Here is a 219,436-nt window from a genome sequence, read left to right on the forward strand (position 1 = left end):
GTGGGGATGCCGAGGTCGCCGATGCAGGCAAGCGATTGGCTGGAGAACGCCTCGTTCAGCTCCACGATGTCGATATCGTCCATGGTGAGGCCGGCCCGCTTAAGCGCTTTCTTGGTCGCTTCGACCGGGCCGATGCCCATGATCTCGGGCGCGCAGCCGGAGATCGCCATGCTTTTGATCTTGGCCAGCACCGGCAGCCCGTTGGCCTTGGCGTAGTCTTCCGAGCACACCAGCAGCGCCGCCGCGCCATCGGTCAGCGGCGACGAGGTGCCCGCGGTGACACTGCCGTTCTCGTCAAAGGCGAGCTTCAGCCCGGCGAGGTCTTCCGCCGTGGTGCCGGGGCGCGGCGTGCCATCGACTTCTACCAGCCCGTCGGCGGTCTGGATCGGCACGATCTCGTCCTTGAACTTGCCCGCTTCGACCGCGGCCCCCGCCTTCTTCTGGCTGGCGACGGCGAACTCTTCCTGCGCCGCGCGCGAAAGGTTGTACTTCTTGGCCACGTTCTCGGCGGTGTCGCCCATGCCGAGATAGGCGGCGCTGCGCTTGGCCAGCTCAGGATTGGGCATGGGGTTGAACCCGGTCATCGGCACCCGGCTCATCGATTCGACGCCTGCGCAGACGAACACCTCGCCCGCGCCGAGCGCGATCTGGCCCGCTGCGTAGTGCACCGCGCTCATCGACGAGCCGCAGAAGCGGTTCATCGTGATCCCGCCAATCGATTGCGGCAGATCGGCCAGCAGCACCACGAGGCGCGCAAGGTTGAAGCCCTGTTCGCCCTCGGGGAAGGCACAGCCGAGCACCAGATCCTCGATATCCTCGGCCTTCACCCCGGTGCGCTCGATCAGGCCCTTGATGGTGTTGGCAGCCAGATCGTCGGGGCGTACCTTGGCGAGCGCACCGCGATATGCGGGATGGAAGGGCGAACGGACATATCCGGCGATAACAGCCTGACTCATGGGGAAGGTGCCTTTCTCTCTTCTCTCCAGCGCGATTGACCTTTTGCGCCGTTTTGTTACGATAAAGTTCAGAGGTTGACGTATACGTCAAGCATAACAAAATCAAGATGCGGTTTCGGCAGTCTAACGCATCATAACGGGAAAGGGTGCCTGATGAACCAGGCTGAATCGGAAATCCTGCCGCTCGATACGAGCCGCATTCTCGACGCTTCCGGTGCTTTGCGCAAACGGGTTTTGACCGAGGCGCTCGACCATTCGGTGACCACCTACCCTGACCGCGTCGCGGTGGATTTCCTTGGCCGTGAATGGACTTATGCCGAGCTGAGCGAAGCGGTCGACCGGCTGGCCGGCGGGCTGGCCGATGTGGGGCTGGGGAAGGGCGACCGTCTTGGCCTGTGTCTGCCCAACACGCCCTATTCGGTGATCGTCTATTTCGCGGTGCTGCGGCTGGGCGCAATCGTGGTGAACCTCAATCCGCTATATTCCGAGCATGAACTGGAATTCCTGATCGCCGATTCGGGCGCGAAAATCATTGCCGTGCCCGATCTCGAAGCCTTGCACGGCAAGGTCGCTGCGGCACACGGCAAGAGCGCGCTTGAACGTATTCTGCTGTGCCCGATGGCCGATGTGCTGCCATTCTGGCAAAGTCTCGGCCTGCGCACGCTGAAGCGTGGTGACCTTGCAAAAAAGCGCGCCGGTGTGGACTACCTCGACTATCGCCGCCTCGCCGCCCATGCGCCGCTCGCGCAGAGGGCGGAGATCACGCCCGACGACGTGGCCGTCCTTCAATATACCGGCGGCACCACCGGCAGGCCCAAGGGTGCGATGCTTACCCATGCCAGCCTTGCGGCGAACTCTGCACAGATGATGCTGCACGTAGGCAACGAGCGCGCTGTGCAGGAGCGTACGCTTGGCGTGTTGCCGCTGTTTCACGTTTTTGGGCTCACCTGCGTGCTCAATTACGGGATCGACACCGCCAGTGAACTGGTGCTCCTCCCGCGCTTCGTGATGGACGAGGTGCTGGCGACGGTGAAGCGTAAGCCGCCCACGCAGATTTTCGCCGTACCCACGATTTACAACGCCATTGGCTCGCTACCCGAAGACAAGGTGCCCGACCTCTCGATGGTCCGCACATCGATCTCGGGCGGCGCGCCGCTGCCGCTCGAAGTGCGCACCCAGTATGAGCGGCGCACTGGGTCGCCAATCTCGGAAGGCTATGGGCTGACCGAGGCCTCTCCGATCATCACCTGCAACCCGCTGCTTGGGAGAACGCCTGTGAAGGAAAACTCGGCTGGCCCGGCATTTCCGCACACGATCATCGAAATCCGCGATCCCGAAACGGGCGAATGTTGCAAGGCTCCGGGCGAGCGCGGGGAGGTCTGCGCGCGGGGAATGCAGCTTATGAAAGGCTACTGGAACCGCCCCGACGCCACCGACACCGCCTTTATCGATGGCGCGCTGCGCACAGGCGATATCGGCTATCTCGACGAGGACGGCTATCTGTTCCTGGTCGACCGCATCAAGGACATCATCCTGTGTTCGGGCTACAACGTCTATCCGCGCATTATCGAGGACGCGGCCTACGAACATCCGGCGGTGAAGGAAGCCGTTGCGATTGGCATCCCCGACGACTACCGGGGTGAAGCCCCGAAGCTGTTCATCGCCCTGCACGATGGCATGGATCTTTCCGAGTCCGAGCTTCACGCCTTCCTCAAGGAGCGGCTCAGCCCCATTGAAATGCCCGACGCTTACGAATTCCGCCCTGAACTGCCCAAGACGCTGGTCGGCAAGCTGGAGAAGAAGGAGCTGGTAGCCGAAGAGCGCGCCAAGGCCGCCGCGCGCAAAGCGGGGGGATCGACGTGACCGACACGGCGCAATCGGACGCGCCCGCGAACGGCGAGGGTCTGAAGTCCATCGCCGAGGCTTCGGAGGAGCTGGGCGTGACCCAACGCACCTTGCGCTTCTACGAAGACAAAGGCCTGATCCAGCCGCGCCGGGTGGGCGCAATGCGGGTCTACTCGCGACGCGAGATGGGCCGGATGCAGCTGATCCTGCGCGGCAAGCGGCTTGGTTTCTCCATTCGCGAAATCGGGGAATTCCTGTCTCTCTACGATGCCGACCGCGGCAAGGAGAGCCAGATGCGCCACCTGTTGCAACAGGTGGAGGATCGCATCGAGGAACTGCGTCACCAGCGCGACGCAATCGACAAGACGATTTCCGAGCTCGAAGTGATCGAGCAGCAGGCGCGCGATCAGCTACCGCGCTAGGAATGTCCGAGCCTCTGTCGTTATTCTGAAGGCGCTGCGCCCTTGATCAGTTCAATGGCATCCGCTGTACTATCCGCCCGAACGAACCCGGCCTGATCCGTCCAGGCGTCAGCAAAGTTCCCGATTTTCCTGTAGCTGTTGTCGAGGACGACATGGGGCTTTCCCAGGAGTATCGAGAGGATGTGGGCGTGGAGCCGGTCGGTCAGTACCATTTCCCCCCGCGATAGAATGGCAAACCCCGTTTCCAGCCTTTTTCGCGCGAGGAACTCGTAAGCGGTGGGCGTTTCCGGCTTGCGATCCTGCAGCCGGGGCGGGAGCATCGCGCGAATGCTTCGCGGCAGCCGCTCGATCAGCGACGGGTAGTTTTGTTCCGCAGGCCAATCGACAATCTCAAACGGCTTCGGCAGTCCCTCGAGGTCATCGACACCGGACAGGACGGACTCTTTATCGCGACGAATCAGGCCGAGGATCGCCAGTGGCGGCTCTGCTGTCGGGGCGACTGCGCCAATCATGAAAGCCATGTCCGGAACGAGCAGCGTTTCACAGGAGAAGTGCTCGCGCGCAAAATCACGGCTGGCATGATCTCTCACCATAAGGGTAAAACCGGCGTGAGCGTTGATTACGGCGGCCGAGGACTGGATATTTGCCGCGTTCTCATAGTGAATGGACTGGGGGAGTTGAACGATTTTCCGATCTGGAAACCGGCTCAACACTGCTTCGCGAAATTGCTGATGACGCGGATAGAGGTCGCCGAAGTTTCCGCCGCCGCTAAGCAAAAGCGGTAGCGACGGATCGAGCTTGGCGATCCGATCAAGCTGGCGCAGATCAGCCTCGCAGACGAACTCAGGCCCGCGACCGAAGTGGTTCCGGCACAGGATAGCTGCGCCGACAAAGATCGCACTGTCGCCGATATTTGAATAGTTTGGGAAGTCGAGGATCGCGTATCCGCCTTCATCGGGCAGTGTCTGATGAAATGAGCTGGCAAGAGTATCCTGCAAATCTTTGATAACAGGATCATTCTTTAGCCGGGTCTCGGCTTGCGATGAGCCGAGGTTCCAGTTTGATCCACTCACGCGTTCGATCCTTCTTTCTGGTATTTCTGGAGGCGGAACGCGAGCGATCACCCTGGATATCGATCCGACTTTGGACTTGCGATGCTGTCCCATGACGTCTTGGATTTGGCAAGTGGCCGCTCGGCGAGCGAAGGCATGCAAATCCATCTGTCAGCGCATCGCAATGCAGCCTTTGCTTGACGCGCTCATTCCCCTACCGATCCTTGTAGTCAGGGGGCGGCTCAGCGCGCGGTTGCACCAGTCCGAATGGAAAGGCGAAGTACTGCGACGAACCGGAGAAGTCCGACTTGCTAGGGAGCCTTCGCAATCTTACCGCAAAATGTGAATGAAGGGGGACAACGAGTGCCTCAAGCGCCTCTCGCATCCGTTGTAATATGCACCCGCAACCGATCGGCATCGTTGCGCCGCACCTTGGTATCGATCTGCGAGGCGGCCAGGCGGGCATCCGACGATTGGGAAATCGTGATCGTCGACAATGGCAGCACCGACGATACGAAACAGGTAGTGTCAGAGTTCGCGGAGAGGTTGCCCGTTCGCCATGTATTCGAACCAAACGCCGGACTGTCAAATGCGCGGAATGCTGGCGTACGTGCAAGCCAAGGGGACTTCATCGTCTGGACCGATGACGATGTCCTCGTGGATGAGAATTGGCTAAACGCCTACTTTCAATCGTTTAAAGCTCACCCGGGGCGGGCCATCTTCGGAGGCAAGGCGACTCCCCTATATGAGGAACCTGCCAAGGAATGGTTCGTGGAGGCCGAACCCGAACTTTGCTCTCTCCTCGCAATTCGCAATGCGCCGAGTTGGAAGGAAATCACCAGGGATCGGGTCCCCTATGGCTTGAACTATGCCATTCGAGGCACTGAACAGCGGAGCCACCTTTATGATCCAAACCTCGGCGTTGCCCCTGGGCGACGTAGAGGTGGAGAAGAAGTCGCTGTAATCCGAGAAATTTTGGCTGCAGGCCATAGTGGGGTGTGGGTATGGGAGGCTGCGGTGCTTCATCGTATTTCCCCGGAAAGACAAAGCGAAGCGTACATTCGGCAATTCTATTCTTCACACGGATACGATTATCCCATCGCGGGGCATCGGGTTGGCAAGTTGCATAGTCTCAAGGGTATCGCCATCGCACTGGCGGCCTGGGGGAAGTCTTCCATAAAGTATCGGCTCATGCGTCGGTCCAAACCGGTCCAAAGCGTGCCTCATCTCGTCGCTGCGTCCATAGCGGGAGCAAGCCTGAGGAGATATCTTGGCCTACAACTCAACTGAGAGGCCGTGACGGGACGCGCTACCTTTCTCTCAGCCGTCGGCGCCCCGATCCCTTCGCGCTCTGATGAGCTGCCACTCGGCTAACGTTATGCGAATCGGGAGCGACCGGGCGGTCCTCCAGCCTGGCATTGAAGCTCTCGACGAACCTGTTCTGACAGGGCTTGCCCGGCGCGAGATTGTGCCACGCGACATTGCGCTCCTTGCTCCGGCGCAGGATCGCCATGCTGGCCAGTTCCCTGATACGCCAGCGCGCCCTTGCCTCGTCGGGCCGACGACTGCCGTCTGGCACCGGGCGCCAGAAATTTTTTTGCGCTGATCTCCTTGAGCATGGCGTTGTCTCCTCGCTGAACCTGCTCCGTTTCATCCGTCGGTCTCCTTGTCAGGGCCGGGCCCTACCTATCGCTGGAGGAAATCTTCGGGCTCAGATCAGGTTGGTGAGACCATCCGGCCCAAGCGGAGGACGGATTGCTTCGATTGCTATGCATTCACCCTTGCAGAAGAATGTATCACGCTACATAATGTCAGAGGCTCTGGCCGCCCGGTCGGATGCTTCGAGAACATGGCCCCCCTTGCGGGAGAGGCTGGATAGGGAGAGAGATATGAAAAACGCGCGTCTTGCGCGACGGGTTGGTTTTGCCTGCTCGTCTGCGATGCTGATTTGCCTTAGCGCGAATGTCCACGCCCAGGATAGTGTTGGAACCACCGCCAGCGCGTCTTCCGATGAGATCGTCGTTACCGGTTCGCGCATTGCCCGCCGCGATTACGATTCAGAAAGTCCGATCGTCACCGTCGGCTCTGACCTCCTCGAAAACACCTCGTCTGTTTCGCTCGACCAGAGCCTTAACAAGTTGCCCCAGTTCTCGGGCGGTGCGAACCAGATAACGAGCGCCGACGATGGCCAGACCACGCCGACCAGCAGCCCCGGTATCGCCACGGTCAACCTGCGGGGCCTGGGTTCGAACCGTACGCTGGTGCTGCTGAATGGCCGGCGTACGCAGCCCGCCAATGCCAGTCTCGTCGTTGACCTCAACACGATCCCGACCGCCGCGTTGCAGGGGGTCGAGATCATCTCCGGCGGTGCGGCGTCGACCTACGGTGCCGATGCGGTGGCAGGCGTGGTAAACTTCCAGCTCAAGCGCAATTTCAGCGGGGTGGAGATCGACACCCAGTATGGCCAGTCGTTCCGCAGTGATGGCGAGCAATACAAGGTTTCGGCGCTGATCGGGTCGGACTTTGCCGATTCGCGCGGCAACGCCATGATCGGCCTGACCTATCAGAAGCGCGAGGGCGTCTACCTGCGCGACCGGCCCTTCTTCGAGGCAGCATTCACCGATCCGAACACGCCGGGACGCAACGTCTGGCCGAATTTCGGCGGGTTCAACGGAACCTCCACTCAGGCGGCCTACGATTCGGTGTTCGTGCCCAAGGGTTATCTGCCAGGAGACGTTCCGTCTGGCACGCAGCTCTTCTTCAACACCGCGCCGACGGTCGATGGCGCGACACTGTTTGCAGTCGCTCCCGGCGCCGTTTCGGGTGACGCAGCACCCGGTTTTGACGGTCCGCTCTATCCCGATAACAAGCTGCTGGCCGACGGCACACTGTCCCCCAATTCGTTCGCCGGCTTGCTCAGCAGCCCGATGGAACGCTATTCGCTGTTCGCGACGGCCTATTACGAGGTCAGCCCCGCGCTGGAATTTTATGTGCAGGGCAATTTCGACCAGAACGAGGTGATGACCGAGTTCATCGGTTATACCCCGGCGTTCAACCAGTGGTCGGTGAACATTCCGCGTGATGGCGCCCATGCGATCCCCGACGAATTGGCGACGATTCTCGATGCGCGCACCAACTCGAGCGCGCCATGGACGCTCTACAAACAGCTCGACTATGCCGGCCCGCGTCAGGTGACGACGAACACCTACACTTACGAAGTGCTGTTGGGCGCACGCGGCGATCTGCCGATCAAGGATTGGACGTATGATGTGTTCGCCTCCCACGGGCGCACCAGTTCCGACGTCGACTATGCAGGTTTCGTCGATCTCGTCCGCTATCAGGATCTGATCGCGCGCCCGAATTACGGCGCAGGGGCCGAGTTCAACAATGGCCGCACCGGTTTGCTCGCCACCTGCACCAGTGGGCTCAACCCCTTCCTCAACACCCCGGTCTCGCAAGACTGTCTCGACATCATCGCGCCGCAGTACAATTCGGAAACCGAGCTGACCCAGGATCAGATCGAGCTGAATATCCAGGGTGCGCTGTTCGAACTTCCGGCGGGTGACCTTCGCTTCGCCGTTGGTGGCACCTATCGCGAAAACGACTTCAGCTACGATCCCGACCCGAATTTCTCGACCTCGAACACCACGTCTCTGACGATTGGCCTGTTCGACGTGTCGCCGACTTCCGGATCGACCAACGTGAAGGAGATCTATGGCGAGGTGCTGATCCCGATCCTGACGGACAAGCCGTTCTTCGAGGATCTGAGCCTGAATGCGGGCATTCGCTATTCGGATTACAACACGTCGGGCGGGGTCACGACCTGGAAACTGACCGGTGACTGGCGGGTCACCCCCTGGCTGCAACTGCGCGGTGGCTATCAGCGGGCCAACCGCGCACCGAACGTGGCCGAGCTGTTCCAGCCCGCCGTGTTCCAGACCGTTGCCTGGCCGGATCACGATCCGTGCTCGCAGTTCACCCGCGCCGATTATGGCAACGTGCCCGGCAATCCGAACCGGCAACAGGTGCTCGATCTGTGCTCGGCGCTGGCAGGAGGGTTCCCCTTTACCGAGACCTATGTCGGCAACGTGCCGACCTATTTCCCCCTCGGGCGCGACCTGCAGCGCGGGAACACCAATCTGACTTCGGAGAAGGCATCGACCTGGACCATCGGGGGCGTAATTTCGTCACCTAGTTCGAGCCAGCTGTTGCGTGACCTAAGCCTGTCGGTTGACTACTACAACATCACCATCGACGGTGCGATTGCACCTGCCTCGACGCAAGTGGTCTACCAAGAGTGCTTCAACGCGCTCGGCAATAACCCGAACTACGACCCGGCCAACGAGTTTTGTCAACGGATCAACCGTTCGAGCATAGACGGGCGCTGGATCTCGACCGTGGCATCGTTCGAGAACCTCGGCATGCTGGCCACGTCGGGCTTCGACGTTCAGCTCGACTGGGCGCTCGATGCGCCGGGACTGGGTGGAGACAGCGGTTCGGTCTTTGCCAATGTGCTGTTCAATTACCTGAGCGAATACCTGGTACAGAACAATCCCGGCGGCCCAGTGTTCGACTATTCGGATACGGTCGGTGCGGAGATCGGTATTCCGCCCTATGGGCCGCAGTTCAGGTGGAAGCTCAATACCACGGTCGGATACGATTTCGGTCCGGGTATGATCAGCCTCAACTGGCGCCACTTGCCCTCGGCACGCCATGTCGTGAAGGCGACATCGCCCAATGCCCAGCAGGATGATATGCGGGCCTACAACATCTTCGACCTTGCCGCGCGCTATCAGGTCAACGAACTGTTGCAGTTGCGTGGTGGCGTGGAGAACCTGTTTGACCGTGATCCCAACATCTACGGGCGCATTCCCGGCGTAACCGATGCCGTGGGTGAGCCCGAACCGGGCGGGGCCTACGACGTCCTCGGTCGCCGGTTCTATATCGGCGCTAAGGTCTCGTTCTGATGTCGGCGGGAGGGGGCAGGGCGCTGTCCTTGCTCCCTCCCGTGCAAACCTGAGGGGAATGTGATGACAAGAATTGGCAGTCTTCGCGCAATGGCGGTTGCGGCCAGCTTGTTTGCCGCGTCCGCAGCAGTCGCGCAGGCCGAACGCGACTGGAGCGGGATCGAAGGCTGCGCGGTTATTGACGACTCTGCTGCGCGCCACGCCTGCCTCGACCGTGAGCTGGCTGCGCTCGGTTTGCTTGACCGGGCAACCGTTGCGTCTGCCCCGCCAGCCCCGGTGGCGCCGCCGGTAACCGCGCAGACAGAACTGCGGACCGCAGAAACGCGAGAGAAGATGGTCTATGAAGAAACCGCACCGCGCGAACCGGTCATCTCCGAGATGGCCAGCACCGTGGCCGCGGCGTCGCTTGACCGCAGGCAGGGGCTTGAAGTCGAAGCCGCCAACGGAACGCGCTGGCGTTCCACCTCATCGGTGTCCTTGCGACGCGCGCCGCGTGCGGGCGTGCCGTTCGCAGTCGAGCAAGGCGCGCTCGGCAGCTACAACTGCCGGATCGAAAGCAGCACCTATTTCAAATGTGAGCCCCTGTCGTGAGCTGGGGAACGCAGAAAGGATAACCAGCTATGATTGAGGCAAAACCCCTTTCGCCGCGCTTCGGGGCCGAGATCACGGGCGTCGATATCAGCAAGCCGCTGGATCCCGAGGCGATCCAGCAGATCATCGCGATGCAGGACAAGTGGGGCGTCACCGTCTATCGCGATACCGGGCTCGACGACGAGGGCCAGGTTCGGTTCGCGGGCTATTTCGGCTATCTCGAAAGCTTGCTCCCGCGCGATGGCCGCCCGCGCCAGTTCCTGTTCAACGCGGGCAACCTCGACAAGGACGGCGAGATCAACCGCGCCCCCAGCGCCCTGACCTATCGCAAGGGCGACATGATCTTCCACACCGACAGCTCGTTCATGGACCTGCGCACCAGCTATTCGATGCTGCGCGCGGTGGAAGTGCCGCCGAGCGGTGGGCCGACCTGCTTCGTCGACGCGCGCACCGCCTCTGTCGCTTTCTGATAGCCGATCGGCGCAGCTGGATGTCGGCTCTTGGTGGGGACCTGCCATTCGACACATTACCTCGGAACATCAGGAAAGTCCCAAACCCCGCCGCCCCACCTGATCCGGAGCGATGTCCGCTTTCAGGAAGTCGGGAGAGAAACATGTATGGCCGAGATTAGGGCGCTTAGCTGCCTCTGCCAGCGCGAGCGGCATCTTGCGTGCAGGCACAACCTAAACCGGTTCCGGCCTGTTCAGGCCGTGGAATTCGGAAATGTCGGCCATTCGCACCATTCTTGGCCGAGCACCTGATGCGCGGTTTCTTCGGTTCCGCGTGCCTGGCGCCTCGGTCACCGTGCGCACATCTGAAGGCTTGATCGCCGAAAGTGGGAGCGAGCCCAGGCGAGGATAGACATCGACCTCGAGGCTGCGGGCAACCTTCTTGGCGTGATTGGGACGCCAGCGCCCTTCCTGCCGTGCCAGCCATCGTCTGGCCGCTGCGCGAACTGTGGTCTCTTCCGGCATCGGCGCTGAGCGTCGCCCGCGGATTGCCTTGGCCTTGCTGCCGGGATCGATACCGTCGCGAAGCATGCGCAGGGCATCCTCGCGCTTCAGCCGCGCCTCCGTCGGTCGGATAGGGGGCAAGCGTGAGTTGCTTCTTTTTGCCCCCGAATCGATAATTGAGGCGCCAGCTCTTGCAGCCGGTTGGAGTGACGTACAGGTGCAGCCCATGACCGTCGAACAGCTTTACCGGGCGAGGGCCCGGCGAGGCGTTGCGACAACCTCGATCGGTCAAACTCCGATGTCCCCGGCAGCTTGGGCGTGTGCCCCCGGAATACCCCCCAGATGCCCCGCGCTTCCCTGCGAACGGGTGGGAACTGGCGCTAAGCCAAATGCACAGAAAACCGTGCATTTGCAACGGTTGTAGAAGCTTCCGGCAATGTCGGGGAAGGGCGAATGGTGGGCGTAGCAAGGATTGAACTTGCGACCCCTACGATGTCAACATAGTGCTCTACCACTGAGCTATACGCCCACACCATTCGGGTTTGCCGCTTAAGGCAGGCGCGCCCTCTAGCGTCAGCCGAGGGCGCTGGCAAGACCTCAGTTTAGCGCCAGCGCCTGATCTTCAAACATCCGCTCTACTTCAAGCACCAGATCGCGCAGGTGGAACGGCTTCGAGAGCATCTTGGCATTCGAAGCCTCACGGCTGACGCGCAGGGCGACGGCGGCAAAGCCGGTGATGAACATGACCTTCGTGCCAGGGCTGATCTGGTTGCAGCGTTGGGCCAGTTCGATCCCGTCCAGCTCCGGCATGACGATGTCCGACAGCAACAGGTCGAAAACTTCTGTTTCAAGAAGGGGAATGGCGTCCATGCCGTTGCTCACCGCCTGAACCGAATATCCGGCCTGTTCCAGCGCCCGCGTCAGGTAGGTGCGCATTGCGTCGTCGTCTTCCGCCAGCAGGATCCGGATCATGGTTTCATCCCTGTTCATGAGTGAGCCAGAGCCCTAGCCCGGAGCGGTTACAAATTCCTCCATCGAATCCGGCCTGACCGAGTTTGATACAGCCTCGATAAATGAAGCTAACGTGGCGCCCTTGCGGGTCACGATTTTGACAAGCCGGGCAATTCCCGCCAGCAATGAGCGATGACGCTCCCGCCGCCCCGAAAGAGCGATTCGCAGGCCTCCTGCGCCCGGTCGACAGTATCGCAAGTGTCTGGTGGCGGCTCGCTTCCGGGGATGCGCGGGCAGCCCGCATTCGTGCTTCACCGCCGCAATCCGACGCCGGTCCCGGTGCTGATCGCCGTGCCGCATGCAGGGCGCATCTATCCTTCGGACCTGCTGGCCCGGATGCGCAATCCGGCGCTCTCTTCGGTGCGGCTGGAAGACCGGCTGATTGACCTGGTCGCCGAACAGGTCGCGCTGGAGACGGGAGCCGATCTGCTGGTCGCCCGCGCGCCCCGCGCGATGATCGACCTCAACCGCGCCACTGAAGATATCGACTGGGATATGGTGACAGGCGGCTCGCCAAGTGGAGAGCGCGCCATGCTGCCGCGCTTTGCGGCCGGACGCAGGTCACGCAGCGGGCTGGGGCTGGTGCCACGACGCCTGCCGGGCACGGGCGAATTGTGGCGTCAGCGGCTGAGCCCGGCGGACCTAGCGGCGCGTATCGATCAGGTGCACCAGCCCTACCACCGCGAGCTGGAAGCTAGCATGGCGCGTCTGCGCGACCGCTGGGGCTCGGCACTGCTGATCGATCTGCATTCGATGCCGCCGCTGGGCCCGAAAGTGGGCGCGGGAAGGGCGGTGGACTTCGTTATCGGCGACCGCTTCGGCGCATCGTGCGACGGTACGCTGGTGCAGAGCGCGCTGGCGTATCTTTCAGCGAGTCGCTGGCTGGCCAGCCACAACCGGCCCTATGCTGGCGGCTATGTGCTCGATCGGCATGGCGCTCCGGCGCGTGGGCTGCACGCGATGCAGGTGGAGGTCTGCCGGCAGGTCTATCTCGAGGAAACCATGCACGAGCCCGGAGAGGGGCTTGCCGATGTCGTCACCGCGCTTGTCGGCCTTGTCCGGTTGCTGGCGGACGAGGTCAGCCTGCGGAGCGGCGGCGGGCGCGCGCTGGCAGCCGAATAGGCAAGAAAAAACCACCTCGTGCACGAAGCACGAGGTGGCCAAGGTTCAGGGAGGAGGTGTGCCTGAGCACACCATCCGGCCTAGCCATGAGGGGAGCTGAGCCGGACGCTTCCAGTATAAGAAGGGCCCGCACCTTTTCAAGCGCGGGCCCCGGATGAATTTGTCGCAAACTGCATCAATCGTGGCGGTCCTGAAGTGCGGCTAGCGTACTTCAGAGCGAGCCGATGCGATCAGTTGACCGAAGCGGCCTCGACCGGCTTCGGACCCTTGCCCTGCTGCGCCTGCTTGCCGAACACGACGCGCATCAGGTCGAGCGAGAACAAGTGGGCGTGGATCAGCGGCAGCATGCCGTTTTCGTTCCACTTGCGCAGTTGATCGCCGCGCAGCTCGCGCAGCTTCTCCTGGTTGATCATCTTGAAACCGCGATAGACGAACGGCTGGTCGGGGTTGTCGTTGCGCTGGATCGAAACTTCGCCGTCCATCAGCAGGTCGGCCTTCACCAGTTCATCGACGAAGCTCTGCGTCTTCATCCCGGCTTCCTCGAACTTCTCGCAGAACTGGAGCAGGTTCTGGGTATGCTCGGTCGGCTTGTTCTCGGCGTCGAACAGCGGCTGGCCTTCCTCGAATTCGCCGATCAGCGAGCTGGTCGGATCGAAGCACAGCGACAGGTTTTCCGACGAGGGATCGATCTTGGCGAGCAGGAACGGATAGCGGCGCACATAGGCGGGCACATAGGGCGTGCCGATCGGCGCGCCTTCGTCGTCGAAGAACACGTTCACGCCTTCGTTGAGGCCCATCAGCGCCAGCGGAACCGGCTTATCGCCCGAAGAGAACACGATCGGATAGTCGCGCTGCGCGGCGGGGAATTCCTCGGCGGTCAGCGGGATCGCGTGCTGGTTGACGACCCAATCGGCCCGGTCGACCGAGCGGGCATTCCAGCTGCCGTGCTGGTTGCTGTTTAGCGGAATAAGATCCTTGTAGAGGATCGGCAGGCTGGCTTTCGGCTCAGAGGCCATATGGTCTTCTCCAAAACAATCGGGCTGAGTTCTTAACGGGTTGTGCGGACGGGCTTCCCACGCCGCGCTCGCCCCGTGGCAAATGGTATGCAGGGCGCGTGCTTTAGGATTTTCGCGGCGGCTGCGCAAGCAAGGGAACCAGCTTACCGGGATTGAGCAATCCGGCCGGGTCGAGCGCCTGCTTGACCTGCTGCAACAGCGCCACGTGAACAGGGTCGCCCATGCGACCGAAGGTCTCGCGCTTCAACTGTCCGATCCCGTGTTCTGCGCTGATCGAGCCGCCCCATTCGGTCACGAGGGCATAGACCTGCTCGCTGATCGCCTTGGCATCGCCTTCGTACCACTTTGCCGCATCGACGCCCTCTGGTGCGATCACGTGGAAGTGCACATTGCCATCGCCAAGATGACCGAAGGCAACCGCCTCGGTGCCCGGCCAGTCGCGTTCGAGCATCGGCACTGCCATGTCGACGAAATCGGGCATCCGCTCCACCGCGACCGAGATATCGTGCTGCACCGCCGGGCCTTTGTCGCGCTCGGCAGCGGCGATGGAATCGCGCAGCAGCCAGAACTGTTCGGCTTGCGTCTCGTTGGTCGCAATCACCGCGTCGTCGACCAGGCCGGCCTCGAAGGCGCTGGCGAGCATGTTTTCGGCTGTCTCGCCCAGCCGGTCACGCGTGTCAGCGTCTGCCACCAGTTCGATCAGCGTGTGCCAGCCATGTGGCTCGCCCAGTGGCGCGCGCGCGCCGGGCAGGTGATGAAGCACGTCTTCGAGCGTCTGTTGCGCCAACACTTCGAAGCCTTCGAGCGCCTCGCCCGCTTGCTTCTGGCAATGGAGCAGAAGCTGCCGCGCGGCGGGAAGGGTGGGGACACCGGCCCAGAGCACCCGGCGCTCGGCAATCGCGGGTTCGAGCTTCAGCGTCGCCGCCGTGACGATCCCCAGCGTGCCTTCCGAACCGATCAGCATCTGCTTGAGGTCGAACCCGCGGTTATCCTTCATCAGCGGGGTGAGCGCGGAGAAAATGCTGCCGTCGGCCAGCACTGCCTCCAGCCCCAGAACCTGCGCGCGCATCATACCGTGGCGCAGCACCTGCGTGCCCCCGGCGTTGGTAGAGATCAGCCCGCCGACGGTGGCCGATCCCTTGCCGCCCAGCGTGAGCGGAAAGCGCAGGCCCTCTGCCTCGACCGTCTCGTGCAGCGTCTGCAGCACCAGTCCGGCTTCGCAGGTGATTTGCATGGTGGCCGGATCGAACGCGCGCACCGCACTCATCCGCCGCAGCGACAGCACCAGCGCCTGCCCGCTTTCGTCGGGCGTGGCACCGCCGCACATGCCCGAGTTGCCGCCCTGCGGCACGATCGGCACGCCGAACTCCCCGCACAGCTTGACCAGATCGGCCACCTCGTCGGTCGATCCGGGGGAGGCGAGACCCACGGCCCGCCCTGTGAAGCGGCCACGCCAGTCGGTCAGCCACGGCTCGACCAGTTCCGGGTCTTGCGTGAACCCGCGCGGGCCGAGCAGGTCGGCAGCGCGGGAGGCGAAGGTGTCTATGTCGCTCATGAGCGCGCTGATGCCAGCGCCCGGCACACTTTGCAAAGGCTTGAGTCAGAGGTTAAGCCACTATTCAAGCGGGCGGTCTAGAAGGGAAACCCGTCATGCCGATTGCTTGCTGATGGTTGTCGAGTTCCTTTGCCACGAATGAAACCTGCTGTTCCTCTCCTTGCCGGTCTCGCGCTGCTCTCCGCCTTGGTGGTGGCAGAGCGTGCAGCCCATGCCGAAGAGCAGCGCGAGGTGTCTTTGCCCGATCGCTTCGAGAACACGGTCGACGAGCGTTTGCGTGTGCTCGAACGCGCGGCTGAGCCTGAAAAGGCGCAGCAAGTGCGAATCGAACGGCGGGTGGTGATCCGCATTTCCCCCAGCCGCGCCACCAGCGCCCGGCTGATGGCCGAACTGCCGCGTCGCACCATGAGGACGCGTTTTCAGGAGGCCGACCATGCCGACTGTCTGCCGCTTGACCAGTTGATGAGCGTTCAGCCAATGGGCGATGACCGGCTGCTGCTGATTACGCAGGACCGTCGCCTGCTATCCGCCGGGCTTGACCGTTCGTGCAGCGCCCAGGCCTTTTACGCGGGCTTCTATGTTGAGCGGAGCGAGGACGGACGGCTGTGCGTGAACCGTGACGAGCTACAGTCACGCGCTGGCGATACCTGCCGCATCTCCAGCCTCAGCCGTCTGGTCGCCGTTCGCGACTAGCTGCGGCTTCGGGCGAAGGATCAGCAAAACCTTGACTTTTGCGCTCGCGCAGGCAAAGGGCGCGCTGGCGTTCGTGGCAGGGCGGTTTCCCGTGCCACGATAGCCTTTTCGGCACCGCGCAGTGCCTCAATCTCGATCCGGACAGATATACAGCCTATGAAATTTGCCGATCTCGGCTTGTCAGACGAATTGCTCAAGGCCGTCAGCGATGCGGGCTACGAGGAGCCGACCGCCATTCAGGCCGAGGCGATCCCGACCGTGCTGATGATGCGCGATCTGATCGGCATAGCCCAGACCGGCACCGGCAAGACGGCCAGCTTCGTCCTGCCGATGATCGATGTGCTCGCGAACGGTCGCCGCCGGGCGCTGATGCCACGCTCGCTGATCCTGGAACCGACTCGCGAACTGGCCGCTCAGGTGGCGGAAAACTTCGAGAAGTACGGCGCAAACCACGATCTGAAGATGGCGTTGCTTATCGGCGGCGTGCAGATGGGCGATCAGATCAAGGCGCTGAACGACGGTGTCGACGTGCTGATCGCGACGCCGGGCCGCCTGATGGACCTTTTCGAACGCGGCAAGATCCTCCTTAACGGTTGCGATCTTCTGGTGATCGATGAGGCGGACCGGATGCTTGACATGGGGTTCATCCCCGACATCGAGTTCATCTGCGAGAAGCTGCCCACGCCGCGCCAGACGCTGCTGTTCTCGGCCACCATGCCGGGGCCGATCGCCAATCTGGCGAAGAAGTTCCTCTCCAACCCCAAGCGGATCGAGGTGAGCCGCGCAGCCTCGACGAACCAGAACATCACCGCCTTCAAGATCCCGGTGAAGACCCGCGAAAAGCGTGAGACGCTGCGCTGGCTGCTGCGCAACGATCTGGTGGAAACCGCGATCATCTTCGCCAACCGCAAGACCACCGTGCGCGAGGTCAACAAGAGCCTGCAGAGCCACGGCTTTGCCAGCGGCGAGATCCATGGCGACATGGACCAGTCGAGCCGCATTGCCGAGCTGAACCGCTTCAAGTCGGGTGAGATCAATATCCTCGTAGCTTCCGATGTCGCTGCGCGCGGGCTCGACGTGAAGGGCGTGAGCCACGTGTTCAACTTCGACACGCCTTGGCACCCCGACGACTATGTTCACCGCATCGGCCGCACGGGCCGTGCGGGCAACAAGGGCCGTGCCTTCACCTTCGTCTCCGACGAGGACGCTGAAGCCATGGCCAATGTTGAGAAGCTGACCGGCAGCGCCGTTCCGGTGTTTGGCAAGAAGGACGTGCGCGTCGATCTGCCCAAGGCCAAGTCGAAGGCGGAGCCAGAGCCAGAGCCAGAGCCAGAGCAGCACGAGGACGACAGCGTCGAGGAAGAAGCTCCGCGCAAGGCGCGTCGTGAGCGACCCGAGCGCAAGCCGAGCGAAGAACGCAAACCGCGGGAAGCGCGTGGCGGCAAGCGCTATGACCGGCAGGATGACGAGCCGGTGCCCGCTGGTGAGTGGAACGGCCCGCAGCCCAGCTTCCTGGGGGTCAGCGCCCTTTAAGGCGATGAACTTGCAGTGTTGTCGATAAACTTAGTTTGTCGACGCTGCGCAATTTGTGATACATAAGCGGCCCAACGTGCGGGGAACGCGGGCGAGTGGACGGTCTTGCTCGACATCCGGCGCGCGGGGATAGGCAGCCCGCGAACACCTGCCAAAGCGAGGCACCCATGGGCGAAGTCCTCACTTACAAAGTCAATGGCACCGACCGCGAAAGCGGACAGGCCAGTTCTCTTGAGTTCGATGGTAGCGATCCAGCAGGTGCGATCGGTGCTGCCATTCGCTCTTTTGGCCCCGGCGAATTCCTGTTGTCAGCCGACAATGGCCGGAACTGGCGCGTTCACGTCGCGGCTGACCATTCGTGGTGGCTCGAACCGTTCAGTCATCTCTGACCTACCGGAAGATAGCGATCAGCCCTCGCGTCCGGACAGGTAAAGGTAGGCCGGATCGAATTCGGCCAATTGCCGCAGGCCTTCCCAGTCGAGAATGTCCACCACCTGACCTGTGCCGGCGATAAGCCCGCACTGGCGCAGCTTCTTGAGCATCCGGTTAACGTGCATTTGGGTGTAGCCGAGGCATTCACCAATCTGCGTCTGGCTTAGCGGGAAGCGGAATTTTCCACCGTCGGTCAGGCCCACCAATTGCGAGCGACTGTAAATCTCGCACATCAGGTGCGCGATCCGGGCCATGCCGTTGCGCGTGCCGATGTTGAGCAGCCACTCGCGATGCATCGAGGCATCGACCATGGTGGCAAACCACAGGATTCGGGCAAAGCGTGGATGGTCCTCAATCAACCGGGTCAGCGCCCGGTGTGGCAGGCGGGCGACCTTGCACGGCGTGAGCGCGGCAATCGAATGATCGAGCACTTCGAGCGGATAGCTGTGCAGATCGACGAAATCGCCAGGTATCTGAACTTCCATGATCTGGCGCTCGCCCGTGGCCGTTTCCTTGAAGCGGGCGGCGAATCCTTCGAGAATCAGCGAGGAGAAGCCAATCTTCTGGCCCTCGCGCGCGAGATAGTCGCCCGCCTTCAGTTCGATCACTTCCTGTAAGTGGGATGCGATCAGATCGCCTTCGTGCTCGCTCAAGGAGAAGCGCTGGCGGATCGTAGCCAGAAACTTGCTAATGTCCGGCGCTGCGCTGCCAGCGGGCGCAGGAACCTGCGTGTCGAGAAGATTCCTCATTGTCCGTACCCCAACGGCTTCTTGTTGCATGGCCGTTTGTACGGCTCGAGCAACATAACCGACTATGCGCTATTTTGTGCCCGGAGAAAAGGTGCGGCTTCAGTCCGTCGCAGTGACAAAGCTGTCGATCACTTTCTTTGTTCCGCTTTTTTCGAAAGCGATTTCAAGCTTGTTGCCTTCCTGCGCGATCACTTCGCCATAGCCGAACTTTTCGTGAAATACGCGCGCGCCGATGGCGATGTCGCTGCGAGGCTTGGCGGCAAAGCTGGCGGCGGAGCGGGTGCTTTCCTTTACGCGCGCGGGCTTTGTCTCATAGCCGGTGGCAAGTGCGCGCTGCCAGCCGGGGCCGCGCGAACCGCTGCGCTCGGGCCGGTCGCGCGCGACATGGGCGAAAGGGTCTTCCTGCTCGCTCCAGTTGGCCTGCCACAGGCTTTTGCCGCCGCTCAGCGTGGTTTCGGCCTCGACATGATCCTCGGGCAGTTCCTCGATAAAGCGGCTGGGGATCGAGCTGGTCCACTGGCCATAAATGCGGCGGTTCGCGGCGTGGAGGATCGTGCAGCGCCGCCTCGCGCGGGTGATCGCCACATAGGCGAGGCGGCGCTCCTCCTCGAGACTGGCGAGGCCGCCCTCGTCAAGCGAGCGCTGCGAGGGGAATACGCCTTCCTCCCAGCCGGGCAGGAACACGTTATCGAATTCCAGCCCCTTGGCCGCGTGCATGGTCATGATCGTGACCTTTTCCTCGTCGGACGCAGCATCGTTGTCCATCACGAGGCTGACGTGTTCGAGGAAGTCGCCGAGCGTCTCGTAGTCCTCCATCGCGCGCGCGAGTTCGACCAAGTTGTCGGCGCGGCCCGCGCTTTCGGCGGAACGGTCCGCCTTGAGCATCGCGTCATAGCCCGATTCCTCAAGCACGAGGCGCATCAGTTCGGCGGGGCTGAGGCTGTCGCTCGCCTCGCGCCAGCGCAGGAAATCGCTCATCAGCGCGGCGATGGTGTTGCGGGCGCGGGCGGGCAGCTCGTCGCTGTCGGCCAGCTCCAGCGCGGCAGCGGCCAGCGGCAGGCCTTGTGCCCGCGCATGGCGGTACATGTTTTCGAGCGCCTTCACCCCGAGCCCGCGCTTGGGCTGGTTGTAGATGCGCTCGAACGCAAGGTCGTCGGCCGGCTGGGCAATCACGCGCAGGTAAGCCAAGGCATCGCGGATTTCGGCGCGTTCGTAAAAACGGAAGCCGCCGATGATGCGGTAATTGAGGCCGATCTGGATAAAGCGGTCTTCGAACTCACGGGTCTGGTATTGCGCGCGCACGAGGATCGCGACCTGTTCGAGCGGCGCGCCTTCGCGCTCCAATCGTTCGATCTCCTCGCCAACGCGGCGCGCTTCTTCGGGCGCATCCCACACGCCGACCACGCGCAGCTTCTGCCCGGCGGGAAGCTCGGTCCACAAGGTTTTGCCGAGCCGCTGCGAATTGCCCTCGATCAGCCCCGAGGCGGCGGCGAGAATTTGCGGGGTCGAGCGATAGTTCTGCTCCAGCCGCACCACCTTGGCGCCGGGAAAATCCTTCTCGAAGCGCAGGATATTGGCCACCTCCGCGCCGCGCCAGGAGTAGATCGACTGGTCGTCGTCGCCCACCACGCAGATGTTCTTGCGCTCTTGCGCCAGCAGCCGCAGCCACAGGTACTGCACCGCGTTGGTGTCCTGATACTCGTCCACCATCACATATTTGAAGCGGCGCTGGTATTGCTGGAGCACCTCGCGGTCGGTCTTGAGGATCGTCAACATGTGCAGCAGCAGGTCGCCGAAATCGCAGGCGTTCAGCGCCTTAAGCCGCTCCTGATAGGCGGCATACATCTGCTGGCCCTTGCCATTGGCATAGGCTTCGTTGTCGACCGCGGTGAGATCGCCCGGCAGCAGGCCGCGGTTCTTCCAGCTGTCGATCAGGCCCGCCAGCTGGCGTGGCGGCCAGCGCTTCTCGTCGAGATTGGCCTCGCGGATCATCGTCTTCAAAAGGCGCAGCTGATCGTCGGTGTCGATGATCGTATAGTTGCTTTGCAGCCCCACCAGTTCGGCATGGCGGCGCAGCATCTTGGCGCAGATCGAATGGAAGGTGCCGAGCCACGGCATCCCTTCGACCGCATCGCCGATCAGATCGCCCACACGGTGGCGCATCTCACGCGCGGCCTTGTTGGTGAAGGTAACGCAGAGGATTTCGCTCGGCCAGGCAAGCCGCTCACGGATCAGGTGGGCGAGCCGGTGGGTGAGCGCGGCGGTCTTGCCGGTGCCCGCGCCCGCGAGCATCAGCACCGGCCCCTCGGTGGTGAGCACGGCCTCGCGCTGCGGTTCGTTGAGGCGGGCGAGCCATGCGGGCGTTTCGGTGGGGGCGGGCAAGGTCATGGTCGGACGAACGTTTAGGGAACATCGCCCTCTTGTGCAACCGGCTGGCGCACCAGGACCAGCCGCGCCGCACCCACCTTGCGTTCGCTTTCCACTTCGAGCGACTTGAGCTTGACCTCTTCCTTGGCCGCCACTTCGAGCGCGACCCATGTGGCTGGACCAATCCAGCCGAGCCGCCGCAGCCGGTCAAGCGCCACCGCGCCGGCACCGCTGTGATAGGGCGGATCGAGCAGGATCAGGTCAAGCGGCTCCTTAACCGCGCCGAGCGAGAACACGCTGGCCGCGCGCACGTCGCATTGCGACGCGGCGCGCAAATTGGTGATGTTCTGGCGCAAGGCTCGGATCGCCTGCGCGTCTTCCTCGACGAACAGGCAATGGGCCGCGCCCCGGCTGAGCGCCTCCAGCCCGAGCGCGCCCGATCCTGCGAACAGGTCGGCCACGCGCAGGCCCTCGAAGGTGCCCAGACGGCTGGCGAGCATCGCAAACAGCGTTTCGCGGGTGCGGTCGGAGGTCGGCCTTGTGGCCTCACCTTTGGGCGCGACCAGCGGGCGGCGGCGCCATTCTCCGGCGATAATCCTCATGCGCGGCCCTGCTGCTTGAGCGACGAGCGGAAGCGTTCGACATGTTCGCGCGGCACTTCCTGCGCTGCGCCACGTGGCAGGTCGGCGATGTGGAACGGGCCATAGGCGGTGCGGATCAGACGGCTCACTTCCAGCCCCAGATATTCGAGCACCCGGCGCACTTCGCGGTTCTTGCCCTCGGTGAGCGTGAGGATGATCCACTGATTGCGCCCCGTGCGCCGCTCAAGATCGGCCTCGATCGATCCGAACCGCATCCCGTCGATCTCGACGCCTTCGCTGAGCGCTTCGAGCTGCTCCTGCGACACCTCGCCAAAGGCACGCGCGCGATAGGTGCGCGGCACGCCGGTGGCGGGCAGTTCGAGCTGGCGCTTGAACTCACCGTCGTTGGTGAGCAGCAGCAGGCCTTCGGTGTTGAAGTCGAGCCGGCCCACCGGCATCAGCCGCGGCGCGCCCTTGGGCAGGGCATTGCGCAGGGCGTTGTAGATCGTGGGCCTGCCGGCGGGGTCACGCTCGGCGGTGATCAGGCCTTGGGGCTTGTGGAACGCGAACAGCCGCGTGCGCTCGGGCTTGGCGACGGGTTGGTCGTCCACGGTCACCCCGCGCAGGTTCTCGATGATGGTGGCGGGCGTGGTGACAAGGTCGCCATTGCGCTTGACGCGGCCTGCCTCGATCATCCGCTCGGCCTCGCGCCGGCTGGCGACGCCCGCGCGCGCGAGAAGCTTGGCTATTCTTTCGCCAGAGGGGCGTTCGCCTGCGGGGCGGTCGCCCGATTTTTCGTTGTCGCTCATCGTGCGCGCCTTAGCCGCGTGCGGGCAACAGGGGAAGGGCAGGCGGCGCAATCCCCATCCCACGCGCATTCGCCAATTGCCGAGTGCGCCTGAACCGTGCGATCAGGCGCCGTACATGGTGCGCTGCCCTAAGGTGCAGCACGAAGGAGACGCGAGACGATGGAACCGGACACAGCCGCAGCGAGCGAGCGCAGCCTGTTGGGATCGCTGCGCCCCTATCTGGAAAAGGAATCGCTGGCGGCCTTCTTCCTCGGCGTGTCCTCAGGCTTCCCCTATGCGATGATCGCCGCCACGCTAACCACCCGCCTCGCGCAGGACGGCATTGAAAAGAGCACAATTACAGCCTTTTCGCTCGCGTTCCTGGTCTACAACTTCAAGTGGCTGTGGGCCTGGGTTGTCGACGCGGTGAAACTGCCGCTGATCGGCAGGCTGGGCCACCGCGTTTCGTGGATGCTGGTAACTGGCGTGCTGGTGATCGCTGCCGTCATAAACCTCGCCTTGGCCGATCCGGCGCAGGACATCGTCTGGATGGCGACCAGCGCCGTGCTGGTGGGCGCAGCGGGCGCGACCTTCGACATCGTGATCGACGCTTACCGGATCGAGACATTGAAGCCCTATCAGCTCGGCGTCGGTTCGGGCATGAGCCAGTACGGCTGGCGCATCGGTGCAGGGCTGGCGGCGGCGGTGGCGCTGGTGGTGGCCGCGCGCTCTGGGTGGCAGATCGCCTATATGGCCTGCGCGCTGTTCGCCTTTCCCGCGATGCTGACTGCGCTGATTCTCGGCGAACCGGCGCGGCACAAGGTCGAGATCGTGCGCACCGGGATTGCCGAGAAGTGGAAGAGCATCGTCGGCCCCTTCACCGAGTTCTTCCGGCGCAGCGGGGCTTTCGTGGTGCTGCTGTTCATCCTCGTCCACAAGATCGGCGACACGCTGGCGAACCTCACGCTGCGCCTGCTGTTCGACGACCTCGGCTACACCAACGACGAGATCGCGATCTACGACGTGGGTGTTGGCTTCTGGGCACTGATCATCGGCGTGTTTGTGGGCGGAGTGATCTATGCCCGGCTCGGCCTCAAGAAGTCGGTGCTGATCTCGCTTATATTGATGGCCATCTCCAACCTCAGCTTTGCCGGGCTGGCGGCGGCGGGGCATTCGAACATCGGCATGGCGGCAGCGATCGGGTTCGAGAACTTCGCTAGCGGCTATGGCGGTGTTGTGGTGGTGGCCTACTTCTCGGCGCTGTGTGACTTGAGGTTCACCGCCTCGCAATATGCGCTGATCTCGGCGGCGGCGAGCATCGTTGGCCGGTTCCTCACCGGCACAACGGCGGGCGCGCTGATTGAGGGCGTGGGATATGTGAACTTCTATATTCTCACGACCATTGCCGCCTTGCCCGGGATCGTGCTGTTCTGGTGGATGATGCGCACCGGGCTGGTGGATGCCGCCATGGGCACGGCGGGGACGGAGCGGGCACCGGAGGACTGAGGGCCACTGGCCCTTCGAGGCGCCTTCAGCTTGCAGCATCAGGCTCCTCAGGATGAACGGAACTTGCTAAAAACCTCCGTTCGTCCTGAGGAGCGCGAAGACGAAGTCAGAGCGCGTCTCGAAGGTCTCGAAGGACCGGAAGGGCAGCAATCTCAGTCCGGCAGGTCGCCGTTCTCGGCCAGCACCTTGCCCGCGAGATAGAGCGAGCCGAAGATCAGCACCGTGCCTTCCTTCGTGGCAGGCAGGTATTCCAGCGCCTTCATGAAGTGCTCGGCGGTCGACACCTTCGGCACGCCTGCTTCGCGCGCCAGCTCTGCCAGCGTGTCGAGCGGAGCATGGTCGCTGCCGGGGATCGGCACGGCGGTGAGGCTCGCAAGGTGCGGGGCGATGATGCTGATGAAGCGCCGCGCGTCTTTTACCGCCATCATCGCCACCACGGCATCGACCGGCTGTTCGACCTTCTGCGAGAGGAACGTGGACAGCGCCTCGGCTGCATCGGGATTGTGGCCGCCGTCTAGCAGGAACAGCCGTTCGGGGTGCGCGGCAGTGACCGGCCCCGCGCCCAGCTTCTGCAACCGGGCGGGCCAATCGGCGCTGCGGATCCCCTCGGCCAAGGCCTCTTCGCTCACCGTGACCGGGCTCTGGTGCCGAATCATCGCCACGGCGAGCGCGGCATTATCGGCCTGATGCGCGCCGGGCATGGTGGGCAGGGGCAGGGTGAGTTCGCCCAGATAGTCGCGATAGGCGATGCCCGTATCGGAAATGTCGGCGAACCAGTCGCGACCGCGCATGGCGTGGGGAGCGCCTGCATCTTCGGCACTGCGGCTCACCTGCGCGGCGACATCGGGGGCATAGCCCTGCGTCACCAGCGGCACGCCCTCGCGCGCGATGCCTGCCTTCTCAAAGGCGATCCGTACCATCGGGTTGGCCTTCGGATCGGGCGCACCGGGTTCGTCATTCAGCAGGAAGGCCTCGTGATCGACGCCCAGCGTGTTCACCGCGCAGACGGCAGGCTTGTCCATCACATTGGTCGCATCGAGCCTGCCGCCAAGGCCGACCTCGATTACGCAGGCATCGGCCGGAATGCGGTGGAAGGCGAGGAAGGTAGCGACCGTCGTTACCTCGAAGAAGCTCGGGCCGAGGTCTTCGGAAATGTCGAGCACTTCGGCCAGCAGTTCGCCCAGCAGCCGGTCCTCGATCAGCTTGCCGGCGATGCGAATACGCTCGTTGTAGCGCACGAGGTGCGGCTTGGTGGCGGTGTGAACCACTAGCCCCTGAGCTTCGAGAATCGCGCGCAGATAGGCGCAGGTCGAGCCCTTGCCATTGGTGCCAGCGACGTGGAACACCGGCGGCAGATCGAGCTGCGGATTGCCCAGCCGTGCCAGCAGCTCCTTGACCACGTCGAGACCGATGCGGCCCTGCGGCAGGCTGAGCGCGGCAAGCCGGTCAAGCTGCGCCTGGACGAAGGCGTCCGAACTGGCGGCGAAATCTTTCACAAATTTTCTCCCTCACCTTCAGGGGAGGGATCGCAAGACTAGGCACCGCGCAGCGGAGCCTAGTCGCAGCAGGGAGGGGCTTACGGCCCCTGCGATCCGCTTCGCGGCTCGCCCCCACCCCTTGATCCCCTCCCCGGCGGGGAGGGGAGAAATGCGCATCACGCCGCTTTCCTCGGCGCGAGATAGTCGAGCAGCGTGGCCAGCGTCTTTTTCAGATCGGGCCGCCTCACCACCATATCGACCATGCCGTGCTTGTGCAGATACTCGGCACGCTGAAAGCCGTCGGGCAGCTGCTCGCGAATCGTTTCCTGTATCACCCGCTGCCCGGCAAAGCCGATGAGGGCATCAGGTTCGGCAATGTGCACGTCGCCCAGCATCGCATAGCTGGCGGTGACGCCGCCGGTGGTCGGATCGGTCAGCACCACGATGTAGGGCAGGCCCGCCTCTTTCAGGCGGCGCGTCATCACCGTGGCGCGCGGCATCTGCATCAGGCTGAGAATGCCCTCCTGCATGCGCGCACCGCCGGCCGCGGTGACGGCGATATAGGCGCACTTCGCCTTGAGCGCGGCCTCGGCGGCGTTGCAGAAGGCATCGCCCACCGCCATGCCCATCGAGCCGCCCATGAACGAGAAATCCTGCACGCCGACCACGGCCTTACGCCCGTCAATCGTGCCCTTGGCGGCGGTGAAGGCATCGGGGTGCGGACTTTTCGCGCGCGCCTGCTTGATGCGGTCGGTATATTTCTTGGTGTCGCGGAACTTGAGCGGATCTTCCGCCACCACCGGATCGGCGAGCAGTGTAAAGCCGGGATCAAACAATTGCGCCAGACGCGTATCGGCCCCGATGCGGCCGTGATAATCGCACTTCGGGCAGACTGAGAGGTTGGCCTCGTAGTCCTTGGTGAACAGCATGTCCTGACAACGCGGACACTTGATCCACAGGTTGTCGGGCGTGTCGCGCTTGCTCACGAAGGGAAGGCGATTGCGAACTCGGGTTAGCCAGCTCATGGTTCAGGCCTTTCGCGCGGAATGGACGGCTTTGGCAAGCCCTTCCACCAGCGCCTTGAGGTGCTGGGGGGCTTCAGGCCCGTGCTTTTCCACCAGATCGATGAAGGCCGAGCCGACCACCACGCCATCGGCGACCTTGGCGATTTCGGCAGCCTGCTCGGGCGTGCGCACGCCGAACCCGACCGCGACGGGCAGGTCGGTGTGCGTCTTGATGCGCTGCACGTTCTCCTCGATCGAGGCCATGGCGGCCTGTTGCTTGCCGGTGATCCCGGCGACCGAAACATAGTAGAGGAACCCGGAGGAGCCTTCGAGCACGGCGGGAATGCGCTTGTCGTCGGTGGTGGGCGTGGCGAGGCGGATCAGGCTGATGCCCTTTTCGCGCAGGGCGGGGCCGAGGTCCTGATCCTCTTCGGGGGCAAGGTCCACGCTGATGACGCCATCGACACCGGCCTTGGCTGTCTCGTCTGCGAACCATTCCGGTCCGCGGCGGATCATCGGGTTGGCATAGCCCATCAGCACCAGCGGGACCTCGGGGTGACGGGCGCGAAACTCGGTGGCGAGCCTGAGCACGTCGGCGGTCTTGGTGCCCTTGTTCAGCGCACGGATGTTCGCGGCCTGAATGGCGGGGCCGTCGGCCATCGGGTCGGTAAAGGGCATGCCCAGCTCGATCACGTCAGCGCCGCCCTCGACCAGCGCATCGAGATTTCCGGCGGTGTCGCCGTCGCCCGCCGTGATGAAGCAGACGAGCGCGGGGCCCTTGGCGAAGGTGGTTTGAAAGCGAGTGCTCACATCTCCACTCCCAGCGCTTCGGCAACGGTGAAGATGTCCTTGTCACCTCGCCCGCACAGGTTGGCGCAGATGATCGCGTCCTTGGGCATGGTCGGCGCGACCTTCACGATGGCGGCGATGGCATGGCTGGGTTCCAGCGCGGGGATGATGCCCTCGGTGCGGCAGAGCAGCTGGAAAGCATCCAGCGCCTCGGTATCGGTCGCGTGGGTATAGTCTACGCGGCCCGATTCCTTGAGCCAGGCGTGCTCCGGCCCGATGCCCGGATAGTCGAGACCTGCCGAAATCGAGTGGCCCTCGGTGATCTGGCCGTCCTCGTCCTGCAGCAGGTAGGTCTTGTTGCCATGAAGCACGCCGGGGAAGCCGCCCGCGAGCGAGGCCGCATGTTCGTCACCATCGAGCCCGTGGCCCGCCGCTTCCACGCCGAGCATTTTTACATCGGGATCGTCAAGGAACGGATGGAACAGCCCGATCGCGTTCGAGCCGCCGCCGATCGCTGCCACCAACAGGTCGGGCAGGCGCCCGGTGCGATCCAGCATCTGCTGACGCGCCTCGCGGCCGATAACGCTCTGGAAGTCGCGCACCAGCTCGGGATAGGGGTGCGGGCCAGCGGCTGTGCCGATGATGTAGAAGGTGTCATGCACATTCGCGACCCAGTCGCGCAGCGCTTCGTTCATCGCGTCCTTCAAGGTCGCGCGGCCCGAAGTCACCGGGACGACCTTGGCGCCCAGCAGCTTCATGCGGAACACGTTGGGCTGCTGCCGCTTAACGTCGGTCGCGCCCATGAAGATCGTGCAGGGCAGGCCGAACCGCGCGCAGACCGTGGCTGTGGCCACACCATGCTGGCCCGCCCCGGTTTCCGCGATGATGCGCGTCTTACCCATGCGCATGGCGAGCAGGATTTGCCCGATGCAATTGTTGATCTTGTGCGCGCCCGTGTGGTTCAGCTCGTCGCGCTTGAACCAGACCTGCGCGCCGCCGAGTTCCTCGGTGAGACGCGGCGCGAAGTAGAGCGGGCTGGGCCGACCGACATAGTGCTCCAGCAGGTCGTCGAACTCGGCCTTGAATTCGGGATCGGCCTTGGCCTTGCGATACTCGCGCTCGAGGTCGAGAATCAGCGGCATCAGCGTTTCGGCCACGTAGCGTCCGCCGAACTGGCCGAAGTGCCCGCGCTCGTCGGGCTGGTTCATATAGCTGTTAGGGGTATGTTCGCTCATGCCAGCGCGTTGGCAGAGCCTCCGCCCCTTGGCAAGATGCCGCTCGGCGTGAGTGTCAGCCGGGAAGCGCCGTCATGGCCGCGCGCGCGGCCTCGCAGAAGGCGGCGATCTTGTCCGGGTCCTTCACGCCGCGCTCGCTTTCCACACCCGAGGAGGCGTCGACCAGCGGCGCATGGGTCTGGCGGATCGCCTCGGCAACATTGCCCGCATCGAGCCCGCCCGCGAGACCCCATTCGGCCTCGTGGCGGAAGTTCCCCAACAGCCCCCAATCAAGCGCCAGCCCGTTGCCGCCGGGCAGCGCGCCAGCGGGCGCATCGTAAAGCAGGCGGTGGGCAAAGGGCTTGTAGCGCTGCGCCTGTTCGAGGCTTGCCTGATCCTTCACGCCGATGGCTTTCCAGATTTCGAGGTCGGAGTGCTCCTTGAGCACCTGCAGCCACTCGGGGGCTTCCTGTCCGTGCAATTGCAGAACGTCGGGCCGGATCGTCTGAATGATGTCGGAGGTTTGCGCCGGTTCCATGTTGACGGTCAGCAACACGGTTTTGACATGTGCTGGTACGCGATCGCGCAGATCGGCGGCGCGGGCGATGGAGAGATGGCGCGGGCTCGGCTTGAAATGCACGAAGCCGACGTGAGTCGCGCCCGCAGCGACGGCGGCGTCGATGGTCGCGGGCGTGGAGAGGCCACAAATTTTGATCAGAGGAGCTGCCATGGCCGGGCCTCTCTAGGCGCGCTAGAGCGTCGCTTCAATCTCGCGTGCGGCGGCAAGCGGGTCGGCGGCCTTGGAGATCGGGCGTCCGATTACCAGCACGCTCGCGCCATCGTCGCGTGCCTTGCGCGGAGTGACGGTGCGCTTCTGGTCGCCGCCAGCGCTGCCCGCCGGGCGCAGGCCCGGGACCACGAAGAAGCCGTGCTTCCACTGCTTGTGGACCGCGCCGACTTCCTGACCCGAGCAGACAATCCCATCTAGCCCGGCCGATTCGGCCAGCTCGGCCAAGCGCATCACATGATCGTGCGGGGTGCCCGCAACGCCGGTACGGGCGAGGTCGTTCTCGTCGAGGCTGGTGAGCATCGTCACCGCCACGACCTTGCAGTTCTCGCCCGCCGCTGCCTTTGCATCCTCCATCATCGCCCGCCCGCCCGAAGCGTGGACGGTGACGATCGCCGGTTCGAGCACATGGATCGACTGCATTGCCCCGGCGACGGTATTGGGAATGTCGTGCAGCTTGAGGTCGAGGAAGATCGGCAGCCCGCTGGCGTGCGCCACTTCCATCACCCCGTGGTGGCCGTGGGCATAGAAGAACTCCATCCCCAGCTTTACGCCGCCGATGTGGCTGCGGACCTTGCTGAGGAGGTCTTTCGCCGCGTCGAGCTGCGGCATGTCGAGTGCGAGGTAAACGGGGTTGCTCACGGCTATTCCGGCTTCGTGGAAGGAGGAGTGGGAATGGGCGACATCGGGTCGGCCCCAATAGGCGGTGTCGCCGGGATGTCGGCTTCTTCCGGGCTGACCGGCGTTGCGTCAACCGCGCTCGCAGCGGCAGGCTCGGCCTGAACGGGGGTGGTCTGCGCCACCCGCGCCGCGTTTTCGAGGCTCTGGATGCGGCGGCGCGCCTGCCACTTCGATGCGCGCAAGTAGAGCCACATCGGCACGAAGCCGATCAGGAACGAGATGATGACGATAGCCGGCACCTTGGTGTCGACCAGGATGCCCGGCCAGATGCGAACGGTCACATCGGTCCAGTTGGCGACCGAGAAGGCCACGAGGCCCGCGAGCAGCAAGGCCCAGGCGATTGTGCGCAAAATCTGCATCATACCTCCTCAATCCGCCCGCAAGGCTAGCCAATGCGCCGCCCCTTGGGAAGAGCGCCGATCAGCCGCCGAATACGCGATCGAAAATCGTGTCGACATGCTTGAAGTGATAGGCAAGGTCGAACTTCTCCTCGAGCTGTTCCTCGGTCAGCGCCGCGCTCACCTCGGGATCGGCCTTCAGCAGGTCGAGCAGCGAGAGCTGGCCATCCGATTCCCACACCTTCATCGCGTTGCGCTGCACGAGGCGATAGCTCTCGTCGCGGCTGAGGCCAGCCTGCGTCAGCGCCAGAAGCACACGCTGGGAGTGGACGAGGCCGCCCATCCGGTCGAGGTTCTTCTGCATCCGTTCGGGATAGACCAGCAGCTTGTCGATCACCCCGGTGAGGCGCGCGAGCGCGAAGTCCAGCGTGATGGTGGCGTCGGGGCCGATGAAGCGCTCGACCGACGAGTGCGAGATATCGCGCTCGTGCCACAGGGCGACGTTCTCCATGGCGGGCAGGGCATAAGAGCGGATCATGCGCGCCTGCCCGGTGAGGTTCTCGGTCAGCACCGGGTTGCGCTTGTGCGGCATGGCCGAGGAGCCCTTCTGGCCGGGCGAGAAATATTCCTCCGCTTCGAGCACTTCGGTGCGTTGCAGGTGGCGCACCTCCACCGCGATGCGCTCGATCGAGCTGGCGATCACGGCCAGCGTGGAGAAGTACATCGCATGGCGGTCGCGCGGGATCACCTGGGTCGAGACCGGCTCGATCTCCAGCCCCATCTGCTCGGCGACATAGACTTCGACGCTCGGATCGACATTGGCAAAGGTGCCGACCGCGCCCGAAATGGCGCAGGTGGCGATTTCCGTGCGGGCCGCGATCAGGCGGGCCTTGGCGCGGGAGAACTCGGCATAGGCTTCGGCAAGCTTGAGGCCGAAGGTCACCGGCTCAGCATGAATGCCGTGGCTGCGGCCGATGGTGGGGGTGTACTTGTGCTCCTGCGCGCGGCGCTTGATGGCGGCGAGCAGCTCGTCGAGGTCGGCCAGCAGGAGATCGCTGGCACGGGCGAGCTGCACATTGAGCGTGGAGTCGAGCACGTCGGAGCTTGTCATGCCCTGATGCATGAAGCGCGCCTCGGGGCCGACTTGCTCTGCCACCCAGTCGAGGAAGGCGATCACGTCGTGCTTGAGCACGGCTTCCTTGGCGTCGATGGCGGCAACGTCGATCTTCGGGTTCGTTGCCCACCAGTCCCATAGCGCCTTGCCGGCGCTTTCCGGCACCACGCCCAGCTCGCCCATCTTGACCGCGGCGTGGGCCTCGATCTCGAACCAGATGCGATAGCGCATCTCGGGCTCCCAGATCGCGGTCATGGCGGGGCGGGCGTAGCGGGGGACCATTGGTGTGCTCCAGTATGGCGGGAAATTCTGTCGGCGCGGCTAGGGCGTGGGGCGCACAATGACAAGAGGCGAGCGCGCCTGATTGTCTATAGCAACCCCTTCGCACGCAGCGAAACATAGCCCTCGCGGCCCACGATCACATGGTCGTGGACCGTGATGTTCACCAGCCGTCCAGCTTCGGCAATGCGGCGGGTGATGTCGATATCGGCCTTGCTCGGCTCGGGATTGCCCGAGGGGTGGTTGTGGACGAGAATCACCGCCGCCGCCCCGCGCGTGATCGCGGTGCCGACCACCTCGCGCGGGTGAAGGCTGGCCTCGTTGATGGTGCCATCATGCACATGCTGGTCGAGGATCAGCCGGTTACGGGTGTCGAGATAGAGCGCCCGCACACGCTCCACATTGAGGTGCGCCATATCGATGGCAAGATAGTCGATCAGCGCCTGCCAGCTTCCGAGCACCGGCTTTTGCGATACCTCAGAGCGCGCCATCCGCCGTGCCGCCACGCTGGCGATGCGGATCATCGCGGCGCTGGCCTCGCTCACCCCTTTGACTTCGCACAGCGCCGCCGGCTCGGCATTCATCACGCCTGCGAGCGAGCCGAACTTGGCAAGCAAGGCCTTGGCCTGCGGCTTGGTGTCACCGCGCGCGAGCGCGCCAAACAGCAGATATTCGAGCACCTCGTAGTCGGCCAGAGCCTCCGGCCCGCCATGGAGCAGGCGCGCGCGTAGCCTTGCGCGGTGGCCCGATCCGGCATGGGCGACGGGCTGGCTCTCGGTGTCGGGCCGGTCGGGCAAAGGCTTCCCCCTGATTTGCCTGAGCCTTCCCATTGCCTTTGCGCGCATCCTCGCGCAAGTGTGCGCGCGATGGCGCAGGATGCGGATATCTCAGATGCTCCGGCGCGACCGGCCCGCAAGGGGCTTACCTTCGGCAATGTGATCCGCGCGGTCGTGCTGCTGGGAGTGGGCGGCGCGGTCTGGGCATGGGCCACGCGCGAGGAAATCGCTTACGACATCATTGCGGACGAGCTGAACAGTCGCGGGATCGAGGCCGAATACAAGGTCGAGCAAATCTCCGCCTACCGGCAGGTGTTGACCGATATCGTGATCGGTGATCCCGACCGGCCCGACGTGACGATCGAGCGGGTGGAAATCATTATCCAGCCAAGGCTCGGCCTTCCGGGATTGCAGGAAGTTCGGCTCCTGCGCCCGCGCGTGTTCGGCCGAATCGCCGATGGGCGACTCAGCCTTGGAGCGCTGGATGAGCTGCTTTACACCGGTGGCGACGAGCCCTTCGCACTGCCCGACCTGGCGCTGAGCATCGACGATGGCCGCGCGCTGATCGAGAGTGACTATGGCCGAATCGGGGCAAAGATGCGCGGGGCGGGCAATCTGTCCGATGGGTTCACTGGCGAACTGGCCGTTGTCGCACCGACTCTCACCATGGCCGATTGTTCTGCCCAAGGGGCGAGCCTGTTCGGCGCGGTGAGCGTCGATGGCGGCAAGCCGCATTTCGCCGGACCGTTGCGATTCGACACGCTGGCTTGCGGCGAAACTCTATCTCTGGCCGAAGGCGGGGTGGAACTCGACGTGCTTGCAGCCAGCGACCTCGCTGTCGTCTCGGGCCGCGCAAGTGTCGCCGTAGGGGCCGGGCAGGCACCGGGCGCCAGGACTGCCGCGATAAAGGGTAACAGTTCGTTTTCGTGGCGCGAGGGACTGCTCACTGCGGACTATCGCCTCGAAGCGCGCGACCTTGTCACCAGCGAGGGGCGCTTCGCCAGGTTCGAAGCCGATGGCCTTGTCCGCGCCCGCGAGAACTTTGCGCGGCTTGAGGGCGAGGGCACGATTGAGGGCTCAGGCCTGCAACCCGGCGCGCGGACGGGCATGCTGCTTGCCGAGGCGGAGCGCAGCGTGGAGGGCACACTGCTCGCCCCGCTGATTGAGCGGGCCAACGGCGCGCTTTCGTCCGAACTGCGCGGGGCGCGCCTGTTGGCCGACTTCTCCTTCCGCCAGAATGCCGAGCGGCTGTCGCTGGTCGTGCCGCAGGCCGAGCTGCGCGGTCGGTCGGGCGATATCGTGCTCGGCCTGTCGCGCGCGCAGTTTGCAATGGAGGGCGAGGGGCTGCCGCGCTTTGACGGCAATTTCCTCACCGGCGGCGCGGGTCTGCCACGCATCAGCGGACGGATGGAGCAGGCACCGGGCGAGCCCCTGTCTCTGCGGCTTTCGATGGCGGACTATGCGGCGGGCGATGCGCGCCTCGCAATCCCGGCGCTGCGGATGACGCAGGCGCGCAATGGCACGATCAGCTTTGCGGGGCGCGCCTTTTCCTCGGGCGCAGTGCCCGGCGGTTCGGTGCGCGGGGCCGAGGTGCCGATCGAGGGAACCTACAGCTCGAGCGGAAATCTTGCCTTATGGCGTGGTTGCCAGACCTTCAGGGTGGAGGGACTGATACTCGGAGATATCGCCTTCGGGCGCGAACAGGTCGAGCTGTGCCCGCAAGGGCAGCAACCGCTGCTGCGGTATGGAGCGCAGGGATTGCGCTTTGCCGCGCGCACCGCGCCGCTCGACTACAGGGCGCGCATGGGTGGTGCGCCGCTGCACCTTGCCACCGGGGCGCTGGAGGTAAGCTGGCCGGGCACGCTCAGCACCGATGCCGCGCTGCTCGAACTGGGCGAAGGCGAAGACGTGGTTCGGCTGGCCTTGGGCAAGCTCGATGCGCGGCTGCAGCAGGACGACATCGGTGGAACCTTCGCCGAGGCCGCACCCTATCTGCCCGCCGTTCCGCTCGATATTGCGCAAGGGGCGGGTACCTGGCGCTACGCCGATGGCGTGCTGGCGCTTTCCGACATCGCACTCCGGCTGGAAGACCGTGCCGCGCCCGACCGGTTCGAACCGCTGGAGGCGCAATCGGCCGAGCTCTCGCTCGAAGGCGGCGTGATTCGCGCCCGTGCGCTCTTGCGTGAACCCGATAGCAAGGTGGCGGTGACGCGCGTTACGCTCGCGCACGATCTGTCGACCGGGGCCGGTCATGCCGATCTGGCAATCGACGGCATAACCTTTGACAGCAAGTTCCAGCCGCAGGATCTTTCACTGCTTGCGCTTGGTGTGGTCGCCAATGTCGAGGGCACAGTCACAGGCACCGGGCGCGTCGATTGGGATGCCGATGGCGTCACCAGCTCAGGCCGATTCTCTTCGGACAGCCTCGACCTTGCCGCCGCCTTCGGACCGGTCAAATATGCGCGCGGTGAGATCGTCTTCACCGACCTGCTCGGGCTTACCACGGCCCCCAATCAGAAAGTCAAAGTCGGCACGATCAACCCTGGCATCGAGATCTACGACGGCGAGCTGACCTATCAGCTCGTGAACGGCGAGCGGCTCGATATCGGAGGCGGAGAGTGGCCGCTGCTTGGGGGAACGCTCACGCTGCGCCCGCTGACGATGAACATCGGACAGAGCGAGAGCCGAACTTACACTGTTGTTATTGAGGGACTTGAGGCCAACCGTTTCATCGAGCGCATGGAGCTGAACAATCTTGCTGCCACGGGCACGTTCGACGGGGTGATCCCGATCGTGTTCGATGAAGACGGTAACGGCTTTCTCGAAGGCGGCGAGCTGACCTCGCGCCCGCCGGGCGGCAATCTCGCCTATGTCGGGCAGCTTACCTACGAAGATCTTTCTTTCGTCGGTAACCTCGCATTCCAGACCCTGCGCGACCTCAAGTTCGATGAGGCCGAAATTCTGCTCGACGGGCCGCTGGCGGGCGAGCTGGTCACGCGCGTCAGGTTCGAGGGCATTGGGCAGGGCGAAGCGGCGCAGAAAAACATCATCTCGCGCACCCTCGCCCGTCTGCCGCTTGAGCTGCGGCTCAATATCCGCGCGCCGTTCTACCAGCTCATTTCCAGCACCCGCTCGCTTTACGACCCGTCGTCGCTGCGCGATCCGCGCGGGCTCGGACTGATCGGCGAGAGAGGCGAGGTGCTGCGCGAGCAGATCGACCAGGATGCCGTCGATGAACGCGATGCCGAGGCCGAACGCGCAGCCGAGGAAGAACGCAACCGCCAGCGTGGCGATGAACCCACCATTCAGCCATCCGAAAGCGAGGATGCCCTATGACAAATGTCAAATTGACCACGCCCGCGCTTCGCGCCCATAAGCTGCCCGAAACGGGGAGAGATATGGGAACGAAAGCGGGCCGGGCGATAATGATGGGGGTAACATTGCTTGGTCCTGCCTTGTTGGCAGGCTGCATCAAGCTTGAAGCCCCGTCCGAGCCGATCGTGATCGAGCTCAACATCAATATCACCCAGGAAGTGATTTACCGGCTGGCGGAAGACGCTGGCAACACGCTGGATGAGAATGCCGATATTTTCTGATGGCATGATTTTCTGAGGCGGATGCGAGGGAGCGAACGATGATTAAGAGCGCAAAGAACCGGATTTGGCTTGCCAGTGGCGTTGCCGCCCTGATCGGCCTCGGCCTGGTGACGGCTCCGGCGCTCGCCCAGCGCGACCCGGCCTATGCCGCGGCGCGCGCCGCCGGGCAGGTGGGCGAGAAGATGGATGGTTACCTTGGCGTGGTCGGCTCGGGCAATGCCCAGCTGCGCGCCATGGTGGACGACATCAACATCCGTCGCCGTGCCGTCTATGCCGAGCAGGCCCAGGCAAAGGGCGCGACGCTGGAGGAATATGCCTTCACCGCCGGCTGCCTTGCCATCGCGCGGACCGAGCCGGGCGAAATGTATGTCGCCTATTCGACCGGCGAGTGGACCGAACGCACGGCCTCTTCGCCCGATCGCGATCCGCGCTGTCCGTGATGGGCGCGGCGGCTGCGGACATCCATGCTGCACTGCTGCACCTGCGGTTGACTCGCCAGTGACCCCCGCCTAAGGGGCACACGCCTTTGGCGGGCAGTATTGCAAGCAAGTGCCTATCCCATGTAGGGAAATGGCATGAGCGACAAGAAATCCGCCCGGGAATCAATCGGTGAAGATGCGCGGATCGACGCGCTCGAGAAGCGGCTTGCAGCCGCGCGCGAGCGGGAAGATCAGCGCAACAAGCCGGTCGTGCAAGGAGCAGGCGATGGCGAGAATCTCGGCAATCGCGTGCTTTCCTATTTGCTCGGGGGGATTCTCGGTGGTGCGCTGGTGGGCTGGACGATTGACCAGTTGGCCGGAACTGCACCATGGGGCCTGTTGGTGATGCTATTCCTTGGAATAGTCGTCGGCTTCAGAAGCATTATCCGGATAACCAGCAAGCGCCCCTGAAGCTTTCGTATTTGGGGCGTTTGTTGCACTAGTTAGAGGCGAGAAGAGAGACGTGGCCGCAGACACCGCCAAAGTCGATCCGATGCACCAGTTCGCTATCGAGCCGCTGTTTGGCTCCGACTGGACTATTGCAGGACACAATATCGCCTTCACCAATTCCGCCTTGTGGATGTTGATTGCGGGCATTTGCCTGTGGATCTTCATGATCGGCGGCATGAAGCGCGCAGTGGTGCCCGGTCGCTGGCAGATGGCGGTCGAGACGATGACCGGCTTCATCGACGACCTGCTCGAGGCGAACATGGGCAAGGAAGGGCGCAAATATGTGCCTTATGTCTTCACGCTGTTCATGTTTATCCTGTTTGCGAACCTGCTGGGCCTGATCCCGCTCCCGCTCGCGATGGCAGGCGTCCACGCCTTCACCTTCACCAGCCACTTCACCGTTACCGGCGTGCTCGCGATCATGACCTTCGCGATCGTGCTGACGGTCGGCTTCTGGAAGCACGGACTGCACTTCTTCAGCCTGTTTGTTCCGCATGGCACGCCCACGCTGATGATTCCGCTGATCTTCGTGATCGAGCTGATCAGCTTCCTGTTCCGCCCCTTCAGCCTCGGCCTGCGTCTGTTCGTGGCCATGATGAGCGGGCACGTGCTGCTCGAAGTGCTCTCCAGCTTCGTGATCGACGCCGCCAACGCCGGCCCCGGCTACGGCGTGCTGATCGGCGGCCCCAGCTTCATCCTGATGATTGCCATCTGCGCGCTCGAACTGCTCGTCGCCGGCATCCAGGCTTATGTTTTCGCACTGCTCACGTCGCTTTACATCAACGACGCCGAGCACCTGCACTAACTCCGCAAGTTACCTGTTTATCAAGTTCTAAAGGAAGGGTTTTATCATGGATGCAGAAGCTGCAAAGCTGTTGGGTGCCGGTCTCGCGGCGATTGGTGCCGGTATGGCTGCACTGGGCGTGGGCAACGTCTTCGCCTCGTTCCTCGAAAGCGCGCTGCGCAACCCCGGCGCGGCTGACGGCCAGCAGGGTCGCCTGTTCATCGGCTTCGCGGCCGCAGAGCTTCTCGGCCTGCTGTCGTTCGTCGTCGCGATGATCCTGATCTTCGTCGCCTGATTTTGGCTGGGCCGGGCGCGCCGCTGGCGCCTCCGGCCTGACCGATCAAGCGTAGCTCACCAGACCATAGCCGGAATCCGTCCATGCCTCAGATAGCCCAGATGTCCGAGACCTTCGCCAGCCAGTTGTTCTGGCTGTTGCTGGTGTTCGGCATCCTGTTCTTCGTGATCGGCAAGGGCATGGTGCCCAAGGTGATGGATACGGTGGGCCTGCGCGACAAGCAGATCGCCGACGACCTCGGTGCGGCTCAGGCTGCGCGTGATGCCGCCGACGCCGAGGAAGAGGCCTGGCGTGCCCGCGAGAATGCCAACCGCGCTTCGGCGCAGGCGCTTGTGGGTGAGGCCAAGGCCAAGGCTCAGGCCACCACCGAAGCGCGATTGGCCGAGGTGCAGGCCGGGATCGACGCCCGCCTGGCAGAGGCCGAAGCCCGCATTGCCGCCTCGCGCGATGCGGCGGCCGGTGAAATCGAAGCCGTGGCTGCTGATGCGGCCAAGGATATCGTTTCGCGCTTTGCAGGCGTGAACGTGGATCAGACTGCCGCCCTTGGTGCGGTGAAGAAGGCAATGGCCCATGGCTAATCCCGAAGCTCCTCAGGTCTTCGAGACCGAAAGCCCAGAAGTGTTCGAGGCCGAGGCCCACGGCGAGCATGTCGAGCATGTCGAACCGATGGCGCTCGGGTTGACGCCAGGCGGCTGGGTTGGCCTGGCGATGTTGGTGTTCCTGCTCGTGCTCGTCTGGAAGGGCGTGCACAAGGTGATCGGCGGCGGGCTCGATGCCAAGATTGCCGCGATCAAGGCGAACCTCGACGAGGCCAAGCAACTGCGGGCCGAGGCCGAGGCACTGCGGGCCGAATATTCGGCCAAGATAGCAGGGGCTGAAAAGGACGCCGAGGCAATGCTCGAAGGCGCGCGGCAGGAAGCCGAAGCGATTGTCGCCAAGGCCGAGGCCGACACGGCGGCGACCATGGCCCGTCGCGAACAGATGGCGACCGACAAGATCGCCGCCGCCGAGCGTCAGGCCATCGAAGAGCTGAAGGCGCGCGCCGCCGATGCTTCGACCAAGGCTGCCGCGAGCCTCATCGCCGAGGGCCATGATGCGGAGGCGGACAAGGCGCTGGCCGACAAGGCGATTGCCGCGATCTGACCTGCATCAGCTTTGCCTTACACAAGAAGACCCTCGCTTCGGCGGGGGTTTTTCTTTTGCGCTTTGCCTTGCCGCGTCCCGGTGGCTAGCCCATCTCGTCATCTTCACAACCGGGAGAGAACGAGATGAAGATTGCGGTACTGGGAGCAAGCGGCAAGGGCGGCTCGGAGATTGCCAAGGAAGCGGCCTCGCGCGGGCACGAAGTGCTCGGCCTGTCACGCCACCCCGAGAACATTCCGGCGGCTGACGGTATCACTGCCAAGGAATGCGACGCCGAGAACGCAGAGGCGCTGGCCGAAGCGATCAGGGGCGTCGATGCGGTGATCAGCGCGCTTCACTTCAACGTTACCGCCGAGCATCTGCTGGGCGCGGTCAAGGCCGCGGGCGTTCCGCGCCTGCTGGTTATGGGCGGCGCGGCCAGTCTCAAGAACGCCGACGGTGTGCGGCTCTACGATTCGCCCGAGTTCCCCGAGAACATCAAGCCGTTCGTGATCGGAGGCATTCACTTCCTCGATAGTCTGCGGGAGGAGCAGGAGGTTGACTGGACCTTCTTCTCGCCCGCCATGCTGATCTTCGTTGGCGAGCGTCAGGGCCCCGGTAGCTTCCGCCTCGGCACCGACCAGCTCGTGGTCGATGACAACGGAGAGAGCAAGATCAGCTATGCCGACTATGCCATCGCCATGATCGACGAGCTGGAAGCGCATAATCATAGCCGATCGCGCTTCACCGTAGGCTATTGAGTCCGACATGCGCGGGTGATGAAGGCTGACTTGGCTTGCTGGTAATCCTCTCGCCGCTCGACCCCACCGGCGAGGATTGCCAGCTTGAGCGCGGCATAGTCTGCGCTCAGCGTCGGATCGGCGCGCAAGCGGTCGCGAAAGGCGAGGTGCTTGGCAATCTCGGTCGCGCCCAAGGCGAAGACGTGCAGATGATGCGACCTATTGCCCGCCGCGTCGCGCTTTTCGAAGAAGCGGCGTCCGGGAATGCCATTTTCCCCGCGCGCGAGGTAGCCGAGGTCAGCCAGTGCCGGAGCGCAGGCATCGATAGCGGCGAGATCCTGGGCCTCACCAAGCATGTCGATCACCGGCTTGGCTACCAGGCCCGGCACTGAAGTGCTGCCGATGTGATGCAGGGCGCAGAGAGCATCGGCCAAGGCCTCCGATAGGCGTTTGGCCTCAGCCGTATAGGCGGAGGGCCAATGCGGATCGTAAGGCGCGAGTTCGACGGCCTCGCTCAGAACGAGTCCTTCGCTGCCCTGATCGCGGCGAAGGTCTCGTCTGGTCTCTCACCACCCCAGCGGGCCTGCATGTCGGGATCGTCGGCGCGCAGGAAGGGGTTCGTTTCCAGTTCGCGTGCCAGCGGGAAGGGCACCGTCGGCTTGCCCGCCGCGCGCTTGGCCTCGATTTCGCGAGCGTAGTCCATCAGCGCATCGTTGCCGGGGTCGGCGTGGAGCGCGAAGGCCGCATTGGCCTTGGTGTACTCGTGCGCGCAGCAGATGGTGGTGTCGGCGGGCAGGGCGCGCAGCCGTTCAAGGCTGGCCCAGAACTGTTCGGGCGTTCCCTCGAACATCCGCCCGCAGCCCAGCGCGAACAGCGAATCGCCGACGAAGGCGAGCCCCGCCTCGGGCAGGTGGTAGGCGATATGGCCCTTGGTATGGCCACCCACGTCGATGACCTGCGCTGTGTTGTCGCCCAGCGTCTCGCTGTCTCCGCCCGCAAGCACCACATCGAGCGGGAACTTGGCCGCCACCTCCTGTGGGCCGTAGATCGTACACCCGGTTGCGGCCTTGATCGCTTCGTTGCCGCCCGCGTGGTCGGCATGCCAGTGGGTGTTCCAGATCTGGGTGATGCGCCAGCCCTTCGCCTCGGCCTCGCGCAGGTAGGTGTCGGCATCGGGAGTGTCGATGCAGGTCGTCTCGCCGCTGGCGCTGTCGTGCAGCAGATATCCGTAGTTGTCGGATAGGCAGGGGAACTGGTGGAGTTCGAGTGTCATTTGCCGTCGGATCCTCTTGCGAAGGTGGGGGTGCCGTCTGGTAAACTGACCCATGAGTGGCGATGCTGTTCCCACACCGCGCGCACCGGGGCGGGGAAGCTGGGCTCGGCAAAAGCGCCTACAGGCACCCCGATCAGCGCTGGGGCCTTTTCGAGCAGGACATAGACGGTGCTGCCGCAGTGCGGGCAGAAGCCGTTGGTAAGCGCCGTCCCGCTGTAGGAGCCGCGCCGGTATTCGCGCGCCTCGGCTGATACGGTGACAGCCTCCTTGGCGAAGTAGGCGATGACGCCGAAGGGCGAGCCGCTGCGCCTCTGGCAGTCGTCGCAATGGCACAGCACCGGTGTGGGCTGCGCATCGTCGGAAACCGAGGCCTGAAGAGCGCCGCATTGGCAGTGGGCTAGCATGGCCCCAGTCTAGGCCGGTCGCCCGATGTAGGAAAGGCCCGCCTGCCATGGGGCAAGCGGGCCTTCCTGAAGGTCAAAGGACGCCCGACCGGATGGCCGGGTGCACCCCTAATTAGTCGTTCTTCTTCAGCGCGGCGCCGAGGATGTCGCCCAGCGAGGCGCCCGAATCGGCCGAACCGAACTGTGCCACAGCTTCCTTCTCTTCGGCGATCTGCAGCGCCTTGATCGAGAAGTTGGGCTTCTTCGAACGGTCGAAACCGGTGACCATGGCGTCGACCTTCTGGCCGGCCTGGAAACGGTCGGGACGCTGCTCGTCGCGGTCGCGGCCGAGGTCCGAGCGCTTGATGAAGCCGGTCGCACCGTCTTCGCCAACCTGCACTTCGAGGCCGCCATCGCGGACTTCCAGCACGGTCACGGTCACGGTCTCGCCGCGACGCAGGCTCGAGCTGTCGCCCACGCCTTCAGCCGAAGGTGCGCCCTTCTCGAGCTGCTTCATGCCGAGGCTGATGCGCTCCTTGTCGACGTCGACGTCGAGCACCACGGCCTGGACCTCTTCGCCCTTGCGGTGCAGCGCCAGCGCGTCTTCGCCCGAGATGCCCCAGGCGATGTCCGACATGTGGACCATGCCGTCCACGTCGCCGGGCAGGCCGATGAACAGGCCGAACTCGGTGGCGTTCTTGACTTCGCCGGTAACGGTCGAGCCGACCGGGTGAGCCTCGGCGAACTCTTCCCAAGGGTTGCGTTGGGCCTGCTTGAGGCCGAGCGAGATGCGACGCTTCTCGCTGTCGACTTCGAGCACCATGACGTCGACTTCCTGCGAGGTCGAGACGATCTTGCCGGGGTGGACGTTCTTCTTGGTCCAGCTCATTTCCGAAACGTGGACCAGGCCTTCGATGCCCGGCTCCAGCTCCACGAAGGCACCGTATTCGGTGATGTTGGTGACCTGGCCGGTGATCTTGGCACCGATCGGGTACTTGGCGCCAACGCCTTCCCACGGATCGCTCTCAAGCTGCTTCATGCCGAGGCTGATGCGCTGGGTGTCGGCGTTGATGCGGATGATCTGGACGGTCACGGTCTGGCCGATCTCGATCACCTCGCTCGGGTGGTTGACGCGCTTGTAGCTCATGTCGGTGACGTGGAGCAGGCCGTCGATGCCGCCCAGATCCACGAAGGCGCCATAATCGGTGATGTTCTTGACCACACCGTCGACGACCTGGCCCTCGGCCAGCTTGTCGATCAGTTCGCTGCGCTGTTCGGCGCGGGTCTCTTCCAGGACGGCGCGACGCGACACGACGATGTTGCCGCGGCGGCGGTCCATCTTGAGGATCTGGAACGGCTGCTGCATGTCCATCAGCGGGGTGACGTCGCGCACGGGGCGGATGTCGACCTGCGAGCCGGGCAGGAAGGCCACGGCGCCGTCTAGATCGACGGTGAAGCCGCCCTTCACGCGGCCGAAGATGCGGCCATCGACGCGCTTGCCTTCGCCGAACTCGCTTTCCAGCTTGTCCCAAGCGGCTTCGCGGCGGGCGCGGTCGCGCGACAGCATGGCTTCGCCGTCAGCGTTCTCGACACGGTCAACGAAGACTTCGACTTCCGAGCCGACGCTCAGGCCGTGGTCGTCTTCGCCACGTTCGAATTCCTTGAGGGCGACGCGGCCTTCGCTCTTGAGGCCGACATCGATGAGGGCCATGCCGTTTTCGATGTTGGTGACGGTGCCCTTGACGACGCGGCCTTCGAAGCCGCCCTCGGCGCCGCCGAGCTGTTCGTCGAGCATTGCCGCGAAATCGTCGCGGGTGGGGTTGGCGCTGGATGCCATAGTGGAGTCTATCCTGTTCACATTTGCTACCGGCCACCGGTTTTACCGGGGTCTTTACCCGTCTCCCGCACCATTGCGGGGCAAACGGGGCAAGAGGGCCGTTTCCGCACAGGGCCGGATGCCTTGCGCGGGTCCTTCGAAGCGAAAGCCTTTCGGAACGAGCGCGCGCCTAGGCGAAACGGGCGCAAAAGGCAAGTGAATTGGGTGGGCGGTGGTTAAGGTGTTACAGGTGTGACAGGGTCCTGAGCGGAAAAACCTTGGTCCATTCGCGCCACGGTTTCAGGCGGTGTCGGGAAGGTGAAGCGGTGTTCGTTCATGACGGGCGCTTCCTGCCAGCCACCTGGCCTTGTAGGAAAGCTTCATGACAAGCCATGCCCCCCTGGTAGAAGCTCTCTCACGCTATCGGCAATACCATCGCGACCGGCGCAATGTCGCGACCCATGCGCTGGGCATCCCGCTGATCGTGCTGGCGGTGGAGATACTGCTGTCGCGCCCGGTCTGGGAGCTGCCCGGCTTCACGCTGACCCCGGCGGTGATCGCCACTGCGGCGGCAGCGCTGTACTATCTCAAGCTCGACAGGCTGCTCGGTGGGGCGCTGGCGCTGGTGCTTGTGGGTATGGCACGGCTGGGGCTGGAGATCGCGCAGATGGAGACTGCCTTGTGGCTCGGCAGCGGGATCACCCTGTTCGTGGTGGGCTGGGCGTTGCAGTTCCTCGGCCACCATTTCGAGGGTCGCAAACCGGCCTTCGTCGACGACCTGCGATCGCTATTGGCGGGGCCGCTGTTCGTGACTGCCGAGGCGGCGTTTGCGCTGGGCCTGTGCGGGGAACTTAAGGCTGAGATTGAGCGGAAAGGATAAGAGTTGCGAGCAGGTGCCTGTCTGTAGGCGTGTCTGAATCCGAGAATTCAGGTTGGGGCGCTTGTATGGCAGGGATTAGGGTGGAAAGCTGCCGTTAGCTATCCAGCTTTCCAACGATAGATCAGATAGCCGTTCAACATCCCGATAGCACCAGCGAATGCGAGAGAAGCAATGACTAGAGAGCCCTTTTTCTTTCGCTGAGCGTTCTTTGCCGATCGGAAATCAATAGCTGCAAAAAGCAGCGAAACGAAGAAAATCAGGCCGCCAACCGCCATGTGCCACCTAGCGACCAAAACGACCAGCGCGTCGGGCCAGAGCTGAAAAATCCAATCGTAGACTGCGGTCATGGGAGCCTTATGGTTGAGAGGCAAGCAGGCACAAGATCAAAAACGACCAAAGTCCGTAACCGGGTCGTTTCCTGCCAGACTGCTATTGGATAGCTAGATGCTTAAGCAGACACACCGCTTGAGAAGCGGTTGGATGGCTGCAATCATGGCCGTTAGAGCGCGTTGAAACGTAATATGGGCGTGCAGGCCGATAACAGCCCGTCTTATTCCCGAAGCCAGTCGGCCATAAGCTCGCCCCTATGCCCCTCGGGTGCCAGCGCGGCGCGCAGGGCCTTCAGCATCGGCGGCAGCGCCTGTGTGAAGGCATAGGGCGGGTTGACTATGAACAGGCCCGCGCCGTTGTAAATGCCGGGCTGTTCTTCGTCGTACAGCCAATGCTCGACCGACAGGAATTTCGGGATGCCGAGCTTGCCGAGCTGCTCCTTCCATCGCGCGTGCGTGGCGCGCTCTTTGAGCGGATACCAGATCACCGTCACGCCGTGCGCCCACTTGCGATGAGCCGCTGCGAGGGTGGTGGTGATCCGGGCGCGCTCGTCGGTCTGCTCATACGGCGGGTCGACCACCACCACGCCGCGCGGCGTTCGGGTCGGCAGCAGCGCCAGCCATAACTCGTAGGCGTCGCGCTGATGCACGGCGGCGGGCGTGCCGCGCATTGCGTCGCGCAGGGCATGGGCATCCTCGGGGTGTTTTTCGTTGAGGATCAGGAAATCCTGCGTGCGCAGGAGCTGCACCATAACCTGCGGCGAACCGGGGTAAAGGCGCGGTTCGTCCCCGTGGCCCGACTCCTCATTCACCGCCTTAACGGCGGCGCGATAGTCGTCGAGCAAGGGATCGGTGTCGGCAAAGGCCCGCAGCACGCCCTGCGCCGCTTCGCCGGTGCGTTGGGCCTGATCGCCGAGAAGGTCGTAAAGCCCGCATCCGGCGTGGGTGTCGATCAGGGTCAGCGCGCTTTGCTTGAGCTGCAGGGCCCGGATGAGCGCGATCAGCAAGCTGTGCTTGACGACATCGGCGCTGTTGCCGGCATGGAAAGAGTGGCGATAATTCATGGCGCTTCACTATCTTGTTGGTCTGCGCTTGCACCGGCACCATGCCCTCGTGGCTCAAGCGCAGGGCGTCTGCCCGGTGGCCTCGTTGACGGCGGCGATGGCGGCGGCAATCGAGGCCTCCTTGTCGAGCGTGCTAGTGTCGATCACCACGGCTCCTTCCGCCGCGCGCAAGGGCGCATCCTCGCGTTGCCGATCGCGCATGTCGCGCCGGGCGATCTGGGCCTCGATTTCGTCGAGCGAGATTTCGATCTCGCGGCCCGTCATTTCCAGCCAGCGGCGTTTGGCCCGCGCAGTCACGCTGGCGGTGATGAACAGCTTTACCTCGGCCTCGGGTGCGATCACCGTGCCGATGTCGCGCCCGTCGAGCACCGCTCCGCCCGGTTGCGTGGCAAAGGCGCGCTGGCGCTCGAACAGCGCCGCGCGCACCGCTGGATGCACCGAGACGCGGCTCGCCAGCCCTCCGACCTCCTCGCTGCGCAGCTCGGGTTCGTCGAGCAGTTCGTCAGCGAAGCCGGTGGCGGCGAGCGCGTCCTCGGGGTTCTCGGCATCGCCGCCGTTCCGCGACACCTGATAGCCGACCGCGCGATAGAGCAGGCCGGTGTCGAGATGCGGCAGGCCGAAGTGCGCGGCCAGCGCTTTGGACACGGTGCCCTTGCCCGAAGCGGTCGGGCCGTCGACGGCGATGATCATGCGCCTCTCTCCTTGCGAACGGCCTTGGTGAGGCCCCTGATGGCGATGGCGGCCCAGAAGCCTTCGAGCACGAGGCTGGGCCAGTTGGTGTGCCTGACCAGCGACACCGTCAGCAGCGCCGCCCCGGCCAGGTTGGTGCCGTGGACCACAAACGGGTTGGGCGCATTGCTGGCAGTCAAATAGAAATAGGCGGCGATGATGCAGGCGGTGCCGACAAAGCCAACATAGGCATAGGCGTCGAGCGCGTTCACGCCGCAGCCTCTTCCAGCAGCGCCATGAAGGTCGGGAAGCTGGTGGCGATTGGTGAGGTGTCGTCAAGCATCACGCCATTGCGCGAGGCGAGGCCTGCCACGGCCATGCTCATCGCGATGCGGTGGTCGAGATGCGTGGTTACCTGTGCGCCTTCTTCTGTTCCGGGGAGCGGATCGCCGCCAGTGCCGTGGATGGTGAGGCCGTCCTCCGCCTCCTCCACCTGCGCGCCTGCCAGCGTCAGCGCCGTGGCCATGGTCGAGAGGCGGTCGCTTTCCTTCACGCGCAGTTCGTCGAGGCCGCTGGTGCGGGTGGTGCCCTTGGCCAGCGCGGCGGCGACGAACAGCACGGGGAACTCGTCGATCATGCTTGGGGCGACCGCCGGGTCGACTTTGATCCCGGTGAGCGCGGAGTGACGCACACGCAGGTCCGCCACCGGCTCGCCGCCGACATCGCGCCGGTTCAGTTCTTCGACGGAGCCGCCCATCTCCCGCAGCACGCCGAGCAGCGCCGCGCGGGTGGGGTTAAGGCCGACATTCTCGATAATCAGGTCGCTGCCCTCGGTCAGCAGTGCGGCGACCACGAAGAAGGCGGCGGACGAGGGATCGCCTGGCACCTCGATGGTCTGCGGCTTAAGCGTCGCCTCGCCGTGAATTTCGATCACGCGCTCTCCGTCCACTTCCTCGACGCTGAGTTCGGCGCCGAAGCCACGCAGCATGCGCTCGGAGTGGTCGCGCGTCATCACCGGCTCGATCACGCGGGTGATCCCGGCGGTGTTGAGCCCGGCCAGCAGCACCGCGCTCTTCACCTGCGCGCTGGCGACGGGCAGGCGGTATTCGATCGGCACGGCAGGGCAGGCGCCTTGAAGCCGCAAGGGCAGGGTGCCGCCGGGCGAGGCCTCGAACTGCGCGCCCATCTGCGAGAGCGGCTCGATCACGCGGCCCATCGGGCGCTTCGACAGGCTGGCATCGCCCGTGAACACGGCGGAAATGGCGTGGCTGGCGACCACGCCCATCAGCAGCCGGGTGGAGGTGCCCGAATTGCCCATTTCCAGTGCCGCCTCGGGTTGCAGCAGCGAGCCGACGCCGACACCGTGAATGCTCCACGTGCCGCTATCCTCGCGCACGATGTTGGCGCCCATCGCGCGCATGGCGGCGGCGGTGGCGAGCACGTCCTCGCCTTCGAGCAGGCCAGTGACGCGGGTTTCGCCCACAGCGAGCGCGCCGAGCATCAGCGAGCGGTGGCTGATCGACTTGTCGCCGGGAACGCGGATCGCGCCGGTAAGCGGGCCGGACATGGTGAAACGGTGCGGGTTCGGAGTGGTAGAGCTTGAAATGGTGGTGATCCTGCACAAATGACGGCGAATTGCGCGCCGCTTTGACAGTGGCATGGGCCTATGGCAAGGCGCTGCGCCAATGATTCCCGAGCTGGTATTGCCAGCCAGGAACATGTCACCTGATTACCCCGACCCGGCTTCTCTTTTGTCCGGGCGAGACTAAGGACACTTTGATGGTCAAGCCAGAATGGGGCTCCAAGCGCACCTGCCCCAAGTGCGGTGAACGCTTCTACGATCTGGGCAAGGAAGACCCGGTAACCTGCATCGAATGCGGCAACGAATGGACGCCTGAGCCGGTGCTCAAGTCCAAGCAGCCGATTCCGTTCGAGGAAGAGAAGAAGGTCGAGGGCAAGGAAGCCGATTCGGATCTCAGCGGTGACGATGACGATCTCGAAGATATCGACGAGGACGACGATTCGCCCGACAACGACGTCGACCTCGGCGGCGATGACGATCTCGGCGTTGCCACTGCCGACGACGAGAAGGAAGAGGATACGTAAGTTTTTCGCTCACGCATCCGTGTGAGCATCCTCGCTGCTGTTCCCGAGCCCCCGTCAAGTCCGGGGTGCGGGGCAGCTGCGGGCGGGCGTCGCCCTTGCGAAGCCACATGGCTTCATAGTAAAAGCACGATGTGAAATTCATGCTTGCGCAATCGGCAGTACCCTACTAGAGGGCTGCCTCCCGGACGCGGAAAGCGGCCGGAAAATGAATGGAACGGGGCCTTAGCTCAGCTGGGAGAGCGCAACACTGGCAGTGTTGAGGTCAGCGGTTCGATCCCGCTAGGCTCCACCATTCCCGGATATGTCGATATCCGGCCATTATCGGGCTGCAAACGGCAGCTTTCTGCGCTTCCGGCGCTCACGGGCAGAAGCCCGCTCCGCTCCGGTTCTCGAAAGCCACCATTTTCGCCTCGATCCTGACCGGATCTCAACATACCCGATTGCATTGGGTTCATAGGGGTTCGCCCCACGCTGGCCGACGAGGTTTCGTCCGCCGGCGTTTTTCGCGTTTGGCCCCAGTCGTCTGATTTGGGGTCAGGCGCACAGTTGGAGTTGTGACGCGCATGTTCGATACGCTGTCCGATCGGTTGAACGGTGTCTTTGACCGCCTGCGCGGGCGCGGGGCGCTGTCCGAACAGGACGTGCGCGATGCCATGCGCGAGGTTCGCGTGGCCCTGCTTGAGGCCGACGTGGCGCTCCCCGTCGCACGCGATTTCATCGACAAGGTCACGCAGCGCGCGGTTGGCCAGGAAGTTCTGAAGTCGGTCACGCCCGGCCAGCAGGTCATCAAGATCGTCAATGACGAGCTGGTGGCGATGCTCGGCGGCGGCGACACAGAGCGCGGCGAGGCCGTTCCGCTTAACCTCGATGTCCGCCCGCCCGCCGTCGTCATGATGGTCGGTCTGCAGGGTTCGGGTAAGACCACCAGTACGGCCAAGATCGCTCGCCTGATCAAGGCCAAGATGGGCAAGAAGGCCCTGATGGCTTCGCTCGACGTCAACCGTCCGGCAGCGCAGGAGCAGCTGAAGGTGCTCGGCGAGCAGGTCGAAGTGGCGACACTGCCGATCATCGCGGGCCAGCAGCCGGTCGACATCGCCCGCCGTGCGCTCGAATCGGCCAAGTTGCAGAACGTCGACGTGCTGCTGCTCGATACTGCGGGCCGCCTGCATGTCGACGAAGCGCTGATGGCCGAAATGAAGGCTGTCGCTTCGGTGGCAACGCCTGCCGAAGTGCTGCTGGTAGTCGATTCGCTCACGGGTCAGGACGCGGTGAACGTCGCGCAGTCGTTCTCGAACGAAGTGCCGCTTACCGGCGTCGTGCTCACCCGTATGGATGGCGACGCTCGCGGTGGCGCGGCGCTGTCGATGCGCGCTGTCACTGGCAAGCCGATCAAGTTCGCGGGCACCGGCGAGAAGCTCGACCAGATCGAGCTGTTCCACCCCTCGCGTATGGCCGACCGTATCCTCGGCATGGGCGACGTGGTCAGCCTGGTCGAAAAGGCAGCCGAGAACATCAAGGCCGAAGAGGCCGAGGAACTCGCCAACCGCATGATGAAGGGCAAGTTCGACCTGAACGACCTTCGCATGCAGCTCAAGCAGATGCAGAACATGGGCGGCCTCGGCATGCTCGCGGGCATGATGCCGGGCATGAAGAAGGCCAAGGCGGCGATGCAGTCCTCGGGCGTCGACGACAAGGTGCTCGTCCACATGGATGCGATCATCGGCTCGATGACGCCGAAGGAGCGTTCGCGCCCCGAACTGCTGAATGCCAAGCGCAAGAAGCGCGTGGCGGCGGGCTCGGGAACCTCGGTGCAGGAGGTCAACAAGATCCTCAAGATGCACCAGGAAATGGGCCGCGCGATGAAGCAGATCAAGAAAATGGGCGGGCTGAAAGGCTTGGCCGCCATGTTCGGCGCCGGTGGCGGTGGAGCAGGCGGCGGCGGGCTGGGCGGATTGCTCGGCGGCGGTGGTGCCGGAGGCCTTCCCGGCGGCGGTGCTGGTGGCCTTCCACCCGACATAGCGAATTTGATGAACAAGAAGTAATTTCAGAGATTTAATTCAGAAAGGTTATCTACAATGGCAATTGCAATCCGGCTCGCTCGTGGTGGCGCCAAGAAGCGTCCGTACTACCGCATCGTGGTGGCCGACAGCCGCCGTGCCCGTGACGGCAAGTTCCTCGAGCAGGTCGGCACCTACAACCCGCTGCTCGCCAAGGACGACGAAGGCCGCGTGAAGCTGATCGAGGATCGCATCCGCTACTGGCTCGGCGTTGGCGCCCAGCCGACCGACCGCGTGCACCGCTTCCTCGACAAGGCTGGCATCCTCGAGCGCGAAGCCAAAAACAACCCGAAGAAGGGCGAGCCGGGCGATAACGCCAAGGAACGCGCTGAAGAGAAGGCCGCCAAGATCGCTGCCGCTGAGGAAGCTGCCAAGGCTGCCGAGGAAGAGGCCAAGGCCGCTGCTGCCGCTCCGGCTGAAGAGGCTCCCGCCGAGGAAGCTCCGGCTGAAGAAGCTCCCGCCGAGGAAGCTCCGGCTGCTGAAGAGGCTGCTGCCGAAGAAAAGTCGGAAGGCTGATTTCTTCCACCCGCTCATCCTGAGCTTGTCGAAGGATCGCCTTTTCCTTTGGCAGCGCATTACGCAAGTAAGTGCAGCCCTTCGACAGGCTCAGGGCAAGCGGAGCGATTTTTTTATCCATGGGCAACGCACAGACCATCACCCTTGCCGCCATTGCCGGCGCGCATGGCGTAACGGGCGAGGTCCGCCTGAAGCTGTTCGGCGAGGGACTGCCCTCGCTGAAACAGCACAAGGTGTTTAACGGCGGCGCGCTCACGCTCACCAAGCTGCGCGACGATGGCAAGGGCGGGGCGATAGCCCGCTTTGCCGAAGTGAGCAGCCGCACCGATGCGGAGAAACTGCGCGGCACCGTGCTCGAAGTGGCGCGCGATGCCCTCCCGCCGCTGGCCGAGGGCGAATACTATCACGCCGACCTGATCGGCCTGCCCGCCGTCTCCGACACGGGTGAGGCGCTGGGTCGCGTGGTCGCGGTCGAGAACTTTGGCGCCAGCGACATTATCGAGATCGAGCGCCCCGCCGAAGAGGGCAAGAAGCCGCTGCGCTTCATGGTGCCCATGCGGCCCGAGGCTGTGCCCGCGTGGAACAGCGAACGGCTCGTGATCAGCGCCGAGTTCGCCGATATCTGATTAAGGGCCGCCAGCCCGCTACCCCGCGCAATTCGGAAACATGCCCGCGGTCTCGCGTTGGAGGGGCATGAAGAGCATTCTACCAGCCACCGCCGTGCTTGCGCTTGCCGCCTGTTCCTCTGGTGATCGTGCCAGCGGCCCATCGCCAGACGATGACGTAACCTTGCCAACCGCTCCCGCAGCAGCCGATCCGGCCGGAACCCGTCCCTCGGGCACCCCCAGCCTTGTCACTGTCGAAGGGCGGCTTGATCGCGGGACCGAATGCGCAGTGATCACCACGCCCGATGGTGAAAAATGGTCGGTCAACCTGGGCGAGGCGGATTTCGGGACTGGCGACTACGTCGAGATCACGGGCGAAATCGCCGATGCCAGTTTCTGCATGGAAGGGCAGGGAACCTTGCTGCCAAGCCGTATCGAAGCCAAGGATCCGCCAGCGCGCGGCCGCGACCCGGCGCGTGCCGGTGGGACGGCGCTCACCGAAGAATACCTGGTCGGCTCTTGGGTGGCGAAAGGGCTGCGCGCCGATTGCAATAGGCCCGACTTCACCATCAGCCGCAGCCCCGGCGCGCTGGTCATCGAAGGCGAGATAGAGGGTCACGACAACGACGCTGCAATCGTATTGGGAAATTACCAGCGGATTGATCTCGATGAGCCCATGCCCGATCTGCCGATCGAGAGCCGCGGCCCCGACGGGCTCGCAATACTGAGACCTGCCACTGACGCCGCATATGATCCGGTCAGCATCGGCAGCGCGACAATCACTGGCGACGGAGTTGTGTTCGTTAAATGCGGCTGACCGGTGGGCCTCGCGCAGGGGCGCTGCCGTTCACCTTGCGCGGCTATGCCGCCGGGGCTAGCGCAGGGCCATGCTTGTTGAACTTTCTGTCTTCGTCGCCACCCTCACGGTTCCTGCCGCCATCGGATTTGGTCTGGGCACCATGCGGCCCGGCAACAAGCGCGTGACCAACGGCCTGATCGCCGCCGCACCGGTCGCGGTGGCTTTCTTCGCCTTCGCGGGGTGGATCGCGCTGACGCAGGATATGAGCTGCGAGGTCGAGCCCTGCCAGAACATGGCGCCCTTGTGGGCGATCGTGATGTTCGTGCTCGGGGTGGTGACCTTCATCACCGGGCTTGGCGTGGGCATGATTGCCGATGCCTTCGCGCGCAACCGGGCTGAAAAGATTGCCGAATGACCTTCGCCGCAACCGTCCTTACGCTGTACCCTGACATGTTTCCCGGCCCGCTCGGCCTTTCCTTGGCGGGGCGCGCGCTGGAGCGGGGAGACTGGAGCTGTCGGACGGTGCAGATCCGCGATTTTGCTGAGGACAAGCACCGCACTGTCGATGATACGCCCGCAGGCGGCGGTGCGGGCATGGTGCTGAAGGCTGACGTGCTGGCGCGGGCGTTGGATTCAATTCACCCACCCACCTCCGCTCATGCTGAGCCTGTCGGACTCGAAGAGGGCGCGACGCGCCAACCATCGTCTTTACTTTCTGGCACGGCGGCGGAAGAAGAAGACAGTCCTTCGACAAGCTCAGGGCGAGCGGGGTTGAGTGATACTTCCGTCCCCATTCTCGCCATGACCCCGCGTGGGAAACCGATCACGCAGGAGCGCATCCGCGCCATCGCGAAGGGTCCCGGTGTCACCATCATCTGCGGCCGGTTCGAGGGCTTCGACGAGCGTCTGTTCGAAGCACGGCCCGATATCGAGGAGGTGAGCCTCGCTGACATCGTGCTATCGGGCGGAGAAACTGCCGCGATTGCCATACTCGATGCTTGCATTCGCCTGCTTCCCGGCGTAATGGGCGCGCCTTCTAGCGGGGATGACGAGAGCTTCGAAAGCGGCCTTCTCGAATACCCGCAATATACCCGACCTTATGAATGGGAAGGGCGCACGATCCCTGAAGTGCTGCGATCGGGGGATCATGCGAGGATCGAGGCATGGCGAAAGCACATGGCCGAAGAGACCACACGGCTACGCAGGCCGGACCTTTGGGAACGCCATGGTGGCGATCCGGGTCTGTCTGCCTCTGGTGCGCGGCGTGAACATAAGGATTGAGACCATGGGTCTTATTCAGGAACTGGAAGCGGAAAACATTGCCGCTCTCACCGAGGGGAAAGAAATCCCCGCATTCCGCGCTGGTGACACCGTGCGTGTCGGCGTGAAGGTTATCGAAGGTACGCGCAGCCGCGTGCAGAACTTCGAGGGCGTCGTGATCGCCCGTTCGAACCGTTCGATCAACTCCAATTTCACCGTCCGCAAGCTCAGCTTCGGCGAAGGCGTGGAGCGTGTGTTCCCGCTCTACAGCCCCAACATCGATTCGATTACCGTGGTCCGTCGCGGTATCGTGCGGCGGGCCAAACTCTACTACCTGCGCGGCCGTACCGGCAAGCGCGCCCGCATCGCCGAGCGTCGGGAGAATGTCGGCCAGTAAGGGCCGTCCTTTCGAAATCCACCCAAGTTCGACGAAGGGGCGCCCTGGCAGGATCGGTCAGGGCGCCCCTTTTCGTTTTGCGTCTCCAAGGTTTTTGATGTCGTCGAAGTCTTCACCGTCTGCGGGCTCCGCTGCGCCCGCCCAGCGTCGCGCTCTGGGCGTGGGCGGGGCATGGGCGATGGCGGTCGGCGGCATGATCGGCGGCGGGATCTTTTCCACCCTCGGGGTCGTGATCTCGGTCGCGGGGCAGTGGGCCTGGGTCAGTTTCCTGCTTGGCGGGATCGTGGCACTGGCTTCGGGCCATTCCTACTCAGCGCTGACCCGCCAGATCGGCGAGCCCGGCGGCTCCTATGCCTATCTGCGGGCACTGGGATGGGATCGGTCGGCGACGGCGGTCGCCTGGGTGTTGGTGGCGGGCTACACGCTTACAGTGGCGGTCTATGCGGTCACCTTCGGCTCCTATGCCGCCAATGCCTTTGGTGCGCCGCACTGGGTGGCGCTGGCAGCTGCGCTGGCCGCGATTGCGGCATTGGCCGGGATCAACTTGTGGGGCGCGAGCGAATCGACGGTGTTCGAGCTGATCGCGGTGACCGGCAAGCTGATCATCCTGCTCGGGCTGGCGCTGCTTGGCCTGTGGCACTGGGCGCCCGAAAAGCTGATGCTGGAGACGAGCCAGCCGGTGGGGCTGGGTCATGCGCTGGTGGGCATGGGCGTGGTGTTCATGGCCTACGAGGGCTTCCAGCTGTTGAGCTACGATTACGACGAGATGCGCAACCCAGCGCGCACGATCCGCATTGCCATGCCGCTCGCTATCGCGATGACCACCATGACCTATATCGTGGTGGCAGTGGGGGCAGGGATGCTCGCCGGGGCGGACCAGATCGTCGAGCACGAGGAGGTGGCGCTGGCCATTGCCGGGCGCGAGGCGCTGGGGCTGGCGGGCTTTATCGCGGTGTCGGTCGCGGCGACCTTTTCGGCTGGCTCGGCAATTAACGCTACGGTCTTCGCCACAGCGCGGCTGGCCGATCAGGTGGCGCAGGATGGTGAAATGCCAGCGCTGTTCGCCAAGCGTGACCGGCACAACGTTCCCTGGGCGGGTACGGTGCTGATTTCGGCGGTGGCGGGCGTCTTCGTGCTGCTTGGCGGGATCGAGCAACTGGTCGAAGGGGCGAGCTTCGTTTTCCTGTTGATCTTTGCGCTGGTCAACTGGATCGCGATCCACCTGCGTGCCGGTAACCGCGCGATTTCGATAGTGGGGCTGACCGGTGCGCTGTCAGGCGCGGTGATGCTGGTGGGTTATCTCACGGGGCTGGTCTAGCTCCGACAAACGAAATTTGGGGCCGGATCCGGCGTGGATCGGCCGTCATGAAAGGGAATGGTAAAATGGGTTATCGTGTGGTTGTGGTCGGGGCGACGGGCAATGTCGGGCGCGAGATGCTCGCCATTCTCGCCGAGCGTGAGTTTCCGATGGACGAGGTGGCTGCGGTCGCCTCTTCGCGCAGCGTCGGATCGGAGATCGAGCTGGGCGACACCGGCAAGATGCTCAAGTGCAAGAACCTCGAACACTTCGACTTCACCGGCTGGGACATTGCCCTGTTCGCGGCGGGCTCCGGCCCGACCAAGGAATATGCCCCCAAGGCGGCCGCAGCAGGCTGCGTGGTGATCGACAACTCGTCGCTGTTCCGCATGGACCCCGACGTGCCGCTGATCGTGCCCGAGGTGAACCCCGAGGCGATCGAGGGCTACAAGAAGAAGAACATCATCGCCAATCCCAACTGCTCGACCGCGCAGCTGGTCGTGGCGCTCAAGCCGCTGCACGATGCCGCCAAGATCAAGCGGGTCGTGGTAAGCACATACCAGTCGGTGTCGGGCGCGGGCAAGGAAGGCATGGACGAGCTGTTCGAACAGAGCCGTGCGATCTTCGTCAACGATCCGATCGAGCCGCGCAAGTTCACCAAGCAGATCGCCTTTAATGTCATCCCGCACATCGACGTGTTCATGGATGACGGCTCGACCAAGGAAGAGTGGAAGATGGTGGTCGAGACCAAGAAGATCCTTGATCCCAAGGTCAAGATGGCGGCCACCTGCGTGCGCGTACCGGTGTTCGTCGGCCACTCGGAATCGATCAACATCGAGTTCGAGAACGAGATCAGCGCGAAGCAAGCGCAGAACATCCTGCGCGAGGCGCCGGGCGTGATGCTCGTCGACAAGCGCGAGGACGGCGGATACGTCACCCCGATCGAATGCGCGGGCGACTATGCCACCTTCGTCAGCCGCGTGCGCGAAGACCCGACCGTCGATAACGGCCTGCAGATCTGGTGCGTGTCCGACAACCTGCGCAAGGGCGCGGCGCTCAACGCGGTGCAGATCGCCGAGCTGCTCGGTCGCACGCAGCTCAAGAAGGGCTGATAAGGCCTATAACCTGCCGCGCCGCTGGCTTTCCAGCATCGGCGCGGCGGGTGATTTGGTCTGGCAATCCTTCTGTGCAACGGGCACCGGCATAACGTGTCGCGAAGGAGAACCGGATGAGCACCGACCACAAGGGCGCCTATGTCGAATATGCGCCGCTCAACGAACCGAAGCCGTTTGGCGAGAACGTGTGGATCGTCGACGGGCCGGAAATCCGCATGGATCTCGGGCCGTTCAAGGTGCCCTTTCCCACCCGCATGACCGTGGTCCGGCTCGCTGATGGCGGGCTGTGGTTGCACTCTCCCATCGCGCCCGACGAGGGCCTGTTTGCCGCTCTCGATCAACTGGGCGAGGTGCGCTGGCTGGTCGCGCCCAATTCGATCCACTACTGGTTCATGGCCGACTGGATCGAACGTTACCCTGAGGCGCAGACTCTTGCCGTCCCCGATCTCGACGTGAAGGCCAAGCGCCCGTTCCGCATCGACGCCAAGCTCGAGGACGGCACGCGCTTCCCATGGTCGGGCGAGATCGACTGGCTGCTCGTCCCCGGCACCAGCTTCAGCGAGGCGGTGTTCTTCGTGAAGGCGTCGCAGGTGCTGGTGCTGGTCGACCTGATCGAGAATTTCGAACCGAAGCGTGTGAAAAACCCGCTGCAACGCTGGGCGATCCAGCTGTTCCGCGCCAACGGCAGCCTGCCTTACGATGCCCGCCTGACCTTCCGGCCGAAAATCCGTGAGGTGCGCCAGCAGGTGGCCAGGATGCTGGCCTGGCCGATCGAGCGCGTGACCATGACCCATGGCAAGCCGATCACCGAGGATGTGCCCGCTACGCTCAAGCGCGCCTTCCGCTGGGTGCTCTAGGTGCCGTAGCGCCGCGACTTGCGCATCAGCAGCACCAGCGGCACGGCGGCGAGGCACAGCCAGCTCATCAGGCGGAAGTCGTTGAGGTAGGCGATCATCATCGCCTGCCGCGTCACCTCGGCATCGGCCACCGCCAGTGCTGTCTGGCCATATTGCTGGTATCTATCGAGGCTGGAGATATCGAGCGCCGATGTCACTTCGCCCGTCACGTGGGCGGCGAGTTCAGCGTGGTTGCGCTGCGTTTCGTTCGCCGCCAGCGTCATCACCACCGAAATGCCCACCGACGAGCCGACCGAACGCGACAGGTTGAGCAGGCTGGAGCCATCGGTGCGCAGTTCGGGGGGCAGGGTGGCAAAGGCGGTGGTGTTCAGCGGAATGAACACGAAGCCGATTCCGAGCCCTTGCAGGAAGCCGGTGGACATGAATTCCGCGCGCGCAATGTCGAGCGTCCACTCGCCCATCAGGTGCAGCGACCAGAAGGTGATGAGGAAGCCGAATGCCACCTGCCAGCGCGCGTCGACGCCCTTCTTCAGCAGCAGGCCCGATAGCTGCATCGTGATCAGCACGCCCACGCCGCGCGGCATCAGCACCAGCCCGGTGTCGATCACGTCATAGCCGAACAGGCCCTGCAGCATCGGCGGCAGGATCGCGATGGTGGCGAACATGGCCACACCGACGATGAACAGGAAAATGCCCGCGATCACGAAGTTTGCGTTGGCGAACAGGCGCCGGTCGAACAGCGGATGGCGCGCGGTGGACAGGTGGATCACTCCGATCCATGCACCGGTCAGCATCAGGCCGATGTAGATAAAGGTCTCGGCCGAGGAGAACCAGTCCACCGTATTGCCGCGGTCAAGCAGGAGCTGGAGCGAGGCCAGCGCCAGCGCCACCATGGCAAAGCCGAACAGGTCGAACCGGCGGTGGCGGATGGCGCGGCTCGGCAGCTCGGCCAGCAGGATCACGATGCAGATGATGCCGAACGGCACATTGACGAAGAACACCCAGCGCCAGTTGGCGATCTCGGTCAGCCACCCGCCCAGCACCGGGCCGATGATCGGCCCCACGATCACGCCCATGCCCCACAGCGCGATGATCTGCGGTTGCTTGCTGGGGCGCGTGGTGTCGAGCAGCGCGCTTTGGCTAAGCGGCGCGATAAAGGCGCCGCCGCAGCCCTGGATGGCGCGGAACAGCACCATCTGTTCGAGGTTCTGCGCAATGCCGCAGAGCATCGAGGCGACCACGAAGATCACCACCGACATCAGGAACAGCCGCCGCGAGCCGATCCGGTCGGCCAGCCATCCGGTGATCGGCAGGGCCACGGCGCTGGCGATGATATAGCTGGTCAGCACCCAGCTGATGGTGTCGGGCGTGGCGCTTAGCGAGGCGCGCATGTGCGGGATTGCCACATTGGCGATGGTCACGTCGAGCACCTGCAACAACGAGGCGATCATAACCCCGACGATGAGCAGCAGGTGGTTGCGTACGGGCAGCTGGGCGACGTCGGATGACGCGGAGGCGGGCGGGGGAGCCGCCGCCAGATCCTTGCCACCGCCGCGCCAGGCGACGCTTGCCATTATTCAGCCTCTCGGGCCGGGCCCTTGTCGGTGAAGACAGTGACTTCGGTCGAGAGCCCCGCGATCAGCGGGCGCGGGCTCGTGTCGTCGACTGCGATCCGCACCGGCACGCGCTGCGTCACCTTGACCCAGTTGCCGCTGGCGTTCTGCGCCGGCAGGACCGAAAACTCGCTCCCCGTGCCCGCGCCGATTGAGGCGACGTGGCCTTTCAGCACGACCCCGGGAAAGGCATCGAAGCGCAGTTCGGCGCGCTGGCCCACGGCCATGTCGTCAAGGTCAGTCTCCTTGAAGTTGGCCTCGACGTAGGTCGTTTGTTCCTCGACCAGCGTGAGCACCGGCAGGTTGGGCAGCACTTGCTGGCCGACCTGGAGCCGGTCCGCCTCGGCCACGCGGCCCGCAGCCGGAGCGCGTACCTCGGTGCGGCGCAGGTTGAGCTGCGCACTGGCGCGCTGGGCTTCCCCGGCGGCGATCTGCGGGTTTACACCCGGCACTGCCCTGCCGGTCGAGAGTCGCGCGCGGGCCTCGCGCTGACGCGCCTCCGCCTGCCGTAGCGATTCGCGTGCCTGCGTGACCGCATGCTGCGCGGCGTCATAGTCGGCTTTGGTGGTGAAGCCGCGCTCCCATAGCTGGCGCTGACGCTCGAACCGGCTTTCGGCAAAGGCGATGTCCTCGCGCGCGGCGGCAATATCGACGCCGGTAAGGTCGGTGTCGTTTTCCAGCGTCGTAAGGTTCGCCTGAGCCCCGGCGATGGCGGCATTGGCCTGCTGGATTTGCAGTTCGTAGGGTTCGGGGTCGATGCGGAACAGCAGCTGGCCCGCTTCGACGGTGTCGCCTTCCTTGGTCAGGACCTCGACAATGCGCCCGCCGACCTCGGCGCTGACCGCGACCATGTCCTGCTTCACATAGGCGTTGTCGGTGCTGATCTTGCCCTGCAGGCTCTGCCAGTAGATGACACCAGCCACGATCAGGGCAATCGGCAGCGAGACCATCAGGGCAAGGCGGCCAAGCCGGCGCTTGGGCTTGAGCTGATCTGGCGACGCTGCATCTTCCGCGGTGCTGTCTGCGCCGGGCGCAGCTGCGGGCGGCGGTTCAGGAAAATCGGACATTACGGCAACACATCCTGCACTGGCTGGCTCCCTCTAGGTCGGTACGTTGCACTTAGCAACCTGCGCCAGCGCGGCCTTGCGCAATCGCAAACAGCCTGTCACCGCTGCCAATATGAGTGACCATCAGACCGAAACGATTACCAGCTTCGACGGCACCCCGCTCGCCGTTCATCGGCTGGGCGAGGGCAGGCCGGTGCTGCTGCTGCACGGGTTGTTTTCCTCGGCGCAGATGAACTGGCTCCGCTTCGGCCATGCCGCACTGCTGGCCGAGGCAGGCTTTGAATGCCTGATGCCCGACCTGCGCGCCCACGGCGAGAGCGCAGCACCGCATGATCCCGCATCCTATCCGCAAGGCGTGCTGACGCAGGATCTGGCGGCAGTGGTGGCTGGGCTCGAGCTTGGCGACTACGATCTCGTCGGCTTTTCGCTCGGCGCGCGCACGGTGGCGAGCGGGGTCATCGCCGGACTCAGCCCGCGTCGGCTTGCGCTGTGCGGCATGGGGTTGGAGGGGCTCTCCGGCTGGGAGCGACGCAGCGCCTTCTTTATCGACGCAATCGACCGGTTCGACGAAGTGGAGCGCGAGGATGCGGCCTTCATGGCGGTCGCGTTCATGAAGCAGATGAAGGTCGACCGGGTGGCGGCGCGGCTGCTGTTGCAGGCGGTGGACGATATTGCGCTTGCCGATCTTGCGCAGATCACCATGCCCACCGCCGTCATCTGTGGCGACAAGGATGGCGACAACGGATCGAGCGAGAAGCTGGCAGAGGCGCTGCCCGATGCGCGCCACGTGACCATTCCGGGCACCCATATGAGCAGCGTGACCGAAGCTGAGCTGGGTATCGCGATCAGGAACTTTCTGAACGAAAATTAAGGGCTTGGTGCCTGTGGCGCGAATTTTGCCCGGTTCGTCGCCAAGGCCGGAACCCGCTTGCGCAGACCATCGTTTTTTTCCCGATAGAACAAGCAGGAGAGATGCGATGGAATACGAGTTGATCGATCGTCCTCAACGAGAGCCCGCCAAACGCACCGAAGAGCGCCAGCGCGGTATCTTCATCCCCGATGAGGACCGCGAAGCCAACAGGCAGGAGCCTGCTTCGGACCAGATGGAAGGATAGCAACCGCTCAGCTCTATGAGCGCAAAAAAAAGGGGCGTTGCCGGTGATGGCAACGCCCCTTTTTTTGTCCGCTAGAGGAGCGCTCAGCCTTCGGCTTCGCTCTCTTCGGTAGCTTCTTCTTCACCGGCTTCGGCGCTCGGCAGTTCGCCGAGTTCGCGATCGGGATCGAGTGCTTCGGTGAAGCCCTCGCTCTCGCCACGCTCGTCTTCGTTCATCTGCGCGATGACATCGACGCCCTGGCTCTGCAGCTCGGCTTCGTCTTCCGAACGGGCGACGTTCGCCTTCACGATGACCGAAACCTCGGGGTGCAGCGTGATGGTCACGTCGAACATGCCGATGGTCTTGATGGGCGCGCCCATGATGACCTGACGCTTGTCGATCGCGTGGCCCTTGTCGGACAGCGCGGCAGCAACGTCGCGAACGTTGACCGAACCATAAAGCTGGCCCGAGTTCGAGGCCGAGCGGATCAGGACGATCTCTTCGCCGTTAACCTTTTCGCCCTGCTTTTCGGCATCGGTGCGCTTCTCGGCGTTTTCGGCTTCGAGACGCTCGCGGTTGGCTTCGAACACCTTCTTGTTCGCTTCGTTGGCGCGCAGCGCCTTCTTCTGCGGCAACAGGAAGTTGCGGGCATAGCCGTCACGCACGGAGACGATGTCGCCGATCTGACCGAGCTTTTCGACGCGTTCGAGGAGAATGATATCCATGATCTTTTCTCCCTTACTTCACGATGTAGGGCAGCAGGCCCAGGTGGCGGGCGCGCTTGATCGCCTTGGCCAGCTCACGCTGCTTCTTGGCGGAAACGGCGGTGATGCGCGAAGGCACGATCTTGCCACGCTCGGACATGAAGCCCTGCAGCAGGCGCACGTCCTTGTAGTCGATCTGCGGAGCGTCCTTGGCCGCGAACGGGCAGGACTTGCGGCGGCGGTAAAACGGGCGTGCCATCAGTCACGATCCTCCCGGCTTTCGCGGCGCTTACGCTCGCGATCGTTCTTGCGCATCATGGCCGAAGGGCCGTCCTCGTGGTTCTCAACCGAAATGGTGAGCCAGCGAATGACGTCTTCGTTGATGTTGTTCTGGCGCTCCAGCTCAGCCACGAGGTCACCCGGACCATCGATGTTGAGCATGACGAAGTGCGCCTTGCGGTTGCGGTCGATCTTGTAGGCGAGGCTCTTGAGGCCCCAGGTCTCGGTCTTCACGACCTTGCCGCCCATCTTCTCCACGGTTTCCGTGGCGCTGGCAGCAAGCGCATCGACCTGAGCCTGGCTCAAATCCTGACGCGCAAGAAACACGTGCTCGTAAAGAGCCATGCTTGCTTCCTTTCATGTTTCCGCCGATCGCTGGCATCCCGCGCGGATCGCGGGGGCCCCTCCGGCTTTCTTCAAATCCCACCCGCGCAGGAGTGGTTTCCACGGGGTCCGTCGACCCCGCGGAAGCGGCGCTCATAGCGGAAGCGGTAATGAATGCAAGCATTGCATATCGGCCCGGATGAGGCATGGCTAGGCCATACCGGAAGAGGTCAGAGCAAGAGAGGGGCAAACAATGAAAGTAAGGACATTCGGCGTCGCAGCCGCAGCAGGCATTTCACTGGCGCTGGGATCGGCCGCGCAGGGGCAACAAGCGCCGTCGCTGGAGCATGTGTTCACCATCACCGCCGAGCTGGGCGAAACGCTCGAGCTAGGCCCCACCGGGCGCGGAAATCGGCGGATCATTCCCATTACCGGCGGAACGGTGGAGGGCGAGGGCATTTCGGGCACAGTGCGGCCCGGCGCCTGGGACTGGCAGCTTGACCGGCCCGATGGCTGCACCGATCTCATCGCCGACTACTTCCTCGAAACCGACGATGGCGGTGTGATCAATGTCCGCAACACGGCGACTGTTTGCAGGGCGGGCGAAGGCGAGCCACCCATTTCGATCTTCACGCGCCCGCAATTCGAGCCGCAGCTTGGCAAATATGAATGGCTCGGCCGCGGAGTCTTTGTCGGCCATCTGGAACCGGTGCACGATGGCGACGTTTCGGCGGTAAGAATTGCCATATACCAGGTGAACTGAGCCAAGTCTCGATCCCTTCCTCTCGGAGAACCCTATGCCCGGTGGCCTAGTCGCCCTGCTTGACGACGTTTCGATCATCGCCCGCACGGCTTCTGCCAGCGTCGATGATATCGCCGCCGCCGCCGGTCGCGCCGGATCGAAGACGGCGGGGGTGGTCATTGACGACGCGGCGGTGACGCCGAGCTATGTCACCGGCCTTTCGCCCGCGCGTGAGCTGCCGATCATCTGGAAGATCACCAAGGGCAGCCTGATCAACAAGCTGGCGATCATCCTTCCCGGCGCGCTGCTACTGAGCGAGTTCCTGCCGCAGGCGATCGTCTTCATCCTGATGATGGGCGGGGCATACCTCTCCTATGAGGGGGCCGAGAAGGTGCTCGAATATCTCGGCGGCGAGAAGCACGGCAAGACCCTCGACGACGAGATCGACGATCCGGTCGCCTTCGAGAAGCAACGCGTTGCAGGTGCGATCCGTACCGACCTGATCCTTTCCGCCGAGATCATGGCGATCACCCTCAACGAGGTGGCGGCAGAGGACCTCATCACCCGCGCTGGTGTGCTAGCGCTGGTGGGCATTGCGGTGACGCTTGGCGTCTATGGCGTGGTGGCGCTGATCGTGAAGATGGACGATGTCGGGCTTCACCTCGCGAAAGAGGCGGCGAGCTCTGTCGGGCGCAAGTTCGGCTGTTTCCTGCTGCGCGCGATGCCCCATCTGCTCGTTGCGCTGTCGGCTATTGGTACGGTAGCTATGCTGTGGGTTGGCGGCGGCATCATCCTGCACGGTCTGGCCGACATCGGCATCTCCGGGCCGGAGCACTGGATCGAGGGCATAGAGCATGGCGTTTCGGCCATCGCCGGAGGCGCACTAGGCTGGCTGAGCTTTGCGGGCCTGTCAGCACTGCTCGGGCTGGTGCTCGGCGCGGTGCTCGTGTTTGTGCTGCACAAGGTGTTCCGGCTGGGGCACTGAGCCGTGACTACCTAAAGCGGCGCAATCCGGCGGTATTTGAAGGTCGGGTAAGGCTGACCAGTTTTGCGTTGGTCAACTGCCACTGGCAAGGTCCGCTGCCATCGGAAGTACGAAATCTCGGGTGAGCGGGGCAAGCACCATCGAGGCTGCGTCACTATGCGTGACCCACACCGCTTCTGCGATCTCAGCGGCCACAATCGGGGTATGGTTAGTCCGAACATGAAAAAGGCTCGCCTCCACCAGGCGACCTAACTCATTGGCTGCGGATGCGAAAAAACAACCGAGATAGCTTCGCTCGTCATCGGCAAGGTCGAGCCCGATCTCTTCACGTAGCTCTCGCCGCAGCGCAGACCAAGGATCTTCATCGGCTTCAATCTTTCCGCCTGCCTGCATGAAGCTGTTCGTCCCCGCCTTGCGGACAAGCAGCAACCGACCTTCGGCATCATCAATTATTGCGGCAGCAATCCGAATGGGGGGAAGGACGGCGGGAATGGACATAGCCTTAGACTGCCAAGCTGACGGCGTGTCCGCAATGGTTGCAAGCGGACGGGAGCACTTTTGTCAGCCTGCGGTTGACGTCGCAATCCGCGCCAGCAGGTCGCGCGCAAACAGCGTGAGTGTATCGTCGCGCGCGCCCATGATCACGATCCGGTCACCGGAGCGTGACAGGTCGGATAGCCTTGTCGCGCAGTCTTCGCGGGCGGAGATATATTCGGCGCTGGCCCCGGCATCCCGCATCAGCGCGACAATCCGTTCGCTACCTTGCGAGCGGTCGACCGTGCCGCCGAAGTAGACCGGGTCGCACAGGATTGTGTGGTCCTCGGGGCCAAGTTCTTCGGCGAAGGTCTGCGCGAGTTCTGCGCCCATCTGGCGCAAGGGGCCGTAGCCATGCGGCTGGAAGAACGCGAGCACGCGGCCCGGCTGGCTCTTCAGCGTTTTCAGCGTCGCGCGGCACTTTTCCGGGTTGTGGCCGAAGTCGTCGATCACGGTGATATCGTTCGCCGTGGTGCCGACAATGTCGAACCGGCGGGCAAGCCCGGCAAAGTCGGCCAGCGCGGTGACAGCTTCGACAACAGGAATGCCCGCGGCATTGGCGGCGGCAATCGCGGCGAGCGCGTTCGACAGGTTGTGCTTGCCCGGCATGGCGACGGTGAGGGCGTGTTCGCTGCCGTCTCGACGGTCGATCACCGTAGCGCTTTGGCCCGTCGCGCTTTCGGAAATGGAACCCTCGGCGATGCCAAGCGCGGCGCAGCTATTGTCGATGCCGAAGGTGATCGGATCGTTGCCGTGCGCGACCAGCCGGAAGGCCTCGCCATCGTCGGCATTGACCACCGCACGGTTCGCCACCGCCAGAAAATCGCCAAACAATGCACGCAGTTCGTCCATGCTCTTGTGATCGAGACTTACGTTGAGCAGCACCGCGACGCTCGGGCGATAGAGCGCGATCGAGCCGTCGCTTTCGTCGACTTCCGAGACGAACACCTTGCCGTCGCCGACCACGGCACTGGCGAAGGGCTCCGCTTCGCTGACAAAGTTCTTCATCACCGCGCCGTTCATGATCGTGGGCGCGCGGCCGGTGGCGTGGAGAATCCAGCCGAGCATCGCGGTGGTAGTCGACTTGCCCGAGGTGCCACCCACTGCCAGCGAGCATTCGGCCTCGTTGAAAAGTGAGGAGAGCAGCTCCGCGCGCGTCATCCGTGTCGCGCCCACCGCCTTGGCGCGGGCGGCGTCGGGCACCGTGTCCTCCACCGCCGCCGAGGCGACGAACACCTGCTCGGCAGAGGTCAGCCCGGTGCCGTCCTGCGGGAACAGGGCAAACCCGCGACTCTCCAGCCAGGCGAACTTCTCGGGCGTGCGACCCTGTTCGCGGCTGCGGTCCGACCCTGCGACCTGCGCTCCGAGCCCCTTCACGATGGCCGCCAAAGGCAACATGCCGGAGCCGCCGATGCCGCAGAAGAAGAATGGGCGGGAGAGAAGCGATTGGGTCATGGCGGCCAGCGGTATGCGCGAATGGTCCCCATTTCAATTGCTGCCTTGGGGGTGACGGCCATGGCCTGCCGTATTACCAAGCGGGCATGACGCGCATCGCTCTGGTTTGCCCCGGCAAGCCCATCCAATCCGACCGTGCGGCAGCGGTTGTGGCCCTGGCCGAGGACGAGTTTCCCGCCCTTTCGCTGCGCTTTCATCCGCAGTGCTTTGCCGAGCACGGCCACTTCGCGGGCGATGATGCGCAACGGCTGGCGGCCTTCCTTGACGTGGCAAACGATCCAGACGTCGATGCCGTGTGGTTTGCTATGGGCGGCTATGGCTCGAACCGCATCACACCCGAGGCGCTGGCGGGGTTGGGGGAGGCCTCGCGGGACAAGACCTACCTCGGCTATTCGGACTGCGGCACGCTGATGGGCGGGCTTTACCGCAACGGGATCGGGCATCAGGTCCACGGACCGCTGGCGGGCGACATCCGCCGCGAGGGCGGGGCCGAGGCGGTGCGCCGGGTGCTGCGCTATTTCTCCGGTAGTAACGAGGGGTTCGAAGGCGGGCTCGACGAACGGCCTGCGGTGGCCTTCAACCTGATGACGCTGGCCATGCTGGTGGGCACCGAGTTCATGCCCGACCTTTCCGGCCATGTGGTGCTGGTCGAGGAAGTGGCCGAGCATCTCTATGCGGTCGACCGGCTGTTCTTCCATGTGACGCAGCACCTCAAGGGCGTTGCCGGGATCAGGCTCGGGCGCGTGTCCGCCGTGCCCGAGAACGACCGTCCGTTCGGCTACGACGAGGAACAGATCGCTCGCTACTGGTGCCAAAAGAGCGGCATCGCCTACCTCGGCCGCGCCGATATCGGGCACGATGCCGCCAACAAGCTGGTTCCCTTCGGACTTGCCGCGCGTGCCCGCCGCGCATAAGCGCGCACCCCACCAAAGGAGCTATCCCATGATCGCATTCGTATTTCCGGGGCAGGGCAGCCAGAAGATCGGCATGGGCGCTGATCTTGCCGCTGCCAGTTCCGTCGCCCGCGAGACCTTCGAGGAGGTCGACGAGGCGCTGTCGCAAAAACTGTCGGCGCTGATGGCCGAAGGGCCTGAGGACGAGCTGACCATGACCGCCAACGCACAGCCCGCGATCATGGCCAATGCGCTGGCCGTGGCGCGCGTGCTCGAGGCGGGCGGGGTGAGCCTGTCGGCCAAGGGCGAGGCCGTCGCGGGGCACTCGCTGGGCGAATATTCGGCGCTGGCTGCGGTCGGCGCGTTCAGCTTGGCCGATACGGCCCGGCTGCTGCGCATTCGCGGCGATGCGATGCAGGCTGCGGTGCCGGTCGGCGTGGGCGGGATGTGTGCGCTGCTCGGCGCAGACATCGAGAAGGCGACCGCGCTCACCGAAGCCGCCGCGCAGGGTGAGGTGTGCGAGGTCGCGAACGACAACGATCCAACGCAGGTCGTGCTCTCGGGCCACCTTTCCGCGATTGATCGCGCGGTTGAGCTGGCGAAGGAATACGGCTGCAAGCGCGCGATCAAGCTGCCGGTGTCGGCGCCATTCCACTGCTCGCTGATGGGGCCGGCGGCGGAGAAAATGGCCGAGGCGCTGGCGGCGACTCCGCCGCAGGCGTTTCGTTTGCCGCTTTATTCCAATGTGACCGCTGCTCCCGTGACCGATGCGGGTGAGGAGCTGGATCTGCTGGTGCAACAGATTACCGGCCGCGTGCGCTGGCGTGAGAGCGTCGGGGCGATGGCCGATACGGGGGTTGACCGTTTCGTTGAGCTGGGCGGAAAGGTGCTGGGACCGATGATCAAGAAGATCGCTCCGGATGCGCGCGTCACCAGCGTGGTGGGGATGGACGATATCGAGGCTCTGGCTAAGGAGATTTAGGGTTCACGCGGAGACGCGGAGACGCGGAGGGACTAGATGGAGATTGATGCGCTCAGTGCAGAAGTTGTCGATGCCTGCATCGCCATCCATCGCGAACTTGGTCCGGGTTTGCTCGAATCGGTTTATGAACTTGTGCTCGCAGGCGAACTGAAGGTGCGTGGATTGAAGGTCGACCGACAAGTGCCGGTCGACATAGAGTTTAGAGGACAGCGTCATCTGGCAGCCTTTCGCATCGATCTGTTGATTGACGATCGTCTCGTTCTGGAGATCAAGTCGGTGGAACAGCTGTCTCGTGCGCACGGCAAGCAACTGCTCACGTACCTGCGCCTCACGGGTCAGCCCGTAGGGCTGCTTCTCAATTTCTCGGGTGCCACGATGAAGGAAGGTATCCGCAGGGTAGTCAACGAATACCGGCAGCCGCAAGAGTCCTCCGCGTCTCCGCGTCTCCGCGTGAATCAAACAATAGGAGACTGATGATGTTCTCACTTGAAGGAAAAACCGCCCTCATCACTGGCGCGAGTGGCGGGATCGGCTCGGCCATCGCCCGCGCGCTCGCAAGGCAAGGTGCCCGCCTCGCGCTCTCGGGCTCGAACCCCGACAAGCTGCGCGCCTTCCGCGAGGAATTGAATGACGACTTCGGCCACGACCACGTCGAGATCACCTGCAACCTGTCGGACACCACACAGGTCGAGGAACTGGTCCCCGCCGCGATCGACACGCTCGGGAAGCTCGACATCCTCGTCAACAACGCCGGGATCACCCGTGACAACCTCGCCATGCGGATGAAGGACGAGGAGTGGGACGACGTGATCGCGGTCAACCTCAGCTCCACCTTCCGCCTGATGCGCGCCGCTACAAGGCCGATGATGAAGGCCCGCCACGGCCGCATCATCAATATCACCAGTGTGGTGGGGGCCACCGGCAATCCGGGCCAGATGAACTACTGCGCCTCGAAGGCGGGCGTTGCCGGGATGAGCCGCAGCCTCGCCGCCGAACTTGCCAGCCGGAACATAACCGTCAACTGCGTCGCGCCGGGCTTCATCCGCTCGGCCATGACCGATGCGCTCGACGACAAGCAGAAAGATGCGATCAATGGTCGCATCCCGATGGCGCGGATGGGCGAGGGCGGCGATATCGGCGGCGCGGTGGCCTATCTCGCCAGCGACGAGGCGGGCTATGTCACCGGCCAGGTGCTGCACGTGAACGGCGGAATGGCCATGCTGGGATGAGGGGCCGGGGTGATTTCCCGCAGTTTTCCCCAAGGAATCGCCCCGGATAGGGCGATTCCAGCAGGGAATCCTTGCCGCACAAGCGCCCCTTGCTAAGGATAGGCCTGTGAAATTGCCCGTGGGACGGGCTGCTTGAACGCAGAGGTTTGAAACGCGATGAAAGCCAAGATCGAACGGGCGACCCTGCTGCGCTGCCTGTCGCACGTGCAATCGGTGGTGGAACGGCGCAACACGATCCCGATCCTCTCCAACGTGCTTATCGAGGCCGACGCAGGCGGAATGGTCAAGGTCATGGCGACCGACCTCGATCTGCAGGTGGTCGAATCGATGCGCGCCAATGCGGTGGAAACGCCCGGCGCGATCACCGTTTCGGCGCACCTCCTGTTCGACATCGCCCGCAAGCTGCCCGACGGCAGCGAGGTCAGCCTCGAAACGGCCGACAACCGCATGGTGGTGAAGGCCGGGCGCAGCCGCTTCCAGCTGCCGACCCTGCCGCGCGATGATTTCCCGGTGATCGTCGAGGGCGACCTGCCGACCAGCTTCAAGCTGCCCGCCAAGCTGCTGGCCGAAGTGATCGACCGCACCCGCTTCGCGATCAGCACCGAGGAAACGCGCTACTACCTCAACGGCATCTTTCTGCACGTCTCGGATGAAGACGGCGGCGTGCTGAAGGCCGCGGCGACCGACGGCCACCGTCTCGCCCGCTTCACGATGGAGCGTCCCGACGGGGCCGAGGGCATGCCCGACGTGATCGTGCCGCGCAAAGCCGTGGCTGAGCTGCGCAAGCTGCTCGAAGAAGCGATGGAAGGCGCGGTCGAGATCGACCTGTCGCCGAGCAAGATCCGCTTCACACTCGGCGGCGAGGGCGGCGTGGTGCTGACCTCGAAGCTGATCGACGGCACCTTCCCCGATTACAACCGCGTGATCCCGACCGGCAATGACAAGCTGCTGAAGGTCGATCCCAAGGTGTTCTTCGCCGGTGTCGACCGCGTGGCGACCATCGCCACCGAGAAGACCCGCGCAGTGAAGATGGGTCTGGAACCTGACAAGGTCACGCTCACCGTGACCAGCCCCGACAACGGCAACGCGGCCGAAGAGGTCAGCGCGGAATACAGCTCCGACCCGCTCGAGATCGGCTTCAACGCTGCCTACTTGAAAGACGTGCTGGGGCAGATCGACAGCGACATGGTGGAGCTGCACTTCGCCGATGCGGGCGCCCCCACGCTGATCCGCAAGGACGAGAACAGCCCCGCGCTTTACGTGCTGATGCCGATGCGGGTCTGATCGGCAAGGCCTGCATCGTGCGCTAGCCAACGGCTGAGCGCGGCGCGGGCAGGTCGGTCGATAAAGCGGTCAAGCGCCAGCGCGAGAAGCGGCAGCGTGATGAGCATGAGCACGGCGCTCGCCATGTCGTTGGCGATCGTGGCGAGCAACGGTACGTGCACGCAATAGAGCGGGTAGGATAGCGCCCCAAGCCGCCGCGCCGCACTCGCTTGCGGCACTTCCCAGATTACTGCCAACCAGGTCAGCGCGGGCAGGACGAGGGCGATGGCGGCCAGTCCGCTCCAGCTTGCGTCCTTTTCCACGACAGCCATAAGTAACAGCAGTGCCGCCGGGAGGAGCCAGGCAAGCCAGGTCTGCCGCCGCCGTGGCGCTTGCCACTGCCAAGCCCGGTACAGCAGCATTCCAACCGCAAAGCCGAAGCCAATTCTGGCAGCACCCCCGGCTGTCGTGTGCCAGTGGGCACCGAAGTCGAACAGTGGCCCTTGCCTCAACTCCAGCCCTGTCAGCGCGGCGAGGCTGGTGGCCGCGATTGCGCCCAGCATGCGCGGGCTAAGCCGCCAACCGCCAAAGGCAAAGGCAAGGTAGGCCAGCACTTCGAACAACAAGCTCCACAGTGGCGGGTTGGCCGGAAACAGGTTTGCGGGCGAGCGCCAGTTGGGCACGAGGAGCAGGCTCCCCGCATGTCCGCCATGCAGCACGATGCCAAGCGTAGCGCCCAGCGTCAGCATCGGCCAAAGCCGAATCCCACGGGCAAAGAGGAACCGGCGCGGGCCGAGCCCGTCTGCCATCCGCGCGCCATAGGCATGGGCGATTACGAAGCCTGAGATCAGGAAAAACAGGTCCACCGCAAGATAGCCACCGGGAAAAAACCTCTGTCCGATCCAAGTCTCGTGAAACGCCAAGACGCCAAGCGCCGCAAAGCATCGAGGCTATCGAATTTCGCGGAGGCGGCGGTCATTGCGGTGAATTTAGCCGTGCAGAGTTAACAAGGCACCTATGGCTCCCGGTCGTCGCCCAGCGCCTTCATCATCGCCGCCAGATCGACGAATTTTTCGCGCGGTGCGCCTTCGCGGGCGGCCTGTTCCTCGGCCTGCTCGATTTTCTTCCAGTCGCGGAAGGTGACGAGGTCTAGGCCCTTGCTCTTGGCCAGCGCGTCGAACCCGGCGCGGCCCTGCTTGTGGCCTGCGCCGAGCGTGCCGCTAGCCAGATCTTCGGCGATCTTCTCGACAATCCCATAGCCATCGGGCCGGTTGGTGCCGATGGTGCCCGTGGGGCCGCGGCGCGCCCATCCGACGCAATAGATGCCGGTTAGGATTCGCCCTTCGTCATTGGCGAAGCGTCCGGCCCGCTCGTCGAAGGGCAGGCCAGGGATTGGACTGGAGCGATAGCCGATGCAACTCACCACCAGATCGGCCGGCAGACGCTCGAACTCCCCCGTGCCGACCGCGCGCCCACGCTCGATCACGGTGCGCTCGATCTCGATTGCTTCGACCTTGTCGGCACCATGCAGAGCGTGCGGTTGGGCGAAAAAGGCGAACTCGATACTGATGGGTTTGCCCTCTCGCGCCGCAGCGTCGGTTGCGGCAAACTGGCGCAGGATCGCGACAGATTTCCTCAGCCCCGGTTCGAGTATGGCATCTTCGTCTGCCGGGGGCAGGTCTGCGGGACCGATCACCGGCACCGCGCGGCTCAGCTCGCCCAGTTCCCCCAGCTCCTTGGGGGTCATCATGATCTGGTGCGGCCCGCGTCTGCCCAGCAGGACGATCCGCTCGATTCCGGAGCTTGTGAGCTGGTCGAGCGCATGGCTGACGATATCGCTGTCGGCGAACTCGGCGCGCGTTTTCGAAAGGATGCGCGCCACGTCGAGCGCGACATTGCCCATGCCGATCACCACCGCAGTGGAGCCGGAGAGGTCGGGTGCCAGCTTCGAGAATTCGGGATGGCCGTTGTACCAGCCGACGAACCTGGCGCTGCCGATCACGTTGACGAGGTCCGCACCGGGGATGTCCAGCTCGCGGTCGTGCGGCGCTCCGGTGGCGAAGACCAGCGCATCGTAAAGCCCGGCTAGCTCGGCGACGTCGATATCGCTGCCGATGGCGACATTGCCCACGAAGCGGACATTCTCGCTCAGAGCGACCTTCTCGTAGCGCCGGGAGACGCCCTTGATCGACTGGTGATCGGGGGCCACGCCGCTGCGGATAAGGCCGTAGGGAACCGGCAGTCGGTCGAACACGTCGACCCTGATATCGTCCCCGAACGCTTTCTGTGCGGCCTCCGCCGTGTAGTAACCGGACGGGCCCGAGCCGATGATTGCCAGATGTCGCATGCGCTTCGCCTTCTCCCGGCCAATTGTCGACGAACATTAGCCGAATTGCCAATCGCGGCCAATCCGGCCACGCCTATGCTTGCGACAGCCGACCGGAAACCTAGCTAGTTGCCCGTATATAGCGAAGAATTAACGGTTTCTCAAAGACCGTCAGGTGAAAGCAGGCGTCATGACCCCTGCGCGCACGAAGGCTGTCTCCGAGGCTGAGTCGTCCCGGAACGATTCCGGTGCCAGCGGGGCTGTGCCCGAGGTGGTGAGGCCGGCTGCCTTCGCTTTGGCCAGACAAGCCGATAGGGGCGACGCGGTCGAAACAGCGCGGGCCGAACCCTTGCCCACTCCTGCGCCTTCAACACCGAAGGCCGAACGCCGAGTGGACAATCGCCGTAAGCCCCGCAAGTTGCGAGCTTTCACTCCGCAATTAACACAGCACCGGCTCCACGGATGGCTGCCGCGCCGATGGAAGATGCTGGCAGCGGCCATGCTTGTCGCCGCCTGCGGTGGTCTGATGCTGTCGTCCACGATTCCTGACTGGTATACGTTCTTGTTGCTTGGCTCAGCCATGCTCGGCGTGTTGCCGCGACAGGCCGCGCAGGAGCTTGCCAGTCGCAGGCACGGCTACGCCAAGCTCGCCGTTTGTATCGTGTTCGTCGCCCTGCCGCCGTTCCTGTTTGCGCTCGGCATGGCGCACTGGGCCATTGACGGAGGCCTGCCAACGGATGCGATGGCGGCGGCGGTGGCCGGGACCAGCATTGTTGCCGGCGCTTACCTTCGCCGTCGGCCCGCGTTGATGTTTGCGGTGCATATGGCGTGCGGGTTGGCGATGACGATCAGCTTCAGCAGTGTTGCCGGATGGGGAACGCTGGCGCTGGCGTTGTTGGTTTCCACCCTGATCAGCAAGGAACAGTGGGACGAACAGCTGCGCGACCAGCAGGAACTGGAAGCCAACGAGCGCGCCCAAACCCGCGCCCGTGATATTCTGGCAGACTATGAAGAGACCGGCCAGGGCTGGTTCTGGGAAATCGACCGGCGCGCGCAGCTGACCTATGTTTCGCCTCCCGTGGCGGAGATTCTCGGTCTCGATGTCGGAGCCTTGATCGGCCAGCCGCTGACCCGCTTGTTTGATATGGACCAGTCGGGTGACGAGAGCGAACGCAGCCTGCAATTCCATTTGTCGGCGCGTTCGGCTTTCAGCGAACTCGACATGCGTGCCGCTACCGGCGACGAAGTGCGCTGGTGGTCGGTGTCGGGACGGCCGATATACGATCAGTTCAACAACTATGTCGGGTTCCGTGGGTCGGGGACTGATCTTACCGAGCGTCGCCGCAGCCAGGAGCATGCCAGCCGCCTGGCGCACTACGATTCGCTCACCGGGCTCGCCAATCGCTTCCAGATGTCGCAAAGCCTTGAGAAAATTCTGAGCTCGCCGCAGCTTCATCATCGCGATTGCGCGGTCATGCTGCTCGATCTTGACCGTTTCAAGCACGTAAACGACACGATGGGGCATCCGGCGGGCGATGCTCTCCTGATGCAGGTCGCGCAAAGGCTTGAACGCGCGGTGGGCACCCAGGGGCAGGTCGGCCGTCTTGGCGGCGACGAGTTCAAAGTCATCATCCCGCACTCCATGGCCCGCGATCACCTGGGCACGCTGGCGCAGGAGATCATCTCTTCGCTGTCGCAGCCTTATTCGATTGATGGTCAGCGGGTGGTGATCGGCGCGTCGGTCGGTGTTGCCGTCTCTCCCGCCGACGGCACCACGAGTGAGGCGCTGATCCGCAATGCCGATCTGGCGCTCTATGCCGCCAAGGACGGAGGGCGCGGGCGCTATCACTTCTACGCCGACGACCTTCACGCCGAGGCCGAGGAGCGTTCGCAGCTGGAAGAAGATCTGCGCGATGCCATTGCCCAAGGCGCGCTCGAACTCTACTACCAGCCTGTGGTCAGTCTGGCCTCCGAGACCATCACCGGGTTCGAGGCACTGCTTCGCTGGAACCACAAGACCAAGGGCTGGATCAGCCCGAGCAAGTTTGTCCCCATCGCTGAGGATACCGGACTGATCGCCCAGGTCGGGGAATGGGCTTTGCGTCAGGCATGCGAGGATGTGGCAAACTGGCCTGAGGACGTGCGCGTGGCTGTCAACGTCTCTCCGCTTCAGTTCTCCAACCCCCAGCTTCCGGCCATGGTGATGAATGCCATCGCCTCGGCCGGAATCAGTCCGGAGCGGCTGGAGCTGGAGATTACGGAAAGCGTGTTCCTGTCCGACGATGAGGGCACAGACGCCATGTTCTGCGCTCTCAAGCAGATCGGTGTCCGTCTTGCGCTGGACGATTTCGGCACCGGCTATTCGTCGCTCGGCTACCTGAAGAAGGCGCCGTTCGACAAGATCAAGATCGACCAAAGCTTCGTGCGCGGCGCGACCGAGCAGGGCAGCCGCAACGGCGCTATCATTGCCTCGATCACAAGCCTTGCCCATGCCCTAAGCATGGACACCACCGCCGAGGGCGTGGAAACGATGGACGAGCTGGACGTGGTGCGCCTGCAAGGGTGCAGCCATGTCCAGGGCTACATCTATGCCAAGCCGCTGAGCGCACAGGAGGCGACCGAACGGCTCGAAAGCGGGCTGCAGGCAATCGCTCGCGGTCCCCGTTCGGCGCGGGCCTCGCGCCAGAAGATGCTGCGCAAGGTCGTGCTCGATCACGAAGGACAGGTCTACAACGGCACAGTACGCAACATTTCCTCTACCGGGGCGATGATCGAGGGTCTGTGGAACGTGCCCGTCGGTACGGTCTTCGCCCTGCGCCTGTCGCGCGATCACAGGATCCGATGCACCGCGCGCTGGTGCGAAGAGGATCGCATGGGGGTCCAGTTCGAACGTCCGTTGACGCGTGACAGCGCGGGCCGCCTCCTTGCGACGCAGGGCGCGCCGGCCGTGCCCGCCGACGCCAAGGATGATCGCAAGGCCAGTTGACCGACAACGCCCCGGGCAAGATAGTCTGCTGACAGTCTCGCGCGGCGCGGCTAAGGGCGGGCGATGACCGAATTATCGAAGATCCGCAACTTCAGCATTATCGCCCATATCGACCACGGCAAAAGCACGCTGGCCGACCGGCTGATCCAGCATTGCGGCGGCCTGACCGAGCGCGAAATGTCCGAGCAGGTGCTCGACAACATGGACATCGAGCGTGAGCGCGGCATCACGATCAAGGCCCAGACCGTCCGCCTCAACTACACCGCCAGGGACGGCGAGACCTATGAGCTGAACCTCATGGACACCCCCGGCCACGTCGACTTCGCCTATGAGGTCAGCCGCAGCCTCGCCGCCTGCGAGGGCGCGCTGCTGGTGGTCGACGCAGCGCAAGGCGTCGAAGCGCAGACGCTCGCCAACGTCTATCAATCCATCGAGCACGACCACGAGATCGTGCCCGTCATCAACAAGATCGACCTGCCCGCCGCCGAGCCGGAAAAGGTGCGCACCGAGATCGAGGATATCATCGGCATCGATGCGAGCGAGGCGGTGCTGGCCAGCGCCAAGTCGGGCATCGGCATCGAGGACATTCTCGAACAGATCGTCGCCAAAATTCCCGCCCCAACGGGCGACCGCGACGCGCCATTGAAGGCGATGCTGGTCGATTCCTGGTACGACCCCTACCTCGGCGTGGTCATTCTGGTGCGCGTGATGGACGGGGTCCTGAAGAAGGGGCTGCAGGTCAAGTTCATGCAGGGCGGGACCGAGCATCTGGTCGACCGCGTCGGCTGCTTCACCCCCAAGCGCACCGACCTGCCCGAAATCGGGCCGGGCGAGATCGGCTTCATCACCGCGCAGATCAAGGAAGTCGAACAGGCCCGCGTCGGTGACACGATCACCACGGTGAAGGGCGGGGCGAGCGCGCCGCTCAAGGGCTACAAGGAAGTGCAGCCGGTGGTGTTCTGCGGGCTGTTCCCGGTCGACGCCGCCGACTTCGAGAAGCTGCGCGAATCGATCGGCAAGCTGCGCCTCAACGACGCCAGCTTCTCCTACGAGATGGAAAGCTCGGCCGCGCTGGGCTTCGGCTTCCGCGCGGGCTTCCTTGGCCTGCTGCACCTCGAGATCATTCAGGAGCGCCTGAGCCGCGAATACGACCTCGACCTGATCACCACCGCGCCCAGCGTGGTCTACCGCGTCCACCTCGCGCACACGAAGAACGAGGACGCGGCGATTGTCGACATCCACAACCCCGCCGACTGGCCCGACGTGAACCGGATCGAGGTGGTGGAAGAACCGTGGATCAAGGCGGTGATCTACGCCCCCGACGAATACCTCGGCGCGATCCTGAAGCTGTGCCAGGACCGGCGCGGCATCCAGACCGAACTCACCTATGTCGGCGGCCGCGCGCAGGTGACCTACGAGCTGCCGCTGAACGAGGTGGTGTTCGATTTCTACGACCGCCTGAAGTCGATCAGCCGCGGCTATGCCAGCTTCGACTACGAGCAGATCGGCCTGCGCGAGGGCGATCTGGTGAAGATGAACATCATGGTCAACGCCGAGCCGGTCGACGCGCTATCGCTGATCGTGCACCGCACGGTGGCCGAAGAGCGCGGCCGCGGCATGTGCGAACGGCTGAAAGACTTGATCCCGCGCCACCTGTTCAAGATTCCGATTCAGGCGGCGATTGGCGGAAAGATCATCGCCCGCGAGACGATTGCCGCGCTGCGCAAGGACGTGACCGCCAAGTGCTATGGCGGCGATATTTCGCGCAAGAAGAAGCTGCTGGAGAAGCAGAAGAAGGGCAAGGCGCGGATGCGCGAGTATGGGAATGTGAGCATTCCGCAGGAGGCGTTTATTGCCGCGCTGCGGATGGGGGAGGAGTAACCCTGCCGCTCACCCTGAGCCTGTCGAAGGGTCTGAGGATGCGGGAGCGCCCGACGGGCGGCCTGCTCCGGCGATGGCCGGGGGGAATGTGAGCATTCCGCAAGAGATGTATATTCCAGCGCTGCGGATGGGTGGAGTATCGTCACGCGTCCACCTTCGCGTAAGTGCAATCTACAAAATGCCCGCGCTATTGCGGGCTCTGAATGAGGCAGAATGCGTGAATTTGCGCTCCACCGCACTCAGTTGGCGGCTTGCCCGATTTTCTTCGGTGCGGACTTCGTTGGCCTATTACAATTTGCTATCATCCAAAAAACGGGATCATAAAGTAGAGCGATAACGGACCCGAGGACGTTCGCATGCATGGCCTTGCATAAAGTGGCAAGGGCCGCCGCAAAGTTGGCTTCAATGCCTTTACCGTGCTTCCTAACCATAAATGCAGGTTCTCAAGCTTCATATTCAGAAAACTAGCGTCGGGAATATCGATATGTGGAAGTACGCGACTAAAGTTGGACCTATTTTTACAGGCTGCTCTGTGTGCGCCGTCGTGATGGTCGCGGGATTGGGCGCAGAACTGCCAGCTGCGGTTGAGTCGATCTGTATTGGTGAGGACATCACGACGACTAGCCTCGATTGTAACACAGGGGATGCGGTAAGCCCGCGTTTCAAAGGGTTGGGCAACGGTGTTTACTATTCGGAGTCGGGCGCCAAGGGCCGCAGCAGCGCGGATCCGGACACGGCAAGTTCGGGTTCCGACCAGACTCTGGGGACGGGCGATCTTCCGTCGATCGACATCTCAACCATGATGCTATTTGACTATTCGCAGCGTTGGCATGCATCGAACTGGGACCATGGGTTTAGCGATATTCCTTGGAAGTTCGACCATGTCACCGCAAACGGCAGCGACATCGTTCTGAGGCTAGATGACACCGGAGCACCGGAACTCAAGGGCGTTGGCCAGGAGGGGCATTACCGAGGCGTTTGGGAAGCCGATGTCACTTTGCCGGACATGCGCGAAGGGTTCGTGGCAGCGCCACTCTGGCTTTATACCAAATACAATGACGGCATGGCGGGGGAGATCGACTTTGAATTCACGCGTCTTGGCTTGCAGTTGACGCTCCATTCGGAACACACTGGTGCGCACAAGCAGCACGGCGTGACAGTGATGGCAGGGCAAGACTGGTCGGGGCAGCGATACAAACTTGGCATCCGCGCTGATATCCGAGCAGGCTATATCGAGATGTATGTTAACGGCGAAAAGGTACACACATTCCGTCGTTCCGACAGCCCCGACGCCTTTCCGACCGAGCCGATGATCCCCCTCATGTCAATGTGGACTGCCAAGTCAGGTTTGGGATGGGCTGAAGGCTGGCTCGGCAAATGGGATGGAGGAACCCAGACCATGACAGTACACGGTTATGCCTATTCACCGTTCTGACCAGATCAGGGTAAGTGTCCATCAGGCGGGAGGCGTTGATGCGCTTATCTGCGATCGATGGATAATTGTCCTCTTGAGGTAGCGAACGACGGGCAGTTCGATCAGCAGGTGGACGGCAACTCCCGTCGCTAACGCCACGGCAAATCCGGTCACTACGAGCGCGATTGTGGCGCTGATCGACGTGAGCGGTGGAACTAGTTTGCTGATTCCTTGAAGGACGAACGGGTGAGACAAGTAAATCGCATAACTCGACGCCCCCAGAAGTTGCACCTTGCTATTAGTGACGACGATCCCGGATCTCTCTAGCGACAGGGCACTAACGAGAATTATGACGCTGGGCACGCCAGCAAGGATCCACCGTGGCCCCGATGGCCAAGCGAACATGTACGCAACCAGCCATACAATCGCGGCAAGTAGTATCCATTGCGCCCATTTTATCGTTGCGCTTGGTTGGCGGTTTGCCAAGTAACCGATCCACATTCCAAATACGAACTCGAGAATGATCGATTGCCCTAGGAAGGCAACTGGAACGGGCGCGGGATTGGTAAGGGAAACGACGACGACTAGAGCCACGATGAACGTCGAGGCAGCGATGACGCTTCGTCTTATTCCGCCGAACAAAGCAAGAAAAACGGAGAATATTGTATAAAAGAACATTTCATAATTTAATGACCATCCGACAAAAAGTATCGGAAATACTGAACCATCTTGTCGCTCGTAAGGTATAAATAAAATAGACTTGAATAAATAAGAGAAATTTGCCTGTGTTGATCCCAGTAGATTGGGAAAGAAGATTGCAATGCTGAAAACGCCAAGCGTAAGAATCCAGTAAATTGGTGCAATTCGGACTAGTCTGCTCTTAAAAAATTCGGTCGCGCTCGGATTGGTCTTGATCGTACTATGAACGATCACGAAGCCGCTTAGCACGAAAAAGAGATCTACACCTACGTTGCCGAATGCCAGCATACTCTGCGAGATGCCTACGGAAGCGACGAGGTCCTCTACATGAACAAATAGGACGAGGAACACGGCGAATGCTCGCAATGCCTGAAAGTTATAGATCATTCAATTTGCTCTCAAACATTTGGGAGCGTCTAAACCAAATTTCTGATCGGCAGGCAACAGCATGACCAAAAAGCCCGATTGCTTGAGACAAGGTGTTCCAGTTTGGTGCAATTCAGCCTAGACTAATTAAACGGATACTATAATATTAATTTCAATAGAGAATCTATATCAATGGCCCGATCGGTAGTTCATTTGTGATCTCCCGGTCAGCCCAAGAATTGGGGCACGCTTGTTGTAGGCTTCACGGGGGAAGGTTATTCTAGATGTCAATACCGATTGTTCAAAGTGTACGGTTAAAGATAGGCCAATGACCGACGCTTCGCGCCTCACCACCCATCATCCTTCAGCCGCCGCACTCGCGGCCCATCGTCCTTCTCAACCTTCCGTGCTTTCCCCTCACCCGCGCGTTTCCGCCTGCGCGCGGATATCGGCCAGCTTCGCCTCGAACTCGGCCTCGTCGCGCGCTTCCTCCTCCGGCGTCAGGCGGGGCCCACGTTCCGCTTCGAGCGCGTTGAGGCCCCGCGCCCGGCCCTCGGCAAAGCGTTCGGGCGCGCGGTTGCGCAGCATGAACATCAAAAGCCGGTCGTTATAGACCCGCCGCGTGCCGACCAGCTTGCCATAGGAATAGACCGGTACCTCGATGCCGTTCAGCGCGCGGTCCATGGCGGCGTCCTCGATCCGCTCGATCCCGAGGTCGAGCGCGGCGGCCCACGCCTTGCGGAACTGCTCGGCGCCCGGCTGTCGGCGCAGGTAGTAGGCGCTTTCGGGCGTCATCCCCGCCGCATTTGCCGCCGCGCGCACCGAGCCGTAGTCGGCAAGGCGCTCGATAAAGGTGCGCTGGCGTTCGGGTGTCCACCCGTCATGCCGCTGGCACTTGCGCGGCACGGGGGTGAAGGTGGGCAGCTTGGTGGCGGGCTTGCGGGTGGTCATGCGAAGGGGCTCCGGTCGGCAAGGGGCGGGCTGCATGGACGCTTCATGCGCGTGTAGGAAAGGTGTTTGTGGCTTGCGCCGGGGCAGGGGCGGCAATAGGGGGCGGCCTTTGGCGTACCGGGTGGTCGAACGAGGTTTGCAGCAGTGACAGCAGCACAACAGGCGAATGCGCATGAGCGGCTTGGCCGTCCGGTCCTGTCGGTCATTTCGCCGAGCTACAACGAGCGCGACAACATGCGCGCCTTCACCGATGGGCTGGCAAGCGCGCTCAAGGGCATCGAGTGGGAGCTGATCGTTGTCGACGACGACAGCCCCGACGGCACCTATGAGGAGGTGCTGACAATCGGAGCGGTCAATCCGCGCGTGCGCTGTATCCGGCGCGTCGGGAGGAAAGGGCTGTCGTCGGCGGTGGTGGAGGGCATTCTGGCCAGCTCCGCGCCGGTGGTGGCAGTGATCGACGCCGACATGCAGCACGACGAGACGGTGCTCCCGCAGATGCTGGCGAAGATCGACGACGGGGCCGATCTGGTGGTCGGCACGCGCTATGCGGGCGGCGGCTCGACCGGCACCTGGGGCGAGGGCAGGGTGCGGATGAGCGAGCTGGCCACGAAGATGAGCCAGCTGCTGATCGGCAATGCCACCTCGGACCCGATGAGCGGTTTTTTCATGGCGCGGCGCGATTTGGTGAACAATCACGTCTACGACCTGTCGCAGCAGGGGTATAAAATCCTGCTCGACCTGATCGCCTCGGCGCCGCCCGCCACCCGGATCGAGGAGGTGCCCTATACCTTCCGCGAACGCACCGAGGGCGAAAGCAAGCTCACTCTCATGGTGCTGGCCGAGTTCCTGTTCCTGCTGATCGAGAAGCTGACCGGAGGCCTGATCCCGCCACGCTTCGTGCTGTTTGCGATTGTCGGTGTACTGGGACTGGCGGTGCACTTGTCGGTGCTCAACCTGATGGGAACCTTGCAGCCGAACTTCATGGTGGCGCAGACGGCGGCGACTTTCGTGGCCATGGTGTTCAACTTCATCTTGAACAACCAGTTCACCTTTCGCGACAAAAGGCTGACCGGCGTGCGGATGATCGTGGGGCTGGTGGTGTTTATCCTGGTCTGCTCGGTCGGCGCGATTGCGAACCTTTCGGTGGCAAACTTTGCACAGCAGGAGTTCGGCAACTGGAACGTGGCGGGCGTGCTCGGCGCGCTGATGGGATCGGTGTTCAACTTCGGCGTTTCGTCCACGCTGGTGTGGAACCGGCGTAAGAAGAAGCGGCGCGTCTCGGCCTGATCGGATTAGTCGATCCGGTCGAACGGCACTTCCGCGCCGTTCTGATAGAGCGTCAGACCGGTGATTCTGTCGCCATCGCCGGCAAATACAAGCCGCGCGTTGACGACCTTTAGGAAGAATTCGCGCGGCCCCTCGGCAAAGATCGGGAAGGCCGGTTGCGAGGTCAGCTGCGCGAATAGCTGGCTGCCCTCCCGGGTGATCGCGAGCCGGGCATTGTTTGCCATGCGATAGGTGCCGACGAGCGGAGCGAGCGCTTCAGGCGGCAGCGTGATTTCCTGACGGTCCGGCACAGGTTGGGGCGCGGGCGGGACGTTTGCTTCGGCTGCGCGCGGTGTGCCGAGCAGCGCGTGGAACGCGAGGTCGGCAGCAGAGGGCTCGGCGGCGGAATTGGTGAGGCCCACCACCGCGCGCGCCGTTTCCGGCTGCACGGCGAGATGGCTGCGGAAGCCCCCGGTGCCGCCGCTGTGGTTGAGCACTTCGCCACCCGGTGCGGGCAGGATCATCCAGCCGAGCGCGGTTTGGTTGTCCGTGCCCGCTTGATCGGTCCGCTCCGACAGCGTCAGCGCCATGGCCTCGGCGATGGGAGAGGCTGGGTCCATCGCCGCTTCGGCAAAGGTCAACAGGTCGTCGGCGGTCGAGCGCAGCCCTCCGGCACCTACCAGCACCGACATGTTCCAAGGCTTGGCAACGCGCAAATATTCGTCATGCGGTTCGGCGAAGCGCCCCTGCATGTCGGGCCTCAGCACAATGGCCGTATCCTCCATGCCGAGCGGATCTAGAATGCGCTCTGTAACGAGGCTCGCGTAGTCTGTCCCTGCCGCGCGCGCGAGCACGTAGCCGAGCAGGCCCACCCCGAGGTTCGAATACTCGTAGCGCGCACCCACCTCGCGCGGCAGCGAGTAGCCGGCAAGGAAGTCGAGCAGCATCGCTTCGGTATAGTCGGCATAGGGATCGGCTGGATCGCCGAAAGGCATGTTGTCGGGCAGGCGCGGCAGGCCCGAGGTCTGTAGCGAAAGGTGGCGCAGCGTGATCTCGCTGCCGCTGGCCCCGCGCGGCATCCGCACACCTGCGGGGAGGTACGTCTCCACCGGATCGTCGAGCGACACCTCGCCTTTCAGCGCCATGTCGGCGAGCAGCAGCGCGGTGAACACCTTGGTGATCGAGCCGATCTCGAACACGGTATTGCCATCGAATATGGGGCCACCCTGCGGCTGGGCCGTGACGATCCGGCGCGCTCCGTTCTCGCTGATGCCAAGCACGAACCCGGCTCCGGGGCGCTCGGCAACGCGCTGCGCCAGCAGCGGGGCCAGCGCATCGCTGGCCGGCACTTGCCAGTTGGCGGGCAAGGCACTGCGCCGCGGCCGCTGCGAAGCGTCGAGCCGCTGCAGGGTCAGCGGCCAGCTTTGCCCGGCCTGTGTGAAAGTGCCCTGCCAGGCTTCCGCTTCGGGCACCCATGTCGCGGCATAGCTGGCCTCGGCCGCCGGAAGCGCGAAGGCCAGAGCGGTGTCGCTGGCCTCGATTGCTGTTAGCGGGATGCCGAAGCTGTTCTGGTCGGGGCTGTCGAGCGTTCCGGTCAGCGTGCCATTGGCGTCGCGAGCGATCTCGACCACGATCTGCAGTGTCTGGCTGGGGGTAATGGCCATAGAGCCAGTCCACAGACCCTCGGTGCGGCCGGGCTCCTGCGCCGGGGCTACGGCTGCCACGGAGAGGAGGGCGAGAGCGCAAAGTGTGGCGATCCAGCGGATTGCGGGCATGGTCATGGCAATCGGTTTCCTATGGCGTTCTTGCTGGCATAGCACTCGGCTTGCGCCGCGTCAGCGCTGCATGGCATGGTCTGTTGCAAACGAGACGATCACCCGGGAGGCAGGCTATGGCAAGTGTGGCACAAGCGGATATCGAAAGCGGCGCGCGCGCAGTGCAGGCGCGGATGCGGTATGTCGATCCGGGTGACTTCGTGACCCGGCGCTATGTCAGTCAGGGAGTGGAGCTGAACACGGGCACCTATTCCGATCATGACGTGATCGTGCGCGACGCCATGCCGATCCGTGACCATTTCACGCTCGACACCCACGGCTTCATGCTCGCCGATGCGCCGACACAGGTGGCCGATCTTCACGACAAGGCGAGCGTGGAGGTGATCTACGAGCGCGAGGTGGAAGCGCACGTGAAGGCGCTGACCGGGGCAAATAAGGTGGTGGCACGCGGCTGGATGCTGCGCACAAGCGCCGACCTGTCCGAGCGCGCCGCGCAAAAGGTCGAGGGCTACCAGCACTCGGGTGGCATTCAGCCGACGGCGGGCGAGGCCCATGTCGATATCAACACCCACACCGCGCAGATGATGGCACGCAACACCTATGCGCAGCACTTCCCCGATGGGCCGGGCTACAAGCGCTTCCTCATCACCAGCTTCTGGCGCACCTTTTCCCCGCCGCCGCAGGACGTGCCGCTGGCGCTGTGCGACGGTCGCACCAGCTTCGGCGGCGAGGAGAAGTCGAACACGCTGTTCATCGTCGACGAGTTTCCCACCGGCGACGCCCTTACAAGGCCGGTCGAGGGTGAGGAGAACATGCTGGCGGCGACGATCTTCTCGCACGATCCTGCCCACCGCTGGTGGTATTTCCCGAACATGACGCGCGATCAGGCCCTGTTGTTCAAGTTCCACGATTCGGATCATTCGCGCACCTGGCGGTGCCCGCATTCGGCCTTCGTCGATCCTTCTGCGCAGGATGCAAATATTCGCGAAAGCATCGAATGCCGCAGCGTGGCCTTCTTCGAATAGGGGGCAACTTGCTGATTGCTTGCGTACTTCACTTGGCGTTCAGCGGCGCGCTGGCTATAGGCGCTGCATGATTATGGCATCCTTCTCGCGCAAGGCCCTGCTGGCCGCCCTGCTTTCCTCGGCCACGCTGCTGTCTGCCTGTGCCTCCACCGGCGGCGCCGAGGGCGACACCGCCTATGTCGCGCGCGATGTCGAATCGCTTTATCGCGCGGCGAAAGATCGGCTCGACCGGGGCGACCTCAAGCTCGCCGCCGGGCTGTTCGACGAGGTGGAGCGCCAGCATCCTTATTCGCCCTGGGCCCGCCGCGCCCAGCTCATGAGCGCCTTTGCCTATTATGCCGACCGCGACTACACCAAGGCCATCGCCTCGGCGCAGCGGTTCCTGTCCATCCATCCCGGCAACCGCGATGCGCCCTATGCCTATTATCTGATGGGCATGAGCTATTACGAGCAGATCAGCGATGTCGAACGCGATCAGGCCATCACCCGCCAGGCGCTTGCCGCGCTGACCGAGGTGACGCGCCGCTATCCGCGCAGCGAATATGCCGCTGACGCGCGCCTCAAGATCGACCTTGTCAACGATCATCTCGCGGGCAAGGAAATGGAGATTGGCCGGTTCTACGAGCGTTCGGGCCAGTGGCTCGCGGCGCAATTGCGCTTCCGCAACGTGACCGAGAAATACCAGACCACCAGCCACACGCCCGAGGCGCTGTACCGCCTCGCGGAAACCGCGCTGGCGCTGGGCATTCCCGAAGAGGCGCAGCGCTATGCCGCCGTGCTCGGTGCGAACTATCCCGGCAACGAGTGGTATGAGCGCGCCTATCGCCTGATGCAGGAGCACGAACCTGCGCGACTCAGCGGCGGCTAGGATTGCGGCGGGCCACGCGCCCCGATAAGGCTGAGCGCTTATGCTGACCTCGCTCGCCATCCGCAATATTGTCCTGATCGAGGCGCTCGACCTGTCGTTCGGCGCCGGGCTTGGCGTGCTCACCGGCGAGACCGGCGCGGGCAAGTCGATCCTGCTCGATGCGCTCGGCTTGATCCTCGGCAACCGCGCCGAAACCGCGCTGGTGCGTGCGGGCGAGAGTGAGGCGAGCGTGACGGCTAGCTTCGAATTTGCCACATTGCCCGAAGCCATCGCTGAGGCGCTGGCCGATGCCGAGATCGAGGTCGAACCGGGCGAACCGCTGATGATCCGCCGCAAGGTGCGCGCCGATGGCGGCTCGAAGGCTTTCGTGAACGACCAGCCCGCCTCGGTGGCGCTGCTGCGGTCTCTGGCCCCGGCCTTGGTCGAGCTGCACGGCCAGCATGACGATCGCGGCCTGGTGAACCCGCGCGGCCACCGGATGCTGCTTGATCGCTATGCGGGCAGTGACAGCGCGGGTGTGGCCGAGGCGTGGAATAGCTGGCGCGCGGCGGAAGATGCTTTGGCTCAGGCGCGCGAGGCTCATGCCGCACTGGTTGCCGAGCAGGATCTGCTGCTCGCGCACCTTGCCGAACTCACCGAAATTGCGCCCGAGGGCGACGAGGAGGCCGAGCTCGCCGGTGCCCGCGCCGACATGCAGAAGGGCGAGAAGCTGGCGGGCGATCTCGAAACGCTGCGACTATTGTGGGACGGCTCCGATTCGGCGCTCGCCCAGATGCGCAGCGCGGCGCGCCGGCTCGACCGGATCGCCGAAGAACATCCGCTACTGGCCGAGGCGCTGGCTGCGCTGGATCGCGCGGTGATCGAGGCGGGCGAGGCGGAGGAGAAGATGCAGGGTGCCGCCGATGCGCTCGCCTTCGATCCTGCCGAACTGGACCGGATCGAGCGCCGCCTGTTCGAACTGCGGGCGCTTGCCCGCAAGCACGATTGCCAGGTCGACGATCTGCCCGCGAAAATGCAGGAACTGCGCGCGCAACTTGACGGCATCGAACTGGCGGGTAGCCGCGAGGCCGAGCTGGTAAGGGCCGCCGAACAGGCAGGCGAGGTCTATCGCGCCCGCGCCGAGGCTTTGCATGCCACCCGCGTTGCTGCGGCCATGCGTCTGGACGAGGCGGTGGCGGGCGAACTGGCGCCGCTCAAGCTCGATGCCGCGCGCTTCCGCACTGCAGTCACCGAGCTGGAAGAGGAGCGCTGGGGCCCGCACGGGCTCGACAGCGTCGAATTCCTGATCGCCACCAACCCCGGTGCTGACTTCGCGCCGCTCGCCAAGATTGCGAGTGGCGGCGAGCTGTCGCGCTTTATCCTCGCGCTTAAGGTGGCTTTGGCCGAGCAGGGCGGGGCGGCAACGGTGATCTTCGACGAGATCGACCGCGGCGTGGGCGGGGCGGTCGCCTCGGCCATTGGCGAGCGTCTGTCGCGGTTGGCGGGGGCGGACGGGCAATTGCTCGCGGTCACCCACTCGCCGCAGGTGGCCGCGCGCGGGCGCACGCATTACATGATTGCCAAGTCGAGCGAAGGCACGGTCACGCGCACCTCGGTCGTGCTGCTTGACCCGGAGGGGCGGCAGGAAGAGATTGCACGGATGCTGTCGGGCGCGGAAATCACCGCCGAGGCGCGCGCCCAGGCAGACCGGTTGCTGGAGGGAGTATGATGATGCGCGGACTTTTGAAGATGGCAGGCCTTGTGGCCGTGTCCGGCTGCGCCGCGGTTCCTGGCGGGGACGAAGCGATGCCCGCTCCGCTGCCGAAGCTCTCGCAGCAGCAGGACACGCCGCAACTGGCGCTGCTCGACTACGCGCTGATCGATCACTTCGCGACGCTGCCCAAGCCGACGACTTGTGTTGCCGCAAACGACGGGCGCACCCCTGAGGCGCTCGACACCGAGGGCGAGACCGCGCTGATGGAACGCCACCCGCGCCTCGCTCCGTTTACGCGCTGCGTGCTGAGCGACGGCAACTGGATCGACGCCGAAGTCGAAGAGGATGCTCTGAACGAGGCCATGGTGGTGGAACTCGCGAACTTCACCTGCGCCGATGAGTTTTCCTGCACCGGCTGGGTCCGCAAGGTGCGCGGGATCGATGGCATGACCACCAGCCGCTTTGGGATGGAGTGGGGTGCCAACGGCTGGGTTATCGCTCCAGCGCCGGTGCGGATTGCTGAATGAGCGAAGGAGGCGCTAGGGCCCCCTCCTCTTCAGAGGAGGGGGTTGGGGGCGGTGGAGCAACGCGCGAAATCTTGCTCAAGCGCGCCGTAGAAATGCGTCGCAATCCCAGTGAGCCAGAACGCCGCCTGTGGATGCAGCTGCGCCAGCGTCGCTTTGCGGACTTCAAGTTTCGCCGTCAGGCTGTGCTGGGTGCGCGGATTGTCGATTTTTTCTGTCCTTCCAAAGGACTGGCCATCGAGATCGACGGGGACACGCACGATCCTGAGCAGGACCAGCGCCGCGACAGAGCGCTCGAACAGGGGACCGGGTTCCGCGTCGTTCGGTTCACCAATGAAGAGGTAATGCGAAATATGGAAGGCGTGATGATGAGGCTGGCAGAGGAACTGGCGTTGCGCGCTGATCGCTGGCCGGGCGCTCACCACCCCCCGGCCCCCTCCTCTCAAGAGGAGGGGGAGTCGTGACCATCTCCGAAGCCGACGCCGCCAACGAGCTGATGCGGCTCGCAAAGCAGATCGCGCGGCATAACCGCCTCTATCACGCGGAGGACGCGCCCGAGATTTCGGACGCCGAATACGATGCGCTGGTGCGCCGCAATGTCGAGCTGGAGGAGGCTTTCCCGCACCTGATCCGGCCGGACAGCCCTTCGCAGGTCGTGGGGCACGAGGTCGCTTCCTCGCCGCTAAGCAAGGTCACGCACGAAGTGCGGATGATGAGCCTCGACAACGCCTTCTCCGACGAGGAGGTGGCGGATTTCGTCGCCCGCGTGCGCCGGTTCCTGTCGCTGGCCGAGGATGAGCCGGTCGCCTTCACTTCGGAGGACAAGATCGACGGGCTTTCATGCTCGCTGCGCTATGAAGAGGGCAAGCTGGTTATGGCCGCCACGCGCGGCGACGGGCAGGTCGGCGAGAACGTCACCGCCAACGTTGCCTATATCGCCGACATTCCGCAGCAATTGCCCGAAGGCGTGCCCGAGCTGTTCGAGGTTCGCGGCGAAGTCTATATGGAAAAACAGGCATTTGCTGCGCTTAACGTGGTTCAGGAAGAGGCTGGCGGAAAACTCTTCGCCAACCCCCGCAATGCTGCGGCAGGATCGCTTCGGCAGAAGGAAGCGAGCGTCACCAAGGCACGGCCCTTGCGGTTCTGGGCGCACGGCTGGGGCGCGGCGAGTGACGTGCCCGGCGACACGCAAAGCGAGGTCGTGGCAAAGCTGAAGGAGTGGGGTTTCCCCGTCTCGCCCGATTTCCGTCGCTGCGCCGATGTGGGCGAAATGCTGCAGGCCTACCGCAGCATTGGCGAGGGGCGGGCGGGGCTGCCTTACGAAATCGACGGCGTCGTCTACAAGGTCGACCGGCTCGACTGGCAGAAGCGGCTCGGCTTTGTCGCCAAGGCGCCGCGCTGGGCGCTGGCGCACAAGTTCCCCGCCGAGCGCGCCGAAACGACCGTGCAGAGCATCGACATTCAGGTCGGTCGCACCGGCAAGCTGACCCCGGTCGGCAGGCTAGCCCCGGTGCTGGTGGGCGGGGTCACCGTCACCAACGTGACGCTCCACAACCGCGACGAGATCGCCCGCCTCGGCCTGCGCGTGGGCGACCGGGTGGTGATCCAGCGCGCGGGCGATGTGATCCCGCAGGTGGTCGACAACCTCACCCGCGACGAAGACCGCCCGGCCTACACCTTCCCCGACCATTGCCCCGAATGCGGCAGCGAAGCGGTCGCCGAGGAGGGCGAGGTTGACGTCCGCTGCACCGGCGGGCTGATCTGCCCCGCACAGCGCACCGAGCGGCTGAAGCACTTCGTCAGCCGAGGTGCGCTCGATATCGAGGGGCTGGGCGAGAAGACCATCGATCAGTTCTTCGCGCTCGGCTGGCTGGAGAGCCCGGCGGATATCTTCCGGCTGCGCAAGCGCCGCGAGCAGATTCTCGCGCTTGAAGGCTGGCAGGAGAAGTCGGTCGACAACCTTCTCTCGAGTATCGAGGCCAAGCGCGAACCCGATGCAGCGCGGCTGCTGTTCGGGCTGGGTATCCGCCACGTTGGCGCGGTGACGGCGCGCGATCTGATGAAGGGGCTGGGCGACATTCATCGTCTGCCCGAAAAGGCGCTGGAGATTCACACCTACCGGCAGGAGCACCCTCGCGGCGAGGACGAGAGCGAGGGCAAGTTCACCGCGCGCATGGTCGAGCAGATCAAGGCGATCCTCGAAGTGCGTACCGACGGCATCGGCATCGCGGTCGGCTTCGCGCTGGCCGACTTCTTCCACGAGGAGCACAATCGCACAGTGTGGGACGACCTGCTGAGCGAGGTCAGCCCGCCGCTCTACGAAGTGGCGACGATCGACAGCGAAGTGGCGGGCAAGACGGTGGTGTTCACCGGAAAGCTCGAAACGATGAGCCGCGATGAAGCCAAGGCGCAGGCCGAGCGGCTCGGGGCCAAAGCGGCAGGCACAGTCTCCGCCAAGACCGACCTTGTCGTGGCCGGCCCCGGTGCGGGCTCCAAGCTCAAGAAGGCGGCCGACCTCGGCATTGAGGTTATCGACGAGGCGGGCTGGGCGGAAATCGTGGCGGCGGCGGGCTAAGCGCGCGGGAACAGCACCAGGGCCAATGCGCTATAGAATCATGGCCGATGCAAAAACTGCGCAGCTCTATCGCATGGTGATGGAGAAACACGTCTGCCCCTATGGCGTGAAGTCCAAGTGGCTGCTCGAGCGCAAGGGTTACAAGGTCGAGGACCACTGGCTCACCACGCGCGAGCAGACCGACGCCTTCAAGGCCGAGCATGATGTGAAGACCACTCCGCAAACCTTCATCGATGGGAAGCGGATCGGCGGCTATGACGCGCTGCGCGTCCACTTCGGCGATTGGAAACCCGAAAGCGAGCGTGCCGAGACTTCCTACCGGCCGGTTCTTGCGGTGTTCGCAGTGGCGCTGGCGCTGGCTGTGTCGCTCGGCCTGTGGGCTTTCGGCACGGTGCTTACGCCGCGTGTGGCGGAGTGGTTCATCGCCTTCTCGATGGCGATGCTGGCCATGCTCAAGCTGCAGGATGTCGAGCAGTTCTCGACCATGTTTATAGGCTACGATCTGCTTGGGCGGCGCTTCGTGCCCTATTCCTATGCCTATCCGTGGTTGGAGGCGCTGGCGGCGGTTCTGATGGCGGGGCACTGGCTGCCCTGGCTGTCGATCCCGGTCGCGCTGTTCATCGGCGGAGTGGGCGCAGCAAGCGTGTTCTACGCGGTCTATGTGCAGAAGCGCGAGATCAAGTGCGCCTGCGTGGGCGGCGGATCGAACGTGCCGCTCGGCTTCGTATCGCTCAGCGAAAACCTTGCGATGATCGCCATGGCGCTGTGGATGCTCCTCGCCGCTGCCACATGATGTCCGCGCAGGGGGGCTCTCAGATCGCCACGTCGGCGCTGGCACCGGGGACGGGAATCCACTTGGTGACACCACCCGCAAAGGGCGTCCACAGACCCATCGCGATCCCGCCTGCGGCCAGCGTATCGCCCACCCAGCTATTGCAGGTGTGGATCAGGGTATAGGTGCCGAGCGCCGGATAGTAGGCATCGTTGGTATAACTCGCGCGCAGTTCCTGCCGCTGTTCGCCCGCAGCGAGCGGCGGCAAGCTCGCCTCGATCCGCTCGACCAACCTGCGATAGTTGGCGGCGCTGATCGTCACCGGGCGATAGCTCGCGCTCGGCCTCGGGCGAACATAGGGGCTCACCCGCATGAGTGGCTCCCCGCCGTCTAGAGCGATCCGCGCGGCGGTCGCCAGCTTGAGATCGCTCCACTCGGCGACTGTCAGGAAGACCTCGCGTTCTCCCCAGCCGATTCCGAGGTGCGTTGGCAGCTGTCCGTCCTTGGGCCGGGGCCGGACGGCGCTGGGGAAGGTTTCGCGCCAGTCCTTCACCGCATTGGCCACCGGCACCACCACGCCCGTATGCGTGCCGTTGGTCTCGACCAGAATCGTTACCTCTTGCCGCTGGTCATCCTCGCCCGAACCGCGCGGGATCGTGCTGCCGAGCCAGCCCGCCACCGGGTAGGCCGCCAGCAGCATCATGATAACAGCAAGAGCGCGCCCGATAGCGCGCCCTAGCCGACGTAACGCGCCCTGAGCCACAGAATGCTCCAGTCACCACGCTGAATACGCTTGTGCAGTCGCAGCCCGTGGCGACGATAGGCGCGGCGCACCGTGCTTTCCTGCGTCGCCAGCAACCCTGCCAGCAGCACCGAGCCGCGAGGCGCCAGCGCGGCGGCAAAGTCGGGCGCCAGTTCGATCAGCGGGGCGGCGAGGATATTGGCGATCAGCAGATCGTAAGGAGCGCGCGCGTGCAGCAGCTTGTGGTCCATGCCCTCGGCGGTCATGGCGGCGACCTTGCCCGGCTCAGTCCCGAGCGGAATGCGGTTGCGCAGTGCGTTGTCTATCACCGCCTCGGTGCAGAGCGGGTCGATGTCGCTGACGGTGTAGCGCGCCCTCGGCCACAGGTCGCGGGCGGCAAAGGCGAGCAGGCCGGTGCCGGTGCCGATATCGGCCACCGTGTGCGGCATGATGCCATCGCCGCGCATTGTGTCGAGCATTTCCAGGCATCCCGCCGTGGTCGCATGCTGGCCGGTGCCGAAAGCCTGCGCCGCCGGGATGCAGAAGCTGGTCACGCCCGCTTCTTCGCTCGCGGGATGCTCTGGCGTGTGGACATAGAACCGCCCGGCGCGAATCGGCTGCGCGCCCTTCTGGCTCTCGCTGACCCAGTCGGCATCGGGCAGCTCTTCGGCGACGATCTCGGGCGCATCGCTCTCGAACAGTGCTGCCACTGCCGCGCGTTCTGTGTCGCCGGGCTTGTCCTCGCAATAGGCGTCGAGTTGCCAAACGTCGGGCTTGTCCGGATCGACTTCGAAGGCAGCGAGGACAAGCGTCTCGTCCCAGCCTTCGGCGCGGTCCAGCGCTTGTTCGACAGCTTCGCGCGAGGTGATAGCAGACAGTTTCCAGCTCATGATTGAGGGCGGTGTTCCTCTGCGAGGCGCGCGTCAAGCCGCGCGGTGATGCTGGCTGTATATTGTGCGCAATTCATGCCCGAGGCGATGTCGCCCGCCGGCAGTTTTTCACGCATTTGGCTGGCCGAGGGGTGGGGGTGACGAGCACGTCGCAAGCGAGCGGCGCCGCCCGCGCGATGGCCTTCCGCAAGTCCGCGACATAGTCGGGGTGATCGGAGAAGCCATAGCTGTCACTGCTGACCGGCGACAGGCTGTCGGCATAGACGAAGCTGCGGCACTGGCCTTCGGCGTCGCAGCCCTCCCAGTTCCAGCTCAGTGCGCCGTGGGTGTGGCCGGGCGTGGCGATGGCGACGAGGCGTTTATCGCCCAGTTCGACCACGTCGCCATCGCCCACGATCCGGCCCACCTTTGCAGGCATTACTCCGTCGATGGTGCCGAACTGCGGATCCTCGGGCGAGACTTCGCCCGTGTTCAGCACCTCCGCTGCCGCTTGCGAGGTCACCAGCTTCGCACCAGTCGCCTGCTGGATCTTTGCCATCCCGCCGATGTGGTCGAAATGCTCATGGCTGGTGAGGACCAGTTTTACCTCAGCCGTATCGAAGCCGAGCGCAGCAATGTTGGCGAGGACCATATCAGCGCCTTCGTTGGTGCCGCTATCGATCAGGATCAGGCCGTCGCCGCTGTCGATCAGGATCAGGCCGTCGCCGCTGTCGATCAGGATGGCCGCGATGCCGCAGGTGCCGACGTAGTAGCTGTCGGTGCCCGCCAGCGCGAAGGGCGGGCCGGGCTTGTCCCACTCGTCCCAGTCCTCGCAAGCCTGCGGCCATGCCGAGGGCGCGTCGGCGCGGCTAGTCTGCGTGGGATCGGCTCCAGCGGCACAGGCCGAAAGCGACAAAGTTGACACTATGCCGACAAGTCTTCCTGAGAAAACCTCAACAATTGCATTGCCTTGCGCCTTGTCGCCGAAGTTGAAACCCAAGCGGAACAAAGTTGGATTGCCCGCCCGCTATGATCTGCCGACGCATAGCCCGACGCCCGCCCTGTAGGACAGCGGCAAAGGTGCGGGCCTCGCTAGAGCGGGATGACATTACATTGTCCCGCAAAGCCCTTCCCCTGTGGGGAAGGGGTGGGTCAGGGTAATGTCATCAGATTCTAGCGGACGTAACTCGCGCCATTGGCGTCGATCACCGCGCCGGTCATGCTGGCGGGGGCGTCGAGCGCGCAGAACACGGCGATCGCCGCGATCTCCTCCGGTTCGGCCACGCGGCCCAGCGGAATGTCGGTGAGCAGGGCAGGTCCGCCCCGGCTTTCGAGATAGTCGCCTGCCATGCTGGTGTCGGTGAAGCCGGGCGCAATGGCAAAGCTCAGGATCCCCTCGCCGGCATAGGCGCGGGCGATGGTCTTGTGCATGGCGAGCATCCCGCCTTTGGCGGCGGCATAGTGCCAGTGCGCAGGCGAATCGCCCCGATGTCCGGCGCGGCTGGCGACATGGACGATCCGGCCTTTGCGGCCTGTCTCCTGCCAATGGCGCACCGCGAACCGACTCAATTGTGCGGCGGCGGTGAGATTGATGCGCAGGGTATCCTCCCAGGCATCCATCCATTCGATGTCGCTGCCGTCGATGGGGTTGGGCGAGAACAGCCCCGCATTGTTCACCAGCACGTCGATCTCGCCTCCGTGCGCGGCCAGCGCCTCCTGCCACAACATCGGCGGCGCGAGCGGATCGCGAAAGTCGGCGGCGATGGTGTTCGAATTGGTGCTTTTCGTGGCTTGGCCTGCCACCCGAGCCCCGCGCTCTGCCAGTGCCTCAACGGTCGCGCGGCCTATGCCACGGCTGCTTCCGGTAACGAGAATATTGGTCATTGGCCCAGCCTATACCGGCCAGGACCGGCACGATAGCCTTACACTTGTTGGCGAGCGCGCTTGTGTCCTCGGCGTGAGACGCTAGATGGGGGGCATCGCAACGCACCATACGGGACAGATCATGGCCAACCGCCCGCTCTCGCCGCACCTGCAAATCTGGAAATGGGGCCCGCATATGCTGGTCTCGATCCTTCACCGCGTCTCCGGCGACGGCATGGCCATTGTTGGCCTTGGCGTGCTGCTGTGGTGGCTCGGCGCGCTCGCCAGCGGGCCGGAAGCTTATGAGACCTTCCATTCGGTGATGACCACGCCAATCGGCTATCTGGTGCTGATCGGGCTGACCTGGGCCTTCTTCACGCACCTGTGCTCTGGCCTGCGACACTTCGTGCTCGACACCGGCGCGGGTTACGAGCTGGACGCGAACAAGATGTGGTCGATCGTCTCGGTGACGGCTGGCGTGGTGCTGACTGTGGCCTTCTGGGCCGCGATCTTCCTGCTTTGAGGGGCATTCTCAATGGGTAACGGAACTTCCATCGGCCGCGTGCGGGGCCTCGGCTCTGCCCACACCGGCGCGCACCACTGGCTGCTTCAGCGGTTTACGGCGGTCGGCAACCTGATCACGCTGATTTTCCTCGGCGTCTCGCTGCTGACCCTGCCGAACATGAGCTATGCTACCGTGTCGGGCTGGATCGGCCAGCCGATCCCGGCGGTGATGATGGCGCTGCTGGTGTTCACCACCTTCTGGCATGCCCGCATCGGCCTGCAGGTCCTGATCGAGGACTATGTCCAAGACAGCGGCAGCCGCTTCGGCGTCATGCTCGCGCTGAACCTCGCCTGGATTGGCGGCACGGTGTTCGGCCTGTTCTGTATCGCGCGTCTCGCGCTTGTTCCCGTTGCCACTGGAGGAGCCGCGTAATGGCCCGCAGCGAAACTTTTGAAATCGGCGGCAAGGCCTATCCGATAATCGACCATCAGTATGACGTCGTGGTTGTCGGCGCGGGCGGCTCTGGTCTGCGCGCCACGATGGGCGCCGCCGAGGCGGGCCTGAAGACCGCGAACATCTCCAAGGTGTTCCCCACCCGCTCGCACACGGTGGCGGCGCAGGGCGGGATCGCCGCTTCGCTCGGCAACAACACGCCCGACCACTGGCAGTGGCACATGTACGATACCGTCAAGGGATCGGACTGGCTGGGCGATCAGGACGCTATCGAATATCTCGCGCGCGAAGCTCCGCAGGCGGTTTATGAGCTGGAGCACGCCGGTGTGCCCTTCAGCCGCAACGAGGACGGCACGATCTATCAGCGCCCGTTCGGCGGCCACATGCAGAACATGGGCGATGGCCCGCCGGTGCAGCGCACCTGCGCCGCGGCGGACCGCACCGGCCACGCGATGCTGCACGCGCTCTATCAGCAGAGCCTGAAGTACGCGGCCGACTTCTTCATCGAATACTTCGCAATCGACCTCATCATGAAGGACGGCGCCTGCGTCGGCGTAATTGCGATGTGTCTGGACGACGGTTCGATCCACCGCTTCCGCGCCCACGGCGTGGTGCTGGCGACCGGCGGCTATGGCCGCTGCTACTTCACCGCAACTAGCGCCCACACCTGCACCGGCGACGGCGGCGGCATGGTGCTGCGCGCCGGCCTGCCCTTGCAGGACATGGAATTCGTGCAGTTCCACCCGACCGGCATCTACGGCGCGGGCGTGCTCATCACCGAGGGCGCACGCGGCGAGGGCGGCTACCTCACCAACTCCGAGGGTGAGCGTTTCATGGAGCGCTATGCTCCCTCGGCGAAGGATCTGGCCAGCCGCGACGTGGTTAGCCGCTCGATGGCGCTGGAAATGCGCGAAGGCCGCGGTGTCGGCCCCGATGGCGACCACATCTATCTCCACCTCGACCATATCCCGGCCGAAACGCTGGCTCAGCGCCTGCCCGGCATCACCGAGAGCGGAAAGATCTTTGCAGGTGTCGACCTGACCCGCCAGCCGCTGCCGGTGACGCCCACCGTGCATTACAACATGGGCGGCATTCCCTGTAACTACCACGGCGAAGTCGTGACCATCGGCGCTGACGGCAACCCCGATCAGATCGTGCCGGGCCTGTTCGCGGTGGGCGAGGCGGCCTGTGTGTCGGTCCACGGCGCGAACCGCTTGGGCTCGAACTCGCTGATCGACCTCGTGGTGTTCGGCCGCGCGACCGGTTTCCGCCTCAAGGAAACGATCAAGCCCGGCACCCCGCACGAGGAAATCTCGGGCGAGGGCACCGAATTCGCGCTGACCCGCCTCGATCACTTCCGCAACGCCAATGGCGGTTCCTCGACCGCCGAGGTGCGCAAGGACATGCAGCAGACGATGCAGAAGCACGCTGCCGTGTTCCGCGATAGTGCGCTGATGGCCGAGGGCGTGAAGAACCTGGCCGAGACCAACAAGCGCATGCAGGACATCAAGGTGTCCGACCGCTCGCTGATCTGGAACTCGGACCTGATCGAAACGCTCGAACTCGACAACCTGATGGCGCAGGCCGTGGTGACGATGAACTCGGCGGAAAACCGCAAGGAAAGCCGCGGCGCCCACGCGCACGAGGACTTCCCCAACCGTGACGACGGCAACTGGATGAAGCACACCGCCGCCTGGTTTGAAGGCTGGGGCGGCAGTGGCGGCCAGGTGCGGATCGACTATCGCCCGGTGCACGAATATACGCTCACCGACGATATCGAGTACATCAAGCCGAAGGCGCGCGTGTATTGATCTGGTGAGGGCCTCGGCTGTGCTGAAGGTTCTCATCATTGGCGGTTATGGCAATTTTGGCGGCTATGTCGCGCGCAAGCTGGCCTTGCGCGCGGACATTGCGCTGGTCTTGGCCGGGCGCGATCATGCGAAAGCGCAGGAGGCTGCGGCTGCCCTGAATGCGGTCTATCCGGCGCAAGGGGCACGGGTCGATCTGGCAGACCCAGCGGCAGCTATTGCGGCCATTGCCCCTGATCTCGTCATCAACATGGTAGGGCCCTACCACACGCAGGCCTATCAGGTGGCGCAAGCCGCCATCGCCTGCGGGGCGCATTATTGCGACATTGCTGACGCACGCGACTTCGTCTGCGGGATCGGCGCACTCGATGCGGCAGCGAAAAAAGCGGGTGTTGCCATTATAGCCGGGGCCAGTTCGGTGCCGTGCCTCACTGCTGCCTATCTCGATGAAGCGGAACAAGCGATGGCCGAGGTGCGCTCTGCCTATTGCGGCATCAGCGGCGCGGAGCAGGCCAATCGCGGGGCAGGCACCGTGGCAGCGGTGCTGAGCTATGTCGGGCAGCGCTTCGACCGGCTGGCGAACGGGCAGATGCGGCCTGTCACTGGTTGGGCGGGCTTGCACAGCGTGCGTTATCCCGAATTGGGCCGACGCTGGTTCGGGCATGGCAATATCCCGGATCTCGGCCTGTTTCCTGCCCGCTATCCCACTCTGCGCGACTATGCCTTTTATGCCGGACACGAAATCGCCGTGCTGCATTTTGGCACCTGGATGATGGGCAAGCTCGTCAGCCTGGGCGTGCTGCCCCGGCTAGACCGATTTGCGCCGCTGCTGCTGAAGGTCTCAAAGCTGTTCAACTGGCTGGGGAATGGCCGGAGCGGGTTTCACATGGTGATTGAGGGCATCGGTTACGACGGCACACCGATGGTGCGGCGCCACTGGATAATCGCGCGGTCAGGGGATGGCCCGAATATCCCTTGTGTGCCGGTGATCCTGATCGCGCAGATGCTGGCGGCAGGGCGGACTATTGCGCCGGGGGCAAGACCATGCCTTGGCCTATTCACCCGTGCCGAGTTCATGGCGGGCATGGCTGGGCTCGATTATACGGCGATTGACGAATGACCACGAGGCGCCACGGACGAATCATGGTCTGGCATGACGGCGCCTGTCCGCTGTGCCAGCGCGAGATCGCCCTGATGCGTCGTCTTGATAAGAACGGCGCCATTACCTTCATCGACGCCTCTGCGCCCGATGCCCCGCAGACCTGTCCGCTCGATCCGGCGCAGATGCTTGAGCGGTTCCACGCCGAGGTCGATGGCGAAATGCTGACCGGCGCGGCGGCCTTTGCCGCGATGTGGCGCGTTCTGCCCCTGCTGCGCCCGCTCGGCCTTGCCGCGCGCAATCCCCTGGTGCTGCGATGGCTTGAGGCGCTCTATGTCCGGTTCCTGAGGGTTCGCCCGCGTATCCAGCGCTTTATGCGCGAGCGTAGATGGTGAGCGGGCCTTTTGCCATTGTGCTGTTCGATGGCGAATGCGTGCTGTGCAGTGCCAACGCGCAGTTCATCCTCACCCACGATCGCCAGCGCCGGTTCAAGCTTGCGGCCATGCAGGGCGAGGTGGGCGCGCGCCTGTTTCGCCAGTATGGGCTCGATCCGATGGACCCGGACTCCATCCTGCTGATCGATGGGGGCGAGGTACTCGCCGGCAGCGATGCAGTGCTCGGGATCTTTGCGCGTCTCGGCTGGCCGTGGCAGGCATTGTCGTTTGCGCGGATTATTCCGCGCGTCTTGCGCGATCCTGCCTATCGCTGGCTGGCGCGAAACCGCTATCGCCTGTTCGGCAAGCGCGAGACCTGCTGGGTGCCCCGCCCCGAACATGTGGACCGGATGCTCTAGTCTGTCCGCTTGACAGGTCCTGGTGTTGCAGCGCAGCATCGCGCCATGTCGCATCTGCTCCTCCGCCGCCTTGCTGGCTTTCTCGCCGGAGCCGCTGCGCTCTTCCTCACCATGCCTGCCGCCGCGCAATTGTCGCCGCACGAGGAGGCCATCGTTGCTGCCGTCGATGCGGGGAACGAGGATATCGTTGGCTTCCACAAGGCCATCGTCGAGATAAACTCGGGCACGCATAACGCACCCGGCGTGCGCGCCGTGGCCGATGTCGTCATGCCCGAACTGGCAGCGCTCGGCTTCGATGTCGAGTGGATCGACCAGTCGGCGCAAGGCCGCGCGGGGCACGTTTTCGCGCGCCATGCGGGCACGCCTGGCACCACGCGGATGTTGTTGATCGGCCATCTCGATACCGTATTCGAACCGAGCGCGCCGTTTCAGGACTACACCCGCGAGGGCGACAAGGTCACCGGCCCCGGCGCCGAGGACGACAAGGGCGGGGTCGCGATCATGCTCGCCGCCCTGCGCGCCATGCACGCGGCCGGAACGCTAGACGGCGCGAACATCATCGTCGCGCTGACGGGCGATGAAGAGGCGGTCGGCTCCCCGCGCGAAGCGGCCCGCGCCGACCTGCTCGCCGCCGCGCAGGAAAGCGACGTGGCGCTCGACTTCGAGGGACTGGCCCGGCTCGACGGCAAGGACATGGGCTCGATCGCGCGCCGCTCGTCCAACTCGTGGCAGGTCGAGACCACCGGCAACGAGGGGCATTCCTCGCGCATCTTTTCAGGCGGCGTGGGCTATGGCGCGATCTACGAGCTGGTGCGCATCGTCGATGCCTTCCGCGAGCAGCTGCCCGAGGAAGACCTCACCTACAATGTCGGCATTATCGCCGGCGGCAGCGAGGCGGCGCTGAGCGAGGACCGGCTCTCCGCCACCGCCTATGGCAAGGGCAACATCATTTCCCCGGTTGCCGTGGCGCGCGGTGATTTCCGCACCATCTCGCCCGAACAGACCGAGCGGGTGGTGGCGAAGATGGAGGCGATCGTGGCGCAGAACCTGCCCGGCACCACGGCGAGGCTGGAAGTTTCGCGCAGCTATCCGCCGATGGCGCCCACCGCGGGCAATGCCGCTCTGCTTGACCGGCTGAACGCGATCAACGCCGATCTCGGGTTGGAGGCGATGGCGGTGTTGCCGCCGATCATGCGCGGGGCGGGCGATATCAACTTCGTTGCTCCCTATGTGGATGGTCTGGTGGGCCTTGGCGCGGCTGGCGGCGGCGGCCATGCGCCGGGGGAATGGGTCGATCTGTCGAGTTTCCCGAGGCAGGCCAAGCGCGCTGCGATCCTGATGACGCGGCTCGCTGGGGAGCATTATTAGGGGGTGTCGATGCCCTACCCACCCTGTGCGTCGCTAGTCGTCAGTGGAGCGCTTGCGTGCACCTCGCACCATCGAACGCAAGACCTGCCCTTTCGACTGTGCTGATCCGTGCGGTTGATCCAACAGGTCATTGATCGACAAATTTGCGACCATGTGTTCGGCAGCAATAAACCCGTCAGCCCAAGTGGCGTCCTTCTGAACGAAATCTTGCACCGACCTAGCTTCAAGCGCTCCGATAATCCGCGATTGCACGCGGTGGGCAACCCAATGCTGAACTTCCGCGCGATGCTCGGCAAACTCCATCGCGATCTCTTCGACCATCTCAGGGTTGGCTTCAATTTTCAGGCGGTCCACAAGCCTGTTTGCGGCCAACCGGTCAATTTCCCAGTATTGCGTGGCGCTCATGCTCTTAATCCCTGAAGTCGATGTTGGACAATGACACAGGTGCCCTGAACCCGGCGGCGAAGCCGACAGCGCGACTCGGAGTGCGCATACGGTAGAAGACCACCAGGCAGGCTATTCATCAACCTCGGCCCGATGGGCAGAGGTCACCACCACCGGCTCAGCCAGCATTTGGCCTTTCATCCAGCCTTCGCCTTTCTCCGGGTCGCGCGGGGAATTGAAGATCGCTTCGACCACGTCCATCCCCTCGGTGACATAGCCGAACACCGCATAGCCGTGCTGCCACACCGGATCGTCGGCGTTGGGCTTGGCGTCGAGGCCGGTCTGGTCGCCCAGCATGATCGAGAAATCGCCGTTGGCCGTGCCCGGCTCGTTCATCGCCATCGACAGCGCCCCGCGCGTGTGGCTGAGGCCGGTCAGCGTGGTCGGCTCGTGTGCGATGCCGGGCAGGATGCGTTCCGGGTCCCATTGGGTGCCGCCCTGGATCAGGCCATTGGGCTGCTCGCCCCAGTTGGTCGGCATCGAGCGATAGAACACGGTCCCGTCGAACCGGCCCTCGTCGACATAGCGCAGGAAGTTGGCGGCGGTGATTGGCGCGCGCTCGGTCTCCAGCGCCACGGTGATTGGGCCGAGCGCCGTTTCGAGCACCACGTTGACCGTCTCGTATTGTGGCGCGGTATCTTCGAGCGGCGGCAGTTCGGAATACTCCGGGGCCTGCGAAAAGGCAGGCGTGGCGAGCGACAGGGCGGCGAGCAGGACGAATCGTTTGAACATGCTTAACGATGTGCCAGCATTTGGCGGCGCTTGGCAAAAAGTCTGCGCAATTGCGCAAGATCAAGGGCTTGGCGGCGGCGAGGGCTCATGGCGCGCGCATCGGGATAATGCGAGAGGACCAGGATGGGCACGAAACCGCTGTTGGCCGAGTTCCGATTCGATCCCTATTCGCCTGCCAACGACGCCGATCCCTTCCCCGCCTACGAGCGCCTGCGCGAGGACTTCCCGCTGTTCTGGTGCGAGGAGGCGGGCATGTGGGTGCTCTCGCGCTATCACGATATCCTTGCAGCCTTGCAGGACTGGCGCACCTATTCCTCGGCGCAGGGCAACCTCGTCGACGAACTGCCGGGACGCGCCGGGGCCACGCTCGGCTCGACCGATCCACCCCGGCATGACCGGCTGCGCGCGCTGATCCAGAAAGCCATGCTCAAGAGCGCGCTCGAACACACGATCGAGCCGCTGCGGCTGGCCACGCGCGGGCACCTTGAGCGGTTGCGCGATCAGCGCCGCTTCGATTTCGTGGCCGACTTTTCCTCGCCGCTCACTATCGACCTGATCTTCGCGCTGTTCGATCTGCCGCCCAATGGCCGGCAGACGGTGCGCGACAAGGCGGTGCTGATGACGCAGACCGACCCCGAACTGCGCACCAAAAACGCCGATCAGATCGCCGCCTACCGCTGGATGAGTTTCTATGCGCAGGGGCTGGTGGAAGAGCGCAAGCGCAATCCGGGCGACGATCTGCTCTCGAACTTCATCACCGCCGAGATCGACGGCGAAAGCCTGCGCGATGATGAAGTGCGGCTCACCGTCACCACGCTGATCATGGCAGGGATCGAGAGCCTCTCGGGCTTCCTCACCATGTTCGGCTACAACCTTGGGGCGATGCCCGATGTGCGCCGCGCCTTGGTAGCCGATTCGGCACTGATCCCCGATGCGATCGAGGAGAGCCTGCGCTTCAACACCTCAGCCCAGCGGTTCCGCCGCTGCGTGCAGGTCGAGACCGAGCTGCATGGGAAGGTGATGAAGCCGGGCGACTTCGTGATGCTGTGCTATGGCTCGGCCAACCGCGATCCGCGCAAGTTCGACGATGCCGACAGTTACCGGCTGGAGCGCCGTCCGAAGGGCCACCTTGGCTTTGGTGGCGGGGTGCATTCGTGCCTTGGCGCAAACCTCGCGCGGCTGGCGTGCAAGGTGGCGGCGGAGGAATTGCTCGCCGCCGTGCCAGAGTTCGCCGTGGCACCGGGGCCGATCAGCTGGTTGCCGAGTTCGAATTTTCGGAGCCCGCAGGCGTTGATGATCGATATTGGCTAGGAGGCTCGTGCGACGGGGCAAGAGTTGGTGGTTTTGCGACTGTCGGCTTTTGGGCGACGAACGGCACTCAATCGACCGCTAATTTCAAATCGACTGAGCATAACCTATTCGAACTATCTGACGCAGGCTTTCTTTGTGTTATCGCTCGTTTATGTCCAATGGTCCGATCCTCATCTACGACAAGTCGGCGATGCAGCGCTTGTCTACGGACGAGGCTAGGTGGTTAACACACTTCTTCAGATGTAACATCACGCCAGTATATTTGCTCGAAGTCATTGGCGACCTCGCAAAAAGAGCGAAACGTGGTACACCTGAGTCCATGGTCGCGGCTCTAGCGGCGAAGACTTCGTCACTGGGCAGCCTGCCAAATGTGCTCCACACGGAGCTTATCGATCAAGAAATCCTTGGGAATCCTGTGGAGATGCGCGGTGTGCCTATCGTTGGCGGCGCGCAAACGGTGACCACATCGACTGGCGAAAAGGGCGTATTCTTCGACGAGAGTCCCGAAGAAAAGGCGCTTAGGCGGTGGCAAGAAGGAGCGTTTGACGAGGATGAGCACGCACATGCCAGCGTCTATCGGAAAAACGCTAAGTCGATCGACCTACAGGCCTTCATTCGAGCGACGAAGGCCGTGCGACCCAAGGGGGAGATGCTCGCCTCATCATTGTCTGAGTTACTTGGGGTGGTTGACTTGTTTCTCGACGATCCCGGCTCGCAATATCGTACCCTTAGCACTGCGCTGGATATGTTCGATCAACCGGAGAGTTCTAAACGGCACGTGAAGAAGCACTGGGCTGCCTATGGCCGCCCACCAATACGGTACTTTCTGCCTTACACCTATCACTGTATGAGAGTGTTTAAACTGTTCGGCCTTGGTGTTGGTCTAGGGCTGATTTCACAGCGGCCCACCAATGTGATCGACCTCCAATATCTCTATTACCTGCCGTTCTGCATGGTGTTCACCTCGGCAGACAATTTGCACCACGATCTGGCTCCATTGTTCCTCAAGGATGAGCAATGGTATGTGAAGAGCGACGACATGCAGGCTGCGTTGCGCGAACTGGTGGCTTACTATGCTGACCACCGGGCGGAGCTGAAGGCGACAGGAATGATGGGCTTCGGGCGGTACCCACCGCTCTCTCAGGAAACGGTCATTCACCAAATTTACGATGACCTTATGCCGAGATGGCGCAAGGATGCGCTGGTGCCTAAAAAGAAGATCTCGGCTGAAGAAAGCGATCGGATAATGAAGGAACTACGGCCCATTATGGAAGCGATTGGGAAGCGCGCGTCCAAGGGTGATTGAGCGACCGATTTCGTGAATTTGTCCAAGGCGGATAGACGTTCGCAACCGGGCATCACAAACCTCAGCTTCCGCGCCTAACGCCCACGCAAATGCTCGCGGGTGAGCTGCTCCACCCGGCTCACCCCCATCAGCTGCATATCGCGCCGAATCTCCGCCTCGAGCAGGTCGAGCGCGCGGGCAACGCCTGCCTGACCCGCTGCCGCCAGCGCATAGAGGTAAAGCCTCCCGCCGCTCGCCGCCTTCGCGCCTGTCGCGAGCGCCTTCAGCACGTGGCTGCCGCGCATCACCCCGCCGTCGCAGATAACCTCGACCCGGTCGCCCACCGCATCGACGATCTCGGCCAACTGGTCGAACGGGGCGCGGCTGCCGTCGAGCTGGCGGCCGCCGTGGTTCGAGACCATGATCGCGTCGACCCCCATGTCCGCCGCGCGCCGCGCATCGCCCACCGACATGATGCCCTTGAGGCAAAACTTGCCGCCCCAGTCGTCGCGCAACTGCTCGGCGGCCTGCCAGTTGAGTGCGGGGTCGAGCATCGAATTGAAGTAGTCCTGGATCGAGACCGCCTTGCCGCTGCCCGCTTCGACGTGGGTGGAGAGGTTGGGCAGGTCGAACTTCTCGCGGAAGAGAAAGTTCAGCGCCCAGGCCGGGTGCATCGCGTAGGACAGCACATTGGCGGGGGTGAAGCGCGGCGGGGTCGAAAAGCCGGTGCGCTTGCACCGCTCGCGGTTGCCCGAGACGATCGTGTCAACCGTCAGCGTAATGGCGTCGAACTTCGCGGCCTTCGCCCGCTCGACCAGCGCGGCGTTGAGGCCGCGATCCTTGTGGTAATAATACTGGAGCATCTTCGGCCCGGCATAGTTCGCGCCGATCTCCTCGATGCTGACAGTGGAGAGCGACGAGATGCCGAACCACAGCCCGTGGCGCTCGGCCTCCTTCGCCACGGCGCGTTCGCCTTGCCAGTGGAAGATGCGCTGCAAGGCGGTGGGCGAAAGCATCAGCGGCAGCGACGACGCGCGCCCCATGATCGTGCACGAGGGATCGACCGTGTCCGCGCCCTTCAACACGTCGGGCACGAGGTCAACCTCGCCGTAGGCCTCGGTGTTGCGGCGGCGGGTCGCCTCGTCGTCGGCGGCGCCGTCGATATAGTGGAACACGGGGAAGGGCAGGCGGCGCCTGGCCAGCTCGCGGAAGTCGGCGATCTTCTGGCAATCGGCCAGCTTGCGGACCTTGGGGCTGTAGCGCGTGAACGTCATCCTGCCGGGTTTAGCAGGCGCTCCGGCGCGATCCAGCGCCCGTTAAAGACGGGTTCAGTTTACAACCGTAATCGTATCGGCTACACATGTAATCGCAAATGCTGCTTGAGGGAGTCGGCACATGGGTGGAGCAAAAGCGAAAGGGCTGCTGGGCGGTGAACGCATCAGCGAGGCTGAACACGCGGTGATGGAGGCGCTGTGGGTGCGCGCGCCGATGTCGGCGGCTGAGGTTGGCGAAGCGGTCGGCGGCCAGCGCGACTGGAGCCTCGCCACGGTCAAGACGCTGCTGTCGCGGCTCGTTGCCAAGGGCGCGCTTGCCACCGAGGCCGATGGCCGCCGCTTCCTCTACACCCCGCTGATCGAACGCGCCGACTATGTCGGCGGCGAATCGCGACGGCTGGTTGACCGGCTGTTCGGAGGCCGCGCCGCGCCGTTGTTCGCGCACCTCGCCGAGTCCGAAGCGCTGAGCGCTGAGGACATCGCGGAAATTGAGAGCCTTCTGCAGGAGCTGAAGCAGTGAGCGCGCTGATCGCCGGATGGCTGGTCGACACGTTTTTCTGGACCGGCGCGCTGATCCTTGCGGTGCTGCTGCTGCGCGGCCCTGCGGCGCGCAGCTTCGGGCCGGGCCTCGCCTATTCGCTGTGGGGGCTGGTGCTGTTGCGCTTTCTGCTGCCACCCCTGGTCCTGCCCGCGAGCATGGCTCCGGTGCCGGAGATGCAGGCGTTGATGGCCCCTGTTCCCGTCACAGAATTCGTCACCGAGGCGCCTGCGTCGCAGATTTCTTTCGCCTGGGTCGAGCCGCTGCTGCTGGCGCTATGGCTGGGCGGCGCGGCGCTGTTCCTGGCTTTTCGTGTGCGAGACTATCGCAGAATGCGGGCGCACCTGCTGGCCGAGGCGCGCCCGGTGGGCGAGGCGGGCAAGGTCCGTCTGGTCGAGACCCCCGCTGCGAGCGCTCCGGTCGCCTTCGGCGTGATCGACAAGGTTGTGGCGCTGCCAGTGTGCTTCATGGCGCATTACGACCGCGATGCGCGCGACCTCGCCATTGCGCACGAACTGTCGCACCATCGCGGGCACGACTTGCTGGCCAATATGGCCGCGCAGGGCGTGCTGGCGCTGCACTGGTTCAACCCGCTGGCGTGGCTCGGCTGGCGCGCGATGCGCTCGGATCAGGAAGCGGCCTGCGATGCGCGGGTGATGGCCGGGCGCCCACGCGGCGAACGGGCTGCCTATGCGCAGGTAATCGCCGGCTTCGCGCGCGGACAAGACTTTGCACTGGCCGCGCCGATGGCCTGCCCGATGCTGGGCGACAAGTCGATCGTGCACCGCCTGAAGAGCCTGACACGCGGCGATTGCGCGCGTGGGCGGCGCCTCACCGGGGTGTCGGCGCTTGCGCTGTGCGCTGTGGCGCTGCCGCTAACCGCTTCTGTAAGCTATGCCAGCCCGCCCGAGCCGCCTGCAGCGCCGTTGCCGCCGCTCGCGCCTGACGCACCCCTGCCGCCCGAGGCGCCGGACGCGCCGATGCCAGCGTCGGTATCGGATATCGGTAATCTTGATGAGCCGAGGCCGCTCGATGCGGTGTTCCTGGCTTCGGATGTTGAAGGCCTGCCTGTCGAGGTCGCTGCGGCTATCGCCGAGGCGCGCGCTGAACGGGCCGAGGCGTCGGCCGAACGGGCGGAGGCCCGCGCCGAAGCGAGGGCTGAGGCCATGGAAGCCCGCGCCGAAGCGCGCGCTGCTGCCATTGAGGCGCGTGCCGAAGCTCAGGCCGTGGCCGCAGAGGCCCGTGCTGAAGCTCGCGCCGCCGCTGCCGAGGCCAGGGCCGAAGCGCCCGTGGTCGAACAAAGCTGCGATGGCGACAAGCCGGTCAGCGAACATCGGCGGGCCGATGGCCGCATGATCGTGCGCATCTGCCATGAGGCCATCGCCCGGCAGGCCAGCCTGGGGTTGGAGCAGGCGCGTGCGGCCGTGGCGAGCCAGAGCGATCTTTCGAGCGAGCTGCGCGAGGAAATCCTGCGCGACCTCGACCGCGAGATCGAGCGGGTTCGCAATCCCCGGCGCATCTCAGTCGCGCCGACTGCTGGCGGTGTTCGTGCCGTCGCCAGCACCGGGTCTGCCGTTCCTGTTGCCTTCGTTGGCGTGGGTGGGGCCGTCACTGCAACCGTCCGGTTCGTTGCGGCCTTCGCGGGGCAGGATGAGCCTCAGGCCGTCAGCATTACCGTGCCGGTCATGCTTGTGCCGGGCGCTGCGCAGCCTGGGGCCGCGCAGGTCGAGCAGACCGCCTGACGGAGAAAGCCCTAGCGCACCTGCACGATTGCGTCGCAGCGGCGGTCGTCGCCGGTGGTCAGGCCCAGCCTTAGCGCGTCCATGCGCTGTTCGCTGGTGCCGTGGGTGAAGTTGTCCTGGCTCACCCGCCCGCCGGTCAGCGCGTCATCGCCTATGGCCGAGGCGGCGGTCATGCCTTCCTCGAAGTCGCCCGGCTCGATCGCATTGCGGTTCAGGCCTGCCCAGACGCCGGCATAGCAATCGGCCTGTAGTTCCATCAGTACCTGATAGCGGTTGGCGTTTTGCGGGTCGCTCTGCTGCGCGCTGCGGATCTGGCCGGAAATGCCGGTGATGGTCTGGATATGGTGGCCATATTCATGCGCCATCACATAGTAGCGCGCAAAGTCTCCCCCCGCGCCGAGCTGGCGGTCGAGCGTGTCGTAGAAGCTGGTGTCGATGTAGATGGTCTGATCGCCGGGGCAGTAGAACGGTCCCATCGAGGCCGAGCCCTCGCCGCAGGCGGTTTGCGTGCCCGCCTGATAGAGTTCGAGCGTCGGCTGCACGAAGCGGTCGCCGAGGCCCTCTTCGGTAAAGCGCTGCTGCCAGGTCTGGTCGAGCGAGGCGAGCGCGTTGCAGGCTTCCATTGCGTACTGACTGTCGTCGCAGATGGTAGCTGCACCCTCGTTCGGGTTGGCCGGAGCGCCCTGTTGTTGTTGCCCTGCGCCTTGCATCTGCTCGACCGTGCCGAGCATCTGCGCCGGGTCCATCCCGAACACGAACACCCCGAGCAGCACCACCACGATCCCGCCACAGCCGAGCTTGCCGCCGGGTAACCCGCCACCAGTGCCTCCACCCCGGCGCACATTGATTTTGCTCGGGTCGAAAGGATTGAGTTTCACGGACCAGCCCCCATTTATGATGCGGCGCACAATCGGATATCGCGCCCACTCTCTGCGTGCGCTAAGCACGCCGTCTTGTAGACAAGTTTCTGGAGGTTTCCATGTTCCTTTCCGGCAAGCGCGCTCTCGTTACTGGCTCCACCTCGGGCATCGGCCTGGCGATCACCCGAGCGCTTCATGCGGAGGGGGCGGACGTTGTGCTATCGGGCTTCGGCGACGAGGAAGAGATCGCGAAATTGCAGGAGGAACTGTCCGCCTCTTACAGCGGCGCGGACCTCTCGACCACCGAGGGCGTGGCGCAGCTGATGGAAGAGGCAGGCGATGTCGACATCCTGGTGAACAATGCGGGGATGCAGTTCGTCTCGCCGGTGGAGGATTTTCCGCCCGAGAAGTGGGACAAGATCATCGCGCTCAACCTTTCGAGCGCCTTCCTCACCACGCACCACGCGGTGCCCCACATGAAGAAGGCGGGCTGGGGACGGATCATCAACACCGCCAGCGCCCACTCGAAGGTGGCGAGCCCGTTCAAGGCGGCCTATGTCGCGGCCAAGCATGGGCTGGCGGGCCTCACCAAGGTGCTGGCGCTGGAGCTGGCCGAGCACAACATCACCGCCAACTGCATCTCGCCCGGCTATGTCTGGACCCCGCTGGTCGAAAACCAGATCCCCGACACGATGAAGGCGCGGAACATGAGCCGCGACGAGGTCATCAACGAGGTGCTGCTCGACAGCCAGCCGACCAAGAAGTTCGTCCAGCCTGAAGAGATCGGCGCGATGGCTGTGTTTCTGTGCCGCGACGAGGCGCAGAACATTAACGGCGCGAACTGGTCGGTCGATGGCGGCTGGACTGCCTGACCGCCCGGCGGCCTGACTGCTTGCGGTGGGGGAGGCTTTTGGCGCCCCCCCCTAGCACCTGACACATAGTGCGTTTACATGGGCCGCCACGAATCGAAACGCACAACATCTGGTGGCACCCATGGAAATCGAAACCGGCCTTACTTTTGACGACGTCCTGCTCCGGCCGGCCGAGAGCGATATCCTGCCCTCGCAGGTCAGCACCAAGACGCAGCTGACGCGCGAGATCGCGCTCAACATTCCGATGCTTTCCGCCGCGATGGACACCGTGACCGAGGCCGAGATGGCTATCGTGATGGCGCAGATGGGCGGCATCGGCGTGCTTCACCGCAACCTCACCATCGAAGAACAGTGCGATGCGGTGCGCCGCGTGAAGCGGTTCGAGAGCGGCATGGTGGTCAACCCGATCACGATCCTGCCCGATGCCACGCTGGGCGAGGCGCAGGCGCTGATGAGCCACAACCGCATCAGCGGCATTCCGGTGGTCGACGCGGGCGGCAAGCTGGTGGGTATCCTCACCAACCGCGATGTGCGCTTTGCCGCCAACCCTGATCAGCCCGTACGCGAGCTGATGACCAGCGATAACCTCGCCACCGTCTCCGAAGGGGTGAACCAGGAAGAGGCGCGGCGCCTGCTTCACGCGCGCCGGATCGAGAAGCTGCTGGTGGTGGACGATGCCTATCACTGCGTCGGCCTGATTACGGTGAAGGATATCGAAAAGGCCGTGCTCAACCCCAATGCCACCAAGGACGCTGGCGGGCGCCTGCGCGTTGCCGCCGCCACCACCGTCGGCGACAAGGGCTTCGAGCGTACAGAGGCGCTGGTCGATGCCGGATGCGACGTGATCATCATCGACACCGCGCATGGCCACAACAAGGAAGTGGCCCGCTCGGTCGACCGGGTGAAGAAGCTCTCCAACGCGGTGCAGGTGGTGGCCGGCAACGTCGCCACGGCCGAGGCGACCAAGGCGCTGATCGACGCTGGTGCCGATGCGGTGAAGGTCGGGATCGGGCCGGGCTCGATCTGCACCACGCGCATCGTGGCGGGCGTCGGCGTGCCGCAGCTGACTGCGGTGATGGATGCCGCAAGCGCTGCGGGCGACGTGCCGATCATCGCCGATGGCGGCCTGCGCACCTCGGGCGATGCGGCCAAGGCGCTTGCCGCGGGGGCCTCGACCGTGATGGTCGGCTCGCTGCTGGCGGGGACCGAGGAAGCGCCGGGCGAAACATTCCTTTACCAGGGGCGCGCCTATAAGGCCTATCGCGGCATGGGCTCGGTCAGCGCGATGGCGCGCGGCTCGGCCGACCGTTACTTCCAGCAGGATATCAAGGACCAGATGAAGCTGGTGCCCGAAGGCATCGAAGGCCAGGTGCCCTACAAGGGGCCGGCGCGCGACGTCGTTCACCAGCTGGTCGGCGGGATCAAGGCGGCGATGGGCTACACCGGATCGGCCTCGATTGCCGACCTGCGTGAGCGTGGCAAGTTCATCCGTATCACCAATGCGGGCCTGTCCGAAAGCCACGTCCACGACGTGTCTATCACGCGCGAGGCACCGAACTATCCAACCCGTTAAGGTGTCGCTGGAAGAGCGCCTCGCCACTGCCTTCGGTCTCGACGAGGCGGGCTGGGCGCGCCATGCGAACCCTTGGAGCGGCTGGAGCCGCGCGCTGACCGGCCTGCCGGTGATCGTCCTGGCGGCGCTGTCGCGGATTTGGCTCGGCTGGTGGGCCTTGGCAGTGGCGGCGCTGGCCGTGGGCTGGCTGTGGCTTAATCCGCACCTGTTCCGGGCCCCGGCCACCGACCGTGCATGGATGACGCGGGGTGTGCTGGGCGAGCGGCTGTGGGTCGAGCGCAAGGCACGCCCGCTGCCCGAAACGCAGACTGCCATGCCCCACGTGCTCAATGCGCTGTCCGCGCTTGGCTTCGTGGTTATGGCCTATGGTCTGGTCGTGCTCGACTATCTGGCCGTGGGGCTGGGCGGGGCGGTCTCCTGGTTGGCCAAGATCGCCTTTATCGACCGCACCCGCGCGATGTACGATGCTGCGGTGCTGCGCGATCCCACTCTTGCCTATAAGGCGCCTTAATGATCGAATTTGTCCCCTATCTGCTGATCCTGATTGGCTGGCAGCCAGCCGACGTTGAAGGCTCGATGGCCGTCACCCAGTCGCTTCACCCCAGCGAAGGTGCCTGCCAGCGCGCGGCCGCGCAGGCGCTTGCTGATAGCGAGCGGGCAAATCAGCGCTATTTCTGCCTGTTGGCCCCGACACAGCAGGACATCGACCACCTGTGGCAGGAGCAAAGACGATGATCCCCTCCGCCCGTGTCCAGGCCGCCATCGATGTGCTCGATCTCGTGATCGCCGCCGCGAACAACGCGGGCGCGCCGGCCGACCGCATCCTTGCCGACTGGTTCAAGAACCACCGCTTTGCCGGTTCGAAAGACAAGCGCGCGATCCGAGAGCTGGTTTACGATGTGATCCGCTTCTGCGGCCCCGTGCCCAAGACCGGTCGCGCAGCCATGCTGGCGCTCGCCACGGAAAGCGAGGAGCACGACTGGTTGATCGACCTGTTCGATGGCTCCAACTACGGCCCGGCGGAGCCTGCCGAGGGCGAAAAGGTGGCCGAAACCGGGTTCGCGCCCGCATGGCTTGAGGAGCGGCTCGCCGCATCGGGCCTTGAGGCAGAGGACGCGATCGCGCTGCTCGACCGCGCGCCGCTCGACCTGCGGGTCAACACGCTGAAGGCCGAACCCCAAGCGCTCGATCTGCCCGAAGAGGGCGAGGCGCTCAGTTTCGCCAATGCGCTGCGCCTCACCACCGGCACGCGGGTCGAGCAGTGGGACGCTTACACGCAAGGCCTGATCGAGGTGCAGGACGCGGGCAGTCAGCTCGCCTGTGCTGCGGTCGGCGCGCAGCCGGGCGAACTGGTGATCGACCTGTGCGCAGGCGCGGGCGGCAAGACGCTGGCGCTGGCCGCGCAAATGGCGAATGAGGGCACCCTGGTCGCCGCCGATACCGACCGCCGCCGCCTGTCGCAGCTCGCCCCGCGCGCCGAGCGGGCCGGGGCCACCAATGTGACCGAAGTGCTGCTCGATCCGGGTCGGGAGGCCGAGGCACTGGCCGCCTTTGCGGGCAAGGCCGACCGGGTGCTGGTCGATGCGCCGTGTTCCGGCACCGGCACCTGGCGACGCAATCCCGAGGCGCGCTGGCGGCTGACTCCGCGCGAGCTTGAGCGGCTCACCCAGTTGCAGGCGCGGCTTATGGGCGTTGCGGCAGAGCTGCTGCGGCCCGGTGGCCAGCTCACCTATGTCACCTGCTCGCTGCTCGACGAAGAAGGGGCAGGGCAGGTCGAGGCCTTCCTTGCCGCCCACCCCGGCTGGCAGGCGCAGGCTACGGCGTTGCCCTTGGGCCGTTCGCGCGGAACCGGCTGGCGGCTCGATCCGTTACGCGATGCAACCGATGGTTTTTTCATCGCCTGTATATCTAAGCCGTGATAGCTCTGGCCAGATGACTGCGAAGACCGTCCGAAGAAGTGATAACCGGTCCGCACTGATGGAGAAGATCATGCGCCTTGCCCCTGCTGCCGCTGCCCTTTCGCTGCTGTTCGCCGTGACCGCGAGCATGAGCGCCGCTGGCGAGCGCGCAGACGATCCCCGCGCCAGTGCGTTGGTGGCCGAGGGGCGGCAGTTGCTGAACGGCGGCGATACGCAGGCCGCAATCGATGCGTTCGAGGCCGCGCTGGCGGTCGATCCGGGGATGACCTCGGTGTTCCTCGATCTGGCCGAAGCTGCCCGCACTGATGGTTTGCAGGGCAAGGCCATCCGCTATTATCGTGAGGCGCGGGAGCGTGATCCGAACAACTTCGCCGCGATTTCGGGCGAGGGTGAAGCGCTGGTCGAAAAGGGCGCGATGACTGCCGCGCGCGAGGCGCTCACCGAGCTGGAAGAACGCTGCGGCGAGACATGCGTGGAAACGCGCCAGCTTGCCGCCGCGATTGCCGCGCGCCCCGCCGTGATGACCGCCGAGGCGACCCCTGCGGATAACGGCGTTACGCAGAACTAGGTGGGCTTTCCCCCACCCCGTTCGCCCTGAGGAGCGAGGCCGCAGGCCGAGTGTCTCGAAGGGTTAAGGTACGGCGCTCGGGCTTCTTCCGCAGCACGAACGGTTTGTGTGATCAGGCGCGGGTATATTCCGCGAAGGCCGCCACCACGGTCTCGTAAATCGGCTTCTTGAACGGAATGATCAGCTCGGGCAGCAAGGCTGCTTCGATCCATTTCCAATCCGAAAACTCGGGGTGCTTGTGCGCTTCGAGGTCGATATCGGCCTCGGTGCCGGTCAGGCGCACGCAATACCAACGCTGGCGCTGGCCGATGTAACGGCCTTTCCAGAGCTTGCCTTTGAGGTCGTCGGGCAGGTCGTAGTAGAGTTCTTCCTCCATCCGCGCCACCAGCTCCACCTTGCTCGGCATCAGCCCGGTTTCCTCGTGCAACTCGCGCAGCATGGCCTCGTCGAGGTCTTCGCCTTCGTCGACCCCGCCTTGCGGCATCTGCCACCAGTCGCCTTCCTTGGTGTCGATCCGTTTGCCGACGAAAACGCGGCTTTCGGCGTTGATCAGCATGGTTCCGACACAGGGGCGATAAAGGGAAGGGTCAGGTTTGCTCATCGGGCCGACTTAGTAGTATGGCCGCGCCAATTCCAGCATTTGCGCCGCATCAATTGTGGGAGGCATTTGTGCAGGCACAGAAAATCTTGATTGTCTCACGGGCTTACCGAACCTAGGTCGCAGGCCGACGAGATCCAATGACGAAGGCCTTTTGCTTTATGGCGACCCAGAACGCCGACCCGATCACCCACAATGCCAGCCCCGATTCGGTTGTCGTGCGCTTTGCCGGCGACTCCGGCGATGGCATGCAGCTCACCGGCGGGCAGTTCACGCTGTCGACCGCGCTGGCTGGCAACGATCTGGCCACCTTCCCCGATTTTCCGGCGGAAATCCGCGCCCCGCAGGGCACGCTGTTCGGCGTCTCGGCATTCCAGATCAATTTCGGCAGCCGCGAGATCAGCACCGCTGGCGATGCGCCTGACGTTCTGGTGGCGATGAACCCGGCGGCGCTGAAGGTGAACCTCTCGTCGCTGAAACCGGGCGGCCTGATCATCGCCGATTCCGGAGAGTTCACCAAGCGCAACCTCGAAAAGGCCAAGTATGAGAGCAACCCGCTCGAAGACGGCAGCCTCGCGCAGTGGGACTTGCTCGCCTTCGATATTTCCGCGCTCACCATCGAAGCGGTGAAGGACTTCGGGCTCGGCAACAAGGATGCGCTGCGCTCGAAAAACATGTGGACGCTCGGCCTCGCGCTGTGGATGTTCGACCGCGACCGCCAGCCGCTGATTGACTGGCTCAACGCCAAGTTCAAGACCAAGCCCGATATCGCCGCCGCCAACGTCGCCGCGCTGAACGCTGGCCATGCCTATGGCGAGACGGCGGAGCTGTCCGGCCCGCTCAAGCAGCTGCACATCGCTCCGGTCGATAGCGCACCGGGCCTCTATCGCACGATCACCGGCGCGGAAGCCGTTTCGCTTGGCCTCGTGGCGGGCGCGCAGCTTGCCGGCCTGCCGATGTTCTTCGGCGGCTATCCGATCACGCCCGCCAGCTCGATCTTGCACCATCTGGCGCGGCTCAAGGAATTCGGCGTCACCACCTTCCAGGCGGAAGACGAGATCGCCGCGATCTGCGCCGCCATCGGCGCGAGCTATGCGGGCCAGCTTGGCGTTACCTCGTCGTCCGGCCCCGGCATTGCGCTGAAGGGCGAGGCGATGGGTCTTGCCGTGATGACCGAAATGCCGCTGGTGATCGTCAACTCGCAGCGCGGCGGCCCCTCCACCGGCCTGCCGACCAAGACCGAGCAGAGCGACCTTTATCAGGCGGTCTATGGCCGTAATGGCGATGCGCCGATCCCGGTCGTCGCTGCCAGCTCGCCCGGCGACGTGTTCGAATGCGCGATCGAGGCCTGCCGCATCGCGGTCGAATATATGACCCCGGTGATGCTGCTGACCGACGGATATATCGCCAATGCGGCCGAGCCGTGGAAGGTGCCCGATGTCGACAGCTTCGAGCCGTTCAGGGCCGAGTTCCTGACCGAGAACAACAATCCCGATGGCAAGGTGCTGCCTTACAAGCGCAACGCCAAGGGTGCGCGGCCGTGGATCAAGCCGGGCACGCCGGGCCTGATGCACCGCATCGGCGGCATCGAGAAGGCGCAAGGGTCGGGCAACATCGACTATTCGCCCGAAAACCACCAGCTGATGACCGACGCCCGCAAGGCCAAGATCGACGGCATCGCGGTGCCCGATCAGGGTGTGACGCTGGGTGAAGAGGGCGGCAAGCTCGCCGTGGTGGGCTGGGGCTCGACCTTCGGCCCGATCCGCCGCGCGGTCGACAACTGCCGCAAGAGGGGTCTGGACGTCAGCCACATCCACTTCCGCCACATATGGCCGTTGCCAGCCAACTCGGGCGAGTTGCTGCGCAAGTACGACAAGGTGCTGGTGCCCGAGATGAACACCGGCCAGTTCAAAACCGTTCTGCGCGATCAGCTGCTGGTCGATGCACAGCCCTATACCAAGACGAGCGGCCAGCCGTTCAAGATCGCCGAGCTTGAAGCCGCGATCGAACTGGCCCTCTCGGAGTAAGCCCGATGACTGAACTTGCGAAGATCGAAACCACCCTCAAGGACTGGGAAACCGACCAGGAGGTCCGCTGGTGCCCCGGTTGCGGCGACTATGCGATCCTCAAGGCCGTGCAGCGCACCTTGCCGCAGCTCGGCGCCGATCCTGCCAACACCGTCTTCATCAGCGGGATCGGCTGCTCCAGCCGCTTCCCCTATTACATGGAGACCTACGGCTTCCACACGATCCACGGCCGTGCGCCCGCTTTCGCCACCGGCGTAAAGCTGGCCAACCCCGATCTCGATGTGTGGCTGGTGACCGGTGACGGCGATGGTCTCTCGATCGGCGGCAACCACATGATGCATGTGCTGCGCCGCAACGTAAACATGCAGATCATGCTGTTCAACAACGAGATTTATGGTCTCACCAAGGGCCAGTATTCGCCCACCAGTCGCGAGCACACCCGCACGCCGACCTCACCGCTCGGCTCGGTCGACCATCCGGCCAACCCCTGCGCTTTCGCGCTCGGTTCGGGTGCGCGCTTTATCGGCCGCGGGATCGACGTGTCGAAGAACCTGCCCGAGGTGCTCAAGGCAGCCCATGCCCACCAGGGTGCGGCCTTTGTCGAGATCTTCCAGAACTGCATCGTCTACAACAAGGATGTGTTCGACGATTTCGCCGCGCCGAAGGGGGCGGAACTGCAGCAGCTCTGGCTCGAACATGGCCAGCCGATGCTGTTCGGCAATCCCAAGAAAGGCCCGGTCAAGGGGCTGAAGCTGGTGCCGGAGAAGTTCACCTTCGAGGTGGTCGAGGTCGAGGATGGTGACTGGGAAACGGCCGGTGTCACGGTCCACGATGCGAAGAACCGGATGCTCGCGCACATGCTGATCGAGCTGCCTTTCGGCCCGTTCCCGATGCCGCTCGGTGTGATCTACGACGATCCTGCAGAGACTTACGAAAGCGCCGTGATCGCGGAGCGTGCCAAGGCGGTGGAGGGCAAGGACAACAACCTCGCCAAGCTGCTCGCCAAGGGCCAGACCTGGACTGTCAGCGGCACCGCGCAGGACCCGGTCTGAAAAAATTGCATTATTTTTGAACGAATTCCTTTCCCGTCCGTTGGTGAGGCAAAGGGGCAATAGCTGGCCCTGGAGCGCGCGCGGTGTGGACTTTTGGGTCCGCCGCATTCGATGCGCGAACCCTTGCCATTCGCAACGGAAGCGAAAGGAAAACGATCATGAACACAACGCGATTTGCCACACTGTTTGTTTCGGCCGCAGCGCTTTCTCTGGGAGCATGCGATAGCGGCGATGACGTCGAAGAGGTTGATGCCGTCGTCGTCAACGAGCCTTTGAGCGAGGCATTCGACGATGATGCCTATCCGGTCGCCGGACCTCTCAACGAGCAGCAGCAGGCCGGCTACGAGGCCATGGATGCGCAAGCGATTAGCGACGAATACGACGCCAATCGTGATACCATGCTTGAGGACGAGGCCATGTCCTCTGACGACTCTAGCAGCGATGGTGCGATGAGTGACGATGAATCGAGCCAGAGCAGCTTCACCATGCCTGCCCGCAGCGAGATGGATTTCACTTGGCTCGACCGCAACGCCGATGGAATGATCTCGGTCGCCGAATATGCGATCTGGGCGCTTCCCACCGATCCGACCGAGCCTGAGCCGAACGACGCCAAACCTCCGTACCTGACGCAGGACGAGATCAACAGCGCGGCTCAGACGTTCTTCTATTTCGATGATGACGGTGACAGCTACCTCTCGCAGAGCGAGTTCACCGCCGCGCGCAATTCGGCGCTCGCCAGCTGATCTGGCGCAGGACAACGCTAAGTGGCAACGGGCGGCAGGAGCGATCCTGCCGCCCGTTTCCGTGTGGCAGGACGATGGCTGCGCTGTGAAGGCACTGGCCCGGTGCGGCGTAGTTTTTCTTGGCGCCGGTCAACATGGGTTGCCCATTGCAACCTTGCTCCCGAGCTTTTCCGCCACAGTCCCACAACCGGAGCATCCCTCTATGTCCGTCCTTTTCGATCCGATCACTATCAAGGGCCTCTCGCTGTCCAACCGCATCGTCATGGCGCCGATGACTCGCAACTTCTCGCCCAAGGGCGTGCCTGGCGATAATGTGGTCGAATACTATCGCAAGCGCGCTGCGGGCGGGACTGGGCTGATCATCTCCGAAGGCACCGGCATCGACCGCCCCGAAACGCGCAACCATCCCGATATTCCTGCCTTCCATGGCGAGAAGCCGCTCGAAGGCTGGGGCAATGTGGTCGAGGCTGTCCGCGGCGCAGGTGGCAAGATCGCTCCGCAGCTGTGGCATACCGGCCTCGTGCCAGCGCAGAACCCTGATCAGCCGCGCCCCGGCGAGCCGGAAGGCCCCTCTGGTATCGACAACAAGGGCAAACCCTTCGGCAAGGCGATGAGCGAAGAGGACGTTGCCGACACCGTCGCCAAGTTCGCCAGCGCCGCTGCCGACGCGGTGAAGCTGGGCTTCGACACGATCGAGCTGCACGGCGCACATGGCTATCTGATCGACCAGTTCTTCTGGGACGAGATGAACCGTCGCGACGACAAGTGGGGCGGGGCGACCTTACCCGAGCGCAGCCGTTTTGCCGCCGAGATTGTACAGCAGGTCCGCGCCGAGATGCCTGCTGACATGCCGCTGATCCTGCGCGTGAGCCAGTGGAAGCAGCAGGATTACACCGTGAAGCTCGCCAAGACGCCTGACGAGATGAAGTCCTGGCTCGGCCCGCTGGTCGCCGCCGGGGTCGACGTGATCCACGCCTCGCAGCGCCGCTTCTGGGAGCCAGAGTTTCCCGAGATCGATGGCGAACAAGGTCTGAACTTTGCAGGCTGGGCCAAGAAGCTGACCGGCGCAACCACGATCAGCGTCGGCTCGGTGGCGCTCGACGGCGAGTTCCTTTCCGCCTTTGCGGGCGAAAGCAGCAAGGTTGCCGATATCGGCGAGCTGGAACGGCGCATGGATGCGGGCGAGTTCGACCTGATCGCAGTGGGCCGCGCGCTGATCGCCAACCCAGAGTTTGCCAACAAGGTGCGCGAGGGGCGGCAGAGCGATTTGCAGGGGTTCGACGCGCAGATGCTCGGCGAACTCGTCTGAACCTGCTAGCCACGGGCAAATGGACAACCTCACCCATTCGCTCGTCGGCGCGTTGATCGGGCAGGCCGGTCTCAAAAAGAAGACCGGCCTTGCCATGCCCGCGCTGATTATCGGCGCGAACCTGCCCGACGTAGATGTCACCTGCTTTGCCTGGACCACCGGGCTCGAGCATCTGGCCTTTCGCCGCGGCATTACTCACGGCCCGCCCGCGTTACTGCTGCTGCCCGTGGCGCTGGCGGGCATTCTGTGGGGTTTCGACCGCTGGCAGGAGAAACGCGGCAAGCGGCCCGAGGGGCGCTTGCCGGTGCATTTCGGCTGGCTGTTCGCGCTTTCCTTCATTGCCTGCCTGACCCATCCGGCGCTCGACTGGATGAACACCTACGGCATCCGCCTGCTGGAACCGTTCTCGCACCGCTGGTTCTATGGCGATGTGCTGTTCATCATCGATGTGTGGTTGTGGCTCGGCATGGGGCTGGGCTTGTGGCTGTCGCTGCGGCGCCAAAAGAGGGGGCAAAGCTGGCGCTGGCCTGCCGTTTCGGCCCTTGCTTTGGCCGTTGTCTATATTGGCTGGAACTGGCTGGAGACGCAGGGCACGCAGGCCATCTATGCGATTAACTCCAAGGTGGCACCAAGCGCAGAGAACGGTCTCGGACCAACACCGCATGTTCCGAGCGACGTATTTATTGCCAGTCCGATCCTGTTTGGAGCGGGTGCGCGGGAGATCATCGTTGGAGAGAAGAATAACTGGTTTGTTGGCAAGTCGGGAGACACAGTCGGCCCCCGGAATGTAACGCCGATTGCCGACCAGCGCTGCGCCTGGCCCGACACCGATACCTTGCGCAAAACCAACAGTCAGCTCGACGCCTTCCTGTTCTGGTCGCGCGCGCCCTTCGCCGCTCGGGCGGAGGATGGTTCGGTGATGTTGCACGATGCGCGCTATTACGGGGGCGGGGTGACGAACAGCTTTACCGTCGCGTTGCCCGATGTTGCCTGCGAGGAACTGCCTCCCGGAAACTGACGTTACGTTCATGAATCGCTCGCCCTGAACTTGTCGGAAGCGAAGCTGGCCAGTAGGCCTACGGCTGTCTTTCCTTTCTGGCGCCGCACCTCAAGAAAAAGCAGTCCTTCGACAAGCTCTGGACAGACGGGAATCGTGATATGACCAAACCCCAGATCGTCTGGCTCCGACGCGACCTTCGCCTCACCGACCAGCGCGCTTTTGTCGCCGCCGCCGAGGCCGGGCCGGTGATACCGGTCTATGTGCTCGACGACGAGGTGGCGAAGAATCACGCCTATGGCGGCGCATCACGCTGGTATCTGCACCAGTCGCTCGAAGCGCTCGAACGCGATCTGGCCCGCCACCATTCCAAGTTGATCCTGCGACGTGGCGACGCGGTGGAGGAGCTGTGCAGGCTCGCCGAAGAAACCGGCGCGGAAACAGTCCACGCGCTGCGCCATTACGAGCCGTGGTGGCGCAAGGCCCAAGGCGCGCTGAAGGACCAGCTCGACCTCAAACTGTACGATGGCAACTACTTGTTGCCACCCGGCGCGGTGACCACCGGATCGGGCGATCCCTACAAGATCTTCACCCCGTTCATGAAGGCGAGTCTCGCCGTCATCGACGGCTTCGATATACTCCCCGAACCTTCGCTCTCCGCGCCCGAGACATGGCCTTCCAGCGAGAGCCTTGCAGAATGGAACCTGCTCCCCACCAAGCCCGACTGGGCAGGCGGTCTGCGCGAGGAATGGCAGGCGGGAACCAGCGTCGCGATGGAGCGCTTCGAGACCTTCGTCGATGTGGTGAGCAACTACGACGAAGACCGCAACCTGCCTTCGATCGACGGTTCCTCGAAGATGAGCCCGCACCTCCATTTCGGCGAGGTCTCGCCCGCCATGCTGTGGGACCGCATGAGCCGCTACACCTCCGAAGGCGCGCGGATTTATCGTTCCGAACTGCTCTGGCGTGACTATGCGCAGACCGTGATCTGCCAGTTCCCCGACTACCCGGTCAACAGCTACCGCGACGGCTACGATGACGGCATCTGGCGCAACCCCAATCGCGGCCATGTTATCGCCGAAGAGCTGAAGGCCTGGCAGCAAGGCCGCACCGGCTACCCGATCGTCGATGCCGGGATGCGCCAGCTCTGGCATACCGGCTGGATGCACAATCGCGTGCGCATGATCGCGGCGAGCTTTCTCATCAAACATCTGCTGATCGACTGGCGCGAGGGTGAGCGCTGGTTCTGGGATACGCTTGTCGATGCCGACTATGCCAGCAACGGCGTGAACTGGCAGTGGGTGAGCGGCACGGGGGTCGATTCGAACATGTTCGTGCGGATTATGGCTCCGCTGAGCCAGTCGAAAAAATTCGATGCGGCAGCCTTTATTCGTGAGTGGGTGCCCGAACTGGCGCACCTGTCCGACAACGAAATCCACGATCCGGCGGGCGACCAGCGCGGTGACTATCCCGCGAAAATCATCGGCCACAAGGAAGCGCGCGAGCGGGCACTCAGCGCCTATCGCGAGGCCAAGGACTAGCTTAGCCGCTTGCCCCGTGCTGGGCGCTTGTTCATAAGAAGGCCATGGGCGCGAGCGAGGCACGAGGAACGGCATTGCTGGGCGCGGGGGCGCGTTTTGCCGCGCGTCCGGGCCTCTTTGCCCGGCTGTTCGCCCCTGGTTTCGCGCGCATTATCGACCGGATCGACGAACGCCTTGCCAGCGGTGCAATCCATGCCGTTCTGCCCGATGGCTCGCGGCGCACGCTCGGCGGCCATGCTCCCGGCTTTGAATGCGAGGTCCACCTCAAGGATTGGCGCGCGCTGGTGCGGCTGGCGACGGGCGGCTCGGTTGGCTGGTATCAGGCATGGGAGGCTGGCGAGTGGGACAGCCCCGATCCGGTTCCGTTGTTCGCGCTGTTCATGGCCAATGCCGCCAGCCTTGGCGAAACCGCGCGCGCGAAGGGGCCGTGGCGGCTGGCGGCACGGATCCTCCATGCGCTGAAGCGCAACACCCGCGCGCAGGCCGAGAAGAATATCTACGCGCACTACGATCTCGGCAACGACTTCTACGGTGCCTGGCTCGATCCGAGCATGACCTATTCTTCGGCCTACCGGATGGGCGACGATGGGCTCGAAGCCGCACAGCGCCGCAAGTGGGAGCGGCTGGCGGAGCGGCTGGGTAGCCCGACCAGCGTGCTCGAAGTGGGCTGCGGCTGGGGCTCGCTGGCGGCCTATCTCGCGCGCAGTGTTCCGCAGGTCTCAGCGATCAGCATTTCGGACCAGCAGCTCGCCCATGCTCGCGCGCAGTGGCCCGACGTAGCGTTCCGTAAGCAGGACTATCGCGATGTCGAGGGGCAGTTCGACGGCGTGGTGAGCGTCGAGATGGTCGAGGCGCTGGGGCGCGAATACTGGCCCACTTTTCTCGATTGCATCGCGCGCGTGCTGCGCCCCGGTGGCCGCGCGGCGATCCAGTACATCGCCATCCGCGACGATATTTTCGACGCCTATGCCGCCAGCGCCGACTTCATTCAGGCCTATGTCTTTCCCGGCGGGATGCTGCTGCGCACCAGCGAATTCCGCCGCCTGGCAGACGAGCGCGGCCTCGCGTGGGAGGATCAGGAGGACTTCGGCCTCGACTACGCCGAAACGCTGAAGGCATGGCGCGCGCGCTTCGATGCGGCCGTTGCCGAGGGGCGTTTGCCCGCAGGTTTCGACGAGCGGTTCATCCGGCTATGGCGCTATTACCTGATGTATTGCGAGGGCGGTTTCCGCGGGGGCGGGATCGAAGTCAGTCAGGTCACGCTGGTGAAGCGATGAAGAGGGCGCTCGGCATTGCGCTGCTGGTTGTCGCGCTGGCCGTGATCGCGGCGTTTGCCTTGCTCACCCGCGAACAGCGCGCGGTGCTGCTCAACCCGCCGACCGACACCGATGTGCTGTTTTGGGATCAGGACACGCGCGACGCGATGTTCCGCGCGATGGACCAGTTTCCGTTCCTCGCCGGAAGCCACGTCGTCGAAGCGGGCGGACAGGTGAGGGCATTGGCCAGAGGCGAGCCGCTCGCCATCGGGATCGACATGGCGGCATTCGAGACAAGCCAGCGCAGCGCCGCCATCGTGATCCTGGTCGACGGCAAGCTGGTCTACGAAAGCTATGGCCTCGGCTTCGACGCGCAGGGCAGGTGGACGAGTTTTTCGGTGGCGAAAAGTCTCACGTCCACGCTGGTCGGCGCGGCCTTGCAGGATGGCGCGATCCGCAGTCTCGACGATTCGATCACCGACTATATCACCAATCTCCAAGGTTCGGCCTACGACGGCGTGACCATCCGGCAGGTGCTGACGATGAGTTCGGGCGTGGCGTGGAACGAGGACTATACCGACCCCGCTTCCGACGTCGCTCGCTTCAACGCGCACAAGCCCGAGGGCGATATGGACGCCACCGTTTCCTACATGCGCACGCTCTCGCGCGCCGCGCCGCCGGGTGAGCGCTGGCACTACAACACCGGCGAGACCAATATGATCGGCGCGCTGGTGATGGCGGCAACGGGCAAGTCGCTCGCGGACTACATGTCCGAAAAGATCTGGCGGCCCTACGGGATGGAGGCCGATGCCTCGTGGCTGCTCAACTCCACGGGCCGCGAGATGGGCGGTTGCTGCTTCCAGGCGCGCACCCGCGATATGGCGCGGTTCGGGCAGTTCGTACTCGATAACGGGGTGGCGGGCGGCAAGCGCATGGTGCCCGAAGGGTGGTTTGCTGAAGCGACAACCAAGCATTTCGATACCGATCGTGGGCGCGGCTATGGCTATCAGTGGTGGACCTATCCGGGCGGCGGCTTCGGTGCGAGTGGGATCTTCGGGCAGGGCATTTTTATCGACCCCGCGCGCCGCATCGTGATCGCCACCAATGCCGACTGGCCTGTCGCCAGCACTAACGATGGCGTGATGGCCGAACGCACGCGGTTCTACGAGGCGGTGCAGGCCGCTGTGGACGCGCGCAATGGTGTCGCTTCCCAATAAGGTGAACCGCCGGGTAGGACTGTTTTAACACGCCTTTGCTAGGCGCATCGCGTGACCGCACTAGACCCAATGCCTCTTTCCGGAGCCCGCAGCGTGACCCCTGTCCTGCTCGTAATCGGAACTCGGCCCGAGGCCATCAAGATGCTGCCCGTGGTGCGCGCGCTGCGGGAAGTGCCCTCGGTCGATCTCAAGGTTGTGACCACCGGCCAGCACCGCCAGATGCTCGATCAGGTCTTCGCGGTGTTCGGCGAGAAGCCCGATATCGACCTCGACCTGATGACACCGGGCCAGACGCTGGGCGACATAACCGCGCGCGTACTCAAGGAGATGGAGCACCTGATCGCCGAGCATCGCCCCGGCCTTGTGCTGGTCCATGGCGATACGACCTCGGCCATGGCGGCGGCATTGGCGGCGTTCTACGCCCGTGTGCCGGTCGGCCATGTCGAGGCGGGGCTGCGCAGCCATGACATTCACCGCCCATGGCCCGAGGAATATAACCGCATCTCCATCGACGCGGTGGCGCAGTTGCTCTGGTGCCCGACCGAGGTCTCGGCGCAAAACCTGCGGGGCGAACGCCCGGTTGAGCGCGCCATCGAAGTCACCGGCAACAGCGGGATCGACGCGCTGCTTTACGTGGCCGAGCGGCTGACCGGCGACGAGCTCGGCCAGCTTGGCCTCAAGCTCGATCCCGCCAAGAAGCTGGTGCTGGTCACTGGCCACCGCCGCGAGAGCTTTGGCGAGGGCTTTGCCCGGATATGCGATGCGCTCGCCGTGATTGCTGCGCGTGGCGATGCCGAAGTGGTCTATCCGGTCCACCTCAATCCGCAGGTCAAAGAGGTGGTCGAGGCGCGGCTGGGCGATACCGGCGCAGTGCATCTGATCCCGCCGGTCGACTATGTGCAGATGGTGGCGCTGATGCAGGCCGCACACTTGGTGCTGACCGATAGCGGCGGCATTCAGGAGGAAGCCCCCGCGCTCGGCAAGCCCATTCTGGTGATGCGTGATGTGACCGAGCGTCCCGAAGCCATTGCGACCGGCGTCGCCTCACTGGTCGGCACCGATGTCGATGTGATCGCGGGCGAGGTCGCCCGCCTGCTCGAAGATGAGACATATTACGCCAGCCGCTCCCGCGCGGTCTTTCCCTATGGCGACGGCACGGCGGCGCAGAAGATCGCCGCCTCGGTCGCGCAATTCGTGAGTTCTGACGCATGAAAGTCTGCACCGTTGGCCTCGGCTATATCGGCCTCCCTACCGCCGCCATGCTGGCGAGCCGCGGCCACGAGGTGATTGGCCTCGATGTGAAACAGGACGTGGTCGATCTGATCAATGCCGGGCAGGCACACTTTCAGGAGCCCGACCTGCAAATGCTGCTCAGCGCAGCGGTCGAGACCAAGCGACTACGCGCCACCACCACGCCCGAACCGGCTGAATATTTCATCATCGCCGTGCCCACGCCGATGGTCGATCAGGCCCCCGACATGAGCTTCGTGGAGAATGCCGCGCGCACGATTGCGCCGGTGCTGACAAAGGGCAACGTGGTGATCCTCGAAAGCACCTCGCCGGTGGGCAGCACCGAGCGGCTGGCCGAGATTTTCGCCTCCGAACGCCCGGACCTCACGTTCCCGCGCTACCGCGACGAGGACGGCAGCGCCGACGTGGCCCCGTGCCATTGCCCAGAGCGCATCCTGCCGGGCCAGATGCTGCGCGAACTGGTGAGCAACGACCGTATTATCGGTGGCCTCACCATCGACTGCGCGAACAAGGCCGCGCGGCTTTACCAGAGCTTCGTGATGGGCACCTGTTACGTTACCGACAGCCGCGTGGCCGAGCTGTGCAAGCTCTCCGAGAATGCTTACCGCGATGTCAATATCGCTTTCGCCAACGAGCTGTCGATCATTTGCGACAAGCTCGGCACCGACGTGTGGCAGGTCCGCGAGCTGGCCAACCAGCACCCGCGCGTGAATATCCTGATGCCCGGTGCAGGCGTGGGCGGGCACTGCATCGCGGTCGACCCGTGGTTTATCGTCGACAGCGCTCCGCAAGAGGCGCGGCTGATCCGCATGGCGCGCGAGGTCAACGACGACAAACCGCACCGCGTGGTGGCGCAGGTCGAACGGCTCGCCAACCGTTTCAAGGTGCCGACCATCGCCTGCTACGGCATAACCTACAAGCCCGACGTCGACGACGTGCGCGAAAGCCCGGCGCTGGAGATCGTTGAGGCCGTGGCAAGACTCGAGGGGGCGCAAGTGCTGGTGGTCGAACCGAACCTATCCACGTTGCCCAAGGTGCTCGCCGACCTGCCTAACGTGAAGCTCGGCAGCGCCGAGGAGGCCCGCGAAGAGGCCGACATTGTCGCCTTCCTCGTCAGCCATCGCCAGTTCCAGCGGATGGATGCCGACAGCTTCCTCGCCAAGGCCATCGTCGACACCACCGGCATGTTCTCCACCCGCAAGGCCAAGGCGGTGGAGCGGGACTAGGCGTCGCGCCTTTTTCAGCTATCCTCTTTCCGGGGAGGAATGAAAATGGTGCGGAAATGTCTGATCGGCTTGGCGTTTGCGCTGGCGTCGTCGTCGCTGATGGCGCAGGATGATCAGGATGCAGAGGCGCTGTTTGCGCAATGGCTGCCGGTTTTCAACAGCGGCGATGAGACGATCCGTAGCTTCTACGAAAGTCGCATAGGTAATCCGAATCCCGCATACGAGCTTGACCTGGCGCGCTCCACCTGCGGTCTCGATCCGGTGCGCGTTCTATCGAGCACCGCGGGCGAGTATGTGGTGCTGGCGGTCGAGCGCTGCTTTCCGGCCCTGGTTCGCGTCACCGTGCGGACCATCGATGGCGAGAAGGGACGGCGTGTGATCGTTCCGCTTCATCCCTATAACCTCTCGCCTGCCGGAGCCGCCAACTACACCTTTGCCGCCGCGGCGCGTGAGGCCGAAGCCAACACCTTTGCCGGGATAGTGATGATTGTGCCGGGGGAGGGAGAACTTCGGGTGCAGGCTTACGGCTATGCTGACCTCGCTGGCACCCGGCCCGTTACCCTAGACACCCCGTTTCTCCTCGCCTCGGCCGGCAAGATGTTCACTGCCGTGGCCGTGCTGCAATTGGTCGAGCAGGGAAAGATCGATCTCAATGCGCCGCTTGGCCGCTACCTGCCGGACTATCCCAATGCGCAGACCCGCGAAGAGGTGACGATCCGGTATCTGCTGACCCATCGCGACGGCACCGGCGACATGGGCATCCTGCGCCGCGAACACGGCGAAAACCGCGCGCGGGTGCGCAGTCTGGCCGATATCGTCGCACTTAACGCAGAGCGTGATCCTGCCTTCGAGCCGGGTACGCAGACTGCCTATGGCAGCTATGGGATGCTGCTGCTCGGCCTGGTTGTCGAAGCGGTCAGCGGGGAGGACTACTACGCCTATATCCAGCGTCATGTGTTCGATCCGGCAGGCATGGCCCAAGCCGGTTTTCCCTTACTGAGCGAGATGGGCGACGTGGCGGTTGGCCTCACCACATTCTACGGGCAGGAAAGCGAGCTGGTGCCCAATCTGGATGTTTTACCGTGGCGCGGCACACCCGGTGGTGGCGGCGTCGCCAGCGCCAGCGACATGGTGGCCTTCTTCGCAGCCCTCAAGGATGGCACTCTGCTATCGCCCGCCATGCTCGCGCAGGCGGTGACGCCGAGCGAAGCGTTTGGCTGGGGACTGGGCTTTAGCGTGTCACCGGGGCAAAGCTGGGGCCATGGCGGCAATTCCTACGGCATGGACGTGGCGATCTACCAGTATCTGCCCAATGATACGCTGTTCGTGTGTCTGGCGACGCGCGACCACGCCTGTAATCGCATAATCTTCAACTGGTATCTGCGGCAGTTCGGACTCGACGAATAGCCATCGCCCACGCGCCACCTCCGCGAAGGCAGGCCAAAGCATCCAGGGGTCGCTAAACGAAGGAGTCAATGGCCCACCATCGCGGCGGTGGCGGCAGGTCGGGAGAGGACGACCTAGAAGTCGCGGGGCGCTCGCTCGCCGCGATAGCGCTCCAGGATCGTGTCATGCACGATAGTCGAAAGCAGGTTAACGAAAGCACACCCGACCAGTCGGTCTTCCCACCAGACCACTTCTGCCTGTTGCGATTCGAGGTCGGGCAGGGTGAGCCAGCATGACTGACCGGGATGCATGCGGGTCACCGCAGTGGCCGAGAAGCCCGACAACGACAGGTCGTTCACCACGGTCTGGAAGGCACGCATACCCGGCACGCGCAGTCGGGCAGGGATCATGAAGCGGGTTCGCGGCGCGCAACGATCTTCCTGCGCGGCGAATTCGTAATCATCGTGGTGGGTGAACTGCGGGCTCATGGGTGGGTCCGATGATGGTGACGGCTTGGTTTCGACCCTTTAGGCCAACCATCTTTCAGCATCCCGGAGCGCGGTTACCCTGAGGTTTGCAAAGGCAGTTAACCCTCTGTTGACGCTCGTACCCGGTGCAAATTGGGGAAGTCATCCTGCAACATGTCTGCGATGAAGGCGCCGACGGCTTCGGGCGGTTTGACCGACTCGGGATCTTCGCCAGGATAGGCGCGGGCCCGCATCGCCGTGCGCGTGGCACCCGGATCGAGCAGCGCCACCCGCGTTTCGGAGATACGGGCGATTTCCTGCCCATGGCACATAAGCAGGTTGTCGAAGGCCGCCTTGGTTGCACCATAGGCCCCCCAAAAAGCGCGCGGCTCGTCCCCTACAGAGCTGGTCACACCGATGATCCGGCCTGTTTCGCTCCGCTTGAGTAGGGGATCGAAGGCGGAAAGCAGGGCTTGCGTCGCCAGCACATTAAGAGTCAGCGCCTGGTTGAACTGCTTGCGGTCGATCTGCGTTACCGGGGTGAGCGTGGGAAGCGTGGCCGCGTTGATCACGAGCACGTCGAGCTTGTCCCACCGCTGCGCCACGGCTTCGGCGAGACGGGCAATCGAGTCGCTTTCGGTGAGGTCCAGCGGCGCGATGGTGGCGGCGCCGCCGGCGGAATGGATCGCGTCTTCCACCGCCTCAAGATCAGTCACCTTGCGTCCGGTGATCACCACATGCGCACCTTCGGCGGCGAGTGCCTTGGCCGTGGCCGCGCCGATCCCGCGCGAGGAGCCGGTGACGAGCGCGATCTTGCCTTCGAGCGAGCGGGGAGCGTTGCTGTCTGCCATCAGGCGACCTTTCCAACGGGGAGCGTCAGTTGTGCAGATTCACCGTTGCGGGCTTCCAGATCGGTGAGCCCGGTGGGATATTCTCCGGTGAAGCAGGCGTCGCAATATTGCGGGCAGGCCTTGTCTCGGCCCGCCAGGCCCACCGCGCGGTAGAGCCCGTCAATCGAGACGAAGGCGAGGCTGTCGGCCTGGATGTGCTTGCACATGGCCTCGATATCCATTCGACCCGCCAGCAGCTTCGAGCGTTCGGGGGTGTCGACGCCGTAATAGCAGCCATAGCCGGTGGGTGGGCTGGCCACGCGAAAGTGCACTTCCTTCGCGCCCGCATCACGCATCATCTGCACGATCTTGAGGCTGGTGGTGCCGCGTACGATCGAATCGTCGATCAGCACGATGGACTTGCCTTCCACGAGCGCGCGGTTGGCGTTGTGCTTGCGCTTCACGCTGGCATGGCGCGCGCCGTCCGAAGGCTGGATGAAGGTGCGCCCGACATAGTGCGAGCGGATGATGCCCAGCTCGAACGGAATGCCCGACTGGTGCGAGAAACCGATGGCCGCTGGCACGCCGCTATCGGGCACGGGCACGACGATGTCAGCCTCGCACGGGGATTCCTTGGCCAGCTCCATCCCGATGTTGCGGCGGCTCTCGTAAACCGAGCGCTCGTTGAACACCGAATCGGGGCGGCTGAAATAGACGTGCTCGAAGATGCAGGGCCGGGCCGGGTTGTTGCCGAAGGGACGGTGCGAGCGGACCGTGCCATCGTGATCGACCTCGATCAGCTCGCCCGGCTCGACCTGACGCACGAACTCGGCACCGACCACGTCAAGCGCGACCGTTTCGCTGGCGAAGACCGTGGCATCACCCAGCTTGCCCATCACCAGCGGACGAATGCCGAGCGGATCGCGGCAGGCGGCCATGCCGCGCGGGGTCATCACGATCAGCGCATAGGCGCCCTCGACCATGCGCAGCGCATCGACCAGCTTATCAAGCATGGTGTGATAGCGGCTGGTGGCGACGAGGTGGATGATCACCTCGGTATCGGAAGTCGACTGGAAGATCGCGCCGTTCTTGACGAGGTCTTTCTTGAGCCGCATCGCGTTGGAAATATTGCCGTTGTGCGCCACGGCAAAGCCGCCGCTGGCAAGGTCGGCATAGAGCGGCTGCACATTGCGCAGGCCCGATCCGCCGGTGGTGGAATAGCGCACGTGGCCCGCGGCCATATGGCCGGGCAGTTCAGCCAGCGATTCCTCGGTCGAGAAGTTCTCGGCGACGTGGCCGAGGCCGCGCCTGGTGTAGAAATCCTGGCCGTCGAAGGCGCTGATGCCAACAGCCTCCTGGCCGCGATGTTGCAGGGCGTGAAGGCCGAGCGCGGTGGCGGCGGCGGCATCGGCAGCGCCGATTACGCCAAACACGCCGCATTCTTCGCGCAATTTGTCGCCGTCCGCGTCGTAGAAAGGATGCGTCGTGATCATGGGGTCCGTGGGGGTAGCTGCGGGCGCCCTCCCAATGGCGATGTTACGGGCGGATTACAAGGGCGGAGCGAGGGTTTTGCTGCAAGAGCGAAAGGTCCTAGGGCGCAATCCATAGTCGCAGGCCATAGGCGACCGCCCCCAGCACCGCCACGCTGCCCGCCCAGATCGCCGCCAGCCACACGATTCGGCGCCACAAGGGCGTGCGGTCGGCCGGGATTTCCTCGGGCTTCATCAATGATAGCCTTCGTCGCCGACCTTGCCGCGGAACACCCAGTAGGCCCAGCCGGTGTAGGCGATGATCAGCGGCATGGTGATGGCGACGCCCACCAGCATGAAGACCTGACTGCGCTCGGGCGCGGCGGCGTCCCAGATGGTGATTCCCGGCGGCACTACGTTCGGCCAGATCGTGAAGCCGAGCCCTGCCATGCCGAAGAAGAACAGCGCAATCGACAGCCAGAACGGCTTGGAGTTGCGTGCTGTAAATATGGCATGCAGCAATGAGAGCGAGACGATCGCCGTCAGGATCGGCACTGGCGCGGCATAGTAGATTTCCGGCGCGGTGAGCCACTTGGCGGCATAGGTTTCGTTCAGGACGACGTTGTAGAGGCTCACTCCGGCCATCAGCAACAAGGTAGCCGCGCCCGCGGCGATGGCCAGCTTGCGGGCATGGGCCTGTGCGGGGCCATCGAGCTTCCAGATCAGCCAGGTGCTGCCGAGCAGGGCATAGCCTGCCACAGTGCCGAGCCCGGTGAGCAGGGTGTATGGCGTGAGCCAGTCGAACCAGCTCCCGGCATAGGCACGGTCAACCACCTCGATGCCCTGCAGGATTGCGCCCAGGATCATGCCCTGGCTCATCGCGGCGACCAGCGAGCCGCCGGTGAAGGCAATGTCCCAGAACGCCCGGTGCCCCGGATCGCGCCAGCGATACTCGAAGGCCACCCCGCGAAACACAAGGCCGAGCAGCATGGCGATTATCAGCGGATAGGTCGCGGGCAGGATTACCGCATAGGCCAGCGGGAAGGCTGCGAACAATCCGCCACCACCCAACACAAGCCATGTCTCGTTGCCATCCCATACTGGCGCGATCGAGTTCATCGCGCGGTCGCGCTCGCGCCCCGGTTTGAAGGTGGGGAAGAGCACGCCGATGCCGAGGTCGAATCCGTCCATCACGACATAGGCGAAAATGCCGAAGGCGATGATGAAGGCCCAGACGGTGGTGAGGTCGATATTAACGGCCATCGGTCGCCTCCTCATGATCTTCGGGCAGGACAGTGGGATCGCCGGGGTTCTGCGATGGTCCCGGTGTGATGCCAGCCGTTCTCACCGGCCCCTTCGCGGTGCTCTTCACACCCTTTTCGCCCGTATGTGGCGCTTTCTGCATCAGCTTGAGGATATACCACACGCCAAATCCGAACACGGCGAAGTACACGATGATGAAGGCCAGCAGGCTGGCCGCAAGCGCAGGTGCGTCAAGCGGGCTGGCCGATTGCGCGGTGCGCAGCAGGCCATAGACCGTGTAGGGCTGGCGGCCGACCTCGGTGGTGATCCACCCGGCGATCACCGCCACGAAGCCGGTCGGCCCCATCACGATGGCGGCGCGGTGCAGCAGCGGCCATTCGTATAGCGTGCCACGCCAGCGGGCGAACAGGCTCCAGAAGCCGAGCAGCATCATGCCCACACCAATCGCGACCATGATGCGGAAGGCCCAGAACACCACGAACACCGGCGGCTGTTCGTCATCGGGAATGGTATCCAGCCCGGCCAGCGGCGCGTTTGGATCGTGCTTGAGGATCACGCTCGACAGCTTCGGGATACCCACCGCATAGTCGAGCGTCTGCGTCTCGTCGTTGGGAATGCCGAACAGGTAGAACGGCGCGCCCTCGGGGTGGCTTTCATAGTGCCCCTCCATCGCCATCACCTTCTGCGGCTGGTGTTCGAGCGTGTTGAGCCCGTGCATGTCGCCCGCGAAGATCTGCACCGGTGCCACCAGCGCGGCCATCCACATCGCCATCGAGAACATTTTTCGCGCGTGCTGGTTGGTCTTGTCCTTGAGCAAGTGCCAGGCACCTACGCCGCCGACCACGAAGGCGGTGGTAAGATAGGCCGCGATCACCGTGTGCACGAGGCGATAGGGAAAGCTCGGGTTGAAGATGATGTCGATCCAGCTCTCACCCGGCAGGAACTGGCCGTTCGCGCCCATTTCAAAGCCCGTGGGCGTCTGCATCCACGAGTTCACCGAGAGAATCCAGAACGCCGAGACGAAAGTGCCCCCGGCGACCATAAGCGTGGCGAGGAAGTGCAGCTTCTTGCCCACTTTGTTCATGCCGAACAGCATCACCCCGAGGAAGCCCGCCTCGAGGAAGAAGGCCGTCAGCACCTCGTAGGCCATCAGTGGGCCGATCACCGGCCCTGCCTTGTCGGAGAAGACCGACCAGTTGGTGCCGAACTGGTAGGACATCACGATGCCCGAGACGACGCCCATGGCAAAGGCGATGGCGAAGATCTTCAGCCAGTACTTGAACAGGTCCAGATAGACCTGCTTGCCAGTCTTCAGCCATAGCCCTTCGAGCACCGCGAGATAGCTCGCCAGCCCAATCGAGAAGGCGGGGAAGATGAAGTGGAAGCTGACCGTGAAGGCAAACTGGATGCGCGCGAGCAGCAGCGCGTCGGAGGCTTCGAACATGTGGCTCACCTTATGTGAGTGAGAGCTGGGGGCGGCCTAGGCCTTTCCTCCCAGCGAGACAATGGAGCATTCGATTAAGCTAATTGATTATTTGAGTTACGCGTGATCGGTTGAGCCTTTCGCCAGCGGTAGAAGGTCTTTTCCGAAACGCCCATTTCTCGGCAGCTCGCACAGACGCCGCCGCCTGCGGTGATCAGCCGTTCGATGGCGCGGCAGCGTTCGTCCTTGTCAGGGATGGCGGCCATCAGATCATTCCGCGCGCCCAGTCGGCGCTATGAACGGGCGCGCTGCCGTCATCTTCGAGCAACTCGGCAAAGGCGCGGGCCTGGCTGAGATAGACCTTGCCGCCCAGCTCATCGAGGAAATGGGTGCGCTGGAGCCGGTCCATCACCGGGCCTTTCACTTCCGACAGGTGCAGGCGGATGTCGCCATCGGCGAGCCGGTGGTTGATCGCTTCGAGGCTTTCGAGGCCCGAGGCGTCGATCTCGTTTACCGCGCTGGCCATCAGGATCACATGGCGCAGGGCAGGGCGCTCGGCCACGCGTTCGAGCACATATTCCTCCAGCCAGCGGGCGTTGAGATAGGTCAGGCTTTCGTCGATGCGGATCGACAGCACATGCGGCGCGGTGAAGACCTTGTGCCGCTCGACATTGCGGAAGTGCTCGGTTTCGGGAACGCGCCCGACCACGGCGGCATGCGGGCGGCTGGCGCGCCATAGGAACAGCAGCAGGCCGACCGCGACGCCCGAGATCACCCCCAGTTCGACGCCCGCGAGCAGGGTGATGCCGATGGTGGCGACATGGGCGGAAAAGTCGCTCTTCGAATACCGCCAGAGCTGGCCCGGCGTCTTGAGATCGACCAGGCTGAGCACGGCGACGATGATCGTCGCGGCCAGCGTGGCGATGGGCAGGTTGAACAGCAACGGGGTGAGAAACAGCGAGGCCAGCGCAATGCCCACGGCGGTGTAGGCCCCCGCCGCGGGGGTCTGCGCGCCGGCATCGAAGTTCACCACGGAGCGGGCGAAGCCGCCCGTCACCGGATAGCCACCGCTCAGCGCCGAGGCGATGTTCGAGGCGCCGAGGCCGATCAGCTCCTGATCGGGTTCGATGCGCTGGCGGCGCTTGGCCGCCAGCGTCTGCGCGACCGAGACGCTTTCAACAAAACCGATGATCGAGATCAGCAGCGCGGGCACCCACAGCTTGCCAAGCAAGGTGGCGTCGGTGGAGGGCAGCGAGAATGGCGGCAGGCCCTGCGGGACTGCGCCAACGATCTTCACGCCCGCACTCTCGCCGAGGTCCAAGCTCATCACCACCAGGATCGTAATCGCCACGGCCACTACCGGTCCGGCCTTGGCGATAACATCGGCCAGCCGCGGCTTGAGCCCGAACGAAAGCAGCAACGGCTTGGCACCCTTCCTCACCCAGAACAGGAACAGTGTGACCGGCAGGCCGATGGCGACTGTTATCCAGTTGATGCTACCGACCTGCGAAGCCAGCGCGCCGAGCATTTCGGGCCAATTGTCGCCCCCGGCTTTCACGCCGAGCACGTGTTTCAGCTGGCTGGTGGCGATCAGTACGCCGGAGGCTGTGATGAAGCCCGAAATGACCGGGTGCGACAGCAGATTGGCGAGGAACCCCAGCCTTAGGAACCCGAGCACGGCCAGCATCACGCCTGACAAGGCGGCTAGTGTGATTGCGGCCTCAAGATACTCGGGCGTGCCCTGGGCGGCGATGGCCCCGGCAGCCGAAGCGGTCATCAAACTGACCACCGCCACCGGCCCCACCGCGAGCGTGCGGCTGGTGCCGAACAGGGCATAGGCGATCAGCGGCATGATTGAGGCATAGAGCCCGACCACCGGCGGCAGGCCCGCCAGCAGCGCATAGGCCAGGCTCTGCGGGATCAGCATGATGGTGACGATCACGGCCGCGACAAGATCGTCGCTTAGCGTCTGCGAATTGTAGCTGCGTCCCCATTGCAGGATCGGCAGGAAGCGGGTCAGCGCGGACGGAGCGCTGGCCCGCCCGCCTTCGGGCGCGGCTGCTTCAGGGGTGTCAGCGGCACTGTGCGACCCTTGGGACATTGCGTAACTCTCTTCTCGTCCGGGCTTTGTATCAGGCGCGCGGGGCGGGCTTTACGAGCCATTCGTGGCCCTTGAGCATCCCGTTCCAGTAGATCCACGGCAGCGCCTCGGACTTGAGCAGCCACGAGAGCCGCGCCGGTTTCGTGCCGTCGATCAGCCAGGTGGGGAAGCTGGGCAGCAGCTTGCCGCCATAGCCGAACTCGGCGAGCACGATCTTGCCCCGCTCCACCGTGAGCGGGCACGAGCCATAGCCATCGTAGTCGCTCACCGGCTCCTTGCCGTCGAGCACGGCAAGCAGGTTCACTGCCACGATCGGCGCCTGCTTGCGCGCGGCAGCAGCAGTCTTGGCGTTGGGCATCGAGCCCGCATCGCCAAGGCCCCAGACGTTCTCGTAACGGTTGTGACGCAGGGTGAACTGATCGACATCGACAAAGCCGTTCTCGGCTGCCAGCGGGCTCTGCGCGACGAAATCGGGCGCGACCTGCGGGGGCACGACGTGGAGCATGTCGAACTCGCGGGTGAGCTCGCCCCCGGCGGTGGCGAAGGTGGCCTTCCGCGCGGGGCCGTCCACCGCGATCAGGTTCGAGCCGAGCTTGAGCTGGATGTCATAGCGCTCGACATAGTCCATCAGCGCCGGGACATAGGCCTCAACCCCGAACAGCACCGCGCCGGCATTGCGGAACTCGACCTCGATATCGCCAAGCACGCCTTCATCGAGCCACTGGTCGCAGGAGAGATACATGGCCTTCTGCGGCGCGCCGGCGCATTTGATAGGCATAGGCGGCTGGCTGAAGATTGCTCGACCAGACTTGAGGTTGCGTACCAGATCCCACGTATAAGGTGCGAGTTCGTAACGGTAATTGGAGGTCACCCCGTTCTTGCCGAGCGTCTCGGAAAGCCCTGCTATCTTCTCCCACGCAAGGCGAATGCCGGGGCAAACGACCAGCTGGCGATAGGCGAGGGTGGTACCATCCGCGAGCGTCACCTGGTTGTATTCGGGCTGGAAGCTGGTGGCCGCCTGCTGCACCCAAGTCACGCCCTTGGGAATGACGCCCGCCATGTCGCGCCGGGTAACGGCAACGTCGAAAACGCCGCCACCGACCATGGTCCAGCCGGGCTGGTAGTAGTGGTCGGTGGAGGGTTCGACGATGGCAATGTCGAGCCCGCGCCGCTTGAGCAGCGATGACGCCGTGGAGATCCCGGCGGAACCGCCGCCAACGATTACGACATCATGGATATGGGGCGAGGGCATGGGGCGGCTCCTGGTGGTTTCTGGCGGCGCGCTCAGTCTTCGAGCTGCGCGGCGAGGGGGGATAAGTCGTAGCCTGCACTGGCGGCGTTGCTGATCCGCTCGGCCACCGGCAGGCCATCGGGATTGGCGAGTGTCTCCAGCGTCACGCAGCGCGTTCCCGAGCGGCAGTAAGCGAGCACTTTGCCCGGGGTGCCTCTGCGCACGGCAGCATAGGCCTCGACGGCGGGGCGGGTGAACTGTCCGCTCGCAATCGGAATGTGGTGAAAGGCAAGGCCCGCCGCCTCGGCTGCGGCGCGCATGGTGGCGACGTCGGGCTGGCCGGGCTCCTCGCCATCAGGGCGGTTGCAGATCACGGCAACGAAGCCTTGCGCGGCAAGATCGGCCATATCTTCGGGCTGGATCTGCGGGGCGACGGCGATGTTATCGGAGACGGGGCGAATATCCATTATGCGTCCTTTTCGAACAGGCGAACCAGAACCATGCCGACAAGCATGGTCGCCACGAACACTGCCGCAGAAACGGGTTCGATTACCAGTGCAGCGATGCCGGGGCCTGGGCAAAGACCAGCCAGTCCCCATCCCACACCGAACAGCCCGGCGCCGATCACAAGGCGCGGGGTGATGTCGCGCACGCCGGGCAACGTGAACATATCGGTGAACAGCGGATGGATCATGCGTGGCTGGATCAGCCAGGCGACGGCCATCACCAGCACCGCACCGCCCATCACGAAGGCGAGCGTCGGGTCCCAGTCGCCGAACAGGTCGAGGAACCCGCGCACGCGGGCCGGGTCGGTCATGCCGCCCAGCGCGAGCCCCGCACCGAACAGCACGCCCGAAACCAGCGCCACGAGCGCTTCGGAGGTTACTTTTTGCCGCACGTGTTCATCCCTAGGGGAACGTAAAGCGGGCAGAACGAGACGAGGCTCGTCACCACGAATACGGCGGCTATCACATAGGCGCCAATGGCGAGGCCGCCGGTGATCGTCCCGCTCGCTGCGAGGCCTACGAGCACCACGGCGACGATAAGGCGCAAGGTCTTGTCGAGCGATCCCATGTTCTTCGGCATTGTAACCTCCTTGTCAGATCAGGGCGTTGACGATCGCCACCGTGGCGATCCCCGTGGCCATGAAAGTAAGTGTCGCCACCATCGAGCGGGGCGACAGGCGCGAAAGCCCGCAGACGCCATGCCCGCTGGTGCAGCCCGAGCCGAGCCGGGTGCCCACGCCGACCACGAGGCCGGCGACAGCGATCCACGGCAACGACATGAAGCTCGGCTCCAGCGGGCCGCTCATCGCCATCACCACCAGCGCGCCCAGCGGCAGGCCGATCACGAAAGCCCAGGCGGCCATGCGTGGCAGCGAACTGCCGGCAACGCCGGTGGCGCGGGCGAAAATGCCCGAGACACCGGCGATCCTCCCCGACCCCAGCAGCATAACCGCGGCCGCGAGCCCGATCAGAACGCCGCCAGCGAGGCCAGCAAGCGGCTCGGCATGAGGGAAACCGGGCAGCATCAGACGGCGTTCAGCGGAATCTTGAGGTAGGTCACCCCGTTGTCTTCCGCAGGCGGCATGTGTCCGGCGCGCATGTTCACCTGCACCGAGGGCAGGATCAGGCGCGGCATGTCGAGCGTGGCGTCGCGCGCTTCGCGCATCTCCACAAACTCATCTTCGCTCACGCCGTCATGGGCATGAATATTGCCTTCGCGTTCGGCCCCTACGGTGGTTTCCCAGACGTAATGGCTGCGGTTCTTCGGCAGATAGTCGTGACACATGAACAGGCGCGTCGCCTCTGGCAGCTCGAGAATGCGACGCAAGCTGCGGAACAGCTGGCGCGCATCGCCGCCGGGGAAGTCCGCCCGTGCAGTGCCGTAGTCGGGCATGAACATGGTGTCGCCCACGAAGGCCGCATCGCCCACCACATAGGCGATGCAGGCAGGAGTGTGGCCGGGCACGTGCATCACGGTGACGGGCAGCTTGCCGATCTTGAAGGTCTCGCCGTCGGCAAACAGGCGATCGAAGTCCGACCCGTCGCGCTGGAATTCGCTGCCCGCATTGAACAGCTTGCCGAACACGCCCTGCACGGTGACGATATGTTCGCCGATGGCGACGGTCCCGCCAAGCTGCTCCTTGAGGTAGGGCGCGGCTGAAAGGTGATCGGCATGGGCATGCGTTTCGAGCAACCAGGTGACGGTGAGATCGTGCTCTTTCACGAAGGCAATCAGCCTGTCGGCCGACTCGCACTTGGTCCGACCGGAGGCGGGATCGTAGTCGAGCACCGAGTCGACAATGGCCGCCTCGCGCGTTTCCGCATCCCACACGACATGGCTGACGGTGTTGGTCGGATCGTCGAAAAAGCTTGCGATTTCCGGGCGCGGGACTTCGCCCGCGAGCACTGCCTCGACCTGGCTGGTGGCGGTGCCAAGTGCCTTGTCTGCATTTTCCATGACCAACTCCTCGCTTAGTCAGATACACTTATTATGTATATGTATTGCTTTCTTGGTGTCAAGTGCTAGAGAGAAGGCATGAACGACAATATCAATTTGCCGGCTCCGTGCTCCGGCCTGCGCATTGGCGACCTGGCCCCCGATTTTACCGCACGCAGCACGGCTGGGCCCGTGCGCCTTGCCGATTTCCGCCAGAACTGGCTGATCCTGTTCTCGCACCCTGCGGATTTCACTCCGGTCTGTACCACAGAGTTCGTCGCGCTGGCGCGCGCGGCGGATGATTTTGCGAAGCGTGATTGTGCGTTGATGGCCTTGTCGGTCGACAGCCTGTTTTCGCACTTTGCGTGGCTGCGGATGATTCGCGACCGGACCGGCGTGGAGGTGCGCTTCCCGATTATCGAAGATCCGACGATGGTGATCGCCCGCGCCTACGGCATGGTCGGCACCGACGATGCTGACAGCGGCACGGTGCGCACCACCTTCTTCATCGACCCGGCGGGCACGATCCGCGCGATGACCTGCTATCCGGCCAATGTCGGCCGCTCGATCCCAGAGATGCTGCGCACGCTCGATGCCTTGCAGGCGACGGGCGAAAAGCAGCTTGCTCCGGCTGATTGGCAGCCTGGCGATGCCTTGCTCAACCCGGCCAGCGTGTCGCTCGACGACGTCTTCGCCGCCGAAGAGCCGACCGACTGGTTCCTGAAGGGAGGCGCGCAATGACCGAGGAGGAGCTTCCGGTCGAGGAGCTGAAGGCGCTGGCCCATCCGGTCCGGCTTAGGATCCTGAAGATCCTTTGTGAGGGCGAACGCAATGTTGGCGAGATCGAGGAGATCGGCGGCATTGGCCAGCCTAGCCTTTCGCAGCAACTGGCGATCCTGCGGCAGGCCGGACTCGTCAACACCCGGCGCGAGGGGAAGATGGTGTTCTATGGCGTGGAGCGCGCAGCCTTCCGGCAGATTCTGGAATGCCTGACCAACATTTGCGCCAGGGACGAGGAGGCCCCCCCCGCGCGTACGCCTACACCGTCACCCGGCGCTGCGAACTTCGCGCGGCTTGCTTAAGCCTAACTCTACCCGTCTCGAAGGACTTGCGCAGGTGGTTCGAGGCGGCCCCTCGGTCTGCGACCTCGGTCCCTCCTCACCACGAGCGGGGGTGTTCTCTGGCCCTCAGTCTTCGGACGGGCCGCTCAACATCCCGCCGCCCAACGCAATATACAAGTTGGCCGCGTTCTGATCGGCCGCGCGCTCGGTCGAGAGCAGCGTCTGACGAGCGGCGAACAGGCTGCGCTCGGCGTCGAGCACTTCGAGATACTCGGCCACACCCTCGCGATACCGCAGCCGCGCGATATGGGCGATCTCCTCGAGCGCGGCGATGTTGCGCTGCTGCGCAGCGATCTGCTCGGCGATCCAGCGGCGGCCGGCCAGCGCGTCGGCCACCTCCTGGAACGCGGTCTGCACCGCCTTGTCGTAGTTCGCGACCTCTTCGACTTCGAGCGCCTGCGCATAATCAAGGTTGGCTTGGCGTCCGCCGTTGTCGAAGATCGGCAAGCTGATGCTCGGGCCGAACGACCAGCCGAAGCCCGAGGAATCGAACAGATCGGAAAGATCGGTCGAGGCATAGCCCGCATTTCCGGTAAGGCTGATCGACGGGAAGAAGGCAGCCCGCGCTGCGCCGATGTTCGCTCGCGCGGCGCGCAGTTCCTGTTCGGCCTGCACGATATCGGGGCGCGCCAGCAAGAGTTCCGACGGCAGGCCGGCGGCAAGCCGCGCCGTGTTGGTCTGCTCGGTCAGTTCGCGTCCTTCGGGCAAGTCGCCGGGAATGCGCCCGCCCACCAGCACGCGCAATCGGTTGCGCAGAGTGGCGGCGCTCTGCTGCTCGCTGGCGAGTTGCTGTACGGCAGTTGTCAGCAGCGAGCGCGCCTGCTCGCTAGGCAGGCCGGATTCGACGCCTGCTTCAAGCCGCAGCTGCTCGATCCGCAGCGCATCACGGCGGCTTTCGGCGGTCGCTTCGGCCAGCGCAATCTGCTGGTCAGTCTCGGCGATCTCGAAATAGGTGTTGGCGATATTGCCGATTAGCGAGAGATAGAACGCGCGCTGTGCGGCTTCGGTCGCCAGATAGCGCGCCCGCGCGGCTTCGCTGAGGTTCGCCACACGGCCCCAGAAGTCCAGCTCGAAAGCGGGCACGGCCACGCCGAGCTGATAACTGGTCGAATCGGCGGCGGTCCTTCCGCCCTGTGCGTCGGGCACCTGAGAGCGGCTTCTGGTAACCGCGCCGTTGGCATTAAGGTTGGGCAGACGCTCGGCATCCTGGATGCGATACTGCGCACGGGCCTGGTCTATCCGTGCAGTGGCGGCGATTAGATCGCGGTTGTTGGCAAGGCCAGCCGCGATCAATGTCTGCAGGCGTGGGTCGACGAAGTAGTCCTGCCAGGCGAGTGTGCTTGCGACCTGCGTGCCGTCGGGCCGCAGGTCCGCTTCCCACGCGGTGTCGCTCGCACTGGCAAGATCGGGGCGCGCATGCTCGGGCGCGAGGTTCACGCAGCCTGTAAGCGCGGTGCCCAGAAGGGCGAGGGCGGTCAGACGGCGCGTCATGCCGGGGTGTCCTCCGTAAGGGTGGGCGCGCCCGCCACCGCGGGCTTGTGGCGGCTGAGGTGCTTGCGCACCAGCAGGTAAAGCACCGGGATCAGGAAAATGCCGATGGCGGTTGCCGCGATCATGCCGCCCATCACGCCGCTGCCAACCGCCGCCCGGCTGGCAGCGCCAGCGCCCGAGGCGATTACCAGCGGCACCATGCCGGCAACGAAGGCCAGCGAGGTCATCAGGATCGGACGCAAGCGCAGCCTTGCGGCTTCCTCCACCGCTTCCAAGATGGACTTGCCCTGCGCCTCCCGCTCGATGGCGAATTCGACGATAAGGATGGCGTTCTTCGCGGCAAGGCCGATGATCGTGATCAGGCCGACGTTGAAATAGACGTCTGCCGAAAAGCCGCGCAGCATCGAGAAGATAACCGATCCCAGCACGCCTGCGGGAATGATCAGCAGCACGGCAAAGGGCACGGCCCAGCTTTCGTAAAGCGCAGCCAGCAGCAGGAACACCACCAGCAGCGACAGACCCAGCAGGATACCGACCTGGCCCGCGCTTTCCTTTTCCTCGAAGCTCAGCCCGGTCCATTCATAGCTCATGCTAGCCGGAAGCGCCTTCGCGAGTTTCTCCATCTCTGCAAGTGCCGCGCCTGACGAGTAGCCCGGTGCAGCCTGGCCCGAAATCGTCATCGCGGGATAGCCGTTGTAGCGGGCAAGGCTTGGCGGCCCGGCGCTCCACTTCACTTGCGCAAAGCTGCTGAACGGAACCAGTCCGCCATTGGCGTTGGGCACGCGCAGAGAGAGGATATCTTCGGGCGTCATGCGATAGTCGGCATCGGCCTGCACGATCACGCGCTGGATGCGGCCATCGCGAGGGAAGTCGTTGACGTAGTAAGAGCCGAAGTTGACCGCCAGCGCCGAGTTGACCGCGTTGATCGACAATCCCTGCGCGCGTGCCTGCACGCGATCGACGCTCACTTCGAGCTGTGGATTGTCGGCCTGTTCCTCGGGCCGGACGCCGGTAACCACATCGCTCTGCATCGCTGCGCCGAGCAGCTGGTTGCGCGCCGCCTCAAGCTGGTCGCGGCCAAGCCCGGCGCGGTCCTCGATCTTCATCGTGAAACCGCTGGCATTGCCGAGCGCCTGAATCGCCGGGCGCTGGATTACGAAAACCGTGGCGTCGGAGATGCCGGCAAAGTGCTGCATCGCCCGTCCGGCCAGAGCCGAAGCGCTATTCTCGGGTGCGGTGCGTTCCGACCAGTCCTTCAGTCGGACGAACATCATGGCGTTGTTCTGCCCGTTGCCGAAGAAGCTGAACCCCTTGGCGGTGATGACAGTCGCGATTTCGGGCTGCTCGTCCCAGTAAGCCTGCAGCTCGTTGAGCACCTCCTGCGTGCGGGCGGCAGTTGCCCCGGGCGGAGTCTGCACCACGGTCACGACGTCGCCCTGGTCTTCCTGCGGCAGGAAGGCGGTGGGCAGGCGCAGGTAGAGGAAGGCGGTTACCGCGCAGATCAGCACGAAGGCCATCAGCGCGCGGAACGGCCTCGACAAAATCTTGTCGTTGGTGCGGCCATAGCGGCCCGTCATGCGGGTGAACCAGCGGTTGAAACCGCCGAATAAGCCATCGACCCTGGCCTTGAGCTTGCCCCAGCGCGTCGTCGGCGCTTCCGCTTCGGCGCCATCCTTGTCGTGGACCGGCTTGAGGAAGGTCGCACACAGCGCCGGCGTCAGCGTGAGCGCAAGCACGGCGGAGAAGAAGATCGACGAGGCGAGCGTTACCGAGAACTGGCGGTAAATCCCGCCCACCGAGCCGCCGAAGAATGCCATCGGCACGAACACCGCGATCAGCACCAGAGTGATACCGATGATCGCGCCGGTGATTTCCTTCATCGCCTTTTGTGTGGCCTGCAAGGGCGGCAGGCCCTCTTCGGACATGATCCGTTCGACGTTCTCGATCACCACGATGGCGTCGTCGACCAGGATGCCGATGGCGAGCACCATGCCGAACAGCGTCAGCACGTTGATCGTAAAGCCGAAGAACCACAGGCCAAGGCAGGCGCCCGCCAGCGCAATCGGCACAACCAGCGCGGGAATGATGGTCGCGCGCCAGTTCTGCAGGAACAGGAACATCACCAGGAACACCAGCACCATCGCCTCGACGAGCGTGACGATCACTTCTTCCACAGACAGTTCGATGAAGGGCGTGGTGTCGTAAGGGATCGTCGCCTCGACATCGTCGGGCAGGGTTTCTTCCAGCTCCTTCACCCGCTGCTTGACCGCTGCGGCAGTGTCGAGCGCATTGGCGCCGGTGGCGAGTTGGACAGCCAGGCCTGCCGCCGGTGCTCCGCTCAGCGCGAAGTCGCTGGCGTAGGTCTGGGCGCCCAGCTCCACGCGCGCGACATCTGCAAGCCGCACGGTGTTGCCGCCGCTCTCCGTCCGCAGGATGATCTGCTCGAACTCTTCCACCGTTGACAGGCGGTCGTCGGTCACGATCGAGGCGGTGATCTGCTGGCCATCGGTGAGCGGCTGGTCGCCGATGGCACCGGCACCGACCTGCGCGTTCTGCTCCTGAATGGCGGCCGTCACGTCACTCGGAGCGAGGCCGTACGACGCGAGCTTCTGCGGGTCGAGCCAGATGCGCATGGCATAGGACGAGCCGAACTGCGTGATGTCGCCCACACCGGGCACGCGGCGCAGTTCGTCGACGATGTAACTCGAAGCAAGGTTACCCAGTTCGAGCGAGCCTGTCTCGCCGCTCTTCGAACTGAGCGCGACCACGAGCATGAAGCTGTTGCTGGCCTGCCGCACGCTCACGCCGATCTGGCGGACCTGTGCGGGCAGCCGCGATTCGACGCTGCTCAGGCGGTTCTGCACCTGCGTCTGGGCGATATCGATATCGGTGCCGGGGGCGAAGGTGACATTGATGCTGGACGACCCATTCGAGGAGCTGGTGGCCGACATATATTGCAGGCCCTCGATCCCGTTGATCTCCTGTTCGAGGATCTGGGTGACGTTCTGCTCGACTGTGGCCGCATCGGCGCCGGTATATACTGCGCTGACCGTCAGCGACGGCGGGGCGATATCTGGATATTGCTCGATAGCGAGCGAGCGCAGCGCGAGAATGCCCGACAGCAGGATGCCGATTGCAAGCACCCAAGAGAAGATGGGGCGCCTGATGAAGAAATCAGCCATGGATCAGTTCGCCTGTACCGCGGCGGGGGCAGCCGTGCCGGATGCAGGCGCCGGTGTGGAGGATGCGACCGATACCGGCATGCCGGCGCGCAACTTCTGGATGTTGTTGGTGATGACCCGGTCGCCCTCTTGCAGGCCGCTCTCGACGATCCAATTGCCATCGAACATCGCGCCAAGCTTGATCTGGCGCACCTGGGCCATGCCTTCCTCGTCGATCACGAACACGGTGCCGCCGGTCTCGGTCATGGTCACAGCCACCTGCGGCACGGCAATGCCGTCGGCATAGCGGCCAGCTTCGACGCGCACGCGCACGAACTGGCCGGGCAACAGGATGCCCTCGGGATTGGCGAAGCGAGCGCGCAATTCGACCGTGCCGGTAGCTTCGTTGACCGACTGGTCTAGGAAGTCGATTGTGCCGGGGATGGGATAGTCCGACCCGTCGGACATGGTAAGTGTTACCGGAACGCGGCCACCCTCGGCCAGCACCAGCGAGCCGTCGGCCAGCGAACGGCGGACCGAGAGCACGTCCTGCGCCGAATTCGAGAACACGACATAGACCTGGTCGATCTGTTCGATGGTGGTCAGCAAGGTGGCTTCGGTCGCGCTCACGAGTGCGCCCTCTGTCACTTGCGCGCGACCCGCGCGGCCCGAGATCGGCGCGCGCACCGTGGTGTAGCCAAGCTGGAGCGAGGCCGCCTGCACCTGGGCGCGAATCTGCGCCACGTCGGCATCGGCGGCACGCGAGGTGGCCACGGCTGCATCGAATTCCTGTCGGCTGATGGCATTCTCTTCTACCAGCGGGCGATAGCGCTCGACCACCGCGCGGGCATTGGCGGCCGTCGCCTGCGCGCGTTGCAGGCTGGCCTGCGTCTGGGCGAGGCTGGCGCGAAGTTCGCGCGGATCGATCCGGAACAACGGCTGGCCTTCGCGCACGTAGCTGCCATCCTCGAGGAGCTGCTGCTCGAGAATGCCGGTGACGCGGGCGCGTACCTCGGATTTGCGAACGGCCGTTACCCGGCCCGGCAGCTCAATCACATTGGGGATCGCCTGACCGTCAATCGTGACCGTCTCTACCGGAAGCGGCTGCGGCGCAGGCTGTTCCGCTTCTCCGCCGCAAGCGGAGAGGAGAAGCAAGGGGATGACGATTTTCAAGGCACGCATGAAGAAATCCATTTTGTTGTGCGGCGCAAAATTGTGTATTGGCTCTTACACATTCAAGAGGCGCATGATAGACTTTTTTATCATTAAGGAGGTTTTGGGTTGGATCGCACCGAGGATTTGCAGGACCAGCGATTGCAGGCGCGCCGCGAGGCGATGCTCGATGCCGCCGAGTATCTGTTTGGCGAGCAGGGGTTTGACGATACCACGCTGAATGCCATTGTAGCGCGCTCCGGCGGCTCACTGGCGACGCTTTACAAGTTGTTCGAGACCAAGGAGGGCCTGCTTGCGCAGGTGCTGCACCGGCGTCCCGATCAGGCGCGCGCGGATATCGCCGAAGTGCGTGCGCTGGGCCTGCCGCCGGCGCAAATGCTGCGCGAGATGCTGATGCGGCTAAGGGCGAAGGCTCTGAGCAATGAGAATATCCGGCTGGTGCGCGCGATGGTGGCGCAGTCGATCCGTGACGAGACGTTCTCGCAGCAGTTCCGCGGCGAGCATCTGGAGCGCGCGATTGCCGAAATGTCCGAGATATTCGCCGATCTGCAGGCCAAAGGTCAGATCGCCCCCGACGATCCTGAGGTACTGGCTCGGATGTTCTTCTCCATGATCTCGTTCGACATCTACACTGCGGTGGCCCGGTTCGAGATGTTTCACAAACGTACGAGGGAGCAGGTTGAAGCCGAATTCTCCTTGTTCCTGCGCACCATCGGACTGGAAGTTCCGGCCTGACCGCGGTTGGAATTATCCGCTCAGCCCGCCGGATGTGCGCTTTTTTCGGCTGCGGGCAGTTCGGCGCGGACTATCAGGCCTTGCGGGCCGGACTTCAGAACCAGCTCGGCGCCGATATCGTTGCAGATGTCGCGCGCCATGGCGAGGCCGAGGCCTGATCCCGGCGTGCTGCGGTCGAACCGGGTGCCAATCTCGCAGGCCGTGGCGATCTGTTCGTCCGACATGCCCGGTCCGTCATCACTGATCTCGATCACGACCTCATTTTCGTCGGTCAGGCGAATATCCAGCCGCACCGTCTCGCGTGCCCATTTGCCCGCATTGTCGAGCAGGATCGATAGCAGCTCCGCAAGATTGACGGGGTCGGCGGCCACCACGATCGGCGATTCAGGTGCCGCTAGCTCGAACGTCATCCCGGGGTGAAGACGCCGCATCGCATTGACAACCGGAACCGCAACCTCCGGCAGCATTGCCCGACTGCCCGGTCCGCGTGCTCCGGCGGCGGAGCGCACGCGGGCCAACTGGTAGTCGATCTGCTGGCGCATCTTTTCCAGCTGATCGAGCAGCACCCGGCCCGAAGGCGCCGATTGCGAATCCTGCATGAACCGCTCGGCCTCATCGGTGAGGATCGCCAGCGGGGTGCGCAACGAGTGGGCGAGGTTGCCCGCCTGCACGCGCGAGCGCGCCACGATTTCGCTGTTCTGCCGAATGTATTCATTGAGGTCCGTGACGAGCGGGGCGATCTCGGACGGATAGCGGCCCTCCAGCCGGTCGGCCTGGGCGCTCCGCAGCCTCGCAATCGCCTGCCCCAGACGGTTGAGCGGGCTGAGGCCGAAACTGATGATAGCCAGCCCCGTCGCCAGCAGCAGCGCGGCGAGCACCGCCAGCCAGACTGCCAGCTCGCCGGTGAACGAGGCGATGTCTTCATCCAGTTCGCTCTGATCGGTCGCGATGACGATATGCATGCGTTCCCCCGCCGGCCCATGTTCGAGCAGGCCGTAGGTGATAGCGGGCCCGGTAGGCCCCGCTTCCACGGCGTGGGCAATGCCGGGTGAGTGCGCGACACTCTCGTCGAGCTGCCCGCGTGTCATGCTGTCCGAGCGCAGCGTCGGCTGTCCTGGAACGCTGACCTGCCAGTAGAAACCCGAGAGGGGCACTTCATAGCGCGGGTCCGACAGCGGCCGCATGAGCTGCGGGTGGCCCTCCGCGTCGAGTTCGGCAAGGCGCGCCAGCTCGCGGACATGGACCTCGAGCTCTTCGTGGTACATCTCTTCGATATGTTTCTCGAACACGCGGTTGGCGGTGAACCAGATGCCCGCCACGCCCAGCACCACCCACAGCATCACCGCGAGCAGGAAGCGCAGCCGCAAGCTGCCGGTGGAGATCTGCGGCACGCTCATTTCTCGAACCTGTAACCCATACCGCGAATGGTGCTGATCCGGTCACGCCCGATCTTGCGCCGTAAACGGCCGACCAGCACCTCGACCGTGTTCAGCTCGCGCTCGGCTTCCAGATCGTAAAGGTCTTCGAGGATGTCACCTTGCGGCAGGACTTGCCCGGCGCGGCGCAGGAACAGGTGCAAGAGGCCGAATTCCTTGCGGCTGAGCGCGATCGGCGCGCCGTTATCCTCCACTGTACGCCCGACCGGATCGAGCCGCAGGCCGTTCACCTCCAACGTGGAATCGCGCTTGCCCAAATGGCGGCGTGAAAGAGCGTGGAGTCTCGCCTGCAATTCCTCGAAGCGCACCGGCTTGACCACGAAGTCGTCGGCGCCCGCGTTCAGCCCCTCGACCTTGTCCTGCCAGCTTCCGCGTGCGGTAAGGATCAGGATCGGGCAGGCGATGCGCTCGCCGCGCCAGGCCTTGAGCAGCTCGATGCCATCGCCGTCGGGCAGGCCGAGATCGAGAATGATCGCAGCCATATTATCGAGATCGGGCCAGTGTCGCGCTTCGGCAGCGGTGGTGGCGAGATCGACGGCGTAGTCGGCAGCGCGCAGCCGGTCGCCGAGCCTGCGGCCCAGTTCCGGATCGTCCTCCACCAGCAATACGCGCATCCGTTGTCTCCTGCATCGACCTCGGGGCAAATGCGCGATCAAGCTGACAAGAAGCTGCCAGTCTGACAAGTTGTTGTCAGCTTCGCCGCCCACATCGGCGGATATGAAACCGCACCGCCTCCTCCCGCTCGCCGCGCTAGTCGTGCTTCTGGCACTGCCAGCTTGCTCCGATGATGCCCCCGCCGATACGCAGGCCGATGCTGCGACCCCTGCCTCACAGACTCCGGAGATAGAAACCGCCACGGCTGAGGCCACCAGTTCGCAGCCGCTCGGCACGGTGCCGGCAACAGTGACGCTGCCGCCCGAAGCGCGGGTGGCGGTTACCTCGCCTTTCCCGGGCGCGGCGGTGCGGGTGTTCGTGATCGAGGGGCAGGGCGTTTCGCGAGGGCAACCGCTCGCGATTGTCCGCGCGGCCGAACCCTTGCGTATCGGAGCTGACCTCGCGCGGGCGAACAGCGAGGTGCGCCTCGCCGAAGCGCAGGCCGCGCGGCTTGAGCAACTGGCCGAGGAAGGGATCATTGCGCAGGCCCGTGCGGATGAGGCGAAAGCGCGTCTCGAGCAGGCACGCGTCACCTCTTCGGAGAACCGCCGCCTCGTCTCGCTGGCAGGCGCGGGTCCGGACGGCACGATGACGCTGCGTGCGCCGATTGGCGGGCGTATGTCGCATGTCGGTGTCGAGACCGGAGGGCCGGTCGATCTTATGAGCGCACCCTTCGTGATCGAGGCGACGAGCAGCTACCAGCTTGACCTCGCGCTGCCCGAACGGCTTGCCGGTGCCGTGCGCCCCGGTATGGCTATCGAGCTGCGCCTGCCGCAGGATGGCGGCGAGACGTTGACGGTCGGCGGACAGATCGTGTCGGTCGCGCCATCGATCGATCCCGCAACCCGTTCGGTGATGGCCAAGGCCAGTATCGGCTCCGCGCCCGGTCTTGTGTCGGGGCAGAACGTGATGGCGGTGATTATCGCCTCCGCGAGTGAGGAGGGGGTGTCGGTGCCAAGCCGCGCCGTCACCCGGATTGGCGGCGAGCCCCATGTCTTTGTGAGCGACGGCGATGGCTTCAAGCCGCGTGCCGTGATGGTGCTGGCAGAAGCGGGCGACCGGACGGTGCTGTCGGCAGGCCTGAAGGCTGGCGAAGTCGTCGCCACCAGCGGCATTGCCGAACTCAAGGCAACGGCGGAGTAAGCCGATGCTGCGCAAGCTGACCGAAAAAGCGCTCGAACTGCGCCTCGCCGTGATCGGCCTTGCCGCTGTGTTGGCGGGGATTGGCGGCTGGGCCTTCGCGACCCTGCCGATCGACGCCTTCCCCGATATCAGCACCACGCAGGTGAAGATAATCCTCAAGGCCCCCGGCATGACGCCCGAGGAGGTCGAAACCCGCGTCATCACGCCGATCGAGATGGAGATGCTCGGCATTCCCGATCAGAGCGTGCTGCGCTCGGTCGCCAAATATGCGATTGCCGATATCACCATCGACTTTGCCGACGGGACCGACATCTACTGGGCGCGCCAGCAGGTTGCCGAGCGCCTGACTGCGGTGATGGCTGATCTGCCCGCCACGGTGGAGGGCGGGATGGCCCCGATCTCCACTCCGCTCTCGGACATGTACATGTTCACGCTCGAAGGCCCGCAAAGCCTCGCGGAAAAGCGGCGCGTGCTCGACTGGATCGTGCGCCCCGCCCTGCGCACCGTGCCCGGGGTCGCCGATGTCAACGCGCTGGGCGGCTATGTCGAGACATTCGAAGTGGCCCCCGATAGTGCCGCGCTGGCAACAGCGGGACTGAGCACAGCCGACCTCGCCGCCGCCATCGACGCGGGCAACCGCAACGATGGCGCAGGCCGTCTCACCACGGGCGAGGAGGCGTTGATCGTCCGCTCCACCGGCGCGATCCGCACGCTGGACGACCTTGCCAACACGGTCGTGCGGACAGAGACGGGCGGAGCGATCCGCATTGGCGACATTGCGCAGGTGCGCATGGGCAGCCTCACCCGCTATGGCGCTGTAACCAAGAACGGCACGGGCGAGGCGGTGCAGGGCCTCGTCATCGGCTTGCGCGGGGCAGACGCCTCCAAGGTCGTGGCCGGGGTGAAGGAACGCCTCACCGAGATTGAGGCGACCTTGCCCGAGGGCATGAGCGTCGCCCCGTTCTATGACCGCTCCAACCTGATCGGGAGCGCGGTCGGCACGGTCGAGAGCGCGCTGCTCGAAGCGACTGTGCTGGTGGTGATCCTGCTGCTGCTGTTCCTCGGCGATGTGCGCGCTTCGGTTATCGTGGCGCTGGCCTTGCCGATGGCGGCGCTGCTGACCTTCATCTTCATGCGCTCCATCGGGCTGACCGCAAACCTGATGAGCCTTGGCGGCCTCGCCATTGCGGTGGGGATGCTGGTCGACGGGGCCGTGGTGGTGGTCGAGAACATCGTCGAGCGCTTGTCCGACGAGGACCACGCGCGGAGCAGCAAGCTGCACAACGTGTTCGTTGCCACCGCCGAGGTGGCCAAGCCCGTCGCCTCGGGGCTGGCGATTATCGCTATCGTGTTCCTGCCGCTGCTGACGCTTGAGGGGCTCGAAGGCAAGCTGTTCTCGCCCGTCGCGCTCACCATCGTGCTGGCTCTGGCATCGGCCCTGCTGCTGTCGCTCACGCTAATCCCGGTGCTGTCGTTTTACCTGCTAAAGGTGAAGGCCGGCGCGCACGAGCCATGGCTGATGCGCAAGCTGTCGCCCCGCTATGCCAGCGTGCTGGCCGGATCGTTTTCCCGCAAGAAGCTGGTGTTCGCCGTCGCAGGGGTTTCGCTGGGGCTGACGGCCTTTGCCTACACGGTGACCGGAAAGACCTTCCTGCCGGTGATGGACGAAGGCTCGGTAGTGATGCAGCTCGCCAAGCTGCCCTCGATCTCGCTCGACCACTCGGTCGAGGGCGATCTCGCCGTCCAGCGCGCGATCATGGCCGAGGTGCCCGAGGTCGAGGCGATCATCATGCGCGTGGGCTCCGACGAGCTTGGGCTCGATCCGATGGGCCTCAACGAAAGCGATGGCTTCCTGCAACTGAAGCCGCGCGAGGAATGGCGGGTGCAGGACAAGGAGTGGCTCGTCGACCAGCTGCGCGAGGTGATGGAGCGTTTCCCCGGCATCGAGCCGAGCTTCACCCAGCCGATCGACATGCGCACCTCGGAAATGCTGACCGGCGCACGCGGTGATCTGGCGATCAAGCTGTTCGGCCCGGACCTCAATGAGCTGTCCCGCCTCTCGGGCGAGATTCAGGCGCGGCTCGAGACGCTTGAAGGCACCAGCGAAGCGATGACCGTTGCCAACGATCTGGTCGACTACCTCCAGCTCGACATCGACCGCGTCGCCGCCGGACGGCTCGGCATGCCGGTGAGCGACCTGCAGGACATGATGCGCGCGCAGGTCGAAGGCGTAAATGCGGGTGTGGTATCTGAAGGCGTGCGCCGTGTGCCGATCATGCTGCGCGCCGATGGCATGCGCGAGGCGAGCCCGCAGGTGTTCGCCGACCAGCTTTATCGCGCGCCCTCGGGCCAGCTCGTGCGCGCGAGCGACGTTGCGCACATCACCCGCACTGAGGGGCCGGTGAAGCTCGAACACGAGAACGGCTCGCGCTATGCGATGGTGCAGGCCTTCGTCACCGGGCGCGATCTGGTCGGCTATGTCGAGGAGGCGCGCGCCGACATCGCCGCCAATGTGCCGCTTCCGCCCGGCTACCGGCTGGTGTGGGGTGGGCAGTTCGAAAATCAGCAGCGCGCCAGCGCCCGCCTCGCGGTGGTGCTGCCGATCTCGATCCTGCTGATCTTTGCGATCCTTTATCTGACGCTCGGTTCGCTGCGCGCCTCGGTGCTGATCCTGCTCAACATCCCCTTTGCCATGGTCGGGGGGATGATTGCGCTGGCGCTGTCGGGCGAATATCTCTCGGTTCCGGCCTCGGTCGGCTTCATCGCGCTGCTCGGCATCGCCGTGCTCAACGGGCTGGTGATGGTGACCTATATCCGCCAGCTGCGCGAAGGCGGGATGACGCTGGCCGAAGCGGTGCGGTGCGGGGCCGAGCGGCGCTTGCGGCCCGTGCTGATGACCGCCTCGGTCGCCGCCTTCGGCCTTGTCCCGCTGCTGTTCGCGACGGGGCCGGGATCGGAGATTCAGAAGCCGCTCGCCATCGTGGTGATCGGCGGGCTGGTCTCGGCCACGCTGCTCACGCTCATCATGCTGCCGATTCTTTACGAACGCTTCGGTGAAAGCCGCGCGGAGCGCGAGGCGGGCGATCTTGCCCAGGCCGAACGGGAGGGCCAATAATCATGCGCTTGTTCGCCAGCGGCCGCGCCGCGCTGCCTTTCCTCGCTCTCGCCATGGCTGCACCGCTCGCCGCCGAACCGGGCCTGCCCGACGAAGCCGCCGTTGCCGGTGCGCTGATCGACCACCCGGCAGTGGCCGCCGCCCGGGAGCGTCTTGCAGCGAGCCGCGCCGGCGCCGATGCCCGCGCGGTCGGTCCGCACGAAGTCACTGTGTCGGGCAGCTACAACCGCCGCACCATCGACCGCGAGGGCACCTTCGACGAGTTCGACACCCAGCTGACCCGTGCCATCCGCCTGCCCGGCAAGGCCCGGCTCGACCGCGAGATCGGCGTCTATGCAGTAGATGCAGCCGAGAACATGGCCGAAGACGTACGCCATCAGGCGGCGCTCTTGTTGGCGAGCTATTGGTGGGACTGGCTCGGCGCCGCTGCCGAGGCCGAGGTCGACCGGCAAGCGGTCACGAACTATGAGCAGGCGCTGGCTGCGGTGACGCGGCGTGTGGAGCTGGGCGATGCGCCGCAGCTGGAGGCTGATCAGGCGCGCGCTGCGCTCGGCGCGGCGCGGATCAGGGCCGAGCAGTCAACCGGGCGTGCCGATCTGGCGCAGGCGCGGCTACGGGCGCAGTTTCCCTCGTTGCCGCTGCCTGTCGATGCCCCCGCGATCCCGCCGCCAGCAATGCGCGAGGCCGAGCTTGCCGGCTATCGCGACCAGATCATCGCCAACAGCCACGAGATTGCCGTCGCCGAGGCCGAAGCGCGCCGCGCCGCCGCCTATGCCGACCGCTTGCGGCTCGACCGGGTGGCCGATCCATCGGTCGGCATTCGCCTGTTTTCGGAGCGGGGCGGAGCCGAGCAGGGGGCAGGGCTCGTCTTCTCGATGCCGCTGGGCGGACGCCACCGTTCGGCCTTGGCCGACGAAGCGGGCTCCTCGGCGAGCGCGGCGCTGGCAGAAGAGCGGCTGGCACGTTTCGCGGTTGAGGAAACCGCGAGCGCGGATCTGGCCGAAGCGCGCTTCCGCCTGTCGGCCTGGGAGCGCGCGCGGGAAAGCCTCGCTGCGCAGATGGAGGTGCTCGTGAAGCTGCGCCGTGGCAACGAGCTGGGTGAGATTGGGCTGGCCGACATGCTGTTGGGCGAGCGCTTGGTCCACGATGCTTTCAACGCCGAGGTGGTTGCGCGCACCGATGCGCAGCGGGCGATCACGAAGCTGCGGATCGACGCGCATGAACTGTGGTTGCGGGACTGACGGCGAGACGCTTTATGGAAAGGTCGCGGCGCGTTGGCGCACCAGGCCTCGCTGGAAGTGCGAACATTCCCGATCCGCGCTCGCGTAGATTGATTGGTCGGGGAGACAGGATTCGAACCTGCGACCCTCTGTTCCCAAAACAGATGCGCTACCAGGCTGCGCCACTCCCCGACCGGGATCATTCGCGGATGACAACAAGGCTGGTGGGCCCGGCAGGACTCGAACCCGCGACCTAGCCGTTATGAGCGGCCAGCTCTAACCAACTGAGCTACAGGCCCCGCCTTGTCAGCGCGAAATGGGCCGATAGCCTGTGCAGCCGCGTGCGGCAAGAACTTCGCGTCATTGCCTGGCTAACGCGCCACCGCCGCCAGCACGTCGGCTACCGAGGAGGGCCTGGCGCCGCGCAGCTCGCAATAGGCGAGCACGCGCCGCCACCAGTCGTAAAGTTGGGCAAGATCGTCCTCGGTGCGGACATAGGGCGTGTGGCCGGGCGCCAGCGACGGGCTATGGAACGAGAAAATCAGTACCGGCAATTCAGCATCGAGCGCCATGTCGATCCCGCGAATGGCCTCCTCCACGCCCACGCCTTCGGGGGTCAGCGGAATGCGCTCGAGCAGGCCCAGCCGCGATAGCACCCCGCGCGCCTGCGGCATGCGCCACATCCGGGGATAGATCACATCACCCAGTTCGCGCAGCAGCCCCCAGAACGTCGTCGTGAGCGGCAGTTCGAGCATGGTCTGCGCATCGTCGAGCCAGTAAGGTTTGAGCGGGTGTTGACGATAGTCGGGGCCGCTGCTCGCGGCATAGTCGAACTTGGCGCGCACCGAGGTGTCTATCGCGATGCCATTGGCCTGAAGGATCTCCGCCGTGCGCGGGCCGAGGCCGTAGCGCCCCGCGCGATAGATCAGCGGGGCAGCGCCGAACTGCGCCTCAATCCGGTCGCGCAGGCGGGCAAATTTGTCGGCCTCCAGCGCGTAAGGGAGGTTTCCCGCAAAGCTGTTGGTCGGCGTCACCTCTTCGGTGAACGGCGGGTTGACCCAAGGATGCAATTGGACGCCCACTTCCGCGCGTCCGGCGGCGATTGGCGCGCGCAGGATTTCGCCAGCCAGCTCGCAGGTGGCGATCGGCCAGTCGACCAGATAGATCGGCACGACGCCCATCTCTTCGCAGAACTGTTGGAACTGGGCGATCCGCGACACATGATCGAGCCCATAGCCCTCGCGTCGCAGCGGCTTGTTCCAGTCGAATTCCTCTTCGGTATCGACAGTGAGCAGGTAGCGCACCTTGCTATCGGAGAATCGGGCAAGAGCCTGTGCAGGTGGCGGGTCTAACAGGCTTCGCAGGGCCACCAAATCTACTCCTGATGCACCGGAGCCCCCTATGCGCCGGTTACCTAGCGCGTGCTATTGGCCTGCGCTCCAGCGGTCAATAATCCGCCACCTGTTAGCGGCAGGTGAAGACTTACCTGCGAATCGGTAAAGGTCAGCGTGCCGCCAGCTGCCTTGGCTTCTGCTGCAGCCAGATCAAGTGCGAAGCGCGGGCCGAACACACCCGAGCTGAGCGCACCCCGGCGCTTTTCGTCGAAGGCATCGAGATCGCGCAGCGAATCGGGCAGTTTGCCGGTGAGATGGGCCGCCTTTCCGCGCTGCTCCAGCTTCAGGGTGAGCGTCTCGGAAGGCGCAAGCGCACCTGCCATTGTGGCGAGCAGTCGCCAGGCTAGCAACCGTGTCTCGCTGCGGGCAATGCCAAGCGGAAACGGGCCGCCGGTTGTTTCCAGTTCGATCGTGGCATCACGCGGTTCGAGCACGGGGCGCAGGCGGCGCAGGGTTTCGCCGAAGACCTCGGCCAGGTCGCTCTCGCCGTCTTCCAGCTTCGCCGCCCCGGTCTGCAACCGGGCCAATCGGTCAAGCTCGTCGAACCCTGCAAGCAGACGCGCCGCATCGACCGAGATGGCAGCGGCATGGGCGCGATATTCGTGCGGCGCGGGGCCGAACACCTGCTGTTGGATGACCTCGGCAAAACCCTGGATCGCCCCCACCGGGGTGCGCAACTCGTGGAGCATCTGCCGCATCCGGTCGGCTACGGAATCCTCCGGCTCTTGCGTTTCGGTCGCGCTTGAACGCAAGGGGCGGCGCAGGCGGCAGCGATAGCCGGCGAAGTTTCCGCGCGGGCGTTCGAAGATCGGGGCGGCCTCGACCAGCCATTCGCCGCCGAGACGGCCACGCCCCTTGAGCGTGATTCGCCCCGAATGGATCGGCTGATGAAGGCGAAAGGCCGGGGTCAGGCCTTCACCGAAGCTTACGAGCGGGCCGGGATGGGCGCCGGTAAGCAGCATGCCCAGGGTTTCCGACATGACCGGATCGCTTGCCGCCACCACGCGCCCCTCGGCATCGGTGACGGCGTCGAAGGCCATCACGCTGTTGGAGGTCTCGCCGGCAGGTGTATCTCCCAGCGGCAGGCGCGGGGCGAGCACTGGCGCGCGCCGTGCGGTGCGATAGTTCTCGATACGCTCGATGATCTCGCCGATCGCCCGTGGCTCTGCGGCAGGCGGGGCAGGCTCGTGCGTTGGTTCGACGACGAGGAGCGGCTCGATGGCGGTGGGTGCAGCCGGAGGAAGCGGGGCAGCCGAGGGTTTCGTCTTTGCCGGAGTGGCGTCGTCGGTCAGGTCGTCGACTTGGTCTTCGCGCATGGAGGCGGGGTTTTCCTGCTCCACCACGTCCGCCTGCGCCGGGCGTGCTGCATGCGAAAGCACCAGGTCGCCGATGCCGAGCTGCGCGAGCAGAGCATTGGCGCTGGCGGGCAGGTCGCGGCGATGCCGCAGAAATCCGCGTGAAGCGACTGGCAGACTGGGGATCAATGCGAGCCAATCGGCCTCGGCGAGTCGCGCGGTCGCCATGGCTGCGGCGCCGATCCGTGGTTCGCCTTCTGCGAGCAGCGCAACCAACCGGGGATTGCGCAACCTGAGGCCGCTCTCGCGCAGGATTCGGACCTGTTCGTCAGGCGGAATTTGCTGCTGCAATTCTGCGAGCCGTGTAAATCCCTGCTCGCCCAGCGGGTTTACGACCTGATCGTCACGCAGCGTGCCGAGCAAGTCGAGCAACTGGCGAAACTGCGTACGCTTTCCCGCTTGTCCGAGCGCAGTCATGCGCAACACGGTGGCAAGGCGGTCATCGAACAAGGGTGGTGCGCTCCGCGAAAGGGATGAAGAATCCAGACGAACCCGGCATTACCTCGCCCTCTCACGTTTGGCATGAGCGCTGGCAGCCGCCGTAGCAAAAAGGGACATCCCGAAAGGCGGATAATAACATTTCCGCACAACAGGCTTGCGCATTCCGGTTGTTTCCTCAAGAAAGTTGCACTTGGATCCAGATCAGGTTGAGGTCTCGGCGCAGGTGGGCGCCGCTCTACAACCGTGATCAGCAAAGGGGGGCAAGCCTATGGGAACGCTGGACGCGATTGACCGGAAGTTGCTGGCTGAACTGCAAGCCGAGGGTCGGGTGACCAATGTTGACCTCGCGAGCCGCGTCGGCCTGACCGCGCCGCCTTGCCTGCGTCGGGTGCGCGCGCTGGAAGAAGACGGCGTGATTCGCGGCTATCACGCCGATCTCGATGCTTCGAAACTCGGCTATGCGATCACGGTGTTTGCGATGGTGTCGCTGCGCAGCCAGGCCGAAGAAGACCTGCGCGCCTTCGAATTGCACATGCGCGAACTGCCTGAGGTGCGCGAGTGCCACATGCTCAACGGCGAGATCGACTTCATCCTGAAGATCGTTAGCCACGATCTTCAGAGCTTTCAGGAATTCCTCACCAGCAAGCTGACGCCCGCGCCGAACGTGGCGAGCGTGAAGACCTCACTGACGATTCGCACGGCGAAGAACGAACCGGGGGTTCCGTTGGGTTAGCGGCGGATTGCATCAAGGGCGTTGCCTATGGTCCGTTGCGCCGCAGTGACCAAGCAATCAGCCTCAGGTGCAAGGCGAAAATACCGACAAACATTCCCCCCAAGATGAGAAACGCCGGGAGGACGGCATCCTCCTGTCCTTTGCGCGGCGCAAAGGTTAGCGAGCCGACGAATGCGCTTGTGAGCACCGCGCCCGCAAGCACGGGAATGAACGACAGGGCGACCGCGCGCGGGGCGGTCCAGTTGACTTGACCGCGAAAACCCCATTGCATCGGCAATCTGGTATACTCGCGAAAACGCGCATTGCCACGTCGCGCCATGATTGCAAGTACGGCGAGTGCAACCACGACCGCTGCAAGATTAGCCAAGGCTGCCACTCACGGCACCCCCTTGTCCGCAAGGACAGAAGGAGGCGCCGGGTTGCTCACCCCTCGCGGGTCTCCAGCCACTCTTCGAGCCACTTGATCGTGTAGTCGCCGTTGATCACGTCCTCGTTCCGCACCAGCGCCTGATGCAGCGGAATCGAGGTCTTCACACCTTCGACGACCATCTCTTCGAGCGCGCGGCGAAGGCGCATCAGGCAGCCCTCGCGGGTGCGGCCGTAAACGATCAGCTTGGCGATCATAGAATCGTAGTAGGGCGGAATCGAATAGCCCGAGTAGAGCCCGCTATCGACGCGCACATGCATTCCGCCCGCCGGGTGATAGGCCGTGACCTTGCCCGGTGAGGGGGCGAAGGTGAACGGGTCTTCGGCGTTGATCCGGCACTCGATCGCGTGGCCCTTGAACTCCAGCTCGTCCTGCGTGACCGACAGCGGCTTGCCGTCGGCGACGCGGATCTGCTCGCGCACGAGGTCCACGCCGGTGATCGCTTCGGTCACCGGGTGTTCTACCTGCAGGCGGGTGTTCATCTCGATGAAGTAGAACTCGCCACCTTCCCACAGGAATTCGATCGTGCCGGCACCGCGATAGCCCATGTCTGCCATGGCCTTGGCCACGATCCCACCCATGCGCGCGCGCTCTTCCGGCGTGATGACGGGCGAGGGCGCTTCCTCGAACACCTTCTGATGCCGGCGCTGCAACGAACAGTCACGCTCGCCGAGGTGGATCGCGTTGCCCTTGCCGTCGCCGAACACCTGGAACTCGATGTGGCGCGGATTGCCGAGGTATTTCTCGACATACATCGTGTCGTCACCGAAGGCGGCCTTGGCTTCCGACTTCGCCTGATTGACGAGGTTTTCGAGGTTTTCGGGTCCGGGGATGACCTTCATGCCGCGCCCGCCGCCACCGGCTGCGGCCTTGACCAGCACCGGATAGCCGCATTCGGCGGCCACTTGACGGATTTCGTCCATCGTCTCGACCGCACCGGCAGAGCCGGGGACGAGCGGCAGCCCCAGTGCGCCCGCCGTCTTCTTGGCGGCGACCTTGTCGCCCATGGTTCGGATATGCTCGGGCTTGGGGCCGATCCAGATCAGGTCATGCGCCTCGACGATCTCGGCGAACTTCTCGTTCTCCGAGAGGAAGCCGTAGCCAGGGTGAATCGCGTCGGCACCGGTGATCTCCGCCGCCGAGATGATGGCCGCCTGGTTGAGATAGCTGTCTGTCGCCGAGGGCGGGCCGATGCACACGGCATGGTCGGCCAGCCGCACATGCATGGCCTCGGCGTCGGCGGTCGAGTGGACCGCGACTGTCTCGATGCCCATTTCGTGCGCGGCCCGGTGGACGCGCAGGGCGATCTCGCCGCGGTTCGCGATCAGTATGCGTTTGATGGCCATCAGTTCAGGATCACCAGCGGCTGGTCGAATTCGACCGGCTCGGCATTGTCGACGAGGATCTCGCCCACGGTGCCATCCTTGGGTGCGGTGATCGGGTTCATGACCTTCATCGCTTCGACGATCAGCAGCGTGTCGCCTGCCTTCACCTTGTCGCCCACCGCGATGAACGGCGGCGAGTTCGGCTCAGACGCCATATAGGCGGTGCCTACCATCGGCGACTTGACCGCGTTGGTAAGGTCGGTCGGCGCAGGGGCGGCCGGGGCAGCGGCGGGCGCAGGCGCTGCCGCCGCAGCAGTGACCGGCGCAGGCACGCTGACGCTAGCGGCAGGAGCCGCGATCATCTCGCGCGACAGCCGGATACGGCGATCGCCTTCCTCCACTTCGATTTCGGTCAGGCCCGTTTCACCCAGCAGCTCGGCCAGTTCGCGCACCAGCGCGGTGTCTACCGTCATGCCCGACTTACGGCCCGAAGCCGGCTTTGAATCTGCCATGCAATTCCTCAGTACTTGCGACTAATGATGACCGCCCGCGCTAGTGCCTGTCGCCCCGCATGGCAAGTGTGCGGTCAGGTTGGGGCGGGGCAGATCAGAGACGCGCTGCCGCCTCCAATGCGAGTTCGTATCCGTAAACGCCCATGCCGGTGATCGCGCCATTGGCGGCCATGCCAACATAGGAATGGTGGCGATAGGCCTCGCGCGCGGCCGGGTTGGAGATGTGCACCTCGATCACCGGCGTGGAGATCGAGCGGATTGCATCATAAAGTGCGAGGCTGGTGTGCGTGTAGGCCCCGGCGTTGAGGATAACGGCCTTGGCGCCATCGGCCTGGGCCTCGTGCAGCCAGTCGATCAGGTGGCCTTCGTGGTTCGACTGACGCATCTCGATCGCGAGGCCGAGCTGCGAGGCGCGTTCGTCGAGGCGAGCGGCGACATCGTCGAGCGTGTCGGAGCCATAGATCTCGGGTTCGCGTGTGCCGAGGAGGTTCAGGTTCGGGCCATTGAGGACAAAGATGGTCTGGGTCATGGCGCCTTGCATAGCCGCACTCGCCGTGGCCGCAAAGAGCCATGGGCAAGGCGGCTCGGCCAAGGTGTTACAGGTGTGACAGTGTCCAGATGAGAAAACCGGACGCTGTCACACCTCTTTGGGCTGGGCCTATTGGTCCACGCCCTTGATCTTGCCCCACTGGCGCGCGGCCGTGTAGCCGAGGTAGCCGGTGCCGAACAGCGCGTAGAGCGGCTCGGGCAGGCCATTGAGATAGGCGTTCATGCCGCTGGCGATGTCCTTCGCGGCAGAGGGGTTGAGCGCTGCAAGCACCCCCATCGGCAGCGCGAAGAGCAGCAGTGTGTACATAACATAGAGGAAGCTCGGTCGAGCACGGCTGGTCCACGGATCGGAAGATTGCGCTTCGGCGACGATAGCGGCCAGACGCGCCTGAATCGCCTCCATCTCCTGGGAGCCTTCAAGCCGCAGCAGTTCGAGCTTGGCGCGTTCGCGCGCCTGTGGATCGGGAATGATCTTATCGATCAGCGAGGCAATGGGGCCGATCAGGGTTTCGAGCAAAGCCATGTGGGTCTCCTTTGGTTAGAGGTTTCTACCTCGTGAACCAAAACGGCTCATGTAGGAAAGCGGTTAGGCAGTTGAAGATGTCAAATATTGGGTTATCACAAGCACACTTACGGGACGCGAAAAGGGGCTTTTGATGCTGGGCAGCACACAACATCGGTATTCGAGCGGGGCGATTCTGCTGCACTGGCTTCTGGCGCTGTTGCTGGCGGGCGAATTGGCGCTTGGCTTTGCCATGCCGCGCGATGCCAGCGGGTTCGAGCTGTATCAGCTGCACAAGTCGATCGGCATCACGATCCTGTTGCTCACCTTCGTGCGTCTTGGCTGGCGGTTTACCCATAGTCGTCCTCCGAAAATCGAGGGCGGGTTTACCGGCTTTCTCGCCAGCGCGGTGCATGTCGGCTTCTATGTGCTGATGATCGGGGTGCCGCTGACCGGCTGGGCGATCGTCTCGACCTCGGCGATCAGCGTGCCGACGATGGTGTTCGGCGTGGTGCCCTGGCCGCACTTGCCGCTCGACGCGGGAATGAACCACACGTTCGAGGAAGCGCACGAGATTCTCGCCAAGGTCGGCATAGGCCTGTTTGCGCTCCACGTGGTGGGGGCCTTGCGGCACCATTTCCTGATGCGGGATTCGCTGCTGGGCCGCATGGCGCCGGGCGGAGTGGCATCGGTGGCGCTTGGCCTCATGGTCGCAGTGATTGCGCTGTGGGCAGCGGTTTACTTCGGGATCGGTGGAAGCGCCGGGCACGAGCACGAAGGGGAAGAGCAGGAGCAGGATGTGACGCTGCCGCCCGATGGCTCGGAAGCCGAGGGGCGCGTTGCGCTCGACGCCGAGAATGTGGCGGAAGAAGAACCGACGGAAGATCTGGCCGACGAGGACGCAGAAGAGCCTGCCGATGACGAGGTGGTTGCCGAAGAGGAGCCAGCGGCCGAGGAGACCGAAACGGCTGGCCCTCCGCCATCGTGGACGATTCAGCCCGGCGGTACGCTTGGCTTCAATGTCGACAACGGCGGTATGGCGCTCAATGGCAGCTTCTCGCGTTGGAGCGGCACCATCGCGATGGATCCGGAAGCGCCCGAAAGCGCGCGCATCGCTATCGAGATCGACCTCTCCAGCGCCTCGCTTGGTGATGGCACCCAGAACGCCATGCTCAAGGGCCCGGACTTTCTCGGCGCCGGGGCGAATCCCACGGCGACCTGGCGCTCGACCAGCGTGCGCCGGGTCAGCGGCAATCGCTACACGGCTGATGGCACGCTCAACCTGAAGGGCGTGAGCCGCCCGCAGCGCATCGCCTTCACGCTTTCGGGTAGCGGCGCCCGGCGCTCGGTCAGCGGCACAGCAGCGATTGATCGCAAGGCGTTCAACGTCGGCACCGGCGATGCGGCGGAAAGCGTTGCCCCTACGGTGAACGTCAACTTCGCCTTCGATGCGGCACGCTAGAATAGGGAGTTGGGGGGATTTCCACTGGTCGGGACGACTGGATTCGAACCAGCGACCCCTACACCCCCAGTATAGTGCGCTACCAGACTGCGCCACGTCCCGATGCCAGTGGAAGCGCGCCTATAGGGAAGGCTCCGCGCCATGGCAAGCGGTTGGATTGGCAATCCGCACAGTTGGCCGAATTTGGCCTGATTGCCAGCCTAAGGCATTGCTGCTAGGCGCGGCAGCCACGCACCGGGGAGGGTGTTGTTGCTTGCGCCTTGGCCGGGCGATCTTACTTCTTCCCAAGCTATTCTGTTCATTCGTGCTGTCATTGGGCCGATCCTATGCTTGATATTCTTGCCGCCGGCGCCGCCGGTTCGTCGCCTCCCGGTTGGGTCCAGTTCCTGCCCATCGTCGGCATGATCGTGATATTCTGGTTTCTGATCTTTCGCCCGCAGATGAAGCGGCAGAAGGAACACGCCGCGAAAATTGCCGGGGTGAAAAAGAACGATCAGGTTGTGACCGCTGGCGGCGTGATCGGCAAGATCGTGCGGGTCGACGATGACTACGTCGATCTCGAAATTGCGCAGGGTGTGAAGATCAAGGTCGTCAAGAGCACGCTGGGCGACATCGTTCCGCCCGGCGGAAAACCTGCCAACGACTGATGCAACGGGTCAGATAAACCATGCTCGATTTTCCGCTCTGGAAGCGCATTTCGCTGTGGGGCGTTGCCCTGCTGGTGATTCTGGCCGCGCTGCCTTCTATCGCTTCGCTTTCAGGAGTGCGCTGGCCGTCCGGCTTGCCCGATCGGGAAGTGAACCTTGGCCTCGACATTGCCGGGGGTAGCCACATCCTGCTTGAGGCGCAGCCTTCGCAGGTGGCCGCGCAACGGCTGGAAACGCTGGAGGAATCGGTCCGCTCCACGTTGCGCGATGCCGAGCCGCGTATCCGGATCGGCGATATCTCGACCGCGAATGGCCGCCTGTCATTTATGCTCGACGATGCCTCGCAGGTCGATGCCGCGCGTGAAGAGCTGCTCCCGCTTATCAATGGATCGGGATTGATCCGCGAGTGGGATCTCGCCGTGAACGACGGCAACCGTTTCATCCTCACGCCGACCGCGCAGGGCCTTGAAGAGGCCGTCAGCAACGCGATGGATTCGGCGACCGAAGTGGTGCGCCGCCGTATCGACGCGCTCGGCACGCGCGAGCCGACCATCATCCGCCAGGGCGATAATCGCATTGTGGTGCAGGTGCCGGGCCTCGAAGACCCTGCGGCTCTTAAGGAACTGCTTGGCCAGACCGCCAATCTCGAATTCAAACTGGTCGATACCAACGCACTGCCTTCGGACATCGAGCAGGGCATTGCTCCCCCGGGCAGCGAGATTCTCGAAGGCGCTCCGGGTAGCGACTATGAAGGCCGGCGCATAGCGGTACGCCGTCTCGGCGGCATTCGCGGCGATACGCTTACCGGCGCACAGGGCACGGTCGACCCGCAGACCAACGAGAACGTGGTCACGATCCAGTTCGACCCGACCGGCGGTGCCCGCTTCGCCAAGCTTACCAGCGAGAACGTGAACCGTCCGTTCGCCATCATCCTCGACGATGAGGTGCTGTCCGCCCCGAACATCAACGAACCGATTATCGGCGGTTCCGCGCGAATTTCCGGCGGGTTTACGGCTGAGAGCGCCAACCAGCTGGCGATTCAGCTGCGCTCGGGTGCACTGCCTGTCGATCTGTCGGTGGTGGAAGAGCGGACAGTGGGGCCGGACCTCGGCGCCGATTCGATCAAGCGCGGCATGGTTGCCATGGGTATCGGCTCGCTGCTCGTCGTGGTGCTGATGATCGCTACCTATGGCCGCTTCGGCGTCTATGCGACGGCTGCGTTGGTCATCAACGTGCTGATGATCCTGGGGATCATGGCCTTGATGAGCACTACGCTTACCTTGCCTGGCATCGCCGGTTTCGTGCTCACCATCGGTGCGGCGGTTGACGCAAACGTGCTGATCAACGAGCGTATTCGCGAAGAACGAAAGCGAGGACGTCGCGTGTTCAACGCGGTGGAGACCGGCTACCGAGAAGCGACCCGCGCCATCTATGACGCCAACGCCACCAACTTCATCGCCGGTGTGCTGCTGTTCGCCTTCGGCTCGGGCCCTGTGCGCGGCTTCGCGGTGGTTCTGATCATCGGCCTGTTCACCAGCGTGTTCACGGCCGTGACGTTCACCCGGATGTGGGTGGCTGGCTGGCTTCGTAGCAAGCCGTCTGAAATCCACATTTGAGGGGAGAGACAATGCGCCTTCTGAAACTCGTCCCCGAAGACACCAACATCCACTTCCTCAAGTGGCGTGTGCCTTTTTACATCGTCTCCTGCCTGATCATCGCGGCCAGCTGGGCGCTCGTGTTCACGCAGGGCCTCAACTATGGCGTCGACTTCGCCGGTGGGCAGGAAATCCGCGCCACCTTCGCTGGCGAGGCCGAGGCTCCGGTTGCCGAACTGCGCGACACGATTAGCGCCTTGCCTGAAGTGGAGAATCCCACGATCCAGCGTTTTGGCGAGCCAAATCAGGTCTCGATCCGCGTGCGCCTGCCCGATGAGGCCGAGGGCGATCCCGGCTTTGCCAACCGCATGTCCGAACAGATCACCTCTGCGATGCGCGCGCAGCACCCGAATGTGGTGATCGATGGTGTCGACTCGGTCTCGGGCAAGGTCTCGAGCGAGTTTCGCGACACCGCGCTTTATGCCCTGCTGTTCGCCATGATCGCGATCTCGATCTACATCTGGATCCGGTTCGAGTGGCAATTCGGCGTGGGCGCGCTGTTCGCGCTGTTCCACGACGTTTCGATCACGCTGGGCATGTTCGCGCTGTTCCAGATGGAGTTCTCGCTCCAGATCATCGCCGCGATCCTCGCCATCATCGGCTATTCGCTGAACGACACCATCGTGGTTTATGACCGTATCCGCGAGAACCTGAAGAAGTATCGCAAGATGCCGGTGCCTGAGTTGCTCGACCTGTCGGTCAACGAGACGCTAGCGCGCACGGTGATGACTTCGCTCACGCTGCTGGTCGCGCTCGTTCCCCTGCTGCTCTTCGGCCCGGCGAGCCTGTTCGGCCTCGTGGCGGCGATCACGCTGGGTATTTTCGTCGGCACCTATTCGTCGGTCTACATGGCCGCGCCGATCCTGATCTGGCTCGGCGTGACCAGCGACAGTTTCGTGCCGACCGAAACGGTGGCCGATCGGCAGGAACGCAAGGCCCGCGGCGAAGTCTAGACGGTTAGCCGCTCGTAATAGGAGGCCAGCGCTTCGGCATTGGCCTCCCAGCTGAAGCGGGCTGCGCTCAGGCTAACCACTTCGGGCGGCGTTGCCTCGGCAAACAGCTCTTGCAGCGCCCGGGCAATCGCATCGGCATCGCGGGCAACGATCCGGCCTGCCGCGCTCGCCTCGTCAGGCAGTATCTCGCGCGCACCGCCGACATCGGTGATGACCAGCGGCGTTCCGCAGGCGAGCGATTCGACCCAGGCGTTGGCCAGGCCTTCACTGGCGGCGGGGAGCGCCGTTGCGTCCGCCGCTGAGAGTACACGGGGCAGATCACCATGGTCGAGCGATCCGAGGAAATGCACACGGTCTGACAGGCCCAGTTCCTGCGCCAGTTCGGCGAGTGCCGCGCGATCCGCTCCGGCTCCGACTAGCGCCAGATGGGTATTCGGCAATTGCGTCAGCGCGCGGATCACGAAATGCTGACCCTTGCGCGGAATCAGCGCACCGATGGAGGCCACCAGCCGCACGTCGGGCGCCAGCGTCAGGCCGAAATGGCTCGCCAGGAATGCGCGGCTCTCCGCCCGGTCGAGCGGGTGGAACAGGCTGCGATCGAGCCCGGTGTAATGCACGGTGATCTTGTCGCGTGGGAGGCCGATTTCCGCCATGTTGTCGGCCAGCGCTTTGCACACCGCGAGCAGTCCCGAAGCTTGCTCCGCGGCGGCACGCATCTTGCGGTTGGCATAGGTCTTCATGCCCCAGTGCGAAATATCCGCCCCGCGCGCCTTGATGCTGAGCGGCAGGCCCAGATCTTCGGCAATGCGGGCGGCAGCGGGGCCGTCGGGATAGAAGAATTGCGCATCGACCAGATCGAACGGTGCGATGGCGTGGAGCTGGCGGGCCAGCGGCAAGGCCGCGCGCACGATCATCGCGGGGTTGAAGGGCCCGCCGACCGAGGGAATGAGCGTGAATCGCGGGCGAAAGACCTGGACGCCGCCCTCGACGCCCGAGGTCGCAGCCAGTGCCAGCGCGCGATAGCGGCCCATCGGCACCGGGGTGACACCGATCGGATTGATAACGGTGACGCTCCAGTCGCCGCGCGCCGCCAGCGCTTCCATTTGCCGCGCAACGAAGGTGCCGAACCGCGGTGTATGGCTGTTAGGGTAGAGCGTCGCCAGCGATAGGACGCGTTTCATCGTCCGGGCTCCGCTACAGTTTTCGCACCAGCATTTCGGCTACGGCGAGCCAGGGCGGCCCGTCGATCACGATCTGCCGCTGCCCGCTGCCCGGCGGCAACAGGCCGACGAGATTCCCCCGGCGGTCGATCAGCCTGCCGAAAGCGAATCGCCCGCCCGAGCGGGGTGCGAGCACGTCGCGATTGACCAGCGCCGGCACTTCGTCGGGATTGACCTTGCGCAGCCATAGCTGGTCGCCGCTGCGATATTCGCCCTGGCTGTATTCGACGACGAGGCAGATCAGAGTTCCGCCGTCGACCAGCTCGGTCGGCAGGATCGCGTCGCGCGGCGCGGTGAGGCTTTCGGGGCCGGTGTCGGTAAGCCGGGCGATCACCTGCGGCGCTGCCTGCTCCTCGCCCTTGACCAACGTTTCCGGATCGACGCCAAGCGCCGCACCGATGCGGTTCATCCAGGCAAGCGAGAGGTTGCGCATGCCGGTTTCGAGGCGGCCGATCGTCTGCGCCGTGGTCGGCGGATCGCAGGCCTCGGCCACTTCGGCCAGCGTCAGGCCCTTTTGCTTGCGGATGGCACGGATGCGATTGATCACCGCTCAAGGCTCCAACATAACCAAATCGGTTTTTCCACTTTCCTACATCGTACCTCTGCTGGCAAGTCGCCGCCGCAGCAATTTTGGGGAGAAAGATTATGTCGATGCCGCGCGAACTGGTCGAACGCGAGCTTTCCGAGGAGGGGCCGCGCCGCACTTGCAAGGGTGGCCAGATCTCTCGCAGGCGGCGTAGCGTCACCATGAACCTTGCGGAGAGCCCGCTGAGTTGGTTGCACGCCCACGGACACTTGGACGACCGCCTGTTCGCCGCTGGCGAGGCACTGCGCAACGATTATGAACGGGCGCAGGTCGCGCCCTCGATCACGATGCGGTGGGATCCAGTACGGATGAAGTCGACCGGAGAGCGCGGGCTGGAGTCGGGCGAAAAGCAGATCGCCGCGCGCCAGCGGTTCGATGGGGCGATGAAAGCGGCCGGGCGCGGGCTTGAGGACGTGCTGTGGCGGGTGGTCTGCGCGGGTGAGACCTTGCCGGTGGCGGAAAAGGCGCTGGCCTGGCCGGCGCGCTCGGGCAAGCTGGTGCTGCGGCTGGCGCTTGACCGGGTGGCGGACTTCTACCGCGTGCGGTGAAGCTTAGCGGCCCGTCAACGTCCAATACAAGCGCTGAACTAGCGATACGACCCGCTGCCAGCGAGACGGTCGCGGTTGCGACAGGCAGACATCCTCGCGGACCAGACGCGCGCGAAGCCTGCTTTGCGCGGAGGGCGCAGGTTCGAGCGGCGTTGGCGCGGGGCGGTGCGCGTCCTCGTCCTCGAAATGGATGATCGATGCGACACCGTCGTCGATAGCGGTCCGTTCCGTCGGCTTTGGGGCATCAATCGGCGCGCGCGCGCGTTGGGGCATGACTGCCTTGGGCAGCGACGGCGCCGGTTCGCGAAGCGAGAAGCCGGGACCAATGTCTTCGTAATCGCGGATGAGACGCGGCTTCGGCGTGTCCGGCTCGGACGGGGCAACGGGCGGTGCAAGCTGTGGCTCGACCGGTTTCGGTTGGTCGGCTCCTTGCAGGGGCGGCGTTGCCTGGCTGGGCGCCGACGCGGCCGGATCCTGCATCGGTGCATCGGGCAGGGTGCCGAAGAGGTTTGTCTTTGGAGCCCTTGGCGCACGCGGCCTGGTCAGAGCCAGCACCTGATCGGGTGCTGGCGCGTCGGCTTCGAGCACCTCGTCTTCGTCATCGTCGTTGAAAGGAGAGCGGCCCGGCACAAACGCATCGTCGCCGTCGTCGTCCGACATTGGAGCGAGTCCGAACAGGCTGACGGCCGCACGGGGGCGCTGCACGGGCTCGTATTCGCCCATTTGCTCGGCCGCGCCTTGCTGAAACAGTTGATGGGCCTGTGCCAGCTCGTCGGGGTCGACGACTAGGACGGGCTTCTTCTTGAGCTTGCGCGCACCCATGCTGGCGAGGCTGCCAAAGGCATCCTCGGAGCGCAGCGCTGCGGAAGAAGAGTTCGGACCCATAGGCCCCTTAAACCGCAAGTTGGTGGAGGCGGAGTGTCGATAGTTGGTTAATCGCAGGTAAGCGTTAAATTCGTGCCTGCGAAACCGTTATCCCTCAACCTGCTCCGCCAGTTCGAGCCATCGCATCTCTGCCTCGTCCTTCTCCTTCCGCGCCAGTTCGAGCGATTTGGAGATGCGTTCGAACTTGTCAGGATCGCGGGAATAGAGTTCGGGATCGCCCAGCGCCGCTCCGCCGTTGGCGATCAGCCGGTCGAGTTCCTCGATCCGCGCAGGGAGCTGCTCGTAGTCGCGCTGGTCCTTGTAGCTGAGCTTGTTCGAGGCCGGGGCAGGGGGCGGCGGTGGTGGAGGCGGAGCGGTATCGGAGGCCTTCTTTGCCGGGGCCTTGGCTCGTGCCTTGCGCTGGGCCTGCCAGTCCTCATAGCCGCCCGCCACGATATCGACCGTGCCGCTGCCATCGAGGCCGAGTGTGACGGTGACGGTGCGGTCGAGGAAGTCGCGATCATGGCTGACAATCAGCACGGTGCCGTCGTAGTCGGCGATCACTTCTTGCAGCAGGTCAAGCGTTTCGAGGTCGAGGTCGTTGGTCGGCTCGTCGAGCACCAGCAGGTTCGAGGTGCGCGAGAATTCGCGCGCCAGCAGGATGCGCGAGCGTTCGCCGCCCGAGAAGGTGCCGATCTTGGCGTCGACCACCGAAGGATCGAACAGGAACTCCTTGAGATAGCCCTGTACGTGCTTGCGCACCCCGCGCACATCGACCCAGTCGCCGCCCTCGGCCAGCACGTCGCGGACCGTCTTCTGCGGGTCGAGCAGCTTGCGTTGCTGGTCGATCATCACACCCGACAGGGTGTTCGCGTGGGTGACGGTGCCGGTGTCGGGCTCCAGCTCGCCGGTGAGCATCTTGAGGAGGGTGGTCTTGCCCGCGCCGTTCGCGCCGACCACGCCTATGCGGTCGCCGCGCTGGATGCGCAGACTGAAGGGCTTGATGATCGTGCGTTCGCCGTAGGTTTTGGAAATATCCTCGGCCACGATCACCGACTTCGACTTGAACTCCGCATCGCTGCCAAGCGCGATCTTGGCAGTGCCCGTGGGCTGTATCATGGCGGCGCGAGTGGCGCGCATCTGCCACAGCTTTTCGAGCCGACCCATGTTGCGCTTGCGCCGCGCGGTCACGCCGCGTTCGAGCCAGTGCGCCTCGATCTTGAGCTTGGCGTCGAGGCGGTGGGCGTTGCGAGCCTCTTCGGCATAGACCTGCTCTTCCCAGGCCTCGTAGCCGCCGAAGCCGACTTCCTTGCGCCGCATATTGCCGCGATCGAGCCACAGGGTCGCGCGGGTCAGCCGCTTGAGGAAGGTCCGGTCGTGGCTGATGACGATGAAGGCGCCGCGAAAGCGCGTGAGCCAGTCTTCGAGCCAGTCGATGGCGGCAAGATCGAGATGGTTGGTCGGCTCGTCGAGCAGCAGCAGGTCGGGGTCCATCGCCAGCGCGCGGGCGATGGCGGCGCGGCGTTTTTCACCGCCGCTGGCCGTGGCAGCCTCGCGGCCCATGTCGATGCCGAGCTGGCCCGCAATGGCTTCAACCTCGTATTCGGCGGGGGCATTGTTGCCGCCAAGCGCGAAGTCCATCAGAGTGGCGCAGCCGGTGAAGTCGGGCTCCTGCTCCAGCCACACAATGTTTGTGCCCGGCTTGATCTTGCGGAGGCCGCGGTCGGCCTCGATCTCGCCGGTGATGAGCTTGAGCAGTGTGGTCTTGCCCGCGCCGTTGCGGCCTATCAGCGCGAGCCGGTCGCGCGGGCCGATGTGGAGGTCGAGGCCGTCCCCCTGCGCCGGGTTGCCGAACAGCCAGCCGCCGCCTTGCTGGAGGCCAAGGCCTTCCCAGGAGAGAATAGGGGGTTCTGCCATGATCGGCGCGACCTAGTGAGACGGCGAGGACCTGACAAGCTCCGCGCGCGTTCAGGAAGCGGAAATCGGCTGTCGCGGAGATAGCCGTTCATTCATTCACGGAGTTATCACATGTCTCGACATTCTTTCGCCGCTCTTGCCGCATCCGCCACGCTGGTCGCCATGGTGCCGCTGGGCGTTGTGCCTGCGAGCGCCGCCGAGGTGGCGATCAGCACACAGGGGCCGGTGGTCGAATTGCAGGTGACGCAGCAGGTGCTGTCCGATCCGGACAAGGCGACCATCAATGCCGGTGTCACCACGCGCGGTGCAACGGCAGTGGAAGCGATGCAGGACAACGCCACCCAGATGGAGCGTGTGCTGGCGCAGGTGAACAGCCTCGGCGTTCCGGAAAACCGCGTGCAGACCAGCGGCATCACGCTCAATCCGCAGTACGACTATCGCAACAACCAGCAGCAGTTCACCGGCTATGAGGCGACCAACACGGTCACGCTGGAACTGCGCGATCTGGATCGGATCGGACCGGTGCTTGATGCGCTTGTGGCAGCAGGGGCGACCAACCTCAACGGGCCGAACTGGGCGATTATCGACGATAGCAGCGCCGAAGAGAAAGCCCGCGAGGCCGCCTTCGCGCAGGCCCGCGCGCGCGCCGAGGACTATGCCCGGATGGCAGGATTCGGTTCGGCCCGCCTGTTGGCCGTGGAAGAGACGCTCGACTACGCGACCCCGATGTTCAACCGGGTCGCGCTGGAATCTTCCAGCGGGGCGGCTGATGTCGCCACCCCCACGCGGCCCGGCCAGGTGGCGACGCAGATCACGCTGACCGTGAAGTACGCGCTCGAGCAATAGCGTACAGGTGAGAGCTTGCGGCGGGCAAAGCGCGGCATTCACACCTTGTTCAATGCCTGGGACTTAGGCAGAACCCGTGATGATGACCGCTTTTGCCTTTCGTATTTCTGCCTTGGCCACGGTATCGGCGCTCGCGCTGGTCGGTGCGGCACTGGCAGTTCCCGCCGCCGCACAGCCGATGCCGTCGCGCCTTCAGGCCGACGATCAGGCGAGCGCCCGTGCCGAAATGCAGGCCGGGCGCAACCTGCCGATCCGCTCAATCGAGCAGCGCATCGTGCCGCGTTACGAGCGGCAAGGGTTCGAATATCTGACCTTCGAATATGATGGCGTCGCCGCAATCTATCGGCTCAAGTTCATCAAGGACGGGCGCCTGCTGTTCGTCGATGCCGATCCGCGCACCGGCCGCGTGCTGCGCGAACAGCGTTAAGCCGTCAGGCGGAAACCGCAGGCTTGGTTGACGCGTTCATGACATTCGCCCAAGCACGGGCGCAGATGTTTGCGAAGGGGTATCAATGCGCATCCTGATCGTGGAAGACGAGCCGACACTGGGCCAGCAGCTCAAGAACACGCTGGAGCAGAACGGCTATGCGGTCGACCTTTCGACCGATGGTGAAGACGGCCATTTCCTCGGCTCGACCGAGGAATACGATGCCGTGGTGCTTGATCTCGGCCTGCCCGAGATCGACGGGCTGACCGTGCTCGGCATGTGGCGCAAGGAGGGGCGCAAGTTCCCCGTGCTGGTGCTGACCGCGCGCGATTCGTGGTCGGACAAGGTGGCCGGGCTCGATGCCGGGGCCGACGATTATCTCGCCAAGCCGTTCCAGACCGAAGAGCTTATCGCTCGCTTGCGCGCGCTGATCCGCCGCGCCTCGGGCAATGCCTCAAGCGAACTGACCGCTGGCGATGTGCGGCTCGATACGCGCTCTGGCCGCGTCACCCGTGCTGGAGAGCCGGTCAAGCTTACCGCGCAGGAATACAAGCTGCTGAGCTACCTGATGCACCACAAGGGCAAGGTGGTCAGCCGCACCGAACTGATCGAACATATCTACGATCAGGATTTCGACCGCGATTCGAACACCATCGAGGTGTTCGTAACGCGCATCCGCAAGAAGCTCGGCGCAGAGGTAATCACAACGATCCGTGGCCTCGGTTACAGCCTCGACGACCCCTCCGAAGGCGCGCGCGAATAGCGGCGATGACGAGGGCGTGGCTCCCGTTGACGTGAGCGCCGGGGAGGCGCCCGCGGGAGAAATCGCGCCCGACATGGAAACGCGCAACACCGGCTCCATCGCGCGCCGGATGATGATTATCGCGGCGGTGTGGATCGTCGTGCTGCTCGCCATCGGTGGCTTCGCGCTGGATCGGGCGCTGACCCAGTTGCTTTCCAAGCAGTTCGACGAACAGCTCGAACTGCCGCTGACCGCTATGATCTCCTCGGCTGAGATCGACCCTTATGGCGACGTGTGGTTCAATCGCCCGCTCGCCGACCAGCGCTTTCTGGAGCCGAATTCGGGGTTCTACTATCAGATTAACGGCAGTGGCGCGGTGAACTACTTCTCGCGCTCGCTGTGGGATCGCACGCTGGCGATCGACGAGGATATCGACGCCGAAAATCCGGTCTTTTACGATTCAGACCAGTTCCCGGACGAAAGCCTGCGCATGGTGCAGCGCACGGTGCAGATTCCGGGTTCGGACACGCAGTGGCAATTCGTGGTCGCCGGATCACGCGAAGAGCTGGACGACCAGCTCAATTCCATTCGCGCGCTGCTCGGCTGGTCGTTTGCGGTGCTAGGCGTGGGCCTGTTCCTGATGGCGGTGGCGCAGACCTGGTATGGCCTTTCGCCGCTGCGCCGTATCCGCCGCGCGATTGCCTCGATCCGGCAGGCGGGTTCCAACCGGGTGACCGAGCCGCTTCCGCTCGAAGTGCAGCCAATGGTGCAGGAGCTCAACGCGCTGCTCGATCATTCGCAGAAGCAGGCCGAAGAAGCGCGCACCCATGCGGGTAACCTTGCCCATGCGCTCAAAACACCGCTTACCGTGCTCAACAATGCCGCGCGTGAGCATGATCCGGGGCTCGACAGCATCGTGCTGCGCGAATCGGCCAGCATGCAGCGGCAGGTCGATCACCATCTCGCCCGCGCCCGTGCGGTGGGGCGGCGGGCGATTGGCCATTCGCGCAGCCTGGTGATGGAAAGCGCCAGCGCGGTGGAGCGGGCGGTGCGCACGCTTTATCCCGAGGTGCGGCTTGATCTGGCGGGCAATGCGGCTGCCGCCGTGTCGCTTGAACGGCAGGATCTGGAAGAGCTGCTAGGCAACCTGATGGAGAACGCGGCCAAGTACGGTGGCGGCTCCGTGTTCGTCACGGTCGACGCGCGGCCCGACGATCCGCTGTGCGCGATCTGGATCGAGGACGACGGCATCGGCATTCCCGAGGAGCAGCGGGTGGCGATCTTCGAGCGCGGCGCCCGGCTCGATACCGAGAAGCCTGGCACCGGGCTAGGGCTCGCCATCGTGCGCGATGTGGCGGGAATTTACGGCGGCGAGGTCAGCCTCGGCGAAAGCGAGGATCTGGGCGGGCTGCTGGTGGAGCTGCGGCTCCCGCGCGCCTGAGCGCTAGCCGCGTCGCCGCCACCACGAGGCGAGCAGGCTGCCAATGCACACATGCCAGACCGCCGACAGCGCTGCGGGCACCGGTGCCAATGCGGCCTGCGAGGCCGATGCAAACTGCGCTGCAAAGCTCGGAGCCTTGGCGAGGCCCGAACCGAGCCCTGAATTCTGCATCCCCACCTCGATGCAGACCGTCCGCGCCTCGCGGCTGGCAAGGCCCATCAGGCGCGCGAAAGCATAGCCGAAGCCGAACCCCAGCAGGTGCAGCAGGAAGGTCGCGATCAACAGCGCCCCGGCATGGGCGCGGATCAGATCTTTCGCGCCGCCTACAATCCCGCCGACGATCAGGATCACCAGCACGATGGCGACCAGCGGCAGCACCTCGCCCACGGCGCTCGCTGCGCGCGGTAACAGTTCTGACAGCACGGTACCCGCGATCAGCGGCACGAGTACGATCGTCACCATGTGGGCAAACAGGCTCCAGCGGTCGATATCTACATAGGCTCCGGCCAGCGCTCCGGCGAGCAGGGGCGTGGCCGCGATGGCAACGAGGGTCGAGGCCATGGTCATCGCCACCGACAGCGCGACATTGCCCTTGGCGAGATAAGTTACGATGTTCGAGGCGGTGCCGCCGGGGCAGCAGGCCACGAGGATCAATCCGACCGCCAACCCCTGCTCCAGCCCCATGCCCCGCGCGATGGCAAAGCCCACCAATGGCATGATCGCGAACTGGCCGACCACCCCGACCAAGAAGGCTCGGGGCATCGTGACCAGCGCGCGAAAGTCGGCAAAGCGCAGGGTCAGCCCCATGGCCAGCATGATCAGCCCGAGAAACACCGACAGCAGTGGCTGGCCGAGCAGGCGGTGCGAACCGTCCGTCACCCAGGTGAAGGCTCCCGGCACGAACCACGCCAAGGCGACTCCCGCCAGCGTGAGCGGCGCAAAGTTGTTGGTTAGCCTACGCAGCATCGGCGCTGGCGAGGCTTATTCGCCGCGCGCCTTGCGGTGATGGCGGATCACCTCGTCGATCACGAAACGGATGAACTTCTCCGAGAACTCGGGATCGAGATCGGCGTCTATGGCGAGCTTGCGCAGCCGTTCGATCTGGCGCGCCTCGCGGTTGGGGTCGGCGGGGGGAAGCTGGGTCTTCGCCTTGTACTCGCCCACGGCCTGGGTGATGCGAAAGCGTTCGGCCAGCATATGGATCAGCGCGGCATCGATATTGTCGATGCTCTTGCGAAAGCCGTCCAGCACGGGGTCGGCGGGCTTTGCCTTGGTGGCCATCTTGTGCTTCTCGTATTCTGGCTGTTCGACGGGCTCGGTCATCGCCAGCCCTCTTGGGCGAGAAATGGTCGCTTGCCAAGCGTGTGTCGGTTCTCCATCTGGTGCGCATGAGTGACAATGTGGTCCCGATCAAGCGCGCCATCGGCGCTGACGAGCCGAGCCTTAGCCCAATTCTGTCGCTGACGGCGACGGCGATGAATTCGGTCAACCAGATCATCCTGCAACGGATGCAGAGCGAAATTCCGTTGATTCCGGCGCTTGCCGGGCACCTGATCGCAGGCGGGGGCAAGCGGATGCGCCCGATGCTCACGCTCGCGGGTGCGGAGCTGGTGGGTTATGAAGGCACGCGTCACCACAAGCTCGCCGCCGCGGTCGAGTTCATTCACACCGCCACCCTCCTGCATGACGACGTGGTCGATGGCAGCGAGATGCGCCGGGGCAAGGAAGCGGCCAACATCGTGTTCGGCAACCCGGCTACGGTGCTGGTGGGCGATTTCCTGTTCAGCCGCGCGTTCGAGCTGATGGTCGAGGATGGCAGCCTCAAGGTGCTGAAAATCCTCTCGGGCGCCAGCGCCACCATCGCTCAGGGCGAGGTCGACCAGCTCACCGCCCAGCGCAAGATCGAGACCAGCGAGGACCGCTATCTCGGCATCATCGGCGCGAAGACGGCGGCGCTGTTTGCCGCCGCGAGCCGGATCGCCGCGGTGGTCGCGGAAAAGGACGAGGCCGCCGAGCGTGCGCTCGACGACTATGGCCGCAACCTCGGGGTGGCGTTCCAGTTGATCGACGATGCGATCGACTACGATTCGGATGCCGCCGAAATGGGCAAGGACCGGGGCGACGACTTTCGCGAGGGCAAGATGACCCTGCCGGTGATCCTCGCCTATGCGCGCGGCACGCCGGAAGAGCGCCAGTTCTGGGAGGAAGCCATCGCCGGTTTCCGCGATACCGACGAGGATCTTGCCCACGCGGTCGAGCTGATCGGGCGTCATGACTGCATCTCCGCCACCCGCGAGCGGGCGCGTCACTTCGCGCAGAAGGCCTGCGATGCGCTGGCGATGTTCCCCGACAGCAAGGCGCGCCGGGCGATGGTCGAGGCAGCGCAGTTCGCGGTTTCGCGCGGGTATTGATAACCCATATCCGCTCGCCCTGAGCTTGTCGAAGGGCCGTTCTTGGTTCCGGAACGACGGTGCGAAAGGAAGGGCAGTGCTTCGACAAGCTCAGCACGAGCGGGACGAAAATGGTGAGTGAAGCGCTTCCCATCCAGGCCGTGCTGCCCGAGCTGCTTGCCGCCCTGCGCGAGCGTCCAAGCGCTGTCCTCATAGCGCCACCGGGTGCGGGTAAGACCACCGCCGTCGCTCCCGCCTTGCTCGACGAGCCTTGGTGCACCGGACAGATCATCCTCACATCGCCGCGCCGTGTCGCCGCGCGCGCCGCTGCGGAGCGGATCGCGCAGATGCTTGGCGAAGAGGTCGGGCACCGCGTTGGCTACCTGACCCGGCTCGATTCTAAGCAATCGAAGGCGACGCGCATTCTGGTCGTCACCGAGGCCATTCTGGTCAACCGTTTGCTGGACGATCAGGAAATTGCAGGCGTTTCCTGCGTGCTGTTCGACGAAGCGCACGAACGCCATCTCGATAGCGACCTCGGCCTTGCGCTGGCGCTTGAAACGCAGGGCGTGCTGCGGGAAGACCTGCGGTTGTGCGTGATGTCTGCCACCATCGACGGCACCCGCTTCGCCCGTCTTCTGGGCGAGGGCGCGCCAGTGATCGAGAGCGCGGGCAAGGCCTATCCGTTGGCGATTCGCTGGCTCGGTGCTGCTCCCGAAAAGCGGCTCGATGAGACGATGGCCTCCGCCGTGCTAACCGCCTGGCGCGAGGAGCAGGGCGATATTCTCGCCTTCCTCCCCGGCGTCGGCGAAATCGAGCGGCTGCGCGAGCGGCTTTGCGAGAAGCTCCCGAACACGCCGGTGCTGCCGCTGCACGGGCAGGTCGAGCCCGCCGCACAGCGCGCGGCAATCCGGCGCGATGGCGAGGGGCGGCGGCGGATTGTGCTCGCCACCAGCATTGCCGAGACCTCGCTGACGCTCGATGGCGTTTCGGTGGTGGTCGACAGTGGGCTGGCCCGCCGCGCCGAGTTCGACCGGGCAGCGGGGACCACGCACCTTGTCACCGCCCGCGCCAGTCAGGCTGCTGCCGCTCAGCGGGCGGGCCGTGCTGCGCGGCAGGGGCCGGGCGTGGCCTATCGCCTGTGGGAAGAGGCGGGGCACGCCGGTCGGCCCGCGTTCGATCCGCCCGAGATGCTCACCGCCGACCTCGCGCCGCTGGTGCTGAGCCTCGCGCAATGGGGCGTGGTCGACCCGCTGAGCCTCGCCTGGCTTGACCAGCCTCCCGAGGCTTCGCTTGGCTCGGCGCGTGAGCGGCTGGGCAAGCTTGGCGCGCTTGATGAGGCGGGCGCGATTACCGCGCAGGGCCGCGCGATTGCGGCGCTGCCGATGGAGCCGTGGCAGGCCGCCATGGTGCTGGCCGGGGCGGATAGCGGCGCGGCGCTGCTGGGGGCGAAACTGGCGGTGCTGTTACAGGAGCGCGGCCTCGGCGGACGTAGCGAAGACCTCGAAGCGCGGCTGATGCGCTGGGACGGTGAGCGCTCGGGGCGGGCCGAGGCGGCGCGCAAGCTGGCGCAGCGGTGGGCGAAGTTGGCGGCGGACAATGGTACAAGCACCGTTTGCGTCGAGCGCAGTCGAGACACCGGACGCGATGCGTCTCGACTGCGCTCGACACGAACGGATGGTGTTCCGGCTGCGAGCCCCGCCATCCTCATCGCCCGCGCGCTCCCGGAAAACATCGCCCGCCGCCGTGATCCCTCGGGTGAGACATGGCTCTCGGCCGGTGGGCGTGGCTATCGACTGGATCCGGCCAGCCCACTCGCGCGCGCCGAGTGGCTCGCGATTGGCGATGCGCAGGGGCAGGCCAAGGCCGCCCGGATCACTGCCGCCGCACCGCTCATGCTCGAAGATATCGAACAGCACCTTGGCCACCAGATCGAGAAACGATCCGTCGCGCGCTGGAACGCGGCGGAGGGCAGGGTCGAGGCGCGGCTCGAGCGTCGGCTGGGCGCAATCACGCTCGCCAGCGGGCCTGACCCTGCGCCGGACCCGGAGGCCATCAACGCGCTGCTGGTGGAAAAGGCTGTGGATAACCTTGTGGACCTACTGCCGAAAAGTCTCCTCGCCCGAGGCCGGTTCGCCGGGATTGCGGTGCTCGCGCCCGATCAGCTTGCCGCCCGTGCGCAAGAGTGGCTGGCCCCGCTGCTCGATGGCAAGCGAAAGCTAGACCTGCCGCCGGGGCGCTATGCCGAGGCGGCGCTGAACCTGCTCTCGTGGGAAGAACGCCAGAACCTCGACCGGCTCGCCCCGCGCCAGTTCGTCAGTCCGGCTGGCACGCACCATGCCATCGACTACGACAGCGATCATGCCCCCGCCTGCGAGGTCCGGGTGCAGGCGCTGTTCGGGCTCGACCAGCATCCGATGATCGGCACCACGCCCTTGCTTATCCACCTCACCAGCCCGGCGGGAAGGCCGCTACAGGCCACGCGCGACCTGCCCGGTTTCTGGCGCGGATCGTGGGCGGACGTCGCCAAGGATATGAAGGGTCGCTACCCGAAACATCGCTGGCCCGATGAACCTTGGGCCGAGCGTCCGAGCCTCAAGACCAAGAATGCCTTCACACGTTCGAACGAGTGATCTAGGAGCGGAATTCGCGATTCCGCTCATCCTGAGCCTGTCGAAGGATCGTTTTTACTTTGCCGGCTTGGTACAACACCGCAAGGTGAAAGGCGGCCCTTCGACAGGCTCAGGGCGTGCGGGAAGAGATCTCTTACAAATGCGCAGGCCAGAATCATGCAAGCCCGTATCTACCAGCGTCCGAAGAACGCCATGCAGTCCGGCAAGGCCCGCACCGATCAGTGGGTGCTCGATTTCGTGCCCGCCGAAGCCAAGAAGCCTGATCCTTTGATGGGCTGGGCCGGGAGCGGCGACACCCAGCAGCAGGTGCAGCTGAAGTTCGAAAGCTGCGAGGCCGCGCAGGCCTATGCCAGCAAGCACGGCATCGACGTCATCGTCCACAAGACCCCGCCGCGCGCGCTGAAGATTCAGGCCTACGCCGACAACTTCAAGTAAGAGTCTGACCACAAGTGAAAATCTGGAATTACGGTATTCTCGCCGCGCTGATCGCGGCGGGTGGATGTGCTGCGCCTGCGAGCGATGTGCAGAGCCAGTCGACCGAGGCTAGCGCGCCCTCTGGCGCGGCAATCGAGGCGGCAACCGCCCGAATCATCGATATCGAGGAGCGCAGTGGCGGTCGGCTTGGCGTTGCGCTGGTCGATCCCGAAGGGCACGTGCTGCTCTCGCATCGCGGCGACGAGCGGTTCGCCATGTGCTCGACGTTCAAGACGCTGCTGGCCGCGCGTATCCTCTCAGACCCGAACGGGTTGCAGCTTGACGACCGGCTGACGATCGATCCGGCGGCGGTGGAAGGCCATGCGCCGTTCACCCGCTCGCGGCTGGACGAAGGGTGGATGACGGTCGGCGAGGCGGCCGAGCATATCGTGACTGTGAGCGATAATGCTGCGGCCAACCTGCTGCTCGATCAGGTAGGTGGCCCGAGCGGGCTCACACAGTGGATTCGCAGCCTTGGCGACGATGTGACCCGGCTTGACCGGCGCGAACTCGAACTCAACGAAAACGCCGCGGGCGATCCGCGCGACACCACCGCTCCGCTGGCCTTTGCCGAAACCTATCGCAAGGTCATGCACGATGATGCGGTCCTCGGCGACGCCCAACGCGATCAGCTTGCCGGGTGGCTGGCGGCGAGTGTGACCGGGCTTCACCGCTTGCGCGCAGGAATGCCCGAAGGCTGGCGTGTGGGCGACAAGACCGGTTTTTGTGCCGAACCCGGCGCGGAGGAGATCAACGATATCGCGGTGTTCGATCCCGATGGCGAGGGCTGGTACACGCTGGCCTTCATGCTCGACCGCCCGCGCGAGACGGGAGCCTTTGTCGACAAGCTCGGGGCCGAGGTTGGCGCTATCGCGGCGAAGCTTGTTCGCCCCGGAGCGTGATCTTGCGCTTGAACTGTCGCGGTTAGGTTGCCATATGGCGCGCCGGGAGTCGGGTGGACGTTTGCGTTCGCTCACCGGGTCAGGTCCGGAAGGAAGCAGCCCAAGTGTCTTGCGGCGGGTCGCTCGGCTCCTCTTATCTCTTCAGTCAGAGAATTATGCGGGCACAGCGCTGGTGCAATCGTTCGACAGCGCGTCCGCTCCGGCCTAGATTGCGGGCATGAGCGATTCACCGGACAATTCTGGCCTGCCGCCTTGGGATCAGGGCGAAGAGGACGAGGCCAAGCCAAGCGCGGCAGAGCTGGAAGCCGCCGGGCAGAACGCCATGTTCGGCGATTCGGAGCCTGTTGCTGCGCCTGCTCGTGTGGCGGAGGAGGCTGCCCCCGCACCGGTCGCGCCTGCGCCAGTTCCCCTGGCCGCGAATCAGCCCTATCGCGTGCTAGCGCGCAAATATCGGCCGCAGACCTTTTCCGAGCTGATCGGGCAGGAGCCGATGGTGCGCACGCTTTCCAACGCCATCGCGCGCGACCGGCTGGCTCATGCCTTCCTGATGACCGGCGTGCGCGGGGTCGGCAAGACCAGCACCGCGCGGCTGATCGCCAAGGCACTCAACTGCGTCGGCCCCGATGGCGAGGGCGGCCCGACGATCAATCCGTGCGGCGTTTGCGAGCCGTGCAAGGCCATCGCCGAGGGGCGCCATATCGACGTGATCGAGATGGACGCCGCCAGCCACACCGGCGTCGACGACGTGCGCGAGATCATCGAGGCGGTGCGCTATTCCGCCGTATCGGCGCGCTATAAGATCTACATCATCGACGAAGTTCACATGCTCTCGCGCAATGCCTTCAACGCGCTGCTGAAGACGCTCGAAGAGCCGCCTGCGCATGTGAAGTTCCTGTTCGCGACCACCGAAGTCGACAAGCTGCCGGTAACGGTGCTGAGCCGCACGCAGCGGTTCGATCTGCGCCGCATTCCGTCCGAGCTGCTGGCGAGCCACTTCGCCCACATCTGCGAGCTGGAAGGCGTGACAGCCGAGGACGAGGCCATCGCGCTGGTCGCCGCTGCTGCCGAGGGTTCGGTCCGTGACGGTCTGTCGATCCTCGATCAGGCCATTGCCCATGCCGATATGGATTCGGGCGAGGGCGAAACCAAGGTTACTGCCGCCAAGGTTCAGTCGATGCTCGGCCTTGCCGATCGCGGCGCGCGGCGGCGGCTGTTCGAGCACCTGCTGAAAGGCGAAGCGCCCGAGATGCTTTCGGCGGTCGACGGACAGTATGCGCTCGGGGTCGAGCCTTTGGCGCTGATCCGCTCCTTGATGGAGTTTACGCACAAGATCGCGCTGGCGCAGGTCGCAGGCGGTGAAAGCGATGCGCCGATCGCTGATGAGCGCGAAGCGGTGAGCGACTGGGCCGGGCGCTTGTCGCCGGGGCAGGTCCACCGTTTGTGGCAGTTGCTGCTCAAGGGACACGAGGAAGTGGCCCGCGCGCCCGATCCGCTGGTGGCGGCGCAGATGGCCTTGCTGCGCGTGCTCCATGCTGCCGACATGCCCGATCCGGGCAAGCTTGCCCGGCAATTGCAGGATATGGCCGCAAGCGGCTCGGGCGTTGGCTCGCCGTCTGCGGGCGCGCCGGCAGGGGGGGCAGCCGCAGCTCCGGTCGCTTCGGCACAAGCGGCCGGGATCGAATGGTCCGAGCTGGTCGACCGGGTCGATGCCAGTGGCGCGCTGATCGCGGCAGCCACCATGCGCGACTGGGTGCGGGTGATCAGCCTTGCCCCGGGCGAACTTATCTACCAACTCGCAGACGGCATCAGCGACGATCCCTCGCGCGAGATTCGCGAGGCGCTGGTGAAAGCCACCGGCGCAAGCTGGCGGGTCGAACGCGGGGAGGGGCAGGGTGCGCCCTCGCTCACCGAGCAGGCCGAGGCCGAAGCGGCTGCGGAGCAAGCGCGGGTGCGGGCTCATCCGCTGGTCCGGGCCACTCTCGAGGCCTTTCCCGAGGCCGAATTCGTCGAGGATACAGAAGCGCCGCGCGGCCACCAGCAGTGGAGCCAGCGCGGCTAGAACGAGGACAGACAAATGCAGAGCATGGAAGAAATGATGAAGGCCGCGCAGGAAGCGGCGCAGAAGATCCAGCAGCAGATGAGCGACGCGCAGGTGAAGCTCGACAATATCGAGGTCGAGGGCAATTCTGGCGGCGGTCTGGTAAAGGTCCGTGCCAGTGCGCGTGGGCGCATTATCGGCGTCGCCATCGACGACAGCCTGATTGTGCCGGACGAGAAGCAGATGCTGGAAGACCTCGTCGCGGCCGCCTTCAACGATGCGCGCGACAAGGCCGACCGCGCCGCTAACGAGCAGATGCAGGAAATGCAGTCCGGCCTGGGCCTGCCGCCCGGTTTCAATCTTCCCGGCATGGGCTAAGCCGACTGGCCGGTGGCTGTTGGCTCCGTCCACAGCCCCGGCCTTTTATCGCATTGCAGGGGCGGGCGGTCGTCCCCATATCCTTGAGTAAACGAGCTTTCGGATACCTATTTATGACCGCATTTCCCCTTCTTCCCTTACGCGACATTGTCGTGTTTCCCGGCATGGTCGTGCCCCTGTTCGTGGGCCGCGACAAGTCGGTTGCCGCGCTTGAAGCGGCGATGGCTGGCGATCAGGATATTCTGCTGGTCGCCCAGCTCGATCCCAACTGCGACGATCCCGAGGCCGACGATCTCTATCACGTCGGCGTGATCGCGCAGGTTCAGCAGATGCTCAAACTGCCCGATGGCACCGTGCGCGTGCTGGTCGAAGGGCAGGCGCGCGCCAAGATGCTAGACATGCGCGAAAGCGAGGGCTTCGTAATGGCCCAGACCGCGCTGATCGAGGAACAGACCGCCTCGGGCAACGAAGTCTCGGCGATGATGCGCTCGGCGCTTGACCAGTTTGCCGAATATGCCCGCCACAACAAGAAGCTCAGCGACGAGATCGAGGGCGAGCTGCGCGACATCGAGGATGCAGGGGCGCTGGCCGATGCCATTGCCGCCAGCCTTGCCGCCAAGGTCGATAGCAAGCAGCAGTTGCTGGCCGAGGCCGATGTCCTGAAGCGGCTGGAGATGGTTTTCTCGGTGATGGAGGGTGAGCTTTCGGTCCTCCAGGTCGAACGCAAGATCCGTGGCCGCGTGAAGCGGCAGATGGAGAAGACCCAGCGCGAATACTATCTCAACGAGCAATTGAAGGCGATCCAGAGCGAGCTGGGCGGCGGCGAGGGCGAGGAGGGCGACGAGATCGCCGAACTCACCAAGCAGATCGGCGAGACCAAGCTGTCGAAAGAAGCCAAGGCCAAGGCCGAAGCGGAACTCAAGAAGCTCAAGTCGATGCAGCCGATGAGCGCCGAGGCGACCGTCGTGCGCAACTATCTCGATGTGCTGCTCGGCCTGCCGTGGGGCAAGAAGAGCCGCCTGAAGAAGGATCTCGCCAAGGCGCAGGAGGTGCTCGATGCCGATCACTATGCGCTCGACAAGGTGAAGGACCGGATCGTCGAGTATCTCGCAGTGCAGGCGCGCACCAACAAGCTTAAAGGTCCGATCCTGTGCCTCGTCGGCCCTCCCGGCGTCGGCAAGACCAGCCTCGGCAAATCGATCGCCAAGGCGACGGGGCGCGAGTTCATTCGCCAGTCGCTCGGCGGTGTGCGCGACGAGGCCGAGATTCGTGGCCACCGGCGCACCTATATCGGCTCGATGCCGGGCAAGATCGTGTCGAACCTCAAGAAGGCCGGCACCAGCAATCCGCTGTTCCTGCTCGACGAGATCGACAAGCTGGGACAGGACTTCCGCGGCGATCCGGCTTCGGCGTTGTTGGAGGTGCTCGATCCCGAACAGAACGCCAAGTTCCAGGATCACTATCTCGAACTCGACATCGACCTGTCGGGCGTCATGTTCGTCTGCACGGCGAACTCGCTAAACCTGCCGCAGCCTCTGCTTGACCGGATGGAGATCATCCGCCTCGAGGGCTACACCGAAGACGAGAAGGTCGAGATCGCGACCCGGCATCTGGTGTCGAAGCAGATCAAGGCGCATGGGCTCAAGAAGGGTGAGTTCACGCTCACCGAAGAGGGGCTGCGCGACCTGATCCGTTATTACACCCGTGAGGCCGGGGTGCGTACGCTTGAACGCGAGATCGCCAAGCTGTGCCGCAAGGCGCTGCGACAGATTCTCGAAGGCAAGACCAAGAGCGTGACCATCACACCCGAAAACCTCGCCGATTTCTCCGGCGTGCGCCGCTTCAAGCATGGCGTGTCGGAAGACGAGGCGCAGGTCGGCGCGGTGACGGGCCTCGCCTGGACTTCGGTCGGCGGCGAGTTGCTAACCATCGAGAGCGTCACCACACCGGGCAAGGGCGAGGTGAAAACGACCGGTAAGCTCGGCGACGTGATGAACGAGAGCGTCGCGGCGGCCTTCAGTTTCGTGAAGGCGAGGGCACCTGCCTATGGGATCAAGCCCAGCGTTTTCGCGCGCAAGAACATCCATATCCACCTGCCCGAAGGCGCGGTGCCCAAGGATGGGCCGAGTGCGGGCATCGGCATGGTCACCTCGATCGTCTCGACCCTCACCGGTATCACCGTGCGGCCCGAGGTGGCGATGACCGGCGAGGTCACGCTGCGGGGCCGGGTGCTGCCGATTGGCGGGTTGAAGGAGAAGCTGCTGGCGGCGCTGCGCGGCGGGATCAAGAAAGTCCTGATCCCCGAGGAGAACGAGAAAGATCTCGCCGAGATTCCGGACAATGTGAAGGAAGGTCTCGAGATCGTTCCGGTCAGCCATGTCGATCAGGTTCTCGAACATGCCTTGAGCGCGATTCCCGCTCCGATCGAATGGACCGAGGCCGACGATCTGGCGAGCCAGCCTGCCAACGGCGGCGACACTCCGCTTCCGCCAACCGCCCATTGAGCTGCTGCTGCTGCGGCGCAACACCCGCGTTGCGCCGCAGCGAATCGTTCAGATATCATGCCGCAGTTTCATCGGGTGGCCGGTTGGTTCGGTAATTAATGGGTGGCCAAACTATCTAAACCTTGAATTTACCGCAGAATTACGCCTGTTGGAGTGGCTTTGCCTTTGACACTGGGGGCAAAAGTCGCTCTCTTGCTGCGCCAGCGCGGCGAGTCTGTATCCGCTTCTTGGCTTGCCGCTAGGACACTGGAACGAGGGGTTTCCAACGAGATGAACAAGAACGAATTGATCGGTGCCGTTGCTGACGTCAGCGGCCTGTCGCGGAGTGATGCTACCAAGGCTGTCGAAGGTGTGTTTGACACCATCACAGGTGCCCTGTCGAAAGGTGACGAAGTTCGCCTTGTTGGCTTTGGCACCTTCTCGGTTGCAAAGCGCAAGGCTTCCACGGGTCGCAATCCGCGCACTGGCGAACCGATGACGATCAAGGCTTCGACCCAGCCCAAGTTCAAGGCTGGCAAAGGCCTCAAGGATGCGGTCAACTAAGCCGGTCCAACCTGCGTCCGGTCTTTGCGGCCGGCAAGATGAGCCGTCCCTTGCGGGACGGCTTTTTCTTTGCCCTTGGGCGGTCAGCCCGCCGTGCGCGTCGCTATGGCGTAGAGGGCGATGGCTGCGGCGTTGGAGACGTTGAGGCTCTCCATTGCCTCGCTGATCGGCAGCTTGGCCAGCGCGTCGCAATGGCTTTCGACATTGGCGCGCATGCCTTCGCCTTCAGCTCCCAGCACCAGCGCAACCGGCCCGGTGGGAAGGGCTTCGGCAAGCGTTGCCTCGGCCTCACCGGTCATGCCGATGCGCCAGTATCCGGCCTCGGCAATCTCCTCGAGCGCGCGCGACAGGTTTACCACCCGGACCCATGGCACCTTTTCCAGCGCGCCGGAGGCAGACTTTGCCAGCACGCCGCCTTCGGGCGGGGCATGGCGATCCTGCGTAACGATGGCAGCTGCATCGAAGGCCGCCGCCGAGCGGAGAATCGCGCCGACATTGTGCGGATCGGTCACCTGATCAAGCAGGAGAATCGGCCGGTTGTCGTCGCTATCGAGCACGTCGTTAAGGTGCAGATCTTCAAGCGGTTCGCATTCGAGCACCAGCCCCTGGTGCGGCGCATCGCGCGCGACGAGGCGGGCGAGGTCTTCCGGTCCGGCATATTCCAGGGGAAAACCGGACGGCAGGTCGCCGCCCAGGCTCTCGACGCCTTCATGGGTGGCCCAGAGCTTGCGGTGCTGGCGAGCGGGATTGAGGAGCGCGGCCTCGACCGCATGGCGGCCCCATAGCCGCACGGCGCCCTTACCAGCGCGGCCCGAGCCGCGTCCGCCTTTCATGCGCCCGGCGCGGCCGCGCAGATTTCGTTTTTCCGACTGTTTTGCCATTTCGTGTCCTACTTTCGCGCGCCTAGTGCCAGCGCGACCATTGACAGGCAAGCGGCGCTTCGCCAAAGGGGCGCCTCTCGGCCGGAGCGGCCCTGTTTTCGGGGCCACTTTCGCAGCAGGTTATATGGCCTGCATCCGGCATCTGTGTGGACAGGTGGCCGAGTGGTTAAAGGCAGCAGACTGTAAATCTGCCCGCGCAAGCGTACGCTGGTTCGAATCCAGCCCTGTCCACCACCGCCGCCACCCACCGATGCGACCCCCAGCCGCGTTCAGGCTCGGCAAACCCGCGCATAAGCCTGCGGCTGCGCTTGTAGGCTCACGCTGCATTTACTAAATTGTTCCGATGGCAGGTGAACTGAAAGACAATCGCGGGCGCGGTATTGGCGAGTGGAGCTTTCCGCCCGTCCATCCCGAGGGGCGCCGCTTCGGGCTGCTGGCTCTGGCTATCGCACTGATCGTGCTGTTCCTGATTGATTGGGAATATCTCGGCTGGCCGCTGCTGGCGCTGACCGGCGGTGTGTTCGCCTTTTTCCGCGATCCCGAACGTGTGGTGCCGCAGGGAGACCGGCTAATCGTGGCACCGGCCGATGGCATGGTCTCGCTGATTACGCAGGTTCCACCGCCGCCCGAACTGCAGGGAGCTGACGAGCAGGGGCGCCCCGGCCTCGGCAGCGAACCGGTCACGCGCATTTCGATCTTCATGTCGGTGTTCGACGTCCACATCAACCGTGCGCCCGTGGCCGGAACAATCCGCCGGATCGTCTACGTGCCAGGCCGCTTCCTCAACGCCGACCTCGACAAGGCCAGCGAAGAGAATGAGCGCCAGCATATCCTCATCGAAAAGGCCGACGGCTCGCCCGTGGGCTTTACGCAGATCGCCGGTTTGGTGGCACGACGAATCGTGCCCTTTGTGAAGCCTGGCGACATCGTTGCGGCAGGGCAGCGCGTCGGTCTGATCCGGTTCGGCAGCCGCGTCGATGTCTATCTGCCCGCCGGGACTGACCCCAAGGTGCTTCCCGGCCAGCGGATGATCGCGGGCGAAACGGTTTTGGCCGAGGTCGGGGCGGCAGCGCTGATCGAAGGCGTGACGCAGTAGGGGGCGAGAATGAGCGACGAAGATCTCGACCGCAACGAACTGCCGCTTGAAGAGCGACCGGTGCCGCATGGCCCGGCCTGGCTCGGCCCCAAGGCAAGCGAGGACGAATCGACTCAGCGCTCGCTGGCCCCACGCGGGCTGTCGATGCGCGCGGTGCTGCCCAATGCGATTACGGCAGCGGCGCTGTGTTCCGGGCTGACCGGGATCCGGTTTGCCATCGAGGGCGAGTGGGAAAAGACCATGTTCGCCATCATCCTCGCCGGAATGCTCGACGGGATCGATGGCCGTATCGCGCGGCTCCTGAAAGCGCAGTCGCGCTTTGGTGCCGAGCTGGACAGCCTTGCCGATTCGCTGAGCTTCGGCATGGCGCCAGCGCTGGTGCTATTCCTGTGGTCGTTGCAGGATTTGCCCCGGTTGGGGTGGTTCGCAGCGCTCGCCTTCGCCATCTGCTGCGCCCTGCGGCTCGCCCGTTTCAACGCGCAGATCGATGTTGACGAGCAGCCGCATAAGTCTGCCGGCTTCCTGACTGGGGTTCCGGCGCCGGTAGGGGCGGGGCTCGTCTTCCTGCCGCTCTATCTGTGGCTGAGCAGCGGTCTGGCGATCTTCCGCGAGCCGATATTGGTGGGTGTATGGGCGCTGGCGATAGCGGTGCTGATGATCAGCAACATCGCCACCTTGAGCTGGAAATCGCTGCGCCCGTCTACCGACGTAAGGCTGCCGGCGATTGCTCTTTCGGGTCTGCTGTTCGCCGCGCTGCTGAGCGAGCCATGGTGGACGCTGGCGTTTATCTGCGTGGTTTACCTCGCGCTGATGCCGCTTGGCATCATGCGCTATTCAAGGGTCAGACGCGCTCGCGACGAAGCCGCCAAGCCCCCTGTGCGAAAGCCGCTGGGCGTGGATGAAGTGGAGCAATCCCTGGCCGAGCGGCCCGATCGATAAACGAAAGTTCGGCGCGGATACTGCGCCATTGCGCGAGGCCCTCGGCGCCGGAGCGATAGCACACGAGTAGCGACAATCCGGCGACGGCACCGAAAAATAACGAGAGAGCGACAGCAAGGATCATCGTAAGCTTCCTTATTGCAAACCGCCGGGTGTTCCGGCAATGTTCTCAATGGCCCCTCTGTTCTATTTTTGTTCCGTTGCGTCAAGTCGTTTTTCGTCCGTTCTGGAACAAATACGAAGATCGGCCGAGTTCCGGTGTTCGCTACGGGGCGCGCGCAGTTTGGGCTGGATTATTTGGTGCACGTCCGCTAAAGGCCGCCGCGTTGAAGCGGGCTATGCGATTCCCTTGCATGGGCGTTTTTCAGCAAATCCACATGGATGGCACACATCACCGGTGCCGCATCCGGCTCTTGCCGGGTCCGGTTCCCCGCTATCCAGAGGCTTAACCGGAAAGGAATTTACCTATGGCGGCTCCTACCGTCACGATGCAGCAATTGATCGAGGCCGGCGCACACTTCGGCCACCAGACCCACCGCTGGAACCCGCGGATGAAGCCGTATATCTTCGGCGCCCGCAACGGTGTTCACATTATCGACCTGTCGCAGACCGTGCCGCTGATGGCACGCGCGCTTGACTTCATTCAGTCGACCACCCGTGCGGGCGGCAAGGTGCTGTTTGTCGGCACCAAGCGCCAGGCGGCCGAGCCGATCGCCCAGACGGCGCGTTCGTGCGGCCAGCACTTCGTCAACCACCGCTGGCTGGGCGGCATGCTCACCAACTGGAAGACCATCTCGGGCTCCATCCGTCGTCTCAAGACGCTGGAAGAAATGCTCGGCGGAGACACCGCCGGCCTGACCAAGAAGGAAATCCTCAACCTCACCCGTGAGCGCGACAAGCTCGAGCTGTCGCTCGGCGGTATCCGCGACATGGGCGGCGTGCCGGACGTTATGTTCGTGATCGACGCCAACAAGGAAGATCTCGCGATCAAGGAAGCTAACGTGCTCGGCATTCCGGTCGTCGCGGTGCTCGACACCAACGTCAATCCTTCGGGCATCGCCTTCCCGATTCCCGGCAACGACGACGCCAGCCGCGCCGTGCGCCTCTACTGTGAGGCCGTGGCTGCTGCCGCGTCGAGCGGTCGCGGTGAAGGTGTGGCCGATTCGGGTGCCGACATCGGTGCCATGGACGTCCCGCCGGAAGAGGCCGCCGTCGCCGAAGCTCCGGCTGCCCAGGCCGCTGCCGACGCCTGATCTGGGCGCAAGCCGCTCAATGTAAGCGGCATGTCACACAGGCACTCCAAGGCGCCGGCCATCACAGGTCCGGCGCCACCGGAACAGAATAAAGGAAGAAAACAATGGCTGCATTTACCGCAAGCGACGTGAAGGCGCTCCGCGAAAAGACCGGCGCAGGCATGATGGACGCCAAGAAGGCGCTCGAAGAAACCAACGGCGACATCGAAGCTGCGGTTGACGCGCTGCGCGCCAAGGGCCTTGCTGCCGTGCAGAAGAAGTCCAGCCGCACCGCGGCCGAGGGCCTTGTCGGCGTGACTGTCGAAGGCACCAAGGGCGTGGCCGTCGAGGTGAACTCGGAGACCGACTTCGTTGCCAAGAACGAGCAGTTCCAGGACTTCGTGCGCAAGACTACCGAGGTAGCTCTCGGCGTCGAAAGCGACGATGTGGAAGCGCTCAAGGCTGCGACCTATCCCGATGGCGGCACCGTGGCCGACAAGCTGACCAACAATGTCGCCACCATCGGCGAGAACCAGCAGGTTCGCCGCATGAAGAGCGTGGCCGTGTCGAACGGTCTGATCGTGCCATACATGCACAATGCCGCCGCGCCGAACCTCGGCAAGATCGGTGTGCTGGTCGCGCTTGAGAGCGAGGCCGGTGCCGACGTGCTCGAGCCGCTCGGCAAGCAGATCGCGATGCACATCGCCGCAGCCTTCCCGCAGGCGCTGGACGCTGACGGCCTCGATGCCGACGTGATCGAGCGCGAGCGCAAGATCGCTGCGGAGAAGGCTGCCGAGAGCGGCAAGCCTGCCGAGGTGCAGGAAAAGATGGTCGATGGTGCCGTCAAGAAGTACGCCAAGGAGAACGCTCTCCTTAGCCAGATCTTCGTGATGGACAACAAGACCCCGATCGCCGACGTTGTGGCCAAGGCAGGCAAGGAAGCTGGCACGTCGATCGTGCTGAAGGACTATGTCCGCTTCCAGCTCGGCGAAGGCATCGAAAAGGAAGAAACCGACTTCGCGGCGGAAGTGGCCGCGGCTGTGGCCGGCTGATCCTTTCGATCATTGCAGACTTAAAGACGGCCGCCGGGGGATGCTCCGGCGGCCGTTTTGCTATCGCGATGCTGCCAAGGTGAGAAGCCAGATTTCGGGCCGCGTGCCGAACCTCACCGGCAAAACGCTTGTGCCAAGACCTGCGCCGACGATGGTCGTCCGCCCACCCTCGACGACCTTGCCGCAGCCATAGCGGTCACCATAGCGCGACATGTGGGAGACGGCGCCGACAAGGGGGAAGCGAATCTGCCCGCAATGGGTGTGCCCGGCGACGACCAGCGAGACTTCGGCAGGCACTTGCGGGGCTATGTCCGGGCTGTGGGTCAGCAACAGGCGACCGCCCGCCAGGCGCTCGATCGCCGCCAACACCACGGGCACATCGTCATGTCCGGTGTAGGCGTCATCGACGCCCCCGATCGCAAGCGGGCCGATCTGCACGGCTTCGTTTTGCAGGACAGTGACGTGGTTTGCCGCCAGTTGCGTTTTCAGGCTGTCCCAGCCGAACCAGTGATCATGGTTGCCTGGAACGACCACCACCCCTAGCGGCGCGCGCAATCCTCCAAGCGGGGCGACAATTTCCTCAGCCGTGTAAAGGTGGGTGGCCAGAGCCTTCTCGCTGACCAGGTCGCCTGCGATCAGCACGATATCTGGCGAAAGCGCGTTGATCTGCGCGACGATACGCTTGAGCCGCTTCGGGGGCATGTCAGGTCCGGCAATGTGAACGTCGGAAATTACAGCCGCCGAAATTGGCCCGGTGCCGGGCTTCATGCCATCAAGCCTGACGCTGGCAAGATGCACGACCGGATCGCGCATGGTGTCATACCATGCCTTACCCGCCACTGCGGCGGCGATCAGCGTGAACGCCACCACCGCTTTGCGCCAGTGGCGCGCCGAAAAAGCGAGAAATCGGGCCATTGGCGGATGTTGGCGGGGGATGGGGTTCATTGCAAGTCGGCCCATATATCGCCGCGCCCCTTGGCACGTGCGCCGCCGCCCTCTAAGAGCGCGCAACACCCGCTTCACGCCCGAGGAATCTGCTCCCATGCTCCTGCCCGACACCAAACGCATCCTGCTCAAACTTTCGGGCGAGGTGCTGATGGGCGAGCAGGAATTCGGCATTGACGCGGAATTCGTCGCCAGCCTTGCCGAAGAGGTGAAGGCGGCCCATGCAACCGGGCTGGAAATCTGCCTCGTGATCGGTGGCGGCAACATCTTTCGCGGAATTTCGGGTGCAGCCAAGGGGCTCGATCGCACCACCGCCGACTACATGGGCATGATGGCGACCGTCATGAACGCGCTGGCGATGCAGAATGCGCTGGAGAATGCGGGCGTCGAAACCCGCGTGCAGAGCGCCATTCCCATGCCCGCCGTGTGCGAGCCCTATATCCGCCGCCGCGCCGAGCGGCATCTGGAGAAGGGGCGGATCGTGATCTTCGCGGCAGGCACCGGCAACCCGTTCTTCACCACCGACACCGGCGCGGCGCTGCGCGCGGCGGAGATGAATTGCGACGCGCTGCTCAAGGGCACCAGCGTCGACGGGGTCTACGATAAGGACCCGAAAAAGGCCGACGATGCGGTCCGCTTCGAAACTATCTCGTATTCGCAGGTGCTTTCGGCCAATCTCAAGGTTATGGATGCAGCGGCAGTGGCGCTGTGTCGCGAGAACGACATCCCGATCGTGGTGTTCTCGATCCGCGAGAAGGGCAACGTGGCGCGCGTTCTGGCGGGTGAGGGTGTGCAGACGATTGTCCGCAAGGACTGACACAGACATAACGAATTTCAGGAACTTATCATGGCAAAGTACGACAAGGCTGACGTGGAACGCCGCATGGCGGGCGCAGTAGAGAGCCTCAAGGGCGACCTTGGTGGCCTGCGGACGGGGCGCGCGAACACTGCATTGCTCGATCCGGTCGTGGTCGAGGTTTACGGTTCGATGATGCCGCTCAGCCAGGTCGCCACGGTTTCGGCGCCCGAGCCGCGTATGCTCAGCGTGCAGGTGTGGGACAAGTCGAACGTCAGCGCCGTCGAGAAGGGCATCACCAAGGCCAATCTCGGCCTCAACCCGATGAGCGACGGGCAGACGATCCGCCTGCCGCTCCCCGATCTCAACGAGGAACGGCGCAAGGAACTGGCCAAGCTGGCCGGAAACTATGGTGAGCAGGCCAAGATTGCGATTCGCAACGTGCGCCGCGATGCCAACGAAGCGCTCAAGGACGACGAGAAGAAGAAGGAAATCTCCGAGGACGAGCGCAAGCGCCTTGAGGACGAGGTTCAGAAACTGACCGATCAGTATGTCGCGGATGTCGACAAGGCGACCGAGGCCAAGGAAAAGGAAATCCTGACGCAGTAAGCGCCAGAAAGGTTTCCATGTCCGCACCGTCCTATCCCCGCCATGTCGCCATTATCATGGACGGCAACGGCCGCTGGGCGAAGAGGCGCCGGCTGCCGCGTGCCATGGGGCACAAGGCGGGCGGCGATGCGGTCAAGCGCGTGGTCGAGGCCTGCGAAGTGCTCGGGATCGAGTGCCTGACACTTTATGCCTTCAGCAGCGAGAACTGGAAGCGCGAAGCGGAGGAAATCTCCGACCTCATGAACCTGATGCGCCGCTTCATCGAAGCGAATATCGCAGAGTTCATTGCCAAGGGTTTGCGATTAAGAATTATTGGCGATTACAAGGCTTTCGAGCCGGATATTGTCGCGCGACTTGATGATGCGCTGGAACGCACGGCAGGCGGCACACGCACGCTGGCGGTGGCGCTGAACTATGGCGCGCAGCAGGAGATCGTACGTGCGGCGGCGCTGGCGGCGGAAGAGGGCGAGGTGACGGCCTCGGCCATCGAGAAGCATCTCTATACTGCCGACCTGCCGCCGTTGGACCTGCTCATTCGCACCAGCGGCGAAGTGCGGCTGTCGAACTTCCTGCTGTGGCAGTCGGCCTATGCGGAAATGATCTTCACCGATGTCCTGTGGCCCGATTTCGGCGAGGCCGAGCTGCGCGCGGCTTGCGAGGAATTTGCCACGAGGGAGCGCCGCTATGGAGGGCGCTGACCGTAAGGCGAAGGGTGCGTCCGATCTCGGCGTGCGCGCGGCAAGCGCGGTGGTCATGCTGGCTGGAGCGGGCTTAGCGATCTGGCTTGGCGGCTGGGTGCTGACCGCATTCATTGTCGCTGTGGGTGCAGCCGGCTTCTGGGAGTTTTCGCGCATCGCAAATGCGGGCTTCACCGGTGGGGCGCGGCTCGCCTGGACAGCATTCGGGGCCATCTACCTCGGCCTCGCCGCCTTCGTGCTGGCAGGCGTCAGCGCGCAAAGCCTCTCGTGGCTGGTGCTCATCATCAGCACGGTGATCGCGGTTGACGTATTCGCCTATTTCTTCGGCCGCTCAATCGGTGGGCCAAAAATTGCACCGCGGATCAGTCCATCGAAGACCTGGGCGGGACTGGGCGGAGGGGCGATTGGCGCGGCGCTGGCGATTGTGCTCAATTCGCAGATTCCGCGCTGGCTGTGCGAATGGCGCGAGCCGGGCTATGCTCCGATGCACGGTGGCTTTGCCACGAGCTGCAGCCAGTATTGGCAGCCCCATGCCGAACAATACGCGGCGCTTATCGGTGTTGGACTGCTCATTGCCATCGTCGCGCAGAGCGGCGACTTTCTGGAAAGCTGGCTCAAGCGGAAGGCAGGTATGAAGGACTCTTCGAACCTCATTCCCGGCCACGGCGGCGTGCTTGATCGCATCGACGGACTGGTGGCGGTGTCGATTCTCGTCGGCCTCTATCTGCTCATCACTTCGCCGCAAATTTTTGGGCTCTCATGACCCGCACCATTTCCATCCTTGGTGCGACCGGCTCCATCGGCGATTCCACGCTCGACCTGATCCGTCGTAACCGCGACCATTGGCAGGTCGTTGCGCTTACGGCCAATTGTTCCGCGGAAAAGCTGGCGAAACTCGCTATCGAGTTCGAGGCACAAGTCGCTGTTGTTTCGGATGAAGGATGCCTGGCCGAACTGCGCCAACACCTCGCAGGGACGCAGATCGAAGCCACTGGAGGCCGCGAGGCGCTGTGCGATGCGGCAGCGCGCCCGGTGGATGTTACCGTTGCCGCGATTGTCGGCTGCGCGGGGCTCGGCCCGGTGATGCGCGCTATCGAGCAGGGCCGCACGGTGGCGCTCGCCAACAAGGAGGCGCTGGTTTCCGCAGGCGACGTAATGATGGCGGCGGTGCGCCGCCACGGCACCACGCTGCTGCCCATGGATAGCGAGCACAACGCGATCTTCCAGTGCCTGGAAGGCAATGCGATCAAGGACGTGCGCTGGATCACGCTCACCGCAAGCGGTGGGCCGTTCCGCACCAAGTCACTGGCCGAGCTGGAAGCCGCGACCCCCGCACAGGCCGTTGCGCACCCTAACTGGGACATGGGCGCGAAGATCAGCGTCGACAGCGCCACGATGATGAACAAGGGGCTCGAATTCATCGAAGCCTGGCACTTGTTCCCGGTCGGGCTCGACCGGCTAAGGATCGTCGTCCACCCGCAGAGCATTATCCATTCGATGGTCGAATACCGCGACGGCTCCACCCTCGCGCAGCTCGGCCCGTCTGACATGCGCGTGCCCATCGCCTCGTGCCTTGCTTACCCCGCGCGGATGGACACGCCGTGCAAGCCGCTCGACCTTGCCGCCATTGGCGAATTGACCTTCTTTGCCCCCGATGAGGAGCGCTTTCCGGCCACGCGTCTGGCACGCGAGGCGGCGCAGGCGGGCGGCGGCGCACCGGCGGTGCTCAATGCCTCCAACGAGATTGCGGTGGCCGCTTTTCTGGACGGTCAGATAAAATTCACCCAAATTGCTGCATTGGTTGGCAGAGTGCTCGAAAAATTCGGGCCTGATGCGCCTGCCGGTCTCGAAGACGTGCTATGCGTCGATGCCGAGGCGAGGGCATGCGCCAAGGAGATGTTGCAAGTTGCCTGATAGTTTCGAATCGGTTCCCCTGTGGATGATGCTGGCTGGCTTCCTGCTGATGCTCGGCCCTCTCGTCACCCTGCACGAACTGGGGCACTATCTGGTGGGCCGCTGGTTTGGTGTCGGAGCAAAGGTCTTTTCGGTCGGCTTCGGCAAGGAGCTCTGGGGGCGCACCGACAGCCGGGGCACCCGTTGGAGAATCTCGGCGATCCCGATGGGCGGCTATGTCCAGTTCGTAGGCGACATGAACCCTGCCTCTGCGCCCGATCCCAATGCGCCTGCAGAGCGGGGCGCGTTCCAGCATGCCAGGCTCTATCAGCGTGCGCTGATCGTGCTGGCCGGGCCGCTTACCAACCTGCTGATTGCCGTGCTGATCTTCGCCGGATTCGCGATGAGCTTCGGCGTGCCGAGCACCCCGCCCGTGGTGCAGGCGATCACCCAAGGTTCCCCCGCCGAGGCGGCAGGGCTGGAGCTGGAAGACCGGATTGTCGCCGTCGATGGTGACGAGGTCGAGAACTTCCAGCAGCTACAGGAACTGATCCTGCCCTATCCGGGCCGCACCGTCGACCTGACCTATGACCGCGACGGGACCGAGCGTACCACAGAACTGACCATCGCCGAGATCGAACTGAAGGATCGCTTCGGCAACGCCTCGCGGATCGGGCGGATCGGGATCGGTTCGTTCGAGCAGGAATTCGTGCGTGAGGGGCCATTTGGCGCGCTTGCCTTCGGGGCCGAGCGTAGCGTCGATCTGATGGGCATGATGGTCACCGGGATCAAGCAGATCATCGTCGGCGAACGGTCGGTGGAGGAGCTTGGCGGCCCCATCACGATCGCCAAGATTTCCGGCGAGCGGCTGAGCCTCGGCCCGCTACCCTTCGTGGAATTGATCGCCTTTATCTCGATTAACTTGGCATTCATTAACCTGCTGCCAATCCCCACGCTCGACGGCGGGCATCTGGCTTTTTATGCGGCAGAGGCGATCCGTCGCAAGCCGGCCAGCCCGCGCAGTCAGGAATGGGCGTTCCGCACCGGCATGGCATTCGTGCTCGCGCTGATGCTGTTCGTCACGATACTGGACATTGCCAAGTTGCCGATCTTCGGTAGCTAGGCGGGGATAAGGACGGGTACTCGCTTCCCAATACGGACGGATTGCTTGATTGCGCTTGGCGCATCGGGCAAGGGCGCTTCTCGCGCCATATCCCACCTTTCCCAACTCGCCAGTTTGGATATGGCAAGGGCAAGGTTGGTTCCGGGAGGCTTGCGGTGCCGAGATGAGTGGACGGATAATGGGTTCGAAGACAGCGACGCCTTGTGCCAAATTCTTTGCTGCAACCCTGCTGGGCTGCACGATGCTGGCAGGCCTGCCTTGCACCGCGCTGGCGCAGGAGACCGAGGCCGATAGCGCCGCCGAAGAGGCCACGCCGAGTGAGCCGCAGGGCGATGTCATTCGGTCCATCGCTGTCTCGGGCGCGCAGCGGCTCGAACCGGCAACCATCGTCAGCTACGTTCAGCTGCGTGTAGGCCAGGTCTACACTGCGGCCGCGGCTGACCAGGCGCTGCTCGATCTCGCGGCGACCGAGCTGTTCTCCGACTATCAGATCGCCAACAATAGCGGCAACGTGGTCATCACGGTGCAGGAAAACCCGGTGATCAACCGCATCGTGCTGGAGGGCAACAAGCGCCTCAAGGACGACAAGATCTATCCCGAGATTAACCTCTCGCCGCGCCAGATATTCACCCGCTCGAAGGTCCGCGCTGACGTTGCCCGCATTATCGAGCTGTACAAGCGTCAAGGCCGCTTTGCTGCGAGTGTCGAGCCGCAGATGGTGATGCTCGACCAGAACCGCGTCGACGTGATCTTCGAGATCACCGAGGGGCCGAAGTCGAAGGTCCGCCAGATCAACATCATCGGCAACGAGGTGTTTTCCGATGGCAAGCTGCGCGGGGAAATGGTCACCAAGGAGGCGGGCTTCCTCAAGATTTTCAGCTCGAACACCAGCTACGACCCCGATCGCCTCGCCTTCGACCAGCAGAAGCTGCGTCAGTTCTACCTGACCGAAGGCTATCCTGATTTTCGCGTCGTTTCGGCGGTGGCCGAGCTTACGCCCGACAAGCGCGACTTCATCATCACCTACGTGGTCGAAGAGGGCGAACGCTACAAGTTCGGCGACGTCGAGGTGGTCAGCCAGCTGCGCGACTTCAGCTCCGAGGCGCTGACCTCTTCGCTGACCATGCAGAGCGGCGACTGGTACAATGCAGAGCTGGTCGACAATACCGTCGAAGGCCTGACCGAGACCGCCGGTGCCTTCGGCTATGCCTTCGCCAATGTGCGGCCCGACATCCGGCTCAACCGTGAAACGCTGACGATGGACGTCACCTTCACCGTGGCCGATTCCGACCGGACCTACATCGAGGCGATCGAGATCAACGGCAACACGTTGACGCAGGACAAGGTGATCCGCCGCGAATTTCGCATCGCGGAGGGCGATGCGTTCAGCTCGCTTCAGGTGAGCCGCTCGAACGCGCGTATCAACTCGCTGGGATACTTCCAGGAGAACTTCGAGATCGAGCAGGTCGAGGGCTCGACCGCCGACCGCATTCGCCTCGTTGCCAACGTCCAGGAAAGGCCGACCGGCGAACTGTCGCTGTCGGCGGGCTTCTCCAGCCTCGAAAGCTTCATTTTCTCCGGTTCGATCCGGCAGAACAACTTCCGCGGTCGCGGCCAGTCGATCGGGCTGGGGGTGAACTATTCGCGCTATCAGAAGTCGGGCAACATCAGCTTTACCGAGCCGCATGTGTTCGACCGTGATATCGCCGCCGGCTTCGAGATCTACCGGCAAGACTACAACAACCGCTACTATTCGAGTCAGACTGCAACGTACGAACAGTCGACCACCGGCGCGCGGCTGAGGACCGGCATTCCGCTTTCGGAATACCTGAGCGCGCTGGCCAGCTATACGCTCAATTTCCAGGATATTACGGTCGACGAACGGACCTACTTCGCCGACTTCGACGGTGACGGGGTGGCCACCTGCGAGCCGGTGCGCTCCGGTCGCTATCTGTGCGAGGCGCTGGGCAGCCGGACGCAGTCGATCCTGGGGCTCTCGCTGAGCTACAACTCGCTCGATTCGCGACTGCGTCCCACACGCGGGCGTTCGGCCACGGTTGGGCTCGACCTGGCTGGGCTTGGCGGCAACACGCGCTATCTCCGGGCGCGGGCCGAAGCGGCGCAGTTCGTTCCTTTGGGCAGCGGCTTCATCGGTTCGCTCCGCCTCGAGGGTGGCTACATCATGGGTTGGGGTAGCCGCGATCCGGGGCAGAGCGACGTGCTGCTGACCGACCGCTTCTTCCTCGGCGAATCGCAAATCCGCGGCTTTGACATCCGAGGTGTCGGGCCGCGCGTGGTGCGCCGTTTCTACACGCAGGATGAGGACGGTAACTACATCCTCAACGATCTCGAAAACGACAACAACCAAGACGACGCCCTGGGCGGCAAGGCCTACTATCTGGCTCGTGCCGAAATCGAGATTCCGCTCGGTTCCGGCGCGCGTGAACTTGGCTTGCGGCCCTCGATCTTCGTCGATGTCGGTTCGGTGTTCGGTGTCGATACCCCGGCACTCAACCAGAACACGCCCGATGATCCGATCCTGGTCGCCCAGCGCAATGCTGCGGGTGACTTGCTCTACAGCCAGCTCAAGGTCGATGGCAGCGGCGCGCCTGTGCTCGACGGTGACGGCAACCAGCAGTACGAATTCGTCACCAGCCCCACCTCGCCGACCGGCGCGACCAACGAGCAGGCATTTCAACCTATCGGTCGATTCTTCGCCGAGGAATTTGTCGGCAACACCTGGAAGCCGCGTATCACCGCCGGTATTGGCGTAAACTGGAACTCGCCCTTCGGTCCGTTCAGGATCGATCTAGCCTACGCCCTGTCTAAGGAACGGGGCGACCAGACCAAGACACTCTCGTTCAACGTAGGGACCCAATTCTGATGAAACTCCTCACCAAGACCGCGCTTGCCGCAGGACTCGCTCTCGCCTCTCTGACCGCTCCTCTCGCCACGGCTCCGGCCATGGCGCAAACTGCGCAGAAGATCGCCATCGTCAATTTGCCGGCGGTGATTGCCAACTCGACGGCCTATCAGGCGGCGCAGACCGCTCAGCAGACGACCTATGCCGCGCAGTTGCAGCAGGCCGAACAGCGCCGCGCCGCCTTGCAGGCCCAGATCAACCCGCTGATGACCGCGTTCCAGACCGCTCGTCAGGCGGCGAACCCCGATCAGGCTGCCTTGCAGCAGCAGGCGCAGCAGATCCAGCAGTTGCAGCAGAGCGGGCAGGCCGAACTCAACCAGATCCTCGCGCCGATCTCGCGTTCGGAGGCCTATGTCACCGAGCAGATCGAGGAGCGCCTTGGCGCTGCCGTCCAGGCCGCCGCGCAGGCTGCTGGCGTGACCCTGGTGGTGAGCCCGGACACGGTTTTGTGGGCCGACAACTCGCACAACCTCAACGAGGCCGTGCTGAACCAGCTCAACACCATGCTGCCGAGCGTGCAGGTCACGCCGCCCGAAGGCTGGGTGCCGCGCGAGATGCGTCAGCAGCAGGAAGCCGCCGCACAGGCGCAAGCTGCTCAGGGTCAGCCGGCCACTTCGGGCCGCTAAAACAGGCATCGACGGGGCAGGGCGCATGAGCGACATCTACGACATCCCGAAGATCCTCAGCGCCCTGCCGCATCGCTATCCGATGCTGCTGGTCGACAGGGTGGTCGAGCTCAACAAGGGCGAGTCCATCCGGGCGGTGAAGGGCGTGACCTTCAACGAAGGTTTTTTCCAGGGCCACTTCCCCGGCGCGCCGATCATGCCCGGCGTGCTTCAGATCGAGGCGTTGGCGCAAGCCGCCGGCATCCTCGCTGTGGAGACGCTGGAGCTGGCGGGCAGCGGCAAGCTGGTGTTCTTCATGGCCATCGAAGGCGCGAAATTCCGTGCCCCGGTGACGCCGGGTTGCCTGCTTGAGCTGGAGGCGAGCTTCGTCCAGCAACGCAGCAAGGTGTGCAAGTTTGCCGGTAAGGCGAGCGTCGAGGGCAAGACCACCTGTGAGGTGCAGTTCACCGCGATGATAGCGGACGCCTAATTTGTTTTGCGTCGGCCCATCCGGGCCGACCTCCTCCCGGCTATTCACTACGGGGCCGGTGCGGGCGGGCGGTCGCCCTTGCGGCCCTGCGAGCCGATCCAGGTCTTCGGACAAACACCTTGCTTTTAGGGCGCGTAACAGCTACCCGCGCGCCTTCCCATTTACAGCTGAGGCGGTCGGAACCGCTTCGAGGCTACGAAGGACCAATGCCATGAAGGCCGATATTCATCCCGATTACCACACCATCACGGTCAAGATGACTGATGGCACCGAGTTCCAGACCAAGTCGACCTGGGGCAAGGAAGGCGACACCATGAACCTCGAGATCGACCCGACCAGCCACCCGGCCTGGACCGGCGGTCCGCAGCGTATTCAGGACGGTGGCCGCGTGGCCAAGTTCAACCAGCGTTTCGGCGGCCTCTCGCTCAAGAAGAAGTAAGCGAGCCGCGCCAGCACTGGCGTTTATTCGAAAAGGGCGGCCTTGCGGGGCCGCCCTTTTTTATTGCCGACTACCAGGCCAACTTCACCAGCCTTCATGAGGCCATTTGCCATCGGGCGATGGCGTGAACCGCAGTGTGCCGGCCAGTAGCCGCACACCCTCGTTATCGAGCTGGTGCTGCTGGCCGTTGTTGACCGATACCTCAGGAAAGTCCTCGTAGGGTCGCACGCCTTCGAGCGTGGCGGCGTTGACCGCATAAAGATCCGGGTCCGAGCGCGGCCGGTGGAAGCAGTGGATGCCGCAGGTCTTACAGAAGTGGTGCTTCGCCGCGCCTGTGTTGAAGCTGTAGCAGGCGAGCGAGTGCTCGCCTTGCGTGACGGTGACGGCTTCGCGCGGCACGTAGACCATCACCGCGCCCTTCATTGCGCAGATCGTGCAGTTGCAGCGCGAGCCGCGCAGTGTGTCGTCGGGAAACTCCACGGTGAAGCGGACTTCGCCGCAATGGCAGCGAGCATTTCGGACCATAGTCATTGGTTGAGCTCTCTCCAGGCGTCGAGATTCCACATGTCGGACAACGGATCGATCTGCTCCATCGCGAGCCGTTCGTTGGGTGGCCAGGGTTCGGCATCGCCGTCGCCGACAAATGCGGCGTCCCGCGTCTCGGCATCGGGCCACAGGGCAATGGCCACAAGCTCGCCATCCTTATTCTTGCCGATCAGCGAGCCCAGTCCGCCGCGTGTGCCGAGGTCGCGCGTAGCCTTGCGCCAGCGGTCGAGAAAGGCGGCTTCGTGCTCGGCGGCAACGCGCCAGCGATAGATGAACACGGCTCCGCTCATTGGCTCCATCCCCATGGCTTCTCGCGATACCATTTGGTGATCACGTATTTGAGGCCTTTGCGCACCTTCATCCCGTGGTGCAACGTGACGGGGTTCGGTCGTCCATCCTCGCGCCGGTTGTTCCAGCACAGCAGACGGCCCGTCTCGGGTTTGAAGGTCTTGTCGATCACCTTGAACCGCGTCGCGCCCCCGGCCTCGACGTGGTTCAGGTAGATCATGAAGGTCCATGTGCGGTTGCCAGCCAAAGTGCAGAACTTGTGAAAGTCCGGCCCATCGGGCTCGAAATAGTCGGTGTGCGGTTTGAACTCCTGCCCCACATCATAGCGCTGCCCTTGTGCCGGCTCACCATGGGCTGGGTCGATCCGATTGAGCGCGTGCAACCGCTGTTCGAGGTCGACCACGGCGGGTTCGTCGGCCGGGAGGTCGCAAGTTTCGCTGGTGCGGAAGTAATTGTCGCCGTTGGGGTCGGCGATGGTGGAGGGGCGGCGGCCGCGCTCGATCAGGGCGATCAGCTCCTGACACAGGCCTGGCGGAAGAAACCCGGGCACCTGAAACAGGGCCAGCCGTGGGTTGGGAACGCGCATTGTTCCGGCGGCTTCGAGCAGGATTTCGGGGCTGGTGGCGCCGGGTTGTATCATGGCTGTGGGTGATAGTGTGCGCGGGGCAGGGTTCAAGCATGAACAATAGTCGCACCTTTCGCGCAATTTTCGCTTTGCAAAACGGGGAGTGTGTGCAAGAGGCGCTCGCCCGTGCCGAAAGCCGCTTGACCGGCTGGCACAGGACCGTAACAGCCCGTGCATTGATCAATGCCTGGCTGGCATGTGGCGATCGTAGCTCAGTTGGTTAGAGCGCCGGTTTGTGGTACCGGAGGTCGGGGGTTCGAGACCCCTCGATCGCCCCATTTTTCCCAGCATTGCAGGCTTTTGCACTGGGGATTCCCGACATGACTGTGCCCGGCTCTGCCGCCATCTGGACCATGCCCGATTTCGACGAGCACGAACGCGTCGAGGTCATCCACGACCGCGCTTCGGGCCTGACCGCGATTGTTGCACTGCATTCGACTCACCTTGGCCCCGGAGCGGGCGGTACGCGCTTCTGGCACTATCCGCAGCCGCTGGCGGCGGTCCGCGATGCGCTGCGCCTCTCGCGCGGGATGAGCTACAAGAACGCACTGGCAGGCCTGCCGCTGGGCGGCGGGAAGGCCGTGGTGCTGCTCGACGAACAGCGGACCAAGACGCCGGAAATGCTCGCCGCCTTTGGCGATGCCATCGAAGCGCTTGGCGGGGCCTATGTCACCGCCGAGGATGTCGGCGCGAGCGAGGCCGACATGGAGGCGATCCATCAGCGGACCGAGCACGTGTGCGGCTTGCCCGTCGCCGAGGGGCAGGCGGGGGGAGATCCCGGTCCCTACACGGCGCAGGGCATCTTTTTCGGCATCAAGGCGGCGGTCGCGCACCGGCTCGGCCGCGCGGACATGGACGGCGTGCATGTTGCGGTGCAGGGCTGCGGCTCGGTCGGCGGCGGGGTTGCGCGACTGTTGGCGGGCGAGGGCGCGCGGGTTACGCTTGCCGATATCGACCGCACCAAAGCCGAGGCACTGGCCGTTGAACTGGGCGGCAACTGCGTGCCTACCGAACAGATCATGCAGGTCGCGTGCGACGTGTTCAGCCCCAATGCGCTGGGCGCGATTCTCGACGATGCGAGCATCCCGCAGCTCGACTGCGCGATTGTGGCAGGCGGGGCGAACAACCAGCTCGCCCGTGCCGAGCATGGCGAGATGTTGCGCGAACGGGGCATTCTCTATGCGCCCGACTATGTGATCAACGCAGGCGGCATCATCAATGTCGGCCTCGAATACCTTGCCCGTCGCGCTGGCGAGACCTGTTCGGCCAGCACCGTGATGGAGCGTATTGGTGGGATTGCCCGCAAGCTCACCGCGATCTGGGAGGAAAGCGAGCGTTCAGGTACGGGTGCGCATGAAGTGGCCGACCGCATGGCGCGCGAGGCCATCGGGCGCGGGGAATAGCCCCGGTTACCCTTGCTCTGCCTGCGCACTAATGCCAAAGGGACGAACCGCTTGATGCGGCCAAGAAGTTGACTTTGTCCGAGAGATGCACGGCTACGCCAACCCCGCCCGGTTTCTGAAAATCGCACGCTGGTTCACCATGCCCTTGCTGGTGGGCGGTCTGGTTGTGACTGCGGCGGCGCTGGCGTGGGGGTGGACTTCGGCTCCGCCCGACCGGCTGATGGGCGATTCGGTCAAAATTCTGTTCGTCCATCTTCCGGCCGCCTGGCTCGGCATGGGCGGGTGGACGGCGATTGCGATTGCCAGTCTGGTGGAGCTCGTGTGGCGTCACCCGCTGGCCGCGATCTCGGCGCGGGCGGTGGCGGTGCCGGGTGCGGTGTTTGCCTTCCTGTGCCTTGCGAGCGGCTCGATCTGGGGCCGCCCGACCTGGGGCACATGGTGGGTGTGGGACGGACGGCTGACCTCGATGCTGGTGCTATTGTTCCTCTATCTTGGCTACATCGCGCTCACCAATGCGCTGGCCCGTGAAGGCTCGTCGAGCCGGATCGCAGCGATTTTCGGGCTGGTCGGCGCGATCAACGTGCCGATCATCAACCGCTCGGTTGTCTGGTGGAACTCGCTGCACCAGCCGCCTTCGATCACAATGGGCAATTCGGCCATCGACCCGGTCTACCTCTATCCGCTACTCGCCTGCGTGCTTGGCTTCTCGTTGCTGTTCGGCGGCGTGGTGTTCGCCCGGATGCGCGCGATCCTGGCCGATGCGCAGGCCGAAGCGCGGCTACGGCGCAAGGCGCAGAAGGCTGAGCTGGCCCAAGCCACGGCAGGAGACGCCTGATGCGTGAAACGCTCGACATGATGGACTTCGTCTACGCGGCATATGCGATCTGCCTTATTGGCACGCTGGCGCTGGCAGGTTGGAGTTTCGCCACCATGCGTGCGGCTGAAAAGCGCCGCGAGGAGAGCCGCAGGAAATGACCGACAGTGCGACCAAGGGCCTCAAGCCGAAGCATCAGCGGCTGGTGTTGCTGTCGCTCGCGCTGGTGGCGCTGATCGGCGCGGGGCTGCTTGCGGCATGGGCGCTGCGCAATCAGGCGAGCTATTTCTATCTGCCGAGCGAAATCGTCGCCGAGGCTCCCGCTCCCGATCAGGGCGTGCGGCTAGGCGGAATGGTCGAAATGGGCTCGATCGAGGAGCAGCCCGACGGGACCACCATCCGCTTCATCGTGGAAGACGGCACGGCCAAGGTGCCGGTCAGCTTCACCGGCATCGTTCCGGCGCTGTTCGTCGAAGGATCTGGCGTGGTCGCCGAGGGCAGGATGGGCGCTGACGGCGTGTTTGTGGCAGAGGATCTGCTCGCCAAGCATGATGAGAACTATGTGCCCAAGGAACTTGAAGGGATGAGCCAGGCGCAGGTCCGCCAACAGGTGGAAGCGACGCTCGAATGATCCCCGAGATAGGCCTTGCCGCGCTGTGGCTTGCTGCGGCGCTTGCTGCTTTGCAATTGCTGGGTGGCCTGCTCGGTACGGCCGAGAAGGGGCATGCGCTTGCTGCGCTGGTCCGTCCGGCGGCGGTGTTGCAGGCCGCCTTGTGCGGGTTTTCCTTCCTGTGCCTCCTTTACAGCTTTGTCGTCACCGATCTGTCGGTGCTTTTGGTGGCGAACAATTCGCATTCGATGAAGCCGATGGTGTTCAAGATCGCCGGCGCCTGGAGCAACCACGAGGGCTCGATGCTCATGTGGGTGACGATCATGGCGATGGCGGGCGGGGCGATCGCGCTGATCGAGCGGCGCCTGCCTGAGCGGACCATGCTGGCAACGCTCGGCGCGCAGGCCTTCGTCGGGCTAGGGTTCTATGCCTTTCTGCTGATCTCCTCGAACCCTTTCGAGCGGCTCAACCCCGCGCTACCCGAGGGCAATGGTCTCAACCCCTTGTTGCAGGACGTGGCCGCCGCCTACCATCCGACCACACTCTACGTCGGCTATGTCGGACTGTCGGTGGCCTTCAGCTTCGCCGTGGGCGCACTGTTGACCCGCAATGTGACCCCCGACTTCGCCCGCGTGATGCGCCCCTGGGTGCTGGGGGCGTGGATTTTCCTCACTATCGGTATCACCGCTGGCTCTTACTGGGCCTATTACGAGCTGGGCTGGGGCGGCTGGTGGTTCTGGGACCCGGTGGAGAACGCCTCGCTGATGCCATGGCTGGCGGCGACGGCCTTGCTGCATTCGGCCTCGGTGCTCGCCGCACGCGACGCCTTGCGGACATGGACGATCATGCTCGGCGTGGTGGCCTTCTCGATGAGCATGGTCGGCACCTTCCTTGTGCGCTCGGGCATTCTCACCAGCGTCCATGCCTTCGCGGTCGATCCGGAGCGCGGCAGCTTCATCCTTGCGCTGTTGGCGATCAACATTGGCGGCGCTTTGGCCGTCTTCGCCACCCGGGCCAGCACCGTCTCGGAAGGTGAGCGCTTCTCGCCGATGAGTCGCGAGGGTGCTTTGGTGGTCAACAACGTGATGCTCTCGGCGATCCTCGGCATCGTGCTGCTGGGTACGCTCTACCCGCTCTTGACCGAGGCGTTCGATGTGAAGGTCTCGGTAGGGCCGCCCTATTTCGATCCGGTGGGCGCTATTTTCTTTTACCCGATGCTGGCGGTGCTGGTGATTGGCCCGCTGCTGCGGTGGCGGAAGGATTCGTTCGCCCGTGTGAAATGGCCGGTTCTGATTGCCGCCGCGCTGGGTCTGGCGGTTTTGATTGCCGTTGCACTGCTGAGCGACATTTCGCTGCTTGCGCTGCTTGGTCTGGCGCTCTCGGTCGCGGTGGCGGTATCGAGCTTCGTGCCGTTGCGCGGTCGTTCGCTGCGGCGGCTGCCGATCGCGGTCTGGGGCATGTGCATCGGACATTTCGGGCTCGCCGTGGCGCTGTTCGGCATGTCTGCCGACAGCGCGTTCCAGACCGAGCGATTGGTCGCTGCCAACATCGGCGACGTGGTCGAGGTCGGCCCGTGGCAGGCGCGGCTTGATGCGGTAAAGCCTGCCGCTGGCCCGAACTGGGTCGCCATGGAAGCCGAGATGAAGGTCGCTTACCAAGGCGGCAAGTGGCGCGATGCGCGTCCGCAGTCTCGTCATTTCTGGACCCCGCCGCAGGAGACCAGCGAAGTGGCGCTGATCACGCGCTGGAACGGCCAGCTCTATGTCGCAGTTGGCAATCAGGCGCAGGACGGGCGCTGGCAGCTGCGCCTGTGGTGGAAGCCGTTTGTGACCTGGATCTGGTATGGCGGGCTGCTGATCGCACTGGGCGGCGCGCTGGCGCTGGTCGGGCGTGTGGCAGGCGATTTGCGCCGCCGTTCCGCAGCAGGCAAGATCGCCGAACGCCGTGAAGAGCAGGAGGCAAGCGCATGAGAAAAGTCCGCATCGGCCTGTGGGTGCTGGTCGGCATTGCCGCGTTCCTGTTCGGTCTGTTCGCCTATCAGCTGAGCCAGCCCAAGGACGAGTTCATAAAGAGCGCAATGATAGGGCAGGATATCCCCGCCTTCGATCTGCCCGCTGCCACTGCCAGCCGCCCGGCGCTTTCGAGCGCCGATCTCGCGGACGGCAAGCCCAAGCTGCTCAACATCTTCGCCAGCTGGTGTGTGCCCTGCGCGGCCGAGGCGCCGCAGCTCGCAGAGCTGGAACGTGCTGGTGCGACCATCGTCGGCGTGGCGATCCGCGACCGTGAGGAGGATGTCGATCGCTTCCTCGCCACCTATGGCAATCCCTTCGCCCGCATCGGGCGCGACGACATTTCCGAAGTGCAGCTCTCGCTCGGTTCCTCGGGCGTTCCGGAGACCTTCGTCATCGATGGACAGGGGCGCATTACCTATCAGCATATTGGCGATATCCGTCCCGAGCAGGTCAGCATGATCCTCGAAGAATTGCGCAAGGCCGGAGCATGAGGCGGCTGGTTGCTCTTCTCGCGCTGATCCTCGCGCTTCCGCTGGCCGTGCCGGTGCTGGGGCAGGATAGCCTGCCGCCGGCGCCCTATGCCTATCAGCAGCTCGACGATCCGGCGCTGGAGGCCAAGGCGCAGGACCTGATGATCACGCTGCGCTGCCTCAAGTGCCAGAGCCAGTCGATTGCCGACAGCGATGCACCGATGGCGGGCGACATGCGCCATCAGGTTCGCACCCGTATCGCTGCGGGTGAAGACCCGGAGGAGGTCCGCGCCTGGCTCGTGTCGCGCTATGGCGACTATGTCAGCTATAAACCTCATCTCAGCAGCTCGACATGGCCGCTGTTTGCGATTCCGCTGCTCGTGGTGCTGGTGGCGGGCTTTGCCATCACGCGGCGGATAAAGGCGCGCAAATGAGCTGGCTGATCGTCATTGCGCTGGCCGCGCTCGCCTTTGCGGCGACCGTGTTTTTGTTCAAGCTGGAAAAGGCTCTGTGGTCGAGCTTGCTCGCGGCGCTTGCGGTCGGGTTGGCGGGTTATTCCCTGCAAGCGAGCCCCGGCTTGCCGAGCGCGCCCAAGGCACAGGGCGTGAACCGTGCAGCGCCGCTGTTTGACGTGGTCGAGGTACGCCGCGAGCTGCTGGCCAGCAATGAGCGTTCGCGCGCCGACTTCATCGTTACCGCCGATGCGCTCGTGCGTGAGGGGCGTTATCAACCAGCAGCGCAACTGCTGGCCTCGGTCACGCGCGACAACCCGGAGGATTTCGAAGCCTGGATCGCCGAGGGCAGTGCGCTGGTCGAACACGCCGACGGCATTCTTACCGTGCCCGCGCTCTATGCTTATCGACAGGCGGCAGAGCTGAAGCCGAAGCACCTCGCGCCGAACTACTTTCTCGGTGTGGCGCTTATCCGGCAGGGGCGCATGCTTGAGGCGCGGCAGGTGTGGGGCGACTCGCTGGCGGCAGCCGGAGAGGATGCGCCAGGTCGCGCAATCGTTGCCCAGCAGCTCGAACGGCTCGACGCGATGCTTGCCGCCGTTTCGCAGATGGAGGAGGGCGCACCCCCTCCGACGGCAGTAGCGCCCGATCCGTCTGGGCCATAGACACATGGTCTGCCCGCGATTGCGCCGGGTTTGCCACGCTGCTAAGCGGCGCGCTTCGCAATTGCACACAAGCGACATGAGTCGAAATCCTCGATGAGCGTAGCCGGGCCCGACCGCACCAGTGCCAAGCTGAAACTCGCCGTCGGTGCAGTGGGCATCGTGTTCGGCGATATTGGTACGTCGCCGCTCTACGCGTTCCGCGAAACTTTCCGCGGCGCGCACCATCTGCCCATCGACGACATGCACATCTTCGGTGTGCTGAGCCTGATCTTCTGGTCGATGACGATCGTGGTGTCGCTGCAATATGTCACCATCCTGATGCGGGCTGACAACAAGGGCGAGGGCGGCTCGCTCGCGCTGGTGGCACTGCTGTCGCGCCACGTCGGCAAGTCGAAGCACAGCTGGCTGGTGGTGATCCTCGGCGTGGCGGCGACCGCGCTGTTTTACGGCGACTCGATGATTACGCCTGCCATCTCGGTGCTTTCGGCGGTCGAAGGTCTGACCGTGGTCGATAGCCGGCTTGATTCGCTTGTCATTCCCATTGCGCTGGTGCTGCTGATCGCGCTGTTCGTGCTGCAGAAGCGCGGCACGGCCAAGGTGGGCGCAATGTTCGCGCCGGTTATGGGGATCTATTTCCTTGTGCTGGCGGGGCTGGGCATCTGGTACATCGTCCAGAGCCCGCAGATCCTGTGGGCGCTCAACCCCTGGTACGCCTACCAGTTCTTCCTCACTGACAAGTGGTTCGCCTTCCTTGCGCTCGGCTCGGTAGTGCTGGCGGTCACGGGGGCCGAGGCGCTCTATTCCGATATGGGGCACTTCGGTCGCGGGCCGATGCGGCTGTCGTGGTTCGGTTTCGTGATGCCCTGCCTCCTGATGAACTACTTCGGGCAGGGCGCGATGATCATCGGGCTTGGCGATGCGGCGGCGGAAGAGGCGATCCTCAACCCGTTCTTCTACCTTGCGCCCGAGGCCTATCGCCTGCCGCTGGTGATCCTGGCCACCTGCGCCACCTTCATTGCCAGCCAGGCGGTGATTTCTGGCGCATTCTCGATCACCCATCAGGCGATCCAGCTCGGCTTCGTGCCGCGTCTGTCGATCCGCCACACCAGCGACGAGCATCACGGCCAGATCTATATCCCGGTCATCAACTGGGCACTGATGTGCGCGGTGATCCTGCTGGTGTTGTTCTTCCAGAAGTCGTCCAACCTCGCGAGCGCCTATGGCATCGCCGTGACCGGCGCGATGACGATCGACACGTTCCTGATGGCGGTTCTGTTCGTCAGCGTGTGGAAATGGAAGTGGTGGATGGCAGCGCCGGTGGTGGTGCTGTTCCTGATCGTCGACGGGGCCTATTTCGCCGCCAACCTCACCAAGTTTGCCGATGGCGGCTGGTTCCCGCTGATGATCGGCGGCATTGCTTTTACCTTGCTCACCACCTGGTCGAAGGGGCGCAAGCTGATGCGTGAGCGGATGAGCGAGTTCTCGCTCCCGCTCGATATCTTCGCCAAGTCCGCCCGGTCGAGCACGGCGCGGGTTGAGGGCACGGCCATCTTTCTTGATTCGGCCACAGCGGGGACGCCCTCGGCGCTGCTGCACAACATCAAGCACAACAAGGTGCTGCATGATCGGGTGGTGGTGTTGACCGTGCGAATTGCCGATACGCCCTATGTCGATCCCGATGCGCGGGTCGATGTAATGGAGCTGGGCGACGGGTTCTATCGCGTCACGCTGCACTATGGCTTCATGGAAGAAACCAATATTCCGCAGGTGCTCGACAACCATCGGATTTGCGGCGGTCCGTTCGACATGATGAAGACGAGTTTCTTCCTCTCGCGGCAGACGCTGCTTTCTGCCGACAAGCCGGGAATGATGATCTGGCGCGAGAAGCTGTTCGCCTGGATGATGCGCAACTCGACCACCGCGATGGAGTTCTTCGGCTTGCCGACGAACCGCGTGGTGGAACTGGGCAGTCAGGTCGAGATTTAAGATCAAGTCCCGTTCGTGGTGAGGAGGGATGAGGTCGAAGGCCGAACCCCGTCTCGAACCACACGCGCATCCCTGTCCTACTCAGCCTGCGGCTTCGTGCCCTCCTCAGGACGAACGTAGTCGTACGATCAGTCGTGCGGCGGGTTCTGCACGACTTCCTCTTCATCCCCCAGAGATAGCCCGTGTTTCAGCAGCATTGGTATCTGGGTGAAGGTGAACAAGAACGACAGTGGCATGAACAGCCACAGCTTCGCCGCCAGCCAGGCTTCGAAGCTGATCGTGTAGATCAGCACCGTGTTCAGCGCAGCGAGGAACAGGAAGAAAATCCCCCAGTTGCGGCTGAGCTTGAGCCAGCCTTCGTCGCTCAGTCCCTCGAAAGCGGTTTCGAGCAGCACCTTGAGCAGCGCCTTACCCTTGAGCCAGCCGCCCAGCAGCATCACGCCGAAGCCGAGGTAGATCACGGTCGGCTTCCACTCGATGAAGCGCTCGTCCTGGAAGTAGATCGTCAATGCGCCGAAGCCGACGATCAGCACTGTGGACAGCCACAGCATCGGGCTGATCTTGCCCAGCCGCAGCTTGCTCACCGCCAGCGCCACCAGCGAGGCAACGATGAAGGCGCCGGTGCCCTTGACCACCGCCAGGATTTCGCCCGCCGCATCCTCACCTTCGGGTGAGAACCACTTGTAGGCGAGGAAGAACACCAGCAGCGGGCCGTAGTCGACCGCGACGTTAAGCCAGCCGCTGGCGGGTTTTGTCTTGGTGGCTTCGGTGGTCATGTTATCCCAACAATCTGTGGTCCGCTCATCCTGAGCTTGTCGAAGGATTGCCCTTACTTCCGCCTGAAGCGCTGAAAGAAAAGCAGCCCTTCGACAGGCTCAAGGCGAACGGATGTGTGTTCTTTAATCAGCCTCAAGCCACCCCGGCAATCACGCGGGCGACAAGATCGGGGTCGAACGGGCGCAGGTCGTCGAGTTTCTCGCCCACCCCGATTGCGTGGATCGGCAGGCCATATTGCTCCGCCGCCGCCACCAGCACGCCGCCACGCGCGGTGCCGTCGAGCTTGGTCATGATCAGGCCGGTGACGCCTGCCACCTCCTTGAAGATCTCGATCTGCGACAGCGCATTCTGCCCGTTGGTGGCATCGAGCACCAGTACCACGTCGTGCGGCGCCTCGGGGTTGAGGCGGCCGAGCACGCGGCGGATCTTGGCCAGTTCGTCCATCAGCTCGCGCTTGTTCTGGAGCCGTCCGGCGGTGTCGACCACCAGCGCGTCGATCCCGGTGTCGGTCGCCTGTTTCACCGCGTCGAACACGATCGAGGCCGGGTCGCCGCCTTCGGGGCCGGTGATGATCGGCGCGCCGATGCGCTCGGCCCAGACTTTCAGTTGGCCGATGGCGGCGGCGCGAAAAGTGTCGCCCGCGGCCAGCAGCACGCCATAATCGTCCTCCTGGAACCAGTGTGCGAGCTTGGCGATGGTGGTAGTCTTGCCCGATCCGTTGACCCCGATCACGAGGATCACCTGCGGGCGCGGGAAGGCGGTCACCTCCAGCGGCTTGGCGACGGGGCGCAGGATCGCGGCGATTTCCTCGGCCACGGCTTCCTTCAGCTCCTGCTCGGTGATGGTGAGGCCGAAGCGTTTTTCGGCCAGCTTGGCGCGGATGCGCGCGGCGGCGGAAGGGCCGAGGTCCGACAGGATCAGCGCATCCTCGACATCGTCGAGCGTGGCACCGTCGAGCGTGGCCGAGCCGACCACCCCGGTGAGATTGTCGGCAAGGCGTTCGGAGGTCTTGCGGAAGCCGCCGAACAGCTTCTGCGACCAGGACGGAGCGCTATCGGTCAAACCAGCAGGCCTTCTGTCACTTGGGTGGGAGTTACGGCGACGATTGTGCCGGGCACGGTGCCCGGGGATAGCTGCACCCGTGCGAAGTTGCCAGCATAGCCGGTGCCGTCGCTTTCGGTAAGCACGGATAGCTCTTGGCCCACAAGGCTCTCCAGCCACTGTTGGCGGGCGCTCGCGACAGCCTCGCGCAGCTCGGCCGCACGCTGGCGGATCACGGGCTTGTCGATCTGCGGCATCCGCGCGGCAGGCGTGCCAGGGCGGGGTGAATAGGGAAAGATGTGGCCGTGCACGACCGGCAGCTCGGCGATGATCGATAGGTTGTCGGCGTGGTGCGCCTCGGTTTCGGTGGGAAAGCCGACGATGATGTCGGCCCCGACGGCGATCTCGGGCCGCGCAGCCTTGAGGCGGGCCACCAGATCAAGCGCCTGCGCCCGGCTGTGGCGGCGCTTCATGCGCTTGAGAATGAGGTCCGCGCCGTGCTGCAACGAGAGGTGGACATGCGGCATCACGCGGCGCTCGCTGGCGATGAGGTCGAACAGTTCGGCGTCGATCTCGATCCCGTCGAGGGAGGACAGGCGCAGCCTTTGAAGCTGCGGGAAAGCGTCGAGCAGCGCGCGCACCAGCGTGCCGAGCGCGGGCGAGCCGGGGAGGTCATGCCCCCAGCTGGTGAGGTCGACCCCGGTAAGCACGACCTCGGGTGCGCCTTGATCGAAGTGCTCCTCCACCTCTTGCAGCACCTCGGCCACGCTCAGCGAGCGACTCGCGCCGCGCCCCTGCGGGATGACGCAGAAAGTGCAAGCGTGATCGCAGCCGTTCTGCACCCCGATGAAGGCGCGGGTGTGCAGCGGGGGTGGGGTACGCTCGGGCTCGGGCACGTTCCACACGCGCGCGTCGAGCTTGTCGGCATTGGCGATCAGGCCATCGACCTCGGGCATGGCGGCGAGCTGCTGGCGCTCGATATCGGCGGCGCAGCCGGTGACGAGCAGGCGGGCATCGGGATTGGCGCGGCGCGCGCGGCGGATCGCCTGCCGGGTCTGGCGCACGGCCTCGGAGGTGACGGCGCAGGAATTGACCACCACCAGATTGCCTTCGCCCGCCACCAGCGCGCGGATGCGCTCGCTTTCGGCGATATTCAGGCGGCAACCCAGGGAGATGACTTCAGGCGTTGGGTTCAAGCGAAGTCGTCCCAGGCGAAGCTGCCGCGAAAGCTGACCGTGGCGGGGCCGGTCATGGTGATGCGGTTGTCCGCGCCCCAGCCGATCCGCAGCGGACCGCCGGGCAGGATCACCGTCACCTCGCGCTCGGTCAGCCCGCGCCGCATGGCCGCGACGGCCGTGGCACACGCGCCCGTGCCGCAGGCGCGGGTGAGGCCGACGCCGCGCTCCCACACGCGCAGGCGGATCGTCTCGCGGTCGGTCACGGTGGCGACGTTGACGTTCACCCGCTCGGGGAACACCGCATCGTGTTCGATCTGCGGGCCAAGCTCTTCGAGCGGCACTACGTCACAGTCGGGCACGAAGAAAATCGCATGCGGGTTGCCGACGTTGACCGCAACGGGCTGCTCCAGCGCGTCCCAGCCGAGCGGCATGGCGAGCGTATCCATCGCATAGGCGAGCGGGATCTGCTCCCAACCGAAGCGCGGCTCGCCCATGTCGACGCTGATGTCGGCGCTATCGGGGCGGGTGGCGATCGTGCCGCCGAGCGTTTCCAGCGTCGCTGGTTCGCCGAGCAACAGGCCGACCGCGCGGCTGGCATTGCCGCAGGCCTCGACCTCGCCGCCATCGGCATTGTGGATCACCATGCGGCAGGTGGCATTGGCGCTGGGCTTCAGGAGGATGAACTGGTCGCAGCCGATCCCGAAATGGCGATCGGCCAGCTGCCGCACGCGCTCGGTTGCGAAGTCGGGCAGGTTGTCTGCACGGTCGTCGATGACGACGAAGTCGTTGCCCAGCCCATGCATCTTGGTGAACTCTACGCGCATGCCCCGGCAAGTAGGGCGCGCGCCGCCCGGTGGCAATGGCTGTGCCGCCGCCAAAGTGCTCAGCCGACGAGGCGGCCCTTGATAGTCGGAGGGATCGGTGCCGTTTCGTCGGCGGCCCGTGGCGCGACTGCTTGGCCCGTGGTTTCGGTGCCTGCCACGCTTTTCGAAAGGCCCGTCCTCGCCAGACGCTCTTTCGTCGTCGAAGCGTCTTCAGGGCGACCATAGAGATAGCCCTGACCCTTGAACTGGCCCAGGGACTTGAGCGCTTCGAGCGCCTCGGCGGTTTCGATCCCTTCGGCTGTGATCGGCAGGTTCAATCCTTGGCCCAACGAGACTATGGCTTCCACCAGTTCAGCGCCCTTCTCGTCATTGGTCAGCTCGGCGACGAAGCTGCGGTCGATCTTCAGTCGGTCGAACGGCAGGTTGCGCAGCTGCGCGAGGCTTGCATACCCGGTCCCGAAGTCGTCGAGGCTGATCTTGATGCCCTGGTTCTTAAGGCTGGTCGTAATCGTGCGAACGGACGCAAGGTTCTCGTGCAACGAGGTTTCGGTGATTTCGATTTCGAACCTTGAGGGTGGAAAGCCGGTCTCCACCAACAGGTGCAGCAACTGCTGCGCAAACAACGGATTGCGCATCTGAACCGGCGAGATGTTGACCGACAGCGTCAGGCGTGGATCCCAATCCTTGGCGTCGTTCAATGCCTTGCGGATCAGCGACTCGGAAAGCTCGGAGATCAGTTCGTTTTCTTCCGCCACGGGGATGAAGACATCGGGATTGACGAGGCCATATTCCGGCGAGTTCCAGCGCGCCAGCATTTCGAACCCGACCAGTTCGCCGGTCCGAAGATCGATCTGCTGTTCATAGTAGGGGACGAACTCATCGAGCGCGATACCACGGCGGATCGCCCCTTCCAGTTCATTGCGGAAACGCAGCTCGGTCTCCATCGCGGGTTCGAACCAGAAGTATCCGTTCCGCCCGCGCTTCTTCGCCTGATACATTGCAATATCGGCACGGTGAATAAGAACCTCGGCGGTCATTTCCGCGTCTTCGAGATCCTCTTCATCGGTCGTGGCAATGCCGAGAGATGTGCTGATTTCCACCTCGAAACCCTCGTGCGCGATCGGCATGCGAATGTGTTCGATCAGCCGATCGGCGATATTCTCGATGCGAGCACGAGCATGGTGGGCATAGGAGATGGCACAGGCGAATTCGTCGCCGCCCATCCGGATGGCGATGCTGCCGGCAGGCAGGATCGAAGTGAGCAGCTCGGCCACGGCCTGAAGGACCCGGTCGCCAAGTTTATGGCCGTTGAGGTCGTTGATCTGCTTGAAGTTGTCGAGGTCAAGCACCATCACGGCAACCTCGTTTTCGCTCTCGGTAGCGCGCGTCAGCATCCGATCGATGGCGGGCAGACCTGCACGCCGGTTCAGGCATCCCGTCAGCGGATCGCGTTCGGCCAGCGCCTGAGCACGTTGTTCGGCAACCCGCCGTTCGTGCACTTCCTGATGCAGGTCGGTGTATCGCCGCCAGCCGAAGATCAGCAGCGCGATATTGAGCAGGACCGCGTTCGACAGCAGAATGTCGGACGAATAGGAATGCGTCATCCACGAGTTTACGATTTGCGGCATCACCGTGCCGCCGGTGCCCACAAACAGGATGATGGCTGCCGTCGCAATTCCCAGCGCCACGAGATCGTGGTCGGCCTTTCCGCTGCGGCTTTCAGCCCACTCTATGTCGTCGTGCTGGTGCATAGGCAGTTTTAGTCGACAAGCCCCTCAGTTCTTCTGCTGTTTGTCGCGCAACACATTCAATATCCGGTTAATTGCGCTTGTGGCGTCATCCGGCTAGGCCCACCGGCAGATAATGGAGGGCTTTTCGTTGCACCGCTGGCTGATCAAATCGGAACCGTTCAAATACTCGTGGGATGACCTGTTGCGCGATGGCGAAACGGTTTGGGACGGGGTCCGCAACCACCGCGCCGCCAACAATCTGCGCACGATGGAGAAGGGCGATCTCGCGTTTTTCTACCATTCTAACAAGGGATTGGAGATCGTTGGCATCGCCGAGGTGAGCGAGGCCGGGCTGATCGATCCGACCGATGCCGAAGGCAAGTGGCCGACAGTAAAGTTCAAACCGGTCGAGCCGGT

General features: G+C 64.1%; 219 protein-coding genes, 7 tRNA genes, 1 other RNA gene and 2 pseudogenes (2 of these 229 only partly in view). 132 read left to right on the forward strand and 97 right to left on the reverse strand.

All coding sequences use genetic code 11. The annotated features are described in order from the left end of the window. A protein-coding gene (locus ABDJ38_RS02355) for a thiolase family protein (protein ID WP_346783470.1) crosses the window boundary here: on the reverse strand, window positions 1–956 show its 5' portion. Its footprint begins 178 nt before the window's first position; only the first 956 of its 1,134 coding nucleotides appear in the window; it begins with the start codon at window positions 954–956; the stop codon falls past the left edge of the window. Between the two features lie 153 nt (window positions 957–1,109). Here ABDJ38_RS02355 and ABDJ38_RS02360 point away from each other — a divergent pair, with 153 nt between their 5' ends. After that, entirely contained in the window at window positions 1,110–2,819 is a 1,710-nt protein-coding gene (locus ABDJ38_RS02360; RefSeq protein ID WP_346783471.1) for a long-chain-fatty-acid--CoA ligase, read from the forward strand. Continuing rightward, the gene (locus ABDJ38_RS02365; RefSeq protein ID WP_346783472.1) at window positions 2,816–3,223 is read left to right on the forward strand and encodes a MerR family transcriptional regulator; all 408 of its coding nucleotides are present in this window, start codon (window positions 2,816–2,818) and stop codon (window positions 3,221–3,223) included. Before ABDJ38_RS02360 ends, ABDJ38_RS02365 begins: the two co-directional genes overlap by 4 nt. Window positions 3,224–3,243: 20 nt before the next feature. Here ABDJ38_RS02365 and ABDJ38_RS02370 read toward each other — a convergent pair whose 3' ends face one another. Beyond that, complete coding sequence (locus ABDJ38_RS02370) at window positions 3,244–4,296, reverse strand: polysaccharide pyruvyl transferase family protein (RefSeq protein WP_346783473.1); 1,053 nt, start codon at window positions 4,294–4,296, stop codon at window positions 3,244–3,246. 342 nt (window positions 4,297–4,638) lie between these two features. On the opposite strand from ABDJ38_RS02370, the gene ABDJ38_RS02375 reads away from it, so the two are divergent. Next, entirely contained in the window at window positions 4,639–5,565 is a 927-nt protein-coding gene (locus tag ABDJ38_RS02375; RefSeq protein ID WP_346783474.1) for a glycosyltransferase family A protein, read from the forward strand. Window positions 5,566–5,584: 19 nt separating this feature from the next. Here the strand turns inward: ABDJ38_RS02375 and ABDJ38_RS16920 are convergent, their stop codons facing one another. After that, entirely contained in the window at window positions 5,585–5,929 is a 345-nt protein-coding gene (locus ABDJ38_RS16920) for an integrase core domain-containing protein (protein WP_429770936.1), read from the reverse strand. A gap of 235 nt (window positions 5,930–6,164) precedes the next feature. On the opposite strand from ABDJ38_RS16920, the gene ABDJ38_RS02385 reads away from it, so the two are divergent. The 3 genes from ABDJ38_RS02385 to ABDJ38_RS02395 all read left to right on the forward strand — a co-directional run bounded on the left by ABDJ38_RS02385 (window position 6,165) and on the right by ABDJ38_RS02395 (window position 10,303). Beyond that, window positions 6,165–9,242 (forward strand): TonB-dependent receptor plug domain-containing protein, encoded by a 3,078-nt coding sequence (locus ABDJ38_RS02385; RefSeq protein ID WP_346783475.1) that lies wholly within the window; start codon window positions 6,165–6,167, stop codon window positions 9,240–9,242. 63 nt (window positions 9,243–9,305) lie between these two features. Next, window positions 9,306–9,833 carry a hypothetical protein gene (locus ABDJ38_RS02390; protein ID WP_346783476.1) on the forward strand — a complete coding sequence of 176 codons (528 nt, stop codon included), beginning with the start codon at window positions 9,306–9,308 and terminating at the stop codon, window positions 9,831–9,833. Window positions 9,834–9,862: 29 nt separating this feature from the next. Further along, entirely contained in the window at window positions 9,863–10,303 is a 441-nt protein-coding gene (locus tag ABDJ38_RS02395) for a TauD/TfdA dioxygenase family protein (protein WP_346783478.1), read from the forward strand. 213 nt (window positions 10,304–10,516) lie between these two features. Here ABDJ38_RS02395 and ABDJ38_RS16925 read toward each other — a convergent pair whose 3' ends face one another. The 4 genes and pseudogenes from ABDJ38_RS16925 to cpdR all read right to left on the reverse strand — a co-directional run bounded on the left by ABDJ38_RS16925 (window position 10,517) and on the right by cpdR (window position 11,758). After that, complete coding sequence (locus tag ABDJ38_RS16925) at window positions 10,517–10,873, reverse strand: phage integrase central domain-containing protein (protein WP_429771082.1); 357 nt, start codon at window positions 10,871–10,873, stop codon at window positions 10,517–10,519. A 1-nt stretch (window position 10,874) separates the two neighbouring features. After that, window positions 10,875–11,195: pseudogene (locus tag ABDJ38_RS16930) on the reverse strand (Arm DNA-binding domain-containing protein); the annotation flags it as partial. Between the two features lie 45 nt (window positions 11,196–11,240). Beyond that, window positions 11,241–11,315, reverse strand: a tRNA-Val gene (locus ABDJ38_RS02405). A 68-nt stretch (window positions 11,316–11,383) separates the two neighbouring features. Then, the gene (cpdR, locus tag ABDJ38_RS02410) at window positions 11,384–11,758 is read right to left on the reverse strand and encodes a cell cycle two-component system response regulator CpdR (RefSeq protein WP_346783480.1); all 375 of its coding nucleotides are present in this window, start codon (window positions 11,756–11,758) and stop codon (window positions 11,384–11,386) included. 237 nt (window positions 11,759–11,995) lie between these two features. On the opposite strand from cpdR, the gene ABDJ38_RS02415 reads away from it, so the two are divergent. Next, a complete protein-coding gene (locus tag ABDJ38_RS02415) occupies window positions 11,996–12,919 on the forward strand; it encodes an N-formylglutamate amidohydrolase (protein ID WP_346783481.1) in 924 nt (307 codons plus the stop codon). A gap of 230 nt (window positions 12,920–13,149) precedes the next feature. On the opposite strand, the gene ABDJ38_RS02420 is transcribed toward ABDJ38_RS02415, so the two are convergent. Then, a complete protein-coding gene (locus tag ABDJ38_RS02420; RefSeq protein WP_346783482.1) occupies window positions 13,150–13,935 on the reverse strand; it encodes a SapC family protein in 786 nt (261 codons plus the stop codon). 103 nt (window positions 13,936–14,038) lie between these two features. Beyond that, complete coding sequence (locus tag ABDJ38_RS02425; protein WP_346783483.1) at window positions 14,039–15,490, reverse strand: FAD-binding oxidoreductase; 1,452 nt, start codon at window positions 15,488–15,490, stop codon at window positions 14,039–14,041. A gap of 138 nt (window positions 15,491–15,628) precedes the next feature. Here ABDJ38_RS02425 and ABDJ38_RS02430 point away from each other — a divergent pair, with 138 nt between their 5' ends. From ABDJ38_RS02430 to ABDJ38_RS02440, 3 genes are all read left to right on the forward strand, one after another. After that, entirely contained in the window at window positions 15,629–16,183 is a 555-nt protein-coding gene (locus ABDJ38_RS02430) for a hypothetical protein (protein ID WP_346783484.1), read from the forward strand. Between the two features lie 156 nt (window positions 16,184–16,339). After that, on the forward strand, window positions 16,340–17,716 hold the full coding sequence (locus ABDJ38_RS02435; RefSeq protein WP_346783485.1) for a DEAD/DEAH box helicase: 1,377 nt from the start codon (window positions 16,340–16,342) through the stop codon (window positions 17,714–17,716). 167 nt (window positions 17,717–17,883) lie between these two features. Then, window positions 17,884–18,105 (forward strand): hypothetical protein, encoded by a 222-nt coding sequence (locus ABDJ38_RS02440; RefSeq protein ID WP_346783486.1) that lies wholly within the window; start codon window positions 17,884–17,886, stop codon window positions 18,103–18,105. Window positions 18,106–18,123: 18 nt separating this feature from the next. Here ABDJ38_RS02440 and ABDJ38_RS02445 read toward each other — a convergent pair whose 3' ends face one another. From ABDJ38_RS02445 to ABDJ38_RS02460, 4 genes are all read right to left on the reverse strand, one after another. Beyond that, window positions 18,124–18,897: a Crp/Fnr family transcriptional regulator gene (locus ABDJ38_RS02445; RefSeq protein WP_346783488.1), complete on the reverse strand. Its 774-nt coding sequence runs from the start codon at window positions 18,895–18,897 to the stop codon at window positions 18,124–18,126. 99 nt (window positions 18,898–18,996) lie between these two features. Beyond that, window positions 18,997–21,285, reverse strand: coding sequence for an ATP-dependent helicase (locus ABDJ38_RS02450; RefSeq protein ID WP_346783489.1), 2,289 nt, complete (start codon window positions 21,283–21,285; stop codon window positions 18,997–18,999). Window positions 21,286–21,299: 14 nt separating this feature from the next. After that, entirely contained in the window at window positions 21,300–21,866 is a 567-nt protein-coding gene (rsmD, locus tag ABDJ38_RS02455) for a 16S rRNA (guanine(966)-N(2))-methyltransferase RsmD (protein ID WP_346783490.1), read from the reverse strand. After that, window positions 21,863–22,654, reverse strand: coding sequence for a pseudouridine synthase (locus tag ABDJ38_RS02460; RefSeq protein WP_346783491.1), 792 nt, complete (start codon window positions 22,652–22,654; stop codon window positions 21,863–21,865). Before ABDJ38_RS02460 ends, rsmD begins: the two co-directional genes overlap by 4 nt. 159 nt (window positions 22,655–22,813) lie before the next feature. Here ABDJ38_RS02460 and ABDJ38_RS02465 point away from each other — a divergent pair, with 159 nt between their 5' ends. Next, complete coding sequence (locus tag ABDJ38_RS02465; RefSeq protein ID WP_346783492.1) at window positions 22,814–24,139, forward strand: AmpG family muropeptide MFS transporter; 1,326 nt, start codon at window positions 22,814–22,816, stop codon at window positions 24,137–24,139. 152 nt (window positions 24,140–24,291) lie between these two features. Here the strand turns inward: ABDJ38_RS02465 and ABDJ38_RS02470 are convergent, their stop codons facing one another. The 9 genes from ABDJ38_RS02470 to radC form a co-directional block, all read right to left on the reverse strand. Beyond that, window positions 24,292–25,635 (reverse strand): bifunctional folylpolyglutamate synthase/dihydrofolate synthase, encoded by a 1,344-nt coding sequence (locus tag ABDJ38_RS02470; protein ID WP_346783493.1) that lies wholly within the window; start codon window positions 25,633–25,635, stop codon window positions 24,292–24,294. Window positions 25,636–25,793: 158 nt separating this feature from the next. Beyond that, window positions 25,794–26,642: an acetyl-CoA carboxylase, carboxyltransferase subunit beta gene (gene accD, locus ABDJ38_RS02475; protein ID WP_346783494.1), complete on the reverse strand. Its 849-nt coding sequence runs from the start codon at window positions 26,640–26,642 to the stop codon at window positions 25,794–25,796. Window positions 26,643–26,645: 3 nt separating this feature from the next. Next, a complete protein-coding gene (trpA, locus tag ABDJ38_RS02480; RefSeq protein ID WP_346783495.1) occupies window positions 26,646–27,431 on the reverse strand; it encodes a tryptophan synthase subunit alpha in 786 nt (261 codons plus the stop codon). Next, window positions 27,428–28,645 (reverse strand): tryptophan synthase subunit beta, encoded by a 1,218-nt coding sequence (gene trpB / locus ABDJ38_RS02485; RefSeq protein WP_346783496.1) that lies wholly within the window; start codon window positions 28,643–28,645, stop codon window positions 27,428–27,430. Before trpB ends, trpA begins: the two co-directional genes overlap by 4 nt. 55 nt (window positions 28,646–28,700) lie before the next feature. After that, window positions 28,701–29,354: a phosphoribosylanthranilate isomerase gene (locus ABDJ38_RS02490; protein ID WP_346783497.1), complete on the reverse strand. Its 654-nt coding sequence runs from the start codon at window positions 29,352–29,354 to the stop codon at window positions 28,701–28,703. 21 nt (window positions 29,355–29,375) lie between these two features. Then, window positions 29,376–30,053: an orotidine-5'-phosphate decarboxylase gene (gene pyrF / locus ABDJ38_RS02495; RefSeq protein ID WP_346783498.1), complete on the reverse strand. Its 678-nt coding sequence runs from the start codon at window positions 30,051–30,053 to the stop codon at window positions 29,376–29,378. 2 nt (window positions 30,054–30,055) lie between these two features. Then, window positions 30,056–30,451, reverse strand: a complete 396-nt coding sequence (locus ABDJ38_RS02500; RefSeq protein WP_346783499.1) for a lipopolysaccharide assembly protein LapA domain-containing protein — start codon at window positions 30,449–30,451, stop codon at window positions 30,056–30,058. Window positions 30,452–30,512: 61 nt separating this feature from the next. Further along, window positions 30,513–31,826 (reverse strand): adenylosuccinate lyase, encoded by a 1,314-nt coding sequence (gene purB / locus ABDJ38_RS02505; RefSeq protein ID WP_346783500.1) that lies wholly within the window; start codon window positions 31,824–31,826, stop codon window positions 30,513–30,515. 86 nt (window positions 31,827–31,912) lie between these two features. Continuing rightward, a complete protein-coding gene (gene radC / locus ABDJ38_RS02510; RefSeq protein WP_346783501.1) occupies window positions 31,913–32,620 on the reverse strand; it encodes a RadC family protein in 708 nt (235 codons plus the stop codon). A gap of 69 nt (window positions 32,621–32,689) precedes the next feature. On the opposite strand from radC, the gene ABDJ38_RS02515 reads away from it, so the two are divergent. The 9 genes from ABDJ38_RS02515 (at window position 32,690) to ABDJ38_RS02555 (ending at window position 40,086) form a co-directional block, all read left to right on the forward strand. Continuing rightward, a complete protein-coding gene (locus ABDJ38_RS02515; RefSeq protein ID WP_346783502.1) occupies window positions 32,690–35,935 on the forward strand; it encodes an intermembrane phospholipid transport protein YdbH family protein in 3,246 nt (1,081 codons plus the stop codon). Between the two features lie 11 nt (window positions 35,936–35,946). Continuing rightward, on the forward strand, window positions 35,947–36,195 hold the full coding sequence (locus tag ABDJ38_RS02520; protein WP_346783503.1) for a YnbE family lipoprotein: 249 nt from the start codon (window positions 35,947–35,949) through the stop codon (window positions 36,193–36,195). A 38-nt stretch (window positions 36,196–36,233) separates the two neighbouring features. Beyond that, window positions 36,234–36,635 carry a YdbL family probable chaperone protein gene (locus tag ABDJ38_RS02525; protein WP_346783504.1) on the forward strand — a complete coding sequence of 134 codons (402 nt, stop codon included), beginning with the start codon at window positions 36,234–36,236 and terminating at the stop codon, window positions 36,633–36,635. 135 nt (window positions 36,636–36,770) lie between these two features. Beyond that, a complete protein-coding gene (locus ABDJ38_RS02530) occupies window positions 36,771–37,085 on the forward strand; it encodes an AtpZ/AtpI family protein (protein WP_137679469.1) in 315 nt (104 codons plus the stop codon). Between the two features lie 52 nt (window positions 37,086–37,137). After that, window positions 37,138–37,929 carry a F0F1 ATP synthase subunit A gene (locus ABDJ38_RS02535; protein ID WP_346783505.1) on the forward strand — a complete coding sequence of 264 codons (792 nt, stop codon included), beginning with the start codon at window positions 37,138–37,140 and terminating at the stop codon, window positions 37,927–37,929. A gap of 46 nt (window positions 37,930–37,975) precedes the next feature. Next, entirely contained in the window at window positions 37,976–38,203 is a 228-nt protein-coding gene (locus ABDJ38_RS02540) for a F0F1 ATP synthase subunit C (RefSeq protein ID WP_119592349.1), read from the forward strand. An 83-nt stretch (window positions 38,204–38,286) separates the two neighbouring features. Then, window positions 38,287–38,781, forward strand: coding sequence for a F0F1 ATP synthase subunit B family protein (locus tag ABDJ38_RS02545; protein WP_346783506.1), 495 nt, complete (start codon window positions 38,287–38,289; stop codon window positions 38,779–38,781). Next, a complete protein-coding gene (locus ABDJ38_RS02550) occupies window positions 38,774–39,346 on the forward strand; it encodes a F0F1 ATP synthase subunit B family protein (RefSeq protein WP_346783507.1) in 573 nt (190 codons plus the stop codon). The genes ABDJ38_RS02545 and ABDJ38_RS02550 overlap by 8 nt, the downstream gene beginning before the upstream one ends. A 125-nt stretch (window positions 39,347–39,471) precedes the next feature. After that, window positions 39,472–40,086, forward strand: a complete 615-nt coding sequence (locus tag ABDJ38_RS02555; RefSeq protein ID WP_346783508.1) for an NAD(P)-dependent oxidoreductase — start codon at window positions 39,472–39,474, stop codon at window positions 40,084–40,086. Here the strand turns inward: ABDJ38_RS02555 and ABDJ38_RS02560 are convergent. From ABDJ38_RS02560 to rpsA, 4 genes are all read right to left on the reverse strand, one after another. After that, a complete protein-coding gene (locus ABDJ38_RS02560; RefSeq protein ID WP_346783911.1) occupies window positions 40,080–40,583 on the reverse strand; it encodes a GrpB family protein in 504 nt (167 codons plus the stop codon). The two genes, ABDJ38_RS02555 and ABDJ38_RS02560, sit on opposite strands and share 7 nt — an antisense overlap. Continuing rightward, window positions 40,580–41,338: a hydroxyacylglutathione hydrolase gene (gene gloB / locus ABDJ38_RS02565; protein ID WP_346783509.1), complete on the reverse strand. Its 759-nt coding sequence runs from the start codon at window positions 41,336–41,338 to the stop codon at window positions 40,580–40,582. The genes ABDJ38_RS02560 and gloB overlap by 4 nt, the downstream gene beginning before the upstream one ends. Further along, on the reverse strand, window positions 41,335–41,742 hold the full coding sequence (locus tag ABDJ38_RS02570; protein WP_346783510.1) for a GFA family protein: 408 nt from the start codon (window positions 41,740–41,742) through the stop codon (window positions 41,335–41,337). The genes gloB and ABDJ38_RS02570 overlap by 4 nt, the downstream gene beginning before the upstream one ends. Window positions 41,743–41,854: 112 nt before the next feature. Beyond that, complete coding sequence (rpsA, locus tag ABDJ38_RS02575) at window positions 41,855–43,558, reverse strand: 30S ribosomal protein S1 (RefSeq protein WP_346783511.1); 1,704 nt, start codon at window positions 43,556–43,558, stop codon at window positions 41,855–41,857. Between the two features lie 361 nt (window positions 43,559–43,919). On the opposite strand from rpsA, the gene ABDJ38_RS02580 reads away from it, so the two are divergent. Continuing rightward, on the forward strand, window positions 43,920–44,417 hold the full coding sequence (locus ABDJ38_RS02580; protein ID WP_346783512.1) for an Mpo1 family 2-hydroxy fatty acid dioxygenase: 498 nt from the start codon (window positions 43,920–43,922) through the stop codon (window positions 44,415–44,417). A 98-nt stretch (window positions 44,418–44,515) separates the two neighbouring features. Here ABDJ38_RS02580 and ABDJ38_RS02585 read toward each other — a convergent pair whose 3' ends face one another. From ABDJ38_RS02585 to aroA, 5 genes are all read right to left on the reverse strand, one after another. Next, window positions 44,516–44,764 carry a hypothetical protein gene (locus ABDJ38_RS02585; protein ID WP_346783513.1) on the reverse strand — a complete coding sequence of 83 codons (249 nt, stop codon included), beginning with the start codon at window positions 44,762–44,764 and terminating at the stop codon, window positions 44,516–44,518. Between the two features lie 203 nt (window positions 44,765–44,967). Then, on the reverse strand, window positions 44,968–45,810 hold the full coding sequence (locus ABDJ38_RS02590) for a 23S rRNA (adenine(2030)-N(6))-methyltransferase RlmJ (protein ID WP_346783514.1): 843 nt from the start codon (window positions 45,808–45,810) through the stop codon (window positions 44,968–44,970). A gap of 54 nt (window positions 45,811–45,864) precedes the next feature. Then, complete coding sequence (cmk, locus tag ABDJ38_RS02595) at window positions 45,865–46,500, reverse strand: (d)CMP kinase (RefSeq protein WP_346783515.1); 636 nt, start codon at window positions 46,498–46,500, stop codon at window positions 45,865–45,867. Continuing rightward, on the reverse strand, window positions 46,497–46,751 hold the full coding sequence (locus tag ABDJ38_RS02600) for a CBU_0592 family membrane protein (protein ID WP_346783516.1): 255 nt from the start codon (window positions 46,749–46,751) through the stop codon (window positions 46,497–46,499). The genes cmk and ABDJ38_RS02600 overlap by 4 nt, the downstream gene beginning before the upstream one ends. Next, entirely contained in the window at window positions 46,748–48,046 is a 1,299-nt protein-coding gene (gene aroA, locus ABDJ38_RS02605) for a 3-phosphoshikimate 1-carboxyvinyltransferase (protein ID WP_346783517.1), read from the reverse strand. The genes ABDJ38_RS02600 and aroA overlap by 4 nt, the downstream gene beginning before the upstream one ends. A 212-nt stretch (window positions 48,047–48,258) precedes the next feature. On the opposite strand from aroA, the gene ABDJ38_RS02610 reads away from it, so the two are divergent. From ABDJ38_RS02610 to ABDJ38_RS02665, 12 genes are all read left to right on the forward strand, one after another. Continuing rightward, complete coding sequence (locus ABDJ38_RS02610; RefSeq protein ID WP_346783518.1) at window positions 48,259–48,585, forward strand: TIGR02300 family protein; 327 nt, start codon at window positions 48,259–48,261, stop codon at window positions 48,583–48,585. Window positions 48,586–48,801: 216 nt separating this feature from the next. Next, a tRNA-Ala gene (locus tag ABDJ38_RS02615) sits at window positions 48,802–48,877 on the forward strand. 271 nt (window positions 48,878–49,148) lie between these two features. After that, window positions 49,149–50,627 carry a signal recognition particle protein gene (gene ffh / locus ABDJ38_RS02620; RefSeq protein WP_346783519.1) on the forward strand — a complete coding sequence of 493 codons (1,479 nt, stop codon included), beginning with the start codon at window positions 49,149–49,151 and terminating at the stop codon, window positions 50,625–50,627. 33 nt (window positions 50,628–50,660) lie between these two features. Beyond that, on the forward strand, window positions 50,661–51,158 hold the full coding sequence (rpsP, locus tag ABDJ38_RS02625; protein WP_346783520.1) for a 30S ribosomal protein S16: 498 nt from the start codon (window positions 50,661–50,663) through the stop codon (window positions 51,156–51,158). Window positions 51,159–51,277: 119 nt separating this feature from the next. Then, entirely contained in the window at window positions 51,278–51,784 is a 507-nt protein-coding gene (gene rimM / locus ABDJ38_RS02630; RefSeq protein ID WP_346783521.1) for a ribosome maturation factor RimM, read from the forward strand. Window positions 51,785–51,851: 67 nt separating this feature from the next. After that, a complete protein-coding gene (locus ABDJ38_RS02635) occupies window positions 51,852–52,580 on the forward strand; it encodes a DUF5818 domain-containing protein (protein ID WP_346783522.1) in 729 nt (242 codons plus the stop codon). A gap of 70 nt (window positions 52,581–52,650) precedes the next feature. After that, window positions 52,651–52,977 (forward strand): hypothetical protein, encoded by a 327-nt coding sequence (locus ABDJ38_RS02640; RefSeq protein WP_346783523.1) that lies wholly within the window; start codon window positions 52,651–52,653, stop codon window positions 52,975–52,977. Beyond that, the gene (gene trmD, locus ABDJ38_RS02645) at window positions 52,974–53,843 is read left to right on the forward strand and encodes a tRNA (guanosine(37)-N1)-methyltransferase TrmD (RefSeq protein ID WP_346783524.1); all 870 of its coding nucleotides are present in this window, start codon (window positions 52,974–52,976) and stop codon (window positions 53,841–53,843) included. Before ABDJ38_RS02640 ends, trmD begins: the two co-directional genes overlap by 4 nt. 4 nt (window positions 53,844–53,847) lie before the next feature. Further along, entirely contained in the window at window positions 53,848–54,219 is a 372-nt protein-coding gene (gene rplS, locus ABDJ38_RS02650) for a 50S ribosomal protein L19 (RefSeq protein ID WP_346783525.1), read from the forward strand. 97 nt (window positions 54,220–54,316) lie between these two features. Then, complete coding sequence (locus ABDJ38_RS02655; protein WP_346783526.1) at window positions 54,317–55,537, forward strand: APC family permease; 1,221 nt, start codon at window positions 54,317–54,319, stop codon at window positions 55,535–55,537. Window positions 55,538–55,602: 65 nt separating this feature from the next. Continuing rightward, the gene (locus ABDJ38_RS02660) at window positions 55,603–56,628 is read left to right on the forward strand and encodes an aspartate-semialdehyde dehydrogenase (RefSeq protein ID WP_346783527.1); all 1,026 of its coding nucleotides are present in this window, start codon (window positions 55,603–55,605) and stop codon (window positions 56,626–56,628) included. Window positions 56,629–56,744: 116 nt separating this feature from the next. Next, the gene (locus tag ABDJ38_RS02665) at window positions 56,745–57,488 is read left to right on the forward strand and encodes a DUF4336 domain-containing protein (protein ID WP_346783528.1); all 744 of its coding nucleotides are present in this window, start codon (window positions 56,745–56,747) and stop codon (window positions 57,486–57,488) included. Here ABDJ38_RS02665 and ABDJ38_RS02670 read toward each other — a convergent pair. Both ABDJ38_RS02670 and ABDJ38_RS02675 read right to left on the reverse strand, forming a co-directional pair. Then, a complete protein-coding gene (locus ABDJ38_RS02670; protein WP_346783529.1) occupies window positions 57,485–59,062 on the reverse strand; it encodes an MDR family MFS transporter in 1,578 nt (525 codons plus the stop codon). The two genes, ABDJ38_RS02665 and ABDJ38_RS02670, sit on opposite strands and share 4 nt — an antisense overlap. Beyond that, the gene (locus ABDJ38_RS02675; protein WP_346783530.1) at window positions 59,062–60,168 is read right to left on the reverse strand and encodes an HlyD family secretion protein; all 1,107 of its coding nucleotides are present in this window, start codon (window positions 60,166–60,168) and stop codon (window positions 59,062–59,064) included. The genes ABDJ38_RS02670 and ABDJ38_RS02675 overlap by 1 nt, the downstream gene beginning before the upstream one ends. Before the next feature lie 112 nt (window positions 60,169–60,280). Between ABDJ38_RS02675 and ABDJ38_RS02680 the strand changes: the two genes are divergently transcribed. After that, window positions 60,281–61,039: an alpha/beta fold hydrolase gene (locus ABDJ38_RS02680; RefSeq protein ID WP_346783531.1), complete on the forward strand. Its 759-nt coding sequence runs from the start codon at window positions 60,281–60,283 to the stop codon at window positions 61,037–61,039. 106 nt (window positions 61,040–61,145) lie between these two features. After that, a complete protein-coding gene (locus tag ABDJ38_RS02685) occupies window positions 61,146–61,283 on the forward strand; it encodes a hypothetical protein (protein ID WP_346783532.1) in 138 nt (45 codons plus the stop codon). 83 nt (window positions 61,284–61,366) lie between these two features. On the opposite strand, the gene rplI is transcribed toward ABDJ38_RS02685, so the two are convergent. From rplI to rpsF, 3 genes are read right to left on the reverse strand one after another with little or no spacing between them, the layout of a single operon-like run. Beyond that, window positions 61,367–61,987, reverse strand: a complete 621-nt coding sequence (gene rplI, locus ABDJ38_RS02690; RefSeq protein ID WP_346783533.1) for a 50S ribosomal protein L9 — start codon at window positions 61,985–61,987, stop codon at window positions 61,367–61,369. A gap of 13 nt (window positions 61,988–62,000) precedes the next feature. Beyond that, entirely contained in the window at window positions 62,001–62,225 is a 225-nt protein-coding gene (gene rpsR / locus ABDJ38_RS02695; RefSeq protein WP_119592324.1) for a 30S ribosomal protein S18, read from the reverse strand. Beyond that, window positions 62,225–62,590, reverse strand: coding sequence for a 30S ribosomal protein S6 (gene rpsF, locus ABDJ38_RS02700; protein WP_346783534.1), 366 nt, complete (start codon window positions 62,588–62,590; stop codon window positions 62,225–62,227). The genes rpsR and rpsF overlap by 1 nt, the downstream gene beginning before the upstream one ends. Window positions 62,591–62,822: 232 nt before the next feature. Here rpsF and ABDJ38_RS02705 point away from each other — a divergent pair, with 232 nt between their 5' ends. After that, window positions 62,823–63,332, forward strand: a complete 510-nt coding sequence (locus tag ABDJ38_RS02705) for a DUF3237 family protein (protein WP_346783535.1) — start codon at window positions 62,823–62,825, stop codon at window positions 63,330–63,332. Window positions 63,333–63,366: 34 nt separating this feature from the next. Next, a complete protein-coding gene (locus ABDJ38_RS02710; RefSeq protein WP_346783536.1) occupies window positions 63,367–64,296 on the forward strand; it encodes a DUF808 domain-containing protein in 930 nt (309 codons plus the stop codon). A 72-nt stretch (window positions 64,297–64,368) separates the two neighbouring features. Here the strand turns inward: ABDJ38_RS02710 and ABDJ38_RS02715 are convergent, their stop codons facing one another. Next, a complete protein-coding gene (locus ABDJ38_RS02715) occupies window positions 64,369–64,794 on the reverse strand; it encodes an NUDIX hydrolase (RefSeq protein ID WP_346783537.1) in 426 nt (141 codons plus the stop codon). A 63-nt stretch (window positions 64,795–64,857) separates the two neighbouring features. Next, on the reverse strand, window positions 64,858–66,285 hold the full coding sequence (locus ABDJ38_RS02720; protein WP_346783538.1) for a Mur ligase family protein: 1,428 nt from the start codon (window positions 66,283–66,285) through the stop codon (window positions 64,858–64,860). A gap of 86 nt (window positions 66,286–66,371) precedes the next feature. Between ABDJ38_RS02720 and ABDJ38_RS02725 the strand changes: the two genes are divergently transcribed. The 5 genes from ABDJ38_RS02725 to dnaN all read left to right on the forward strand — a co-directional run bounded on the left by ABDJ38_RS02725 (window position 66,372) and on the right by dnaN (window position 70,673). Next, complete coding sequence (locus tag ABDJ38_RS02725) at window positions 66,372–67,199, forward strand: LD-carboxypeptidase (protein ID WP_346783539.1); 828 nt, start codon at window positions 66,372–66,374, stop codon at window positions 67,197–67,199. 28 nt (window positions 67,200–67,227) lie between these two features. After that, the gene (fabD, locus tag ABDJ38_RS02730; protein WP_346783540.1) at window positions 67,228–68,160 is read left to right on the forward strand and encodes an ACP S-malonyltransferase; all 933 of its coding nucleotides are present in this window, start codon (window positions 67,228–67,230) and stop codon (window positions 68,158–68,160) included. A 36-nt stretch (window positions 68,161–68,196) separates the two neighbouring features. Beyond that, window positions 68,197–68,634: a GxxExxY protein gene (locus ABDJ38_RS02735; protein ID WP_346783541.1), complete on the forward strand. Its 438-nt coding sequence runs from the start codon at window positions 68,197–68,199 to the stop codon at window positions 68,632–68,634. Between the two features lie 2 nt (window positions 68,635–68,636). Next, window positions 68,637–69,389, forward strand: coding sequence for a 3-oxoacyl-[acyl-carrier-protein] reductase (gene fabG, locus ABDJ38_RS02740; RefSeq protein WP_346783912.1), 753 nt, complete (start codon window positions 68,637–68,639; stop codon window positions 69,387–69,389). 156 nt (window positions 69,390–69,545) lie between these two features. Next, window positions 69,546–70,673: a DNA polymerase III subunit beta gene (gene dnaN / locus ABDJ38_RS02745; protein WP_346783542.1), complete on the forward strand. Its 1,128-nt coding sequence runs from the start codon at window positions 69,546–69,548 to the stop codon at window positions 70,671–70,673. On the opposite strand, the pseudogene ABDJ38_RS02750 reads toward dnaN, so the two are convergent. Together ABDJ38_RS02750 and ABDJ38_RS02755 are read right to left on the reverse strand one after the other, a co-directional pair. After that, window positions 70,646–71,587, reverse strand: a pseudogene (locus ABDJ38_RS02750) (acyltransferase family protein); the annotation flags it as partial. The gene dnaN and the pseudogene ABDJ38_RS02750 sit on opposite strands and share 28 nt — an antisense overlap. 80 nt (window positions 71,588–71,667) lie before the next feature. Continuing rightward, complete coding sequence (locus ABDJ38_RS02755) at window positions 71,668–72,999, reverse strand: FAD-dependent oxidoreductase (RefSeq protein ID WP_346783543.1); 1,332 nt, start codon at window positions 72,997–72,999, stop codon at window positions 71,668–71,670. Between the two features lie 478 nt (window positions 73,000–73,477). On the opposite strand from ABDJ38_RS02755, the gene ABDJ38_RS02760 reads away from it, so the two are divergent. From ABDJ38_RS02760 to ABDJ38_RS02770, 3 genes are all read left to right on the forward strand, one after another. Further along, a complete protein-coding gene (locus ABDJ38_RS02760; RefSeq protein WP_346783544.1) occupies window positions 73,478–75,964 on the forward strand; it encodes an EAL domain-containing protein in 2,487 nt (828 codons plus the stop codon). A gap of 63 nt (window positions 75,965–76,027) precedes the next feature. After that, window positions 76,028–77,845 (forward strand): translation elongation factor 4, encoded by a 1,818-nt coding sequence (lepA, locus tag ABDJ38_RS02765; protein ID WP_346783545.1) that lies wholly within the window; start codon window positions 76,028–76,030, stop codon window positions 77,843–77,845. A 484-nt stretch (window positions 77,846–78,329) separates the two neighbouring features. Then, window positions 78,330–79,280 carry a family 16 glycosylhydrolase gene (locus tag ABDJ38_RS02770; protein ID WP_346783546.1) on the forward strand — a complete coding sequence of 317 codons (951 nt, stop codon included), beginning with the start codon at window positions 78,330–78,332 and terminating at the stop codon, window positions 79,278–79,280. A 21-nt stretch (window positions 79,281–79,301) separates the two neighbouring features. Here the strand turns inward: ABDJ38_RS02770 and ABDJ38_RS02775 are convergent, their stop codons facing one another. Beyond that, window positions 79,302–80,345, reverse strand: a complete 1,044-nt coding sequence (locus tag ABDJ38_RS02775) for an acyltransferase family protein (RefSeq protein WP_346783547.1) — start codon at window positions 80,343–80,345, stop codon at window positions 79,302–79,304. A gap of 396 nt (window positions 80,346–80,741) precedes the next feature. After that, window positions 80,742–81,275, reverse strand: coding sequence for a hypothetical protein (locus ABDJ38_RS02780; protein WP_346783548.1), 534 nt, complete (start codon window positions 81,273–81,275; stop codon window positions 80,742–80,744). Between the two features lie 144 nt (window positions 81,276–81,419). Between ABDJ38_RS02780 and ABDJ38_RS02785 the strand changes: the two genes are divergently transcribed. Further along, window positions 81,420–82,562 (forward strand): glycosyltransferase, encoded by a 1,143-nt coding sequence (locus ABDJ38_RS02785; protein WP_346783549.1) that lies wholly within the window; start codon window positions 81,420–81,422, stop codon window positions 82,560–82,562. A 5-nt stretch (window positions 82,563–82,567) separates the two neighbouring features. On the opposite strand, the gene ABDJ38_RS02790 is transcribed toward ABDJ38_RS02785, so the two are convergent. Further along, window positions 82,568–84,322, reverse strand: coding sequence for a serine hydrolase (locus ABDJ38_RS02790; protein ID WP_346783550.1), 1,755 nt, complete (start codon window positions 84,320–84,322; stop codon window positions 82,568–82,570). Between the two features lie 110 nt (window positions 84,323–84,432). Here ABDJ38_RS02790 and ABDJ38_RS02795 point away from each other — a divergent pair, with 110 nt between their 5' ends. The 7 genes from ABDJ38_RS02795 to ABDJ38_RS02825 all read left to right on the forward strand — a co-directional run bounded on the left by ABDJ38_RS02795 (window position 84,433) and on the right by ABDJ38_RS02825 (window position 91,794). Then, entirely contained in the window at window positions 84,433–85,341 is a 909-nt protein-coding gene (locus tag ABDJ38_RS02795; protein ID WP_346783551.1) for a CmcJ/NvfI family oxidoreductase, read from the forward strand. 67 nt (window positions 85,342–85,408) lie between these two features. Beyond that, window positions 85,409–86,209: an outer membrane protein assembly factor BamD gene (locus ABDJ38_RS02800; RefSeq protein WP_346783552.1), complete on the forward strand. Its 801-nt coding sequence runs from the start codon at window positions 85,409–85,411 to the stop codon at window positions 86,207–86,209. Window positions 86,210–86,249: 40 nt separating this feature from the next. After that, window positions 86,250–87,917, forward strand: coding sequence for a DNA repair protein RecN (gene recN / locus ABDJ38_RS02805; RefSeq protein ID WP_346783553.1), 1,668 nt, complete (start codon window positions 86,250–86,252; stop codon window positions 87,915–87,917). 2 nt (window positions 87,918–87,919) lie between these two features. After that, window positions 87,920–88,429 carry a hypothetical protein gene (locus tag ABDJ38_RS02810; protein WP_346783554.1) on the forward strand — a complete coding sequence of 170 codons (510 nt, stop codon included), beginning with the start codon at window positions 87,920–87,922 and terminating at the stop codon, window positions 88,427–88,429. Between the two features lie 131 nt (window positions 88,430–88,560). Next, window positions 88,561–88,890, forward strand: coding sequence for an endonuclease domain-containing protein (locus ABDJ38_RS16935; protein WP_429771083.1), 330 nt, complete (start codon window positions 88,561–88,563; stop codon window positions 88,888–88,890). Window positions 88,891–88,922: 32 nt separating this feature from the next. Continuing rightward, a complete protein-coding gene (gene ligA / locus ABDJ38_RS02820; RefSeq protein ID WP_429771084.1) occupies window positions 88,923–91,001 on the forward strand; it encodes an NAD-dependent DNA ligase LigA in 2,079 nt (692 codons plus the stop codon). Between the two features lie 40 nt (window positions 91,002–91,041). After that, the gene (locus ABDJ38_RS02825; protein WP_346783557.1) at window positions 91,042–91,794 is read left to right on the forward strand and encodes a MauE/DoxX family redox-associated membrane protein; all 753 of its coding nucleotides are present in this window, start codon (window positions 91,042–91,044) and stop codon (window positions 91,792–91,794) included. A 19-nt stretch (window positions 91,795–91,813) separates the two neighbouring features. On the opposite strand, the gene ABDJ38_RS02830 is transcribed toward ABDJ38_RS02825, so the two are convergent. The 4 genes from ABDJ38_RS02830 to ABDJ38_RS02845 all read right to left on the reverse strand — a co-directional run bounded on the left by ABDJ38_RS02830 (window position 91,814) and on the right by ABDJ38_RS02845 (window position 95,268). Then, window positions 91,814–92,476: a DUF2459 domain-containing protein gene (locus ABDJ38_RS02830; protein WP_346783558.1), complete on the reverse strand. Its 663-nt coding sequence runs from the start codon at window positions 92,474–92,476 to the stop codon at window positions 91,814–91,816. Window positions 92,477–92,508: 32 nt separating this feature from the next. After that, complete coding sequence (locus tag ABDJ38_RS02835) at window positions 92,509–93,405, reverse strand: 50S ribosomal protein L11 methyltransferase (protein WP_346783559.1); 897 nt, start codon at window positions 93,403–93,405, stop codon at window positions 92,509–92,511. A gap of 73 nt (window positions 93,406–93,478) precedes the next feature. After that, a complete protein-coding gene (gene bla / locus ABDJ38_RS02840) occupies window positions 93,479–94,309 on the reverse strand; it encodes a metallo-beta-lactamase (RefSeq protein WP_346783560.1) in 831 nt (276 codons plus the stop codon). A gap of 248 nt (window positions 94,310–94,557) precedes the next feature. Then, window positions 94,558–95,268, reverse strand: coding sequence for an SDR family NAD(P)-dependent oxidoreductase (locus ABDJ38_RS02845; protein ID WP_346783561.1), 711 nt, complete (start codon window positions 95,266–95,268; stop codon window positions 94,558–94,560). A 121-nt stretch (window positions 95,269–95,389) separates the two neighbouring features. Between ABDJ38_RS02845 and sdhC the strand changes: the two genes are divergently transcribed. Genes sdhC through ABDJ38_RS02880 form a run of 7 tightly spaced genes read left to right on the forward strand, consistent with a single transcriptional unit; the run spans window position 95,390 to window position 101,273 of the window. After that, window positions 95,390–95,770 (forward strand): succinate dehydrogenase, cytochrome b556 subunit, encoded by a 381-nt coding sequence (gene sdhC / locus ABDJ38_RS02850; RefSeq protein WP_346783562.1) that lies wholly within the window; start codon window positions 95,390–95,392, stop codon window positions 95,768–95,770. 12 nt (window positions 95,771–95,782) lie between these two features. Next, on the forward strand, window positions 95,783–96,184 hold the full coding sequence (sdhD, locus tag ABDJ38_RS02855; RefSeq protein WP_346783563.1) for a succinate dehydrogenase, hydrophobic membrane anchor protein: 402 nt from the start codon (window positions 95,783–95,785) through the stop codon (window positions 96,182–96,184). Next, window positions 96,184–98,016 (forward strand): succinate dehydrogenase flavoprotein subunit, encoded by a 1,833-nt coding sequence (sdhA, locus tag ABDJ38_RS02860; protein ID WP_346783564.1) that lies wholly within the window; start codon window positions 96,184–96,186, stop codon window positions 98,014–98,016. The genes sdhD and sdhA overlap by 1 nt, the downstream gene beginning before the upstream one ends. 19 nt (window positions 98,017–98,035) lie before the next feature. After that, the gene (locus ABDJ38_RS02865; RefSeq protein WP_346783565.1) at window positions 98,036–99,133 is read left to right on the forward strand and encodes a saccharopine dehydrogenase family protein; all 1,098 of its coding nucleotides are present in this window, start codon (window positions 98,036–98,038) and stop codon (window positions 99,131–99,133) included. Further along, a complete protein-coding gene (locus ABDJ38_RS02870) occupies window positions 99,130–99,507 on the forward strand; it encodes a thiol-disulfide oxidoreductase DCC family protein (protein ID WP_346783566.1) in 378 nt (125 codons plus the stop codon). Before ABDJ38_RS02865 ends, ABDJ38_RS02870 begins: the two co-directional genes overlap by 4 nt. Further along, window positions 99,501–99,905 (forward strand): thiol-disulfide oxidoreductase DCC family protein, encoded by a 405-nt coding sequence (locus ABDJ38_RS02875; protein ID WP_346783567.1) that lies wholly within the window; start codon window positions 99,501–99,503, stop codon window positions 99,903–99,905. The genes ABDJ38_RS02870 and ABDJ38_RS02875 overlap by 7 nt, the downstream gene beginning before the upstream one ends. 45 nt (window positions 99,906–99,950) lie before the next feature. Further along, window positions 99,951–101,273, forward strand: coding sequence for a M20/M25/M40 family metallo-hydrolase (locus ABDJ38_RS02880; RefSeq protein WP_429770968.1), 1,323 nt, complete (start codon window positions 99,951–99,953; stop codon window positions 101,271–101,273). A gap of 33 nt (window positions 101,274–101,306) precedes the next feature. Here ABDJ38_RS02880 and ABDJ38_RS02885 read toward each other — a convergent pair whose 3' ends face one another. Together ABDJ38_RS02885 and ABDJ38_RS02890 are read right to left on the reverse strand one after the other, a co-directional pair. Next, window positions 101,307–101,678, reverse strand: coding sequence for a hypothetical protein (locus ABDJ38_RS02885; protein WP_346783568.1), 372 nt, complete (start codon window positions 101,676–101,678; stop codon window positions 101,307–101,309). Window positions 101,679–101,789: 111 nt separating this feature from the next. Next, window positions 101,790–102,449, reverse strand: a complete 660-nt coding sequence (locus ABDJ38_RS02890) for a peptidylprolyl isomerase (RefSeq protein WP_346783569.1) — start codon at window positions 102,447–102,449, stop codon at window positions 101,790–101,792. A 123-nt stretch (window positions 102,450–102,572) separates the two neighbouring features. Here ABDJ38_RS02890 and ABDJ38_RS02895 point away from each other — a divergent pair, with 123 nt between their 5' ends. Both ABDJ38_RS02895 and ABDJ38_RS02900 read left to right on the forward strand, forming a co-directional pair. Further along, window positions 102,573–103,760, forward strand: a complete 1,188-nt coding sequence (locus ABDJ38_RS02895; RefSeq protein ID WP_346783570.1) for a cytochrome P450 — start codon at window positions 102,573–102,575, stop codon at window positions 103,758–103,760. A 262-nt stretch (window positions 103,761–104,022) separates the two neighbouring features. After that, a complete protein-coding gene (locus ABDJ38_RS02900) occupies window positions 104,023–105,066 on the forward strand; it encodes a hypothetical protein (protein ID WP_346783571.1) in 1,044 nt (347 codons plus the stop codon). 74 nt (window positions 105,067–105,140) lie between these two features. On the opposite strand, the gene ABDJ38_RS02905 is transcribed toward ABDJ38_RS02900, so the two are convergent. Then, window positions 105,141–106,319, reverse strand: a complete 1,179-nt coding sequence (locus tag ABDJ38_RS02905) for an alpha-hydroxy acid oxidase (RefSeq protein WP_346783572.1) — start codon at window positions 106,317–106,319, stop codon at window positions 105,141–105,143. 121 nt (window positions 106,320–106,440) lie between these two features. Between ABDJ38_RS02905 and ABDJ38_RS02910 the strand changes: the two genes are divergently transcribed. Next, window positions 106,441–106,839 (forward strand): BlaI/MecI/CopY family transcriptional regulator, encoded by a 399-nt coding sequence (locus ABDJ38_RS02910; protein ID WP_346783573.1) that lies wholly within the window; start codon window positions 106,441–106,443, stop codon window positions 106,837–106,839. Further along, window positions 106,836–108,599, forward strand: a complete 1,764-nt coding sequence (locus ABDJ38_RS02915) for a M56 family metallopeptidase (RefSeq protein WP_346783574.1) — start codon at window positions 106,836–106,838, stop codon at window positions 108,597–108,599. The genes ABDJ38_RS02910 and ABDJ38_RS02915 overlap by 4 nt, the downstream gene beginning before the upstream one ends. 11 nt (window positions 108,600–108,610) lie before the next feature. Here the strand turns inward: ABDJ38_RS02915 and ypfJ are convergent, their stop codons facing one another. Continuing rightward, window positions 108,611–109,477, reverse strand: a complete 867-nt coding sequence (gene ypfJ / locus ABDJ38_RS02920; protein WP_346783575.1) for a KPN_02809 family neutral zinc metallopeptidase — start codon at window positions 109,475–109,477, stop codon at window positions 108,611–108,613. A 101-nt stretch (window positions 109,478–109,578) separates the two neighbouring features. On the opposite strand from ypfJ, the gene ABDJ38_RS02925 reads away from it, so the two are divergent. The 6 genes from ABDJ38_RS02925 to ABDJ38_RS02950 all read left to right on the forward strand — a co-directional run bounded on the left by ABDJ38_RS02925 (window position 109,579) and on the right by ABDJ38_RS02950 (window position 114,391). Then, window positions 109,579–110,331 (forward strand): 3-hydroxybutyrate dehydrogenase, encoded by a 753-nt coding sequence (locus tag ABDJ38_RS02925; protein ID WP_346783576.1) that lies wholly within the window; start codon window positions 109,579–109,581, stop codon window positions 110,329–110,331. Window positions 110,332–110,452: 121 nt separating this feature from the next. Next, window positions 110,453–111,904: an IMP dehydrogenase gene (guaB, locus tag ABDJ38_RS02930; protein WP_346783577.1), complete on the forward strand. Its 1,452-nt coding sequence runs from the start codon at window positions 110,453–110,455 to the stop codon at window positions 111,902–111,904. Between the two features lies 1 nt (window position 111,905). After that, entirely contained in the window at window positions 111,906–112,415 is a 510-nt protein-coding gene (locus ABDJ38_RS02935; RefSeq protein ID WP_346783578.1) for a DUF6653 family protein, read from the forward strand. Beyond that, window positions 112,415–112,639 carry a hypothetical protein gene (locus ABDJ38_RS02940; protein WP_346783579.1) on the forward strand — a complete coding sequence of 75 codons (225 nt, stop codon included), beginning with the start codon at window positions 112,415–112,417 and terminating at the stop codon, window positions 112,637–112,639. Before ABDJ38_RS02935 ends, ABDJ38_RS02940 begins: the two co-directional genes overlap by 1 nt. Then, entirely contained in the window at window positions 112,636–113,823 is a 1,188-nt protein-coding gene (locus ABDJ38_RS02945) for an RsmB/NOP family class I SAM-dependent RNA methyltransferase (protein WP_346783580.1), read from the forward strand. Before ABDJ38_RS02940 ends, ABDJ38_RS02945 begins: the two co-directional genes overlap by 4 nt. A 13-nt stretch (window positions 113,824–113,836) precedes the next feature. Then, entirely contained in the window at window positions 113,837–114,391 is a 555-nt protein-coding gene (locus ABDJ38_RS02950; RefSeq protein WP_346783581.1) for a tetratricopeptide repeat protein, read from the forward strand. Between the two features lie 112 nt (window positions 114,392–114,503). On the opposite strand, the gene ABDJ38_RS02955 is transcribed toward ABDJ38_RS02950, so the two are convergent. After that, window positions 114,504–114,992: an RNA pyrophosphohydrolase gene (locus ABDJ38_RS02955; protein ID WP_346783582.1), complete on the reverse strand. Its 489-nt coding sequence runs from the start codon at window positions 114,990–114,992 to the stop codon at window positions 114,504–114,506. 158 nt (window positions 114,993–115,150) lie between these two features. Between ABDJ38_RS02955 and ABDJ38_RS02960 the strand changes: the two genes are divergently transcribed. The 11 genes from ABDJ38_RS02960 (at window position 115,151) to ABDJ38_RS03010 (ending at window position 129,015) form a co-directional block, all read left to right on the forward strand. Next, entirely contained in the window at window positions 115,151–117,016 is a 1,866-nt protein-coding gene (locus ABDJ38_RS02960) for a 2-oxoacid:acceptor oxidoreductase subunit alpha (RefSeq protein WP_346783583.1), read from the forward strand. 5 nt (window positions 117,017–117,021) lie between these two features. Further along, window positions 117,022–118,068 carry a 2-oxoacid:ferredoxin oxidoreductase subunit beta gene (locus tag ABDJ38_RS02965; protein WP_346783584.1) on the forward strand — a complete coding sequence of 349 codons (1,047 nt, stop codon included), beginning with the start codon at window positions 117,022–117,024 and terminating at the stop codon, window positions 118,066–118,068. A 158-nt stretch (window positions 118,069–118,226) separates the two neighbouring features. Next, on the forward strand, window positions 118,227–118,811 hold the full coding sequence (locus ABDJ38_RS02970) for a hypothetical protein (protein ID WP_346783585.1): 585 nt from the start codon (window positions 118,227–118,229) through the stop codon (window positions 118,809–118,811). Window positions 118,812–119,013: 202 nt separating this feature from the next. Further along, a complete protein-coding gene (locus ABDJ38_RS02975; protein ID WP_346783586.1) occupies window positions 119,014–120,120 on the forward strand; it encodes an NADH:flavin oxidoreductase in 1,107 nt (368 codons plus the stop codon). 19 nt (window positions 120,121–120,139) lie between these two features. Beyond that, on the forward strand, window positions 120,140–121,138 hold the full coding sequence (locus ABDJ38_RS02980; protein ID WP_346783587.1) for a metal-dependent hydrolase: 999 nt from the start codon (window positions 120,140–120,142) through the stop codon (window positions 121,136–121,138). Window positions 121,139–121,278: 140 nt separating this feature from the next. After that, window positions 121,279–122,658, forward strand: coding sequence for a cryptochrome/photolyase family protein (locus ABDJ38_RS02985; RefSeq protein WP_346783588.1), 1,380 nt, complete (start codon window positions 121,279–121,281; stop codon window positions 122,656–122,658). A gap of 44 nt (window positions 122,659–122,702) precedes the next feature. After that, window positions 122,703–123,935, forward strand: a complete 1,233-nt coding sequence (locus ABDJ38_RS02990) for a class I SAM-dependent methyltransferase (protein ID WP_346783589.1) — start codon at window positions 122,703–122,705, stop codon at window positions 123,933–123,935. After that, window positions 123,932–125,131: a serine hydrolase domain-containing protein gene (locus ABDJ38_RS02995; protein WP_346783590.1), complete on the forward strand. Its 1,200-nt coding sequence runs from the start codon at window positions 123,932–123,934 to the stop codon at window positions 125,129–125,131. The genes ABDJ38_RS02990 and ABDJ38_RS02995 overlap by 4 nt, the downstream gene beginning before the upstream one ends. A 93-nt stretch (window positions 125,132–125,224) precedes the next feature. Beyond that, window positions 125,225–126,343 (forward strand): non-hydrolyzing UDP-N-acetylglucosamine 2-epimerase, encoded by a 1,119-nt coding sequence (gene wecB, locus ABDJ38_RS03000; RefSeq protein ID WP_346783591.1) that lies wholly within the window; start codon window positions 125,225–125,227, stop codon window positions 126,341–126,343. Then, window positions 126,340–127,608 (forward strand): UDP-N-acetyl-D-mannosamine dehydrogenase, encoded by a 1,269-nt coding sequence (gene wecC / locus ABDJ38_RS03005; protein ID WP_346783592.1) that lies wholly within the window; start codon window positions 126,340–126,342, stop codon window positions 127,606–127,608. The genes wecB and wecC overlap by 4 nt, the downstream gene beginning before the upstream one ends. A gap of 45 nt (window positions 127,609–127,653) precedes the next feature. Next, window positions 127,654–129,015 carry a serine hydrolase domain-containing protein gene (locus ABDJ38_RS03010; RefSeq protein WP_346783593.1) on the forward strand — a complete coding sequence of 454 codons (1,362 nt, stop codon included), beginning with the start codon at window positions 127,654–127,656 and terminating at the stop codon, window positions 129,013–129,015. A gap of 113 nt (window positions 129,016–129,128) precedes the next feature. On the opposite strand, the gene ABDJ38_RS03015 is transcribed toward ABDJ38_RS03010, so the two are convergent. The 14 genes from ABDJ38_RS03015 to ABDJ38_RS03080 form a co-directional block, all read right to left on the reverse strand. Beyond that, a complete protein-coding gene (locus tag ABDJ38_RS03015; protein WP_346783594.1) occupies window positions 129,129–129,482 on the reverse strand; it encodes a PilZ domain-containing protein in 354 nt (117 codons plus the stop codon). Between the two features lie 98 nt (window positions 129,483–129,580). Continuing rightward, entirely contained in the window at window positions 129,581–130,312 is a 732-nt protein-coding gene (locus tag ABDJ38_RS03020) for an SDR family NAD(P)-dependent oxidoreductase (RefSeq protein ID WP_346783595.1), read from the reverse strand. Continuing rightward, window positions 130,312–131,784 (reverse strand): amidophosphoribosyltransferase, encoded by a 1,473-nt coding sequence (purF, locus tag ABDJ38_RS03025; protein WP_346783596.1) that lies wholly within the window; start codon window positions 131,782–131,784, stop codon window positions 130,312–130,314. The genes ABDJ38_RS03020 and purF overlap by 1 nt, the downstream gene beginning before the upstream one ends. A gap of 97 nt (window positions 131,785–131,881) precedes the next feature. Beyond that, the gene (locus ABDJ38_RS03030) at window positions 131,882–132,016 is read right to left on the reverse strand and encodes a DUF2474 domain-containing protein (protein ID WP_346783597.1); all 135 of its coding nucleotides are present in this window, start codon (window positions 132,014–132,016) and stop codon (window positions 131,882–131,884) included. Then, window positions 132,016–133,023, reverse strand: coding sequence for a cytochrome d ubiquinol oxidase subunit II (cydB, locus tag ABDJ38_RS03035; RefSeq protein ID WP_346783598.1), 1,008 nt, complete (start codon window positions 133,021–133,023; stop codon window positions 132,016–132,018). Before cydB ends, ABDJ38_RS03030 begins: the two co-directional genes overlap by 1 nt. Next, the gene (locus ABDJ38_RS03040) at window positions 133,013–134,467 is read right to left on the reverse strand and encodes a cytochrome ubiquinol oxidase subunit I (protein ID WP_346783599.1); all 1,455 of its coding nucleotides are present in this window, start codon (window positions 134,465–134,467) and stop codon (window positions 133,013–133,015) included. Before ABDJ38_RS03040 ends, cydB begins: the two co-directional genes overlap by 11 nt. 74 nt (window positions 134,468–134,541) lie before the next feature. After that, window positions 134,542–134,712 (reverse strand): helix-turn-helix domain-containing protein, encoded by a 171-nt coding sequence (locus ABDJ38_RS03045; protein ID WP_346783600.1) that lies wholly within the window; start codon window positions 134,710–134,712, stop codon window positions 134,542–134,544. Further along, complete coding sequence (locus tag ABDJ38_RS03050) at window positions 134,712–136,547, reverse strand: SulP family inorganic anion transporter (protein WP_346783601.1); 1,836 nt, start codon at window positions 136,545–136,547, stop codon at window positions 134,712–134,714. Before ABDJ38_RS03050 ends, ABDJ38_RS03045 begins: the two co-directional genes overlap by 1 nt. 31 nt (window positions 136,548–136,578) lie before the next feature. After that, a complete protein-coding gene (locus ABDJ38_RS03055; RefSeq protein WP_346783602.1) occupies window positions 136,579–137,799 on the reverse strand; it encodes an NAD(P)/FAD-dependent oxidoreductase in 1,221 nt (406 codons plus the stop codon). 32 nt (window positions 137,800–137,831) lie between these two features. Next, entirely contained in the window at window positions 137,832–138,245 is a 414-nt protein-coding gene (locus ABDJ38_RS03060) for a protein tyrosine phosphatase family protein (RefSeq protein WP_346783603.1), read from the reverse strand. After that, entirely contained in the window at window positions 138,245–138,676 is a 432-nt protein-coding gene (locus tag ABDJ38_RS03065) for a DUF6691 family protein (RefSeq protein WP_346783604.1), read from the reverse strand. The genes ABDJ38_RS03060 and ABDJ38_RS03065 overlap by 1 nt, the downstream gene beginning before the upstream one ends. Continuing rightward, window positions 138,661–138,864: a YgaP family membrane protein gene (locus tag ABDJ38_RS03070; protein WP_346783605.1), complete on the reverse strand. Its 204-nt coding sequence runs from the start codon at window positions 138,862–138,864 to the stop codon at window positions 138,661–138,663. The genes ABDJ38_RS03065 and ABDJ38_RS03070 overlap by 16 nt, the downstream gene beginning before the upstream one ends. Window positions 138,865–138,877: 13 nt before the next feature. Further along, entirely contained in the window at window positions 138,878–139,312 is a 435-nt protein-coding gene (locus ABDJ38_RS03075) for a YeeE/YedE family protein (protein WP_346783914.1), read from the reverse strand. Then, a complete protein-coding gene (locus tag ABDJ38_RS03080; protein ID WP_346783606.1) occupies window positions 139,309–140,241 on the reverse strand; it encodes an MBL fold metallo-hydrolase in 933 nt (310 codons plus the stop codon). The genes ABDJ38_RS03075 and ABDJ38_RS03080 overlap by 4 nt, the downstream gene beginning before the upstream one ends. Window positions 140,242–140,319: 78 nt before the next feature. On the opposite strand from ABDJ38_RS03080, the gene ABDJ38_RS03085 reads away from it, so the two are divergent. Then, window positions 140,320–140,961: a peroxiredoxin gene (locus tag ABDJ38_RS03085; RefSeq protein WP_346783607.1), complete on the forward strand. Its 642-nt coding sequence runs from the start codon at window positions 140,320–140,322 to the stop codon at window positions 140,959–140,961. Beyond that, the gene (locus ABDJ38_RS03090) at window positions 140,958–141,302 is read left to right on the forward strand and encodes an ArsR/SmtB family transcription factor (protein ID WP_346783608.1); all 345 of its coding nucleotides are present in this window, start codon (window positions 140,958–140,960) and stop codon (window positions 141,300–141,302) included. Before ABDJ38_RS03085 ends, ABDJ38_RS03090 begins: the two co-directional genes overlap by 4 nt. A 105-nt stretch (window positions 141,303–141,407) precedes the next feature. On the opposite strand, the gene ABDJ38_RS03095 is transcribed toward ABDJ38_RS03090, so the two are convergent. The 3 genes from ABDJ38_RS03095 to ABDJ38_RS03105 are packed head-to-tail and all read right to left on the reverse strand — an operon-like array spanning window position 141,408 to window position 147,175. After that, window positions 141,408–142,832 carry an efflux transporter outer membrane subunit gene (locus ABDJ38_RS03095; protein ID WP_346783609.1) on the reverse strand — a complete coding sequence of 475 codons (1,425 nt, stop codon included), beginning with the start codon at window positions 142,830–142,832 and terminating at the stop codon, window positions 141,408–141,410. Beyond that, on the reverse strand, window positions 142,829–146,014 hold the full coding sequence (locus ABDJ38_RS03100) for a multidrug efflux RND transporter permease subunit (protein WP_346783610.1): 3,186 nt from the start codon (window positions 146,012–146,014) through the stop codon (window positions 142,829–142,831). The genes ABDJ38_RS03095 and ABDJ38_RS03100 overlap by 4 nt, the downstream gene beginning before the upstream one ends. A gap of 3 nt (window positions 146,015–146,017) precedes the next feature. Beyond that, a complete protein-coding gene (locus tag ABDJ38_RS03105) occupies window positions 146,018–147,175 on the reverse strand; it encodes an efflux RND transporter periplasmic adaptor subunit (protein WP_346783611.1) in 1,158 nt (385 codons plus the stop codon). 99 nt (window positions 147,176–147,274) lie between these two features. Here ABDJ38_RS03105 and ABDJ38_RS03110 point away from each other — a divergent pair, with 99 nt between their 5' ends. Next, window positions 147,275–147,901: a TetR/AcrR family transcriptional regulator gene (locus ABDJ38_RS03110; RefSeq protein ID WP_346783612.1), complete on the forward strand. Its 627-nt coding sequence runs from the start codon at window positions 147,275–147,277 to the stop codon at window positions 147,899–147,901. A 20-nt stretch (window positions 147,902–147,921) separates the two neighbouring features. Here the strand turns inward: ABDJ38_RS03110 and ABDJ38_RS03115 are convergent, their stop codons facing one another. Further along, on the reverse strand, window positions 147,922–149,298 hold the full coding sequence (locus tag ABDJ38_RS03115; RefSeq protein WP_346783613.1) for a sensor histidine kinase: 1,377 nt from the start codon (window positions 149,296–149,298) through the stop codon (window positions 147,922–147,924). Next, the gene (locus tag ABDJ38_RS03120; RefSeq protein WP_346783614.1) at window positions 149,295–149,951 is read right to left on the reverse strand and encodes a response regulator; all 657 of its coding nucleotides are present in this window, start codon (window positions 149,949–149,951) and stop codon (window positions 149,295–149,297) included. Before ABDJ38_RS03120 ends, ABDJ38_RS03115 begins: the two co-directional genes overlap by 4 nt. 103 nt (window positions 149,952–150,054) lie before the next feature. Here ABDJ38_RS03120 and ABDJ38_RS03125 point away from each other — a divergent pair, with 103 nt between their 5' ends. From ABDJ38_RS03125 to ABDJ38_RS03135, 3 genes are read left to right on the forward strand one after another with little or no spacing between them, the layout of a single operon-like run. Then, window positions 150,055–151,134, forward strand: coding sequence for an efflux RND transporter periplasmic adaptor subunit (locus ABDJ38_RS03125; RefSeq protein ID WP_346783615.1), 1,080 nt, complete (start codon window positions 150,055–150,057; stop codon window positions 151,132–151,134). A 4-nt stretch (window positions 151,135–151,138) separates the two neighbouring features. Further along, window positions 151,139–154,249 (forward strand): efflux RND transporter permease subunit, encoded by a 3,111-nt coding sequence (locus ABDJ38_RS03130; RefSeq protein ID WP_346783616.1) that lies wholly within the window; start codon window positions 151,139–151,141, stop codon window positions 154,247–154,249. 2 nt (window positions 154,250–154,251) lie between these two features. After that, a complete protein-coding gene (locus ABDJ38_RS03135; protein ID WP_346783617.1) occupies window positions 154,252–155,490 on the forward strand; it encodes a TolC family protein in 1,239 nt (412 codons plus the stop codon). A 94-nt stretch (window positions 155,491–155,584) separates the two neighbouring features. Here ABDJ38_RS03135 and ABDJ38_RS03140 read toward each other — a convergent pair. From ABDJ38_RS03140 to ABDJ38_RS03155, 4 genes are all read right to left on the reverse strand, one after another. Continuing rightward, a tRNA-Pro gene (locus ABDJ38_RS03140) sits at window positions 155,585–155,661 on the reverse strand. Between the two features lie 30 nt (window positions 155,662–155,691). Further along, window positions 155,692–155,768, reverse strand: a tRNA-Ile gene (locus tag ABDJ38_RS03145). A 72-nt stretch (window positions 155,769–155,840) separates the two neighbouring features. Continuing rightward, window positions 155,841–156,839: a polysaccharide deacetylase family protein gene (locus ABDJ38_RS03150; RefSeq protein WP_346783915.1), complete on the reverse strand. Its 999-nt coding sequence runs from the start codon at window positions 156,837–156,839 to the stop codon at window positions 155,841–155,843. Between the two features lie 44 nt (window positions 156,840–156,883). Further along, window positions 156,884–158,668 carry a histidine kinase dimerization/phospho-acceptor domain-containing protein gene (locus ABDJ38_RS03155; protein ID WP_346783618.1) on the reverse strand — a complete coding sequence of 595 codons (1,785 nt, stop codon included), beginning with the start codon at window positions 158,666–158,668 and terminating at the stop codon, window positions 156,884–156,886. A 259-nt stretch (window positions 158,669–158,927) separates the two neighbouring features. Between ABDJ38_RS03155 and ABDJ38_RS03160 the strand changes: the two genes are divergently transcribed. After that, window positions 158,928–159,392, forward strand: coding sequence for an Lrp/AsnC family transcriptional regulator (locus ABDJ38_RS03160; protein ID WP_346783619.1), 465 nt, complete (start codon window positions 158,928–158,930; stop codon window positions 159,390–159,392). A 25-nt stretch (window positions 159,393–159,417) separates the two neighbouring features. Here ABDJ38_RS03160 and ABDJ38_RS03165 read toward each other — a convergent pair whose 3' ends face one another. The 5 genes from ABDJ38_RS03165 to ABDJ38_RS03185 all read right to left on the reverse strand — a co-directional run bounded on the left by ABDJ38_RS03165 (window position 159,418) and on the right by ABDJ38_RS03185 (window position 162,728). Beyond that, entirely contained in the window at window positions 159,418–159,768 is a 351-nt protein-coding gene (locus ABDJ38_RS03165; RefSeq protein ID WP_346783620.1) for a hypothetical protein, read from the reverse strand. Between the two features lie 47 nt (window positions 159,769–159,815). Continuing rightward, entirely contained in the window at window positions 159,816–161,165 is a 1,350-nt protein-coding gene (gene accC / locus ABDJ38_RS03170; RefSeq protein ID WP_346783621.1) for an acetyl-CoA carboxylase biotin carboxylase subunit, read from the reverse strand. Then, the gene (gene accB / locus ABDJ38_RS03175; RefSeq protein ID WP_346783622.1) at window positions 161,165–161,656 is read right to left on the reverse strand and encodes an acetyl-CoA carboxylase biotin carboxyl carrier protein; all 492 of its coding nucleotides are present in this window, start codon (window positions 161,654–161,656) and stop codon (window positions 161,165–161,167) included. The genes accC and accB overlap by 1 nt, the downstream gene beginning before the upstream one ends. A 94-nt stretch (window positions 161,657–161,750) precedes the next feature. Continuing rightward, a complete protein-coding gene (aroQ, locus tag ABDJ38_RS03180) occupies window positions 161,751–162,185 on the reverse strand; it encodes a type II 3-dehydroquinate dehydratase (protein ID WP_346783623.1) in 435 nt (144 codons plus the stop codon). A gap of 129 nt (window positions 162,186–162,314) precedes the next feature. After that, window positions 162,315–162,728, reverse strand: coding sequence for a holin family protein (locus tag ABDJ38_RS03185; protein WP_346783624.1), 414 nt, complete (start codon window positions 162,726–162,728; stop codon window positions 162,315–162,317). Window positions 162,729–162,861: 133 nt separating this feature from the next. On the opposite strand from ABDJ38_RS03185, the gene ABDJ38_RS03190 reads away from it, so the two are divergent. Then, window positions 162,862–164,169, forward strand: coding sequence for a cytochrome b/b6 domain-containing protein (locus ABDJ38_RS03190; RefSeq protein ID WP_346783625.1), 1,308 nt, complete (start codon window positions 162,862–162,864; stop codon window positions 164,167–164,169). A gap of 25 nt (window positions 164,170–164,194) precedes the next feature. Here ABDJ38_RS03190 and ABDJ38_RS03195 read toward each other — a convergent pair. After that, a tRNA-Pro gene (locus ABDJ38_RS03195) sits at window positions 164,195–164,271 on the reverse strand. A 224-nt stretch (window positions 164,272–164,495) separates the two neighbouring features. On the opposite strand from ABDJ38_RS03195, the gene yajC reads away from it, so the two are divergent. From yajC to secF, 3 genes are read left to right on the forward strand one after another with little or no spacing between them, the layout of a single operon-like run. Continuing rightward, window positions 164,496–164,816 carry a preprotein translocase subunit YajC gene (gene yajC / locus ABDJ38_RS03200; RefSeq protein WP_346783626.1) on the forward strand — a complete coding sequence of 107 codons (321 nt, stop codon included), beginning with the start codon at window positions 164,496–164,498 and terminating at the stop codon, window positions 164,814–164,816. Window positions 164,817–164,836: 20 nt separating this feature from the next. Next, window positions 164,837–166,432: a protein translocase subunit SecD gene (gene secD, locus ABDJ38_RS03205; protein ID WP_346783627.1), complete on the forward strand. Its 1,596-nt coding sequence runs from the start codon at window positions 164,837–164,839 to the stop codon at window positions 166,430–166,432. 11 nt (window positions 166,433–166,443) lie between these two features. After that, window positions 166,444–167,424 carry a protein translocase subunit SecF gene (gene secF / locus ABDJ38_RS03210; protein ID WP_346783628.1) on the forward strand — a complete coding sequence of 327 codons (981 nt, stop codon included), beginning with the start codon at window positions 166,444–166,446 and terminating at the stop codon, window positions 167,422–167,424. Here secF and ABDJ38_RS03215 read toward each other — a convergent pair. Together ABDJ38_RS03215 and ABDJ38_RS03220 are read right to left on the reverse strand one after the other, a co-directional pair. Next, complete coding sequence (locus ABDJ38_RS03215) at window positions 167,421–168,605, reverse strand: glycosyltransferase (protein WP_346783629.1); 1,185 nt, start codon at window positions 168,603–168,605, stop codon at window positions 167,421–167,423. The genes secF and ABDJ38_RS03215 overlap by 4 nt on opposite strands. A 13-nt stretch (window positions 168,606–168,618) precedes the next feature. After that, complete coding sequence (locus ABDJ38_RS03220) at window positions 168,619–169,191, reverse strand: helix-turn-helix domain-containing protein (protein WP_346783630.1); 573 nt, start codon at window positions 169,189–169,191, stop codon at window positions 168,619–168,621. 104 nt (window positions 169,192–169,295) lie between these two features. Here ABDJ38_RS03220 and ABDJ38_RS03225 point away from each other — a divergent pair, with 104 nt between their 5' ends. Beyond that, the gene (locus ABDJ38_RS03225; protein WP_346783916.1) at window positions 169,296–169,778 is read left to right on the forward strand and encodes a DUF6456 domain-containing protein; all 483 of its coding nucleotides are present in this window, start codon (window positions 169,296–169,298) and stop codon (window positions 169,776–169,778) included. A gap of 3 nt (window positions 169,779–169,781) precedes the next feature. Here the strand turns inward: ABDJ38_RS03225 and ABDJ38_RS03230 are convergent, their stop codons facing one another. Together ABDJ38_RS03230 and ABDJ38_RS03235 are read right to left on the reverse strand one after the other, a co-directional pair. Further along, window positions 169,782–170,663 (reverse strand): hypothetical protein, encoded by an 882-nt coding sequence (locus ABDJ38_RS03230; RefSeq protein ID WP_346783631.1) that lies wholly within the window; start codon window positions 170,661–170,663, stop codon window positions 169,782–169,784. Between the two features lie 87 nt (window positions 170,664–170,750). Then, a complete protein-coding gene (locus ABDJ38_RS03235) occupies window positions 170,751–172,559 on the reverse strand; it encodes an ABC-F family ATP-binding cassette domain-containing protein (RefSeq protein WP_346783632.1) in 1,809 nt (602 codons plus the stop codon). Between the two features lie 111 nt (window positions 172,560–172,670). Between ABDJ38_RS03235 and ABDJ38_RS03240 the strand changes: the two genes are divergently transcribed. From ABDJ38_RS03240 to ABDJ38_RS03255, 4 genes are all read left to right on the forward strand, one after another. Further along, the gene (locus ABDJ38_RS03240) at window positions 172,671–173,405 is read left to right on the forward strand and encodes an SIMPL domain-containing protein (RefSeq protein ID WP_346783633.1); all 735 of its coding nucleotides are present in this window, start codon (window positions 172,671–172,673) and stop codon (window positions 173,403–173,405) included. 79 nt (window positions 173,406–173,484) lie between these two features. Further along, window positions 173,485–173,832 carry a hypothetical protein gene (locus ABDJ38_RS03245; RefSeq protein ID WP_346783634.1) on the forward strand — a complete coding sequence of 116 codons (348 nt, stop codon included), beginning with the start codon at window positions 173,485–173,487 and terminating at the stop codon, window positions 173,830–173,832. A gap of 85 nt (window positions 173,833–173,917) precedes the next feature. Next, a complete protein-coding gene (locus ABDJ38_RS03250) occupies window positions 173,918–174,595 on the forward strand; it encodes a response regulator transcription factor (RefSeq protein ID WP_137678948.1) in 678 nt (225 codons plus the stop codon). Beyond that, a complete protein-coding gene (locus tag ABDJ38_RS03255; protein ID WP_429770994.1) occupies window positions 174,546–176,015 on the forward strand; it encodes a sensor histidine kinase in 1,470 nt (489 codons plus the stop codon). The genes ABDJ38_RS03250 and ABDJ38_RS03255 overlap by 50 nt, the downstream gene beginning before the upstream one ends. 3 nt (window positions 176,016–176,018) lie before the next feature. Here ABDJ38_RS03255 and ABDJ38_RS03260 read toward each other — a convergent pair whose 3' ends face one another. Together ABDJ38_RS03260 and ABDJ38_RS03265 are read right to left on the reverse strand one after the other, a co-directional pair. Then, window positions 176,019–176,981 carry a bile acid:sodium symporter family protein gene (locus tag ABDJ38_RS03260; protein WP_346783635.1) on the reverse strand — a complete coding sequence of 321 codons (963 nt, stop codon included), beginning with the start codon at window positions 176,979–176,981 and terminating at the stop codon, window positions 176,019–176,021. A gap of 15 nt (window positions 176,982–176,996) precedes the next feature. Next, window positions 176,997–177,296 (reverse strand): chorismate mutase, encoded by a 300-nt coding sequence (locus ABDJ38_RS03265; RefSeq protein WP_346783918.1) that lies wholly within the window; start codon window positions 177,294–177,296, stop codon window positions 176,997–176,999. Between the two features lie 107 nt (window positions 177,297–177,403). Here ABDJ38_RS03265 and ABDJ38_RS03270 point away from each other — a divergent pair, with 107 nt between their 5' ends. The 9 genes from ABDJ38_RS03270 to ABDJ38_RS03310 all read left to right on the forward strand — a co-directional run bounded on the left by ABDJ38_RS03270 (window position 177,404) and on the right by ABDJ38_RS03310 (window position 187,877). After that, window positions 177,404–178,426, forward strand: coding sequence for a polyprenyl synthetase family protein (locus tag ABDJ38_RS03270; protein WP_346783636.1), 1,023 nt, complete (start codon window positions 177,404–177,406; stop codon window positions 178,424–178,426). Window positions 178,427–178,536: 110 nt separating this feature from the next. Further along, on the forward strand, window positions 178,537–181,038 hold the full coding sequence (hrpB, locus tag ABDJ38_RS03275) for an ATP-dependent helicase HrpB (RefSeq protein WP_346783637.1): 2,502 nt from the start codon (window positions 178,537–178,539) through the stop codon (window positions 181,036–181,038). 156 nt (window positions 181,039–181,194) lie between these two features. Further along, entirely contained in the window at window positions 181,195–181,473 is a 279-nt protein-coding gene (locus ABDJ38_RS03280) for an ETC complex I subunit (protein ID WP_346783638.1), read from the forward strand. 14 nt (window positions 181,474–181,487) lie between these two features. Then, window positions 181,488–182,414 carry a class A beta-lactamase gene (bla, locus tag ABDJ38_RS03285; RefSeq protein ID WP_346783639.1) on the forward strand — a complete coding sequence of 309 codons (927 nt, stop codon included), beginning with the start codon at window positions 181,488–181,490 and terminating at the stop codon, window positions 182,412–182,414. Between the two features lie 42 nt (window positions 182,415–182,456). Continuing rightward, window positions 182,457–182,551: signal recognition particle sRNA small type (gene ffs, locus ABDJ38_RS03290), an RNA gene on the forward strand. Window positions 182,552–182,631: 80 nt separating this feature from the next. Next, window positions 182,632–184,473 carry a DNA polymerase III subunit gamma/tau gene (locus ABDJ38_RS03295; RefSeq protein ID WP_346783640.1) on the forward strand — a complete coding sequence of 614 codons (1,842 nt, stop codon included), beginning with the start codon at window positions 182,632–182,634 and terminating at the stop codon, window positions 184,471–184,473. A gap of 15 nt (window positions 184,474–184,488) precedes the next feature. Further along, window positions 184,489–184,830 (forward strand): YbaB/EbfC family nucleoid-associated protein, encoded by a 342-nt coding sequence (locus tag ABDJ38_RS03300; protein ID WP_137678955.1) that lies wholly within the window; start codon window positions 184,489–184,491, stop codon window positions 184,828–184,830. A 113-nt stretch (window positions 184,831–184,943) separates the two neighbouring features. Then, window positions 184,944–187,334 carry an endopeptidase La gene (gene lon / locus ABDJ38_RS03305; RefSeq protein WP_346783641.1) on the forward strand — a complete coding sequence of 797 codons (2,391 nt, stop codon included), beginning with the start codon at window positions 184,944–184,946 and terminating at the stop codon, window positions 187,332–187,334. 270 nt (window positions 187,335–187,604) lie between these two features. After that, complete coding sequence (locus ABDJ38_RS03310) at window positions 187,605–187,877, forward strand: HU family DNA-binding protein (protein WP_119592238.1); 273 nt, start codon at window positions 187,605–187,607, stop codon at window positions 187,875–187,877. A gap of 83 nt (window positions 187,878–187,960) precedes the next feature. Here the strand turns inward: ABDJ38_RS03310 and rlmB are convergent, their stop codons facing one another. Next, window positions 187,961–188,758, reverse strand: coding sequence for a 23S rRNA (guanosine(2251)-2'-O)-methyltransferase RlmB (gene rlmB, locus ABDJ38_RS03315; RefSeq protein WP_346783642.1), 798 nt, complete (start codon window positions 188,756–188,758; stop codon window positions 187,961–187,963). Window positions 188,759–188,906: 148 nt separating this feature from the next. On the opposite strand from rlmB, the gene ABDJ38_RS03320 reads away from it, so the two are divergent. From ABDJ38_RS03320 to tsf, 5 genes are all read left to right on the forward strand, one after another. Beyond that, a tRNA-Tyr gene (locus ABDJ38_RS03320) sits at window positions 188,907–188,992 on the forward strand. 109 nt (window positions 188,993–189,101) lie between these two features. After that, window positions 189,102–189,854, forward strand: a complete 753-nt coding sequence (locus tag ABDJ38_RS03325; RefSeq protein ID WP_346783643.1) for a phosphatidylserine decarboxylase — start codon at window positions 189,102–189,104, stop codon at window positions 189,852–189,854. A gap of 144 nt (window positions 189,855–189,998) precedes the next feature. Further along, on the forward strand, window positions 189,999–190,793 hold the full coding sequence (locus ABDJ38_RS03330; RefSeq protein WP_346783919.1) for a CDP-alcohol phosphatidyltransferase family protein: 795 nt from the start codon (window positions 189,999–190,001) through the stop codon (window positions 190,791–190,793). A 467-nt stretch (window positions 190,794–191,260) separates the two neighbouring features. Beyond that, window positions 191,261–192,046, forward strand: a complete 786-nt coding sequence (gene rpsB / locus ABDJ38_RS03335; protein WP_346783644.1) for a 30S ribosomal protein S2 — start codon at window positions 191,261–191,263, stop codon at window positions 192,044–192,046. Between the two features lie 104 nt (window positions 192,047–192,150). Continuing rightward, window positions 192,151–193,077, forward strand: a complete 927-nt coding sequence (gene tsf, locus ABDJ38_RS03340; RefSeq protein WP_346783645.1) for a translation elongation factor Ts — start codon at window positions 192,151–192,153, stop codon at window positions 193,075–193,077. 60 nt (window positions 193,078–193,137) lie between these two features. Here the strand turns inward: tsf and ABDJ38_RS03345 are convergent, their stop codons facing one another. Then, complete coding sequence (locus ABDJ38_RS03345) at window positions 193,138–193,992, reverse strand: metallophosphoesterase (RefSeq protein ID WP_346783646.1); 855 nt, start codon at window positions 193,990–193,992, stop codon at window positions 193,138–193,140. A 127-nt stretch (window positions 193,993–194,119) separates the two neighbouring features. On the opposite strand from ABDJ38_RS03345, the gene pyrH reads away from it, so the two are divergent. The 10 genes from pyrH (at window position 194,120) to rpmE (ending at window position 203,598) form a co-directional block, all read left to right on the forward strand. Continuing rightward, window positions 194,120–194,839, forward strand: coding sequence for a UMP kinase (pyrH, locus tag ABDJ38_RS03350; protein ID WP_346783647.1), 720 nt, complete (start codon window positions 194,120–194,122; stop codon window positions 194,837–194,839). A gap of 30 nt (window positions 194,840–194,869) precedes the next feature. Next, window positions 194,870–195,427 carry a ribosome recycling factor gene (gene frr, locus ABDJ38_RS03355; RefSeq protein ID WP_346783648.1) on the forward strand — a complete coding sequence of 186 codons (558 nt, stop codon included), beginning with the start codon at window positions 194,870–194,872 and terminating at the stop codon, window positions 195,425–195,427. A 17-nt stretch (window positions 195,428–195,444) separates the two neighbouring features. Beyond that, window positions 195,445–196,125 carry a polyprenyl diphosphate synthase gene (gene uppS / locus ABDJ38_RS03360; protein WP_346783649.1) on the forward strand — a complete coding sequence of 227 codons (681 nt, stop codon included), beginning with the start codon at window positions 195,445–195,447 and terminating at the stop codon, window positions 196,123–196,125. Beyond that, window positions 196,112–196,888, forward strand: coding sequence for a phosphatidate cytidylyltransferase (locus tag ABDJ38_RS03365; RefSeq protein ID WP_346783650.1), 777 nt, complete (start codon window positions 196,112–196,114; stop codon window positions 196,886–196,888). Before uppS ends, ABDJ38_RS03365 begins: the two co-directional genes overlap by 14 nt. Beyond that, a complete protein-coding gene (locus tag ABDJ38_RS03370; RefSeq protein WP_346783651.1) occupies window positions 196,885–198,039 on the forward strand; it encodes a 1-deoxy-D-xylulose-5-phosphate reductoisomerase in 1,155 nt (384 codons plus the stop codon). The genes ABDJ38_RS03365 and ABDJ38_RS03370 overlap by 4 nt, the downstream gene beginning before the upstream one ends. A 25-nt stretch (window positions 198,040–198,064) precedes the next feature. After that, window positions 198,065–199,141, forward strand: coding sequence for an RIP metalloprotease RseP (gene rseP, locus ABDJ38_RS03375; RefSeq protein ID WP_429771085.1), 1,077 nt, complete (start codon window positions 198,065–198,067; stop codon window positions 199,139–199,141). A 178-nt stretch (window positions 199,142–199,319) separates the two neighbouring features. Further along, window positions 199,320–202,025 (forward strand): outer membrane protein assembly factor BamA, encoded by a 2,706-nt coding sequence (gene bamA / locus ABDJ38_RS03380; protein WP_346783653.1) that lies wholly within the window; start codon window positions 199,320–199,322, stop codon window positions 202,023–202,025. Further along, on the forward strand, window positions 202,025–202,690 hold the full coding sequence (locus tag ABDJ38_RS03385; protein ID WP_346783654.1) for an OmpH family outer membrane protein: 666 nt from the start codon (window positions 202,025–202,027) through the stop codon (window positions 202,688–202,690). Before bamA ends, ABDJ38_RS03385 begins: the two co-directional genes overlap by 1 nt. A 25-nt stretch (window positions 202,691–202,715) precedes the next feature. Then, on the forward strand, window positions 202,716–203,159 hold the full coding sequence (fabZ, locus tag ABDJ38_RS03390; RefSeq protein WP_346783655.1) for a 3-hydroxyacyl-ACP dehydratase FabZ: 444 nt from the start codon (window positions 202,716–202,718) through the stop codon (window positions 203,157–203,159). Window positions 203,160–203,370: 211 nt separating this feature from the next. Continuing rightward, window positions 203,371–203,598: a 50S ribosomal protein L31 gene (gene rpmE, locus ABDJ38_RS03395; protein WP_119591361.1), complete on the forward strand. Its 228-nt coding sequence runs from the start codon at window positions 203,371–203,373 to the stop codon at window positions 203,596–203,598. An 84-nt stretch (window positions 203,599–203,682) separates the two neighbouring features. On the opposite strand, the gene ABDJ38_RS03400 is transcribed toward rpmE, so the two are convergent. Genes ABDJ38_RS03400 through ABDJ38_RS03410 form a run of 3 tightly spaced genes read right to left on the reverse strand, consistent with a single transcriptional unit; the run spans window position 203,683 to window position 205,072 of the window. Further along, a complete protein-coding gene (locus ABDJ38_RS03400) occupies window positions 203,683–204,129 on the reverse strand; it encodes a GFA family protein (protein ID WP_346783656.1) in 447 nt (148 codons plus the stop codon). Further along, the gene (locus ABDJ38_RS03405; protein WP_346783657.1) at window positions 204,126–204,434 is read right to left on the reverse strand and encodes a hypothetical protein; all 309 of its coding nucleotides are present in this window, start codon (window positions 204,432–204,434) and stop codon (window positions 204,126–204,128) included. Before ABDJ38_RS03405 ends, ABDJ38_RS03400 begins: the two co-directional genes overlap by 4 nt. Continuing rightward, on the reverse strand, window positions 204,431–205,072 hold the full coding sequence (locus ABDJ38_RS03410; RefSeq protein WP_346783658.1) for a prolyl hydroxylase family protein: 642 nt from the start codon (window positions 205,070–205,072) through the stop codon (window positions 204,431–204,433). Before ABDJ38_RS03410 ends, ABDJ38_RS03405 begins: the two co-directional genes overlap by 4 nt. A 186-nt stretch (window positions 205,073–205,258) precedes the next feature. Here ABDJ38_RS03410 and ABDJ38_RS03415 point away from each other — a divergent pair. The 10 genes from ABDJ38_RS03415 to ABDJ38_RS03460 all read left to right on the forward strand — a co-directional run bounded on the left by ABDJ38_RS03415 (window position 205,259) and on the right by ABDJ38_RS03460 (window position 213,469). After that, window positions 205,259–205,335, forward strand: a tRNA-His gene (locus ABDJ38_RS03415). Window positions 205,336–205,377: 42 nt separating this feature from the next. After that, complete coding sequence (locus tag ABDJ38_RS03420; protein WP_346783659.1) at window positions 205,378–206,460, forward strand: Glu/Leu/Phe/Val family dehydrogenase; 1,083 nt, start codon at window positions 205,378–205,380, stop codon at window positions 206,458–206,460. A gap of 85 nt (window positions 206,461–206,545) precedes the next feature. After that, window positions 206,546–207,295 (forward strand): heme ABC transporter permease CcmC, encoded by a 750-nt coding sequence (gene ccmC, locus ABDJ38_RS03425; RefSeq protein WP_346783660.1) that lies wholly within the window; start codon window positions 206,546–206,548, stop codon window positions 207,293–207,295. Beyond that, on the forward strand, window positions 207,295–207,435 hold the full coding sequence (locus ABDJ38_RS03430; RefSeq protein WP_346783661.1) for a hypothetical protein: 141 nt from the start codon (window positions 207,295–207,297) through the stop codon (window positions 207,433–207,435). The genes ccmC and ABDJ38_RS03430 overlap by 1 nt, the downstream gene beginning before the upstream one ends. Continuing rightward, window positions 207,432–207,905, forward strand: coding sequence for a cytochrome c maturation protein CcmE (gene ccmE / locus ABDJ38_RS03435; RefSeq protein WP_346783662.1), 474 nt, complete (start codon window positions 207,432–207,434; stop codon window positions 207,903–207,905). Before ABDJ38_RS03430 ends, ccmE begins: the two co-directional genes overlap by 4 nt. Beyond that, a complete protein-coding gene (locus tag ABDJ38_RS03440) occupies window positions 207,902–209,854 on the forward strand; it encodes a heme lyase CcmF/NrfE family subunit (protein ID WP_346783663.1) in 1,953 nt (650 codons plus the stop codon). Before ccmE ends, ABDJ38_RS03440 begins: the two co-directional genes overlap by 4 nt. Further along, a complete protein-coding gene (locus tag ABDJ38_RS03445) occupies window positions 209,851–210,387 on the forward strand; it encodes a DsbE family thiol:disulfide interchange protein (protein WP_346783664.1) in 537 nt (178 codons plus the stop codon). The genes ABDJ38_RS03440 and ABDJ38_RS03445 overlap by 4 nt, the downstream gene beginning before the upstream one ends. Continuing rightward, window positions 210,384–210,800 carry a cytochrome c-type biogenesis protein gene (locus ABDJ38_RS03450; RefSeq protein WP_346783665.1) on the forward strand — a complete coding sequence of 139 codons (417 nt, stop codon included), beginning with the start codon at window positions 210,384–210,386 and terminating at the stop codon, window positions 210,798–210,800. Before ABDJ38_RS03445 ends, ABDJ38_RS03450 begins: the two co-directional genes overlap by 4 nt. Beyond that, on the forward strand, window positions 210,797–211,483 hold the full coding sequence (locus tag ABDJ38_RS03455) for a tetratricopeptide repeat protein (protein ID WP_346783666.1): 687 nt from the start codon (window positions 210,797–210,799) through the stop codon (window positions 211,481–211,483). Before ABDJ38_RS03450 ends, ABDJ38_RS03455 begins: the two co-directional genes overlap by 4 nt. Before the next feature lie 93 nt (window positions 211,484–211,576). Continuing rightward, on the forward strand, window positions 211,577–213,469 hold the full coding sequence (locus ABDJ38_RS03460) for a potassium transporter Kup (protein ID WP_346783667.1): 1,893 nt from the start codon (window positions 211,577–211,579) through the stop codon (window positions 213,467–213,469). Between the two features lie 128 nt (window positions 213,470–213,597). On the opposite strand, the gene ABDJ38_RS03465 is transcribed toward ABDJ38_RS03460, so the two are convergent. The 5 genes from ABDJ38_RS03465 to ABDJ38_RS03485 all read right to left on the reverse strand — a co-directional run bounded on the left by ABDJ38_RS03465 (window position 213,598) and on the right by ABDJ38_RS03485 (window position 219,040). Then, complete coding sequence (locus ABDJ38_RS03465) at window positions 213,598–214,245, reverse strand: inner membrane-spanning protein YciB (protein ID WP_346783668.1); 648 nt, start codon at window positions 214,243–214,245, stop codon at window positions 213,598–213,600. Window positions 214,246–214,378: 133 nt separating this feature from the next. Then, on the reverse strand, window positions 214,379–215,308 hold the full coding sequence (gene ftsY / locus ABDJ38_RS03470; RefSeq protein WP_346783669.1) for a signal recognition particle-docking protein FtsY: 930 nt from the start codon (window positions 215,306–215,308) through the stop codon (window positions 214,379–214,381). After that, window positions 215,305–216,483, reverse strand: a complete 1,179-nt coding sequence (gene mtaB, locus ABDJ38_RS03475) for a tRNA (N(6)-L-threonylcarbamoyladenosine(37)-C(2))-methylthiotransferase MtaB (RefSeq protein ID WP_346783670.1) — start codon at window positions 216,481–216,483, stop codon at window positions 215,305–215,307. The genes ftsY and mtaB overlap by 4 nt, the downstream gene beginning before the upstream one ends. Next, complete coding sequence (gene dapF / locus ABDJ38_RS03480) at window positions 216,480–217,289, reverse strand: diaminopimelate epimerase (protein WP_346783671.1); 810 nt, start codon at window positions 217,287–217,289, stop codon at window positions 216,480–216,482. The genes mtaB and dapF overlap by 4 nt, the downstream gene beginning before the upstream one ends. A 59-nt stretch (window positions 217,290–217,348) precedes the next feature. Beyond that, window positions 217,349–219,040, reverse strand: a complete 1,692-nt coding sequence (locus tag ABDJ38_RS03485) for a putative bifunctional diguanylate cyclase/phosphodiesterase (RefSeq protein ID WP_346783672.1) — start codon at window positions 219,038–219,040, stop codon at window positions 217,349–217,351. Between the two features lie 127 nt (window positions 219,041–219,167). Between ABDJ38_RS03485 and ABDJ38_RS03490 the strand changes: the two genes are divergently transcribed. Then, a protein-coding gene (locus ABDJ38_RS03490) for an EVE domain-containing protein (RefSeq protein ID WP_346783673.1) crosses the window boundary here: on the forward strand, window positions 219,168–219,436 show its 5' portion. It continues 145 nt past the right edge of the window; 269 of the gene's 414 nt are visible here — the first part of the coding sequence; the start codon lies at window positions 219,168–219,170; the stop codon falls past the right edge of the window.

The sequence above is a fragment of the Aurantiacibacter flavus genome (assembly GCF_039710615.1).
GTDB lineage: Bacteria > Pseudomonadota > Alphaproteobacteria > Sphingomonadales > Sphingomonadaceae > Alteraurantiacibacter > Alteraurantiacibacter flavus.

Excerpts from the sequence above, each read along its gene's own strand:
- ABDJ38_RS03050 (WP_346783601.1), bottom strand. The coding sequence starts at position 136,547 with ATGTCCCAAGGGTCGCACAGTGCCGCTGACACCCCTGAAGCAGCCGCG.
- ABDJ38_RS03325 (WP_346783643.1), top strand. The coding sequence starts at position 189,102 with ATGGCAGGTGAACTGAAAGACAATCGCGGGCGCGGTATTGGCGAGTGG.
- sdhA (WP_346783564.1), top strand. The coding sequence starts at position 96,184 with ATGGCCCGCAGCGAAACTTTTGAAATCGGCGGCAAGGCCTATCCGATA.
- ABDJ38_RS02775 (WP_346783547.1), bottom strand. The coding sequence starts at position 80,345 with ATGATCTATAACTTTCAGGCATTGCGAGCATTCGCCGTGTTCCTCGTC.
- ABDJ38_RS03450 (WP_346783665.1), top strand. The coding sequence starts at position 210,384 with ATGAGGCGGCTGGTTGCTCTTCTCGCGCTGATCCTCGCGCTTCCGCTG.
- lon (WP_346783641.1), top strand. The coding sequence starts at position 184,944 with ATGACCGCATTTCCCCTTCTTCCCTTACGCGACATTGTCGTGTTTCCC.
- ABDJ38_RS03095 (WP_346783609.1), bottom strand. The coding sequence starts at position 142,832 with ATGACGCGCCGTCTGACCGCCCTCGCCCTTCTGGGCACCGCGCTTACA.
- ABDJ38_RS03430 (WP_346783661.1), top strand. The coding sequence starts at position 207,295 with ATGCGTGAAACGCTCGACATGATGGACTTCGTCTACGCGGCATATGCG.
- recN (WP_346783553.1), top strand. The coding sequence starts at position 86,250 with ATGCTGACCTCGCTCGCCATCCGCAATATTGTCCTGATCGAGGCGCTC.
- ABDJ38_RS16925 (WP_429771082.1), bottom strand. The coding sequence starts at position 10,873 with ATGCTTCGCGACGGTATCGATCCCGGCAGCAAGGCCAAGGCAATCCGC.
- ABDJ38_RS02790 (WP_346783550.1), bottom strand. The coding sequence starts at position 84,322 with ATGACCATGCCCGCAATCCGCTGGATCGCCACACTTTGCGCTCTCGCC.
- ABDJ38_RS02385 (WP_346783475.1), top strand. The coding sequence starts at position 6,165 with ATGAAAAACGCGCGTCTTGCGCGACGGGTTGGTTTTGCCTGCTCGTCT.
- rsmD (WP_346783490.1), bottom strand. The coding sequence starts at position 21,866 with ATGAGGATTATCGCCGGAGAATGGCGCCGCCGCCCGCTGGTCGCGCCC.
- ABDJ38_RS02755 (WP_346783543.1), bottom strand. The coding sequence starts at position 72,999 with ATGCGACATCTGGCAATCATCGGCTCGGGCCCGTCCGGTTACTACACG.
- ABDJ38_RS02955 (WP_346783582.1), bottom strand. The coding sequence starts at position 114,992 with ATGAGCAAACCTGACCCTTCCCTTTATCGCCCCTGTGTCGGAACCATG.
- secD (WP_346783627.1), top strand. The coding sequence starts at position 164,837 with ATGCTCGATTTTCCGCTCTGGAAGCGCATTTCGCTGTGGGGCGTTGCC.
- rplS (WP_346783525.1), top strand. The coding sequence starts at position 53,848 with ATGGGTCTTATTCAGGAACTGGAAGCGGAAAACATTGCCGCTCTCACC.
- ABDJ38_RS03030 (WP_346783597.1), bottom strand. The coding sequence starts at position 132,016 with ATGAAGCCCGAGGAAATCCCGGCCGACCGCACGCCCTTGTGGCGCCGA.
- accC (WP_346783621.1), bottom strand. The coding sequence starts at position 161,165 with ATGGCCATCAAACGCATACTGATCGCGAACCGCGGCGAGATCGCCCTG.
- ABDJ38_RS02450 (WP_346783489.1), bottom strand. The coding sequence starts at position 21,285 with ATGACCTTGCCCGCCCCCACCGAAACGCCCGCATGGCTCGCCCGCCTC.
- ABDJ38_RS03015 (WP_346783594.1), bottom strand. The coding sequence starts at position 129,482 with ATGAGCCCGCAGTTCACCCACCACGATGATTACGAATTCGCCGCGCAG.
- ABDJ38_RS02680 (WP_346783531.1), top strand. The coding sequence starts at position 60,281 with ATGAGTGACCATCAGACCGAAACGATTACCAGCTTCGACGGCACCCCG.
- ABDJ38_RS02705 (WP_346783535.1), top strand. The coding sequence starts at position 62,823 with ATGAAAGTAAGGACATTCGGCGTCGCAGCCGCAGCAGGCATTTCACTG.
- guaB (WP_346783577.1), top strand. The coding sequence starts at position 110,453 with ATGGAAATCGAAACCGGCCTTACTTTTGACGACGTCCTGCTCCGGCCG.
- ABDJ38_RS03020 (WP_346783595.1), bottom strand. The coding sequence starts at position 130,312 with ATGGCAGACAGCAACGCTCCCCGCTCGCTCGAAGGCAAGATCGCGCTC.
- ABDJ38_RS02425 (WP_346783483.1), bottom strand. The coding sequence starts at position 15,490 with ATGAGCGACATAGACACCTTCGCCTCCCGCGCTGCCGACCTGCTCGGC.
- ABDJ38_RS02525 (WP_346783504.1), top strand. The coding sequence starts at position 36,234 with ATGATTAAGAGCGCAAAGAACCGGATTTGGCTTGCCAGTGGCGTTGCC.
- ABDJ38_RS03215 (WP_346783629.1), bottom strand. The coding sequence starts at position 168,605 with ATGAAACGCGTCCTATCGCTGGCGACGCTCTACCCTAACAGCCATACA.
- ABDJ38_RS02945 (WP_346783580.1), top strand. The coding sequence starts at position 112,636 with ATGATCCCCTCCGCCCGTGTCCAGGCCGCCATCGATGTGCTCGATCTC.
- ABDJ38_RS02460 (WP_346783491.1), bottom strand. The coding sequence starts at position 22,654 with ATGAGCGACAACGAAAAATCGGGCGACCGCCCCGCAGGCGAACGCCCC.
- bamA (WP_346783653.1), top strand. The coding sequence starts at position 199,320 with ATGGGTTCGAAGACAGCGACGCCTTGTGCCAAATTCTTTGCTGCAACC.
- trpB (WP_346783496.1), bottom strand. The coding sequence starts at position 28,645 with ATGAGCGAACATACCCCTAACAGCTATATGAACCAGCCCGACGAGCGC.
- ABDJ38_RS02580 (WP_346783512.1), top strand. The coding sequence starts at position 43,920 with ATGACAAGCCATGCCCCCCTGGTAGAAGCTCTCTCACGCTATCGGCAA.
- rlmB (WP_346783642.1), bottom strand. The coding sequence starts at position 188,758 with ATGGCAAAACAGTCGGAAAAACGAAATCTGCGCGGCCGCGCCGGGCGC.
- ABDJ38_RS03370 (WP_346783651.1), top strand. The coding sequence starts at position 196,885 with ATGACCCGCACCATTTCCATCCTTGGTGCGACCGGCTCCATCGGCGAT.
- fabD (WP_346783540.1), top strand. The coding sequence starts at position 67,228 with ATGATCGCATTCGTATTTCCGGGGCAGGGCAGCCAGAAGATCGGCATG.
- dapF (WP_346783671.1), bottom strand. The coding sequence starts at position 217,289 with ATGCGCGTAGAGTTCACCAAGATGCATGGGCTGGGCAACGACTTCGTC.
- frr (WP_346783648.1), top strand. The coding sequence starts at position 194,870 with ATGGCAAAGTACGACAAGGCTGACGTGGAACGCCGCATGGCGGGCGCA.
- lepA (WP_346783545.1), top strand. The coding sequence starts at position 76,028 with ATGACCGAATTATCGAAGATCCGCAACTTCAGCATTATCGCCCATATC.
- ABDJ38_RS03455 (WP_346783666.1), top strand. The coding sequence starts at position 210,797 with ATGAGCTGGCTGATCGTCATTGCGCTGGCCGCGCTCGCCTTTGCGGCG.
- ABDJ38_RS02990 (WP_346783589.1), top strand. The coding sequence starts at position 122,703 with ATGGGCGCGAGCGAGGCACGAGGAACGGCATTGCTGGGCGCGGGGGCG.
- sdhC (WP_346783562.1), top strand. The coding sequence starts at position 95,390 with ATGGCCAACCGCCCGCTCTCGCCGCACCTGCAAATCTGGAAATGGGGC.
- pyrH (WP_346783647.1), top strand. The coding sequence starts at position 194,120 with ATGCTCCTGCCCGACACCAAACGCATCCTGCTCAAACTTTCGGGCGAG.
- ABDJ38_RS02710 (WP_346783536.1), top strand. The coding sequence starts at position 63,367 with ATGCCCGGTGGCCTAGTCGCCCTGCTTGACGACGTTTCGATCATCGCC.
- ABDJ38_RS03240 (WP_346783633.1), top strand. The coding sequence starts at position 172,671 with ATGTCTCGACATTCTTTCGCCGCTCTTGCCGCATCCGCCACGCTGGTC.
- rpsF (WP_346783534.1), bottom strand. The coding sequence starts at position 62,590 with ATGGCTCTTTACGAGCACGTGTTTCTTGCGCGTCAGGATTTGAGCCAG.
- ABDJ38_RS03405 (WP_346783657.1), bottom strand. The coding sequence starts at position 204,434 with ATGAGCGGAGCCGTGTTCATCTATCGCTGGCGCGTTGCCGCCGAGCAC.
- ABDJ38_RS02465 (WP_346783492.1), top strand. The coding sequence starts at position 22,814 with ATGGAACCGGACACAGCCGCAGCGAGCGAGCGCAGCCTGTTGGGATCG.
- purB (WP_346783500.1), bottom strand. The coding sequence starts at position 31,826 with ATGGTCCCCCGCTACGCCCGCCCCGCCATGACCGCGATCTGGGAGCCC.
- ABDJ38_RS03160 (WP_346783619.1), top strand. The coding sequence starts at position 158,928 with ATGGGAACGCTGGACGCGATTGACCGGAAGTTGCTGGCTGAACTGCAA.
- rimM (WP_346783521.1), top strand. The coding sequence starts at position 51,278 with ATGGGCAACGCACAGACCATCACCCTTGCCGCCATTGCCGGCGCGCAT.
- ABDJ38_RS02590 (WP_346783514.1), bottom strand. The coding sequence starts at position 45,810 with ATGAATTATCGCCACTCTTTCCATGCCGGCAACAGCGCCGATGTCGTC.
- ABDJ38_RS03385 (WP_346783654.1), top strand. The coding sequence starts at position 202,025 with ATGAAACTCCTCACCAAGACCGCGCTTGCCGCAGGACTCGCTCTCGCC.
- rseP (WP_429771085.1), top strand. The coding sequence starts at position 198,065 with ATGATGCTGGCTGGCTTCCTGCTGATGCTCGGCCCTCTCGTCACCCTG.
- ABDJ38_RS03055 (WP_346783602.1), bottom strand. The coding sequence starts at position 137,799 with ATGCCCTCGCCCCATATCCATGATGTCGTAATCGTTGGCGGCGGTTCC.
- ABDJ38_RS02925 (WP_346783576.1), top strand. The coding sequence starts at position 109,579 with ATGTTCCTTTCCGGCAAGCGCGCTCTCGTTACTGGCTCCACCTCGGGC.
- ABDJ38_RS03040 (WP_346783599.1), bottom strand. The coding sequence starts at position 134,467 with ATGTTCGAAGCCTCCGACGCGCTGCTGCTCGCGCGCATCCAGTTTGCC.
- ABDJ38_RS02420 (WP_346783482.1), bottom strand. The coding sequence starts at position 13,935 with ATGGCCTCTGAGCCGAAAGCCAGCCTGCCGATCCTCTACAAGGATCTT.
- ABDJ38_RS02975 (WP_346783586.1), top strand. The coding sequence starts at position 119,014 with ATGTCCGTCCTTTTCGATCCGATCACTATCAAGGGCCTCTCGCTGTCC.
- hrpB (WP_346783637.1), top strand. The coding sequence starts at position 178,537 with ATGGTGAGTGAAGCGCTTCCCATCCAGGCCGTGCTGCCCGAGCTGCTT.
- ABDJ38_RS16920 (WP_429770936.1), bottom strand. The coding sequence starts at position 5,929 with ATGAAACGGAGCAGGTTCAGCGAGGAGACAACGCCATGCTCAAGGAGA.
- ABDJ38_RS02825 (WP_346783557.1), top strand. The coding sequence starts at position 91,042 with ATGGCCGATGCAAAAACTGCGCAGCTCTATCGCATGGTGATGGAGAAA.
- ABDJ38_RS02570 (WP_346783510.1), bottom strand. The coding sequence starts at position 41,742 with ATGCTAGCCCACTGCCAATGCGGCGCTCTTCAGGCCTCGGTTTCCGAC.
- ABDJ38_RS03185 (WP_346783624.1), bottom strand. The coding sequence starts at position 162,728 with ATGGCTTTGCTCGAAACCCTGATCGGCCCCATTGCCTCGCTGATCGAT.
- ABDJ38_RS02800 (WP_346783552.1), top strand. The coding sequence starts at position 85,409 with ATGATTATGGCATCCTTCTCGCGCAAGGCCCTGCTGGCCGCCCTGCTT.
- purF (WP_346783596.1), bottom strand. The coding sequence starts at position 131,784 with ATGATCACGACGCATCCTTTCTACGACGCGGACGGCGACAAATTGCGC.
- ABDJ38_RS02720 (WP_346783538.1), bottom strand. The coding sequence starts at position 66,285 with ATGACCCAATCGCTTCTCTCCCGCCCATTCTTCTTCTGCGGCATCGGC.
- aroQ (WP_346783623.1), bottom strand. The coding sequence starts at position 162,185 with ATGACCCAGACCATCTTTGTCCTCAATGGCCCGAACCTGAACCTCCTC.
- rpsR (WP_119592324.1), bottom strand. The coding sequence starts at position 62,225 with ATGGCACGCCCGTTTTACCGCCGCCGCAAGTCCTGCCCGTTCGCGGCC.
- ABDJ38_RS02715 (WP_346783537.1), bottom strand. The coding sequence starts at position 64,794 with ATGTCCATTCCCGCCGTCCTTCCCCCCATTCGGATTGCTGCCGCAATA.
- wecC (WP_346783592.1), top strand. The coding sequence starts at position 126,340 with ATGAAAGTCTGCACCGTTGGCCTCGGCTATATCGGCCTCCCTACCGCC.
- ABDJ38_RS03460 (WP_346783667.1), top strand. The coding sequence starts at position 211,577 with ATGAGCGTAGCCGGGCCCGACCGCACCAGTGCCAAGCTGAAACTCGCC.
- ABDJ38_RS02795 (WP_346783551.1), top strand. The coding sequence starts at position 84,433 with ATGGCAAGTGTGGCACAAGCGGATATCGAAAGCGGCGCGCGCGCAGTG.
- ABDJ38_RS02675 (WP_346783530.1), bottom strand. The coding sequence starts at position 60,168 with ATGTCCGATTTTCCTGAACCGCCGCCCGCAGCTGCGCCCGGCGCAGAC.
- ABDJ38_RS03100 (WP_346783610.1), bottom strand. The coding sequence starts at position 146,014 with ATGGCTGATTTCTTCATCAGGCGCCCCATCTTCTCTTGGGTGCTTGCA.
- ABDJ38_RS03190 (WP_346783625.1), top strand. The coding sequence starts at position 162,862 with ATGCTGGGCAGCACACAACATCGGTATTCGAGCGGGGCGATTCTGCTG.
- ABDJ38_RS02360 (WP_346783471.1), top strand. The coding sequence starts at position 1,110 with ATGAACCAGGCTGAATCGGAAATCCTGCCGCTCGATACGAGCCGCATT.
- accD (WP_346783494.1), bottom strand. The coding sequence starts at position 26,642 with ATGAGCTGGCTAACCCGAGTTCGCAATCGCCTTCCCTTCGTGAGCAAG.
- ABDJ38_RS03440 (WP_346783663.1), top strand. The coding sequence starts at position 207,902 with ATGATCCCCGAGATAGGCCTTGCCGCGCTGTGGCTTGCTGCGGCGCTT.
- ABDJ38_RS03330 (WP_346783919.1), top strand. The coding sequence starts at position 189,999 with ATGCGCGCGGTGCTGCCCAATGCGATTACGGCAGCGGCGCTGTGTTCC.
- ABDJ38_RS03485 (WP_346783672.1), bottom strand. The coding sequence starts at position 219,040 with ATGCACCAGCACGACGACATAGAGTGGGCTGAAAGCCGCAGCGGAAAG.
- rpmE (WP_119591361.1), top strand. The coding sequence starts at position 203,371 with ATGAAGGCCGATATTCATCCCGATTACCACACCATCACGGTCAAGATG.
- ABDJ38_RS02395 (WP_346783478.1), top strand. The coding sequence starts at position 9,863 with ATGATTGAGGCAAAACCCCTTTCGCCGCGCTTCGGGGCCGAGATCACG.
- cpdR (WP_346783480.1), bottom strand. The coding sequence starts at position 11,758 with ATGATCCGGATCCTGCTGGCGGAAGACGACGACGCAATGCGCACCTAC.
- ABDJ38_RS03010 (WP_346783593.1), top strand. The coding sequence starts at position 127,654 with ATGGTGCGGAAATGTCTGATCGGCTTGGCGTTTGCGCTGGCGTCGTCG.
- ffh (WP_346783519.1), top strand. The coding sequence starts at position 49,149 with ATGTTCGATACGCTGTCCGATCGGTTGAACGGTGTCTTTGACCGCCTG.
- ABDJ38_RS02885 (WP_346783568.1), bottom strand. The coding sequence starts at position 101,678 with ATGAGCGCCACGCAATACTGGGAAATTGACCGGTTGGCCGCAAACAGG.
- ABDJ38_RS02550 (WP_346783507.1), top strand. The coding sequence starts at position 38,774 with ATGGCTAATCCCGAAGCTCCTCAGGTCTTCGAGACCGAAAGCCCAGAA.
- ABDJ38_RS02940 (WP_346783579.1), top strand. The coding sequence starts at position 112,415 with ATGATCGAATTTGTCCCCTATCTGCTGATCCTGATTGGCTGGCAGCCA.
- ABDJ38_RS02830 (WP_346783558.1), bottom strand. The coding sequence starts at position 92,476 with ATGATGCTGCTGGCGGCCTACCCGGTGGCGGGCTGGCTCGGCAGCACG.
- ABDJ38_RS03400 (WP_346783656.1), bottom strand. The coding sequence starts at position 204,129 with ATGACTATGGTCCGAAATGCTCGCTGCCATTGCGGCGAAGTCCGCTTC.
- ABDJ38_RS02770 (WP_346783546.1), top strand. The coding sequence starts at position 78,330 with ATGTGGAAGTACGCGACTAAAGTTGGACCTATTTTTACAGGCTGCTCT.
- rpsB (WP_346783644.1), top strand. The coding sequence starts at position 191,261 with ATGGCGGCTCCTACCGTCACGATGCAGCAATTGATCGAGGCCGGCGCA.
- ABDJ38_RS03090 (WP_346783608.1), top strand. The coding sequence starts at position 140,958 with ATGACCGAGGAGGAGCTTCCGGTCGAGGAGCTGAAGGCGCTGGCCCAT.
- ABDJ38_RS02445 (WP_346783488.1), bottom strand. The coding sequence starts at position 18,897 with ATGAGGAATCTTCTCGACACGCAGGTTCCTGCGCCCGCTGGCAGCGCA.
- ABDJ38_RS02760 (WP_346783544.1), top strand. The coding sequence starts at position 73,478 with ATGCTTGTCGCCGCCTGCGGTGGTCTGATGCTGTCGTCCACGATTCCT.
- ABDJ38_RS02430 (WP_346783484.1), top strand. The coding sequence starts at position 15,629 with ATGAAACCTGCTGTTCCTCTCCTTGCCGGTCTCGCGCTGCTCTCCGCC.
- trmD (WP_346783524.1), top strand. The coding sequence starts at position 52,974 with ATGACCTTCGCCGCAACCGTCCTTACGCTGTACCCTGACATGTTTCCC.
- ABDJ38_RS02985 (WP_346783588.1), top strand. The coding sequence starts at position 121,279 with ATGACCAAACCCCAGATCGTCTGGCTCCGACGCGACCTTCGCCTCACC.
- ABDJ38_RS02640 (WP_346783523.1), top strand. The coding sequence starts at position 52,651 with ATGCTTGTTGAACTTTCTGTCTTCGTCGCCACCCTCACGGTTCCTGCC.
- ABDJ38_RS03135 (WP_346783617.1), top strand. The coding sequence starts at position 154,252 with ATGCGCTTGTTCGCCAGCGGCCGCGCCGCGCTGCCTTTCCTCGCTCTC.
- tsf (WP_346783645.1), top strand. The coding sequence starts at position 192,151 with ATGGCTGCATTTACCGCAAGCGACGTGAAGGCGCTCCGCGAAAAGACC.
- ABDJ38_RS02995 (WP_346783590.1), top strand. The coding sequence starts at position 123,932 with ATGAAGAGGGCGCTCGGCATTGCGCTGCTGGTTGTCGCGCTGGCCGTG.
- ABDJ38_RS03260 (WP_346783635.1), bottom strand. The coding sequence starts at position 176,981 with ATGCTGCGTAGGCTAACCAACAACTTTGCGCCGCTCACGCTGGCGGGA.
- ABDJ38_RS03130 (WP_346783616.1), top strand. The coding sequence starts at position 151,139 with ATGCTGCGCAAGCTGACCGAAAAAGCGCTCGAACTGCGCCTCGCCGTG.
- ABDJ38_RS02970 (WP_346783585.1), top strand. The coding sequence starts at position 118,227 with ATGAACACAACGCGATTTGCCACACTGTTTGTTTCGGCCGCAGCGCTT.
- ABDJ38_RS03300 (WP_137678955.1), top strand. The coding sequence starts at position 184,489 with ATGCAGAGCATGGAAGAAATGATGAAGGCCGCGCAGGAAGCGGCGCAG.
- ABDJ38_RS02870 (WP_346783566.1), top strand. The coding sequence starts at position 99,130 with ATGACCACGAGGCGCCACGGACGAATCATGGTCTGGCATGACGGCGCC.
- cydB (WP_346783598.1), bottom strand. The coding sequence starts at position 133,023 with ATGGCCGTTAATATCGACCTCACCACCGTCTGGGCCTTCATCATCGCC.
- ABDJ38_RS03125 (WP_346783615.1), top strand. The coding sequence starts at position 150,055 with ATGAAACCGCACCGCCTCCTCCCGCTCGCCGCGCTAGTCGTGCTTCTG.
- fabZ (WP_346783655.1), top strand. The coding sequence starts at position 202,716 with ATGAGCGACATCTACGACATCCCGAAGATCCTCAGCGCCCTGCCGCAT.
- ABDJ38_RS02780 (WP_346783548.1), bottom strand. The coding sequence starts at position 81,275 with ATGACCACCCGCAAGCCCGCCACCAAGCTGCCCACCTTCACCCCCGTG.
- ABDJ38_RS03295 (WP_346783640.1), top strand. The coding sequence starts at position 182,632 with ATGAGCGATTCACCGGACAATTCTGGCCTGCCGCCTTGGGATCAGGGC.
- ABDJ38_RS02880 (WP_429770968.1), top strand. The coding sequence starts at position 99,951 with ATGTCGCATCTGCTCCTCCGCCGCCTTGCTGGCTTTCTCGCCGGAGCC.
- ABDJ38_RS03235 (WP_346783632.1), bottom strand. The coding sequence starts at position 172,559 with ATGGCAGAACCCCCTATTCTCTCCTGGGAAGGCCTTGGCCTCCAGCAA.
- sdhD (WP_346783563.1), top strand. The coding sequence starts at position 95,783 with ATGGGTAACGGAACTTCCATCGGCCGCGTGCGGGGCCTCGGCTCTGCC.
- ABDJ38_RS03420 (WP_346783659.1), top strand. The coding sequence starts at position 205,378 with ATGACTGTGCCCGGCTCTGCCGCCATCTGGACCATGCCCGATTTCGAC.
- fabG (WP_346783912.1), top strand. The coding sequence starts at position 68,637 with ATGTTCTCACTTGAAGGAAAAACCGCCCTCATCACTGGCGCGAGTGGC.
- ABDJ38_RS02610 (WP_346783518.1), top strand. The coding sequence starts at position 48,259 with ATGGTCAAGCCAGAATGGGGCTCCAAGCGCACCTGCCCCAAGTGCGGT.
- ABDJ38_RS02910 (WP_346783573.1), top strand. The coding sequence starts at position 106,441 with ATGGGTGGAGCAAAAGCGAAAGGGCTGCTGGGCGGTGAACGCATCAGC.
- ABDJ38_RS02545 (WP_346783506.1), top strand. The coding sequence starts at position 38,287 with ATGCCTCAGATAGCCCAGATGTCCGAGACCTTCGCCAGCCAGTTGTTC.
- ABDJ38_RS03060 (WP_346783603.1), bottom strand. The coding sequence starts at position 138,245 with ATGGATATTCGCCCCGTCTCCGATAACATCGCCGTCGCCCCGCAGATC.
- ABDJ38_RS02905 (WP_346783572.1), bottom strand. The coding sequence starts at position 106,319 with ATGACGTTCACGCGCTACAGCCCCAAGGTCCGCAAGCTGGCCGATTGC.
- ABDJ38_RS02585 (WP_346783513.1), bottom strand. The coding sequence starts at position 44,764 with ATGACCGCAGTCTACGATTGGATTTTTCAGCTCTGGCCCGACGCGCTG.
- ccmC (WP_346783660.1), top strand. The coding sequence starts at position 206,546 with ATGCACGGCTACGCCAACCCCGCCCGGTTTCTGAAAATCGCACGCTGG.
- ABDJ38_RS02530 (WP_137679469.1), top strand. The coding sequence starts at position 36,771 with ATGAGCGACAAGAAATCCGCCCGGGAATCAATCGGTGAAGATGCGCGG.
- aroA (WP_346783517.1), bottom strand. The coding sequence starts at position 48,046 with ATGTCCGGCCCGCTTACCGGCGCGATCCGCGTTCCCGGCGACAAGTCG.
- gloB (WP_346783509.1), bottom strand. The coding sequence starts at position 41,338 with ATGACACTCGAACTCCACCAGTTCCCCTGCCTATCCGACAACTACGGA.
- ABDJ38_RS02875 (WP_346783567.1), top strand. The coding sequence starts at position 99,501 with ATGGTGAGCGGGCCTTTTGCCATTGTGCTGTTCGATGGCGAATGCGTG.
- ABDJ38_RS16935 (WP_429771083.1), top strand. The coding sequence starts at position 88,561 with ATGCAGCTGCGCCAGCGTCGCTTTGCGGACTTCAAGTTTCGCCGTCAG.
- ABDJ38_RS03310 (WP_119592238.1), top strand. The coding sequence starts at position 187,605 with ATGAACAAGAACGAATTGATCGGTGCCGTTGCTGACGTCAGCGGCCTG.
- ABDJ38_RS02655 (WP_346783526.1), top strand. The coding sequence starts at position 54,317 with ATGTCGTCGAAGTCTTCACCGTCTGCGGGCTCCGCTGCGCCCGCCCAG.
- ABDJ38_RS03410 (WP_346783658.1), bottom strand. The coding sequence starts at position 205,072 with ATGATACAACCCGGCGCCACCAGCCCCGAAATCCTGCTCGAAGCCGCC.
- ABDJ38_RS02960 (WP_346783583.1), top strand. The coding sequence starts at position 115,151 with ATGGCGACCCAGAACGCCGACCCGATCACCCACAATGCCAGCCCCGAT.
- ABDJ38_RS02390 (WP_346783476.1), top strand. The coding sequence starts at position 9,306 with ATGACAAGAATTGGCAGTCTTCGCGCAATGGCGGTTGCGGCCAGCTTG.
- ABDJ38_RS02540 (WP_119592349.1), top strand. The coding sequence starts at position 37,976 with ATGGATGCAGAAGCTGCAAAGCTGTTGGGTGCCGGTCTCGCGGCGATT.
- ABDJ38_RS02980 (WP_346783587.1), top strand. The coding sequence starts at position 120,140 with ATGGACAACCTCACCCATTCGCTCGTCGGCGCGTTGATCGGGCAGGCC.
- ABDJ38_RS02835 (WP_346783559.1), bottom strand. The coding sequence starts at position 93,405 with ATGAGCTGGAAACTGTCTGCTATCACCTCGCGCGAAGCTGTCGAACAA.
- ABDJ38_RS02725 (WP_346783539.1), top strand. The coding sequence starts at position 66,372 with ATGACGCGCATCGCTCTGGTTTGCCCCGGCAAGCCCATCCAATCCGAC.
- ABDJ38_RS03105 (WP_346783611.1), bottom strand. The coding sequence starts at position 147,175 with ATGCGTGCCTTGAAAATCGTCATCCCCTTGCTTCTCCTCTCCGCTTGC.
- rplI (WP_346783533.1), bottom strand. The coding sequence starts at position 61,987 with ATGGATATCATTCTCCTCGAACGCGTCGAAAAGCTCGGTCAGATCGGC.
- ABDJ38_RS02515 (WP_346783502.1), top strand. The coding sequence starts at position 32,690 with ATGGCGCAGGATGCGGATATCTCAGATGCTCCGGCGCGACCGGCCCGC.
- ABDJ38_RS02635 (WP_346783522.1), top strand. The coding sequence starts at position 51,852 with ATGAAGAGCATTCTACCAGCCACCGCCGTGCTTGCGCTTGCCGCCTGT.
- ABDJ38_RS02500 (WP_346783499.1), bottom strand. The coding sequence starts at position 30,451 with ATGCAGATTTTGCGCACAATCGCCTGGGCCTTGCTGCTCGCGGGCCTC.
- accB (WP_346783622.1), bottom strand. The coding sequence starts at position 161,656 with ATGGCAGATTCAAAGCCGGCTTCGGGCCGTAAGTCGGGCATGACGGTA.
- ABDJ38_RS02440 (WP_346783486.1), top strand. The coding sequence starts at position 17,884 with ATGGGCGAAGTCCTCACTTACAAAGTCAATGGCACCGACCGCGAAAGC.
- yajC (WP_346783626.1), top strand. The coding sequence starts at position 164,496 with ATGCTTGATATTCTTGCCGCCGGCGCCGCCGGTTCGTCGCCTCCCGGT.
- ABDJ38_RS02845 (WP_346783561.1), bottom strand. The coding sequence starts at position 95,268 with ATGACCAATATTCTCGTTACCGGAAGCAGCCGTGGCATAGGCCGCGCG.
- ABDJ38_RS03270 (WP_346783636.1), top strand. The coding sequence starts at position 177,404 with ATGAGTGACAATGTGGTCCCGATCAAGCGCGCCATCGGCGCTGACGAG.
- ABDJ38_RS03465 (WP_346783668.1), bottom strand. The coding sequence starts at position 214,245 with ATGACCACCGAAGCCACCAAGACAAAACCCGCCAGCGGCTGGCTTAAC.
- ccmE (WP_346783662.1), top strand. The coding sequence starts at position 207,432 with ATGACCGACAGTGCGACCAAGGGCCTCAAGCCGAAGCATCAGCGGCTG.
- uppS (WP_346783649.1), top strand. The coding sequence starts at position 195,445 with ATGTCCGCACCGTCCTATCCCCGCCATGTCGCCATTATCATGGACGGC.
- ABDJ38_RS03445 (WP_346783664.1), top strand. The coding sequence starts at position 209,851 with ATGAGAAAAGTCCGCATCGGCCTGTGGGTGCTGGTCGGCATTGCCGCG.
- ABDJ38_RS02895 (WP_346783570.1), top strand. The coding sequence starts at position 102,573 with ATGGGCACGAAACCGCTGTTGGCCGAGTTCCGATTCGATCCCTATTCG.
- ABDJ38_RS02490 (WP_346783497.1), bottom strand. The coding sequence starts at position 29,354 with ATGGCAGCTCCTCTGATCAAAATTTGTGGCCTCTCCACGCCCGCGACC.
- ABDJ38_RS03115 (WP_346783613.1), bottom strand. The coding sequence starts at position 149,298 with ATGAGCGTGCCGCAGATCTCCACCGGCAGCTTGCGGCTGCGCTTCCTG.
- rpsP (WP_346783520.1), top strand. The coding sequence starts at position 50,661 with ATGGCAATTGCAATCCGGCTCGCTCGTGGTGGCGCCAAGAAGCGTCCG.
- ABDJ38_RS02965 (WP_346783584.1), top strand. The coding sequence starts at position 117,022 with ATGACTGAACTTGCGAAGATCGAAACCACCCTCAAGGACTGGGAAACC.
- ABDJ38_RS03280 (WP_346783638.1), top strand. The coding sequence starts at position 181,195 with ATGCAAGCCCGTATCTACCAGCGTCCGAAGAACGCCATGCAGTCCGGC.
- ABDJ38_RS03245 (WP_346783634.1), top strand. The coding sequence starts at position 173,485 with ATGATGACCGCTTTTGCCTTTCGTATTTCTGCCTTGGCCACGGTATCG.
- cmk (WP_346783515.1), bottom strand. The coding sequence starts at position 46,500 with ATGATCATCGCCGTCGACGGCCCGACCGCTTCGGGCAAGGGCACCGTG.
- ABDJ38_RS02685 (WP_346783532.1), top strand. The coding sequence starts at position 61,146 with ATGGAATACGAGTTGATCGATCGTCCTCAACGAGAGCCCGCCAAACGC.
- ABDJ38_RS03085 (WP_346783607.1), top strand. The coding sequence starts at position 140,320 with ATGAACGACAATATCAATTTGCCGGCTCCGTGCTCCGGCCTGCGCATT.
- ABDJ38_RS02660 (WP_346783527.1), top strand. The coding sequence starts at position 55,603 with ATGGGTTATCGTGTGGTTGTGGTCGGGGCGACGGGCAATGTCGGGCGC.
- ABDJ38_RS02665 (WP_346783528.1), top strand. The coding sequence starts at position 56,745 with ATGAGCACCGACCACAAGGGCGCCTATGTCGAATATGCGCCGCTCAAC.
- ABDJ38_RS03345 (WP_346783646.1), bottom strand. The coding sequence starts at position 193,992 with ATGGCCCGATTTCTCGCTTTTTCGGCGCGCCACTGGCGCAAAGCGGTG.
- ABDJ38_RS02810 (WP_346783554.1), top strand. The coding sequence starts at position 87,920 with ATGCGCGGACTTTTGAAGATGGCAGGCCTTGTGGCCGTGTCCGGCTGC.
- ABDJ38_RS02950 (WP_346783581.1), top strand. The coding sequence starts at position 113,837 with ATGACTGCGAAGACCGTCCGAAGAAGTGATAACCGGTCCGCACTGATG.
- ABDJ38_RS02555 (WP_346783508.1), top strand. The coding sequence starts at position 39,472 with ATGAAGATTGCGGTACTGGGAGCAAGCGGCAAGGGCGGCTCGGAGATT.
- rpsA (WP_346783511.1), bottom strand. The coding sequence starts at position 43,558 with ATGGCATCCAGCGCCAACCCCACCCGCGACGATTTCGCGGCAATGCTC.
- ABDJ38_RS02890 (WP_346783569.1), bottom strand. The coding sequence starts at position 102,449 with ATGTTCAAACGATTCGTCCTGCTCGCCGCCCTGTCGCTCGCCACGCCT.
- secF (WP_346783628.1), top strand. The coding sequence starts at position 166,444 with ATGCGCCTTCTGAAACTCGTCCCCGAAGACACCAACATCCACTTCCTC.
- ABDJ38_RS03265 (WP_346783918.1), bottom strand. The coding sequence starts at position 177,296 with ATGGCCACCAAGGCAAAGCCCGCCGACCCCGTGCTGGACGGCTTTCGC.
- ABDJ38_RS03120 (WP_346783614.1), bottom strand. The coding sequence starts at position 149,951 with ATGCGCGTATTGCTGGTGGAGGACGATCCGGAACTGGGCCGCAGGCTC.
- ABDJ38_RS03080 (WP_346783606.1), bottom strand. The coding sequence starts at position 140,241 with ATGGAAAATGCAGACAAGGCACTTGGCACCGCCACCAGCCAGGTCGAG.
- ABDJ38_RS02670 (WP_346783529.1), bottom strand. The coding sequence starts at position 59,062 with ATGGCAAGCGTCGCCTGGCGCGGCGGTGGCAAGGATCTGGCGGCGGCT.
- ABDJ38_RS03225 (WP_346783916.1), top strand. The coding sequence starts at position 169,296 with ATGCCGCGCGAACTGGTCGAACGCGAGCTTTCCGAGGAGGGGCCGCGC.
- ABDJ38_RS03250 (WP_137678948.1), top strand. The coding sequence starts at position 173,918 with ATGCGCATCCTGATCGTGGAAGACGAGCCGACACTGGGCCAGCAGCTC.
- ABDJ38_RS02735 (WP_346783541.1), top strand. The coding sequence starts at position 68,197 with ATGGAGATTGATGCGCTCAGTGCAGAAGTTGTCGATGCCTGCATCGCC.
- dnaN (WP_346783542.1), top strand. The coding sequence starts at position 69,546 with ATGAAAGCCAAGATCGAACGGGCGACCCTGCTGCGCTGCCTGTCGCAC.
- ABDJ38_RS03045 (WP_346783600.1), bottom strand. The coding sequence starts at position 134,712 with ATGGCCGCCATCCCTGACAAGGACGAACGCTGCCGCGCCATCGAACGG.
- ABDJ38_RS03070 (WP_346783605.1), bottom strand. The coding sequence starts at position 138,864 with ATGCCGAAGAACATGGGATCGCTCGACAAGACCTTGCGCCTTATCGTC.
- ligA (WP_429771084.1), top strand. The coding sequence starts at position 88,923 with ATGCGGCTCGCAAAGCAGATCGCGCGGCATAACCGCCTCTATCACGCG.
- ABDJ38_RS02435 (WP_346783485.1), top strand. The coding sequence starts at position 16,340 with ATGAAATTTGCCGATCTCGGCTTGTCAGACGAATTGCTCAAGGCCGTC.
- ABDJ38_RS03365 (WP_346783650.1), top strand. The coding sequence starts at position 196,112 with ATGGAGGGCGCTGACCGTAAGGCGAAGGGTGCGTCCGATCTCGGCGTG.
- ABDJ38_RS03230 (WP_346783631.1), bottom strand. The coding sequence starts at position 170,663 with ATGGGTCCGAACTCTTCTTCCGCAGCGCTGCGCTCCGAGGATGCCTTT.